This is a genomic window from Brucella tritici, assembly GCF_902825325.1.
Classification (GTDB): Bacteria; Pseudomonadota; Alphaproteobacteria; order Rhizobiales; family Rhizobiaceae; genus Brucella.
In genome coordinates, this window is the sequence record NZ_CADEAR010000007.1 from 1 (window position 1) to 228,434 (window position 228,434).

Here is a 228,434-nt window from a genome sequence, read left to right on the forward strand (position 1 = left end):
ATCAGCACGATCGGCTCTTTGTGGTCTACCAGTTTTATGCCGCGTATGACGCCTTTGGTATCGATGCCGACGACAATATGGATCGGTTTGCCGGAATAGCCGATGGAACTGGTGAAATCTGAATTCAGATAGGCATAGCCGATCACCTCGCCCCGCTTCATCAGTGGAGCGATTGGTGGCTCGCCTTGTGGCTTGCCTATAGCGTCAGCCTCTTTGAAGAGCGTGCTTGCTTCAACCTTGGGAATGTATTTTTCCAGATCAGCGGCAGATGCCGTGGTCTGCCAGCAGAGCGCCAGCACAATCGCAGCCAATACGATGGATCTGACAGCTTCCAGTAAAAATGAAAATGACTGACTGACGTTTGGAAAACCCTGCTCCGGAAATCGGAAGCCCGCAGCGACCATACGGCCCGATAATACTATTTTCACGTCCAACCTGCGTTTGCTCTGCTATTAGTTGCGAGCATGTCTTTCGGTTGGAAATTATCGGATCAGGCAAAGAGTTCATTGATTTAAAACAAATACAAGAAGAAATCGCCCCACGTTATCAACACTGGTAATCCAGAACCTCAACAATCCTGCCAACTCACCCGATAAACAGAACCATTGAACGTTTCGGTTAGATTCTCGATCCAAACGTCATCAAAACCTATGGATGCAAAGCGTGGATCGATCATGCGCAACTGATCATCCAAGGCGAGTAATTTCTGATAGTGCCGCTGCGCTATCCTTCAATCGACATTGGATAGCGCATAGCGTTGAACGCTGTGGAGGTCGGCTTGGCGCGATTAGGCTCAGGACTGATTAATGCAACACATATGGCAAAATTCACCTTTTGCCATATGATGTATTTCATGAATAACTTTTAAGCAGTGACTTTAACTTAATACGATACCCCCATCGACATTGAGACTCTGCCCCGTTATGAAAGCGGCATCATCGGACGCAAAAAATGCAACTGGTCCCACTACATCTTCGGGATCACCGATCCGTCGCATGGCGGTCTTTTCCTGCCAGGCTTCACGTATTGCAACGTCATCAAGATTGACGCGGCCCATATCGGTCAAAATGATACCGGGGCAGATGCAGTTTGCCGTGATGCCAAAAGTGCCCACCTCCTGCGCGAGCACCCGCGTAAAGCCCATCACAGCGGCCTTCGATGCAGAATAATGCGCCTGTTCCGGTGCGCCATGCTTGCCGCCGATAGAGGCGATATTCACGATGCGACCGTATTTCTGTTTCTTCATGTAAGGTAAAACGGCCTGCACGACGAGGAATGTGCCCTTGGCATTTACGTCGAGAACGCTGTCCCAGTGCTCTTCCTTGAGATGTTCGACGTCGCTGGCAATCAAAATGCCCGCATTGTTGACAACGGCATCAATGCGGCCAAAAGTGCCGACAGCCTTCTGTACCATCCCCTCGACATCGCCCTTGTTGCTTACATCGGCATGAACCGCCAGAGCGCGACGACCGATAGCCGTGACTTCTTTCGCGACCTCTTCGAGCGCATCTTTCTGGCGTTCAATGTCATTGATCACCACATCGAAGCCGCGTTGGGCCATACCCACAGCAATTGCGCGCCCAATACCCCGACTGGCGCCGGTAACAAGCGCGATCTTTGCCGGATGTTCCATTTTTAACTCCTCCAGAAATTCAAAGAGCCGTATAGCCGCCATCAACCGCCAACACAGTGCCGGTTACGAAGCTTGCAGCATCGGACGCGAGAAACAAAACCGCATTGGCAACTTCTCGCGGCTCACCCAACCGCCCCTGCGGCGTCATGGCAAGCCAGGTAGAAAACCATTCTTTATTGCTGCGTCCGGCCAGTGTCAGTTCCGTCGCGGTGTAACCGGGGGCGACAGCATTCACCCGTACGCCCTGCTTCGCCCACTCAACCGCCAGTGACTTCGTGATAAGATTTACACCCGCCTTGGCGGCGTTATAGGCGATCTGCGGTTGAGGGTGGACAACGATTGCTCCGCACATGGAAGAGATGTTAACGATCGCCCCACGCCCGACCGAGGCCATGCGCTTTCCAAACGCTTGCGCGCAGTAGAAAACGCCATTGAGATTGACGTCAATCACTACACGCCAGTCCGCTTCCGTGACATCGCTTGCAGGCCCATTCCTGACGATACCTGCATTATTGATGAGGATGTCGGGCGCGCCGATATTACGCGTTATAGCTTCGGCCACCTGTTCGCTGGCATCCCGGTCTGTCACATCCAGCGCATAGAATTGCGCCGAAGCTGCTCGATTGGTGTTTAGCTCGGCAACAGCCGCTTCACCCGCGACCACATCGCGGTCGATAATGATAACAGTTGCACCCGCCTCGACGAAGAGTTCGGCGATAGCCCGTCCGATCCCTTTTGCGCCGCCCGTGATAACGGCGTTTTTACCAGTCAGCTGAAAATCTTTGAGCATCAGTCCACCTCAACAGTCTTTATCAAGCGGAGCGAACGGACTTCAAAGCCGGATAAAGCGCCCGATATTGCTGATAAATCTCGTTATAAATCTCTGTTTCGCGCGGGCGAGGCTCAATGCATGTGCCCGGTTTGACCATGGCGGCAATACCATCATCGATACTCGCAAAATGTCCGGCGCCGTGTGCTGCCAGAACGGCGGCGCCTACCGAAGGCGCATCGCGCGACTGTGGCACGCAGACAGGCAAACCAGCTGTATCCGCATGTATCTGGAGCCAAAGCGGCGAAGCACTGGCACCACCCCCGACCGTGATTTCACGTCCGCGATAGCCAGCATCTGCCATAGCATCGAGAATGGCGCGGGTGCCGAAACTGATGCCTTCCATGATCGCGCGGAATACGTGATGTGGCTCATGCGCAAGCGTCAGCCCGACGATTGCGCCTCGCGATACCGGATCGGTATAAGGCGTGCGATTGCCCTGAAAATGATCCTGCACAAGTAAGCCATCCGCACCCGGTTCCAGTGCCGCCGCCTTGCGGTTCAGTTCTTCCATATCCATGGTGCCGTTCATCATCCGACCAAGCCAGGCGATGATCGAACCCGTCGAGGTTTGGCCCCCTTCGATAATATAGCGCTTTGGATAAACCATATCCGGATAGCTGCCCCAGATCCCAGGCGCGTGCAAAGGCTTGTCGGAAACGCCAAATTGCAGATGCGACGAGCCGGTGATCAGTGCCAGCTGTCCAGGTTTGGCAACGCCGAGACCGATCATGCCGATCAGCGCATCGGCACCCCCCTGAACTACTTTCACTTTCTGCGAAAGACCAAGTTCAGTCGCTGCCGCCGCGCACAGATTGCTAATGACCTCACCCGGCGCGACAACACGAGATGGCCATTTCTGCAGCAGGGCTTCAAGGCCGAGCTTTTCCAGAAGCGTCTTGGGAAACCCACCGCGATCCGTGGAATAATGCCAACGCAACGACACATTGTTGAGGCTTGCGGCTTTTTCACCCGTCAAACGCAATGTCATGAAATCCTGATACTCGCAGACAGTTTCTGCTTTATTGAATATCTCTGGCTCATTGCGAGCGAGCCAAAGCGCCTTGGGGATCATCCATTCCGCCGAAACAGGACCGCGCCCGCCGCCATTGGCGAGCAGCGCGTCGTCGCCCGTGGCGAGGACTGCTTCGGCCTCAGCACTTGCGCGAACATCCATCCAAATAATCGAGGGACGCAAGGGGTTGCCCTCACCATCGAGAGCAACGATGGTACAACTCGTCGTTGCAAGCGTAATGGCTTCAATTGCTGTCGGATCAATTGCGGATTCTGAAATCGCTTTGCGCGCAGCCTGAACGAAAGAAGACCACCAGTCTTCCGGGTTCTGCTCCGCACGCGCTCCGCTCGAAAATTTCGTTTCGTAGGGCACGGCGGCACTTGCCAGACACGTGCCAGAAAGGTCATAGACCCGCGCGCGGATGCTTTCCGTGCCGCCATCTGCGGTCAGAAAATAAGCCATTCAAATCCTCCCGAATGGATCCCGGAGACACTCCCTGTTTTCGGAAAGTCTCATCGTACAACATTTCACGTCAGTCCACGGAACACTTCCAACGCCTTACCTGCATACATTACAGCCGGGCCGCCGCCCATTTCGACCGCAACCTCAAGCACCTCGACCAACTCCGGCTCGGTTGCGCCATGGCGGATGGCGGCATCGACGTGATAAAGAATGCAATCCTCGCATCCCTTGGCAACCGCAATACTAACGGCGATCAGTTCGCGCTGTGCCGACGAAAACGCTCCCGCAGTCGTTGCAGTTTTGCTGACTTTGGCAAAGCCCGTCATCAGATCTGGTGTTGCTTTGGCGAAAGCACCAAGCCGCGATTGTGCTTCCTTGAGCCGAACCCTCACGTCACTCATTGTCTTCTCCCATGACACCCAAAATCAGGGCGAGAACATCCTTTGTCTCATCCCATTGCGGCATATGCCCCGACTGAGCGAAGAAGTGAACACCAATAAAAGGTGACAATACGGTTACTTGCTGCCACGGTATGATACGGTCCTGAAGGCCGAACAGAACGCGGACAGGTTTTGAACGTGACTGCCTGTCGAGCGAAGCAACAATATCTGCGCGCTGGCCTGAAGGCCCTATGATGGCCTTCGCAAGTTCCTTAAGACGCCCCTTTGCCATGGTTGCGGCAATCTCTCCTGCAAGAGCAGCCGTCAACTCTACGGGCTTGGCCGCAATGCGGCGCAGCAGATGTGCAATCTCACCGGCACTCGTTGCCTGCGCCATGCCCGATACAAAGCCTGCGTCAATCTCCGAACCAAGGCCGGCAGGCGCAACAAGTGTCAGGCTTGAAACGCTGGCAGGGTGAGCCGAGGCAAAGGCTGTTGCCACAACTGCTCCCAGCGAATGGGCCACGATATCCACCTGACGAATGGAAAGGGCATCAAGGAAAGCGGGCAGGAATTCGCTCAATTCTTCCGGGTGTGAAGCATCGATCGTCGTCAGGCCATGGGCTGGAAGATCGGGAACGATAACGCGGAAACCCGCACGACGCAGGCCGGAGGCTATGCCGCTCCATGTCGTTCGATCGCCTGAAAAGCCATGAAGCAGCAGCAGGGTCCGCGCATTTTTGGGACCGATATCCGTATAGGCCACACGGCCTTTTGCCAGCGCCACGAATTTTACGTCAGTGTCGGCCTGCGTTCCGCTTGCAGCTGCCAGCACATCCTCTTTTTCGACACGTCCTCTGCGGCCAGATCCTGAAAGACTGTTGATATCAAGGCCTTTCTGGCGGGCCAGCCGGCGAGCCAACGGCGTAGCACGCGTGCGACCAGCATTGCCGGAAGCCCCGGGCTTTTGCGCAACGCGCGCCGGTACATCTGCTGGTGCAACCGCTTCAGGGTCTACCACTTCGCCCTTCTGCACAACTGCATCTGTCGCGACCTCAATACGGGCGATAGCCTCACCAACCGTCACCATATCGCCTTCAAGACGCAGAACCTCGATCAGCTTGCCGCTCACAAGAGCTGGAAATTCTGCAACCGTTTTATCGGTTTCAATTTCGAGTACAGCTTCGCCACGCTCGAATTGATCGCCCGCAGCCTTCAGCCAGCGTACGATACGCCCCTCTTCCATCGTCTCACCAAGACGCGGCATATCCAGATCGGCTATAATGAGCGCATTGCTGGAACCGGCTGTGCGTGCGGGATGCAACGCAGCCGGCTCCTCAGGAGAAGACGCGCTTTCGCCGCCATCATCCGTCCAGTCCGGACCACTGCCAATGTCGATGCGCGCCAGAGGCGCGCCGACCACGACATGATCCCCTATAGCGCCGATCCATTCATTGAGCGTGCCGTCGCCAAGCGCCGGGAATTCCGCAACCGTCTTATCGGTTTCGATCTCGATAATTGAATCCCCGCGCCTGAAACTGTCGCCCGGCTTGACGAGGAAGCCGACAATCTTGCCTTCATCCATCGTTTCGCCAAGACGCGGCATTTTGAGAATACGTTCTGTCATGACAGCATTCTTTCCGCGACAGACCGGATAAGTTCTGCGGTCGGCACGCTGCCAGCTTCAAGCTCCTGCGAAACGGAGATCGGGATGTCTTCGCCCGCAACACGCACAACCGGTTGTTCCAGATAATCGAAACATTCTTCCGTGATGCGGGCCGCAAGTTCTGCGGCAACACCTGCGGTCAAGACGCCTTCGGAAACAACCATGGCCTTGCCTACACGCTCGACATGTTCACGCACCGTATCAAAATCGAGCGGATTGAGCGTGCGAAGATCGATAATGGTTGCTTCAATTCCCTTGGCCGAAAGTTTTTCAGCTGCATCAAGCGCGTAAAAGAGCTGGCGCGAATAGGTGACGATAACCAGATCCTTGCCTGTACGACGAACCGCAGCCTTGCCCCATGCCAAGGGCTCCGCATCGAGATCAACCTCTTCCTTGCGTGTGTAGAGTGCCTTGTGCTCGATAAAGACGACCGGATCGGGTTTTGTGAGGCTCTGACGCAGCATGTGATAGGCATCCTGAACCGTAGCAGGCATGGCGAGCCGCAAACCTGGCGTGTGCATGATCCATGCCTCTAAGCTCTGCGAGTGTTGCGCGCCAGCGGAGCGTCCTGTGCCGCCCTGCGTTCGCAACACCATCGGCACTCCGGTCTGCCCACCGAACATGTAGCGGATCTTTGCCGCCTGATTGGCCAGTTGATCCATGGTCATTCCGAGAAAGTCGATATACATGAGTTCAGCGACCGGGCGCAGCCCGGTCATTGCTGCACCCACGGCAGCACCAATAATTGCAGGTTCTGAAATCGGTGTATCGATCAGGCGGTCAGGGCCGTATTTGCCGATCAGATCTTTGGTAACACCGTAGGCACCCCCATAACGGCCCACCTCTTCGCCGATCACAACGATAGTGTTGTCTTCAGCCATGGCATCATCCAGCGCTTTACGCAGCGCATCGCGGTAAGTCATGGCAACCATTATGCTTCATCCCTGGAAAGTACGCGGTCGATACGGGCACGAACCGGCTCCGGTTCAGGTTCACCCACGGCGTAAACATCTTTGAACATAGAGGTGAGTGCCGGAGCTTTGGATTCGACTGCGAAATCGATCGTCGCGTCCATCTCCGCAGCAACTGCGCTGTCCATCGTGTCGAGGGCTCCTTCCTGCGCAAGACCTGTCGAGATCAGCTGATCGCGCGTGAACTTCACCGGATCTTTCTTGCGCCCTTCCGTCTCTTCCGCTTCTGCACGGTATGGGCTCTTGTCCATGCGCGCATGGCCGAAGAAACGATAGCAGGTGACGGAAAGAAAGCCCGGTTTGCCCAGACGCGCATCATCGATGAGCCCTTGTGCTGTGGCCTTCACTTCTTCCACATCAAGGCCATCGACCACGGCACCGTTAAGCCCGAAAGCATGCGCGCGCTGTTCAAACGCCGTGTTGGCAGTTGCCTGATCGACACGAGTTCCCATGCCGTATTGATTATTGATGCAAACAAAAACCACCGGCAGGCCCCAAAGCGCCGCCATGTTCATGCTTTCATACAAAATGCCCTGCTGCATCGCGCCATCGCCAAAAAATGCGAGCGAGACAGAGTTCTTCTTGAGATAATTGCTGGAAAGACCAGCCCCCACAACAGAAGGAATACCGCCGCCGACAATTGCGTTCGCGCCAAGGTGGCCAAGCGCCATATCGGCAATATGCATGGAACCGCCCTTGCCACGGCAATACCCGGTTTCCTTACCGCCGATTTCCGCCATCATCTGTTTGGGATCGGCCCCGCGCGCCAGAAATATTCCGTGTCCGCGATGGTGGGTCGTGAATGTATCCTGCGGCTGCATCGCTGCACAAACACCGGCGGCAGCGGCTTCTTCACCGATGGACAGGTGAAGCATCGAACCTGCCGTCTGGCCGCGCACGAACAATTCGCCCACGCGTTCTTCAAAAGTGCGGATGCGCCGCATCGTTCTGTATAGTTCGAGGAGATTAGAGTTACTCGGATTTTGCACGTGCGCCTCCGACAGACCTGTCTGTTGCAAATGTTTCATGATGTTTGGTTCAATGCCTAACGCAGTTCCTCAAAGGAGCTTCAGTTTGGTGGTACGCGAAACGACCGCGACCGCGACGAGAATGATAAGACCCTTCACAATGCTCTGGATGTATGTGTCCATCCCGATGAGGTTGAGGCCGTTATTGATGACGCCGATGAAAAGTGCACCGAAGAAAGTTCCTGCAATTGTTGCAGTACCCGGACGGAACATGGTCATTCCGATAAACACCGTGGCGAGGCCGTCGAGCAGATAGCGTTCACCCGCGTTAGGTTGGCCAGAGCCCAGACGTGCTGCAAGAAGCGCGCCGGCAACGGCTGCGAAAATTGAACAGACCACAAGAGCGGCAGCGCGATAAAAACGACCGTTAACGCCGGAAAGTTCCGCTGCTTTGAGATTGCCGCCGACCGCATAAATGTACCGGCCGAATACGGTCCGTTCCATCAGAAACCAGGCCACAAAAACAACGATCACCATAGCATAAGCAAGAACCGGGATACCAAACAGCTGGCCTTGTCCAAGCCAGAGATAGCTGGCCGGAAGACCACCATAGATGGCGCGCCCGCCAGTCATCAAAAAGTTGATGCCGTAAAGAATGGACCCTGTTGCGAGTGTGGCAATCAACGAAGGCACCCCCACCAGCGTTACAAGCGCTGCATTGACGGACCCCACCACCAGACCAGCACCGAGACCGGCAAGCAATGCCAGCGGCAAAGGTGTGCCGGCAACCAGCAGAAGGGGGACGATAATACCCGCCATTCCGACCATATACCCGACCGACAAATCCATCTCACGGGCAGCAAAGCCGAAAGTCAATCCTGCTCCGACAATGGTCAGCATGGAAATCTGCTGGATGATGTTGAGAAGATTATTCGCTGTCAGAAAGCGGTCAACCGTGAGTGAAAAGCCGGCGAACAGGAGGAAAAGCACAAAAAGCGTACTGTATTTGAGCAGCCACTCGCCTTTGAGTTTTTTGCTGAAACTCTGCGCATGGCGAGCAGATTGCGGTGTGACCGCTGAGGATCGGGCGTTCATTGGGTAACTCCTGCCATTGCAGCAATAAATTTCGCTTCAGAAAACGCATCGCGTCCAATTTCTGGCCCGGGACGTCCGTTCACAAAGGGGATGACACGGTCAGCCACATCCGCGACTTCCATGAGGTCTGACGAGGTGACAAGAACGGCAACGCCCTTCTCTGCCAAACGGCGCATCTGCGCGTGAATTTCGCGCTTGGCACCGATATCGACGCCTTCCGTCGGTTCGATGAAGATCATCAGGCGATAGTGATCGTCGGCTCCGTAAAGCCACTTACCGATCGAAACCTTCTGCTTGTTACCGCCACTCAGATCTTTAACAAACTGACTGCGCGAATGCGCCTTGACGTTCATGAGCTCCATCATCCGGTCTGCCTCGCGGGCTTCGCGTCGCATGAACAATATGCCGGTACCAGCAAAAGTCGCGTAAGACGGGTGCACCATTGCAAGGTTTTCACGTACGTCCCAATCGCCAACAAGCGCGTTTTCCATGCGATGGTCTGGCACCAGTGCCACGCCTTTTTTCTGCATCGTCCGCGCATCAATTTTCGTCTGCACCTCACCCTGAAACAGGTACGTTCCGTCGGTCACACCGCTTGCGGCATAAAGCGAGCGCGCAAATCCGAAATGTCCTGCCCCTGTCAGGCCGATAAGCCCGATAATCTCACCCGCGTGAATGGCAAAATGCTCGACCTCTACACCGCCTGCTTTCCAGTCGCTAACGTCCAGAACAACGTTGCCAAACGCACGTACAGGCTGAATTTCCTGTTCGCTTGCATCCACACCACCGGTCCGCTGGAGCATGAGGTCAATCAGTTGCGCCTCGCTCGAATCTCCAGCCTGAAGCGTTGCGATGTGACGACCATCACGCAAAACAGTAATACGATCGCTTAGCGCCTTGATTTCAGAAAGAAAGTGGCTGATCAGCACAATGCCGACACCCTGTTTGGGCAGGGTCTTGATGATTTCCCAAAGGCTCTCTTTTTCGCGAGCAGGCAAGGTGGCCGTCGGCTCGTCAAGGATCAGTAGCCTCACATTACCGCGCAGTGCGCGGACAATTTCGATAATCTTCTGGTCGGCCATGGGCAGCATATCGACCTGCTGATTAAGGTCGATAGAAACCTGGGGAAACCAGCGGCCCAACAGCTCGTTCGCACGGGCCAGGAGCTTCCGGCTATCGATGATGCCAACCCCCATGCGTGGCTCGTCGCCCAACAGAATATTCTGCGCACCCGTCAGACCGGGAACGAGGCTGCCTTCCTGCGAAACATGTGCGATCCCCTTGCGCAAGGCATCGCCGGCGCTGCTCAGTTTCACCTCAGCTCCATCAATCGTTATCGTGCCGGATGTCGGGCTTTTGCTACCGCCGAGAATGCTGACCAGCGTGGTTTTTCCCGCGCCGTTTTCTCCGATCAGTCCGTGCACCTCATCGAACCGGAATTCAGCGCTGACCTGATCAAGCGCCAAAGTACCGGGATAAGACATCACGATCTGCGAAAGGCTTACAGCCATCGAAGAACTCCATGAATTGAATTGCTAGAGCATGCCTCCAAAATAGGGATCCAGTTTTGGGGTAACGACATGCGGAAAAACAAGAAGGTAGAGCGGTTGCAACGACTCCGTTTTAGCCGAGACAGCTCTAAATCCTGAAAAAAGGCCGGAACGTGGAACGTCCACGCCCCGGCCAGTGGCAGGCAATGGGGTGCCTACTTCTTCGGGAGGAAATCCTTGCAGTTCTGCTTCGTGACAAGCGGCGCATCAAGATAGACAGTCTTGGAAGGAATGACGGTGTCGGCATCTTCCTTCTTCACGACGATGCTTTCGATCCACTCGCCGGTCTGCGCGCCCATCTTTTCAAACGGCTGCGAAACAGTCGCGATCATCAGGCTGTCCGGCTTGCAGACTTCTTCAATTGCCTGTGGGTGGCCATCGATACCAATAACCTTCACATTTTTCAGACCTGCTGCGGTGAGTGCATTGATGGCTGCCTGTGCCGGTTCATCCCAAGGTGCCCACACGGCATTGATTTCTTCTCCAAAGCGCGATGCATAATCCTGCACCGTGCTGGTCGTGTCTTCGAAGAAGGCAGTGTAGTCGATATTATGTTCGGCGATGACCTTCACTTCAGGATATTCCTTCACCACGGCGGCCATAACGTCACCGCGCTTGCGGGTGCCATGATGCTCTGCCATGCGCAGGAAAATCATATTTCCTTTGCCACCCATCTCATTGAGCAGGTAAGGGGACACAGAAGCAGACATTGCCCAGTTGTTGGTTGTAACGTCAACGAGCACACCGTCTACCTGACCACTATCGATGGCGAAGACTGGAATTTTCGCAGCAACCGCAGCGTCAATCGCTGCACGCGATGCTCGGAGATCAGACATGCTTACGATAATGGCATCTACTCCGCGCGATGCGGCATCCTGAATGTTCGAAGCAGTGCGTTCGCCCGAGCCGCCGCTATCGAGAACGCTGACGTTCCAATCCTTGGCGGTTTCCTTGAGCCAGGCGTCAAATCCAGCCTTGGCACGTTGTTCAGATTGCGCAGCAGCGTTGGAATGCACCCAGGCTACATTGGTCGCGGATGCGCTGGCAGTACCCATAAGCATGGTTAAAGCGACCGCCGCGATGGACTTCTTGAAAAATCCCGTATTCATTTATTCCTCCCCGAAGCGGCGTGGTTGAGCCCACTACCCGCCTCACATTGTTGAACCCCGGCTCTGGGCGTCTCCGGCGACATTTCTATGATGTCGGCTTTCCGCCCTCCTCCAAGCCTGTCGCTTCGGCGCCTGTCAGGTTCAGATCCTCACGAACCAGACGCGGCTTTTGTGCTTTAACCTCGGCTTTCCATTCCGGTTGACCCACCTGCTCAATCGCGCTCTTGTCCACCGGAACAGTTCGAATTAAGCAACGGTTTGATACAAATGTCAAACTAAATTACATTTGTATCAACGCAGGAAAACGACAAGAGGAACCGATGAACGAATCTGAAGACAGCCTTATGGTGCGTGTCGCGTGGCTATATTACATCGGTGGATTCAACCAGGAGGCGACTGCCGCTCGGCTGGGCCTGACCCGAGCACGCGTTAATAAAATTCTCGGAGAAGCCCGCGAAAGTGGCCTTGTCAGCATCTCCATCGACCATCAGAATGCTGGTACGCTGCCGCTCGAAAATGAGCTTATGCGTCGCTATGGGCTGGATTTCTGCATTTCAACGCCACCATTCGACTTCGATACAGATGACACAGCGTCTGAAATCCGTAAGCAAGTTTCGTTTCGCGCAGTTGGCGTCGCTGCTGCGACCTACCTCAAGAATTTTCTTGCGGACAACCAGGAAGCGACCATTGGCACCGGCTGGGGACGCACGATAGAGCAGATGACGCTACAACTTGCCGGTGTGCGAGCACCGCAAGCGCGCTTCATTTCCGTCATGGGATCGCTGACCGCCAACTCTGCCTATAACCCATTCGAAGTTGTGCATATGTTGGCACGCCGCACGGGCGGACAGGGCTTTTTCCTCCCCGTGCCGTTCATTGCCGATTCTGCCGAGGACAGAAAAGTTCTGATTTCCCAACGATCTGTAGCGCGCGCGATGGAAATTGCCCGCACGGCTTCGGTCTGTTTCATCAGCGCTGGTGAGTTGACAGAAGATTCATTGTTGCGCCGCCAAAACATGTTGAGCAAACCGGAGCTTGAAAGCCTCCGGGCCGCAGGCGCAATCGGTGACACCAACGGCATTTTCTTTGATAAGGAGGGCCGTCAGGTCGACCATGAAATGAACCAACGCACTATCGCTCTCGGATTTGCCGAATTGCAGAAGGTTCAGGTCGTCCTGCTCATCGCGGGCCAGGAAAAGGCTATCGCTACCAGAGCTCTTTTGAAGAGCGGTATAGTCAACGGCCTCATCATAGACGGTGATGCAGCCGAAGCGCTACTGAAGCTAGACAGCTCCAAAACTGACCTGCCGTAAGTATTTTCTCTCAGATTGGATTAGATAGACAGCGCAACCCGACAATCATAACAATTTATGAGTTGTCTCTGGCGCTTGAAACGGCCTATTCGAACCTAATTTTTCCGGAGAATAACCCAGGCAAGTGATCCCGTCGGAAGTGAACGATCTCCCAGTAAATGCCGTTGCGACCGCCTAGAAATTGTCTGACCGTTTCGGATTTTAACTTAATTTTTTGGCACGATACAACATCCCTGAAAACGTGAAAAGCCTCATGACAATTCTCATAGCTGTCAGAGGGTCCGAATTCTGGCTCAGTTACGGTGCCCCTCCACGACATTTCGTGGACTGATTAATAGAAGGCATATGGCAAAAGTCAGCTTTTGCCATATGTTTTCTGATCGACCGTTTTCATGTCGGCTTCGCGCTTAAGTTCGGCCGTTCATGACAAGCTTGGGCACCTCTCGAAAGCTGCTAGCCCTTTTCGAGCTGGCCGAATGCTGAAAACTCATGGCGTTAAGGCCCTTTTTCCATATGTGAAAACTCACCAAACTAGAGCATAAATTGGAGAACATATTCCAAGCTGGACACTCCAGTCAAACGCCTGCGGCTCCGCCGTCGAACGGGTGGCAAGTGCCGCGGATTTTCGTTGGATGCCCAGCGTTCCCTCAACAACCTATTATTTTCAGAGCCGACAAAGACCGCGTGGCTTGTTCACGGCACAGTAGTGTATCGCAGTCATGGAAACATTGCAGCCGAACAAATTAATCCGCGATACATAAAAGAATACGGCTTAAGCCGCGTCCGCGAGCGTCAGAGCAAAAGATCGCAGCCTCATGACCACAAGACGGCTTCACAATCACTCAATGAAGTCGTCATCTCCTAGCGTAACCGGTTTTGGTCGGAACTGTACGAAATAAAGTGGTGTGTCTCTATAAATCGCGGGGAGCTTTTGTCCAGATCGAAAAGGACGTACTCCGCACCGGTGGCGAGGATTGAGTTTTTGCCTTAAGATTAATAATATTGCTTAAAATAACAGCAAAAAGAAATAGCTTGACGGAAATGCTCGGAATTCAGTAATTTCTGGGCTAAATTCGTATTTGGCATTTGGGCCCTTCTCGGAATCTGAAAATTCCGGAGGGGTTTTTGTGTTTGGCTTTTCGCATGTCTCAAAGCAACAAAAAAGACATTCCTGTCGGCGTCCTGTTTTCGCACTCCGGTCCCTATCAAAAACTGGGCTATGAGGGCTATTGTGGAGCTATGGCTGCGATCAAGGCCGTCAATGATCGGGACCTTCCGTTCAATCTCGTGCCGCGCATCGCCGACCCAAGTGGTAACCCTGACCGTTATGCGCCGCTGAGCGAAGAACTGATTTCACGACAGGGCGTTAAACACATCATCGGCTGCACCACATCCTGGAGCCGCAAGGAAGTCATTCCCGTTGTCGAAAAGCGCGATACGCTGCTCTGGTATCCCTGCGTCTATGAGGGCTTTGAGGCCAGCGACCGTGTCGTTTATGCGGCGGCCTGCGCCAATCAGCATCTTGTGCCGCTGATCGACTTCATCGTTCCCCGCTTCGGTAATCGCGCCATATTGCTCGGTTCGAACTATATCTGGGGTTGGGAAACCAATCGCCTCGCCCGCGAAATGCTGACTGCGGCTGGCGGCGAAGTTCTCGGTGAGCGCGCCATTGCCATCGGCGACACGGATATCGATCATCTCATCCGGGAAATCGAAAGCAAGAAGCCCGACTTCATCCTCAACAATCTGATCGGTGAATCGTCCTATATGTTCCTGCGCGCCTATGCGGAACTGGGCCGCCGAAACAGCGATTTCCGCACCGATGTCAGGCCTGTTCTGAGCTGCAATCTCTATGAAAGCGAGCTGGAGCATGTCGGCGATGCCGCCGAGGGCAATTACAGCGTAAGCTGCTATTTCCGCACACTGCCGGGCGAAACCAATCGCGCCTTTCTGGAAGCCGTCAGAAGCAATGGCTTTGACGGCAGCCTTTCGGCTATCTTCGCTCAGGCCTATTCCAGCGTCCTTATGATCGCCGCCGGCATTGAACGGGCAGGCACCGACGATGTCGAAAAAGTGCTTGCCGCAGTCCAGACGCACACCACGAGCACGCCGCTCGGCGACGTGCTGGTCGAACCGCGAACAAACCATATCGCCCTGCCCGCCCATATCGGACGGGCCAGACAAGATTGCAGCTTTGAAATCGTGCATGAGGCCGAGGTCGCCATTCAGCCAGACCCGTTCATGGCGCGAACGCATCTTCAAACATCCGCCAATCCGGGCCAGCAGCCCGGCTTTCTGAGGCTCGTCAAATGACTATGACAGACCAGGCCTTCACCGTCGCCAGTTGGGGCGCATTCGAAAACTGGACCGCGCTGATCGTCCATCGCCGCCACACCAATGTCGATGCGATTGTGCAGCAGTTACGCCGCATCGGCGTGGATGCCGTGGAATGCTGGCCAGACCTGCTTGAACACGCCGACATCTCCCGGTTCAATGTCGTCTTCTTCGATGTCGACATGGGATATGACGAACAGTTTCCGTGGCCACCGCAGCAGGCTCCTGTGCCCACTGTCGCTCTGATCGGCTCGGAAGCGCCGGGCCGGATCGGCTGGGCGCTCAATCAAGGTGCGGATGCGCAGCTTTTGAAGCCAATCGGCAATGCGGGCGTTTATAGCGCTCTGGTCATCGCGATGCATAATTTCCAGCGTCGCCATGCGCTGGCAACCGAAATCGGCGAACTGCGCGAAAGCCTTGCCGGGCGCGAAGCCATTGCACAGGCAACCGCGATCGTAATGTTCGCAGACAATATTTCCGCCAGACAGGCCTATCAGAAACTGCGCCTAGCCGCGATGGCGGAGCGCATCAGTGTCGAGGCCTTTGCCCGGCGCTTTCTGAACGAAAAGCAGACAGGGAACGATCGTGAGCGCGCTTGACACTCTTCCGGTCGGCCAGAAAAAAGCCGAACGCGGCGTTCTTGGCCGCATCATCCGCCGACCGCTGGCCGCATTCGGCCTTGTGGTCATCGTCGTCACTGTCGCAGCCGCGCTCTTCGCGCCGTGGATCGTTCCCTTCGATCCCAACGAACAGTTCTTCGACGGCCTGACGCTGGAAGGCGCGCCGCTCGCGCCCAACCTGAAATTCTGGTTCGGCACCGATCTCGTCGGGCGCGATCTGTTCTCCCGCCTGATCTATGGCGCGCAGACCTCGCTGATCATCGGCGTGGTGGCCAACGGTATTGCGGTGCTTATCGGTTCGACTGTCGGCATTTGCGCCGGATATTTCCGTGGCTGGGTGGAAACCGTGCTGATGCGGTTCACCGATCTGATGATGGCCTTCCCCGCTTTGCTGCTGGCCATTGTGCTCGCCGCAATCTTCAAGCCGAGCCTCTGGATCGTCGCGATGGTGATCGCCATGGTCAACTGGGTTCAGATTGCGCGCGTGCTCTATACGGAAACCCGGTCTCTCTCGGAACGCGATTTCATCGAGGCCGAGCGCGCGATGGGTGCGGGTGCGCCTCGCATCATCCTCAAGCATATCCTGCCGCATCTCTTTTCCACGATGATCGTCTGGGCCACGCTCGGTATCGCCACCACCGTTCTTCTGGAGGCGACGCTGTCCTTCCTCGGCATTGGTGTGCAACCACCAACAGCCTCCTGGGGCAATATCATCTTCGAAAACCAGACCTATTTCACGAGCGCGCCCTGGCTCGTCTTCATTCCGGGCGCGGCAATCCTGTTGCTAGCGCTGGCCTTCAACCTTGTCGGTGATGCCTTGCGCGATGTGCTCGACCCAACCCAGCAGGGACACCACTGATGCTCGCCTATATCGCCCGCCGCCTCATCCAGACTGTGATGATCCTGATCGGCATCAGCTTCGTGACCTTCATCCTGCTTTATCTGGTGCCAGCCGATCCGGCGCGCCAGATTGCAGGGCGCAGCGCAACAGCACAGACGGTCGAGAATATTCGTGAGCAGCTTGGCCTCAACCTGCCTTTCTATGAGCAATATCTGCGCTATCTGAAGGGGCTCGTTCAGGGCGATCTCGGACGCTCCTATCTTCAGAAAACCGAAGTGGCGTCGCTGATCTGGTCACGCCTGCCCGCAAGCCTGCTGCTGATGGCCGGAGCCATCTTCTCGGAACTCGCCATCGGTCTCACCATGGGCGTCATCGCGGCCACCCGGCGCGGAAGCCGCACCGACAATGCCTTGATGATCTTTTCATTCGTCGGCGTTTCGGCCCCGCAATTCGTTATCGGCATTCTGATGCTCTACGTGTTTGCGGTTAAGCTCGGCTGGTTCCCGATTGGCGGCTACGGAACGTTCATGCATCTCGTTCTGCCTTCCCTAACGCTCGGTCTTCTGGGCGCAGGCTGGTATTCGCGCATGATGCGCTCCTCGCTGCTCGACGTTCTTCGTCAGGATTATATCCGCACCGCCCGCGCCAAGGGGCTGGCACGCTGGAAAATCCTGCTGCGTCACGCCATGCCCAACGCCATCCTGCCAATCATCGCGATGATCGGCATCGACATCGGCCTGTTCATGTCGGGCATTGTCGTCGTTGAAAGCGTGTTTGGCTGGCCCGGCATCGGTCAGCTTGCCTGGCAGGCAATCCAGCGCGTCGATATTCCCATCATCATGGGCGTCACGATCGTTTCGGCTTTCGCCATCGTTCTCGGCAATCTCATCGCCGACCTCATCACTCCATTGATCGATCCGCGCATCAAGCTGCGGTGAAACCAAAAGACTCCAGAGAAAGGGACACCAATGAAAAAGACTTTTCTATCCGGCATATCGGCGCTGGCGCTCGGCCTCGCCATCTCGTTCGGCGCGCAGGCCGCCGACATCAAGCAGGGTGGCTCGATGATCGTCACCTATAAGGATGACGTCTCGACACTCGATCCTGCCATCGGCTACGACTGGCAGAACTGGTCGATGATCAAGTCGCTGTTCGACGGCCTGATGGACTACGAGCCGGGCACCACCAATCTGCGCAAAGAAATTGCGGAAGATTACACGATCTCCGACGACGGCAAGACCTTCACCTTCAAACTGCGCAGGGGCGTGAAGTTCCACAACGGTCGCGAACTGAACGCCGACGACGTCAAATATTCCATCGAACGCGTCGTCAATCCAAAGACCCAGAGCCCCGGCGCTGGCTTCTTCGGCTCCATCGTCGGCTTTGAGGATGCATCCGCAGGCAAGGCCGAGGCGCTTTCCGGCATCACCGTGGTTGATCCCTACACCATCAAGTTCAAACTGAGCCGTCCGGACGCGACCTTCCTACATGTGCTGGCGCTGAATTTCGCCCATATCGTGCCCAAGGAAGAAGTCGAGAAATACGGCGCAGATTTCGGCAAGCATCCGGTCGGTTCCGGCGCTTTCAAGATGACCGAATGGACGCTCGGCCAGCGCATCGTCTTCGAGCGTTTCAAGGATTATTACAATCCGTCGCTGCCGAAGCTCGACCAGATCACCTTCGAGGTCGGTCAGGAGCCGGTCGTTGCCCTTCTGCGTTTGCAGAACGGCGAAGTCGACATTCCGGGTGACGGCATTCCGCCTGCGAAGTTCATCGAAGTCACCAAGGATCCGAAGTTCAAGGACCTGATCATTCAGGGCGGTCAGTTGCACACCGGCTATGTGACCATGAACGTCAAGATCAAGCCTTTCGACAATGTGAAGGTGCGTCAGGCCGTCAACATGGCCATTAACAAGGACCGTATCGTCCGCATCATCAACGGTCGCGCCGTTCCGGCCAATCAGCCGCTGCCGCCGTCAATGCCGGGCTATGCCAAGGACTATAAGGGCTATCCTTACGATCCTGAAAAGGCAAAGGCGCTGCTTGCCGAAGCCGGTGTGGCCGATGGTTTCGAAACCGAGCTGTTCGTCGCCAATACCGATCCGCAGCCGCGCATCGCACAGGCCATCCAGCAGGATCTGGCCGCCATTGGCATCAAGGCTTCCATCAAGTCGCTGGCGCAGGCCAATGTCATCGCAGCAGGCGGCGAGCCAGACGGCGCGCCGATGGTCTGGTCCGGCGGCATGGGCTGGATTGCCGACTTCCCGGATCCGTCCAACTTCTATGGCCCGATCCTGGGTTGCAGCGGCGCGGTACAGGGCGGCTGGAACTGGTCGTGGTACTGCAATGCAGAGCTGGACAAGAAGGCGCAGGAAGCTGACGCCATCGTCGACCCGGCCCGCAAGGAAGAACGCGAAGCCATGTGGCGCGATATCTATCTGAAGATCATGGACGACGCGCCATGGGCGCCGATCTTCAACGAGGAGCGCTTCTCGGTTCGCTCCGAACGTCTGGGCGGTCCCGACGCGATCTTCGTCGATCCTGTCCACATCCCGGTCAATTACGACGAGGTTTATGCAAAAGATGTGCAATAATTGCCATTACACTATTCATGGTCGGCATCATCATTTCGGCTGGGACAACTCGTTCCAGCCGGCTGAAACGGTTGCGCCCAGCTCGACCCTGAAATTCGAATGTCTGGACAGCGGCGCAGGCCATTATCATCGCGGCAGCACTGTCGCCGATGTGTCGACGATGGACTTTTCCAAGGTCAATCCGGTTACTGGCCCCATTTTCGTCGATGGTGCCAAGCCGGGCGATGTGCTGAAAATCACCATCCACCAGTTCGAGCCTTCAGGTTTCGGCTGGACGGCAAATATTCCGGGCTTCGGTCTTCTCGCCGACGACTTCAAGGAACCGGCGCTGGCCTTGTGGAACTACAATCCCACAACGCTGGAACCAGCACTTTTCGGAGAGCATGCCCGCGTACCGCTGAAGCCGTTCGCCGGAACCATCGGCGTCGCACCGGCGGAAAGGGGCCTGCATTCGGTTGTGCCGCCGCGTCGTGTCGGCGGCAATCTCGACATTCGCGATCTTGCAGCCGGAACCACGCTTTATCTGCCGATCGAAGTCGAAGGCGCTCTGTTCTCCATTGGTGATACCCATGCGGCACAGGGCGACGGCGAAGTCTGCGGCACCGCCATCGAAAGCGCGATGAATGTGGCTCTGACGCTGGATCTCATCAAGGATACGCCACTGAAGATGCCCCGGTTCACCACGCCTGGGCCAGTGACGCGGCACCTCGATACCAAGGGTTACGAAGTCACCACCGGTATCGGGCCCGATCTGTGGGAAGGCGCGAAAGCCGCCCTCTCCAACATGATCGACCTTCTTTGCCAGACGCAGAACCTCAACCCGGTGGATGCCTATATGCTCTGCTCGGCCTGCGGTGATCTGCGCATCAGCGAAATCGTCGATCAGCCGAACTGGGTCGTATCGTTCTACTTCCCGCGTTCCGTTTTCGAATAAGGCATAAGGGGGCGGCTCCCGTCGCCCTCTTCCATCACTCAGCGAGCACAAACATGAACACGTCTTCTCCGCTTCTGCAGGTAAGAGATCTCGTGACGCAGGTTGCGACACCCGATGGTGCACGCACTGTCGTCGACCGACTTTCCTTTGATCTGCAATCCGGGGAGACCTTATGTATCGCCGGCGAAAGCGGTTCCGGCAAATCCATGACCGTGCTCTCGCTGATGCAGCTTTTGCCAAAGTCCTTGGCACGCGTGACCGGCGGCACCGCCGTGATGAACGGTCGCGACATTCTCAAGCTCAACGAAAACCAGATGCGCAGTGTGCGCGGGCGTCATATCGGGATGATCTTTCAGGAACCCATGACCTCGCTGAACCCGGTTCTGACCGTTGGGCGACAACTGGCGGAAGCCGTTGCCAATGAAGCTGGCCCGAATGGCGGCCTGTCCGGTGCGGCGCTGAAACAGCGCTGCAAGGGCTTGCTCGATCAGGTTCAGATCTCCGATTCCAGCCGCCGTCTGCTGCAATACCCATACGAACTCTCCGGCGGCATGCGCCAGCGTGTCATGATCGCCATGGCGCTTGCCCAGAAGCCAGAAATTCTCATCGCCGACGAGCCGACGACCGCGCTCGACGTGACGGTCCAGTCGCAGATACTTGCGCTCATTCGCAAACTGCAGGCAGAGAACGGCATCTCGGTCATTCTTATCACCCATGATATGGGCGTTGTCGCCGAAATGGCAGACCACGTGCTCGTGATGAACAAGGGCAGGCAAGTCGAGCAAGGCCCGCTTCGCGATGTCTTCCATCATCCTCGTGACGAATATACGCAGCGATTGCTCGCAGCCGTACCGCGGTTGGGCGAAATGACTGGCACCGATAAGCCGAAGCGCGCGCCAGCGAAACCAAAGGCCGAGTCAGCGCCTGCTCCATCCAGCCCTATTCTCGAAGTCGAGAATCTGGTTGTTCGTTTCGACATAAAGGGCGGTATCTTGCAGCGCCCCGTTCGGCGCGTTCATGCTGTGGAGGGCGTATCCTTTACTGTCAATCGCGGTGAGACACTGTCACTGGTTGGCGAATCCGGCTGCGGCAAGTCCACGACGGGCAAAGCCCTGCTCAATCTGGTGCCATGGAGCGGCGATATCCGCATCGACGGCAAGAGCACGAAGGGTCTGAGCCGAACCGCAATGCGGCCGGTGCTACGTGACATTCAGATGATCTTTCAGGATCCCTATGCTTCGCTCGATCCTCGCATGCGGGTTGGCGACCTTGTGGGCGAACCGCTGACTATTCATGGTCTGGCATCGGGCAGTGAACTGAAAGATCGTGTTGAATACCTCTTCCGCCGGGTCGGCATGTCTGCGGATCAGATGAAGCGCTATCCGCACGAATTCTCCGGCGGCCAGCGCCAACGCATTTGCATTGCGCGTGCTTTGTCATTGTCGCCGAAGCTGATTGTAGCGGACGAAAGCGTTGCGGCTTTGGACGTTTCGATTCAGGCTCAGGTTCTGGATCTTTTGCAGGACATCCAGAACGAGACGGGCGTGTCGTATCTCTTCATCAGCCACGACATGGCGGTGGTCGAGCAGATCAGCCACCGTGTAGCGGTGATGTATGCAGGACGCTTTGTGGAAACCGGGACACGTTCGCAGGTGTTTGAACATCCTGCCCATGACTATACGCGCCGGCTGATGTCAGCGGTTCCTGTAGCTGATCCAGATCGTGAGCGTCGATTGTTTGTCGCCAATGAGGGCGAGCTTCCAAGCCCGGTGAAGTCGCTAGATTATGTGGCGCCGCATCTTGAACATGTGGCGCTTGGCGATGGACATTCTGTCTGGCATGAGGCTGGTGTCTAGGCTCAGGACTTAGCTAACAGGGCTGTTTCCCATGTCGTAAGCCAATTTTCCCAACATCCAGCCCAATATGCGACGGTGACGAATAGTCTGTCGCTCCTTGATCTAAAAGAGGGTAGCAACGCCTCGCTGGGGCCCGGGCGGTCAGATCTCTTATTGCGTTGTAGAGATCTATGATGAGGGTCACTTATGAGCCGACGCCCATTCCGGTGTGCCGACCGACGAAATGCGCCGCCATGTGCGAGATTCGCAGCCGAACTGTTGACGAATGTCCAGATCGACGTCGACATGTGGTCTGTGAAAAACAAAACTGTCTAAACATTCCCGCCCCTCTCCACACCTCTGCTTCGCTTCGCGTGAAAATCACGAACTCTTCATTGTGCTGCTCGTCATTCGACAGGTCTCGGGTCCTTCAGCACTCGAAAACCTGCTTAGGTTGCTCCCCGAAATGCTGACCCGAACGTAGGGTCGGTTCTCCAAGACGCTTCATCCATTGATTCGTGGCAACTAGGGCGAACCGGGATTTTCCAGGACGTCATGTGTCAATATTCGTATGCGCCGTCTCTGCCCCATTGATTTTGGGTTTGCGCTTGAACTTTTGCGGTTTCGCTCATTCGATGAATGAGCGTATTTGTTACTCACAAATGAGCTAATTTTTGCTCTCATTCACTCGGCGTGCATATGCCCAAGGCATCAGGGTGTCGATGTTTCTGACGAGGTGACCGTTGGCGAGGCTGGTGAAGAGATCGCGCAGATAGGCATAGGGCTCGACGCCGTTCATCCGGCATGTGCCGATGAGACTGGCGAACCGGGCCCAATTGCGTCCACCTTCATCATGACCACAAAAAAGCGCATTGCGACGGTTCATGGCCGGACTGCGGATGGCATTTTCGACGAGGTTGGAGTCGATGTCGACATGACCGTCATCGAGAAACAGCCGGAAGCCGTCCTGACGCCGGAGCATATAGGCAAGTGCTTTGCCCAGATCGGATTTGCGCGAGATGCGCTTTGCCTGAGCCGCAAGCCATGCGAAGAGCTCGTCCACCAGTGGCCGAGACAATTCCTGTCGCATTGAGCGGCGATGTTCAGGTTCCTTGCCACGAATGGCTTCCTCGATCTTGTAGAGCGCAGCGATGCGCAACAGCGCCTCATCCACGATAGGCGAACCCTTCTTCGGTGTTGCCGCGATCAGTTTTCTGCGCCCATGTGCCCAGCAAAATGCCAGTCGTAACGGATCGCCACCCGTGCGTTCCACCGTGGCAAGTTGGGAATAGCCGCCATAGGCATCGACCTGGATCGTGCCGTTAAAGCCGTCGAGGATTTCGGCGGCATATTCGCCGCTACGCCCTGGCCGATAATGGAACACCACACCCGGCGGTGCAGATCCGCCCCAGCCCCGATCATCGCGCAGAACCGCCCAGAGATAACCGGTCTTCGTCTTGCCGCGTCCCGGATCCAATACAGGAGCCGTTGTTTCATCGACATAAAGCCGCGAACCGTCCGTCTTCAGCATCTTCGCCATGTGGTCCACGACCGGCGCGATCAGTGCGCCTGTGCGCCCCATCCAGTCGGCCAGAACAGAACGGTCAATCGGAACCCCGTGCCGGGCCATGACTACCGCCTGTCGGTTCAGCGGCATATGTTCGGAATGCTTGGAGACAGCGATCTGGGCCAGTAACGCTTCTGTCGGCCAACTGCCTTCCAAAAGATGCGCCGGTGCTTTGGCCTGAACCACCCCCGTCCGCCCCTTGGGACAAGCATATTTCGGGCGGATCGTGACAATTACCCGATAGTTTGCCGGAATGTAATCGAGCCGCTCCGTCTTGTCCTCGCCAATCCGAACCATGTCGCCACAGCCACAGGGACAGGCAATGCTTAGAGGCTCAACCACACGCTCGACACGCGGTAGGTTCGCCGGTAGCGCACGGGCTTTTCGTTCCTTGCGTGGAGATGCCGCCTTGTCGGGACTAAGAGTGCTGGCCGCCATTTTCTCTTCAACAGCCGCAATCCGCGCCTGTGTTTCGGCAATCGCCGTTTCAAGATCTTCCAGCGCCAGTTCCAGCTGCGCCGGATCAAGCTTTTCCGATTTCGGCCCGAACTTCGTGCGCCGGTACTCCTGAACCTGACCTTCCAGCTTCTCGATCAGTTCTTTCAGTTCAGTGATGAACACATCCTTTTCGGCCACCACCGCCTGCTCATGCTGACGCGCCGCCCGCTCGACCGACAGCTCAAATTGCATGTCCGCAAACGCCTTCACCACCTCTGGCGGAAGCTCTGGGAACTGGCTGAGATCAATGGGTTGCGACATGCGTTTTCATAGCATTGTCGAACCATAAAATCCAAATAAAACAATGACAAAATGGAAGGAAGATCACCCCGCAACAGAGGGCGGCGTCACGCGCTGCGCCATCACGCGACGCCAATCGAGACCTTCAAATAAAGCCTCATATTGAGCCCTTGAAAGACGCATCGTCCCGTCCTGCACCCTGGGCCAGGCAAAACTGCCGTTCTCAAGAATTTTATATGTCAGAACCAGTCCCGTGCCATCCCATACCAGGATTTTCAGCCGATCACCCCGCTTCGACCGGAAGATCACCGTGATCCCGGAATGTGGATCAAGCTTCAGTTCAGTCTGCACCATCAAGGCCAGAGCCTGATGACCGCAGCGAAAGTCCACGGGTTGCGTGGCGATCAGGATGGGCAGTCGTTGACCCGCGACGATCATGCCAATCCTCGTATCGCACCAACCAAAGCCGCGACCCGACTCACAGACACATCGCCCGGCACCTTCACCACGAGGTCGGCACCTATCTCTATCGTCACAATCCCTGCTGTCGCCGCTACCGTCTCTGGCATCAACGAGGTGACGGCAGGCATCTCCGGCTCATCCGCAATCGACAACGCCACAAACGCAGGTTCACAACCTTCCGCATCCGGCACCGACGGCATCAACTCTGCTGGCATGATCAGATGGCCATCACGCGCCTGCTTGCGCCAATAAGAAAGCTGGTTCGCGCTCAAATCATAGCGTTGCGCGACTTCCACAACCCGAGCGCCAGGATGAAGACTTTCAGCAACAATCCGCGCTTTCAATTCCGTCGACCAGTGTCGGTAGCCTCGGCGAGGATCGACAATATCCAGCCGCCCGACAAATCCATCGCTACCATCTACCATCAGATTCTCCTGCTATTGCTGAAAACCCTTCTGGCAGAAACCTCACTCACCCAAAATGCCCTAAATCAATGGGACAGAGACGGCGCATACCAATATTCGAACGCATATCCGATATCATTCCAAATTTCATTGAATGATGCCGCAGGAACTTTAGGGGGGGGTGAGGAATAAAGCTCGCGCCGTCGCGCAATAGGTTTGCCCTAGCAACAGCAACACAGTTGCTAGGCTGTTGCTAGGCGAAAAACGCAAACAACCGCGCAATCTATTCAGTCAAAATTTGCAAGCAATTTCAAGGGGGTAAGTGGTGGGCGATGAGAGACTCGAACTCCCGACATCTTCGGTGTAAACGAAGCGCTCTACCAACTGAGCTAATCGCCCGACTGCTTCGCCAAGTGTCTGGCCAGTCGCTGTGAGAGCCGTTTAGGCAATTCGCGCGACAAGCGCAAGTGCAAAAATCAGCATTCGGCTTCTTTCTTATGTTTTTCTACAGCCCCTTCCGTGTCTTCACCAACGGATAAGCCGACAAGAGAATAGCCAACCGAAAAACGCCGTGAAAAGATCCAGCGCGATCGGCAATCTGGCGCCAACAATGTCACGAAAAGCAACTGAACTGGATTGTAGGGGCGGCGAGTATCACGCCGCCGCCTGAATAATTATCCGGCCAAGCGGTCGGGGGCACGGAGGATGGATGCGCCACCTGCTGCCTGTACGGCGAGGCTTCCATATTCGATACCGGCTGCAAGCGCCCGATAAGCATCGTGACCTTCTAGCCATGCATCGATGAAACCGGCATTGAAAGCATCGCCTGCCCCGGTCGTATCAATCACCGGCACGTCCTTTGCCGCCATATGAAGATCCGCATCAGCCGTGCGCAGCCACGCCCCTTCTCCACCGCCTTTGAGAGCCACAACTGGAAAATGCTTCGCAAGCGCATCAAGCGCCTTCGCCGGATCATCATGGCCTGTGATAGCCTGCGCTTCCTCGCGATTGGGCAAGAATATATCAATGCCTTCGCAGGCAGCGAGCAGGCTGGGGTCGTAGATCAGCGTTTCATCCCAGCTCGGGTCGAGCGAGACGAAAAGTCCTGCCGCCTTTGCCTGCTGGACGAGATCAGGGATTTCATGCAGCGTTGCGAATTCAGCGATGTGCAGATGCCCCGCATCCTTCCATTGCAACGCGGCTTCGAGCGTCGAGGGAAGTGCTGAACCGGAGCGGCGCGACAAGAATGCGCGATCACTGCCAATCACACTTGCCACCGTCACCTGTGGCCCAGCATCGTCGGCCCGCTCCAGAAAGCGTAGATCGACACCGTCGATCTTCAAGTCCGGTTCAAGCCCGCGCGACAATCCATCGAAGCCGAGCCGTGCGACCAGCGCCACCGCCCTGCCCGCATGGGCAAGATGGGCGGCAGAGATGAAGGCCCCGCCACCTGCCGCCATCTTCATGTTCTCGGCAAAAACCTCGCGTCCGGGCTGTGGCAGCGATTGCAGCCCGGTAAAGATGAGGTCACAGTAAATCCGCCCGATACTGAGGACGGCCGGAGACTTGAATTGCCGTTTGAATTGTTGCGGCATCATAGGCGGCCCAGACTTTTCTCGGTCCTGGCATCGAAGAGATAAAGGCTTCCAGCAGGCGCCGACACGGAAAGCGTCCCGCCCGTTGTGGGAATGACCTTGCCAGGAGCCGTTGCAATCACCGATACGCCATTGACATCCAGATGGACCAGCGTTTCCGCACCGAGCGGCTCTACCGCGGTCACAGTACCGGTGAGCGAAAAGCCACCGGATGTACCTTCTTCGACTTTCAGGTCGTGCGGACGAACGCCGACCAGAATATCCCCGTCGGGCGCAAGTTCCACACCAGATCCATTGCGGCGCCCCGCAATCAGGTTCATTGATGGACTGCCAATGAAGCGTGCCGTGAACACGTCCGTCGGATTCTCATAAAGCTCGGTCGGTGTTCCGGTCTGAAGAATGCGGCCGTCACGCATGACGACGATACGGTCGGCCATGGTCATGGCTTCAACCTGGTCATGTGTCACGTAAACGGTCGTCGTCTTGAGACGCTGATGCAAGCGCTTGATTTCGATACGCATCTGCGCGCGAAGCTGAGCATCGAGGTTCGACAGCGGCTCATCGAAAAGGAAGGCCGACGGATTGCGCACCATGGCGCGGCCGATGGCGACGCGCTGGCGCTGTCCACCGGACAATGCCGCCGGTCGACGGTCGAGATAAGGTTCCAGCCCGAGCGCCTTGCCGGCTTCTTCGATGCGCTTGTCCTTCTCGGCTTTCGACAGTTTCGACGTGTAAAGCCCAAAGCCGATATTCTGACGCACTGTCATATGCGGATAAATCGCATAGTTCTGGAACACCATGGCGATGTTGCGCTGCTTCGGATCACGTTCGTTAACGACCTCGCCACCGATCTTCAGGTGACCGACAGAAATATCCTCAAGCCCGGCGATCATGCGCAAGGTCGTGGACTTGCCACAGCCGGAGGGACCGACAAAAACGACGAACTCGCCGTCCTTGATCTGGAGATCGATTGCCCGGACCGCCTCGACCTTGCCATAACGCTTGACCAGCTTTTCAAGTTCGATGGTTGCCATCAGCGTGCCTCCACAAGTGCACTGAATTTTTCATTGAGTTCGCGGGCAGCCTTTGCTTCGGCGGCGGCATGGTCGAAAGCAACTGCCTTGAAGCGATCAGCTTCCGCCTTATGTCGTGCAAGTGCTGCATTCATCGCTGTCGGTGCCGGACCGCCAAGACGGTCACGCACAGCCACGAAATGTTGCGGTGAGACCAGTTCCTCGAACTTTTCTCGCCCGAAGGATGGCTCGCGCCCGGCGGACTCGCGGAAAGCGTCAAGGAAAGGTTCAAACCCATCCTTCTCCAGACCGCCGCCCATGGCGACGACAGCGCGCGCAACCCTGGCCGCGATTTCATGCGCCTGCCGGAACGAAAGACCTTCGATGCGCACCAGCGAATCCGCCAGTTCGGTGATCGTGATGCAGGAGCGGCGGATATTTTCCGCCACACGGGCCGGATCGATACGGATCGCGCCGATGAATGCGGCCAAAAGATCGAGCACGCGACCGGCGGATGCGAATGCCTCATAACCCATCGCTTGAGTTTCGCCCTCACTGTCATTCATGTCGGTGAACGGCGTATTATGCATCACGTCCAGAACGGTGCGGGCACGGCCCATGGTCTGGCTTGCCAGGTGGCGCATATGTTCGATTGGAACCGGATTGCGCTTCTGTGGCATGATCGACGATATCTGCACGAAGGCATTCGGCACGTAAATCTGGCCGACCTCGAAACTGGTCCAGAACTGGAAGTCCTGGATGAGGCGTCCCAGATGCACGAACAGCAACTCCAGCGCCGAATAGGTCGAGGTGATGTAATCCACCGCCGCAATGCAGCTATAGGAATTGGATAAGGGGGCAGCAAAGCCCAACAGGCTTGCCACTCGTGCGCGATCGATCGGGAAGCCCGAGGTGGTGATGGCCGCCGCCCCCATGGGTGACAGGTTGACGATGGCACGCGCGGCTTCCATCCGTTCCATATCCCGGATAAGAACCTCGATTGCCGCCGAAAGATAGTGACCGAAGGTCGATGGCTGCGCAGGCTGACCATGCGTATAGGCGACGATCAACGTTTCCTTTTCACGCTCGGCAGCCGCAATCATCGCATCAAGCACATTGCGCGCCTGCGTCATCAGCGTATCGATACGATCCTTGAGACCAAGCTTGAACAGCGTGTGGTCAATATCGTTGCGTGAGCGCGCCGTGTGAAGGCGACCGGAAGTGTCGGCCCCGATACGCGCCTTCAGCTCCTTCTCGATGAGGAAGAAAAAGTCTTCCACTTCACCCGTATAGGTGAGTTTCGAAGGATCGATTTCCTTGTCGATGGCTTCCAGCGCACCCGCAATGGCTGCGGCCTGTGCGCGATCGAGAATGCCGGTTTCGGTCAGCATAACGAGATGGGCGCGGTCGATGCGGCGGAAGCCGTCGACGTGATGGGTCTTGGCGCCGTCAAAAAGCGGGCGAAGCACGGTTTCCTTGTAAACCGGATCGGGGAAGACGCTTTTATCGGACAGCCGTGGATCGAGATCGGACATGGTTCAACCCTTGAGGCCAGCAAGCATGACACCGCGCACGATGTAACGCTGGAGAAGAAGAAAGACGACGAGCGTGGGAAGCGTGGCAATTGCCGCGCCGGTCATAATCATTTCCCACTGGATGGACTGCTCGACGGCGAAGCTCGAAAGCCCGACCGGCAGCGTGTAAAGCTCCGGGCTGGTCGCAACGATCAACGGCCAGAAGAATGCGGTCCAGTTACCGAGGAAGGTGAAGATCGCTAGCGCCGAGAGTGCTGGCGTCACCAGCGGCATGGCAACTTTCCACCAGATCTGGAATTCGTTGAGACCGTCGACGCGGGCGGCTTCCAGAAAGTCGTTGGGAACGCCTTCGAAGAACTGCTTCATGAGGAACGTGCCGAAGGCCGTCATCATGCCGGGGAACATGATGCCCCAGTAGCTGTCCAGCCAGCCGAGCTTGCTCGACATCAGATACCACGGGATTACCAGCATTTCTGTGGGGATCATCAGCGTGGACAGAATGGCGAGAAAGATGAAGTAGCGCCCGCGGAACTGAAATTTCGCCAGCGTATAGCCGACGAGACTGTCGAAGAAGACATTCGACAAGGTGACCACAACCGCAACGATCATGGAATTCAGGAACCAGCGAATGAAACGGCCATCGGCAAGGATAGTGACATAGTTCTGCAATGTCGGCTCTGCCGGGATCAGGCGCAGGTCGTAGACTTGACCTGCCGTCTTGAGCGAGGTGGAGAACATGAAGGCCAGCGGCGTGACCATGATGAGGCCGCCGATGAGCAGCAACGTCCATGTCAGGATGCGGCCGGGCCGCAGGTTCTGGAATGGGAGCGGTTTGTTTTGAGCGGACGCTGTCATTTCTTTTCCCTCAGGATCCAGAGCTGCAACAGCGAGACGCAAAGCAGGATGGTGAACAGAACGACGGTTTGTGCAGCCGCATACCCCATCGCATAGGAGGAGAAGGCCGTCTGATAGATCATCAGCACCAGCGGCTTGGTGGAGCCGAGCGGTCCGCCGGGATCGTTCGTGGTCATGTTGTAGACCTGATCGAAGATGCGCAGGAAACCGATAGACGAGAAGACGACGAGGAACACCGTTGTGGGCTTCAGAAGCGGGATCGTGATCTTGCGCAGGATCGCCCATTCGCCGAGGCCGTCGATACGTGCGGCTTCATAGAAAGTGTTGGGAACAGCGCGCAGGCCCGCCATGAAGATAATGATCTGGAAGCCGAGACCGGCCCAGATGGACGTCGCCATGATCGCATAGAGACCCTGATCTACCGAGCGCAGAAAGCCCTGCTGCGGAAGTCCCACTGCATTCAGGATATTATTGATGAAGCCGATGGGCGCGGGCTGATAGAACCAGCGCCAGACCCATGCCATGGCGGCAGCCGTGGTGAGGTAAGGCAGGAAATAGAGCGCACGGATAAAGCCGTGCATGATGCGCACGCGGTCCAGAAAATAGGCAATCGTGAACGCCACAATGAGGCTGATCGGCGTGCCGACCAGCAGATAGGTGAAAGTGTTCTTGAACACTTTCCAGAATTCCGGATCGGCAAAGAGCTTCTGGTAATTGGCGAAGCCGATGAACTTTGGCGGGTTCATCAGGTCCCAGTCGGTGAGCGACAGCCAGAAGGCCTCCAGCGTCGGGTAGAAGCGGATGACCGAATAAAACAGGATCGGGAGAGCCAGAAAGCTCCATACCCAGATCAACCGTCTTGTGCGCATGGAAAGGCGATCCGTCAGGCGGTTGCCCGAAGGCCCCTTCCCTGTGCCGCCTGTTTCAGCCACCCCGGCTACAGACATTGTCATGTTTCAAGATCCTTCGGCCACGGATTAGAGCCCATTTCGATCTGAATGAATCAGATCGGCGCTCTAACTGTTTGTTTTGGCGCGCATCTTTTCCGAAACCGTTTCACACTTTTCGGGATGCGCTAGCCGCGCCGTAAACAGCCAAGAGAAGATGAAACGACCGGAGCCGCTTCATCTTTCGCGGTTGCTTTACTTGGCCGCGTCGAGCACATCCTGCTCGGCCTTGGCTGCCTGATCGAGGGATTCCTTGACCGGCTGCTTTTCGAGAATAACGCGATTGGCCATATCGACAGCGATCTGGCGCTGCTTCAGCTCGTCCACGAACATGGTCGTGTGCGCATATTCCAGACCCTTCAGGAACGGGCCGTAGATCGGATCGGCAAGGTTCGCTTCCGTCAAGGCTGCCGAACGGCGCGCAGGCAGTTCGCCCACATCCTTCAACCAGATTTCCATGGCCTCCGGCGAGGAAATGTAGTTCAGGAACTTCTTGGCAGCTTCAAGTTTCTCGCCGCTTGCCTTGGCGCTGATGCCGTTTGCGAAATAGCTCGCATAGTTGGAGCGCACGCCTTCCGCATTGGCCGGAAGCTCGGTCACACCCCATTCAAAGTCCTTGATGGTGCGGAACGAACCGAGACGGAAGGTGCCGTCGATGGTCATGGCCGCCATGCCAGCGCGGAAAGCAGCCTGACCTTCATCCATGAACTTGACTTCGCCGACCTTATGTTCGGTCTGGAGGCCAGTATAGAAGGCAAGTGCCTTTTCGCCTGCGGCGTCATTATAGGCGACCTTGCGGTCATTGTCGGTATAAGGCTGACCGCCGAACTGGCGCACCAGAACCTCACGCCACCAATGCTGGTCCTGTCCAGGCATGTCGAGCGTGATGCCTTCGGCCAGAAGATTTCCGGAAGCGTCGCGCTTCGTCGTCTTCTTGGCAGCTTCGACCATTTCATCCAGCGTCTTGGGCGGATTAGTCGGGTCGAGGCCAGCGTCGGCGAAGAGCTTCTTGTTGTAGAACAAGGCAAGCGAACGCACAGCGGTCGGCAGACCGTAATATTCATCGCCGCGCTTCATCGCCGAAACGATCGGGAAGAATTCGCTTTCGATCTTGTCATGCGGGAACGCATCCTGCGGTAGCGGTTGCAGAATGCCGCCAGCCACGAACTTGTCCAGCCAGCCATAGAAAAGCTGCATCACGTCCGGGCTCTTGCCCGCCATCTTCGCTGCGATCACGCGCGTCTGATAGTCGTCGTAAGGGAACGTGACCTGCTTGACCTTGATGTCCGGGTTGGCCTTCTCGAAATTCTCGATCAGCTTGTCCATCGCCTTGACGCGTGTCTCGAAGACATACTGCCAATATTCGATTTCGACAGCCTGAGCGGCATTGATCGCAAAGGTGCTGAGCCCCGCAACCAGACCTGCCAATAACAGCTTACGCATTTAAACCTCCCTAATGCCCCGCCCACCGGTACTCGAATGCGGTCGCCAGGCACGGCTGCGGCAGTGCCTCGCACAATCCGCATATTCCACCACATGCCGCGCAGATTATGCGCAGCGCCCATTTCTCCCCATGCTGGAACCCACTTTCCCAACATGAGCCAAGGCAGTCTTCACCACCCTGCCTTTACGGTTCAATGTTGCGAGCGTTTTGTCAATAAGATAATTTAGTTGAATTAATATATTGCTGTTAAAAGCTGCTCGCGTTATCTCTTTTGACGGGAGACAGGAGGGACTATGACATCGAAATCAGATGGGCCATCCGAAGATGAACGTGACATTACGCCTGTAACTGCACAGGGCGGGTCGCTTGCTGTTACCCTCGGCAAGAATCCCGAGCGAATCCGCGATCATAACCGGCGCGTGGTGCTTGATGTCGTTCGCCGTCATGGCCCTCTTGGCCGGATGCATATCGCCCGCCTTACCCATCTAACGGCACAGGCCATCGCCAATATCGTCGACGAACTGGTTTCAGAGAATCTGCTCATGCAGCTTGGGCGACTGAAAACGGGGCGCGGCCAGCCGCCGATCCAGTTTGCCGTCAATCCCGAAGGCGCGATGACCATCGGTGTCGAAATGGGGTCGACGCATATGGTGACGACGGTGCTTGATCTTTCCGGCAAGCCGCGCACGCAGCATGTGCGCCCCATTCAGGATGTCAGCCCTGACAGGCTCTCCGCACAATTGCGAAAAGAAGTCGATGCGGTGAAGACTTCGTTTCCCGCGCGCCTGCTCGGCATAGGCGTCGTGATGCCGGGGCCGTTCGACATCGAAGGCATGAGTTCTGTCGGTCCGACAACCCTGCCCGGCTGGTCGGGGATCGATGCTGCAGCGGTTCTGAGCGAAGCCTGCGGCGAATCCGTTCTGGTCGAAAACGACGCCAATGCCGCCGCCGTCGGCGAACGCCTGTTCGGCGCCGGACACGCGATTTCCAATTTCGCCATGATTTATTTCGGTGCCGGTATCGGGCTTGGCATGATCCAGGACGGCGCACCGTTTCGGGGCGCTTTCGGCAATGCGGGTGAAATCGGTCATATCGTCATCACGCCTAGTGGGCGCAGCTGTGCCTGCGGCCAGAAGGGTTGCCTCGAAACCTATGCCTCCCTTCATACCTTGCGGGAAAAGCTTCACGCCGTTGGGATCGAAGACACTGATTTCGACGCGCTGGAAAAGCTGCATGAACAGCGTAATCCCGTCCTGATGGGCTGGGTGCAGGAAGCTGCCGACCATCTGGCACCAATGATTGCCATGATCGAAAACATTCTCGATCCCGAGACGATCATTCTGGGCGGCATGTTACCCGATGCGATCATCGACGACCTTATCTGGCATATGGGCGGCCTGCCGATTTCGGTCGCGAGCCGCCGCGCCCGTGCATTGCCGCGCGTCATCCGCGGGCAGACTGGCCAGTTCACTGCCGCTTTGGGTGCTGCATCGCTGCCGATGTTCGAGGCCATGACGCCGAAGCTCGATACCAATCCGGAAATCTGACCATGCTTACCGCCCTTCAGCGCATCGAGCGCCAGAAGTCGTCTCCTGCCCTCGTCCGTCTGCATCGCGCTCTAAGCAGGCTACGCTCGACCGTCACGCTGATGCATACGGGTGCGCACCCAGACGATGAGCAAAGCGGCCTGATGGCGTATTTGCGGTTCGGACTGGGTATGCGAGTGGAGATTGCCTGTTCGACACGCGGCGAAGGCGGACAAAATGCGCTTGGCCCCGAACGTGGCGGTGCGCTGGGCGTCATCCGCAGCCGCGAGATGGAAGAAGCGGCACGCATTCTTGATTGCGATGTGCATTGGCTCGGCCATGGCCCTGATGATTCCATCCATGATTTCGGCTTCTCCAAGGATGGCGACGGTACATTCACCCATTGGGGCGAGAAAAAGACCGTCGAACGGCTGGTCCGCGCCTATCGCACCGAGCGCCCGGATATTGTGCTGCCGACCTTTCTGGACGTGCCCGGCCAGCACGGTCACCACCGCGCCATGACACGGGCCGCGGAAACGGCGATATGGCTCGCTGGCGATCCCAACGCCTTTCCTGAACATTTTGCCGAGGGACTGACGCCATGGCAGGTGGCGAAGTTTTATCTACCTGCCTGGTCGGGCGGCGGAGACACCTATGACGACGAGCTTCCTCCACCCGATACGACAGTGACGATTCATGCCGCCGGTCGTGATCCAGCAACCGGCGCTGATTTCGACCGTATTGGCGAGTGGTCACGCGCCTGCCACGCCACGCAGGGTATGGGGCACTGGCCTGAGACACCAAAGGTGGAATGGCCACTGCATCTGAAACTACCGGAAAGCCGTGCTGAAACGACAATCCTTGAGGGATTTCCGGAAACTTTGGCCGCACTTGCTGAGGCCGATGGACTGACACTTGAAACCTGGAGGCAGCTTTTTGACACTCACTCATCCATTGAGCAGGCAATCATGGCTTTCCCCGACCGCGAAACCATTGTCAAAAACCTGGTCGAGGCTGCGAAAAGCCTGAAGGCTGCTCTGGCCAGCGCACCAGAAGATTTCCTTTTCCGGCACAGACACAGGCTCGAACGCAAAAGACAGGAAATAGATACCGCCCTGATCCAAGCAGCGTCTTTGTTCGAGCGGGCTTATCTGGAAGAATCCATATTGCCTAGAGGTGGAGAAACCCGCCTCGTTGTCGAATACGGCTCCGGAGCGACGGCAGTCGCAATAACAGCCGAACCCGTATTGCCAGAAAGCTGTTCGACCGCTTGCGAGTACCTGACGCCCGAGCGAGAAATTCTGGCTGTGTCACTGGCAAAGGAGGCAGCACTTTCCCCGCTTTTTGAACCGGCATGGCGGTCACTCGGCGGCAACGGACAGGCCTACATCCGGCTAAAGGCGCAGTTTGACAATCATCTGGCAGCCTGCAGCTTCGATCTCGAAGAGCCGTTCACCATCGTTCCACCTGCCTCGGTGAAGATCGATCCGCCAGCCGCTATCATATCGGGCGAACAGCCCCCCTTGCAGGTCCGGCTTATGGTAGATGGCGAGGCCGATCAAGTCACATTCACATCGCAAAACGGCTGGAATATCAGCTCGAACGGGCAGAATGCCGTCTTGCATGGACCTTCCGATCCAGCACCCGGCTTGGCCTATCTGCAGGCATCGGTTGACGGAACTCCGGCGTGGCAGATAAACGTCACCAGCTATCCGCATATCGGCAGAACCGTCTGGCGCGAGCCTGCAGTGCTGCCGGTGCTCGCGCTCGACGTGAAATTACCCGATGCGCGCATAGGGTATATCGGCGGCGGCGCTGACAACGTTGGCTTGTGGCTGAAACGCATGGGATTTGAGGTCACAGACATCGAGCCGCATCATCTTGCCGGTGATCTGTCAGAATTCACGACTATCGTGGTCGGCATATTTGCCTTCGGTCTGCGTGATGATCTTACAGCCGCGACGACCAAACTACACCGCTTTGTTGACGATGGCGGACATCTGGTGACACTCTATCATCGGCCAACCGACGGTTGGCAGCCGGATCGGACACCGCCGCGAAAACTCTCCATCGGTTCCCCGTCATTGCGCTGGCGCGTTACAAACCCGAACGCACCGGTCACCATGTTAGTGCCTGAACATCCCCTGCTCGTCGGCCCCAACATTATAAACGAGCACGATTGGGAAGGCTGGCAAAAGGAACGTGGGCTCTATTTCGCTTCTGGATGGGATGACGTCTACCAGCCGCTGCTTTCCATGCATGATGACGGGGAGCAACCGCTTTTCGGCGCACTCATTTCAGCGACAATCGGCAAGGGCCGCCATACCCATACAAGCCTGGTCCTGCATCATCAGCTCGACAAGCTTGTTCCCGGTGCATTCCGGCTCATCGCCAATCTGGTACAACCTGCGGGATAGTTTCGCTCATGTCTGTTTCTTGAAATATTCATGACATCGAAGCTATCCTGGATGGAAAGTATTTCCTTTATATTTCATTTCACTAATTAATTTTTCTTGAGTTCCCTTCGACACGAAATTCGCTCTATCTCGACGTGTATTTGACTCATGGAGATGAATTATTATGCGCAATCTGGTACGTGTTTCTTTGACCGGTCTTTTCCTCGGTGCAAATCTTACGATGGCCTTCGCACAGGCAACGCCTGAACAGATGGAAATGGCTTATAATGCCGCCCGCAACCAGCTTGGCGTACTCCAGTACTGCCAGGAAAAGGGTTACACCGATGGCGGAGCCATCGAAATCCAGACAAAGATGATTGCGCTTATCCCGGCTCCATCCGACACGAGCAAGGCCGAGGCTGCTGAGGCAACCGGCAAGCAGGGCAAGGTCTCTGCGATGGGCATGGAACAGGATATTGCCACCAGCGCAAAAGCACAGAATGTCTCCGAGGAAAAGCTCTGCCAGACCATGGCCGATGCCGTAAAGCAGGCTGGCGCCCAGCTTCCGCAGTAAGGCGGATCAACGCGACCTCAGGAAAAAGAGCCCTGCGCAAGCGGGCTTTTTGTTGCCTGAGATTTATATTCCAATTTGCTTAAATATATCGCATCCCGAGATCGCAGTTTTTGTTTTAAATTCAGCACTTTATTAATCATATGCAATACTCATCTTCCGTTTACCATGCAACTTAAGAGGGTGCACATAATTGCCGCGTAATTTGCTCCCAGGTCACAGCGACCACTAAACAAGCAAGAATGATCTCAGGAGCAACACATGACCAAGTTTTTCGCACGCTTCCGTAAGGACGAATCCGGCGCAACCGCTATCGAATATGGCCTCATCGCGGCCTTGATCTCGGTGGCGATCATCGCTGGAGCCTCCACCCTCGGCTCTGATATTGGCCAAAAATTTAAGGACATTAGCACAGCCGTCAAAGACGCAGAGACCGCTTCAAAATAATAAGATTACATAGACACTAACTTATAAAGGCCCCTTCATTGAAGGGGCCTTTATAATTACTGCATCTCGCCGATGAGTATGTATCATCATAGCGAACCAAGCTAACGCTCTGCAATCTTTATTGATTATGGGCTGCATATAGAAACGCGCATAATCCCTCTAAATAGTGGTTCGCCGCGTGGTTTTTGCGTATTCCAGCGCTGACCCCGGCCATTCGGGAGTAGCGAACATGTCATTGAAATCCATTTTACTGGCACTTGGTATCGGCGTAGCGGGATTAACACTCAGCGGCTGTGTTTCCGAGGGCTATTACGGCTCAGGCAATTACGATCCGTATTATGTTCGCGGCGGATATGTAGGCACGGGCGTCGTCTACGACAGTGGCGGCTATTATCGGAACTATCCACGCTATTACCGAAGCTCGCGCTACTATCGCGACCGCGATTATTATCGCTATCGTGACCGGGATCGTCCGGGTCGTCCGCCTCACAGCAGACCGGATCGCCCCCGTCCGCCACGGCCGGATCGTCCACCGTCAGCCAATGATGGTGGAGGTCGTCCGAATCCGGGCAATCTGCCGATTATTGAGCCGATCAAGCGTGGTCCTCATAACTGAAACAAAACACCCGCCGAAATCCGGCGGGTGTTTTGCATAGAAGGAACCAACGTCAGAGCTTGATGACATATTCCTTACGGGTGGTCTCGATGACTTCCCAGCTTCCCTTGAAACCCGGTCGGATGACAAAACTGTCTCCCGTTCCGACTTCCCGGCTTGGTCCGCCTTCTTCGCTGAGGACAGACCGGCCTGACAGGATGTGGCAGAACTCCCATTCGTCATACTCGATACGCCATTTTCCGGGCGCGCTCTCCCATATGCCTGCAAAGAGTGTGCCCTCAGCATTTTCTTCCAGATTCCAAGTGCGGAATTTCGGATCGCCGGAAAGAACGCGCTCCGGCAAGGGAGCGCCCTCCTCTGGTTCAATGCCCGTCAGGTCAAAGTCGAGAAACCGGCTCATCCGATCAGACCTTGGCCAGAGCCTGTTCGATATCGGCGATGATATCGTCTGCATCCTCGATGCCGATGGACAGACGCACCACATCCGGCCCGGCACCTGCCGCCACCTTCTGCTCGTCGCTGAGCTGGCGATGCGTGGTGGAAGCCGGATGGATGACCAGCGAGCGCGTGTCCCCAATATTGGCGAGCAGCGAGAACAGGTCTAGGCTGTCGACGAACTTTACGCCCGCATCATAGCCACCCTTGAGACCGAAGGTGAACACCGAACCGGCGCCTTTCGGTGCATATTTCTGCTGGAGCGCATGGAATTTATCATGCGGCAGACCGGCATAGTTCACCCAGGACACTTTTTCATGACCATGCAGCCAGGAAGCTACTTTCAAAGCGTTGTCGCTGTGGCGCTGCATGCGCAGCGGCAGAGTTTCCGCACCCGTCAGAATCTGGAAAGCGTTGAACGGCGAAATTGCCGGGCCGAAATCACGCAGACCCAGTACGCGGGCCGCGATGGCGAAGGAGATATTGCCAAAGGTCTTGTGCAGTTCCAGACCAGCATAATCCGGACGCGGTTCGGTCAGAAGCGGATAGTTGCCGGACTTCGCCCAGTCGAACGTACCGCCATCGACCAGAATGCCGCCCATGGAATTGCCATGCCCGCCGATGAACTTGGTCAGCGAGTGAACAACGATATCCGCGCCGTGTTCGATCGGACGCACCAAGTAGGGCGATGCCAGCGTGTTGTCCACGATCAGCGGCAGGCCATTTCTATGGGCGATTTCAGCGATAGCCTCGATATCCACCACGATGCCGCCCGGATTGGCAAAGCTTTCGATGAAGATGGCGCGCGTCTTGCTGTCAATCTGCTTGGCAAAATCGGTTGGGTTGGTGGCATCTGCCCAACGCACCTGCCAGCCGAAGGATTTGAACGACTGGCCGAACTGGTTGATCGAGCCGCCGTAAAGCTGGCGTGCCGCAACGAAATTGTCGCCCGGCTGAAGCAACGTATGGAACACGAGCAGCTGCGCTGCGTGACCGGATGCGGTCGCGACCGCCGCCGTACCGCCTTCGAGTGCGGCAATGCGCTCTTCCAGAACAGCGGTCGTCGGATTTGTGATGCGCGTGTAGATATTGCCGAATGCCTGCAGGCCGAACAGCGAAGCGGCGTGGTCCGCATCGTCGAACACAAACGAAGTCGTCTGATAGATCGGCGTTGCGCGGGCACCGGTTGTCGGATCGGGCTTTGCCCCTGCGTGAACGGCAAGCGTTTCAATTCCGGGAGAGCGTTTCGACATCATTTCCTCCTATGTCCCAAACCCTAAATCAGGTCCGGACGTTAGGCGTTGCCGCCAGGAAAGCAAAGGCGGATTTTCCACCAGATGCCGGAATCGCAGAAATTAATTCCGAAAGTTCTTATTTGCCGATCAGGCGAGGATATTCGATAGCAGGACAACGATCCATGATGACGGTCACACCGGCTTCTCTGGCCCGGTTTCCAGCTTCTTCATGCACCACGCCGAGTTGCGTCCACAAGACTTTCGGGCGATGCTTCAATGCAAGAACTTCATCCACAATACCCGGCAGCGAATATGGTTCGCGGAACACATCCACCATATCCACCGGCTCTTCTATATCGACTAGGCGCGCCACGACATGCTGGCCATGAATATCCTTTCCCGCCTGCCCCGGATTGACCGGAATCACGCGGTATCCCTTGGAAAGCAGGAATTCCATCACGCCATTGCTCGGGCGCTCCGGCTTCGGTGATGCACCAAGAAGCGCGATCGTTTTGACGGAAAGAAGGATATCTCGGATCCGTTCGTCAGAAGGGTTTTGCATCTCAGTCTCTTTCAAGTGGCCGAAGCCAGCGCTTGCATGAAGGTAGCCGCTCCCTCTATTGATAAATAGATTTGGGAGGAACACATGAATATCAATACCGCGCAGGAGCGGAATGTCGATATGGCGACGACGCGCCAATCCTTAAGCCCCGTTATGAGCATTGAAGAGCTCCGCGCATTCATGAGGCGCGAGTTTCCGCAACTCGGAGACGCCTTCGAGATCACGGCAATTGATGGCGGTTCTGCATCCATGCGGCTTCATGCCGATGAACAACATCTGCGTCCCGGTGGCACGGTATCCGGCCCCTCGCTTTTCGCGCTCGCCGATGTGACGGCCTATGCTGCCATATTGGCCCATATCGGCCCCGTGGCGCTGGCCGTGACGACGAACCTGAACATCAACTTTCTGCGCAAGCCCTCCCCCGGCACCGTCGAGGCCGTCGCCCACCTCCTGAAACTCGGCAAACGCCTTGCTGTACTCGATATCAGCCTGACCGACGGTACAAGCGGCGAGCTGGTGGCCCAAGCAACGACAACTTACTCGATCCCCCCGCATAAAAGCACCTAAAAAGATAAGGTATCATAATACCAAACTTATAACTATTTGAATTTATTTCGTTTTTAAAACAAAGCTTCAAATATAAGGCTTGACGCCCCCTCGGACATTGTGTATCGACCCGCCAGCAGTGAGTAGAAGTTATCTTTTGCTCACTCGTTCGGGTTGGACACGATCCAACACAAGCAACAAAAAAAGCCCTGATTTTCAAGATCGGGGATTAAGTCAAGGAAGACTTCAATGGCAACTTTCTCTCAGAAGCCGGCCGAAGTGGTGAAGAAGTGGGTGCTGATCGACGCCGAAGGCCTCGTGCTCGGCCGTCTCGCCACCATCGTCGCCAATCGCCTGCGCGGCAAGCACAAAGCAACCTTTACCCCGCATGTTGACGATGGCGACAATGTCGTAATCATCAATGCCGACAAGGTTGTTCTGACCGGCAAGAAGTACACCGACAAGGTCTATTACTGGCACACCGGCCATCCGGGCGGCATCAAGGAGCGCACTGCTCGCCAGATTCTCGAAGGCCGTTTCCCGGAACGCGTCGTCGAAAAGGCCATTGAGCGTATGATCCCGCGCGGTCCGCTCGGCCGTCGCCAGATGAAGAACCTGCGCGTCTATGCAGGCCCGAACCATCAGCAGGAAGCTCAGCAGCCGGAAGTCCTCGACGTCGCCGCGCTGAACCGCAAGAACAAAGGGAATGCATAATCATGGCTGAGCAGCTCAACTCGCTCGAAGAACTCGGCACTGTTGCCAAGACCGAAGCTGCCGCTCCGGTTCACGTCCAGAAGCTGGACGCACAGGGCCGCGCTTATGCCACTGGCAAGCGTAAGGACGCCGTTGCACGCGTATGGGTCAAGCCGGGCACCGGCAAGATCACCGTCAACGACAAGGAATTCGAAAAGTATTTCGCACGTCCGGTCCTGCAGATGATCCTGCAGCAGCCAATCGTCGCTTCGAATCGCGCTGGTCAGTTCGACATCGTTGCCACCGTTGCCGGTGGTGGCCTCTCCGGTCAGGCCGGTGCTGTTCGTCACGGCATCTCGAAGGCCCTCACCTACTACGAACCAGGCCTGCGCACGGTTCTCAAGAAGGGTGGCTTCCTGACCCGCGACAGCCGCGTTGTTGAACGTAAGAAATACGGTAAGGCCAAGGCTCGCCGTTCGTTCCAGTTCTCCAAGCGCTAACGCGCTTAGGGCCAGTTCTCCAAGCGCTAATATCTATCGCTTCACAGCTTACGGAAAAGCGGACCTTCGGGCCCGCTTTTTTGTTTTCGCTCATTATCGGGTTTCAGCCACCCAACTGCGGATAGACTTGCCGTTTATCTCGAGCTGTTTCTCTGGCGATTGCTTATAATAATCGGGCGTCATCCCGGAAATCCAGTCACCATAGCTCGGATTGGGCAGCATGAAGTATTTCGTTCCGAAAGTTTCGCGGCTGGCCTCCACGAACGCGCGCCGCTGCTGATTACTCTTGTGATAGGTTGCAGTTCCAAAGTCGTTGAGATTATCTCCGACATAGACAACAACCTCATATCCCCTAGCCTTAATACTATCGAAACGGCCCTGCTTGTTGGACTGACCGCTATTCAGCAAAAGGGTTTTCGCTGACACGCCGGGAAAACCCAGTTTTCTTATATTTGCTGCCGTTGGCTCAAATGACTTCGCATCGCGGTTCGTGACATAGAACATCGTGCCGCCGTTTGAATTGACATGTCTCGCAAACTCTACGGCACCCGCGATGGGACGTGCTTGCTCTGCGGCCATCCAGCGCGCCCAGGTCTTCTCCGTATATGGCGCGCCTTGCTTGACGCGCCATCCCGCATAGGCAGTATTATTGATCATTGTCTCATCGGGATCGACAATCACAGCCTTTCGCCGTCCCTTCGTCGGTTTAGCCGCGTCGAAAGCCTGTCGCGCACCATTGAACGCCTGATAAGCCAGCGCATCATATTCGCCCGACTGTTGCATCCAGTTGATTGCGCTTACATTCTGCTGCTCCAGCTGAAAACTGACGCCACGCTGGTTCGTTGCGCATCCCGAAAGCGCAGCGGAACAAGCCAGAATGGCCGAGATTGCAAGAAGTGTTTTCCGCATTATGTCCCTCCATGAAAGAGAGCCATTAGCGCCGAAGGTTTCCCGCACCTCAATTGCCGTTATGTGCCCTCAATATATTGGGCGACAGTGCGGCTTCATCACAGTTGCAAGCCGGTTCGATAGTCGTCATGAGTAGGAAAATCCGAAGCATCTTCACGAACGGATAAGCACATGTCCTCGTCTGCAACATCCAACCGCTTTGCGGTCACACCGGAGCCTCCCTATCTGATCGTCACCTTTGCGTCGCAGCGTGTCGCTGGCGACGACGATGGCTATGGCGACATGGCGGTACGCATGGGGGAACTTGCGGCGAAACAGCCCGGCTATCTTGGCATCGAAAGCGCGCGTGACGCGGAAGGCTTCGGCATCACCAACTCCTTCTGGGCCGACGAGGAAAGCATCCGCGCATGGAAGCGCAATGTGGATCATCTTGTGGCGCAGAAGTTCGGGCGCCAGAAGTGGTACGAAACCTATCGCGTGCGTATCGGTCGTGTCGAACGCGCATATGGATTTGATGCCAAGAGCGAATGAAAACGCTATAGAAGCCAGACTATCATCGGGGAGACGGCCATGCCCTCAAAGACCATCGACCATGCGATCACTGCCCGCAGCCTGACGAGCGCTGCAACGGATCCTACGCATGCCGGTGTGCTGTCGTTCATGCGGCGCGTATACACGAAATCGCTGAAGGGCGCAGAGGCGGTCGTCTGGGGTATTCCTTTCGATGCAGCCGTATCCAACCGGCCCGGCGCGCGTTTCGGACCTCAAGCGATCCGGCGAGCATCGGCGATCTTCGACAATGACCCGCAATACCCATTTCAGCGTGATCTCTTCGAAAAGCTGGCCGTCATCGACTATGGCGACTGCCTGCTCGACTATGGCAATCACTACAAGACCCCAGCCACCATCGAGCGTGAAGCAGCAAAAATCCTGAAATCGGATGCGTTTCTGCTAACGCTTGGCGGCGATCATTTCATCACATGGCCGCTGCTCAAGGCCCATGCCGCAAAATATGGCCCGTTGGCACTCGTTCAGTTCGATGCGCATCAGGATACGTGGTTTGACGACGGCAAGCGGATCGATCACGGCTCCTTCGTGGCCCGCGCGGTCCGCGACGGTATTATCGATCCCGACCACTCGATCCAGATCGGTATCCGCACGCACGCTCCGGAGGATTGCGGCATCAAGATCATTTATGGCCATGAGGTCGAAGACATGTCGGCGGCGGCGATTGCCGATGAAATCCTGCGGCGCACCAATGGCAAGAATACCTACCTGACCTTCGATATCGACTGTCTTGATCCGGCCTTCGCGCCAGGAACGGGCACCCCGGTCGCGGGTGGCCCTTCTTCGGCAAAGATGCTGTCTGTGCTGCGCAAGTTGACGGCTCTTGACTTCGTGGGCGCGGATGTGGTCGAGGTTGCACCGGCTTACGATCACGCCGATATAACAGCAATCGCGGGAGCGACGATCGCAATGTACTATCTGGGCCTTCTGGCCGAACGGAAAGAACGACGATGAAGCGCGTTGCTTGTTCATAGATTGATTCAAGCAGCTCGAGAACTGATTCCGAATACTGTCGTAACTTTCTGAATTCAAAGGCAAAACGCATGAAACCGAAAATCTTCATCGATGGCGAGCACGGCACCACCGGCTTGCAGATTCGCACCCGTCTGGCCGAGCGCGACGATCTTGAAGTAATCTCCATCCCGGAAGCCGAGCGGCGCAACAAGGATTTGCGCGCCGACTATCTGCGCGCTGCCGATATTGCGATCCTGTGCCTGCCGGACGATGCCTCCAAGGAAGCGGTTTCCCTGCTCGAAGGCCATAACTCGACCCGCATCATCGATACATCGACCGCTCATCGCGTCCATCCGGACTGGGCTTACGGTTTTGCTGAACTGGCCAAAGGTCAACGTGAACGCATTGCCGAGGCGCGCCTCGTCGCCAATCCGGGCTGCTATCCTACCGGTGCAATTGCGCTTGTCCGTCCGCTGCGCGATGCGGGTCTGTTGCCTGCCGACTATCCGGTCAGCGTCAATGCTGTCTCCGGCTATACGGGCGGTGGCAAGCAGATGATTGCGCAGATGGAAAATGCGAACCATCCCGAGCATCTTGCCGCAAACAATTTCCTCTACGGCCTGCCGCTCAAGCACAAGCATGTGCCTGAATTGCAGATGCATGGTCGTCTGGATCGCCGCCCGATCTTTTCGCCCAGCGTCGGACGTTTCCCGCAGGGCATGATCGTACAGGTTCCGCTGTTCCTGACCGAACTTGAGGGAACGTCATCGCTTGCAAAGGTTCATTCCGCGCTGACCGATCACTATGCCGGTCAGGACATCGTCGAAGTCGTACCACTTGAAGAAAGCGCCAAACTGGCGCGTGTCGATGCAGAAGAGCTTGCCGGCAAAGACGGCATGAGGCTTTTCGTCTTCGGTACTGAAGGCGATGGACAGGTCAATCTGGTGGCGCTGCTCGACAATCTCGGCAAGGGTGCATCGGGCGCAGCCGTCCAGAACATGAACCTCATGCTTGGTAAAGCCTGATGACGAAGAAGCCGGTATTTCCAATAGAATGGAATATCGGCTCCTATGAGCCTCTGGCAGATACGCATTCAAGCCTCGTCTGGAAGGTCGAACGCATCGATCATCCAGACGAGGTTTTTGTCGTCAAGCAATTGAAGCCAGCCGGAATGGAAGAACTGCGCGGCGCGCATTATCTGGATTGGCAGGACGGCCATGGTGCTGCACGACTATACGGCCTCAAAGGTACATCGATGCTGCTCGAATATGCGGGCGACTATCACCTTGATGAACACCTGAAATGCGGCAAGGATGCCGAATGTCTGCAGATATTCGGCGACGTCCTGAGCGCGCTGCACACGCCCTCTCCTGCCCCGATACCGGTTGATTTGCAACCACTGGACAGGCACTTCTCTGGTCTCTTCGCGGTGGCGCATGAAAGTCCGACCTATGCAGACGGAGCGGCAACTGCAAAGCGCCTTCTGGCGACGCCGCACAAGGCCATTCCGCTGCATGGTGATATTCACCATGAGAACATCATCAGGGGACCACGCGGCTGGCTCGCCATCGACCCGCACGGGCTTGTCGGCGATGCTGCCTTCGATGCGGCAAATATATTCTACAATCCGCTCGACCGGGACGATCTCTGCCTCGACCTTGAACGCGCCCGGCATATGGCCGAGCATTTCGCGCCGATCATCGGGCGCGAACCCGCCTACATTCTGGATTATGCCTTCGCCTATGGCTGTCTGTCAGCCGCGTGGCACCGCGAAGACGGCAATGGCGCGGAGGAAGCGCGTGAACTGAAGATCGCGTCCGCGCTCAGGCACCTGCGCCAGACGGCTTACCCTTCATAGGCACCTTTGGTTGCACGCCAGTGTGCAACCGCGAAGGCCAGCACAATCAGCGCAAAGAACTGATGTGTCAGGCCCAGATGCAGCGGAACGCTCAACAGAAGCGTAGCAATGCCGATAGCGGCCTGCACGAGAACCAGTCCAAGGAGAACAATGGTACGGCGCGCATGGGTGGTGCCGGGCGCCTGCTTCCAAACCTGCAGAGAATGCAGTACGGCCAGAACCAGCACCGTGTAGGCGAACATGCGGTGCACGAATTGCACAGTCTTTGGGTTTTCAAACAGGTTGCGCCACCATGGCGATTGGATGAACAGATCGGACGGGATGATCGAGCCATCCATCAGCGGCCATGTGTTATAGGTGAGACCGGCATGAAGCCCGGCCACCAGACCACCCAGGTAAATCTGCACGAGCACTGCAAACACGATCCATCCGGCAAAGCGCTGGACCGACCTTTCTGCTGGTCGTTCGCTATAAGTGACAAGCCCGCGCGCAATATAGAAAACCGCCGTTATGATAATACAGGCTGTCGTCAGATGGATCGCCAGACGGTACTGGCTGACACTTGTCAGCTCACTCAGGCCGGAAGCAACCATCCACCAGCCAATAGCACCTTGCAGGCCACCGAGTGCAAGAAGGCCCAGCATACGATATTTGAGGCCGCCCCTAAGGCGCCCCGTTACCCAGAAGAAGGCCAATGGAACAGCAACCAGAAATCCAACAAAGCGCGCCAGCAGGCGGTGCGCCCACTCCCACCAGAAAATATACTGGAATTCTTCAAGGGACATTCCCTTGTTGATCTGCTGGTACTGCGGAATCTGACGATACTTGTCGAACTCTTCCACCCATTCGGCGTGGTTGAGCGGCGGAATTACACCGTGGATCGGTTTCCATTCGGTAATGGAGAGGCCTGAACCTGTCATACGGGTAGCACCGCCAACCATGACGATGGCAATCAGCACGACGAAAACCGCATAAAGCCAGTAACGCACAAGGCGACGGTCGCGATCCTCTTGCGATGATCTGGAACCTTGCCCTATACGCTGCGCCGTCGCTACCGTCATGTCATTCACCCTTCGATACTAAGCCGAAGTGTCTGAATCAAAAAGCGGCAGGCCGTGGCGAGAATGGCAATTTTTCAAGTACTGGAGCGGAGCGTACTTAAAGTACGTAAGCACCGGAACGCAGAAAATTGCCATTTGCAGACCGGCATGGCGACTTTTGGAACAGACACGAAGGATACATGCCGCATAGGCGAGCCCGTTACAAGTTCGCGTCACGCGACATGCCGCCGCGTTTTTGCCCTTTCACTGGCCCCGTTCACCGGTTAGTGAAGAACGGGAAAAGGAGAATTGCACCATGCCCGTTCGGCTGAAGAAACTGATCGGCACTTTTTTGCTGGTTTCACTGGTCATCATCTATGCGGTGTTCGCGACCATCATCGCCGTGGCGCATCTCGCTGAATCGAGCGCTTGGGTACATCTCCTGTATTTCTTCGTCACCGGTATTCTCTGGGTTTTGCCAGCCATGGGCATCATCTGGTGGATGGCGCAGCCACCACGCAAGAAACAACATTAATCCCATTTGAGGATGCTGCAGACTATGGCGGGTGACGTTGCAGCGCGAATTCTGACAGATTTCAAAGAAATCGGTCAATTCTGGAACGATGCTGCAGCCATTCATGGTGCGCCGCAATCGTTTGCGTGGATCCATAATTGGCACGCGATCGTCAATGCTGACAGTTTCGTTGTCGGACTCTTTGACAGCAATGGTCCAATCCTGCTTGTGCCGCTGGAAGTCGTTAGCCAGAATGGCGCGAAAATCGCGCGTTATCCCGGTGGAAGCCACGCCAATTGCAATTTCCCATGGCTGCGAAAGGAATATGGCGGCATCCTCGGACGCGAGGTAGTCCGGCAACTGATCGAGGTGATCCGCAAAGCACGGCCTGACATCGATGCGCTGTCACTGACACGCCAGCTTTCTGAACTGCAAGGCGCGGCCAGTCCTCTGCTCACTCTCGGAAAAGCGCCCAATCCAAATCCAGTGCTCGCCGCATCGCTTGATGGTGGCTTCGATGCAGTGCTTGATCGCGCCAACCGCAAGCGAAAACTGAAAAAGCATCGTCAGCACAGTCGCCGTTATGAAGAAAGCGGTGGCTGGAGAGTTGCCCGGCCGCAAACCCGCACGGAATCCGACACGATTCTCGATCTCTATTTTGCGATGAAGGCACAGCGCTTCCGGAAGATGGGAATCCGTGATCCTTTCGCCGATGAGAATGTGCGTAATTTCTTCAAAGCTTTATTCGACGTAGAATTGGCAAGGGGCCAGAATCTGAATGAACTCCGCTTTCTTGAAGTAGGCGGAACCGTGCGTTCGATCATCGGAAAACTGTTCGGCAATACAGGCCCTACCGTCGAGTTCGCCGCAATCGCAGAAGACGAGCTGATGGCGGCAAGTCCGGGTGAATTTCTCTTCTTCGAGGATATCAGCCACAGTTGCGGTGAAGGCCATTCGATCTACAGTTTCGGTATTGGTGATGAGCCGTACAAACGCGAGTGGTGCGATCTCGAGTTTACGATCTATGACACGCTGATACCGCTTTCCACCAAAGGGAAATTCTTCACAGTGCTGCAATCAGTCCGCAATGCGATTGCAGGAAGTATCAAGCGCAATCCGCGTCTTTGGGGCCTTGCCAAGACACTGCGCAGCAGGTTCGCAAAAAGGTAGAGGTGCTTAGCAATTCGATTCAGAAACAAGGTCTAAGACGCTGTTCCAGAATCGCATTTGGCTATCAGTCAGTTTCGTCCATCAGAATGACGACGTCTTCATAACCACCCTGATCGAGATCGAGAGCAGCCAGCGCAACGCCCTTATCGTCCGGATCGACGATACTCATCACCACTGCAGCAGATCCATCGGCAATGCGTCGGATTTGTTCCGAAGATGACGGACCGCATTCCACAACGACAAAATCATAGACCGTTTCCAGCGCATCCAAAATGAGCGGTAACCGGTCGGCGGAACGCATGGCGGCTTCAGGATCGGCCTCACCCAGCGGAACGACATGCGCCTGCGAGAACCGGTCACTGTGGATGACCTCATTGAAGCGGCGCTCGCCGGACAGAAGATCGGTAATGCCCGGCAGATGAGTACCGTCCAGCATGGCAAGCCCAACAGTTCCCTGTGCGGTCATATCCACGAGAATTGCACGTTTGCCATGGTCGGCGAATTCACGCAGCAGACGCACCGTTCCTGCCGATGCCTTATCGCCCTCGGGAGAGACCACCACGATACGTTTCAGCGTTCCGCCCGACAGAAGATCGGCAACAGCTTCCACACCATTTGGATTGCGTGGTTTCGTCTGACGCTGCCTGATCTCACTTTGCTTGATCTCACCTTGCTTTACCATGGGAAACTCCTCCACGGATTTCCTCGTTTCGGAAACCGGCGGCTTCGCCGCAAACGGCATAGTCCATGAACGGCGTGGCGCTGCAATTGTTTCCTTGGAAACGCCATCACGGCGTTCGGCACCGGACGGCGGCACGGCAGCCGCTTCCACAGCGGCGGCAATGACCGGCATTTCGATTTCCTCGACGGCAGCAATCCGCTGGCCATCCGCGGTCACGAATGCACGCCCGCTGAACAACTCACGCAAGAGAACGAAAATCGACAGCAAGAGCAGGCCAGCGGCAAAAGTTGAGCCGACAATCGGCAATATCATTGGATAATAGGGCACCGCCGGTGCTTCGGCGGAAGAGAAAACCCGAGCATCAACCGGCACATAATTGCGGTCGGTGCGCGACGCGGCTTCGCGATAGCGCGTCAGATAGGTTTCAAGAAGCTGACGCTGCGCCGTCGCCTCGCGCTCCAATGCGCGCAATTCAACTTCCTGATCGCCCGCCTGCGCTGCCTGTGCTTTCACGCGGTTGAGTTCACGATTGAGCTCCTCCTCGCGAAGTTTTGCTGCTGAGACTTCGTTGTCGAGGCTTGCAACAAGCTTGCGGCCTTCGATCCTGATCTGCTGGTCGAGATCAGCAAGCTGCGAACGCAATGCCTTGATCCGAGGATGGCCCTCCAGAAGTGTCGTCGAAAGATCGGCTATCTGGGCGTTAAGCTGAATGCGTCTTTCGGCAAGACGCTGCATCATGCCGGAAGCAACGACGTCCGGCAGCGTGTCGATGGGAGCGCCGGAGGCCAGCGACTTACGAATGCTTTCCGCCTTGGCTTCTGCCGAAGCGCGGCTGGTGCGAACCCGCGTCAGTTCGGTTGAGACCTCAGAGAGCTGCTGTGTCGCTATCGTGCTGTTGCTCTGGCCGGTCAGGAGTCCGCGCGAAGCACGATAATCCGCAACCTTCTTTTCCGCATCGCGGACGCGGTTGCGCAGGTCGTCAATCTCGGGCGCGAGCCAGCCGGTAGCATCGTCGTTCGACTCCAGCTTCGCGGCCTGTTGAAACAGGATGTACTGATTGGCCAGTGCATTAGCGACGTTCTTGGCCGTCTCAGGGTTTGCCGAATTATATTGCACGACGATGACGCGCGAAGCGGTAACGGCAAAAACCTGCATGTTCTTGCGCAGCTTCTGTAGAACGCGCTCTTCCGGGGTCAGTCGTGCGGGATCAGTGCGCATGCCAAGCATGATGAGAACGCGGGTCCACGGCTTCACTTCCGTCGTCGTGAAGGCTTCGTTGCTGGTCAGCTTGAGTTCGTCGGAAACTTTTTTAAGAAGATCACCGGACGAGAACACCTCAACCTGGCTCTTCACACCTTCGGCGTCAAAGACAGGCCGCTCGGCGGCTGTTTCGCCATTGGGGCGGGTATAGATGGATTCGCGGGCCTCGATCATGATGCGCGCTTCAGCGCGATAATCCGGCGTCAAAAGAAGGCAGATGGCCCATGCAAGCGCCGCCATGAGAAGCGCGCCAACGACAATGAACAGCCAGTGGCGGCGCAGGCTGGAGAACAGCGCGCCGATATCAATATCTGCGTCCCTTGATAACGGATCGACTTCTGTCATTCCCCATTCTCCATGGACTTCGCGAGTGCGCTTGCGCGCGTGATCGCTCTCGCCCGCGTGGGGTAAAGCACCCCCGAATCTGGCCGGAAGGTAAAGGAACAAGGTAACCAGAGGGTTAAGCAGGATAAGTTCCCAACAGTTGGCGAGCCATAAAGATTTTGCGCCGAAGCCTGTCTTCTTTACCAGCCATTAACCCTAATCAATCGATAACGCTTGCAACCGATATTCGTAATCGCGCTGTCAGTACCGCGTCGATTGCGTTCGTAAGAAATATTGCTTTTCGGAAGAACCGAGGCGGAAGATGACGGCGAAGACAATTCATAACAAGCGCAAAGGCCACGCTCTGCTTGTGGCGCTCGGCCTTGCCGCCATGACGCTTTCCGCCTGCTCCAGCTATCGCCCTGCCCCGCCTGCTTTCCACGAAGCGCTGAACCAGCCTTATATGCTGGATGCAGGTGATCGCGTGCGCATCACGGTTTTCGAACAGCCAAGCCTCACCAATACCTATAGCGTCGATCAGGCAGGCTATATCGCCTTCCCACTCGTTGGCAGCATTCCGGCACGTGGCAAGACATCCAAGCAGCTTGAAGGCATCATCGCATCCAAACTGCGTGGCGGCTACCTGCGTGACCCCGACGTGAGCGCGGAAATCGACCGCTATCGCCCGATCTTTGTGATGGGTGAAGTCGGTGCCGCTGGCCAGTATTCCTATGTTCCGGGCATGACTGCGCAAAAGGCAATCGCCGCTGCGGGTGGTTTCAGCCCACGCGCCAATCAGGAGAATGTCGACATCACACGCCAGTTCAACGGCAAGGTTCTGACTGGTCGCGTGCTGATTTCCGATCCTATCCTGCCGGGCGACACGATCTATGTGCGCGAACGTCTGTTTTGATGGCGATTGATGGCCGATGACACCAATGCCTCCCCACTGCGTATCATCCACTGTTTCCGCGAACCGACCGGCGGGCTCTTCCGTCATGTTCGCGATCTCGTGGGCCTGCAGGCGGAAAAAGGCCACGCAGTCGGCATCGTCTGCGATGCAACGACAGGCGGCCCGCGCGAAGACGCGCTTCTGGAAGAATTACGGCCAAGGCTCACGCTCGGCCTTCATCGCATTGCCATGCAGCGCCATGTCGGACTGGGCGACGCAGCGGCAGCGTACAAAGCATATCGCATCATCAAGAAATTGCAGCCGGACATATTGCACGGACATGGCGCCAAAGGTGGCGTCTATGCACGTTTGTTCGGCTCAGTCTTACGGGTTTTTAGGTCTCGCGTAGCCCGTATCTATTCACCGCATGGCGGTAGTCTGCATTTCGACCGGAAGACGCGCCGTGGCGGCGCCGTCTTTCTGATCGAGAGAATGCTGGCTCCGATGACCGACGCGGTGATGTTCGTTTCCAACTTCGAAAAGCGTATCTATGAAGAAAAGGTAGGGCGGCCCTATGGCCTCCATGCCGTCGTCTACAACGGCTTGGCCGAAGACGAGTTTATACCCGTCGCCGACGCAGCCGATGCCACCGATTTTCTCTTTGTCGGCACGATGCGCGAACTGAAGGGACCCGACCTGCTGATCCGGGCCCTTGCGCGCCTACGCGACCAGCACCAGCGCAATTTTACCGCAACAATGGTGGGTGATGGCGCGGAAAAGTCCGCTTTCTTCAACCTGGCCAACGAGCTTGGTATTTCCGCGCAAATCCGCTTTCTGCCCGGAATGGCTGCACGAGAAGCTTTTGCTTTGGGGCGGATAATGGTGGTTCCATCGCGCGCCGAAGCGTTCCCCTATATTATTCTGGAGGCGCTCGCCGCCGGAAAGCCCGTTATCGCCAGCAATGTCGGCGGGATTTCAGAAGTGTTCGGGCCTCGTTCCTCGGTGCTGGTGGAACCCGAGGACGAGGCGCTTGCGAACAAGATGCTGGGCGTCGCAGATGATCCAGTTGCGTTTCGCGCCGCGATGCCGGATGCGATACGGCTGCACGAGCGTTTCAGCCAGCAATCCATGGCACACTCAATCGAGACGATCTATTACGAAGCCCATCCGGACCGGGCCGTACCAGAAGACTGAGGGTTACTCCCCTCAGCCCACCATCGCAACGAAGGGTTCGGATGCAGATACCGACCGTTCGAACTGTGACCGAAACCCACCCCGCGCCGCAAAATATATATAGTGGAACGCATCGGCCCGCCCGCCGATAAGCGAGATGTCCTCGCGTTGCCATTCCCAAGGCAGCATGTCGAGCTTATCTTCGAACGGTTCTGATATGGTTGCCGACCAGAATGCGGCAATACCATTTGGCTTCAGCGCCCTTTTCACCAACCTCAGACCATCATCGTCATAGATGGCTCCGTTGGCCGCGCGAACTGTAAAGTCAGGCCCATTATCAGTATCCATCAATATGGCATCGTATTGGCCGGGTTCGGCGCGAAGAACATCCATAACGTCAGCGACCCGAACATCGACACGCGGATCGTTCAATGGATGACTGGCAAGATGGCCGATATAGGTCCGGTTCCAGTCCACAATCTCCGGGACGAGTTCGCAAACCGTCACCCTGGCATCAGGTCCGAGCAAATCAAGAGCCGCCCGAAGCGTAAAGCCCATACCGAGCCCGCCGATAAGCATATGCGAAACCTGCCGTCCGTGCAGGCGAAGCGACCTTTCAGCCAATACGGTCTCGGACTGGAAATTGACGTTCGACATCAATTCCAGGCCGTTGTAGCGGATTTCGTAGATGTGATCGCGTTTTCGCAACAAAATTTCATCGCCGGCATGATTGCCCGCTCTAGCCAATTCGGCCCAGATAGTCATGTTCAACCCTAGAGCGCCCTCCAAAACACCAGAACGGTTTGGATAAAGCGCATTAAAACAAACAGTTAATGCGACCGGCTAGTGGTCTGATTCCGACATTTGCATTCCTCGGATATGAGCCCCGAGCAAATGTCGGAATCAAAAAGATCACTAGTAACCTTATGTATCTAGTGGATTTTTCGAATTTGACGTTTGAAACAGCATCTCATTCAGTCGGGATTCAAACGCCAAATTCAATCCACAAGGTCGCAGCGTGAATTGCTCTCATCAGGATTTTTTGGGTCGCTGTGCGTCAGGCGCGCAGCAACCCCATGACATCGTCCGATCTGGTGCCGATCAGAAGTGGAAACAAAGCTGGCCTGTTGGCGGCAACATCTGCCGAACAGTTCGACGGCAAAATGCCGCTTGCAGCTTTTTCTTCCAACGGTTTCATATCACCGTGCTAGGCAATATAATCATGCAAGGCAAGCCTTGCATCGGCTTGGGTTGCGACAACTGACGTCGCCCCTTCCCGTCGTCAATGCTATAGCTGTACGGGCATCAAACATGTTATTTTAGCCGTTACTAACAGTAACGGTTTTCGACCGAGTATTTAATTGAGTGTTTACCTAAGTCAAAAGCTTGCCATGCGATGTTTATATTCTGCTTAGGACTCTCGGTCTAATTACGAGGCTATCAATTTACGATCAGGGGCAATGTTGTGCGAGACAATGATGCGCTTTCTCCTTTTGGCCGCAAAGCCATGGAAGCCAGCAGCAAGCCAGATTCCGGGCCAGATTCCAAACCGCGCGGTCCGGTAGAACTCAGCCCACTGGCGCGCCAGATGGCCGAGCAATATCAGCGCGATACATTTTCGCCGCTGATGTTGAGTGGCGTCATGCGTATGGTGGAGTTTGGGATTGTCTTTTTCTCCGGCATTCTGAGCTTCCTGTTCTATGTCGGTATCCGTACGCATCTGATCTTCTATTACCCGCTCATCATGGTCGCTGGCGGCGCGCTTTTTGTCCTGCTGATGGAAATCAACGATGGCTATCAGATCAACGTGCTGCGCAGCCCCGGTCGATATCTGCGGCGGCTTTTTATCAGTTGGGCAGCCGTGCTTGGCACCCTTGCCATTGCCGGTTTCCTGCTGAAAGCTTCGTCCGACTTCTCACGCGGCTGGTTCCTGTACTGGGCGCTCAGCGCCTGCGTACTACTATTGATTTCGCGCATTTTCATCGCATGGAAGATCAAGCGCTGGGCACGTAATGGCACGATGGAGCGCCGCGCCGTCATCGTGGGCGGTGGTCCCAATGCAGAAGCGCTCATCCGCTCGCTCGAACAGCAGCCCGACAACGATATCCGTATCTGCGGCATCTTCGACGACCGCGATGACAAACGCTCGCCGCCTATCGTTGCAGGCTACCCAAAACTTGGCAATATCAACGAGCTGATCGAATTTGCACGTATCGCTCACATAGACATGCTGATCGTGTCGCTTCCGATCAGCGCCGAAGCCCGCGTGCTGGCTCTGTTAAAGAAGCTCTGGGTTCTCCCGGTCGATATCCGGCTGTCCGCGCTCAACAATCACCTGCGCTTCCGTCCGCGCGCCTATTCCTATGTCGGCGCGGTACCGATGCTGGATATTTTCGACAAGCCCATCAATGATTGGGATTCAGTCGCTAAGCGCATCTTCGACGTTGTCTTCAGCATTTTGGGTATCATTCTTCTGTCGCCGATCATGATCGGCACGGCAATTGCCATCAAGCTCGACAGCAAAGGCCCTGTTATTTTCAAGCAAAAGCGGCATGGCTTCAACAATGAAGTCATCAATGTCTGGAAATTCCGGTCCATGTACACCGAGATGTGCGACCCGACCGCCAAGCAGGCCGTTACCAAAGACGATCCTCGCGTCACCCGCGTCGGGCGCTTCATCCGTAAGGCCTCCATCGATGAGCTGCCGCAATTCTTCAATGTGCTCGCTGGTTCCTTGTCGCTCGTCGGCCCTCGCCCGCACGCGGTCGCAGCTCACTCGCATAATGTGCTCTATAACGAGGTGGTCGATGGTTATTTCGCGCGTCACCGTGTGAAGCCGGGCGTTACCGGCTGGGCGCAGATCAATGGCTGGCGCGGCGAAATCGACAATGAGAACAAGATCCGCATGCGCACGGAATTCGATCTTTATTACATCGAAAACTGGTCGCTCTGGCTTGATCTCAAGATTCTGTTCCTGACGCCGGTACGGCTTCTCAACACGGAAAACGCCTATTGACCAGCGTGGCACAGCGGTTTGACGGCAATTCGCGTCCAGCCGTAGTGCTGGCCGCGAATGTATCGCACCAACGCGCGCTTAACCGTCTTATCGTCAATATTGCGATTGGCTTCGGTGTTTTTCTACTCGGTTTCGTGATGAGCGAGCCGGCCCCTTATGAACTCTATATGGTTGGCCTGATTGCGCTGGCATTGTTGTTCGGGCTGCGATTGACCCGCACCAGCCTTGTGCTGCTGGCGCTCCTTGTGGTGTTCAATTTCGGTGGGATGATTTCAGTCATGCAGATGGCTGACGTCAAGAAAGCCCCACTCTACATTGCCGTTTCGCTGTTTCTGGCTTTCACGTCGGTATTCTTCGCCGCTGCCATCGAAGGGGACTATCGGCGTTTAAAGACCATATTCAACGCCTATCTTCTTGTCGGGGTGCTTTCTTCCGTCCTCGGCATTGCCGGTTATCTCGGCCTTTTTCCGGGTGCAGAAATCTTCACGCGCTACGGACGTGCGCAGGGCGCATTTCAGGACCCCAACGTCTATGGGCCCTTCCTGATATTGCCCCTGACCTGGACGCTTTACCGCATCATGCGCGGCAGTCCGCGTGATGTCCTTGTCTATCTGCCTTTCTGCGGCCTGCTCACGCTCGGCGTTCTTGTGTCCTTCTCGCGTGCGGCATGGGCGATGGTTCCTCTCTCCTTCGCCATTCTGTTCGGCGTCCTTTTCCTGCAAAGCAACAGCAATCGTTTTCGGCTACGCCTGATGATAATTGGCCTGCTTGCTGTTGTAACAATTGTTCTCGCGATCCTGATTATTCTGCAAATTCCCGGCGTCGGCGATTTCTTCCGAGAGCGCGCACGCCTCGAACAAAGCTATGATAGTGCAAGACTTGGACGATTTGCGCGGCACTGGCTTGGAATGATCCTCGCTACACAACATCCGCTCGGCATCGGCCCGCTCGAATTTGGTCCGATGTTCGGCGAGGATACGCATAATATCTGGCTCAAAGCCGTACTCGACTATGGCTGGATCGGCTTCATCGCCTTTCTGACGCTGACATTCCTGACACTCGGGATTGGCTTCAGGCTTGTACTTCGCAATCGTCCCTGGCAGCCATTTCTTCTCGTTGCTTACGCGACCTATCTCGGGCATGTCCTGATCGGCAATGTCATCGACACGGATCACTGGCGTCACTTTTATCTGCTTTTCGGGATTATCTGGGGTTGTGCAGGGCTGGAATACAAGTATCAGCTTCTACTCAAGCAAAAGGACCGATCAGGAGAGCAGCATTTTGCAGTTCGCGATATACGCCGCAGCGGCCCTCTTTGAAATTGCCGGATGCTTCGCCTTCTGGGCATGGTTGAAGCTCGACAAGTCACCGCTTTGGCTGGCACCCGGCATGGTGTGCCTGGCATTGTTCGCCTATCTGCTGACCTTGATTGAGAGCAATGTCGCCGGTCGCGCTTATGCAGCCTATGGCGGCGTCTATATCATCGCTTCGATCCTGTGGATCTGGTTTGCTGAGGGTGCCCGCCCCGACCGTTGGGATGTCGTCGGCGCATGTACGGCTTTTGCAGGAACATGCATCATCCTCTTTGCGCCTCGATCCTGATGGCTGAAACGATGCATGAATGTCATGTGCAATTTGCCAGTTTCGGCAAATTAGCCCTTGCGTGCCAAGTCGTTATAATCTACGGCTTTCCCCGGCTCGGAGCGTAGCGCAGCCCGGTAGCGCACTTGACTGGGGGTCAAGGGGTCGTGGGTTCGAATCCCGCCGCTCCGACCATTTTAAATCAAAGACTTAGCTACCATCTTTGATTACTGGCTATTTTAAAAATAGCCACAATGTAGCCAGATATTGACCTTGGATTCATCCCGCCCACCGACTCGGCAGGCGGGGCTTTTCTTTACAGCTTGATATGCACGGTACGCGGACTGCGACACAGCGCGTCTAGAATTACCGACTTGAATTCCGAGCTTTTCAGTAGGTCGCCGTAGAGCTCTTCTGGATCGAGACGTACTGTCAGATTCTCGATAGTTTTTGCCAAATCCGATCGCGGACCCGTCGCCTTGGCGATGCTTTCAGTCCAGCTTTTGCAGGCTTTGGAGAACGTTTCGCCGATGTCCTTGCGCGGATCGAACAGCGGAACTCCGGTTGGCTCGACATCCTTGAGATAAGACCTGAGACTGCGGATGATGTCCGTTGCTTTACCGATCGGGATAACGACACCCTTCAGATCGTTGTGCGCCACAGAGACGTTTGCATCGGTGCCATCCTCATTGATCTTCACGTGGAACCAAGAGTGCTTTTCATCGAGAGGCTTGACCGTCAATCGCGGTTCGTCTTCATAGAAACTCATCGATACATGGCTCGCATGTTCGCCGCCGGCCTTGGCTGACATGCGGAAGATCTCGCGCCGGAGCGTGCCGATACTCAGATCCAGGTACTGCATGAGTTCGCCGACATCCTTATTGAGAGCTTCGTAATCGATCTCAGCAGTCTTCATATGGACGCTGCCGTCTTCGTTGACCGTGAAGGGGAACGTCTCAGGGCCGATTTCGCAGACGACCTGGCCGCTTTTGGCTGTGATCGTGATCTTGCATTCGGCACGTTTAGCGATGTCGATGATATCCACGATGAATGTGCTCTGTTCTTTACTCATTGTCTTTCCTCGTCTTGGTGGCGATTGACATAGGGCGTGGTGAAGGCCATATGCCGGTTGCCGGGGTGGTACCCGGAAGAAACGCCAAGGTTGGTGGCTGTTAGTCTCCTCGTGTCCTTGGCTAGTACGGAGGACGGCGGCTTACGGGTGGTGCCGGGCATAACGCCGTCCTTTTTCTTGTTGCCCCTCGGCCCGAAGGCCAAAGGGCTTTTTCGACTCCTCGTGTTTTGGTCCGCCGAACGGTTGGAAAGGCCGCCGGGAATGGGGGCGCTTACACGCTTCCCGTCTTGCCGCCGTCGGGGCGGCAAGGGATGGAGCCCGCCGCAGGAATCGAACCTGCCTGATCCACTACGTCTGCCTGTTTAGAAGACAGGGACGGTACGCGGGCAAACTTGTTAGCGTCGACAGTAGCACCATAATTCGCGGACAATCGTCCAACCTGCACTGCCGACGGCCACACCAAGGAAGTAGGACGGCAGATCAATCATGGCTTCCTCCCCTTCCCCTTCACGCGGCTTGCCAGCGATTTCAGGTACGCGGGCTCTTTTTTCGGAGGCTTCACGTTTTCCTTCAGTGTTCGTTTTTCTGCCGTACTCATGCCGCGACCTGCTCAGGCTCGCCATCCTCGGAGAGTTCCTTCTGCCAGGCCGCAAGGGCGCGGTTCATCCGGTCAGTGGCCGAAACCAGCTGGCGGGACAGAAAGTCCTGCCTCACGTCGTCCTTGTCGAACAGATCGCCGATAATCAGCGAAAGAGCCGTGGCGTCGTTGATTGCTTGAACCAGACGTTCTTGCGGGGTCATGATGCTTCCTTAAACTTGATGCCGGTGATGTTTCTGCGCAGGATATCTGCGCGCAGGGTGATTTCGTTCTCGCCGCCGTGACACAGATCCCACGCTTTGATTTCAGGATGGTACTTTCCGAGAACGTAGGACTTGCCGCCCATGAAAACCGTCGCCCCTTCGTGGAAGAGGTCATCGCCAAAGTCCGGAAGTGGCGGCGCGGCCTTCACAACTGTTGGCCATGCGTCGCTTAGCGCCTCGCACAATCGCCGGTAATTGTAATGCAGCGGGTTAGTCGCCTTGCTAGCGATATGCCCCTCAGTCAGAGCTTCAATCACGTCGATTGCGCATGAAAGCTGACCTAGGGCATCATCCATTTCAAAGAATGTCTGTCTCGCCGTTTCGAGTGCGTTCACGTAACTTTCAAGTCCGGTCATGACAAATCCCCCTCGATCACCCGTCCGCCGCGAATAGGCGCGTCGATCACCATCCCGACAACGATCACGCTGTTTCGGGCAACGCCGCCATGTGCCGACTTAAAGCGCTGTCCGAGCGCCGTCCTGGCGCCAAACGGACGAAAACCGATGTACTCCTGTTCGACGTCCATCAGGCGAATGCGTCCATCGTGTTCGATAATTACGGCGCGTCCAGTTTCGTCATAGCGGTTGATATCGACCCAGACGGCCTCACCGTCGATAACCATGGCGCAGAGGTTGCGAGGCTGATGGTGTCTGGCCCGTAGCGGCATATTGCTAGCAATGGGCAAGCCGGTGGCGTTTGCTGGCACTGCGTGCTGCATGATGGTATCTCCTCTACATAGCCGATGAACGGCCTAACGATCGGGAACTTTATTAATTAATGTGAACCATTTTCGTTCATGTCAACTTAACTATAGCGGTTAAAACATCACGTCAACTATTTTCGTTCACATTGCGCAAAATAATTTTTCAAGCTACATATGCGCCATGAACATCACCGCTTCACAAATAAGAGCCGCGAGAGGCTTGCTTGACTGGTCACAGCAGCAATTGGCGACAACAGCCAATGTCGGGCTGTCGACGATACGTAGTTTCGAAACTGGCAAGCGAGTGCCGATCGCCAACAACCTGCAAGCTATTCGAACTGCCTTAGAATCTGCAGGCGTCATCTTCATTGATCAAAACGGAAATGGCCCTGGTGTCCGCCTACGCGACCGCCAAACATGACGCGTAAGGTCATACATCAAGCGGTGAGTCCAGATGGACAAACCCGGTTGGTGTTTTTTCAACGGACTGATGGCGCAATCAGCTGCATCGCGGAAAAATTCTGGATTGATGATGTGCCTGAGTACAACTACCACGCAGAATACTGGGCTGCGTTTACCGACAACGGCTCGATATTTGATAGCCTAGAAACAGCTATTCGTGAGCTTCGAGTGGAGTATCCTTGGTTAGCAGCGGTAAAGGCAAAGGATGATTGAAGTTTCACTGCTTCTACCTCTTGTTGAGGCAGTTGAAGCATGCGGCGGGCGAGAGGAAGAAAACCTCCGTATTGCTCTCAACCACCTTGCAACTTGCGATCCTGACCTAGTAAGGCTGTCCGACGAGGCTATTGCTGCCCGCAGCCCCTCCAAGATTGATGCGGTATTTCGAATCGTAAAACGACGGTTCGATGAAATTGAAGCAAGCGCACGACCGATTGAAGAGTTTGAAATTCCTTATCTCCACCACATTCGAATAAATTGCTCCAGCGGACGTGTGCACATTGGGCACGGCAACCGCTCGGCGCCGCTATTTACTCCCTAGATATCAATTGTCTCATGAACATACGGCGCGCTTCGATAGTTGATATCGCCGGCTAAATGAGGCACCTTCCGACGTATCGCGTTGGAGGGGCAATCATGGCAACAGCGGCAAAAATTCTTGGACTATTGAGCTTGATCGGCGGTGCGCTGTTGGCGCTAATGGGCTTTATAGAGATGAACCGCGGCGGTTCGTTTGCGCTTACCGCAGGGTGCAGTGCCGTAGTCTCTGGCGTGTTTCTCTATTGCATCGGCCAATTGGTCGAATACGCTGCAAGCATTAGCGAGTCACAAAAACAGATCGCTGCTTCGCTGATCGGCAATCGCACTGCGGCCGTAAGCGCTCCTCCTGCTCCAGCAACCAAAAACGCCCCAACAAAAGCCAGCGCGATCTTTGCGGATAGGTAATGAGAACAAACACCGCCAGTACAGCAGCCGCCCAGGAGCGCATTGCTGAGAAATTGGGGCGGTAGCCGACCCTAACCGTGTGAGATACATCAATGGCTGATCATTGGCGCTGTTTATTGCTGTATCGAGCAGTGTGAAGCAGAGTCGCTCAAAAAACTCCACTGCTGACTACTTCGCATCAACGATGACAAAACGGCAGCCGACGTGCATGCTGCTATACAATCTCGCGCAGGACATTTGCGGATTGAAATAGATTAATGAAAACATATATGATTGTCGCTCAAAATTCGCTGTGCTGTTAGCTCAATTCAGTAAATCGAGGGTGGCGCGATGAATGACGAAAACATGGATGAGCCGACCAGAATTTTGTTGCCCGTACATTCCTATTCTGGTTCCTATGCGTGGCAAACGAGTTTTTATGATACGGATCTCGACCCCCGAGACTGGCTGGCGGCTATCATCGATGGTTCTGATGACGCTATCATCAGCAAGGATCTCAACGGCAACGTAAAAACCTGGAACAGGGGTGCCCAGCGACTTTTCGGATACGAACCTGATGAGATAATAGGGAAGCCGATCACTATCCTTATTCCCAAAGATCAACTGCAAGAAGAACCCGCAATCTTAGCACAAATTCGGGCAGGAAACCGGGTCGATCATTTTGAAACTGTTCGAAAGAAAAAAGACGGAACGCTATTTGATATTTCCCTGACCATCTCTCCGATCCGGGACGCGTCAGGCCAGATCATCGGAGCGTCGAAAATAGCTCGCGATATCACAGAGCGACGCCGCGCCCAGGAAGAGCAGCATCTCCTAATGGGTGAGATGAATCATCGAATCAAGAACCTCTTTGCGCTGGCGTCTGCGATCGTATCATTGAGCGGTCGCGGGGCGAAAACCGTAGACGAATTGCGCCAGCGCCTGCAAGCCAGATTGTCTTCCCTTGCGAGAGCTCACGCACTGACTATGCCCAACTCAGGGGACGCGGGGGCGGCGGAAACTTCTCTTCACGCGCTCCTCAACACCATACTCGAACCTTATGACCAACAGAATATTACTGTTACCGGGGCCGATCCAACTGTCTCTGGAAAGCAGTTGAGCAGTTTATCCCTGTTGCTCCATGAGTTCGCGACCAACGCAGCCAAGCATGGGGCGCTTTCAACACCTTCTGGCAGTTTGTGTGTAACGGTCTTGGAAACCGCGGATACGTACACGCTGCTTTGGTCCGAAACCGTGCGAACTGAACAAAAGGAAACCGATTCTGAGGGGTTTGGTACTCGACTTGAATCAGCTCTCGTGACCGCCCTTAACGCCATCGTGCAACGCAACTGGCTCGCCAATGGTCTCGAAATAAGCGTGCTTGTTCCCAAAAAAACATAACGTCCCATTTGCCTATCATATGCACTGCGGCTTACCCGCTCGCGGGGGTGTTTTGCCGGTGACCTTCCTAACAAATTTAGAAGAGGCAAAAGGTCGACAATTAAACTGTTGAACCAGATCTGACCAATAATGCAATTACAGCATCTTACCGTAATGGATGTGAAACTCGCGTAGGGTTAGCTAGTTAACCTGTCAGAATTTGAATTTGAGTGCGGGCTTCTGGCAACAAAACTGCCCTTGCGAAGTTTATTTTCCAGCCAACCAGTAGGATGATCCCAATGGAAAAAATCTTCGCCAAGTTCAGTGAAAAAGCCGCTTCGGCAGCAGGCAATCAATACACATTTGTAGTCGCTATTCTTTTCATCGCAACATGGGCATTGTCAGGTCCGTTTTTCGGCTACTCTGACACATGGCAGCTGATTGTGAACACATCCACAACAATCATCACTTTCCTGATGGTCTTCCTTATCCAGAACTCGCAAAATCGCGATTCCTGTGCTCTGCAAGCGAAGCTCGACGAAATTCTGCATGCTTTGAAGAATGCCCGCGAGGACGTGATTGGCATCGAGCATTTGCCTCTAAAGGAGCTGGAAAGGCTTCGCGACGAGATAGAAAAACGTGCCGGGAAATCAGCATAAGTTTGCGGCATTCTTCCGCATTCGGGAATGGCCATTCGTAACTCTGAACCTGCCGTGAGGTACAGAGGGCAGTTTAACCGCCAAGTTACGCCATACGCATCGCGCGTAGAAAGTGGATGAGAAACCACGATCAGGGCGTCAGCACCGACACTCTATCACTTCCGCCACGGGCAGTCCGGGCTTCGCCCGGACCGCCATAAATTTCGCAACATCTTCTCACGCTAGTGGCGCGCCTGAAGGTCAAAGCTTGACGGCATCTTCCCTCGCCCATAGCCGGAGCTTGCGGCAAGATGCGACAAACTCCTTGGCTGCCTGTGCATTGTCGAGGGGAACCAGCCCCTCATCCATTTGGGGATCTATACCTGCTTGGGCAAGCAGCGGCATAGCGCCCGCTGTAAAGCCGATGAACTTGCAGTGGGCAAAAGCGTCTGCAACGAAGTCCCGTGCGGTGGATTCGCCGATAAGCCGATTGGCCGCTTCTTCCGATAACACGAGGGCGACAGCATCAAACAATACGGATGGACCGCCATCAATCATATGATTGGCCTCCATCCATTCGCCGCTGGATGCTTCGAAACCTCCGACCGTCGGCGCAACCAGTTCCACCATTGCGCCTTCCCTCTCCGCGGCGTGTCGGATACCCTTGAGCACCTGCGCATCCGCGCCATCGGCGACAAGCACGCCGATCTTTCTGCCCTTGAAGCTGCCGGGTCCGTTCTCAATGATGCTCAGTGCGGGAGACGGAGCAAGATCGTCGCGCACGGGCGCCATCGCATCCGCAGCCTTCGGCATCTTGCGGATGCCGAGCTTGCCGGCGACGGTTTCCGCAAGGTTGGCATCAATGTTGAGCAGATGAGACACAATACGCTCGCGGATCACAGGTGTTTCCACTTTCGACAGTTCGAACGTCAGCGCCATTGCAATATGCCGTTGCTCCACAGCGGTCTGGCTCAGATAAAACTGACGAGCCTGGCTGTAATGGTCGGCGAAGCTCTCCGGTCGAAGGCGCCCCTTCCGTCCCTCTTCCTGCGCTGCAAACGACCGGAACCCGCGACTGGGATCAGGCCTCGGCCCTTCGCCCCACGAATTAGGCTGGTAATTTGCTCGTCCGACAGGATTGCGCATCGCCATATGGCCGTCCTGTTGGAAATGATGGAACGGGCATTTGGGCGCGTTGATCGGAATATGGGTAAAGTTGGGGCTACCCAGTCTCTTCAACTGCGTGTCGAGGTAGGAAAAATTGCGTCCCTGTAGCAAGGGGTCGTTGGAGAAATCGATACCAGCGGGGACGTTTTGCGTCATGAACGCAACCTGTTCGGTTTCGGCAAAAAAGTTGTCTGGCATACGATCAAGCACCAGCCGCCCGACTGGGACAGGCTTGATGACTTCTTCCGGAATCAGCTTTGTCGGATCGAGCACATCGAAATCGAAGCTGTCGGCGAAGTCCTGATCGAAAAGCTGCACGCACAACTCCCATTCCGGGAAGTTACCGGTCTGAATGGCGGTCCAGAGATCGCGCCGGTGAAAGTCCGGGTCGGCCCCGTTGATCTTCACGGCCTCGTTCCAGACAACCGATTGCAATCCGAGCTTCGGTTTCCAGAGAAACTTGACGAACGTTGATTCGTCCTTGGCATTCACAAAGCGGAAGGTATGAACGCCAAACCCCTCCATGAAGCGGAAGGAGCGCGGGATGGCGCGATCCGACATGACCCACATGATCATGTGCATGGATTCCGGCGTCAAACCGATGAAGTCCCAAAAATTGTCGTGTGCCGACTGGGCCTGCGGAAAAGCCCGGTCCGGCTCTTCCTTGACAGCGTGAACCATGTCTGGAAATCGGATGGCGTCCTGGATGAAGAAGACGGGAATATTATTGCCGACGAGATCCCAGTTGCCTTCCTTGGTGTACATCTTGACCGCGAAGCCACGCACATCACGGGCGAGGTCGAACGATCCTTTCGATCCCGCAACGGTTGAAAATCGAACAAAAACTGGAGTTTTCTCGCCGACACGTTGGAAAATGTCGGCGCGCGTATATTCGCTGAGGGATTTTGTCGTTTCGAAATAGCCATGCGCGCCATAGCCACGTGCGTGCACAACGCGCTCGGGAATGCGTTCGTGGTCGAAATGAAAGATCTTTTCCCGGAAGTGAAAATCCTCAATCAGCGTCGGGCCGCGCGCGCCGACCTTGAGCGTATTGAGGTCATCCGATACTGGCCCTCCTTGGGCGGTAGTCATGATTTGCGTCTTGTCATCGGCGAGTTGATGAAGGTCTCCGCCTTGGCCTGCGTCGAGCTTCTGATCATGAAGCTTGAGCGACTTCCGTCCATTTGTGGCCTTGTTGCTGGCTGACATGGCTGGCTCCAATTCTTTCGCGATCTCTGTTCAAATGAAAAGGGTGCCGAGTGGCACCCTTACCTCATGATCACGCTGCTTTGGCGCGTTGGTTAGCTGACGCATCCGCAAGTTTCGTCAGATCACTGTCCGTCTTGGATTCTTCCTGCAGCGTCTGGTCGAGTAGTTTTGCAGCATCCGTCATGCCAAGCTCGGTCGCCCACCGCTTCAATGTCCCATAACGTGTGATTTCGTAATGTTCGACCGCTTGTGCAGACGAGATCAGGCCGGCGTCTAGCGCCGCGGTATCCTTGAATTCCTCCATGATCTCCTCGCCTTCGGCGATAATTCCCTCGATCGCATCGCAAGTCTTGCCTCTGGCTGTCTTGCCCATGATTTCGAACACTTGGACTAGTCGCTCGACGTGGCCTTCAGTCTGTTCACGGTGCTTTTCGAATGCTGCTTTCAGATCTTCGGACTGTGCCGCACGCTTCATTTTTGGCAGGGCCTTGAGAATTTTACGTTCAGCGTAGTAGATGTCCTTGAGGGTATCGTGGAATAGGTCTTCAAGATTTTTTTCCTTGGCCATAGTTCATCTCCTCTCATGAATTGGTTACGTCAACGCGCCCGAAAATTCCCGGCAGGAAGTGAGCGATAGTTGATGAGACAGGCAGGTAACTGCATCTCTGTCCCTCGATTAACGCTATGTCGTAATTTAAGTTCCCGGCGCGGGCGGACACGGTTCCTACAGCATCGTCTGGCCAGATATCTCCGTCTCACATTTGGGAGCCCCAACTCGCCCAACCGCCAGCCCTGCATGCTCAGACAGGCCCTAAGGCTCCCGCGGAATATGATCCGATCGCCTGACATGGAACAATTTCTCACGCGGGCAGTTGTCCACGAGGCGATGGCATCCGCCAAGCGCCCGAAACACATTTAACACCGGGATCTGCGTAGCCCAGCCCTAGCTCTTCCATGGGCAGGGTAATTTATTATCCGCCGGGTCGTACGAAGCTTAGCGGATAAAGCGCGCGGCAAGGTCATAAACCTCAATTGTCGAGCGCGGCCCCGACGTTTGTAGAGAACGTCGGGGCTTCAAGAACAAAGAAGGCCAGCAAACTGGAGAACAGGCGATGGCACAAAAAAGAAACCCATGGTCCGATCCCGATCTGGTGAGAGAGAAATCAACAACTGAACCGTCCCAGGTCGAGCCAAGCGATCATCAAGAAAAACCTACACACGAACAATCAAATGCTCCAGGAAATCCGAAGATCAAGGTTCCGAAAGAGCCCTATCCGGATAGGTCAAAGGATTGATCACGCCAATAAATCGTCTTTTGCTGAAACCTTTTGCGATCTAGCGAGTTGTCCCGGTTGGAAAAACCACCGCAATACAGAAATACAATGCAGGTGCTCGGCTCTCGATAGGAGACAATCGACATGAACTCTATCATCTATTTAGTAGGACTAGTTGTCATCGTGTTATTCATTCTCTCTTTTCTGGGGTTACGTTGATGGTAGATCCAACTGTCGTAGAAAAGACGTCTGATCGCGGCTATGTAGACTGGGCTGCAATCTTTGCAGGCGCCACAGTGGCATCGGGCGTGATGGCCGTCCTGACAACATTCGCCGGCGGCCTTGGCTTAAGCTCATTTTCCGTCGATGAAGGCGGGGATATAAGTACCGTATGGCTTGTTATTACGGCGCTCTTTATCGTCATATCGACGGTCGCCTCTTATATGCTCGGTGGATATATCACCGGAAGAATGCGCCGACCCGCTGGAACCGCAACTCGTGACGAACTGACAGTTCGGGATGGCCTGAATGGCTTGGTTGTATGGGGCCTAGGGACTATCGTTTCCACGCTTCTACTCGTCAGCGCTATTTCAGGTGGCGCAAAAGCCGTTGGAAGCGCGGCTGAGACAGCGGTACAAACCGCTGGCACGGTTGTCGGCAGCGCCGCTCAGGGCGCAGGTCAGTTAGCGGGCGGCATCGTTTCAGGTGCGGGGCAAGCTGTCTCTGGGCTTGCGCAAGGTGCAGGGCAAGCGTCCGCTCCATCCGTAGATCAGATGTTGCCGCAAGGACTGAAAACAAACCCATTAGACTATCTTACAGATAGCTTGTTGCGCACAGACGCCCAGGGAAGCTCTGTGTCCGGTCAGGAAGCACAGAACTTGGCGAATTTCCAACGTCAGATAAGCGGTATTCTGGGAAACCTGCTTAGTACTGGTGAAATTTCTGACGCTGACCGCGCTTGGCTCACAAACCAAGTCGCTACTCGGACGGGGCTTAGTCAAAATGACGCCCAGACTCGCGTGAACCAGACCGTTGAGCGCGTCCAGGCCCTTCGCACCGAAGCCCAGGCGAAAGTGGAAGAAGCAAAGAAGGCAGTCGCCGACGCTCGAGCACAAGCGGAAAAAGCTGCTGAAGAAGTAAAGGCTCAAGCGGCTGAAACTGCTGAAAAGGCCAGAATAACAGGCATTCTCACTGCATTCCTGCTTGCAGCGTCTGCTCTCGTTGCCGCTGTGGCGGCCTATATCGGGGCCATACACGGTGGCCGTCATCGTGACGAAGGTAGAATTTGGGGTGGCTTATCTTACCACAGATAATCAACCCGCTCACGCGAAAGGGGCTCTGGAGAAATCCGGGGCCCTTATTCCTGTTGGCAGCCTTCTCGCGAGGTGCTTTTAAGCCGCCCGCTTGCCTTTCAAAGACCAAGCCTCTCCGCGAAGAAATTGATCTTGTTTAGATCATAAACGCGACTGGCTGCGTCCTTCTTCCCAAACAGAAACCAAACCGCCCGAGCTTCGTCATCGTGAGAGTAACGTTTCTATTGGGAAAATCTCGAGAAAATGGTTGTTCATGGACCAAGCAAGAGTCATTACCGCCCGATCTTCCCCAAGACAGAGGTAATTTAGACAATGCTAATACGATGGTCCGGTTTCGGTATGGTTTCCGTTTTCCTGTTGCTCGCAGGTATGCTCGGTGCGACTTTTCTGCTGCGGCCGTATTTCATGCAGAGCTTGGCACTGCACCCCGCCGCCTATGTGGCCAACGGAATCGGCTTGATCTTTGGTGCCGTAGTGAATTTGTTGGTCGCGATGGCTTTTAAAAAAGTCTCCGATAAAACCTATCACAGCTTCATGGGCATCAGCATGCTGGGATGGTCGGTTATTGGTGTGGTCACTGGGATCGCACTGGCGGCGTACGGCTACTCTCTGTAGCCGTCGAAACTCAGGCGCGCGCAGCCAGATGCAGCATACGGTATCGTACAAAAACTCGTGCAGCCCCTTGCCCGTCGAATTGCGCACGATATTTCTCGAGTTGCGCATGGCTTTCCAATCCGATGGCACCCCGCGCAAGCCCTGGTCAGTACGTTACACCCTGCTGATCGGGGCTTTCTGGCCTATATTTGCTTCCCTGTTGAACCTTTTTCCGCCAAACGAGTTAATTCGCCTGGAGGAACCTATATAAGCCTATTTATTTGGTTTATTAGCGCAATGATGACACAACCATCATTCGGTCAATGGTGCGCCGGTTGGATGATGTTGGATTTTCAATAGCTTGCACTTATCTATCCAACACCATAAATAGCCAGATAACGGTCATTACAAGACTGGGGGTCAAGGGGTCGTGGGTTCGAATCCCGCCGCTCCGACCATTTTTCTTCCCCAAACCTTTATTTTCATACGATCTTTCCTTTGCACCGAAAATGCAAATCGGATTAGCTCTGCCATGCATTGCATGGAGGAAAGCATGAAGAACGCCTTGATCACTGGCGGCAGTCGCGGCATCGGCCGCGCCACCGTTCTGCGCAGCGCGGCGCAAGGCTGGTCTGTAGCCCTGAACTACGCGGGGAACGAACAGGCAGCCCAGCAGGCAGTGACTGAGGCAGCAAAGCTGGGTGCGAAAGCGCTTGCGATCCGGGGTGACATATCCAGCGAAAAAGACGTGATCGCCATGTTCGACAAGGCGGAGGCCGATCTTGGTCCGCTGACAGGTGTCGTCCTGAATGCCGGTATCGTGGCTCAAACCATGCCTCTTGCAGACATGAGTGCCGATCGTCTGAAAAACATGTTCGATGTAAATGTTTACGGCACCTATCTATGCGCCCGCGAAGCAGCGCGGCGCTTGCAGCCCGACAGCGCAATCGTCATCGTTTCCTCCATGGCCTCGCGGCTTGGATCACCGTTTGAATATGTGGATTATGCCGGAGCGAAGGGCGCCCTCGATACGCTGACCACCGGTCTCTCTAAAGAGCTCGCGCCGAAAGGCATTCGCGTCAACGCGGTACGTCCCGGCCTGATTGATACCGAAATCCATGCCAGTGGCGGCAATCCGGATCGCGCGGCAAGGTTGGGCGCCGGGACACCCGCTGGAAGAGCCGGCAAGGCGGAGGAAGTCGCGGAGGCCATTTTCTGGCTGTTGAACGACGCCCCCGCCTATGTGACCGGAACATTCATCGACGTTGCCGGTGGGCGTTAATCCTGAACCGCCTCGACCTATTTCTCGCGCAGCTGATAGGTTTCCGCGACGTAGCGATAGCCCTCGCCTTCCCGCTTGAGATAGGCCAGCGCCGGAAACGGCATATGATAGCCGATGAACGGTAGCCTGTCTGTCGCGATCATATCGAACATGCGCTTGCGGGTCTGGACAGCGGCTTCCTTGTCGATATCGAAGGAAACGTGCCATTCGGGCCGCTGCAACGTTATGACGAAATGGTTCGCCGTATCCGAAACCAGCATCAACGACTTGCCTCCCGTTTCGACCCGGAAAGCCAGATGGCCCGGCGTGTGGCCATAAGCTGCCACAGAATGAATGCCGGAAACGACTTCGCGGTCGTCATCCAGAAACGTCATCTTCTCAGCCAGTGGCTTCACGTTTTTGGCCACCATTTCGGCAACTGTCTTGGCGGGGCTGTCAAGCCTTGCGGGATCTGTCCAGAAGCCGAATTCCTTCTGTCCAGCAGCGTAACGCGCATTGGCAAAGGCCGGCTTGCCGTCCTCCATCAGTCCTCCGATGTGATCGGGATGGAAATGGCTCAGCACCACCAGAGACACATCGTCCGTCTTATAGCCCGAAGCTTCCAGCGCGCTGGTCAATTTGCCCAATCCCGCCTCGCGGGCTCCTGCTCCCATGCCGGTGTCAAACAGGACAAGCTCCTTGCCCGTATTGATGAGTACCGGCGTGAAACTGTTGACGAAACGGTCGGCGGGCAGAAGATTTTCCTCAAGAAGTGCAGCGACCACTTTCGGGTCCTGATCCACCGCATATGTTTTTTCGGGCGCTTGGCCTGCCCTGCGTCCATCGGAAAGCGTGGTAATCTCGAAATCACCAAACTGAAAACGATGGAAGCCCGGATTTTCTACCTGTGACGGGGGTTTCACTTTGGAACTGCCTGTTTCGGCTGCGGCCCTGGTGAGTTCCAGAGGCGACAAGGCCAATCCGGCACCGGCAGCAGATGCTGTAACAATGAAATTACGTCTTGAGATGCTCATCGATCGATCTCCCGGCATAATCTTTGGATAAGATCGACAGGATACCCGAAAAAGCTCCCTGATACATGGGATGCGCGATCAAGTTTCTGTTGGCGCGACAAGGGCGGCATCCCTCTTGCCTCTCCGTTCAAGAATCACTATTTACAGGGTCGCGCGGGACGACCCGTGCCAGTGTTCGCATCGGGGACGGCCCCATAGGAGGGTGTCCTATGGCAGGGCCGATCGAACAATTCGCAATCAAGCCCATCGTTGAACTTGGCGAAATCGGCGGTCAGCCGATTGCTTTCACCAATTCGGCACTCTTCATGGTGCTGACAGTGCTGGGCGCAGCTGTGTTCATGTACCTGTCGGCCCGTCGGGCTGCTGTTGTGCCGGGGCGTTGGCAATCCTCTGCCGAGATTCTCTACGAATTTGTGTCGAAGACATTACGAGAGAACGCTGGTGAAAAAGGCATGACCTTCTTTCCCTTCGTCTTCTCGCTGTTCCTGTTTATCCTGTTTGCCAATTTGATTGGCATGTTTCCTTATGCCTTTACGGTGACGAGCCACATCATTGTGACCTTTGCGCTGGCCATGCTCGTATTCCTGACAGTTACGATCTACGGCCTTATACGAAACGGTTTCGGGTTCTTCCGGCTGTTCATGCCTGCGGGCGTGCCAGTCGTGCTGGCGCCCATCATCGTGCCAATCGAGATCATGTCCTATATCTCGCGCCCGGTCAGCCATTCGGTTCGTCTGTTCGCTGTGATGCTTGCGGGGCACATCACGCTGAAGGTTTTTGCGGGGTTCGTCATCGGTCTGGGCAGCCTGGGCACGCTTGGCATGTTGACTGCCGTACTGCCGCTGGCAATGACCGTCGCGTTGACAGCGCTCGAATTGCTGATGGCAGTCATTCAAGCTTACGTATTTACTATGCTGACCTGCATGTATCTCAACGATGCACTGCATCCGTCACACTGATTGCACAGTTCGCGGGAAGGACGACCTTCCCGCTTTTTCAACGAACGGGACGGCCCGTTCAGAACCCTCGTGAGGGAGCATTAAAATGGCATGGCTTTATCTGATCGTGGCCGGAGTTCTTGAGGTTGTCTGGGCTTATTTCATGAAAAAATCGGAAGGCTTTTCCCTTCTGACACCGAGCGCTATTACCATCGTAACGATGATCGGCAGTTTCATTCTGTTGTCCATCGCCATGCGCAGCCTGCCGCTCGGCACGGCCTATGCAATCTGGACAGGCATTGGCGCGGTGGGTGCATTTGTGGTGGGCATCTTCATTCTTGGTGAGGCTGCAACCTTCTTCCGTGTTGCAAGCGTGACGTTGATTCTAGCCGGTATCATCGGGTTGAAACTCTCATCCAGCTGATCCTCTCGGCTAAAAGAAAAGGGAGGCAAAAGCCTCCCTTTTTTCATGCGATCCAAAGTCGATCAGCGCACCTGATCGAGAAGACGCTTGCATTCCAGAAGATCGAACAACGCCTCCTGCAGGAGCGAGCGGTTATCCTTGGAAGGCCGCTTCCCATCAGCTCCGATGGGGCCATCTTCCTCGCCCTTCAACAAGCCGAAAAGTTTGCGCGCTGGTTGCGGTGCTTTGATGCCGCTCGGCAAAGCCATTTCATTGTCAGCCGCCTCTTCGGCAGCACGCTTATCGGCGGCAGCCTGCTTCTGGCGTGTGATTGCCTCAATGGCCTGAACATCGCCATTGCCGAGCGCGATGATGAACTGCGCATTGTTTTCGCGGAGCAGGCGCTGCACGCCCTTGATCGTATAGCCCTGATCGTAGAGCAGATGACGAATGCCCTTGAGCAATTCGACGTCAAGCGGTCGGTAGTATCGGCGACCGCCGCCGCGCTTCATAGGCTTGATCTGGGTAAAACGCGTTTCCCAGAAACGCAGCACATGCTGCGGAAGATCAAGGTCATCCGCTACTTCGCTGATCGTCCTGAATGCATCAGGGCTCTTGTCCATTCCACTTGCCCTTTCCAGTGGTTCAGGTTTCGCCGTTGCGGCGCAACCTCGCCGATCCAGATAGTTCAACTCGCTGCCAACGCGGACGCGTCTGTAACACGAAAGGCGCTTGTTACCATCGGATTTTAAAAGACGGGAGTTAACAAACTCCAGCGTGTGGAAAGACACGGCGCAAACGTCATTCAAAACCGGACAGCGTGCAACACGAACTCGCTCTGAAAAGCCAGGCGCTTTCCAGATTTCAATATCAGCGAAGCGATTCGCTCCGCTGAATCCATTATATAATATCAGAGCTTTATAAGCATCCCTTCACGCATGGCCGAAGGTAGCGTGGCCAACCCAGGACCAACAGCGACTGCCCCCCTGAAGGGGCTGGTGGTCGAAGCGACATTCTCCGCGCATGGTCCTGAACCAGACGCAGAAAACTGTCAGCGATTTGCAATGATGGTGCCAAAAACAAAATGCTGCCCGATGGGCAGCATTCCAGCAATTACTTCTGGCTTTTGGTTTCACGCTTCTGGTGCTCCTGCAGAATACGCTGCTTGAGAACGTTGGAAGCTTTGAAAGTCATCACACGACGGGGAAGAATTGGAACCTCCTCGCCTGTTTTCGGATTACGGCCAATGCGCTCGTTCTTGTCACGAACCTGAAATGTCGCGAAAGACGACAATTTCACGGTTTCGCCGTTGACGATAGCGTCACAGACTTCATCGAGGATCATCTCGACAAGAGCCGCCGACTCCGTTCTGGAAAGGCCTACCTTCCGGTAAACAGCCTCTGCCAGATCAGCTCGCGTGACCGTTTTACCTCCCATGACCGAACCTGCCTGGTTAGCGTTTGAACAGATAATATCCTTACGTGACAGGACGTTACACAAATAAAAGCGCAACGGTCAAGCCGCGAGTTCCCTCACGGCAGATCAAATTTGTCACTTACCAGCGCAACAGAACCGCGCCCCACGTGAATCCGCCGCCCATTGCCTCCAGAAGAACGAGGTCGCCCTTCTTGATACGGCCGTCCGCAACAGCGGTCGCGAGCGCCAGCGGAACCGACGCCGCAGAGGTGTTACCATGGCGATCCACGGTGATGACCACCTTGTTTTCAGCAATATTCAGCTTCTTGGCGGAAGCATCGATAATGCGTTTGTTGGCCTGATGCGGGACGAACCAGTCGATATCCTCAGCTGTAAGGCCGGTTTCCTCGAAGGAAGCCTCGATGACGTCCGTAATCATGCCAACGGCATGCTTGAAGACTTCGCGGCCTTCCATGCGCAGATGGCCGACCGTCTGAGTCGTGGACGGACCGCCATCCACAAAAAGTTTTTCCTTGTGATTGCCGTCCGAGCGCAGATTGGCGGCGAGAACACCGCGATCCGAGGTCAGCCCGTTGCCTTCGGCAGCTTCGAGAACCACCGCACCGGCACCGTCGCCGAACAGAACGCAGGTCGTGCGATCATTCCAGTCGAGGATGCGCGAGAAGGTTTCCGCGCCGATGACCAGAACCCGCTTCGCCATGCCGCCGCGGATATAGAGGTCAGCCGTAGTGATGGCATAGATGAAGCCGCTGCACACGGCCTGCATATCGAAGGCAAAACCCTTGGTGATTCCCAGTTCGCGCTGAATTTCCACGGCACTTGCCGGAAACGTATGGTTGGGCGTCGAGGTTGCCAACAGAACGAGATCAATATCGGCCGGCTGAAGACCGGCATTCTCGATTGCCGCGCGAGCCGCAGCCGCGCCGAGCGAAACCGTGGTTTCGTCATCGCCTGCGATATGGCGCTCACGGATACCCGTGCGCTGCACGATCCACTCGTCCGAGGTTTCGATAATACCTTCGAAATCGGTATTCTTCATGACCCGCTTCGGCAATGCCGAACCGATACCCCGCACGACAGATCTTATCATCTCTTATTTCCTGTCCTTACATGCGACCGGCGCAACGAGCATTCGCGCGCGCAGCCGTGAATTCTGGCCCTACACATATTCGGTAAAAGTTACTTCACCGCTTCGGCACCGAAAAAATAATCGGCAAACCGCAAATCTTATCCAATTCCGTCTTCCGGATGGCTTTGCCGGAATTATGCCTTCGCAGCCTCGCCACCTTCATTCGAAACATGCGGATGACTGTGGTGGAAATGCGCCAGATCGGCTTCGATCTTTTCCAGAAGGCGATTTCTCACCATGTCATAGCCGACTTCCACTGCCGAGCAGAAGCCTTCGGCGTTCGCGCTGCCATGACTTTTGATAACAATTCCGCTGAGACCGAGGAAAACGCCGCCATTGACCTTATTCGGGTCCATCTTTTCACGCAGGCGGTCAAACGCGCCCTTGGCGAAAACATAGCCAATCTTTGCAAGCAGCGTCCGGCGCATGGCTTGACGCAGCAGTTCTCCCATCTGGCGGGCCGTACCTTCCGCGGCCTTGAGCGCGATATTGCCGGTGAAACCTTCGGTCACAACTACATCCACGGTACCTTTGCCGATGTCGTTGCCTTCAACGAAGCCGGAATAGGCAAGTCCGTCCAGCGGAGTATCGCGCAGAATCTGGCCTGCCTCCTTGATCTCGTCGAGACCCTTGACCTCTTCCGTGCCAACATTGAGGAGCCCTACGGTCGGTTTGCGCACCTCGAACAAAGCGCGCGCCATACCAGCTCCCATAACGGCATAATCGACTAGCTGACGCGCATCGGCACCAATGGTAGCACCAATGTCGAGCACGATGCTTTCACCGCGCAGCGTTGGCCAGATGCCCGCAATCGCCGGGCGCTCAACATCCGACATCATGCGCAGGCAAAATTTGGACATGGCCATCAGCGCGCCGGTATTACCGGCAGAAATACACGCCTGGGCATCGCCGGTCTTCACCGCCTCGATGGCCTGCCACATGGATGATTTGCCCCGACCGGCGCGTAGCGCCTGGCTCGGCTTGTCATCCATGCTGATGGCAACCTGGCTCGCGCGAAACTCTGATGCGGCCTGCAGTTTCGGGTAGCGTGCCAGCACGGGCTCCACCTGCGCGGGGAGACCGAAGAAAATGAAGCGAATGTCAGGATGGCGCTCAAGCGCCTTCGCTGCGCCGGGGATGACCACTTCAGGGCCAAAATCACCGCCCATCGCGTCGATCGAAATTTTGATCACTCTTGATTATTCCTGTGCGATCCCTGTCCCTGCCCTGCCTTTGCAGCAGACAGGTTTTCGGCGAAAATAGTGTTTTTGCGTTTCCGCACAACCAAATTCTATCAAACTCATCGTGAATTACGGCTTCTTCTGCCACTCCGAAAGCTTTGCAAACGGCGAAACGGGCTGCTCATCACCATCGTCGTCCCCGAAAACCTTCGGTTCACTCTCGTCAGTCAGCCCCGGCTTGCGGGGATATGGATCAATCGCGAGATCGAAGAATTCCTCCGCAATCGCACCGACATCGATCTTATCACCGACAAAGACTTCCGGACTGTCCGCACCTTCCGCATCGAGCAGCATTTCGCCGCTTTCATCAAGCTGAATCCGAGCGAGCCGCGAATTTTCCGGCACGAAGATCGTATCAACCTCTTCAGCGACGCTGTTGGTCAGCGGCTCCAGCGTCACGACGCAGGATTGAACGATTTCCGCATCGATGCGACCGCGCACCCGGATACCGTCCTTTTTCCAAGGCGTAATCAGAAACTCTGCGGCAAAGGCATTCACGGCCTCAAGCCCATGGTCTGCCGCGAGCGCTGCGCGCTCCTTCTCATCCGTACCTATTTTCACAGTTACGCCTTTTTGCGGTAGGTGAAGAACCGGAACAGGATAGGTGAGCGCCGGTTTGTCAGTCATTCTCATTGGCCTTTTCAGCATTGTTTTTTGGCGCAAAGTCGATCTTTGACGCGCGTCTTGTTCCGAAAACCGTTTCACACTTTTCGGGATGCGCTCTCATCTGCATCCATATAGGAAATGTCGCCTGCCGCCAAAGCATCGTCTGCAATTTTTTGCAGGCGGTCGCGGCATCCGAAAACATATTCACTTAAATGGTGGGCATGTGGCCAGAATTCGAGGTCCGGGCGGATATTTCGCGTGAGTGCCGCAGCCAGCGCGTCGGCATCATTTGCATCCAGCGCCTCACCATAAGCCGCAACGCGCCCATAGAACATGCGCGCAAGCTTCTTCATACGCTTCGGCACCCCCTGATCGCCGATGCCGAGTTCGCGCAGCGAATGGTCGACATCCTTGAAAAACTCGTCCGCAATTTCCTGCGCCAGATCGGCAAGCGCCTTGTTTCCTCCCCTCATGCGGTGCAGGGCGAGAAAAATATGCAGCGAAAGCATTTCATAGCGGCCAAGCGGCGTATCAGGCACCTGAAATTGTGCATAAAACCGCTTTTGCCGCGCCGCCGCCACGATCACCTCGTAAACGCGAAGCATAATTGCCTCGTTTGCTTTCGATTTGCGGCGGAATAGTTGGAGAATCATGTCCGTACGACCGTTCCAGTTGCATAAATTAGCAAGGTGGTTTACCGAAGTTCACCCGACGGCGAAAGTGCCGCGCTGATCTAGAATGTATGGAGAGGTCTTTGTTGCAGCGATTTTTTCCAAGTGTACGCAAGCAGCGTACTCTTCTCGCCGGCACGGCAATTCTCGTCTCAGTGGCTCTTGCCGGATGTAACACCGCATCCACGCTCAATCCATCCGAAACGCTGACAGAGGGTTACGTGCTCGATCAGGGTGCGCTTGATTCGGTTCCTGTCGGCTCCAGCCGCGAGCAGGTGCTTCTGGCACTCGGTACGCCGTCCACCACCGCGACCTTCGACAATGAAGTGTTCTATTACATTTCTCAGAAGCGTTATCGCGCTGCGCAGTTCATGAAGCCGAAGATCGTTGAGCGGCAGATTCTCGCCATCTATTTCGACAAGGACGGCAAGGTCGAGCATATCGCCAATTACGGCCTGAAGGACGGCAAGCTGTTCGACTTCGTGTCGCGCACCACGCCGACAGGCGGCAAGGACCAGACCTTCCTCGGACAGATCATTCAGGGCGTTTCCAAGGCCCCGACATCGTTGCCCGGCGCTGCAGGCGGCCCCAACAACTGATCTGGATAATATCTTCAAAACAGAAAACCCGCCTTTACGGCGGGTTTTCTTTTTCAAGCGTTCATTCCATCAAGACATATGCGCCAGCACAGCCAACAGAAGAAGAGCTACGATGTTGGTGATCTTGATTGCCGGATTGACAGCCGGACCAGCTGTATCCTTGTAAGGATCACCCACAGTATCGCCTGTCACCGATGCTTTGTGCGCTTCTGAACCTTTCAGGTGCTTCACGCCATCGGCGTCGGTGAACCCGTCTTCGAAGCTCTTCTTGGCATTGTCCCATGCGCCGCCGCCGGACGTCATGGAAATCGCCACGAACAGGCCGTTGATGATGACACCGAGAAGCGATGCGCCGAGTGCTGCAAAGGCCGCAGCCTTCGAGCCAGAGATAAGCAACACGCCGAAATAAACGACTATCGGCGCCAGCACAGGCAAAAGCGACGGGATAATCATTTCACGAATGGCCGCTCTGGTCAGCAGATCAACCGCACGAGCATAGTCCGGGCGCTCCTTGCCGGTCATGATCCCCGGCTTTTCGCGGAACTGGCGGCGTACTTCCTGCACGACCGCGCCCCCGGCCCGGCCCACGGCCGTCATCGCCATGCCACCGAACAGATAAGGGATCAGGCCACCGAAGATCAGGCCCGCAACCACATAAGGGTTGGAGAGATCGAAGGAGACAGGTCCCATATCCGCAAAATAGGGATAGGTCTGCCCGTTGGCCGCAAAATAGGCCAGATCGTTGGAATAAGCCGCAAACAGCACCAGTGCACCGAGACCCGCCGAGCCGATGGCATAGCCCTTGGTGACGGCCTTGGTCGTATTGCCGACGGCGTCGAGCGCATCGGTAGCCTTGCGGACCTCCGGGTCGAGACCGGCCATTTCCGCGATGCCGCCCGCATTGTCCGTAACCGGTCCGAACGCATCAAGCGCTACGATCATGCCCGCAATGCCAAGCATGGCAGTGACGGCAATTGCGGTTCCGAACAGGCCTGCAAGCTGGTAGGTCGAGATAATGCCACCTACGATCACGATTGCCGGCAGAGCGGTCGATTCAAGCGAAACCGCCAGTCCCTGAATGACATTCGTGCCGTGGCCGGTGACGGAAGCCTGCGCGATGGAATTCACCGGGCGCTTGTTGGTACCGGTATAATATTCCGTAATCACGACGATCAGACCGGTCACTATCAGACCGATCAGACCGCATATGAAGAGATTGGTGCCGGTAATACTTTTTCCGGCCACGGTTCCGATTTCACCCCAGCCGATGGTCAGTGTATTGGCAACGGCAAGACCGACAATGGAAAGCAGGCCTGTTGCTATCAGCCCCTTGTACAGAGCACCCATAATGGAGCCATCGACGCTGAGCTTGACGAAGAAAGTACCCACGATCGACGTAATCACGCAGGCCCCGCAGATCATCAGCGGATAGAGCATGACACTCGGTAGAACGTCCGATCCGTTGAAGAAGATTGCGCCGAGAACCATGGTAGCAACGACCGTCACTGCGTAAGTTTCGAACAGGTCAGCGGCCATGCCCGCACAATCACCGACATTGTCGCCGACATTGTCTGCAATCGTCGCAGGATTGCGCGGGTCATCCTCGGGAATACCTGCTTCCACCTTGCCGACAAGATCGCCGCCGACATCTGCACCCTTGGTGAAGATGCCGCCGCCAAGACGCGCGAAGATCGAGATCAGCGAAGCGCCGAAGCCGAGCGACACCAGCGCATCGATAACGGTGCGGTCAGAAGGCGAGTAACCAAGCCAGACGGTGAGAATGAAATAGTAGACGGAGACGCCGAGCAGCGCGAGCCCTGCTACCAGAAGGCCAGTGATGGCCCCGGACTTGAAGGCCAGTTCTAACCCGCCGGCGAGGCTGAGCGAAGCTGCCTGCGCAGTGCGCACATTGGCGCGAACCGAAACGTGCATTCCGATGAAGCCGGTGACGCCCGACAGAACCGCACCAATCAGAAAGCCGATTGCGGCACTGATCGACAACAGATACCAGGCTGCCAGAAAGACCACGACGCCGACGATGGCAATTGTTGAATATTGTCTTGTGAGATAGGCTGAGGCACCCTCGCGGATGGCTTCAGCAATTTCCTGCATGCGCTGCGTCCCCTGATCGGCTGCAAGAACCGAACGGATCGCCCATATGGCGAAAAGAACGGAAACTACGCCGCAGGCAATGACGAGAACTAAGACTGCCACTCCCATTTGCATAAAGGCCAACTCCCATTGAGCGCATCCCGAAAAGTGTGAAGCGATTTTCGGGAAAGATGCGCGGCCAATCAGACAATTGGAACGCCGATCTGTTGCAAACAGATCGAAACGCGCTCCACAGCTCGCGCCAGCTACCGTCAGACCGCGAGCCGCGACTGTCGGCAGGCAAATGCGCACGATAGGCCCGAAAACCCCTCCCCGGACCCGATTGAGCGGCATGGAAGTGCCTGAAGCCAATACAAGATACCGGGCTTCTTCGGTATATTCACGTCTGGAACTTACGCCTAAAGCGGATCGCGATCTTTCAGATTCGCTCTCAGCGCTTTATGTCTTTGATTTTAGGCCTGTCGTTCTCGCAAAACCGCTACGCACTTTTGCGCGACATGCCTGAGAAATCAATCAATTGGCGCGATTCCTTGCATTTCAGCATTCTCAATGCCGCATATCCAACATGCGAAACGGTTTAACAAACGTCAAGTCGTTCTTTGCCAGCGTAAAATGAAAGAAGGGCTGCGATTTCTCACAGCCCTTCTTTCATGATTATTGTCAGGGAAGCCGGATCAGCGTGGCTTCACGCCGCGGCTCTCGCCACGAATGACAAACGCCAGGCGATCAAGCACGGCATTGACCAGCTTCGGCTCATCTTCCGTGTAGAACGCCTTGGCGATATCGACATATTCGGACACGATCACAGCGGTTGGCACGTCTTTGCGCGTCTGCAATTCCCATGCGCCCGCACGGAGAATGGCGCGCAGGGTCGAATCGAGACGCGACAATGGCCAGTCTTCGGTCAGCGCCTGATGGATCATCGGATCGAGCTTAAGCTGTTCATCGACGACACCGGCCACGATCGCGCGGAACCATTGCGGATCGGCATCGAGATACTGCGTGCCATCCACTTCCTTGCCGAGACGGAACGCTTCGTACTCAGCCACCACTTCCAGAACACCGGTCCCGGCGACATCCATCTGATAGAGTGCCTGGACTGCGGCAAGACGGGCAACGCCGCGCTTATTTGCCGTGCGTGGAAGATTAGGGGTCGGTCGGCCTTCGGTAGAAGAAGTCATGGTAATCAGACTCCGAACTTCTTGCGCAGGTCGATCATGGTCAGGGCGGCACGAGCGGCAAAACCGCCCTTGTCCTTGTCTTCACGGCGAGCGCGAACCCATGCCTGCTCTTCGTTTTCGACAGTCAGAATGCCGTTGCCGATAGCGATGCTTTCCTCAACCGCAAGATCGGTGAGCGCACGGCAGGATTCATTGGACACGATATCGAAATGATAGGTCTCGCCACGGATAACCGTACCGAGCGCGACAAAGCCGTCATATTCCTTGCCGCCATTGTCTTCGCCGTCGAGTGCGAAAGAAATGACCGCCGGAACTTCCAGTGCACCTGGAACCGTCACGACATCATAGGTCGCCCCTGCTTCATCCAAGGCTGCCTTTGCGCCATCCAGAAGCGCGTCAGCGAGATCATCGTAGAAACGCGCTTCGACAATAAGCAAATGCGGCGCATGCGCCTCGTGCTTGGACATGAGAGACTCCATGACAAATTTTGCGGACCGCAACGATTGCGGTCAACGCTTAAAATCGGGATATGCTTTTACAGCCTGGGAATTTAGGCTGTAAGCCTATTTCTGATATTGCGCAAGCCTTGCTGCGTAACGTGCCAGCTGGTCGATCTCGATATTTACTTTGTCACCCGCTTTCCGCTCGCCCCAGGTCGTGACTTCAAGCGAGTGGCGGATCAGGAGCACATCAAACTCGTTTCCGTTGACGCCATTGACCGTCAGCGACGTTCCATCGAGGGCCACAGAACCCTTCTGGGCGATAAATGGAGCTAGTTCTTCCGGCGCGCGCAGGGTGAAGCGCACTGCATCGCCTTCTTCCTTGCGCTCGACGATTTCAGCCTGTCCGTCGACATGCCCCGAAACGAGATGACCGCCCATTTCGTCACCAAGTTTCAACGAACGCTCCAGATTGATGTTTCGTCCGCTCTGCCATTTGGAGATCGTGGTCAGGCGCAGCGCCTCTTCCCACGCCTCAACCTCGAACCAGCGGGCATTCGTGCCCTTTTCCGGAAGCGCCACGACCGTTAGGCACACGCCAGAACAGGCAATCGATGCGCCAAGCTCGATCGTTGCAGGATCATAAGCAGTTTCGATACGCAGAAGAACGCCTTCATTCAGCGGCTTGATCCGGTCAACCTTGCCGATATCGGTGATAATGCCTGTAAACATCAATTCTCCTTCGTGCCTGATCCAAAAGTCGCCATGTCTTGGCTCGCAAATAGCGGTTTCCTGCGCTTCCGGTGCTTATGTACTTAAGTACACTGCGCTCCGCTTCTCGAAAACCATCATTTCCGCTGCGACCTGACGCTTTTACATTCTGACACTTACATATTCTGCATAGGCATCGTCGCCATAGCGAGCCTGCCTTAAGATTTTGAACTTGTCTGCGATATGGGTTTCAAGCCCGTCCACGGCAACCCCATGCTCCGGCCCGATTTCAATCGGCGAGCGGAAGATGGCAAGCCGATCTACAAGCCCCTCTTCCAGAAAGCTCTTCGCGACGCCCGCTCCGCCTTCAACGAGAACCGAGGAAATCCCCTGTGCGGCGAGATCGTCCATGAGTTCGGGCAGAGCGATGCGGCAATCATATGCTTCGGTCGCGAGAATCCGGCAACCGGCTGCCTGCAACTCGTAGCGTCGCTCCGGCAACGCTTCTTCACCGCAGGCGATCCACAAGGGCTGGGCATCAGCGGTCTGTACAAGTTTCGAGGAAAGCGGCAAACGCAATCCGCTATCGAGCACCACCCGAACAGGCGAACGCTGTTCCACCCCCGGCAGGCGGCAGTTCAACACCGGATCGTCGGCCAGTGCGGTTTCGATGCCAATCAGGATAATATCGGTCTGGGCCCGCAGGATATGCGACTGGGCGCGCGCAATCGGTCCCGTTATCGAGATCTGCCCTTCGCCCCGGCGTCCGATCATGCCATCGGCGGAAAGTGCAAGTTTCAGAATCACTTCCGGGCGCTTCTTCGCAGATCGATTCAGATAACCTGCAAGATCATCGGCAGCCTGTTCGGCGAGAATGCCCGGCACAACCTCAATACCTGCCTCGCGCAGTATGGCAAACCCTTTTCCGCTGACCCGGTCGTCCGGATCCGTCGCGGCAACCACGACACGCGCTACCCCTGCCTGCACCAGCGCTTCCGCACAAGGCGGCGTGCGTCCGTGATGCGCGCATGGCTCCAGCGTCACATAGGCCGTTGCACCACGTGCCGCTTCTCCCGCGTCGGCCAGTGCTTGCGGCTCGGCGTGGGGCCTGCCGCCCAATGCAGTCACGCCACGTCCGACGATGACGCCATCCTTGACGAGGATCGTACCAACAGAGGGATTGGTGGCGGTTAGCCCCTTATGATGACGAGCATAGCGGATCGCCGCTTCCATGAAGCGGACGTCATCCGCAGTTGCGTTCGAAGGCGGAAACTTGCTGCCACTCATGCCTAGGAGTCCAGATCGTCCTCGGTTTCAGCGACCGTCAGTTCGTCGATGACATTGTGGAAATCAACGGCCTTGCTGAAATTGCGATAGACCGATGCAAAGCGGATATAAGCAATGTCGTCAATGCCTTTCAGCGCATCCATGGCCAGCCGCCCGATTTCGTCGGACGTCACCTCCGCCTCGCCCGAACTTTCAAGCTGGCGGACAATGCCGGAAATGGCGCGCTCAACCCGGTCATTATCGACGTCGCGCTTGCGCAGCGCCACTTCGATGGATCGTGTGAGCTTGTCGCGATCGAAAGGAACCCGACGCCCGCTTTTCTTCACGACCATCAGGTCACGCAACTGTACGCGCTCAAAGGTCGTGAAACGGCCTCCACACACCGAGCAGACACGACGCCGGCGAATGACGGCACCATCTTCCGCCGGACGGGAATCCTTCACTTGCGTATCTTCAGACTGGCAATAGGGACAACGCATGGAACACTTTCGATTTCAATATCGGCAATTTCAATATCGGCAAGTTCGCACTGGCGACGAATGGCTCCTATGTGGGGATACCCCCATCCAAAACTCAAGAGCTTTGCCATCGACGGCCGATTCCCGGTCATCATAGCTCATAAGCGGCAAGCTACCTACCGGATGCGACAATGAAAAAGCCCCGCTCAACAGAGTTGAACGGGGCTTCATCTCAATCATGGAGACGGGCTTAACCCTGATAGCCATACATCGGGAAACGGTCGGTCAGGGCGATAACCTTTTCCTTCACGGCCTGTTCGACAGCGGCATTGCCTTCGTCGGAGTTGGCAACCTTGAGACCATCGAGAACTTCGGCAATCAGCGAACCGATTTCCTTGAATTCAGCAGCACCAAAGCCGCGGGTCGTGCCTGCTGGCGTGCCAAGACGGACGCCGGAGGTGACAAACGGCTTTTCAGGGTCGAACGGAATGCCATTCTTGTTGCAGGTGATGTTGGCGCGGCCAAGAGCAGCTTCTGCACGCTTGCCGGTTGCGTTCTTCGGACGCAGATCGACCAGCATCAGGTGATTGTCGGTGCCGCCCGAAACGATGTCCAGGCCATTCGACTTCAGCTCTTCGGCCAGAGCGCGCGCATTGTCGACGACGTTCTTGGCATAAAGCTTGAACTCCGGCTTCAGCGCTTCGGCGAAGGCAACGGCCTTACCGGCGATGACGTGCATCAGCGGACCGCCCTGAAGACCCGGGAACACAGCCGAATTAATCTTCTTGGCAATGTCGGCGTCGTTGGTCAGAATCATGCCGCCGCGTGGACCGCGAAGCGACTTATGCGTCGTCGTGGTGCAGACATGCGCGTGCGGAACCGGCGAAGGATGAACACCACCGGCAACGAGACCGGCAATATGCGCCATATCGACCATGAGATAGGCCCCGACTTCATCGGCGATCTCACGGAAACGCTTCCAGTCCCAGACGCGCGAGTAAGCGGTACCGCCTGCGAGGATGAGCTTCGGCTTGTTTTCACGTGCCAGACGGGCCACTTCGTCCATGTCGAGCAGATGGTCGTCCTGGCGAACGCCATAGGACACGACATTGAACCACTTGCCGGACATGTTGACCGGCGAGCCGTGGGTAAGGTGACCGCCCGAATTGAGGTCGAGGCCCATGAACGTGTCGCCCGGCTGAAGAAGCGCAAGGAACACGGCCTGGTTCATCTGGCTGCCGGAGTTCGGCTGAACGTTGGCGAATTCGGCGCCAAAGAGCTTCTTGGCGCGTTCGATGGCCAGTTCTTCCACGACGTCGACATACTGGCAGCCGCCATAATAGCGCTTGCCCGGATAGCCTTCGGCATATTTGTTGGTGAGGATGGAACCCTGCGCTTCGAGAACAGCGCGCGAAACGATGTTTTCAGAGGCAATCAGCTCGATTTCATGACGCTGGCGACCGAGTTCGTTGCGAATTGCACCGAAAATCTCGGAATCGATGTCCTCGAGGCTTGCATTGAAGAAAACGTCGGACGACGCATTCTTGGCGGCGGCGTTGGCTTGAGACATGTTTCACACCCTCCGGGTTAGCCGGTAAAAGCTATATGGATGAGGCGCATTATCACACTTGGACGCACAAGGCCAATGGCCGCAAAGCGAAAAGCTTATTCCAAAATGCGGCAAACCGATTTGATAATTCAGCGGAGACGAAAAAGCCGTCCGAAACGGGCCCGGACGGCTTCGAAAACTCAAACTCAAGATAAGAATCAGGTGTCGGTGCCGAGTGCGAGTTCGGTCGCACCATCCATCTTGTAGATGTCATCGCGGAACTGCACTACACCGTCGCCAGTGGACCAGGCGGAAATGTAGACAAAGTGCAGCGGAACCGGATCAGCAAGCTGGATCGGGGTGTTCGTGCCGGACTTGATCGTGCTTTCGATGTTCTGACGGTCCCAGCCTGCGGTGTTCTTCAGCAGCCACACATCGAGGTCGCGCACGTTCTGGACGCGAACGCAGCCCGACGAGTCGAAACGCATGAGCTTGTTGAAATAGCTCTTCTGCGGCGTGTCGTGCATGTAAACGGCGTACTGGTTGTGGAAGTTGATCTTGGTCGAGGACATGGCGTTGATCTTGCCGGGGTCCTGACGAAACATCAGCTTCACCGCATCGTCCGTATTCCAGTCGATGCTTTCCGGCGCCACTTCCTGACCGGACTGGTCGTAGAGACGAATCTTGTTCTTCGCCAGATATTGCGGGTCTTTCCGCATCAGCGGAATGATGTCCTTCTGGATGATCGACTTCGGCGCGGTCCAGTAAGGATTGAGAATGACTTCGTGAATCTTCGAATTGAGGATCGGCGTCTGACGATCAATCTTGCCGACAACCGCCGTGTGGCGCTGCACGACGCTGCCGCTTTCAACTGCCTCGATGCGAGCGGCCGGGATGTTGACCATGACGAAACGCTGTTCCTGCATACCCTGATTGGCCAGAGGCGAAAGGCGTTGCAGATTGGTCTGGAGCTGTCCGAGACGTGTATTGGCGTCCACATTCATGGCAGCATAAGTAAACTGCCCCATGACGCCATCGGCAGGCAGGCCATGACGGGACTGGAAGCGCTTTACGGCAGCATCGACATAGGTGTCGAAAGAGCTGGAAAGCCCCGCTTCCTGCGGCAGGTCGCCGGAGATCATGAGACGCTTGCGCAGTGCCTGCACAGACTGGTCGGTGGCGCCGATCTGGAGCTTTGCATTGCCCGGAACGCTCGGCCAGCCGCCGCGACCGGCAATGTCGGTATATTGCGCGATAGCAGTCTGGAGATAGCCGACCGTCTGCGAGCTCAAAACCGGCTGGTTGGTCGCAACTCGCTGGCCACCCGTCGCACGGGCGTCGAACTGGTCAGCCCAGTTGCCGCGGCGCGACGATCCGATAACGTCGGTCAAAGCTTGTTGAGCGTAAGCCGAGGAAACCATGGCGGAGGCTGCCACGGAAAGGCCGGCGGTTGCCGCGCCGCGCAGGAAACTGCGGCGATCTACTCTGAAAGCATCGGCTGGTCTGTCGGTCTTGGTCATTTTGCTTAGTCCCAAAAGGCTAACCGCTCGCGCGGGATCTTCCCAGAGAATATCAGCAATAGGTCAACAAGGCGATATCCGGATTGCAAGCAATGCAAAGCTGCTCGCTTATCCGAAATTCGATTTCGAGCCCATTCCTGACTGAAGGTGGCACAATATTGCCCGTGCCGTTTTAAAACGTTTATGTCGTTTTTTATGGCTTAATCATGTCGCATGGCCGGAATTTCAAGCCATGCGCCTTACGATTGGCAGCTTCACAGTACCTTATTCTTCTCAATGACAGCCTGTTGTGACAGTTCTGCAACTACTTAGAGCCGATAAGCGATGCTGTCGTTCCAGAAGCGGTCGAGACGCTGCAGCGACTTGTTCATCGCCGTGAATTCTTCGACCTGAATACCGCCAACCTGTTCGATCGAGGAGATATGACGTTCGTAGAGCGAAGCCACCTGGTCGGCAATAGCATTGCCCTTGTCTGTCAGGCTGACGCGCACCGAACGACGGTCAACGCGCGAGCGCTGATGATGGATGAAGCCCATTTCAACCAGCTTCTTCAGGTTGTACGAAACGTTCGAGCCGAGATAGTAACCGCGCGAGCGCAGTTCACCGGCGGTCAGTTCGGAATTGCCGATATTGAAGAGCAGAAGCGCCTGCGTCGCATTGATGTCGCTCTGGCCATTGCGGTCGAACTCATCCTTGACGACGTCGAGCAGGCGGCGATGCAGGCGCTCAACCAGCTGGAGAGCTTCCAGATAAAGCGAACGAAGTGCAGTTTCCGGTGTCGTGAGCGGAGCGGATATGTCCGTCTTGCGCTGTGCGTTGATCATTTCTTTTGCCTCTCTGTCGGAGCTGCATTTCATGAAACCATGATGCAGCTCTCTGTCCTGTTTTATGCGGTGTATTGTTCTCACCGTGTCTTGAGAGGAATTTAGGGGAGATGCATAAAATTCGACTTAAAAGTCAGCCTTAACAGTAACTTACCGGAGAGATTGCGCATTCAGGCTTAATGTTTGCTTACTCCAAGCCATTTGCGGGACCGCGCCCGGATACATTGTTACAGCGCCAGAATGCCGGTTTTCCGGCCGTTAGAAAGGCCTGCCACATTAAACTTTCGTCATTTGAGAAGTGTCTGGATAGCGGCTAAATACGAGCCATCTACAATCCATTGGAGGGACCATGGCGCTTCGTCTTGCACATTATTTCGTGGTCGGCGGGCTGATAAGCTTTACCGGCTTTACGAGTTTCGCTCACGCGGAACCGGTTACCGCAGCTCCACAGATGACCATGTATAAAGACCCTTACTGCGGCTGCTGCGAGGGCTGGGCTGAACATATGAAAGCCGCTGGCTTCAATGTCACAGTGAAGGTCGAGGAAGCGATGGATACCGTAAAGGCAAAGTATGGCGTCGGTGCCAATCTTGCCTCATGCCACACGGCAGTCGTCGATGGATATGTCATCGAGGGGCATGTTCCAGCCGGTGCGGTCAAGCGGTTGCTGGCTGAACGTCCGCAGGCCACGGGACTGACGGCACCCGGTATGCCGATGGGATCACCCGGCATGGAAATGCCGGGCAGCCAAGCCGATACCTATGATGTTCTGCTTTTCAAAGGCCAGATGACGAAGCCATTTGCCCGCTATGAAGGGACACAGGCGCTATAAAGCTAAATCGGCAGGTTCGCACGGGCCTGCCGCCTCTTCTCGAAGAAGAGCAGAATGCGAAAAGCGATGAAAATGACGATACAGGCCGCGTTGAAACCCACGGTCAGCGGCTTGTATTCGAAATGTCGCGAAAAAACGGAATAAATGGCAATTTCGCCGAGCGCTGCCACAAACCAAAGCACAGGTCCCCACGGTGCGCGCATCCACAGCCCCGTCGCGGCAACGGGCATCAGCACCGCCAGAGCCACAACCGCTGTCTGCCACGGCCATGGCATGAGATCGAAACGCCAAAGAAGCCCCGGGTGAATCCCGATCAGCCTGATCCAGTAGAAAACGCCGCTGGCCAGCGCCACAAGAGCGAGTATCCGAACGAACCATGTGAAGGCCCATTCGGTTCCACTCGGCTGGGTATGCTGGCGCAGCTCGTTCATATGCATCAAAAGGTCAGTTCCTTGTCACCCAGATTTGCAAAATAGACATTGACCTGTTCAGGCTTCACTTCATCGAGTGTTGCCGGTTTCCACGCGGGCGCACCGTCCTTGTCTATAAGCAATGCGCGAACGCCCTCATAGAAATCGTGCGCTTCCAGCATGCGGTTGGCAATGCGGTATTCCATGCGCATGCAATCATCGAGATTAAGCGGGCGACCATCTGCAATCTGGCGGAAAGTCACCGCGACACTCGTTGGTGAACGGGTGGCGATCACCTTCACGATGTCCATCGCAGCCTTGCTGCCCGCTTGGGCTTCTTTTTCCAGGGCGGCCATGCAATCGCCAAGCGTCGCACCTGAAAAGCATTCCGCGATGATCTGGCGCGTTTCGATAGAGGTTTCAAAATCGGGATACTGGCTGCGCGTCAGTGCCGCATCGATGTCGGCGGTTGCGATGATGTCTTCGCGCAAATCATGCAGATCGCTTGCAGCTACGGCGTGTGTTGCAATCCCGCTTTGCAGGCAGTCGCCCCAGCGAATGCGGTTGCCGGTCAGCGCCAGATAATATCCGAAATTGTCATGCAGATGCGGCAGGAAAGCACTGCCGCCGACATCCGGGAAGAAGCCGATGCCGGTTTCCGGCATGGCAAACATGGTGTTTTCCGTCACGATGCGATGCGAACCGTGAACGGAAATGCCCGCACCGCCGCCCATGATAATCCCGTTAATGAGCGAGATATAGGGCTTTGGGAAACGGCCAATACGCGCATTGAGCCGATATTCGTCGCGGAAGAATTCGTAGGCAGGCGTTCCGGACTGACCGGCCTTGTAGGCGGCAACGACATCGCCGCCCGCACAGAATGCACGCCCCTCGCCTTCCAGAATCACGCAGGCCACTTCAGGATCGTCTTCCCAAGCCTGCAAGGCGCGGTCGAGCGCCAGAATCATTTTATGCGTGAGCGCATTGAGAGCTTCGGTTCGCGTAAGCTTCACAAGCCCCGCTTTTCCCTTGCGTTCAAAGCTGATTTCGCTGCCACCGCCGAAGTCAATCTGCATATCCTGTCTCCCGTTCCATCAAATGGGTAGAAAGTGAGACGCCCCGCGTCAATCCTGCACAGGTCAATGTTCTTGGTTTCATCACTTTTCCCATGATAAACGGTGCGCATCCGATGCTAGTGGATTGAATTTTACGTTTGATACCCGTCCGATATTAATCCCGTTTCAAACGTCAAATTCGAAATATCCATTAGATGGATAAAGTTACTAGTGGTCCTTTTGATCCCGACATTTGCTCAGCGCTCATATCCGAGGGATGCAAATGTCGAAATCAGGCCACTAGTCTTGAGATTTCATATTCCAAGACATCAATTCTCGGGAATAGCTTCATGACCGACCGCCAGTCCAAATATCTGCCCGCCAATATCAGCCAGCATGTCGATGACGTTACCGGCAGCAGGCGCCTGCGCCGCATGCGCAAGGCCGACTGGTCGCGCAGGCTGGTACAGGAAACCCGGCTGACGGTCGATGACCTCATCCTGCCGTTCTTCCTGACCTACGGAACCGGCGTGGCGGAGCCTGTGGAAGCAATGCCCGGCGTTGAACGTCTTTCGGTCGATATGGCCGTTCGCATGGCGGAAAAGGCCGCCAAGCTTGGCATTCCTGCCATCGCCCCCTTCCCCCGCGAAAAGCTGGACGTGAAGACCGAGGACGGTGCCTTCGTCGCCAGCCCGGACAATCTGATCAATCGCGCCGTGCGCGCCATCAAGAAGGAAGTGCCGGAAATTGGTATCATCACCGATGCGGCACTCGATCCCTTCACCACGCATGGCCATGACGGCATCCTGCGGAACGGCGAGATCGTCAACGACGAATCGGTTGCCATGGTGGTTCGCGGTGCTCTTTCGCAGGCTGAAGCCGGTGCGGATATCATCGCGCCTTCCGATATGATGGACGGTCGCGTCGGGGCTGTGCGCCAGGCGCTGGACGAACATGGGTTCTGTCACCTGCCGATCATGTCCTATGCCACCAAATTCGCCTCGGCCTTCTATGGCCCTTATCGCGATGCCATCGGCACGCAGGGACTGCTCAAAGGCGACAAGAAAACCTATTATCTTGATCCGGCCAATCCGGAGGAAGCCGTGCGCGAGGCCGAGCAGGATGTTGCCGAAGGTGCGGATATGTTGATGGTCAAGCCAGGCCTGCCCTATCTCGACATCATCCATCGCCTGAAAAGCGAGTTCCGCCTGCCCACCTATGCCTATCAGGTGTCGGGCGAGTACGCGATGATCAAGGCTGCTGGCATCAATGGCTGGATCGACGAAGAAAAAGTGATGATGGAAAGCCTTCTGGCGTTCAAGCGTGCCGGTTGTGACGGAATTCTTACTTACTTCGCAATCGAAGTGGCTGAAAAGCTTAAACAGCAAGACTAAACGGCGGGTCCTTTCGGCGGGAAATCTTCAAATTTCCTTGAAACCGCCGGTTTTGGTTCCCATGTTGATGGCTGTTCCGCTGAGGTAGCGGGACAGCGCCGGTTGTCACACTACCCCGGACGCTTCCTTGGAAACGACTGGAAGGAAAAATGTCCGACCATATTCTGCACGGCGAAGTCATGGGACCGCGTTATGAAAGCCGCGCATTCTTTGAAGGCGTGCGCACGCGCCGCATTATGGCTTTTCTTATCGATTACCTGATTGTCTTTCTGCTCTGCATTCCGGCAGCAATCGTTATTGCAATCCTCGGCATCATTACGCTGAGCCTCGGCTGGATGCTCTACGGCATCATGTTTCCCATGGTCGCGCTATTTTATGTAGCCCGCACTCTGGGCGGACCGCAGCAGGCCACCAAGGGCATGCAGATGATGAACATCAAGCTCGTCCGGCTCGAAGGCGGCACGGTCGATCCGATGCTCGCTATCGTTCACACGGTCCTGTTCTGGGGTCTCAATGTGGTGCTGACGCCGCTGATCCTGCTCGCTTCGCTGGTTCTCGACCGCAAGCGCACGGTGCACGATCTTCTGCTTGGCACGGCTGTCATTCGTTCAGATCGATAAGCCTATAGAGTTGGCCTATAGAGTTGGATCTACGCATCTGTTTTCCGAAAATCGATTCCGAATTTCGGGTTGATGCTTCAGATCAAAAAAATTCAGAGCCGGCTGCGCAAAATGCCTATTGACGTTTTGTGCCGTCGGCTCAATCCTTAAAGACGGTATCGTGATGGTTTTGCCAGAGCATTTCCAGCAAAAGTGCGAAGCGGTTTTGCGTAGGAAAATGCGTCAAAGCGAGTAAATTAAGCCATTTCGTGGATATTGAATGACCCATCAACCGCAACAGTCTCCGCAGTTCTTTCTGACAGCTCCGTCGCCCTGCCCTTATCTCGAGGGTCAGATGGAGCGAAAAGTCTTTACGCATCTGGTCGGCGACAAAGCGAACGAGATCAACGATCTTCTGACCCAAGGCGGTTTCCGCCGTTCCCAGAACATTGCCTATCGTCCGGCCTGCGAATTGTGCAGGGCATGCATATCCGTTCGCATCCTGGCCGGAGAGTTCAAGATGACGCGCAACATGCGCCGCGTCTGGACACAGAATAATGACCTGATAGGACGTGTGCACAAGGCACAGCCCAGCACCGAACAATATGCGCTTTTCCGCGATTATCTCGATGCGCGCCACCGTTCCGGCGGCATGTCGGACATGACGGTCCTCGACTATGCAATGATGATCGAGGATACGCATGTGAATACGCAGATCATCGAATATCGCAAGCGCGGCCCGGAAAGCTTCATCAGTGCCAAGGGCGACGGTGAGCTGATCGCTGTAGCACTCACCGATGTGATGGCCGATGGCCTGTCGATGGTCTATTCGTTCTTCTCACCGCATATGCATGACCGGTCGCTTGGAACCTACATGATCCTCGATCATATCCAGCGCGCACATGCCGCCGGTCTGCCGCATGTCTATCTCGGCTATTGGGTCGAGGGATCGCGCAAGATGCAGTACAAAATCCGCTTCACTCCGCAGGAGCATCTGGGCCCCCGCGGCTGGCAGCGGTTTGAGGGTTAGACACGAAAAAGGCGGCAAAAGCCGCCTTTCCTTGTATACGCAAGCCAATCTAGAATTTACCCGAACGCGGAAAGCCCTTCGGCACCAGACGACCCGCAGAGGCGCGCGCGCCGATCCACTCGACAAGCTCTTCCTTGTTGCGATTGAAGGTGCGCTCTGCGGAATCCTGCCAGGAAAGCCCTTCAGCAATTGCAAAAGTGCGTACGTCGGATACACCGCCATCCTTGTACTTCTGCAGGCGTACGCCCTTGCCGCGTGTCATTTCTGGAATCTCGGAAAGCGGGAAGACCACCATCTTGCGATTCTCGCCCACGACAGCAATGTGATCGCCGGAGACGCGCTGGCAAAGCTTTGCCTCGTCCGGCGTCTTGACGTTCATCACCTGCTTACCCTTGCGGGTGTTGGCGACCGCCTCATTCTCGGGAACAATGAAACCGTTACCTTCATGGCTGACGAGCAGCAGTTTCGCGGATAGATCATGCACGAAGGCGGTCAGAATATCCTGATCGTTTTCCATATCGACGAGAATGCGGATCGGCTCGCCATGGCCACGACCACCCGGAAGCGTGTTCGCGCCGATGGTGAAGAACTTGCCGCCCGTCGTGAAGAACAGAAGCTTGTCGGTCGTCTCGGCATGGAAAGCGAGCTTGAGCTTGTCGCCTTCCTTGAAGGCAAGCGTGGAGAAGTCGGCCAGATGCCCCTTCATCGCGCGCAGCCAGCCCTTTTCCGACACAACAATCGTGACCGGCTCACGCTCGATCATCGCCTGATGAATATCTTCCAGATCATGGGTTGGCGCATCAGCAAAGGTCGTACGACGTGCGCCGAGCTTGGTCTTCGGACCAAACTTTTCGCGCACCGACTTGATTTCGGCACTGATCTTCTTCCATTGGCGCGTGCCGGAAGCGAGCAGACCTTCGAGGTCTGTCTTCTCGACGGTAAGGTCATCGAACTCCTTGCGGATTTCGAATTCCTCAAGTTTGCGCAACGAACGCAGGCGCATATTGAGGATCGACTCGGCCTGAACATCGGTCAGCTCGAAGGTCCGCATCAGGTCCTGTTTCGGCTCATCTTCCTCACGGATGATGCGGATCACCTCATCCAGATTGAGATAAGCGATCAGGAAGCCGCCAAGGATTTCCAGGCGTCTTTCGATTTCCGCCAGACGGAATTGGGAACGGCGGACAAGCACTTCCTTGCGATGGTCGAGCCACTCGCGCAGAACGCTGCCCAGCGACAGGACATTCGGCACCTTGCCATGCGACAGCACGTTCATGTTCAGCGAAACGCGGCTTTCCAGCTCGGTCAGCTTGAAAAGCGATTCCATCAGCAGTTCAGGATCGACCGTCCGGTTCTTCGGCTCCAGAACGATGCGAATGTCTTCCGCTGACTCGTCGCGGATGTCGTCGAGCAATGGCAGCTTCTTTGCCAGCAGCAGCTCGGCGATCTTTTCGATCAGGCGCGATTTCTGCACCTGATAGGGAATTTCGGTGACGACGATCACCCAGGTGCCGCGATTGCCCTCTTCCTTCTCCCAGCGGGCACGAACGCGAAATGCGCCACGGCCCGTGCGATAGGCATCAAGAATATTATTGTGTGCTTCGACAAGGATGCCTCCCGTCGGGAAATCCGGGCCACGTACCTTGCACTTCAGAAGAGCAGTCGGATCAGTCTCGGCTTCGCGCTTCAGTTCTTCCCACTGTTCCGGCGAGGTAACAAGTTCCTCCACCGGTGCGTCGGGATGATTGATGAGATAAAGCGCCGACGAGCAAAGCTCCGCCACATTATGCGGCGGAATATTGGTCGCCATGCCGACCGCGATGCCTGCCGAACCGTTTGCAAGCAGGTTCGGGAAAGCGCCCGGAAGAACGATCGGCTCCTCGTCCTCTTCATTATAAGTCGGACGGAAATCGATGGCGTTTTCGTTGATGCCTTCCAGCAGCAGCGTCGCCACTTCCGTCATGCGTGCTTCTGTGTAGCGCATGGCGGCAGCGTTATCGCCGTCGATATTGCCGAAGTTGCCCTGCCCGTCCACGAGTGGATAACGCACCGCGAAATCCTGTGCCAGACGCACCAGCGCATCGTAGATCGACGCATCGCCGTGCGGATGGAACTTACCCATCACGTCGCCGACGATACGAGCGCACTTTGCATAGGCCTGATCGGGATTGAGACGCAGCAGACGCATGGCGTGCATGATACGGCGGTGCACCGGCTTCAGGCCGTCGCGCACGTCCGGCAGCGCACGATGCATGATCGTCGACAGCGCATAAGCGAGGTAACGTTCCTCAAGAGCCGATTTGAGATCGACCCGCTCGATGTGTTCTTCGCCGTCATCCGGCGGAATCAGACTTTTTCCCATGTCTCTCAGTACCAACTGCGCGATTCGCCAGCAAGGGTACAGGAGAACCAATCCAGTACATTCGTGTGCAATAGTCGCAATCCTGCCGCCATTTGTGTCCTATAGAGCTATCAGGGGTGAATTTCCCCGGCTGCAATCGCAGGCTGAGGAAATCATGTTGTTATTGCGTGTGATTTCCGCCTATGAATGCCGCGCTACATTAAAGATCAGGCAGGAGCTTCGAATGCAGGTTTTCGTCAACATCAAGCCAGCCGCACGTATTTTGGCTACCGGAACAGCGCTTTCGCTGATTTTCGGCAGCGCGGCCTTGGCGGCAGACGCTAATGCAGTCGCTGAGCGCATCAAGACGCTCTACGCAAAACAGGGCGGCGAACTGAGCTTCGCCAATGTTCAGGCGAATGGCTCCGACATCGTGCTTCAGGGCACGAAGATCAAGCTACCGACAGTCGGTGAAAAGGAAACCGCCCTAGGCGATGTAACGCTCCAGAACGTTCAGGATACACCGGACGGCGGCTACAGCATCGAACTGGTCACCATGCCCGATCTTTCCCTCGCCAGTCAGGAAGACAAGAACGACAAGGCCGAGATCAAGGGCCTTTCTATACAGAACGTGCAGATTCCATCGGAAACGGCCAACGGGCCGCTCGACAGCATCGTCATGTATGACAAGCTGAAGATTGACGAAATCCAGTTCGGCACGCCCGGCACGGATGGTGCCACGGTGAAGGGTTTCGACCTGTCGCTCGACACTTCCAACAAGGCCGAGAAGATCGGCTATGTCTGGACCATTGCCAATATCGATGCGACGTTTGAAAAGGACGGCAAGAACCCACTTGCGCCGCTCGACATGAACACGTTCAACGGTTCGCTGAACTCCAAGGGCAGCTGGTCGCCATCTTCCGGTGACACTTCGCTGGACCAGCTTGAGCTTCAGGCAGCGGAACTCGGCAAGATCAACATCACCGGCAGCCTCGGCGGATATGATCTGGCTTTCCTCGAAGCCGTCCAGAAGACACAGGAAAATATGAGCAAGGCCGATGCAGACAAGGACGCTGCCGGTCTCGCAATTCTGGGTCTTGCAGAACAGCTGAACCTCAAGAATCTGTCGATCCGCTTCGACAATGAAACTCTGACCCAGAAGATTCTCGACTATTACGGCAAGCAGCAGGGCGCCGATGGCAAGCAGCTTGGCGAACAGATGAAGATGATGGTTCCGCTGATGGCAACACAGCTCAAGAATCCTGAGTTTGCCCAGCAGCTCAAGGCCGCATCCGACAAGTTCTTCGACGATCCGAAGTCGCTGACCATCAGCGCATCGCCGGATCAGCCGGTGACCTTCGCTTCGATCGTTGCCACGGCATCGCTGGATCCGACGAAGATCATCCAGCTTCTGAAAGTCAGCGTCGACGCAAACAACTAAAATGAAAAAGCCCGGTGAGTTTTCTCACCGGGCTTTTCTTCACCTAATAAAAAACCCGGCTCCAGGCCGGGTTTTTTATTCCATCGTGTGCTTTTAGCTTTTCTGTACCGGAGCCAGACGGATATGCAGATCGCGCAGCTGCGCGGGCGACACATCCGAAGGCGCGTTCATCAGAAGATCGAGCGCCTGCTGGTTCATCGGGAACAGCGAGATTTCGCGCAGGTTCTTCGCACCGACCAGAAGCATGATGACGCGATCGATACCGGCAGCCATGCCGCCATGCGGAGGCGCGCCGTACTGGAACGCACGATAGAGACCGCCGAAACGCTCTTCCACGTCCTGCTGGCTGAGACCAACCTTTTCAAATGCCATAACCATGACGTCCGGCAACTGATTACGGATCGAACCGGAAGCGATTTCAAAGCCGTTGCAGACGAGATCGTACTGGTAAGCCTTGATCGCAAGCGGGTCCTGGTTTTCCAGCGCGTCCATGCCACCCTGCGGCATGGAGAACGGATTGTGTGCGAAGTCGAGCTTCTTGTTGTCCTCGTCCCATTCGTAGAACGGGAAGTCGATGATCCAGGCCAGTTCGAAACGGTCGCGATCAACGAGATTCAGTTCTTCACCAGCGCGCGTGCGGGCATCGCCTGCGAACTTGTAGAACTTGGACGGCAGACCGGCAACGAAGAAGCAGGCATCGCCGTCTTCCAGACCCATCTGCGTGCGGATCGCTTCGGTGCGCTCTTCACCGATGTTCTTGGCAATCGGGCCTGCGCCTTCGAGCTTGTCGCCTTCCTTGCGCCAGAAGATATAGCCGAGACCCGGCTGGCCTTCGCTCTGCGCCCAGGAGTTCATGCGGTCGCAGAATGCTCTGGAGCCGCCGGTCTTGGCCGGAATGGCCCAGACTTCGACCTTTGGATCGTTGGCGATCATGTTTGCGAAGACCTTGAAGCCCGAACCGGCGAAATGATCGGTCACAGCCTGCATTTCAATCGGGTTGCGCAGATCAGGCTTGTCCGAACCATAGGTGCGGATCGCATCGTCATAGGCGATACGGCGGAAGGTCTGCGTGACCGGCTTGCCTTCGGCAAACTCTTCGAAGATGCCGCGCATGACAGGTTCCATCGTTTCCCAGACTTCTTCCTGGGTCACGAAGCTCATTTCGAGGTCGAGCTGGTAGAATTCGCCCGGCAGGCGGTCTGCACGCGGATCTTCGTCGCGGAAGCAAGGCGCGATCTGGAAGTAGCGGTCGAAACCGGCAACCATCAAAAGCTGCTTGTACTGCTGCGGCGCCTGCGGCAGCGCATAGAACTTGCCTTCGTGAATACGGCTCGGCACGAGGAAGTCGCGTGCACCTTCCGGCGACGAGGCCGTCAGGATCGGCGTGGTGAACTCATTGAAGCCGATTTCTGTCATGCGGCGACGCATCGCAGCAATGATCTTGGTGCGGCTCATGATGTTCTTGTGCAGCGTTTCACGGCGCAGATCGAGGAAACGGTACTTCAGGCGGATATCTTCCGGGTAGTCCGGCTCGCCGAATACAGGCAGCGGCAATTCCTTGGCAGCCGCCAGCACTTCGATTTCGGTTGCGAAGATTTCGACTTCGCCGGTCGGCAGATTCGTATTGACCGCATCGTCTGCGCGGGCCTTCACTTCACCATCGACACGGATAACCCATTCGCCACGAACGGTTTCAGCAACCTTGAAGGCGGGCGAATCGGGATCGGCCACGATCTGGGTAATGCCGTAATGATCGCGAAGATCGATGAAGAGAATGCCGCCATGGTCACGGACGCGGTGAACCCATCCGGAAAGGCGAACGTTCGAACCAACGTCCGTCTTGCGAAGGGCTGCGCAGGTATGGCTGCGGTAACGGTGCATGATTTCTGCCTTTTGGTAAGATAAGTCAGTGCAGGCAAAGCGCTGCAAATTCTGGCGGAAAAGCGCATTTTGACCGGGTTTTGTCAAGTCTGCACTCTCTACAAGGGTCGAGGTTCGGGCCACATGACGCAACGTATCGACAAAAAACACGATTTGCACTTGTTATGCTGCGGGTTTTGCGCATTCTTTCGCGACAAGCGGCCGCGCTTTCTCTAAAAGGTAGACATGCATCTCATCACGACGACAGAGGCCCTCGAAGAGGCCGTATCCGCCCTTGCCAAATCCGATTTCGTCACGGTCGATACAGAATTCATCCGTGAAACGACGTTCTGGCCGGAATTGTGCCTTATCCAGATGGCCTCTCCAGACCATACGGCGCTAGTGGACGCGCTTGCGCCGGGGCTCGACCTCGCGCCGTTCTTCCGCCTGATGGCGGACGAGAAGACCGTCAAGGTTTTCCATGCCGCGCGGCAGGATATCGAAATTGTCTTCCATCTCGGCGACCTCATCCCTTCACCTGTCTTTGACAGTCAGGTTGCGGCGATGGTTTGCGGGTTTGGCGATGCCATTTCCTATGACCAGCTTGTGCAGAAGGTCACCGGCAAGCACATCGACAAGTCTTCCCGGTTTACCGACTGGCGCCGTCGGCCGCTTTCGGACAAGCAACTCGACTATGCCCTGGCCGACGTTACCTATCTGCGTGACATCTACCTCTATCTGAAGGAAGAACTTCAGAAAGAAGGTCGCAGTGAGTGGGTGAATGAGGAAATGGCGGTGTTGACTTCCCGCGAAACCTACGACCTGCATCCGGACGATGCGTGGCGGCGGGTAAAGGCGCGCGTTCGCAAGCCGCTTGAACTTGCCATCGTGCAGGCTGTGGCCGCCTGGCGTGAACGCGAAGCACGCGAGCGCAATGTGCCGCGCGGACGCATCATCAAGGACGACACGATTGCCGAAATCGCGCAGCAGCAGCCGCGCGATGCCGAGGCGCTCGGTCGCCTGCGCTCGATCCCGAAAGGCTGGGAGCGCTCGGCGCAGGCCGCCGGTCTGGTGGCTGCAATCCAGTCCGCGCTTGAAATCCCCAAGGAAGATTTGCCGAAATTGCCGAAGCCGTCGCATTCGCCGGAAGGCAGCGCTGCTGCTGCAGATATCCTCAAAGTTCTGCTCAAGCTTGTGACGGAAGAGCACGGCGTCGCGGCAAAGATCGTCGCCAGTTCTGATGACATCGAAAAGATCGCCTCAGAAGGCGACAAGGCCAATGTACCTGCCCTGCATGGCTGGCGTCGCGAGGTTTTCGGTCAGAAAGCCCTCGATCTCATCGACGGCAAGATCGTCATCAAGTTCGAGAACCGACGGATCAGGGCAGTTGAGTTAGGGCAATAAGGCAATGGGGCAGTAAGGCAATATGTGAACGTTTGCCTTAAACATTCTGCCTTACTGCCCTACTCACTTACTGCCTTATTCCCGTGTCCCCTCAATCGCAGCGTCGCCTACCGCGAAATAGATGTTCTTTCCGGTCAGCTTGGAAAGCTGTTGCAAGCGTCCTTCGGGACGATCCGAAATCAGATCGGCCAGATCTCCCGGCACGACAAGCGCAATGCCGTTTTCCTCTTCACGCCAGACAAGGCGCGGGATGACGCCCGGCATCGAAGCCGACAGAAGGTAGACCACACGCAGCAAGGCTCCGAGCAACTTCGCCCTTTCACGCAGACGCGGCGTGGCGAGCTGCATGATTTCCGGTGCAATCTCGTCTTCGATCAGGCCCTCGTGGCGATAATAATTGGCAAGCGCCATGAAGGAACGCCCGGCATGGTCGATACCGCCGAACGAGCCGTGGGCGATGATGTTCAGCGCCTGTGATCCGCGATAATCTGGATGCGCGCGCCAGCTTATATCGGCCACTAGACAGGCGGCCTGCCTGTAGCGCGCTTCGTCCTCGGTTTCGTCAAAACCGAGCACCGGCAAGGACAATGTCGTCCATGTTGCCAGTTCGCGAGCATGACGCGGAGAGCGTGAGCGCAGAATGGACAGTTCGTCTGCCGAGGCCAGCAGAGGATCGAGCCGCTGTTCGTTCTTGGGCAAAAGCGAATAAAGATAGCCTTCGCGTACGCCGAGCGCCGAGAAAACGATCTTCGAAGGCTTCATCAGACGGATCGTCTCGAGCAGCACCGTAGCGCCATAGGCCAAAAGCTGGCGACGGTTTTTCGAAACCGCCTCGATGCCGCGCATCGTGTCCAGATTGCCCTTGGCAACACGCTTGAGGAAGCTTTGCGCTTCCACCGGGTTTATCTCATAGCCGTGCATGACATGCAGCGGATAGTTCTTCGCCGTCATATGCAGCTTGGCAAGGTTACGCCACGTACCGCCGACCGCATAGAACACTTGTCCCTGATGCGCTTTCAGAAGCGTCGCCTTTGCCAGCTCCGTACGCGCGATCTTGGTTGCCTCTGGCAGCCGTCCATCGGACATATCCTGCAAGCGCAGGCCACCGAGCGGCAAGGTGATCCCCTCGCCTACCTCGTGGTCATCCACCGCAATCAGTTCAAGGCTGCCGCCGCCAAGGTCACCGGTCACGCCCTTCGGTCGATAAAAGCCCGAAATGATGCCGAGCGCCGAATAATGGGCTTCTTCCTTGCCGGACAGCACTTCAATGTGCCGGCCGAGAATGGCTTCTGCCTGAGCAATGAAGTCCGGACCGTTTTTCGCTTCACGCGCAGCCGCAGTCGCCAGCGCGTGGATGGATACGGCGCCAGCCTGTTCAGCCAATGCGCGAAAACGCTTCAGCGCACGAAGCGCCGCCTCAACGGATTTCTCGTTGAGCTTGCCGGTTTTCGCGAGGCCTTTTCCGAGGCCGCAGAGAATCTTTTCGTTGAAAAGCACCGTCGGAGAACGGACGATGCCTTCATAAATGACGACACGGATCGAGTTCGAGCCAATGTCGATGACCGCAACGGGCTTGAGCCCCTTCAGACGGCCTTGTGCTAAAGCTGCGCTCATGCAGTCGTTTTTCTTTCCGCCTGCGCGCGCTTGCGATGCGCGATAAGACGGGGGGCCGAAGACTTCAGCGACTTTCCGCGACCCGACAGGCTAGGATTGGTCATGAAATATTCCTGCGCGTTGAAAGCTTCCTCTCCTGCTTCTTTTTCTATCCGGCGAGAGGTGCCGTCCGCAAGTAGCTGATAGCTCTGTTGGTTATCAATTATGTTGGCAAACATGATTTGCGACAGGATTTGCTGGTGCACTGTGGCATTTGTGATCGGAACGAGGGTCTCCACCCGGCGGTCGAGATTGCGTGGCATCATGTCGGCGGAACCGATATAGACGATTGCCTTGTCGGAAGGCAGGTCATTGCCGTTTCCGAAGCAGAAAATACGGCTATGCTCCAGAAAACGCCCGACAATCGACTTGGCGCGAATATTGTCGGAAAGCCCCGGAACACCTGGACGCAGGCAGCAGATACCGCGCACGACCAGATCAATCTGCACACCCGCCTGGCTCGCCATGTAAAGCGCGTCAATAATCTGTGGATCGACGAGCGAGTTCATCTTCATCCAGATCGCAGCCGGACGCCCCGCCTTCGCATGCGCGACCTCATCCTCGATGTGCTTGAGGATTCGGGCGCGGAGCGTAAAAGGTGAAATCGCGATCTTCATCTCTTCGGCAGGCTGGGCATAGCCCGTGATAAAATTGAAGATATGCGCCACGTCGCGTGCAATATCCGCATCCGACGTGAAGAACGACAGGTCGGTATAGATGCGCGCCGTGATCGGGTGATAGTTGCCCGTACCCAGATGCACATAGGAACGCAGCTTCTGGTCCTCACGGCGCACCACGAGCGACATTTTCGCGTGGGTTTTCAATTCGATGAAACCGAACACCACCTGAACGCCTGCGCGTTCCAGATCGCGTGCCCAACGAATATTCGCCTCCTCGTCGAAGCGTGCCTTCAGTTCGACAAGCGCCGTTACGGACTTTCCGGCTTCGGCGGCATCCACCAGCGCGCGCACGATCGGGCTGTCATTGGAGGTGCGATAAAGCGTCTGCTTGATCGCCAGCACATCCGGATCGGCTGCGGCTTGCCGCAGGAACTGCACAACCACGTCAAAGGATTCATAGGGGTGATGGACCACAATGTCCTTTTCGCGAATTGCTGCGAAGCAATCGCCGCCATGCTCGCGAATACGCTCCGGGAAACGCGGATTGTAAGAAACGAATTTCAGGTCTTCACGCGGGATCGAAACGATCTCCGAAATCATGTTGAGCGCCAGAAGCCCCTCATGCACGCTGATGCGGTTTTCCGAAACGCCAAGTTCCGTCGCCACGAAAACGCGCAGAGCTTCCGGCATTTCTCCATCAAACTCGATGCGGATCACCTGACCGCGGCGGCGGCGTTTCAGCGCCGTCTCGAAGAGACGAACGAGATCTTCCGCCTCTTCTTCCACTTCGATATCGCTGTCGCGGATGATGCGGAATGTACCGGCGCCGCGCACTTCATAACCGGGGAACAGCCGCCCGATGAACAGGCTCACCGCGTCCTCGATGGTGATGAAGCGGTAAACGTTGGCCTGATCTGTCGGCAACTGGATAAAGCGTTTCAGCGCAACAGGAATGCGCAACAGCGCCGTCATCGGATGATTATCAGCGCGGCGCGCAAGCTGCAGGGCGATGGAGAAGCCGAGATTCGGAATGAACGGGAATGGATGCGCCGGATCGATGGAGAGTGGCGTCAGGACCGGAAAAATCGTTTCGAGGAAGTGGTTTTCAAGCCATTCCTTCTCCGGCTTCGCAAGCGCCGATGGGCGAACGATCTCGATGCTTTCCTGTTCCAGTTCCTCGCGCAGTGTGCGCAGGCGCTGCTGCTGTTCTTCCTGCAGGCGCCCTACTTCGTCCAGAACGAAATCAAGCTGCTCCTGCGGCGTGCGTCCGTCGGCGCTGCGCATCGCCACACCGGCGCGCACCTGAGCGGCGAGACCGGCAATGCGGACCATGAAAAATTCATCGAGATTGGCGGCGGAAATAGACAGGAAGCGCAGGCGTTCGAGCAAGGGCTGGCGCATATTCGCGGCTTCTTCGAGAACGCGCCGGTTGAATTGCAGCCAGGAAAACTCGCGATTGACGAAGCGGTCGGCGCTTTGCATCAGCTCGCTGTTCAAAGCTTTGTGAACGTTAGGGCCTATGTCCATATCGGGAACCACGGTTGGGTTGGGGGCTAATCCGGCTGTCATCTCGTGTGTTCCGCCTTGGGATGCGCTGGGGGTTTCGCTCGCCATAACGCTGTTTTCGCTCATTTTTCCTGTCCCGACTTCCGCCGGAACATTCCGGCTCCATCTATTTCTTTTCCGCGCATCTGATTCCGAAAACCGCTTCGCACTTTTTGGGGTACGCTATCAGCCTATGGCTGCCATATGACAGTTTGATAGCAATTAGCTTGAAATGTCCTCAGAATTGATGAAAACGCTTCCGGAAACAAGACTTTCGCGGTACACGCATGCCAATGTTTACGCATGATCTCGTCCGGCATACGGTTCAGGAGCATGCTCATACCGCCCATCGACCAGAACCGGAGCATATTATGTCCGATCACATCATTCCTCACTTTCAGAACGACGCCGGCCATGCTGCCATCGAAATCGGTGTGAAGGAATTCATGTGCGTTGGTGCAAACCCGCCTTTCGATCATCCGCACGTGTTTCTGGACATGGGTGATGAAAGCGAAGTCGTTTGCCCTTATTGCTCGACCCTCTATCGTTACAACGCCAAGCTCCATGCTGACGAAACCGTTCCGGCTGGCTGCATTTACGAAGCACCCGCCGACAAAGCTGCCTAATCTGGGCAGCCTCACGGGGCTGAATGCCGGATGATCTCATCGACATGAGCAAAGGGCGCATATTGATTGCCGGGGCCGGAGTAGCTGGTCTGTCGGCAGCACTGGAGCTGGCAGCACGCGGCTGGAATGTTCGGCTTGTCGAAAAAGCCGGGACCCTTTCGGAAGTCGGCGCCGGCCTGCAACTTGCCCCCAATGCGATGCGCCATCTGGAACGGCTCGGCGTTGCAGACCGTCTTTCCACCCAAACCGTAACGCCAGAAGCGCTCTATCTCATGGACGGGCGTAAAGCGCGTCCGCTGATGGAAATGAAGCTTGGCGACAAGGCTCGTCAGCGCTGGCACCATCCCTATCTCGTTTGCCATCGCGCTGATCTGCAATCCGCTCTGCTCGATGCCTGCCGTGAAGAGCCCGGCATTGAGATCAGCCTCGGCGCTGAAATCACAAATCACCGTGTCGAAAACGGAACCGTTGCGGCCACCATCCGCCATGACAATTCCGAAGAAACTATCAACTCTGCCTATCTGATCGCCTGCGATGGCGTCTGGTCGGCAGAGCGCTCAAAGGCAGGTTTCGGCAAGGCACGGTTCAGCGGCCACATTGCCTGGCGCACAACACTTGCCGTCGGAACTCTCCCCGCATCGTTTTTATCCGCCATGAAAACGAGGAATGCCGTTTCAGCATGGCTCGGCAGGCAGGCGCATTTCATCGCCTATCCGGTCAAGGGCGGCAGCTTCTTTAATTTCGTCGCCATCACGACAGGCGAAAACCCCGGCGAAGTCTGGTCCAGAACCGGCGATCCGACACGTTTGCGCTCCATTTATGCGGATTGGAGCGCTCCGGTTCGTGATGTTCTGGCGGCGACCGATGCTTGGACCTATTGGCCGCTTTTCGAAATGGCAGACGCTCAATTCGTCGGGCCGGACCGGACGATTTTTCTCGGCGACGCATCGCACGCGGTCACACCTTTCGCCGCGCAAGGTGCCGCCATGGCAATCGAGGATGCGGCCGCCCTTGCCGAAGCGCTGGACAGTGACGGCCACGAAACAGGATTAAAGCGCTTCGATACCGCCCGCAAAGAGCGCATCGCGGCAGTTGCCAAACGCGGTCAGTTAAACAGGTTCGCCTATCACGCCACCGGCATTTTTGCGCTTGGCCGCAACACGCTCTTCGCCATGCGCAGCCCGGAAAGCTTCCTGAAAGATCTGGACTGGCTCTATGGCTATGATGCCATTGCGGCCGTACGGAATTAAGCTGCGTCGCGCGCTGCTTCGAGTGTAGCAACGTCGAGCTTGACCATCTTCATCACGGCATCGGCCACGCGCTGGCGCTGTTCGGCAGTGCCGTTTTGCAGGACATCCAGCAGCATCTGCGGCACCACTTGCCACGAGAAGCCATATTTGTCCGTCAGCCAGCCGCATTCCATCGGCGCACCGCCCTCCATCAGTTTTTCCCAGAACATATCCAGTTCCGCCTGATCCTTGCATTGGACGAAGAGCGAGACTGCCGGGGAAAACTTGAAGGCCGGCCCGCCGTTGAGACCGGATATTGCCTGCCCGTCGAGGGTAAAGTTCGCAACCACCACATCGGTGCCTTCAGGCTGGTGTGCATGCTCGAACCGGATGAAACCATCGACGGATGCCGGTCTTCCGCAGGCACGGAAAATCGAGACATAATGGTTCGCCGCTTCCTCTGCCTGCCTGTCAAACCAGAGACAGATTGTCAGACCTGACATTTTCTCCTCCCTGCCGCATCGGCCCGACAATCGAAACCGATCTTCGGGGCGATGCGTAGTTTTAAAGGGTTAGAAGAGTGGAGCGTTCTTTGTGCATCCGTAAGGACGCAGGGCGCTCCAAGTGTTTGTATTTTCTATTGTCTGGAATACTCTATCCCATGACCTTGCTGGCTTCTTCCATATCCATCCACATTATCTCCCAGACATGACCGTCAAGATCTTCGAAGCTGCGTCCATACATGAAACCATAATCCTGCTTCGGCCCCGGATCGGCCTTTCCGCCAGCATTCACCGCTTTCTCCACCGTCGTGTCGACTTCAGCCTTGCTTTCCGCAGAAAGGCAGATCAGCACCTCGCTCACCGTGTTGGCATCGGCGATCTTCTTCGGTGTGAACTGGCTGAACTTTTCGTGGTCGAGGATCATCGCGTGAATAGTATCCGAAAAGACCATGCAGGAAGCCGTTTCGTCCGAGAACATGGGATTCTTGGTGGCGCCGATGGCTTCATAGAAGCTGGTCGACTGTGCAACATTCTTCACTGGCAGGTTCACGAAAATCATTTTCGGCATGAGATTTCCTCTGTTGGCGGGCCAAGCGACCCGATCTTTATTTTACGATTATCTATCGCCTGCCCGGCTCCCCCGGCGATAAGATCGAGCCATGAGTCTCAGGCCCGATATGCAATCGATGCTTGAGTCTTCCTTGCGTAAAACAAGTCACGCAATTGGCATCGAAAGAACTCAAAGTTTGCTTGTGCATAATGGCATGTAAGTTATAATTAGCAACCATGAAGTTAGAAAAAATAACCAAACCAGAAAAGCCAGCCGCTAAACGCAGTTATGATGATGCCTGCGCTGCGGCTCATGCCCTTGATTTGATTGGGGAACGCTGGTCTCTTCTGGTCATGCGCGAATTGATGTTCGGCCCCAAACGTTTCAGCGATCTGCGGGCTGATCTGCCGGGCGTGAGCGCAAATGTCCTCACGCAGAGGCTTGAAGGGCTGGAAGAAGCTGGCATTCTTCGCAAGACGAAACTTCCGCCTCCGGCATCGGTGCAGGTCTATGAACTGACCGAATGGGGCTATGAGAGCGAATCTATCCTTCAGACGCTGGGCCGTTGGGCCGCACGTTCGCCAAAGCACGATCCTAACCTGCCGATTTCAACCGCTTCCTTTCTGCTTTCCCTCCGAACCATGATGGACCATGACAGGTCTCTCGGCATGCGCGCCGTGATCGGTCTTCGTCTGGACGGAGAAGATTTCACCGCCCAGCTGGAGGATGACGGAATTCATATAGAGCGCGGCACAGCACAGGAATACGATCTCCATTTCGAAAGCTCGCCGCGCATGCTTGCCGCAGCTATCTATGGCGGACAGCCCATTTCAGCCCTGGAAAGCGCCAATGTTCTCAAGGTCATAGGCGACCGTGCTCTGGCGGAAAAGTTCGTGACATTGTTCCCGCTTCCCGACAAGGCTCCACTGTCCGAGTAAAATATGCAACTTTTTAGTTGCGTATTTTTGCGGTCGTCTTATATTGGCAACCATTAAGTTGCCAATTACGGAGGATTCATATCATGACCATTGCAAGCAATACTGACCGCATCGTGAAGACCGTCGACATTCATGCAGGGATCGACCGCGTATGGCGCGCCCTTACCGATCATGAAGAGTTTGGAAGCTGGTTTCAGGTCAAGATCGACGGGCCATTCATCGTCGGCACCCGTTCGACTGGCCATATCACCTATCCCGGTTTCGAGCACGAGCCTTGGGAATCCTTCATCAAGGAAATGAAGGCACCGAGCTATTTTGCCTTCACTTGGCATCCCTATGCGGTGGACCACAACATTGATTATTCCAAGGAGCCGCCGACGCTGGTGGAATTCAGATTGGAAACGGTCGAGACCGGAACGCGGCTGACTGTGATCGAAAGCGGTTTCGACGCCCTGCCTGCTGAACGCCGCCCGCTGGCGTTGCGGATGAACGAAGGCGGCTGGGAGGAGCAAGTCGGCAACATCAAAAGACACGTCGAAAATGAACGATAGGCAAGCTGTGACCGGCACGGATATGTCTATGGTTTTCGCGGCGCTCGCCGATCCGACCCGGCTGGCGCTCATCGAAACCCTGAGTGATGGTGAAAGCCGCTCAATTGTGGCGCTGTCGCAAAATGGCAGCATTACCCGGCAGGCAGTCACCAAGCACCTGACAGTGCTGGAACAGGCAAAACTGGTCGAGCGGGAAAAGGTCGGACGGGAAAGCAGGTTTCGCCTGCATCCCGCACCACTGATCGACGCCCGTGCCTATCTCGCAACCGTTTCCAGCCAATGGGATGATGCTCTCCAGCGTCTGCGCCGGTTTGTCGAGGATTAGAGCATGTCGCGGAAAAGTGGGAACCGGTTTTCCGATGACGACATGCGTAAAAACAAACAGTTAGAGCGCGACGCGCTCTAACGCTGGTTGAAAAGCAACGAGGATGTACCCTTCACAAAGCCAAGCTTCTCGTAGAACGGCACAAGCCGTTCCGGGCAGTAGAGCTCAAAGCTTTTCACACGCTGCAGCTTTTCATGGCTGACAATGCGTTCCACGAGAGCTTGTCCCAGCCCCTGCCCCCGATGCTTCTCCGACACAATCACATCGAATATCAGCGCCTTAAAAGTGTAGTCGGTGAGAACGCGGGCGAAACCTGCAATCCCGCCTTTTGCATCGAGGCAGAAGAGAAGCAAATCGCAATGGGCCAGCATATGCGTGACCTCATCCAGCGTCCGCTCGCTCGTCCACCATTCTTTACTATAAAACTCATGAAATTCGCGATATTGCTCGGGTGCGAGTTTCTCCACCCATTGAAAATCAGTCACGAATTGCCTCTCCCGTTCGTTGAACTATCAGTCGCAAAGGCGTTTCAGAATGGCAATTCAGTTTGAGCAGACCTGTCCGATCTTTCGCATTTTCGACATTGAAAAGGCCCGCGAATTCTATCTCGGCTTTCTCGGATTCAACCTGGATTGGGAGCATCGCTTTGCCGAGGGAATGCCGCTTTATATGCAGGTTTCCCGCAGCGGGCTTGCCCTGCATCTTAGCGAACATCACGGCGACGGAAGCCCCGGCGCGAATATTTTCGTGCGCATGCAGGGTGTCGAGGAACTGCATAAGGAGATTAACGCGCGCGGCTACCGTTTCATGCGGCCGGGAATCGAGAATGAGCCGTGGGGCCGCGTGATGACGGTCATCGACCCTTTCGGCAATCGTATCCAGTTCTGCGAAGGTCCGCACGACGAATAAACAAAAACACCCGCTGGCGAACCGGCGGGTGTCTTGATTCTAGAGCATTTCCTGTTTTGATTGAATCATTGCAAATGCTCTATCTGTTTGTTTTTACGCATGTCTTTATCCCGAAACCGGTTCCCACTTTCGGGAGACATGCTCTAGCTCAAAAATCCGATCAGTGCAGGATCTGGCTCAGGAACAGCTTGGTGCGTTCATGCTGCGGATTGTCGAAGAACTGGTCCGGCGAGTTCTGTTCAACGATCTGGCCCTGATCCATGAAGATCACGCGATTGGCAACCTGACGGGCAAAGCCCATTTCGTGCGTCACGCAGATCATGGTCATGCCTTCGGCAGCAAGGCTCACCATCGTATCGAGCACTTCCTTGACCATTTCCGGATCGAGAGCCGATGTCGGTTCGTCGAACAGCATGACTTTCGGGTTCATGCACAATGCACGGGCAATCGCCACGCGCTGCTGCTGGCCACCTGAAAGCTGGCCCGGATATTTGTTGGCCTGTTCCGGAATCTTCACGCGGGCCAGATAATGCATGGCGATTTCTTCCGCCTGCTTCTTCGGCATCTTGCGAACCCAGATCGGGGCAAGCGTGCAGTTTTCCAGAATGGTCAGATGCGGGAAGAGGTTGAAGTGCTGGAATACCATGCCAACTTCACGACGCACTTCATCGATCTTCTTGAGGTCGCTGGTCAGTTCGATGTTGTCGACAACGATCTTGCCCTTCTGGTGTTCTTCCAGACGGTTGATGCAGCGGATCATGGTCGATTTGCCCGATCCAGACGGTCCCGCCACAACGATGCGCTCGCCGCGCATGACCTTCAGATTGATGTCCCGCAGGACGTGGAACTCACCATACCACTTATGCATATTGGTGATTTCTATGGCGACATCGGTTTTGGAAACCTGCATCTTCGAACGGTCGACTTCCACTCCGAGCTCGGATTGCGGGAGGGCGCTTTGTGCACTCATTTCCATTATTCCCTTTATTCTTATCGTTTATGACCCGTGTCGAGCCGTCGTTCCATGAATATAGAGTATCGCGACATTGCGAAACAGAAAATCCAGAAAACGAAGCCCGCAAAGATCAGACCGGTAGCAGGCGTCTGTGGAGAAGCCCAATTGGCATCGGAAAAATTCTGACGGACGATGCCCAGCAGGTCGAACATGCCGATGATGTAGACAAGGCTTGTATCCTTGAAGAGACCGATGAAGGTGTTGACGATACCCGGAATGACCAGCTTCAGCGCTTGCGGCAGGACGATCAGTCCCGTCTTCTGCCAGTAGCTGAGACCCAGCGCATCCGCGCCTTCATACTGCCCACGCGGGATAGCCTGAAGACCGCCGCGCACCACTTCTGCCATATAGGCCGATGCGAACAGCGCCACGCCGATGAGCGCACGCAGCAGCTTGTCGAAAGTCACGCCCGGCGGCAGGAACAAAGGCAGCATGACACTTGCCATGAACAACACCGTCACCAGCGGAACGCCGCGCACCATTTCGATGAAGATGATCGAGAAGGTCTTGATGACAGGCAGTTTTGAACGGCGTCCGAGCGCGAGCACGATACCAAGCGGCAGCGACACGGCGATGCCGACAAAGGACAGCACAAGCGTGACCAGAAGTCCGCCCCAGAGCGGGGTTTCCACGTAAGGAAGGCCGAACCAGCCGCCGACCAGCAGGAAGAAGGCGACAACCGGGAACACGAAGAAGAACAGGATCGCATTGAGAGCCTTCTTCGGGGCCTTCGGAATCAGCAGCGGCACAAGCAGGACGACGAAGATCAATGCCGTCAGATTGACACGCCAGCGTTCGGAAATCGGATAGCGGCCATAGATGAACTGCTCATATTTCGCGTTCACGAATGCCCAGCAGGCACCCGACCAGCCTTCCGGTTGCGTGCCGCCCTGCGCGACGGTCAGGCACGCCGTGCGATCCGCACCGGTCCAAACGGCCTTGAAGAACAGCCACTCGATGATCGGCGGAAGGAACCATGCCACGGCAAGCAAGCCGAGAATGGTCAGCGCCGCATCGACAGGCGTTGCGAACAGATTGACGCGCAGCCAGTGTGAAAAGCCCTGCACGGAGCGTGGCGGCGCTTCGCCATCCACCATATGCGTGCGGACATATTGGAGATTTGCGTTTTCCATTGTCATCTCTCCACCAGCGCCATCCTGGCGTTGAACCAGTTCATCAGGCTGGACACAATCAGGCTGATGCCCAGGTAGATCACCATCCAGATCGCCACGACTTCGACCGATTGACCGGTCTGGTTGAGGATCGTGCCGCCTACGGCGACAAGATCGGGATAGCCGATGGCAATGGCGAGCGACGAGTTCTTGATAAGGTTCAGATACTGGCTCGAGAGCGGCGGAATGATGATGCGCAGCGCCTGTGGCACGATGATGAGACGCATCGTCTGACCGGGACGCAAGCCCACTGCATAGGCCGCCTCGGTCTGCCCTTTGTTGACGCCCAGAACGCCAGCGCGAACCGTCTCAGCAATAAAGGACGCCGTGTAGAAGGAAAGCGCCAGAAACAGGGCCAGAAACTCCGGCTTGATCTGCGCGCCGCCGGTCAGATTGAAGGTTCCAAGCTTCGGCGAATCGAACGAAACCGGAAAACCGGTCGCGATCAGCGCCAGTATTGGCAAGCCGATAATCAGGGCGGCGGACACGCGTATCGTATGAAAGGACTTGCCGGTTGCCATCTGGCGGCGTCTTGCCCAGCGCGCAACGATGATAGATGCCACGATGCCGACGAGAAGCGCCACAGGCAGAAGCCACGCCCCCTCGCCCCAGACAGGAGCGGGCATGAAGAAGCCGCGATTGTTGAGGTAGGTGCCGAGCGGAAGTGCAAAACTTTCACGTGCCTGCGGCAGGACCGACAGAACACCGAAATACCAGAAGAAGATGACGAGCAGCGGCGGAATATTGCGGAAGACTTCCACATAAACCGTGCAGATCTTGCGGATCAGCCAGTTGCGCGAAAGGCGCCCGATACCAACCAGAAACCCGATGATCGATGCCGTAATGACACCGAGCAAGGCCACATAAAGCGTATTCACGAGGCCGACCAGAAAAGCCCGGCCATAGTTCGAATCGCTGTTGTACTGAATGAGGGTCTGGCTGATATCAAAGCCGGCGCGCCCATTGAGAAAACCGAAGCCGGACGCAATGTTTGCGCGCTGCAGATTGGTGATCGTGTTGCCAACGATCCAGTAGATTGCGCCAATGACCGCGCCAAAGACAATGACCTGATAGAAGATGCCGCGAATCCGCGGATCGTACAGGAGCGAAGTTCCGCCGCTGTCCTGGCGACGTTCAGTTGCAGAATAGGAAGCCATATGTTTCCTGTGCCTCTCGGCTGGCTGCATCGACGTCGAGCAGGAAAAGCTGCCATATCTGCGGAGCAATTCCTGAAATCAAGGCATCGAATGCCGAACCGTTCGGTCTTGCCATCCCCTGTTCAGGCTCATCTCGAGCTTGCGGGCCTGCAAGACGCGGTTGAATTCCAAAATGCAGCTTGTCAGCATTCAAATGCGCGCATGACGCACGGCCAATAGCAAACGGACAAACTGCCGAGCCGACAAATCCGGCGGGCGCTGCTGCACCCGCCGATAATCAGTCTGGAGAGTAAGGTCCGTTAGCGCACAGGGATGCCATATTGCAGGCCGCCCTTGTTCCACTGGGCATTGATGCCACGGGCAATCTTGAGCGGGCTGCTGGCGCCGATATTACGCTCGAAGATTTCGCCGTAGTTGCCGACGCCCTTCACGATCTTCACCACCCAATCATTGTCGAGACCGAGATCGGTACCGATCTTCGTGTCTGCTTCCACGCCGAGAAGACGCTTGACGTCCGGGTTGTCGGACTTCTTCATCTCTTCGACATTGGCCTGCGTAATACCGTATTCCTCGGCGTTGAGCAGCGCATTATGGGTCCAGCGAACGACGTCCGCCCACTTGGAATCGCCCTGACGAACGGTCAGACCGAATGGCTCCTTGGAGATGATTTCCGGCAAGATGACGTGATCGTCCGGATTGGCAAGCGCCAGACGAACCCCGTAGAGGCTGGACTGGTCGGTCGTATAGGCGTCGCAACGACCGGAATCGTAGGCGGCATTGGCTTCTTCGATCTTCTCGAAGACAACCGGATTATATTCCATCTTATTGGCGCGGAAATAGTCGGCCATGTTCAACTCGGTCGTCGTACCGGCCTGAACGCAGATGGAAGCGCCGGAAAGCTGCAATGCGGAATTGATGCCCGACAGCTTCTTCGAATTAATCATGAAACCCTGGCCATCAAAATAGTTGATGCCAGCAAAATCGAGACCGAGCGCAGTATCGCGGCTGATGGTCCAGGTCGTGTTACGGATCAGGACGTCCACTTCACCCGACTGCAGTGCGGTGAAACGCTCTTTTGCGTTAAGAGGGGTGAACTTCACCTTGGTCGGATCACCAAAAATCGCAGAAGCCACAGCGCGGCAATAGTCTACGTCGAAACCGGACCACTCGCCCTTGTCGTTGGGCGAAGCGAAGCCAAGAAGACCCGTATTAACGCCGCACTGCAGAAAACCTTTCGCCTTCACGTCGGAAAGCGTGTCAGCGGATGCTCCCGAAGCGACGCCAAACAGCGCTGCCGCACCCAATACACCCGTCATAAGAGTTTTTTTCATCTGGCCTGCAACCTTTTTGTTCCCTGGAGAGCGCCGAACCATTGGTTCATGGCGTCTCTTGTTGCTTTATTTTTTGCATAAACCCGTTGGAAAAGCCGCGTGACCTCCCAAGCCCATGCCCTACAGCAGATTGCCCTCGCCCGAGACCGCTTTCGGTCTTCGATTTTTGTTTTTGAGCGCAGTGACAAACCTGTCGCCTTCACGGGTCTTATCGAAGGCGAATTTTTGCCGTTGGTCAAGGCATTAACGCAGTCCGGTGAGCAGGCTTTTAAAAAAGATGAGGGACAAATATTTGAAAATTTACACGGTTTCCCGATTTCTGGGTAGGCGGCTTCACTCATAAAACCCATGCCGCCCCATCGCAAAGAAAAGCAATATAATTCAATTAATACAAATATTTATATGACACTACCATCCTAGATAGCCACACCGGACAACAACCTTTGCGGGAAATCAGATGCGCGGCATCGCGCTATCGTCATCCAAAGAAAAAATAATATTTCGCGTCGCCATATAGCGGGCCACCCACCAGGTCGTGACGAATCCAATTGCCAGACCGGCGACAACGTCCGTCGGATAATGTGCTCCGGCGGCAAGTCTGCTGATCCCGAAGAGAATACAGATGAGGACTGTCAGGATGCGCCAGCGCGGCAGGAATATCCAAAGCGAAACCATCATGATGCCAGCCATCATGGAATGGCCGGATGGGAAGCTTTCATAGAGAAACTGCCCCTTGAAAGGCGAGAAATAAGCCGCCCCCACGTCATCAAGCAGGAAGGGACGCGCGCGGCCAATGGCGAGTTTGCCGATTTCGACCGGCACGCTCGCGACAACGATTGAAGTCAGCACGAGTGTTGCCCAGCTATGGAGTTTCACGAACCACGATCTGGCCCGCGATCTGACATTGTCGCGCAGTTTCGGCGAAAGCAGTACCGCGGTGACGAGCCACACGACGATGCCGATTGCCAGCCAGACAATGGTGCGAATCGCATCGGTCACCGCACGCAGGAATTCCATGATGACATTGGTACTTTGCGCAGTGACGCGGACAATGTCGGCATCCCACAGGTGCAGCACAAGAATAATGAACGGTAGAAGCACGACAATCGCGGTCATTTCAAGTGTCCAGGAGGACGGCGCGCCCTTGTAAGCCGGGCGTATAAGAGCTTGAAGGAGTTCCAGTGCGGCGCGAAAGGGATAAACAAAAATGCTGCCCGTGCTTGACCCGGTCATAACAGAAATATCCTTTCAAACGCATCTTACGCAATAAACGGCACGCGAGGTTGCATACAGACCGCGTGCATTCTATCCAAGTATTCAAAGTTTCCGCCGCAAACGGAATCGCAGATCTTTTTGCCGCAGCCGACCTTGATGCGACCCGGCAGAATCCTCTCTTTCGAGAATCGGCGGGCGAGAATCAGTGGGACAGCATGCAACATGGTCTGGAGGCATTTTCGTGACTAAGCAGCAGGGCAAGACAGAGAAGCTGGGTGTAAACACACGGCTGACACACGACGGTTATCAGCCGCGCGATTATCATGGTTTCGTCAACCCACCCGTTGTCCGTGCCTCAACCGTGCTTTTCCCCGATGCGGAAACAATGGCGACCGGCAACCAGAAATACACCTATGGTACGCGCGGCACGCCCACCAGCGATGCATTGTGCGCGGCCATCGATGCGCTGGAAGGCTCGGCAGGTACGGTCTGCGTGCCGTCAGGGCTTGCTGCTGTAACCATTCCGCTTCTGGCCTTCCTGTCGCCGGGCGATCACGCGCTGTTCGTCGATTCGATCTATAATCCCACCCGGCATTTTGCCGATACGATCCTGAAGCGCATGGGCGTGGACGTCGAGTATTACGATCCGGAGATCGGTTCCGGCATCGCGAAGCTGATGCGCCCGAACACCAAGGTTGTGTTCACCGAATCGCCTGCCTCGAACACGTTCGAAATGCAGGACATTCCAGCCATCGCTGAAGAGGCCCACAAGGGCGGTGCCATCGTCATGATGGACAATACCTGGGCTACCCCACTTTATTTCAAGGCACTCGATTTCGGCGTGGACATCACCATCCACGCCTCGACAAAATATCCATCCGGTCATTCGGATATTTTGTTTGGCACGGTTTCGGCCAACGAAAAATGCTGGTCGCAGCTTCTGGAAACGCACGGAACACTTGGACTGTGCACATCGGCAGACGACACCTATCAGATCCTGCGCGGCATGCGCACCATGGGCGTGCGGCTGGAACATCACCGCAAGAGCGCACTGGAAGTTGCGCGATGGCTTGAGAAACACCCTGCCGTCGACCGTGTTCTGCATCCGGCACTGGAAAGCCATCCCGGCCACGAAATCTGGAAGCGGGACTTTTCCGGCTCGTCGGGCATTTTCTCCATCGTGCTTGCAAGTGGCGGGCAGAAGGAAGCCCATGCCTTCCTCGATGCGCTGGAGATTTTCGGTCTAGGCTATTCCTGGGGCGGTTATGAAAGCCTCGCGGTTCATGTGCGTCTCAATGACCGGACCGTAGCCAAGGGTGACTATCCGGGACCGGTGATCCGCCTGCAGATCGGTCTGGAAGACGTGCCGGATATCATTGCCGATCTCGAAAAAGGCTTTGCAGCGATCTAAGCCGGTTTTGCAGCGGTTATCTTGCGTGACCGCGCTCGAACCTTCTTTTTTGCCGTTTTCAAGGGTTTAGGCTCTCTTTCGGAGAGCCCTTCCACAACGGCCTCTATCATGGTGCAGGCGACGAAATCCGCCTGCATTTCTTCCCGCAGCGCCTCCCGGTCAACGGATCGTGCTTCGCCTGGATCATACCACAGCACCACACCGATGCGCAGAGAAGGTTGCAGCCGTCGCAGACGGCGAACGGCAAAACGGGCATGACGTGCCGCGCGACGATCCAGAAAGCAGATCATCAGCGTATCTTTACCGGAAAGATCCAGAGTCCTGAGATTGGCAGGATTGAGCGCATCATGAGCGGCGGCTTCTGCTGAAGCGCCCTGCACGGCAAGCACCTGTGCCAGCATGATCGCCGCCGTGTCGTCGAGTCCCTTTCGTCCCCCGAATGTCAGAAGCGATCGGCCTTCGCCGGACGGAAGCTCCAGATCGGATGCGCTTCCATCGCCATCAGGATTTTCAATCGCGATCTCTTCGTCATCACCCTCCTCTTCGCTCGCAATCTGCTCCAGATTGGCCACCAGCGTCTTTGCGCTTTCGGCGACAACCTGCAATTGCGGTTCAGTCAGAACCCCGCGAAGACGATCCTGCTCTGCCATCAAAAGGGCCGGGATCGCCACCGAACCGTAAAACTCGACCAGATATTTCCGTTCCAGCATTTCCTCGGCATTATCCGTGGCTTCGTCCGGGTCGCCTGCCAGAAGGCGCTGATAGAGGCGCTCCTTCGGGTCGAGCACCGGCTCGTTGCCAAACAGGATTTCCAGAAACTCGAATTGCGGCACGTGACGCCCCAGCACGACGAGGCAGACCGTCAGCGGTGTCGACAAAACGAGGCCAACCGGCCCCCATAGCCACGTCCAGAAGATGGCAGATACGATGATTGCAAGCGGTGAAAGGCCAGTACGCGAACCATAAAGCCACGGCTCGATCACATTGTTTATAAGAAGTTCGATGATGACGAAGAGCCCGATTGTCCACAGCAGCAGGTTCCAGCCGGGTGCAACGGCAAAGGCGAGGAACAACGGCAGGATCGCCGCTATGACCGGGCCGATATAGGGCACGAACCGCAGAACGATTGCCAGCATTCCCCAAAGGGCAGCGTTGGGAATACCCAGAATCCAGAGCCCGAAAGCGAGAGGCACGCCATAGGTGATATTCACCACAAGCTGCGTCAGCAGATATTGACCGACCCGCTTTCCGGCATCCTGCAAGGCTTCCGTCGTTCGGTGAAGATCACCATAGCCGACAAGCCTTATGAAGCGATCCCGCAACTCCTCCCGTTCCAGCAGCATGAAGATCACGACGACCACAACGAGGCCCGTCGTCGCCAGCGGGCCGATGAGCGGCTCGATGATGCTCCTGAGCGTTTCGACCGGATGACGGGGTGCGAATATCTGGACGAGAAGCGGTTTTTCCTCCGGTTGATCCGAAGGCAAGGCCTGGGTCTTCTGTTCCGGCCTGTTGATTTCAGTACCGATACGCTCGGCAAAGCGGTTGAGCCTGTCGAAGAAACTGTTGTCTGAGCTGGCTTCCTTGAGCGTCCTGATCTTCTCGATGATGTTGTACTGATAGGTCGAGATATTCTGCGCGACTTCCGAGACCTGAAAGGCAACCACGGCACTGAAAACGGCCACGATCAAGAAGCCACCGGCCACACTCGCAATCACCGCGAAGAGCCGCGGAAGGCCGGCCCTGCGCAGAAAAGCGACGATCGGCGCAAGCGCGAATGTCAGAAGCACCGCTATGGCGAGCGGCAGAAAGACGTCTTTTGCAAAATAGAGAATGGCAACGGCCACAGCCATTGCAGCCAGGGTTGGCAGGCGTGGCGGTGCCGACGTGATCGGACGCACCGCAGAATCCGGATTGTCGATACTCTCCATGAACCCCTCTTTTGCCGCGTTATTATTTTCGGCTTGTTAGCCGCAATAACTGAACAGGAGGCGTTCGGTTCCATTTGTCGAGAGAGCAGAGATCAAATTACATTAGTGAATACTAATAATAATATTGATTAAAATATACGCATAGCTTGATAAGTAAATATTAATATAATTAAAATACCGACGAGATCGAGATTACCATAAGTACTGGAAATATGTGGGGACCTGCTTTGTCGTTCATGTCGCTGAAAACCTTTAACAATCATAGCCTATGCATAGCCCTGCTATCTCTACTTTTAGTAGCAGTTTCGTCAATCTCCTATGCTCAGCAAACAGCGAAGCCTGCGCAGGTCGGCGTCTATGTCAGCGAACCATTCGTCAACAAGCAAGGCGATTCTTATTCCGGGATGGCCATAGATATCTGGCAGGACATTGCCGCGCGCATGAACCTTGCTTCGCAATATGTCGAATATCCGAACTATACCGAACTGGTGAAAGCTGTCTCCGAGGGCAAAGTTGACGCTGCCGTCACAAATCTGACTATCACGGAAAGCCGCGCAGAAATCGTCGATTTCACGCATCCATGGTTTGACGCAGGCTTGCGTATCATGGTCCACACCGAGGCGGGCAGCGGCTGGGACGACCTTATCAGCCGCCTCAATGATGCGGGACATCTGGCAACCTATGCCTGGATACTCGGTATTCTCGTTGCGGCCACGATATTACTCACGATCTTCGACAGGCGTTTCGATGAAGGCTTTCCGAAGCGCTGGCGCGAGGGGCTGGCGGAGAGCTTTTATCATGTGGTTTCCGTTGCAACATCCGGAAAGACCTCGCGTAAGAACCTGTTCGGCTGGGTGGGGCGCATCTGGCAGACATTCTGGATGGTGTTCGGCATAGCGATCATCGCCTACATGACCTCATCGATCACGAGCGTCATGACGGTCGCTCATATCGACAACAATATTTCCAGCCTTTCTGATCTACAGGGGAAATCCGTTGGCGTGCGGGCGGGCAGCGTTGCAGAACAATTCCTGAAGTCACGTTCCATCGCGACCGTTGCTTTCGATCACATGCCGGAAGCAACAAACGCGCTCGTCAACGACGAAATTGCAGCCATCGTCGGCGACGGTCCTGTGCTGGAATATTACGCCCACCAGCACGCCGACCAGCCTCTCGATCTCGTCGGCAATGTCTTCAGTCCCGACAAATATGGCTTTGCTTTTCCGCGCCATAGCGAGCTTGTCAAACCCGCCACGGTGGCGATCATCAGCGCCCACGAGAATGAAGAGGTTGCCAAGCTGAAAGCCAAATATTTTGGCCCTGAGAATTAATGGCAGATGCAAAAAAGGCGGCCATTGGCCGCCTTTTTATTGTTCCTGCGAATGAATTACCGGCCCGCTACGATGGACGAAATAATGCCGGTTGCGATGCCGATCAACATATAATCATTGTTGACCTTGACCCAGTGGTAGCCACGCGGCGGCTGGCGCAGCTTGTAGCTCGAATAGTTGTTCACGACATGACCGCGATAGTTTGGCGGCAGACGGTTGCCCTTCTTCCAGCTCTGGTGGCGGCGGTTGTCATACTTGCGCGCATCATATTTCGGACCACCCTTGTGCATCTGGCTGTGCGAAGGCTGGCTGTGATGCGACGGATAAGGCTGTGCCATTGCGGCAGGGGCTGCGAGAAAGGAAAAGGCAGCAAGAGCAATAACGATCTTCTTCATGTCGGCATCCTTTGTTGTATTCGATGTGGGGACAATGCGCCTGCTAATGTGAATGCCAAGTGAACGCTCCCATTAAATAAATTTAATGATTTCATCGGTCTAGCGCAAAGGCATCATCCTGCATTTCCCATCCGTTCAAAATGCGCTAGGTAGAAGCCAAATTCGTACGTACCTCTCAACGAGGTAAGTGTCAGAGGACTGCATCATGATGAACTGGGTTTTCATTCTGCAAGGCGTTATCGCGTTTGGGCTAGCTGGATTGGCCATTGCAGTCATCCTGCGTCATCGCCGCCACTGAGGCGCCCCGGACTGGGCCTGGGCCTGGGCCTGCGATATTTTTCGCACCGGCCTGCCGGTTCAAAGCAACCGAACACGAAATCAATCGTTTAAACTTAGTCTGATTTTTCTCAGGAGGAGACAGGGATGCGGAAAGTGGCGCTTGGGTTGGTTGCCTTACTCGCAATTACGGGCTGCACAACCACGGAAAAGGACATTTCCATCGGCACCGGCGCAGGTGCCATCATTGGCGGCATTGCTGGCGGTGGACGTGGTGCGCTGATCGGTGCCGGTGCGGGCGCATTGGGCGGCCTGCTGGTGCGCGAATTGCGCAACGGCAATTGCCAGTATCGCGACCGTCATGGCCGCATATATGTGGCTCGCTGCAGACGATAGTCGCGGACATATTCAACGATCATCAAAAGCGCCGGTTTTCCGGCGCTTTTTGTTTTCGACAACTTTGGACTGCCTGACTTGCCGAGCGGACCTGATTGGAACCTTCTCTCGCCGATGTCGTTTTACAAGCAATAAAGACAGTTCAGGGAGAACTCCGATGAAGCTTGCTTTCAAAGCCGCCCTTGTTGCCTTGGGCGTATTTGCGGCGGGCGCGGCGCAGGCGGCGAACGCCATATCCACCACCAACCTCAATATTCGTACAGGTCCCGGCACACGCTATGCGACGCTTGGCTCCATCCCCAGCGGAGCGCCTGTGAATGTGCGTGGCTGCACATCCGGCTACGGCTGGTGTCAGGTGAGCTACGGTCCGACCTATGGCTGGGCATCTTCGCGCTATCTGGCATTTCGAGAGGGAACATCCAGCGGTTATTCCGATGATTTCGGTCGAACGGCTGCGCTAATCGGTATTCCGCTCATTGCTGGCGTCGCCATAGGCTCCGCACTCAATGACCGCGACGACTATTGGTATCGTGATCGCCGCTATTATCGCGACAGACATTGGGATCGTCGTGGATGGCACGACCGTCCCGGCTGGCATGGGCGCCCCGGCAATCACGGGCCGCGAGTCTATATGAGACACCGCGTTCCTGACGGACCGCACGGACAGTAATGGACATAGGAACGAAACTGGAAACGCCGCGAAGTGCTCGCGGCGTTCTGTCATCGCGGGAAGCTCCACACAGTCTCTATTCTGTCTTCAGATAAACTTCATGCCAGAGGGTGATGCGGTCAGTTTCATCGAATTTCAAAAGCAGCATCGCTTCGAATTGATCCGTTGTTTCATCAAGACGCACGACTGTAGCAGTCATTGCCAGCACCGCCGAACTTCCTTCCGCAACAACCTCCTGCACATCATAGTCGATAGCGTGGATCGTGCTGCGGAAACCATTCAGAAACGTCAGATAATTGGAATGATTGGCAGGATGGACGCGTCCATTGGCCTTGACGACAAACTGGTCCGCGAATCTCTCCGCGATGATTGCCTCGGTAAGCGTTTCGCTTTGAACCAGATGCTTTCGGTTCCAATCCAGAAGGCCCAACGCCAATTGTGTTGTGGTTTGCTTGTGCAAGATGACCTCCGGAAATTAATTGACGGGTGGGCGGTGTGCCCCGCATGACATCAAACAGGTGAACGCTAAAAACTCGCTCAATCGGGCACAAAGAAACTGAAGAGAACATGATACTCCCCTCACATCAAAAAAGGGGGAGCTATTTCAATATGTTGGGTGGGTGGAAAAATAAGGTGGCGATCCCGACAGGATTCGAACCTGTGACATTCAGCTTAGAAGGCTGACGCTCTATCCAACTGAGCTACGGGACCTCGCCTTTCGAAAAAGATCGAAGATATTTCAATGAACGCAGGGCTTTGCCAGCAAAGCCCTGCCGAATTATCGCATCGTCCGGCCTGAAACAAGTGTCAGGCCAGACAGGCAATCAATGCGTCTCAATGCGTCCAGGGCATTGTCCGGTCGAAGCGGAAATTATCCGAATAGGAAACCTTGCGGCGCTTCGGCTCATTCGGCTCGATAATGCGATAGGCGATGCCGTTGCGCTTTGCGTAATCGACTGCTTCTTCCTGCGTGGCGAAGAACAGACGAATCTGGCTCTTCATATCGCCGGAAGAAGTATAGCCCATCAAAGGCTCGACCATACGCGGGCTTTCCGGCTCATATTCCAGAAGCCACTGATCTGTCTTGGCCTGACCGGACTGCATGGCAGTCTTAGCTGGACGGTAAATACGTGCAACCATTTGAAGAACCCTGAACTACTCTCTTGCCCCGCTGGGGAGCTGAAAATCCACCAAGCCAATAGTTTACACGGGAATGCATGTCAACGCGATAAAGGCGCACGCCACAGCCTGTGCCGGGACGTTCATATATCGACCAAATCAAATCTTGGGGAAGTTGGTCGGAGCGGCAGGATTCGAACCTGCGACCCCCTGATCCCAAATCAGGTGCGCTACCAGACTGCGCTACGCTCCGTGGCCCTCTCGGACGTTGAGTTCCCTAGAGAATTCGCATTCCTAAGGCAAGAGCTATTTTCAATCTTCAATAAAAAAATAAGCCGAACCGCTCATTGCAGGAGATGTTGTGCCCTCGAACCTGACGCTAGTGGATTGAATTTGACGTTTGATACCCTTCCGATATCAATCCCGTTTCAAACGTCAAATTTGAAAAATCCTCTAGATTCATAAAGTTACTAGTGGTCTTTTTGATTCCAACATTTGCTCAGCGCTCATATCCGAGGGATGCAAATGTCGAAAGCAGAACCACTAGCACAAAGGCTATGCTCAGCTTCGCATCGTCGGTCCGAATCTTTCGGAGCGCAATCACAGGATGTTCAGCGTGTTAGGAGAGTTGACCACTCCACGAGGAACCAGCGGAGATTTAGGCCGTTCATTTCAGCGGCGGGCGCAAAACCAACGATGGATAGGTGCCATGTACAAATTTTCGGCAATCGCAGCGGTGATTATGGTGGCTGCTTTTTCAACCGCCTCCGCACAGGCACAGAGTATCGAAATAGGTCCCAATGGTATCCAGGTTAATCCTGATGGCGACCGGCGCCCCATGCATGAGGGTGGGGAAATCAGCGAACGAAGAGCAGCGCGAATCGCACGCAGTGAGGGAATGGACGAAGTCGAAAGCGTTTCACGGCGCCGTAACGTCTACGTTGTTCGGGGGATAGACCGTCGCGATAATGATATGCGCGTGGTGATTGATCGTCGTACTGGCGAAGTGCTTGAGGTACGCTGACAGCCCCCGAACGATGTATTCAGCAGCCGCGCCCGCAGGCGCGGTTTTCCTCTTGGGGATTTGCAAAAGATGATGACCAAGCGCGATCTGCACGAAGGCTTGGTGATTTCGCGCCATTTTTGTGCGCGAATCTTACCAGTTTCCCATTGCATGACGTAACGAGCAGTTGATGGATACCCTGCCTGGGTACAACTTGAAGCAGCACGGACCAGACTACATGCAAGCGCTTGAAGCGCTTTCCCGTCCGAAAGTAGCAGAATCAGCGAATTGACAGCTCTGGTAAAGTAAGCTTACCAATTATCTGTCTACATAAATTAGCACTTCGTAATTCAACTGCCATTCGGGAGAGGATGGTCGTTCATTGCATAACCGTCGAAAAAATTGCGACGGCGCATTCATTATCAAGGAGAGGAACTGCACATCCAGGAAGGGAGGACCTATGCCCTGGAATCAAGTTTATGACCCTTTGGGGAGCATGTTCTGGTCGACATTGCTTGCCGCCTTGCCAATTGTCGTCCTGCTGGGCGGTATCGGCTTTTTCCACATCAAAGCACACACCGCAGCCATACTCGGGCTTCTGACAGCGCTTGTCATCGCAGTCGTCGGCTTCGGAATGCCTGCCGACATGGCGGGTGCCACCGCCGTTTACGGTGCCGCCTATGGACTTCTGCCCATTGGCTGGATCATTCTCAACGTCATATTTCTCTATCGGCTGACCGAACAGACCGGCCAGTTCAATATTCTGCGTGATTCCATCGCCGGCATCACGCCGGATCGTCGTCTCCAGCTTCTCTTTATCGCCTTTTCGTTCGGTGCTTTCTTTGAGGGTGCCGCGGGTTTCGGCACGCCTGTAGCCGTGACGGCTGCGATGCTGATGGGGCTGGGTTTTGCTCCCCTGCCCGCGGCTGGCCTTTCACTGATCGCCAATACGGCGCCGGTCGCCTATGGCGCGCTTGGAACGCCGGTCATTGCGCTTTCGGCGGTGACCGGAATTGACCTTTTGCAACTCTCCGGGATGATCGGACGCCAGCTTCCGTTCTTCTCCGTCATCGTGCCCTTCTGGCTGATATGGGCCTTTGCCGGTCGCAAAGGCATGCTGGAAGTCTGGCCTGCATTGCTGGTGGCAGGTGCTGCCTTCGCCGTTCCGCAATATCTGGTGTCCAATTTCCATGGGCCGTGGCTGGTGGATGTGGTCGCTGCGATCTGCTCGATGGCGGCACTCGCCGGTTTCCTGCGCATCTGGCAACCGAAGCGAATCTGGACCTCGACCGGCAAGGAAGGCGAAGCGGATTCGGCCCCTATGCCAGCGCCGCCGAAGCATTCCACCGGAACCGTTTTCCGGGCCTGGACGCCCTGGCTTATCCTGTCGGTGTTCGTGTTCCTCTGGGGCACGCCGCAATTCCGGACATGGCTCGACTCGCTCTGGGTCTGGAAAATGCCGATCCCCTATCTGCACAACCTGGTGTTCAAGGTTCCGCCCGTCGTGGCCGAAGCGCATTCCGAGGCCGCGATCTATACGCTCAATCTGCTTTCGGCCACCGGCACGGGCATCCTGCTCTCTGCCGTGGTCGGCGGACTTGTGCTCGGCTTCAACCCGCTAAGGCTTCTGAAGGAATATGGCGAGACCGCCTACGTGGTTCGCTTCTCGCTGATCACGATCTCGGCCATGCTGGCGCTTGGCTATGTCACGCGCTATTCGGGCACCGATGCGACCCTCGGCCTCGCTTTCGCGCAGACCGGCTGGGTCTATCCGTTCTTCGGGGCGATGCTGGGCTGGCTCGGCGTTGCGCTGACAGGGTCCGACACGGCGTCGAACGTCCTGTTTGGCGGCCTGCAGAAGATCACGGCGGAACAGCTCGGCCTGTCGCCTGTCCTGATGGCGGCTGCAAACTCCTCTGGTGGCGTGATGGGCAAGATGATCGACGCACAGTCCATCGTCGTCGCCTCAACCGCGACGCAGTGGTACGGGCATGAATCGAAGATCCTGCGCTATGTGTTCTTCCATTCCATTGCGCTGGCCGCACTCGTCGGCCTTCTGGTGATGGCTCAGGCCTATCTGCCGCCATTCACCTCCATGGTTCCGACCGAAACACTACCGGCCATCACGCACTGACGTGAAGTGAACGACAGACGAACCCACGCGAGCCCCCTCGCGTGGGTTTTCTGCTTTTCTGCGAAGCCTCTCGGGGGAACAAAATCGCACGCGCACGCGTTTTCACTTCACTACCAATAAGCTGGAGACTGAATGTGAATAGAAACGGGCTTTATCTGATTATTGGCGCGCTGATTGTCGTGGCTGCGGGTCTTGCGGTTTATGTCTATCGTGAAGAGACCAAACCCGCCGGAATCGAGATGAAAATCGGAGAAGGTGGTGTTTCCATTCAGGAAAATTGAAATCGGCAAGACGTTATAAACATATAAACCGATTAAGATTTCAAACGCTTACGCTTTGTGATGCAACATTTCGGACTTCGCCATGTTATTTGGGGCACCAGATAAAACGGAGGACCGAAATGGGTATCCAGACTGTTTCCGACGAGCTTTATCGTCGTCATGAACGCGAATGGGCAGAGCTGCGCAACGCAGTTGAGGCAAGCGAAGCCAACCAACGGCAGCAAGAGAAGGCATCAGGCCAGACCTCTTGCGATGACAAGACGTCTGGGCACCAGTAAGTCTTCACCAATCTACCTTGAAACGCCGCGAAAGCGGCGTTTTTTGTTTCCGCTTCGTCGTTCCAGCGTTCGCGCCAGACGCTGTGGTAACCAAATGCGAAGGAACAATTGGTAGTGTCTCCCCATCGCGATTCGAACAGGAGACAGACGATGGCTGCACGGAAACGCACCACCCGCTCGCCCCAGCGCTCCACAAAGCGCTCGGCCAAGTCGTCGGGCAAGTCTTCCGGCTCATCCACCCCCGTTCTCGCGCTTGCCGCAATTTTGGGTCTAGGTGCCTTCAGCTTGTGGGCAACCTCTCAGCATAAGAGCCCGCAAGCCGCGATAACAGCCCTGTTCCAGCGCCCCGCTTCCAAGCCGAATACACAGCCCGCAGCACGAACCGAGCCAAAGGCGACCGTCACCAGCAAAGCCTCCGAGAGCAAGCCCCCCGAGAGCAGGGCGCCGTCGAAGGATTACGGCGCCGCTGTCGGCCCTGTACCGCGTCCATCGGCACCCGTTGTCGCGGCGCCCGTTGTGGCACCCGCACCGCAAAAGCCGGCGCAGCAGGCGGCAATCCAGACCGCCACCCCGCCGCGCCCCACAAATCAGGTTGTCGTATCCTCGCCCGCCGCTGCGCTACGCTCCATGCCGCCGCGTGGCGTCAACACTCCGGCAAGCTCCCCATCGGTGATTTATGCCAAGGCGCGGCTCACCATCCATAAGAATGCCTGGGACAAGTCGCCATCTATCGGCGTCGTGGAAAAAGGTCGCGAGATGCGCTCTTATGGGAAGACCGGGCGCTGGCATCGCGTGATCGTCCCGAAGACGAACATGATCGGCTGGGTGCATGAAGATCAGCTTATCGGTGGGCGCAACAAGCCTGACAGTGCAAGCCTTATCACCGGCTCGATTGCCAGGAAGACGCAAACTGCAACGGCAGCCGCACCCAAACAGGCTCCAAATCCAGCGCATTCACGCATGGAGCCGCCCAAAGCTGTCGGCCAGAAAAACTAGAACGGTTCCGGTTAAAACGGAGTCGCTGGAACCGCTCTATCTCTTTGTTTTTACGGATGTCTTTATCCCAAAACCGGTTCCCACTTTTGGGAGACATGCTCTAATCCAGACCACGCGCCATTGCTTCGAGCTGCCGGTCGCCCGGCAGATAATCGAATCCTGCTTCAATCAGTGATGAACTGTCTGCGACCAGATCACCATAAAGCTGGTCGTAAAGACCGCCTTTGCCCACTGCCGATAGCAGGAGCTGCATGAAGACCGGTGGAACGGGTACAAGACGAAAAGGCTTTCCCAAGGCAGCACGCAGCTTCGTCACGAGTTCTTTTGTGGAGCGCGGTTGTGGCTCAGCAAGATGAAACACCCGCCCGGCAACCTTTTCGGCAGGCGCCACGCTTAAAAATGTCAGCGCATGTGCGACGTTTTCAAGCGACACGAAACTGCGCCTGTTGTTTGCCAGACCGAACGGCAACGGCAATCCGCTGTTGCAGAGCTTTATCAAGGCTTTCAGGTTCGCCCGCGCTCCGGGACCGTAAACGAGAACCGGGCGCGCGATGACGATCTCGATCCCGTTGATTTCGCGCAGATCAGCCTCCGCCTTTGCCTTGGCACGCCCGTAATCATCACGCGGCTTCAGCGGCATGTCCGGCGTCAGCGGCGACGGATTTCCCGCAATCGTATAGATCGTGGATACAAACACGAAGCGCCTTACGCCGGCGGCTTTTGCCTTGGTGGCGAGTTCCACGGCCAGTCGATGATTGACCGCATCGAATGTATCCGCATCCGGTCGTTCCGCACCGGCGCGGTGAGCAAGTGCTGCACAATGAACGACCGTTTCGACACCTGAAAAATCCGGATCAGTCAGTTCATTCCGGGACAGAGGCAGGACTTCATGCCCTTCCCCGACCAGCACTTGAGTGAGTGCGCTTCCGATAAAACCACCCGCCCCGGTAACCGCTATCTTCATCCTCAGCGATCCGGCTGTTCGCTGCCCGCCAGAACCTGTGCGGCAAGCGTGCGCGTGATGCGGCTTTTCTGCTCAAGCGCCGCCCGGTCGAGCTTGTCGACGATCAGGATCGCCGACAAAAGCGAGCGCTCGATCCGGCTCACCAGATAGGCGACGACATGCGGTTCGACGCTTACCTGCCGGTCCGCGAAGAGCTTGTGAATGACGCCGGAAAGCAGCAGGTCGTCCGGTTCTGAAATTTCCACGACGGTTGCGGCCTTGAGACGCGAGGCAAGATCAGGAAGCTTTACGTTCCAGTTGGCTGGCCACAGACGAGAGGTCATGAGCAGGGAAGGCCCAAGCCCCTGAGCCGCATTCTGCCGAACGCTATTGATGAGATGGAAAAGTCCGGTTTCATCGAAAGGCGCAGCACCAATATCATCGATCAGCACCGGATATTCGGCAGCGCCGTTCACGGCTTCCTCGGTAATGTGCGTGGGGTCTACCAGAAGTGCGCCTGTTCCGGCGCGCCAGATTTCCGCCAGATGTGTCTTGCCTGATCCGGTCGGTCCGGCAAGGATCGTGACAGGCGACAGCCAGTTCGGCCAGCGATCGATAAGATCGACGGCGGCACGGTTGGAATCCGTGACGATCATGTCTTCCCGATGATAACCGGGCTGATGCTCAAGATTCAACGGAATCTGGCGCGGTGCCTCACGCATCGCGGCCTCCTGCAAATCCCGTTTCAAATCCTGCCCGGTTACGACCCAGTCTCATTTCTCTTTGCCTGCATTCTCGCCTGCCTCGATCAGCGGCCCGGCGTCGGGGTTCGGCTGATGGTAGGCAGGATCATACATCGGTGAGTGGAGATAGCTATTCAATGCGAACCGCACAAGCACCCCGACTGCAGCCGCTGCGGGCACTGCCACCAGCATTCCGGTGAAGCCGAACAGCGAACCGAAGGCAAAAAGAGCGAACATGAGCCAGACCGGATGAAGCCCCACGGACGAGCCGACGAGCTTCGGCTGGAGGATGTTTCCTTCCACAAACTGACCAAGGAAAAACACACCCGCGACGGCACAGATCATGATCCAGTCAGGCCAGAACTGGACCAGCGCCACACCGATGGCGAGCGCCAGGCCGACAAAGGAACCGATATAGGGAATAAAGCTGATGAGACCGGCAAAAAAGCCGATCAGCAGACCGAAATTAAGCCCGGTCAGCGTGAGACCGATGGCGTAATAGGTTCCCAGAATGAGGCAGAGCGTTCCCTGCCCGCGAATGAAACCGGCGACGGCGGCATTCATCTCGGCGGCGATGCGGCGCACGGTATGAAGCTGGCGGCGCGGCACCCATGAATCGATGCTGCCGACCATGCGGTCCCAGTCCAGAAGCATGTAGAATGCAACCACCGGAGTGACGACGAAAAGCCCCGCAATATCGATCAGCGATTTCCCCGAATTCCACAGGGACTGAAGCAATGTCGACAGGAAACCGGCACCCTGCTGGAGCAGCGAACTCAGATTCTGCTGAATGACCGAACTGTCAATGCCGATATATTTCTTCAGCCATTGCGAATCCTCATTTGCCAGCAACGACTGCAACTGGGTGATGTATTCGGGGATTTTGGAAATGAAATCAGCGAGCTGCGTTGCGAGGATCGGCACGACGATCATCAGGCCGAGGATCAGCGCCATCAGGAAGATGAGCAGGATGACGATTGTGGCCGCAAGCCGGGACAGGCCGAAACGTTCGAGCCTGTCTGCGACAGGGTCGAGGAAATAGGCCAGCGCCATGCCCGCAACAAAAGGCAACAGCACTGAACTGAATACGACGAGAAACAGAATGAAGACCGCGACGGTCCCCACCCAGAACATCGCCTGACGACGTACCGAAGAGCCGGTCAGCGCGCCGACTTCCACATTGACGTGGATATCACCATCGCGAACTGTCGCTTCCGACTGACGGATCGTTCGGCTGGCGCTCGTGCGCGTGGGTGTCGGTTTCTTGACCATGTGCATCTATTTCCAGGAAACGTATTGGATAGAGCCAGTCCTGATAGCAGAATGGCGTTATGGATATCTTAGTGCGAACGGGAACAAGTTAGAACGGTTACTGAGGATTGCAATGTCTGTGCGAAAAGCCTGACGAAACACAACCTTCTATCGAGTTATGGACGGTGCTTTACGATTTCAGGCAGAATCCTGCGCTGTTTGGCTCTTTTCGGGCTTTGTGGCCTTGCAGGCAGCGCCGTCTCGTGCCATTGCGCGCACATTCTCTGTTTATCGCATTTTTCTTGAGCAAAACCGTTACACGCTTTTGCCGAAAATGCATTAAACAGCTGCGTGGATAAGCACCCAATTTCAGGAGCAGGCCATGACCATGGAAAATAAGCCCGCCGATAAGCCTGTTGGCCAGAACGGCCTGACCTATGCGCAGGCTGGTGTCGACATCGATGCTGGTAACCTGATGGTCGAGAAGATCAAGCCCCTCGTGCGCTCCACGCGCCGCCCCGGTGCGGACGGAGAGATTGGCGGCTTTGGCGGCCTGTTCGACCTCAAGGCCGCTGGTTTCAAAGACCCGGTACTCGTTGCCGCCAATGACGGTGTCGGCACCAAGCTGAAGATCGCCATCGATGCCGACAAGCACGACACGGTAGGCATTGATCTTGTTGCCATGTGTGTCAACGATCTCGTCGTTCAGGGTGCTGAACCGCTTTTCTTCCTCGACTATTTTGCGACCGGCAAGCTTTCGCCGGATCAGGGTGTCGATATCGTTGCGGGCATCGCCGAAGGATGCCGGCAGGCCGGTTGCGCGCTGATCGGTGGTGAAACCGCTGAAATGCCCGGCATGTACCGGGATGGCGATTATGATCTTGCCGGTTTCGCCGTTGGTGCGGCCGAACGCGACCGTCTACTGCCGCGTGGCGATGTTGCCGAAGGCGATGTCATCCTTGGCCTTGCTTCGTCCGGTGTGCATTCCAACGGATTTTCTCTGGTGCGCCGCATCGTCGAACTCTCCGGCCTTGGCTGGAAGTCCGATGCCCCGTTCCAGCCGGGCGTGACGCTCGGCGAAGCGCTGCTGACCCCGACACGCATTTATGTGAAGCCTCTTCTTGCCGCGATCCGCGCTTCGGACGGCATCAAGGCGCTGGCACACATCACGGGCGGCGGTTTTCCCGACAATATTCCGCGCGTTCTGCCGGAAGGTCTCGCTGCCGAAATCGATCTTGCGTCCATTTCCGTTCCGCCAGTCTTCTCCTGGCTTGCCAAGACGGGCGGTGTCGAGCCGAATGAAATGCTGCGCACATTCAATTGCGGCATCGGAATGATTGCCGTCGTGAAGCCTGAGAAGGTTGAGGAAGTCGTGGCTGTCCTTGCCGCAGAAGGCGAAAAGGTCGTCACGCTCGGCCGGATGGTGAAGCGTGAAAAAGACGGCGTCGTCTATAAGGGTACGCTTTCGCTATGAGCCGCAAGCGGGTCGTCATCTTCATTTCGGGCGGCGGCTCCAACATGGAGGCGCTGATCCGCGCTGCGCAAGCCGCCGATTTTCCGGCGGAAGTAGTGGCGGTTTTTTCCGACAAGGAAGAAGCTGGCGGCCTTGCCAAGGCAAAGGCTGCCGGAATTGCGACACAGGTTTTCAAGCGCAAGGACTTTACCTCGAAGGATGCGCATGAAGATGCCATTCTGGACGCACTCGCCGCGTTGAAGCCGGATATGATCTGCCTTGCTGGCTATATGCGTCTTCTGTCGGGCCGTTTCATTGCTCCCTATGAAGGCCGCATTCTCAACATTCACCCTTCCCTGCTCCCGCTTTTCCCCGGACTGCATACCCACCAGCGCGCGCTGGATGCGGGTATGAAAGTCGCAGGCTGCACCGTTCATCTTGTAACGGAAGGGATGGATGAAGGTCCGATACTGGCACAGGCAGCGGTGCCGGTGCATGCTGGTGACGATGCCGAAGCGCTCGCGGCCCGCGTTCTGAAAGCCGAGCATCAACTTTATGCATTGGCCCTTCGCAAATTTGCCGGCGAACAAAACAGCCAGCCGGATTTCACCGGAGCGATGGTTCTCAGTGCGTGATAGCGCGCGACAAATTAATCACATCCCAATTTTTTTGTTAATAAAACTTTAATTTCCCGCAAAAAGCTCTAATTCCCATTCGTAACGGAACTTGCTTCGGCAAATCTCGTTAAGGGACGTGTAAGCGTCTCTTTCAATATGTGTTTTAGAAGAGGACAAAGACATGTCTCTCCGTTTTTCGACTTCCTTCCTTTCGGCAATGACCGTCATTTCCGGCATTGCGGTCACGGCTCCAGCCATTGCTGCCGACTACGTAGCTCCTCCCGCTTCAGGTCGCACCCAGCCGCGCTCGGAAGTCGGCACGCTGTCCTGCGATATTTCTCCTGCAATCGGCGTCATCATCGGCAGCCAGCAGGATGTGGACTGCGTATTCAGCCCGGCCCGTGGACGTGGTCCGGCTGAGCGTTATACAGGGACGATTACCAAGCTCGGCATCGATGTCGGCTTCATAAATGGCGGCCGTGTCGCCTGGGCCGTCTGGGCTCCGACCGTTCGTCCCGAAGGCGCTCTTCAGGGCCGTTATGTCGGCGCATCTGCCAATGCAGCGATTGGCGTCGGCTTCGGCACCAACATCCTGACCGGCGGTTCGTGGAAGACGATTTCGCTTCAGCCGATTTCGCTTCAGGGCCAGCGCGGCCTGAATGCCGCTGTGGGTGTTTCCAAGCTGAGACTGCGTTACGCTGGCTAACAAGCAGCGCGAATAAACAACAACGCCGGGACGCATATATATTTTATATATGCGTCCCGGCGTTGTTGGATAAATATTTATGCGTTTATTTTGCGTATCCAGATCTTGGTGTCGTGCACCGCCAGCCCGCCATAGGGGGCGGCAGGTTCAGCGCCGATCAATATATTGATCCCCTCGCCGCGCTCGAATGTCGAGTTCGGAAAAATGCCCTCCGACACGACGACCCCGCGTTTTTGTCCGGCGCGCAGCACGGCATGAAGCACCAGTTCGCCACGATGATTGCCGATCTCGATCCGCTCGCCATTCTCGATGCCAAGTTCTGCCGCATCGTCGGGATGGATAAGCAGTTCAGGCCGGATTTCCTTGGCAAGCGATGTCAGCGTCTCGGCGAAGGTCGAGTTCAGGAAATTATGCGCCGGTGAAGTCGTCATGCGGAAGGGATGTTCGGCATCCGCCGTTTCAATCACTTCCCAATAATCCGGAAATTCCGGTATCGACTGGAAATCACCCTGAAGCCCCATGACTTCCGGTGGCTTGTTCGGCGACGGGCTTCCGGTCCAGTCAGGACGAAAGCGGAACTTGCCATCCGGCCATTTGAAACCATTGATATAATGCGCATCTTCGAAAGGCGGTTGCAGATCGACAAAGCGCTTTTCCTTCAATTCATCGAATTGTGGCAAGTCGCTATTGGCGTTCATGTTGTTAATCAGCGTGCGCTCATCCAGATCGAAGCCCGGCAGATCGCCAACACCGAGGCGCTTTGCCAGTTCGTTGATTACGAAGATATTCGGACGCGCATCGGCGAGAGGCTCGATCAGCTTCGGCCCCAGAACCACATGCTGCTGCCCGCCGCCGCGATAAATATCGTCATGTTCGAGGAACGTCGTGGCTGGCAATGCAACATCGGCCATCTTCGCCGTATCGGTCATGAATTGTTCGTGCACGGCGACGAAAAGATCCTCGCGCGCAAAGCCTTTGCGAACCAGCCGCTGTTCCGGCGTCACATTCATCGGGTTGGTGTTCTGGATCAGCATTGCCATGACGGGCGGGCCGCCATAAAGCGCCTGCGCGTCACCGGTAAGAATGCGACCGATCTTCGACTGATCGAGAAAACGAAGCCCCATATCCTGCATGGCGCGACCTTCGATCTCGCGCTTGTCCATCTTGAAGATGCCGGAGTTCGAGTGGAATGCCCCGCCGCCTTCATAAAGGAAAGCACCTGTCACGCAGGCAATCGAAGCGGCTGCATGCATGTTCACCGCGCCGTTGCGTTGGCGGGTGAAACCATAGCCGAGGCGGAAATAAGTTCGCTTGGTTTTGCCGACGAGATGGGCAAATGCTTCGATCTCTTCAACGGACAGGCCGGTGATCGCGGCTGCCCATTCCGGTGTACGGGTCTGAAGATGTGCTTCCAGCCCCTTCGGATCGTCGGTGTAGCGCTCCAGATAATCCCAGTCTGCAAGGCCGTCACGAAACAGCACATGCATGACCGCGCAGGCAAAGGCGCCATCGGTTCCGGGTTTCAGCACAATGCCCATATCCGCCTGGCGGACGGTCGCATTGGCATAAACGTCGATGACGACGATCTTGGCGCCGCGTTCCTTACGTGCCCGGACCGCGTGGGTCATGACATTGACCTGCGTGGCGGCGGCGTTGGTGCCCCAGATCACCACCACATCGGCCTTCGCCATTTCACGCGGATCAGGACCGGTCAGGCTTCCTGTTCCCGCAAAATAGCCGGTCCAGGCCATATTGGTACAGAAACTGTCGAACTGGTTGGAATAGCGCTTGGCAAAGCGCAGGCGATTGATCGAGTCGCGCTGCACCAGCCCCATGGTGCCCGCATAGTAATAGGGCCAGACGCTCTCGCTGCCATAATCGCGCTCGGCTTTCAGGAAACGCTCGGCAATGAGATCAAGTGCGGCTTCCCATGAAGCTTCCTTCCACTGCCCAGCACCTTTCGCACCGGCACGAACCAGCGGATGCTTCAGGCGATCAGGATGATGAACCCGTTCCGCATAACGCGCCACCTTGGCGCAGATGACGCCAGCCGTGTAGCTGTTGTCCTTCGCGCCGCGCACGCGCCCGATGGTCCGCTCATCGAGAATTTCGACATCGAGTGCGCAAGTTGACGGACAGTCGTGCGGACAAGCCGAATGACCGGTTTTGATGTTCGAGATTGGAGCGTGCTGGTTCATATTACTTTATTAGCCCAAGCCACTTCCTGCAGAAACGAATTTCTGCCGGAAGATTGTCACTGTGACGAAATAAATTTTCAAGACAAGCGCAATGCAATCGCACCGAGAACAATAAAGCCGGCAGCCACGAAACGTGGTAGCCCGACTTTTTCTTTCAATACCAGAGCCGAAATGAGCACACCGAAGAGTATCGCGGTTTCGCGGAGTGCCGCCACGACGGCAATCGGAGCCATGGTCATCGCCCAGAGTGCAAGGCCATAGGAACCGAGCGTACCAACGCCACCGATCATGGCCGGTCGCCAGTGATTACGCAGATACTGGATGAAACGGTCCGGTTCGCGGTAAAGGGCCCACCCCGCCAGCGGTATGGCGTTCATCAGGAACAGCCACAGCGTATAGGAAATCGGCTCGCCCGACACACGGACACCGAGGCCGTCAATGATCGTATAACTTGCTATGAAACCGGCATTGGTCAGCGCAAGCAAGGCAGTGCGACTTGAAGCTCCACGATTTCTTCGCCGCGCATCAAGCGCCATCGCCAGAACGCCGGAGCAGATCAGCACGATACCAAGCCAGCTCTGCCAGCCCATGATCTCGCCGACCAGCGGCGCACTGACCAGCGCCACCAGCAAGGGCGGAGTGCCGCGCATGATCGGATAGGCTTCGCTCATATCGCCGGATTTATAAGCCGCCGCCACGAGCGACATATAGAAGGTCTGCGTAACCGTAGACAGAAGCATGTAAATCCAGCTTGCCGGGTTCGGCAGCGGCAGAAAAGGCAAGGTGAAAAGGGCGATCAACCCGGCAGCGCTGGTCACACTGGCCGCACTGAAGAACTTGTCTCCGCTTCCCTTTACAATTGCGTTCCAGCTCGCGTGGAGGAACGCGCCAAAGAGGACGATCAGAAGGACGCCACCAGACATTTCGGGACTCGACTCAAAGGATAAGGAGCGGATGTTGAAGGTTGTATGTCACATTTGTGACAGGAGTGATATTGCAGGAACGACGCAGAGCGAGGTCTTTTTGGATATCACTGCCTCTTGCCGAAAAGAGACCGACATGAAACAAGCGCAACCATGAATTATCGTCACGCCTATCACGCCGGAAATTTTGCGGATGTCGTCAAGCACGTCATCCTGACGCGCCTTGTCGAGTATCTGAAACGCAAGGATCAGGCCTTTCGCGTCATCGACACCCATGCAGGCATCGGCCTCTACGACCTGAAGGGTATCGAGGCAGGCAAGACCGGCGAATGGGCAGGCGGTATCGACCGCATCCTGGACGCGGTGAAGAAAGGGCAGATCGAGCAGCCCGTGCTGGATTTGCTGGAGCCTTATCTTGCTGCCGTCCGCGCAGTCAATGAAGGCGAAAAGCTGCGCCATTATCCGGGATCGCCCTTTCTCGTGCGGCATTTGCTGCGCAAGCAGGATCGCCTGTCCGCACTGGAACTGCATCCGCAGGACTCCACCAAACTGGCGAAGCTATTCGACGGTGATTATCAGGTTCGGGTGACCGAGCTGGACGGCTGGCTGGCGCTTGGCGCTCACCTTCCACCGAAGGAAAAACGCGGCATGGTGCTTGTTGACCCGCCTTTTGAAAAGGAAGGCGAATTCGATCGTCTGGTTGATGGCCTGGCCAAGGCGTACAAGCGTTTCGGCGGTGGCATTTATGCGCTGTGGTATCCGGTGAAGGACCGCAAGGAAACGGAACGTTTCACCAGACACTTACGTGAAACCGGCATTCCGAAGATCATGCAGATCGAACTGGCGATTCGTGCGCCCTCCGCCGAACCACGCCTGGATGGCACCGGTATGATTGTCGTCAACCCGCCCTATACACTTGAAAGTGAGATGCAAACCCTGCTTCCCTGCCTTACCAAGCTTCTTGCTGAGGAAAAAGGGAGCAATTTCAGCATCAAGTGGGTGAGAAGCGAGACGGATCGCACTTGACCCGCGTGAATTGCTGACGGAAACTGCGCCTCAATGCTTCGGCTATCATAGACTTGAACGGGTGCCAGCCCGCAATTTGGGACAGGACAGAGATATGCAACGAACCCTGGAACGTATCGGACAGTATTCACGCGCAGCCCTGTTTGCGGCGTCTGTCCTTCCTCTGACGCTTGTGTCTCTGCCGGCCAGCGCCGCAGACTATCTCACTTCTGCTCCAGCAGGCGTTGCCGATGCAGGCGCTTGCAGCCAGCAGAGCGTTTTGCGTTCGGTGGTTTCCGATTTCGGCTATCAGGTACGTCATGTCCCGAACCTGCCGCAGGTCGGTATTTCGGCCATGAGCGATGTTCAACTGACGCGCTATGAGCCGAAGACCAATCCGGCCCAGATCGAACGCACCTATTGCAAGGCAACCGCCGTTCTGACCGATGGTCAGTATCGTTCGGTCTGGTATATGGTCGAAGAAGGTCAGGGCTTTGCCTCGATGGGCCGCAATGTCGAATTCTGCGTCGACGGTTTCGACCGCTGGTATGTGTACGACGCAAGCTGCCGCGTTCTTCGCTAAAAATTAAGCGGCTTGATACGGTCAGCCGTTGATTAAGTGGAGGGCACATGCTGCGGAAGTTTGGTGCAGCGGCGGTTACGTTGCTCGCAGCGGCGGTTGCGAGTATTTTGGCAATTGCGCCGGGTCGGGCAGATGACGTTCCGGGCGAGTTCGACTTTTACGTCTTAGCCCTCTCCTGGTCGCCCAGCTATTGTGCATCGGAAGGCCCCCGCGCCAACAAGCAGCAATGTGGAACCAATCGTCCCTTCGGTTTCGTGGTGCATGGTCTCTGGCCGCAGAATGAATGGGGTTACCCAGCGAACTGCCAGCTCGACAATGCCCGCAGCCGGGGCAGCTATGTGCCCCGCCCGATCATCTCCCGCCTTTCCGATATCATGCCTTCTGCCGGTCTCGCCGCTTATCAATGGCGCAAGCATGGCAGTTGTTCGGGTCTGTCGCAGGATGAATATTTCTCAACGCTGCGCAACGCTTTCGATCAGGTCAAAATTCCGCCCAGCCTGCGCAATCTGGCGAGCGGTCGGCGTGTTGATCCCCTTCTCGTTGAAAAAGCTTTTATCGCAGCCAATCCCGGCATGAAACCGGATGGTATCTCGATTAGCTGCAAGCGGAACTATCTTCAGGAAGTTCGCATCTGCATGACAAAAGACCTGCAATACCGTGCTTGCGGTCAGGTCGATGCCAATGCCTGCCGAAGCCGCTCCGTCATGATGCCCGCCACGCAATAAACTTTACATATCCGGTTTAGGAACGAACGATGACACAGATACTCTATTCGCCTGCTTCGCCCTACAGCGCGAAGGTGCGCATGGCCGCTCACCATGCCGGCATTCCGTTTGAAAGCGTTGTCGTCAACACCTCGGCGGAACCGGAGAACCTGATCCACGCCAATCCGCTCGGAAAAATTCCGACGCTGGTGACGGATGACGGCAAATCGGTTTTCGACAGCCGTGCGATCACCCAGTATCTGAACCGGGTTTCGGGCAACAAGATTTTCCCGCGCAATGCCGAAAAGCGCACCGATGCAGAGCGCTATGAAGCCATCGCCGACGGTCTTTGCGACGTGCTTCTGGCGCATGTCTACGAACGCCGCATGCGTCCGGAAGAGAAAATTCATCAGCCCTGGCTCGACCTGCAATGGCGCAAGGCCGAACGCGCACTCGACCTTCTCAACGAAGCGCCGCCGCGTCTGGCGGGCAAGCTGCATGGCGGCCATATCGCCGTTGCTGCCGCGCTTGGCTATCTGGCGCTGCGCTTTGAAGGCAAATGGGAACGCAACCGCTCCAAGCTCAAGCGCTGGATGAAGCGTTTTCAGGAACTGCACCCGGAACTGACGGAACTGCTGCCGCGCGGCTAACCGGTCTGGAAAGAATGAAACCCCGGATTTCCGGGGTTTTTTTGCAGATTATTGTTTCTTGTCGAGCGCCTGCAATATCCGATAAGCGGCTTTTACGCGCTCATCGATCAGATAATTCCGGTTGGCAAGCAGGACGATTCCGGTCTTCTTGGCGGGAATAAAGGCCGCATAGGCACCGAAACCGTTGGTCGAGCCTGTCTTGTTGACCAAGACATCGGCTGACGGCTGCAAGGGCTGATCGAATTTGCCGATTTTGTGCGACTTCAGCGCCATGTCCGACGAATTGCCCGCAAGAAGTGTCTTGAGCGCAGTCGGATAGCTGTAGAACTCCCAGCCAAGCCCCTGATTGTTGGCACCGACGTGATAATAACCCGTATGTGTCGCGGCGACGGCCTTCTGGAAATCAGGCTCCAGAGATGAGCTGTCGATATTCAGCTCAATGAAGCGGGCGAGATCAAGCGCTGTGGTCTTGATGCCATAGGCCTGCGCATCCAGCGCGCCGCCAGATACCCGGATCGGCTTGTCGGCTTTGGAATAGCCGTAAGCGTAGTTCTTCATCCGACTTTCCGGCACATTGACGAAAGTGTTCTTCAGACCAAATGCAGGCAGAAGCTTTTGCTCCACCAGGACATCGAACGGCTTGTCCATGCTTCGTGCCGCCAGATAGCCGAACAGGCCGATGCTGGGATTCGAATAACGGCGCTGTGTGCCTGCCGGATAGTCCGGCTTCCATTTCTTGAAATATGCCAGCATCGAACTGTCATCGGTGACAGCATCGGGAAATTGCAGGGGCAATCCGCCCGGTGTGTAGGTCCCAAGATCGAGCATGGTGATCTTGTCGAAGCTGCTGCCTGCCAGTTCGGGAGCCCATTTGGTCGCGGGATCGGACAAGGAGAATGCGCCGGTCGCCAGCCCATAGCCGCTGAGCGTCGCAGTAAACGTCTTGCTGACCGAACCGATCTCGAAAATCGTGTCTTCGTCGACTCTCTGTCCGCTTTCCTTCGATGCCACGCCATAACCGAAGAAGTGGCTCTTGCCGTCGATGGTTATGGCAACCGCCATGCCGGGAATCTTCTGCTCGGCCATGAGCGGGCGCATGGTTTCATCGACGATACGGCGCAAATCGTCATCGTTCACCTTGCTTGCAGCCAACGCACCGCTATTCGGGATAATAGCGGCGGTGGCGAGGAAACCGATCAAAAATGTCGTAGATTTTCTCATGACAGATGAATAAACCTCATGATTATGCGTTCCGCTACGTCTTTCTCAAGACATAGCCGGTATTGAGCGATTCATTATATTGAAGCCCGTTTACAGCATTTTTTCAACGCTTCTGCGGGATATAAGCCTATCAGGCCCTGCTGATATACGATGCTTGCGCAAAGAGGACAAACGACGTTATCTAGCATTTGGCATTAGAAAAATTTGGGGCAACATGGTTCGACCGCATCTCCCGCTCAATTCCCTGCGCGCCTTCGAGGCGTCGGCGCGTCACTTGAGTTTTACGAAGGCCGCGATTGAACTTTGCGTTACACAAGCCGCTGTCAGCCATCAGGTCAAAAGCCTCGAAACCCGCCTGAATGTGACTTTGTTCGAGCGCCTGCCGCGCGGGCTGATGCTGACGAGCGAAGGAGAAACGCTGCTCCCCACATTGAAGGACGCATTCGACAGGATTGCCGGAACGCTTGAACGTTTCGAAGCGGGGCATTATCGGGAAATATTGCGCGTGGGTGCGGTCGGCACGCTGGCCGTCGGCTGGCTTCTGCCACGTCTGCGCGATTTTCAGAATCGTTATCCGTTCATCGATCTGCGGCTTTCGACCAACAACAACCGGGTGGACATAGCGGCGGAGGGCCTCGATTACGCCATCCGTTTCGGCAGCGGCGCCTGGCATGGCATCGACGCAACCCGATTGCTGGAAGCACCGTTGTCACCGCTTTGCATTCCGGAACTGGCACAGGAATTGCGAACACCAGCCGATCTCGCGCGGCATATTTTATTGCGCTCCTACCGTGCCGATGAATGGACGCAGTGGTTTATGGCAGCAGGCGTCACGGGCGACATGCCCCTGCCCCGAAGCATCATGTTCGATTCGTCGCTCGCGATGATGGAAGCAGCCATGCAGGGAGCGGGCGTAGCACTTGCGCCGCCGCTGATGTTCTCCCGTCAGTTGCTCTCGGAAACGATCATTCAGCCATTCGACACAACGGTGACGATGGGCAGCTACTGGCTGACGAGGCTGCAATCACGGTCGGAAACGCAAGCAATGGCTGCATTTCGCGACTGGCTGGTTGAGATAGCGAGCCTCTAACCCTAAAAAACATAACAAAAAACCGGGCAGTTGCCTGCCCGGTTTTCCGTGTTCAATTATCAGATAATTAGAACTTGTAGCCAACGCCGACGCGGATGTCGTGGGTGTCGAGCTTGTTACGAACCGTTTCGGTGCCAAGATCATAGTTCTTGTTGCCGAACTGGGTGTAACGGTATTCGACGCGGCCCAGGATGTTGTCCGTGAGCTTGGCTTCCAGACCGGCACCAGCAGTCCAACCAACGCGGAACTTGCTTTCGTCGTCAAAGCCGTTGTCGAGCTTAACCTGCGAACCGGCAACACCAGCCGTGATGTACGGCATAACCGGGTTCAGGTCGTAGCCGAGACGTGCGCGCAGCGAGCCTTCGAAGCCCTGCTTGACTTCCAGACCGTCCTTGGACTTCTTGGCCCAGGAGTAACCGGCGTCACCTTCAACACCGTATACGAACTGGTCCTGCTGGAAGTTCCAGCCAGCGTAAGCGCCAGCCTTCATGTCGTCAGGCTTGATGGTGCCAACGGCGTCGGTCTTGGCCTTGTTCCAGCCGTAGCCGAGGTACAGACCGGTGTAGCCACCAGCCCAGCTATACTGCGGAGCCATTTCAACCGGAGCCGGAACAGGAGGCTGTTCCTGAATGGCATCAGCAGCGAAAGCAGTCGCAGAGAACGGCAGCAGCGCAGCCGAGGCGATTACGAGAGACTTAAGAGTGCGCATAGCATTCTCCTTACACAAATTACCTTTTGCGCGGTCCCTTATCGGGCGGGCGATGTTGGGAGCAAATCGTCCATGCCGCGCTGACAGGACCGACATATCGGCGGTAATTGCGGCACGAAATGCCCGCTTCTGTGGAGAGAACCTGACGAGAACGTGGCAAAAATGCGATGTTGCATTATCGCAACGCCGGATTCAGCCACCTATATAGTGGGAGAGTTTCGATTGCGGCGACCGCAACAACCGGCAGAAAGAAACGAAGTCGCTGAAATCTCTATCAATTTGTCAGTTATGAATGTTGCAGCCGCTGTTTTTAGCTGCAATCTTCCGACCGAAATGGCATGAAATCGACTGAAGAATCTCGATAAGAAAGTGTTTACCGTGTTGAACGATCACGAGCCCCGCCTGCTTGCTAAATGTCCGGTTCTGGTCACCGGCGGCGCACGGCGTATTGGCAAGGCAATTGTCGAGGACCTTGCCGCCCATGGCTTCCCGGTCGCCATACACTATAATCACTCCATCGATGAAGGCGCGGCCCTTGCAGCGGCCATAAACGAACAAGGCGGGAAGGCCTGTGTCGTGCGCGCAGACCTTTCATCCGAATCCGATGTTCGCAATCTTGTGGAGGATGCGTCACGCCAGATCGGGCCGATCCGGCTTCTGGTCAACAATGCATCGCTCTTTGAAGATGATCGCATCGGCCAACTGGATATGGCGCTGTGGGACAAGCACTTTGCCATCCATCTCAAGGCGCCGGTCCTGCTGGCCGAAGAAATGGCGAAAGCCCTGCCCAGCGGCGAAGAGGCGCTTGTCGTCAATGTCATCGACCAGCGCGTCTGGAAGCTCAACCCGAACTTCTTTTCCTATACGCTTTCGAAGACAGCCCTCTGGAATGCCACCCGAACCATGGCGCAGGCGCTTGCACCGCAAATCCGGGTCAATGCAATCGCACCCGGCCCAACATTGCCGAGCGAACGGCAGAAGCCTGGCGATTTCGAACAGCAGGTCGAGAAACTTCTTTTGCAGCGTGCGCCGGAATTGTCGGAATTTGGGCGTACTGTTCGCTATTTCTGGGAAAGCCGCTCCGTCACCGGCCAGATGATCGCACTTGACGGCGGACAGCATCTGGCCTGGGAAACCCCGGATATTGCAGGAATTACGGAATGACTGGAAACCGCAAGAACAATGAGGATGCCGTTGCAAATCTGCCGTCCGATGACGAGCAGGATGTGGCCGGTATTATCATTGGTGACGCGGAAACCGACGATGATGACGAGACCGACGATATAGCCGATGTTCCGGCCTCTCCGTCCGCTGCCGATTCCATTCAATGGGATTCCTCGGATGGCCTGCCGGATATTGAAGGCCTGAGCGGTCAGGACATCATCAATGCTTTCGTGAAGCGCCTGCCGAACAATCCGGGCGTCTACCGCATGTTCAACAGCGATGGTGACGTGCTCTATGTCGGCAAGGCACGCAATCTCAAGAAGCGCGTTTCCAACTATGCGCGCGGCGTCGGCCATTCGAATCGCATCACGCGGATGATCCGCGAAACGGTGACGATGGAATTCGTCGTCACCCGGACGGAAACCGAAGCCTTGTTGCTGGAAGCCAATCTCATCAAGAGGTTGCGTCCGCGCTTCAACGTGCTGATGCGCGACGACAAGTCGTTTCCCTATATTCTTCTGACCGGCGACCATCGGGCACCCGGCATTTTCAAGCATCGCGGTGCGCGGTCCCGCAAGGGAGACTATTTCGGTCCCTTCGCCTCTGCCGGTGCCGTTGGTCGCACGATCAACGCGCTTCAGCGCGCCTTCCTGCTGCGGACCTGCACGGATTCGGTTTTTGAAACGCGTACCCGTCCCTGCCTTCTCTTTCAGATCAAGCGTTGTTCCGGCCCCTGCACGCACGAGATCAGCGATGAGAACTATGCCGAACTCGTCAATGAGGCCAAGGCGTTTCTTTCCGGCAAGAGCCAGTCGGTAAAGGACCACCTCGCAACGGCAATGCAGGCCGCGTCGGCGGACCTCGATTTTGAGCATGCAGCCGTTTACCGGGATCGTCTGGCGGCGCTTTCTCATGTGCAATCCCATCAGGGCATCAATCCGCAGACGGTTGAAGAGGCTGACGTCTTTGCCATCCATCAGGAAGGCGGCATGACCTGCATTCAGGTCTTCTTCTTCCGTACCGGCCAGAACTGGGGCAATCGCGCCTATTTCCCCAAGGCGGACAGTTCGCTCGGCCCGGCAGAGGTTCTGGGGGCATTCCTGTCCCAGTTCTATGACGACAAGCCATGTCCGCGGCTGGTTCTCCTGTCCGAGACGGTTGAGGAGCAATCGCTTATTGCCGAAGCGCTCTCGACGCGCGCGGGCCATAAGGTACAAGTCAACGTCCCCCAACGCGGAGAGAAGAAGGATCTTGTCGATTACGCGCTTACCAATGCGCGCGAAGCGCTTGGACGGCGGCTTGCTGAAACATCTTCGCAAGCCCGCCTGTTGCAAGGCATGGCCGAAACCTTCGGCCTGTCCCAGCCACCGCGCAGGATCGAGGTCTATGATAACTCGCATATCATGGGTACGAATGCTGTCGGCGGCATGATCGTCGCGGGACCGGAAGGCTTCGTCAAAAATCAGTACCGCAAGTTCAACATCCGCTCGACCGATATTACGCCGGGCGACGACTTCGGCATGATGCGCGAGGTAATCGAGCGGCGCTTCTCACGGCTGGTCAAGGAACATGGCACGCCGGAAGAGCCGACTGACGCAGAGGTAACCGACACGTTTCCTGCGTGGCCCGACGTCATTCTGATCGACGGCGGGCAAGGTCAGGTTGGCGCGGTCAGGCAAATTCTCGGCGAGCTTGGGATCAGCCATCTCGTCAATGCAATCGGCATTGCCAAGGGCGTCGACCGTGAAGCAGGGCGCGAACGTTTCTTCGTGGAAGGCAAGCAGGCCTTTACACTGCCGCCGCGCGATCCCGTGCTCTATTTCATCCAGCGCCTGCGCGATGAAGCGCACCGGTTTGCCATCGGCACACACCGCGCCCGGCGCAAGAAGGAAATGGTCAAGAACCCGCTCGATGAGATTGCGGGAATCGGTCCGTCGCGAAAGCGTGCGCTTCTGCACCATTTCGGAACCGCAAAGGCCGTCTCCAGAGCCGCGGTTGCCGATCTGATGCAGATCGAAGGCATCTCTGAGGCCATGGCCAAGACGATTCACGATCATTTTCGTGACAGATGACGTAATTTTGTCCGGAATTGAGGCGCAAGCGTCATTAGGTCCCGGCACAACATATTCGCAGGTGTTGATTTTATCGGTCATCCCTGTTGATGTGCGCTAGAGCATTTTCGAGCCAACAACGCGAAACGGTTTTGCGTTCGGAAATGCATAAAAACAGATGGTTAGAGCAGTTCGAACGATCCTGCTGAAAACAGGAACCGCTCTAACAACGATGCGGCGGAACAATGCAGAAAAAACATACCCTCTCCTTGCCCAATATCCTCACCTATGGCCGGATCATCGCCGTCCCCCTTGTGGTATTGTGCTTCTTTATCGAGGGGAAACTGGAATCGAGCGATTTCGCCCGATGGACCGCTCTGGGATTGTTTGCCGTCGCCAGTATCACGGACTTTTTCGACGGCTATCTCGCCCGCATCTGGAAACAGACATCGACCATCGGTCGCATGCTTGACCCGATTGCCGACAAGCTTCTCGTATCCGCCATTCTGTTGCTTCTCGCAGCTGACGGTACCATTGCAGGCTGGACGCTTTGGGCCGCAATCATCATCCTGTGCCGCGAAATCCTGGTTTCGGGTCTGCGTGAATATCTTGCGGAACTCAAGGTCAGTGTTCCCGTTTCCCGTCTGGCCAAGTGGAAGACGACCGCGCAAATGATTGCGCTCGCATTTCTGCTCGCAGGCCCTGCCGGTGACAAAGTCATGCCCTATGTAACGGAAATTGGCATTGTCCTGCTTTGGGTCTCGGCGCTTCTGACGCTTTATACGGGCTGGGATTACTTCAAGGCGGGCCTTAAACACGTAATGGATTGATCCAGTGACGGTAAAACTCGTTTATTTCGCATGGGTGCGCGAGAAAATCGGCAAGGGCGAGGAGGTCATTGAACTCCCCTCACCCAAAACAACCGTGGGCGATCTGATCAGCCACCTGAAATCGCTTGGGCATGAATATGAAGCTGCCTTCGAGCATGAGCACGTCATTCGTGCCGCGATCAATCAGGAACATGCCGAGCATATTGAACTCGTGAATGATGGCGATGAAGTTGCGCTCTTTCCGCCCATGACGGGAGGATGAGATGAGCGGGCAAACCACATGCCCACTTTTCGTCGGCATAAGAAGCGAAGACTTCGATATCGCAGCGGAACTGCGCAAGCTTGAGCATGGGCGCACGGATATCGGCGCCATCGTCACCTTTACCGGTCTGTGTCGCGATGAAAGCGGCGCGCTTTCGGCCCTGGAGCTGGAACATTATCCCGGCATGGCCGAAGCGGAAATCACACGCATCGCCCGACAGGCTATCGAGCGCTGGCCGATAACAGCCCTCACGATCATTCACCGTTACGGGCTCATCAAACCGGGCGAAAACATCGTTCTGGTCGCAGCGGCATCATCGCATCGACATGCCGCTTTCGAAGCTGCATCATTCCTGATGGATTACATGAAAACCGACGCTCCATTCTGGAAAAGGGAGCATCTTGCAGACGGTTCTGTCGGCGGTTGGGTGTCGTCCAAGGAGGAAGATGAAAAGATCCGAGAACGCTGGCAACAGTCATAATCTTCCGATTACCAGCAATTCTACTGATCTCTATTTCCCATTTTAATTGCGAATTAACTATTTAACCCCCTAAAATAATGGATAATTTAGTCGGCGTGTTCTTGCGTCGCCACAATTTTCACATGAAGATTTCGCTAATGTCAGCCTTATGAATCAGGCGCTGACAAGCGATGATGACAGGCAGATTGGAATCCCCATTAGCGCCATCTGTCTGGTAACAAACAACGCGTGCGGGAACGGAAGTTTCGGGCTTTAACGATGCGAAATGGACTGGCGAAAACCCTTTCAATTGCGGCAGCACTTGTGGTCGGCATTGGCGCGCTTGGCGGAGCTGCCTTGTTCCTGACCACATCCATGCCGACAAGCAGCATAGCGGCGGAAAAAACGGTCAGCGGCAAAGTGATGTATCGCGAACGTATCGCGCTGCCGCCGGAGGCAAACCTGACCGTTCAGCTTTCCGACATCTCTCTGGCCGACGCCCCCTCCAAAGTCATTGGAGAAACAAGGATTGAATCCGTTCAGGGTTCGCCGATCCCGTTCGCCATCAATTTTGATACGGACCAGATTCAGCCCGGCCATACCTATGCCTTGCAAGCGCGGATTTCGGCGGGCGATACGCTATGGTTCGTCAATGACGAACGCTACGCCATCGACCCGGAGAATCCCGGCACCCCGGCAGAAATCAAGGTTGTGATGGTTCGCAAGAGCGGCGACGAAGGTGCTGCCATCGGCATTGAGGGCAAGGACTGGCTGGCAGAAGACATTCAAGGCGGCGGCGTGATCGACAATGCACAGACGACATTGACGGTCTCGACCGATGGCACCGTCAGCGGTTCGGGTGGCTGCAATCGTTATTTCAGCAAGGCAATCGTCACTGGCGAGAACATTTCCTTCGCCGATATCGGATCGACCTATGTTCAATGCCCGCCTGCTCTTATGACGCAGGAGCGCAAGTTCCTCGACGTGCTTGGCAAGACGAAGTCCTACAAGATCGACATGGGGAAACTGGTTCTCTTCGATGACGACGGAAAAGAAATGGCAAGGCTCGCACAAAGCCTTTGAAACTAAAAAAGCCCGGTTAAACCGGGCTTTTTCTTTGAATTCCGGGTGGGATTAGCCGACGATTTCGGTGCCCGAGAACCAGTATGCGATTTCTTCTGCAGCGGTTTCAGGAGCGTCCGAACCGTGCACGGAGTTTTCGCCGATCGACAGGGCGAATTCCTTGCGGATGGTACCTTCGTCAGCGTTTGCCGGGTTGGTTGCACCCATGACTTCGCGGTTCTTGGCGATGGCGTTTTCGCCTTCGAGAACCTGAACAATCGTCGGGCCAGAAGACATGAATTCGGTCAGTTCGCCGAAGAACGGGCGATCCTTGTGAACAGCATAGAAGCCTTCAGCTTCACGCAGGCTCATCCAGACGCGCTTCGAAGCGACAACGCGCAGGCCAGCTGCTTCGAGCTTGGCAGTGATGGCGCCGGTCAGGTTGCGGCGGGTCGCATCGGGCTTGATCATGGAGAAGGTACGTTCGATTGCCATTATGACACCTTGTTCGCTGGAATTTTTAGAAAAGTGAGGCTCTATACCGTCGATAGGCCGAATTGCCAAGAGGCGAACCGATTAGCACCTTGAGAGAGCATAGAATTGATTGCATAGATACGCCGTGCCGATTCAACTTCGCGGGAAGCGGCATGGACAGGTGTTCAGGGGGCTCTCATGGAACAGTACTTTCAGATGTTCGCCTATTATAACCGATGGGCAAATGAACTGGTCTATGCTGCGGCTGCCGAGCTGAGCGACGAGGAATACAGGCTCGATCTCGGCTTGTTCTTTGGTTCCATTCACCGCACCTTCAATCATTTGCTGGTTGCCGACCGCATCTGGATGAAACGCTTCACCACCGAAGGCGATCATCCGAAGACGCTCGACGCCATTATTTCCGACAATTTCATCATGCTGCGTGACCTGCGGCAGGCGGAAGACGCGCGCATTTGCCGCTATGCCGACAGCCTCGACACACAGAAGCTTGCCGGACGCTATACTTACACCCCTACTCGTGAAATGCGCACGATAAGCCAGCGGCTCGCTCCCTCGCTTGCTCATATGTTCAACAACCAGACCCACCATCGCGGACAGATTCACGCCGCGTTCACACGGCTGGGTACGGAAGCTCCGTCACTCGATCTTGCACATTTCCTGCGGACGGAAGAGGGACGGCGTTTCGCCTGACTGACGTTGATACTTGCGGAAACGCTTCAAGCCGTGCAAAAGCGCTTTCACCATGCTTATCCTTGACGACATCTCCGTACGAATTGCCGGACGCCTCCTGATCGACCACGCCAGCGTAACGCTGCCAGCGGGATCGAAGACGGGTTTTGTGGGCCGCAACGGCACCGGCAAATCGACCCTGTTCCGTGTGATTACGGGCGATCTTGCGCCGGAAACAGGCAGCATCTCGCTTCCCAAAAATACCCGTATCGGTCAGGTGGCGCAGGAAGCGCCCGGCACAGAGGATGCACTGATCGAAATCGTCATGAAGGCGGACAAGGAGCGCACAGCACTTCTTGAAGAGGCTGACACGGCAACCGATCCGCACCGCATTGCCGAAATTCACACCCGCCTTGCCGACATCGACGCTCACTCTGCGGAAGCTCGCGCAGGCGCCATTCTGTCCGGTCTCGGTTTCAACGCCGAAGCACAACGCCAGCCCGCATCCGCATTTTCCGGCGGCTGGCGTATGCGTGTCGCTCTGGCAGCGGTTCTTTTTGCCGAGCCGGACCTGCTGCTCCTCGACGAACCAACCAACTATCTCGACCTTGAAGGCGTGCTGTGGCTGGTCGACTATGTGAAGCGCTATCCGCACACAGTCATCATCATCAGCCACGACCGTGATCTCCTGAACTCTGCGACCAGTTCGATCATGCATCTCGACCAGAAGAAGATCAGCTTCTGGCGAGGCAACTACGATCAGTTCGAGCGCCAGCGCCACGAAATGCTGGAATTGCAGCAGAAGGCCCACGCAAAGCAGGAAGCCCACCGCAAGCACATGGAATCCTTCGTGGAACGGTTCCGTGCCAAGGCCACCAAGGCCCGTCAGGCGCAATCGCGCATGAAGGCTTTGGAAAAGCTCAAGCCAATCGAGCTTTACGTTGAAAGCAATGTGCAGCCGTTTCGTTTTCCGGATGCCGACAAAAAGACGGCATCGCCTGTCATCGCGCTTGATAATGCCGATGTCGGTTATGTGCCGGGCAAGCCCGTCCTTCGCAATGTAACCTTGCGTATCGACAATGACGACCGCATCGCCCTCCTCGGCTCGAACGGTAACGGTAAGTCAACGCTGGCGAAGCTGATTGCCGGTCGCCAGACGCCGGAAAAAGGCACGCTCACACTTTCGCCGAGCCTGAAAGTCGCCTTCTTCGCACAGCATCAGATGGATGATCTGATCCCCGAAGACAACGCCATCGAGCATGTGCGCAAGCTCATGCCGACGGAACCAGAGGCGAAGGTGCGTGCGCGGGTTGCGCAGATGGGCCTTTCGACAGAGAAGATGCTGACACCGGCCAAAGACCTGTCCGGTGGCGAGAAAGCGCGCCTCCTGATGGGGCTTGCGACCTTTCACGGTCCCAACCTGCTGATCCTCGACGAACCAACCAACCATCTCGACATCGACAGCCGCGAAGAGCTTGTGCATGCGCTCAACGCTTTCAACGGCGCGGTTATCCTGATTGCCCACGACCGCCATCTGATCGAAGCCACGATGGAACGGCTCTGGCTGGTCCGCGAAGGTGGCGTAAAGGCGTTTGAAGGCGATCTCGACGAGTACCGGCAGATCGTTCTTGCCGATGCCAAGGGAGAACCGGCTGCCGACCGCGACGACACCTCCAAGGTCAACAAGGCAGAACAGCGGAAACTTGCTGCCCAGAAACGCGAAACCCTGGCGCCGCTACAGAAAAAGATCAAGGAAACCGAAGCCTTGATTCAAAAGCTGCAGAAACAGATTCAAGGCTTCTCGTCACAATTGGAAGACCCGGCTCTGTACGAGAAGGAACCCCAAAAGGCGATCCGGATCAACAAGGACATGAGCGACGCCCGTTCTGCACTTGCGGATGCTGAGGACAAGTGGCTGGAACTTTCCACCGAATATGAAGAAGCGATGGCGGATTAAAACAGCCATTGCTTCGGCGCACCGCCGCCTAAGCGAACATCAACAAGGCCACGATTGCCAGCGCCAGCCAACCCACGATGCGCATGGCAACCGGCAGAGGACGCGGCATGAACCGCACCGCGAGAAGCGCGAAAATAACGGTCAGAGTGGGAAACCCGAAATAAAGGGCAGCGTAACCGCTCTGCCCTTCAAAGGAAGAGCCGAAGACGCCCAGCTTTTCGAGTGGTATCAGCGCAACCAGTGCTGCAAGAGCCGAAAGCAGCAACAGCAGCAATCTGTCGGAAATTTTGCAGAGCATCGTCATCAATCAGCTCTGGGGACGCAGGCGGGTACGCATCAGGGCATAAAGACCGAATGCACCGAGGATCAGACCGATGGTCGTATAGACCTCGTCAGGCGTTTCGGCTCCACGGCGCAGTACGAGATCGGCTTTTGAAAGCTGAAGCCCATCCGTGTTTCCCTGCACCAGACGAAATGCATAAAGCCCCGGAATGACCGGATCGATGTCCCCCGCGCTCTGACGCAGAACGCTGCCATCCTGCGGGCGGTCCGTATTGATGGAACCGCTGGTGGAGGCGAAATCGAGTCCCTGGGAGAGAACCGGCTGGCCGTCGCGGCTGACCGCAAGGGTCACCGCCGAGCGCCTTTCCGCGGGCACGTAACCCGGCAAAGGCGTGGCATCGATGAACACACGCACCGGCCCATCATCCGCCGACAGCCTGACTTCCTGTATCTTGAAACCGCTTTGACGGTTTTCAAGCATCGTCCAGCGGCCAATCTCGCTGCCGGTGAAATGACGCATATACCAGGGATAGCCGATACCAAGGCCAAAACCGGCGACGATCATCAAAATGAATAGCGGACGCATTAGGGCCTGTTGAGAGTTAGGTTTCGGGCGTGGCGTGAGCTGGATTTTGTTCCTGAACAGGAGAACAGACCGCCGTGGAGTAATTCTCCACAAGGGCTGTGCGACGCATTCAGGGGGAAAATCCGCCACGTCGCTTCGCGATATGATGAAAATAGCCCAGCTTTGCGTCGCAAAACCTCGATGGAGAACCACTCCACCTTCGGTTTTGCTCCTAAACCTGTACAATTTTCATCCATACCACGCTCCAAAACTAATTCTCAACAAGCCCTAAGCCTTGCGCTCCCAGCGGCGATCTGGCGTTTGCTGCCAATAGGTCAAGTCGTGGTTTCCTGCCTTGAAATTCTTCCACTGCCCCCGGGCAATATCGAGCTGCTCCTGATCATGCCCGTCGAACATGACGACAAGCCGCTCATAGGCATCCGCCTGCTCAATCCCCGCACCCTCTACGAGAAAGCGTACCGTCGCACCGTTCGGATTGGCTTCACTTGTGGTCAGCAAGACCGGCTGGTGTTCCGGGTGAGGCTCATTATCGGTGCCATGGGCTACGAAAGAGGTGTCGGAGAAGGTCCAGAGCAAACCATCCAGCGCATCGCGTCTTTCTTCGCTGACGGTCTGGATCGTGACGCGCCAGCCGCGCCCGAGCGAGCGCTCGACCAGACCGGGCAAGGCCTCATCGAGTGTCGATTCCGTCAGATGGTAGAAGAGAATTTCCGCCATGCATTATCCGTTTCGGAAATGGGTGAAGAAACTGATTCCGCTTCTCCACCCATCCTGTTGTTTGGAAAAGATTTTAGCTTTCGAAATGATCCCGGACAAGACGGTCCAGCAGACGCACGCCATAGCCGGAAGCCCATGTCTGGCTATACTCGTTTGCTGGCGACCCCATGGCCGTTCCGGCAACATCGAGATGCGCCCAAGGCGTCTCACCGACAAAGCGCTTCAGGAACTGTGCTGCCGTGATCGATCCACCGTAACGGCCTGCACTGTTCTTCATGTCGGCAAACTTCGAATCGATCATCTTGTCGTATTCAGTGCCAAGTGGCAGGCGCCACAGCTTTTCGCCGGTCGACTGGCCCGCATCATAAAGCTGGTCAGCAAGCTCATCGTCATTGGAGAAGAGACCGGCATGATACTGGCCGAGTGCGACCATGACCGCGCCCGTAAGGGTGGCCAGATTGATGATGAAGCGCGGCTTGAAACGATCATTCGTATAGTGCAGCGCATCGGCGAGAACGAGACGGCCTTCAGCATCAGTATTGATGACTTCAATCGTCTGTCCCGACATGGATGTCACGATGTCGCCCGGACGCTGTGCATTGCCGTCCGGCATGTTCTCGACAAGGCCGATAATGCCGATGGCGTTGACCTTTGCCTTGCGACCGGCCAGAGCGCGCATCAGGCCCGTGACGGCTGCAGCACCGCCCATGTCACCCTTCATGTCTTCCATGCCACCAGCAGGCTTGATGGAAATACCGCCCGTATCGAACACGACGCCCTTGCCGACGAAAGCAACCGGCTTTTCCTTGCTCTTCGCGCCCTGCCATTCCATGACAACCAGTCGCGGCGGGCGAACGGAACCCTGTGCTACGCCCAGAAGCGCCCCCATGCCGAGCTTCTTCATTTCCTTCTCGCCGAGGATCTCGACCTTCACGCCAAGCTTTCCGAGCTTTTCAGCTTCTTGTGCGAACTCGACCGGACCGAGAATATTCGCAGGCTCGTTGACGAGATTACGCGCCTGGAGAACACCGTCCGCGACCGCTTCTGCAACTTCAAAAGCACGCTTTGCCGTATGCGGGTCCGCGACGCAGATGCTGATCTTGGCGGCGTGTTTCGGATCGCCATTTTCCTCATTGTTCTTGCGCGTCTTGTAGCGCTCGAACTTGTAGGAGCGCAGAATCATGCCGAGCGCCAGGTCTGCCGCTTCGTCACCGGCGATGGTGGTTTCAGGCAAGGCCAGTGTCACGGTTGCCCGCTCGGCCTTGCCGATTCGTGAAAACGCTGCGCCACCAATCTTGAGCCAGTCGTCATTGCCAAGCCTGCCGGTTTCGCCGACGCCGACCAGAACGATCTTATCGATGCCGCTGGAAGTTGTCTCAATCGCTTCCGCCGTCTTGCCCAATGCGCCGGTGAATCCGGAAATTTCGGCAATACGCTTGATCTTTTCCGCACCGCCGACGGCTTCAGCCGCTTCATCCGCAAAACCGCCGCGCTTCGCGACGAGGACGATAGACACGCCTTTTTCCGGTACTGCAAAATCGCTGAAAGAGATCGAAGGACGTTTAGACATGACAACTCCAAACTTGGTGTCGATTTGAGAATGACACGATTGTGTCGCGACTTTTTCCCACTCATGTGAGACGAATATGGCAAAACAGCAAGAGTAGATCCCAGATTGTTTCAGTTTCAGCCCGAGGAAAACCGTGCAGGACACAATTGCAAACTCGTCTTATCTGTTCTCTGCAAAAACTGGTTGCCTTGAGCCGACTCATCACCCATTAAGGGAAACAGCAGAGCTGGCATCTTCACGACGCTTTTAGTAATCTGTTAACCGCGTTTATTGGGCCAATCTTAGCCAAGCGTCATTAAGTTTAGTGATTATCGCGAGTACCGCAGCCAATTTCGGATGCGCGCTCCTTCAACGGAACCGGGATGTAGACTCCACCTATGCGATTGATTGAGTTGTACATCTTGCGCCGGGTGGCGATCATGTTCCTCGCAGTGCTGGGGGCGGCAGTCGGCATTACCTGGACCGTGCAGGTGCTTCAGCGCATCGACTTTCTGACCACAAGCGGACAGACATTCCAGACAATCGTTCAATTCAGCTCGCTGTTGATTCCGTCAGCCATCCCGCTCGTGATGCCGTTTGCGCTGATCATTGCGATCACGCAGACGCTGTCCACCATGAACCAGGATTCCGAACTGGTGGTCATCAATGCATCGGGTGCTCCGCGCAGCGCGGTGATGCGCCCTATTCTGATTCTTGCGGCCGTGATTTCCGTCGTCTCGTTTCTCGTCGCCAATTATGTCGATCCCTATGCGCGCATGAACATGCGCGCGATGATCGCCAATGCCAGCGCCGATCTGATGAATGTCATCGTTCAGGAAGGCAACTTCCGGAAGCTCGCCGACAATCTCTATATTCAGGTCGCGGAACGACGCGCCGACGGCAGCATTGGCGGGCTTTTCATCGCCGATTCCCGCGATCCCGCGCTCGACCTCATCTATTATGCTGCCGATGGCGCGATTGCTTCGACGCCAAGCGGCGACATGCTGTTGATGCAGAATGGCGAAGTACAGCGGCGTGATGTGTCCGATGGCACTGTTTCGATCATCAAGTTCAATTCCTACGCATTCGATCTCAGCCAGTTTGCCTCAGCCGGTGACGATTTCGTCATCTATGCGAAGGATCGTCCGCTATCCTATCTTTTGAACCCGGACCCGAACGATCCGATCCTTCAGACCCGCCCATTGCGCTACAAGGCTGAATTGCACCGGCGCCTGACGCAATGGCTCTATCCGGTAGTCTTTGCGATGATTGCACTGGCTTTTGCGGGCGATTCCCGTTCGCATCGCGAAGCTCGTGTCTCTGCATCCTTCTCGGCGATCAGCACCGCTCTTCTCGTTTATTGGGCTGGTTATTTTGCATCAGATCGCGCAGACAAGGACGCTGGCTATATCGTCGTCATGTACCTCGTCCCGCTCGCCGTCATGCTCGTGACGGGCTTTGCGCTCGCCACCGGGCGAAGGATCGGCCTGCCAGACAAATGGAACGACCGTATTCTCGACAATTTCGACAGTCTGAGAAACCGTGCCTCGGAACTTTATGCCCGTTTCACCGGACGCTCGCGCAATAATGCCGGAGGACAGGTATGATCGGCTGGACGCTCGGGCGCTATTTCTTCATCCGCTACGTGCAGATTACACTCTATTTTCTGCTCGGGATTTTCGCATTGTCGCTGCTTCTCGACTTCACCGAGAATGCGAGCAAGCTTTCAAACCTGCCGGACTATTCGGTGTGGGCAGCGCTTGGTCTTTCTGCCATGCGCGTACCCTTCATCATGCAGCAGATGATCCCGTTCGTTGCCCTGTTCTCCGCAATGGCGACGCTCATTTCGCTCAACAGAAAATACGAACTTGTTGTCGCCCGTTCCGTTGGCGTGTCGGCCTGGCAGTTCCTTCTGCCTGCCTGCTTCGGCGCCTTCCTGTTTGGCCTGGCGACGATTTTCATCCTCAATCCGTTCGCTGCTTACGGGTTTGCGAAGGCTGATGAAATCGCATCGACGTGGAAGACCGGCAAAGTTACCGACGTTTCCGCCCTGCGCGATCCGTGGCTGCGCCAGAAGACCGATGAGGGTGAAACCATCATCGGCGCAAAAAGCACTCTGGATCAGGGTGCGACCCTTGCCGATGCGACATTCATTCAGTTCGATGAAAAGAAGAATATCAAGGTACGCTACGACGCACGGACCGCACAGCTGATGGACGGTCATTGGGAGCTAACCGACGTGACGCGATTCGCGCGCGGCGAAGAACCCCAGAAAATGGCGAGCCTCCAGATCGAGACGCAGCTTCGTCCGGAATATGTGGAAGAGAAGCTCGCGACACCGGACACAATTCCCTTCACGCAGTTGCGTCACAAGATCGAAGTCGCACGTTCCTTTGGTTATTCGGCAAACGCTTTTGACATGCAATACCAGTCACTTCTGGCCTTGCCGGCCTTGCTGATGGCGATGACTCTCATTGCTGCAACAGTGTCGTTGAAATTTGTGCGGTTTGGCCAGTCGGGAGCGATGATTCTGGGTGGCGTTATCGCAGGCTTCATGCTTTATGTCGTTTCGGTGCTAGTGAAGGCATTCGGGAATGCGGGATTCGTTCCGCCGTTCGTGGCTGCCTGGGTTCCGGTTGTTATCGCGACATTTTTTGGTGTCTCCTTTTTGTTGCATAAGGAGGATGGTTAGTGGGTTCGAGTAACGCCCGCATGGTATTGCCCCATTCGTTCTCGCGCCTGACGCGCGGGACGGCCTTGGCGTGCGTCCTTGCTTTGCCTTTCATTTCTGTCGCGGCCCTGCCCTCACCCGCATCGGCACAGGACACTCTTGCTGCCAATTACAAGAGCGATCCGAACGCACGCATGCTTCTGCAGGCTGACGAGCTTGTCTATGATCGCGACGTCAACACCGTCACGGCTCAGGGCAAGGTGCGCATTGAGTATGACGGTAATCATCTCGTCGCCGACAAGGTAACTTATAACCAGCAGACGCGGCGCATGACTGCGACGGGTAATGTTGAGATCGTCGAACGCGACGGCAACAAGATCTATTCCGACCATATGGATGTCACCGACAGTTTCCGCGACGGCTTCGTAAACGGCCTTCGCGTCGAGACGACGGATAACACCCGCTTTGCAGCCGAAAGCGCTGAACGCAGCAACGGCGAGATCACGACATTCAACAACGGCGTCTATACGGCCTGCGAACCCTGCGCCAAGAATCCGGACAAGCCTGTTCTCTGGCAGATCAAGGCACGCAAGATCATCTGGAACAGCACGACAAAGACGGTCCGTTTCGAACATGGCCGCTTTGAGTTTCTCGGCATGCCGCTTGCCTGGTTCCCGGCATTCGAGATGGCCGACCCGACGGTGAAGCGCAAAAGCGGCTTCCTGTTTCCGGGCTTCTCCTACAAGGACGATCTCGGCTTCGGCATCAAGAATTCGTATTTCTGGGCACTCGCTCCGAATTACGATCTGACGCTTTCCACGACTGCCTATACCAAGCAGGGCTTCCTGACCGAGGCCGAATGGCGTCATCGTCTTGAAAATGGCACCTATAACCTTCGTATCGCTGGCATCCACCAGAACAAGCCCGAAGAATTCGATTTGAACACCGTTGACCGCGAAGAAGACAATCGCGGCATGGTCGCCTCAAAAGGCGATTTCGAGCTCAATTCGCGTTGGCGTTTTGGCTGGGATGTGATGGCACAGACCGACCGGAATTTCAGCCGAACGTACGATATTGAAGGATATAACGCTCAGACGCAGGTATCCAAAATCTACCTGACCGGCATTAATAACCGCAATTATTTCGATCTCAATTTCTATCGATTTAACGTTCAGGAATCGTACCCGGTTACGGACGTTTATAAAGACTACGAGATGCACTCGAAGCAGCCTTGGGTTTTCCCAAGTCTCGACTATTCTTATACGATGCCGGAGCCAGTCTATGGCGGCGAACTGAATTTCAATACCAATCTGCAGGTTCTTTATCGTCAGAATGCGAACTATACGCCTCTCGGCACCAGATTTCCTCGCGTTCCAGGCTTCGACGGAACCAATGCGCGGCTGACCACCGAAGCGGAATGGAAGCGAACCTTCATCACGCCTGCCGGTCTGGTCATCACCCCATTGCTGGCACTGCGCGGCGATGCAATTGGTGCCAATACGAACTTCAATCTCGCAGATGCCGGCTATACGGATGCACTTGTCCGTTCAGAAGCGCTTCGCGCCATGGCAACCGCCGGGCTTGAACTGCGCTGGCCGATCCTGTTCTCGACCACGAGCTCGACCCATATCATCGAGCCGATCGCACAGCTTTATGTTCGCAACAACGAACGCTATGCGGGCGAATTGCCAAATGAAGACGCCCAGAGCTTTGTCTTCGATGCGACGAACCTGTTCTCGCGCGACAAGTTCTCCGGTTATGACCGTGTCGAAGGCGGCACTCGCGCCAATCTTGGTCTGCGCTACTCAGGCAATTTCAACAACAGCGACTGGGCTCTTTATGCCCTCGGCGGTCAGTCGTTCCAATTGGGTGGGGTAAATTCTTACGGTACCAGCGATTTCGTGAATGTCGGCGCAGATTCCGGCCTGCAGGATGCGCGCTCCGACTATGTGGCCATGATCGGTACGTCCAATTCGACAGGTCTTGCCCTTGCTGCTCGCGGACGCTTCGACAAGGAGAGTTTCTCGGTCCAACGTGGCGAACTTGAAGCCCAGCAAAGCTGGCAGAAGCTGACCGTTTCCGCTCAGTACGCCTATATCGCGCCGCAACCTGCTTACGGATATAACGATCTCCGTCAGGAAGTTACAGGCTCGGCAACGGCTCGTATCAATACAAACTGGCGCGTTTTCGGTTCAGGTACCTATGATCTTGTCTCCGAAACATTGGTACGCGCATCGTCTGGTCTCGCCTATGACGATGAGTGTTTCACTTACTCTATGGCATATACCCAGACCCGCAATCCGGGTGAGGATAAAACCTCATATGGCATAGGCTTCAACATTTCGCTGCGCACGTTGGGTGACATAGGCAGCGGCACTCAGACTTTCTAAACTTGACGGACCGGAAGCACTAGAAATGCTTCCGGTCTTTTCATTTCATTTGACAAAGAAATTGCACATCAAAGCCTGATTTGGCTTTCTTTCTGTAGTATTCACACGATACAACCTTCGCAAAATAGCTTTTGGGTCATTGTTTCGCCGCACTGGGTCATCTATACAGGCAGCTTATGATCAGCAGCTGATATGATTGATTGTTGGCTGACCGACGATAATGACCATAAAGGGATATGTCCGGTAAGGATTGTCGTTCATCGACCGGAAGGAATCGGGAAAGAAAGATGATGATTGCAAGACCTCTCTTCGCCTCCATGCTAAGCGCCGCTGTCTGCATGACGACGCTTGGAACGGTTGCGGTTCCAGCATTTGCTGCAGGTGCAGGTTCCGAGGTCAAAGTCATCGTTTCCGGCAACGCCATCACGAACAGCGACATTCAGCACCGCGTGGCCTTTTTGAAGCTGCAGCGCAAAGGTGGCAATCTCAGCCAGGTTGCCAAGCAAGAACTGACTGATGAAATGTTGAAGCGCGTCGAGATGAAATCGCGCGGCATCAATATTTCCGAACAGCAGGTCGATGAGGCTTATGCCGGTTTTGCCAGCCGTAACAAGATGAGCCTGGCACAGCTCAATCAGTTGATGAACCAGTCTGGTGTTACGCCGGATCATTTCAAGAAATACATCATGGTCCAGATGGGCTGGGGCCGTCTCGTCAGTGCCCGCTTCCGTGCGACCGGCATGGTCAGCGAACAGGAAGCCGTTCAGCGCATGTTGAAGGATGGCGGCAAGAAGCCAGTGGCGACCGAATATCGCCTCCAGCAGGTGATTTTCGTGGTACCCGCCTCCAAACGTTCTCCTGCCCTGCTCTCCAAGCGCAAGCAGGAAGCCAATGCACTTCGCTCGCGCTTCCAGAACTGCGATGCAACCCGTCAGCAAGCCAAGGGCATTCTTGACGTAACCGTTCGCGATCTTGGCCGTATCATCGAGCAGCAATTGCCGAACGAATGGTCGAAAGCGGTCAAGGCAACGTCAGTCGGCGGCACCACCCCGCCGCAGGAAACCGAGAAGGGCGTTGAATTCCTGGCCGTCTGCTCGACCAAGCAGGTATCAGATGACCGTGTTGCCCAGCTCGTCTTCTCCATGGAAGGTGCGGATTCCGCTGCCGGTCAGGAAAAGAAAGCCGAACAGCTCAGCGAGAAATATCTCAAGGAACTGCGCGAAAAGGCGACAATCGTCAATCGCTAAACTGACCTGACGGATTCATCCGTATTCATTGGACTATTGACGCGATGTCCGCAGCACCTGTTCCTCCCCTCGCCATCAGCATTGGCGATCCGTCCGGCATCGGCCCCGACGTTGCACTTGTCGCCTGGCTCCGGCGCGACGAGCTTGCGCTGCCGCCTTTCGCCTTGCTGGCAGATCCGCTTCAACTTGCAGAACGTGCGCGACATCTCGGACTTGAAATCGAGATTGCGGTTGTTCCCGCCATTGCTGAGGCAAGCCGCGTGTTTTCTCATGCATTGCCGGTACTTCCGCTCGACAACAAGCTGACGGATAGCGTCGGCAAACCCTTGCCGGAGAACGCTGCTGGCATCATCGAAGCCATCGAGCGCGCCGTTGAACTCGCGCTGAAAGGTGAAGCTTCGGCAGTTGTCACCTGTCCGATTTCAAAGAAGCCGCTTTATGAAGCCGGGTTTCATCATCCGGGCCACACGGAGTTTCTGGCAGAACTGGCCAGCAAATATCTGGGCAAGCCTGTCACGCCAGTCATGATGCTGGCCGGTCCGCAGCTTCGCGCCGTTCCGGTCACCATCCACATTCCGCTTTCCGAAGTGCCGGTCCGTTTGAATACTGCCGATATCATCGAAGTTTCGCGGATCACCGCCACTGAGCTGCGGGAACGGTTCGGCATTCTGTCGCCGCGTCTCGCCATATCCGGGCTTAACCCGCACGCGGGAGAAGGTGGGGCCATGGGGAAAGAGGATGACGCCATCATCCTTCCCGCAATCGAGGCATTGCGCCGTGAAGGAATAAACGCTCGCGGCCCCCTGCCCGCCGATACGATGTTTCACGCGCCCGCCCGCGCGACCTATGATGCTGCGGTCTGCATGTATCACGATCAGGCCCTTATCCCGGCCAAGGCACTTGCATTCGATGAGACAGTGAATGTGACCTTGGGTCTTCCCTTCATTCGCACGTCGCCGGATCATGGCACGGCTTTCGATATTGCTGGCAAAGGCATTGCCCGCCCGGACAGCCTTGTCGCGGCCATTCGTCTTGCACAGGAACTGGCTGAAAACGCAGCCAACGCACATTAACGAGTACAATGGCATGAGTATTGATGGCCTTCCCCCGCTTCGCGAGGTAATTGAACGGCACGATCTGATGCCGAAGAAATCGCTCGGCCAGAACTTCCTTTTCGACCTCAATCTAACATCGAAAATCGCCCGTCAGGCGGGTAATTTGCAGGATCAGCCTGTTATTGAGGTTGGCCCAGGCCCCGGCGGTCTGACCCGAGCACTTCTTGCACAAGGCGCTTATGTCACTGCAATCGAACGCGATGAACGTTGCCTGGATGCGCTTGCGGAGATCGAAGCGCATTATCCGGGTCGTCTGCGCATCATTTCCGGTGACGCCCTTGAGCAGGATTTTGCAGCACTGTTTCCAAACGGGCCGAAGCCGCGCATCGTTGCCAATCTGCCTTACAATGTCGGCACGCAGTTGCTGCTTAACTGGCTGCTGGTCGAGCCGTGGCCGCCCTTCTATTCATCCATGACTTTGATGTTCCAACGAGAGGTCGCCGAGCGTATCGTCGCGACACCGGACAGCGATCACTATGGACGTCTGGGTGTGCTTGCCGGATGGAGAACAGTTTCCAAGATCAGTTTCGATGTGCCGCCGCAGGCATTTACGCCGCCGCCGAAAGTCATGTCGTCGGTCGTTCATATTATTCCGCGTGAAAATCCGCTGCCTTGCAACACCAATGCGCTTGGGCAAATTACGCAAGCTGCCTTTGGACAACGCCGCAAGATGCTGCGCCAGAGCCTGAAACCTGTTGGCGGCGCCGAGCTTCTCGAAAAGACCGGCATCGACGGAACGCGCCGTGCAGAAACGCTCAGCGTCGAAGAGTTTGTCGCGCTGGCAAACGCCTTTCGCCCACTCAAATAGTTAGTGATGACGGCTGCTTTTCCCCGAAGCTGACTTCGTGGCTTCGGGTGCAGCGGGCATGACTGGCAGCTTCATTTCGTTGACGATCTGGCCCACATGGTCGATTTCTTCGCGGAAGCTGTTCAGGGATGAGCCGGTCAGTTTTTCGCCAGCATTGAGACGCGCCGTCAACGGATCGACATATTGGTCGCCAACCTTGAGCTCGTAATAGAGGTGCGGGCCGGTCGAATAGCCCGTCGAACCGACATAGGCGATCTCTTCTCCCTGCTTCACGCGATCACCGACCTTCAAGCCCTTCTTGGCCGATGAAAGATGCGCATATGTCGTGCTGTAGCCGCCCTGATGGCGTATGCGGACATACTTGCCATATCCCTTCTGATACGAGATCAGTTCCACCACACCGTCACCCGCTGCAACGATAGGCGAGCCGATCGGCGCATCATAATCGACACCATTGTGATGTTTGCGAACATGCAGAACGGGATGGATGCGCCAGCCGAAACCATCATTGAGACGGCCATTCGGCAGCGGCTTCTGCATGAGATATTTCGTCATGGATGAACCATCTTCATTGAAATAGTCGGCACCGTTATTGCCTTCATGACGGTACAGGCGGCGGCTCTTACCGTCTGTCGTGAACTCGACGAAAACCAGTTCCGGTTCTGTCTCTGCGCTTTTGCGGAATAGAAGGTCGATCAAATCGGGCTTTTTGCCGCCATTCAGCGAAATACCATTCTGCGAAGCCAGCTTCTCGACTTCACCAACGATTGTTTTCGGTGCACCTGCCTGCTCCAGCCGCGATGAAATGGAGCCGCTATTGCTGACCGCATTTTGCGGATGATAGGCTGTCAGCATCGCGTCGCGCGACAGGCGCGCAAAAAGGCGCTCATTGCCGGTGGCTCGGAAAACGCCATCGTCGGCGCGTCCATAGATCGCCTTGTCGATATCGCCATGCTCGAAGCGTGCAAGCGCGATATGCTGCTCTCCATCGGAGTGTTGCCTCGATTTGTCGACCAGTAGTTCAAGATTGTCACCGGGCACCAGTTCTGTGCGTGCCAGGGCCTCCTCAAGCCGCTTGCTGTCTTCAACCGCGATCCCCGCCGCTTGCAACAATGCGCCCAGTCGCTCGCGCGACTGCGGTGCGACAATAATCTCGTGAACCTTTGCACCCGAAGCGACAGCCGGTTTGGCGAGGCTGACATTCACAGGAACACCCCGTTCCAGCTCTTCCTCTGGCCGTTTCGGCAAGGATTTCGGTACGGAAATCCCTCCGCGCAGCGTGTCGTCCAAGGCAGCACGGCTGGAACCTTTGAGATCAAGCACCACATGCTGATAGGTGTATAGACGCGCATCACCGTCCTCGACGCCTTCAGCGATGTCAATACGCCGCGATATGCGGCTGGTCGGATCGCCATTCACCGCTGGCGTCAGACGCGCCTCTTTCGTCGCGGCATGATGCTGAGCCAAGGTCGCCGGATTGACCATGACAGGTTGCGCAGCGTGACCATGGCCTACAAGTCTCCCGGTCGTAAACAGAAACCCACCTCCGGCTATGGCCATTGCTGTGATCAGCGCCAGACAGAACCGTAGATGCGTATGCAGGGAAAACCGGACCTGCCGGAATGGTTTCAAACTGTGGGAAGAAAGCGGTTCGCCCTTCAGGGCCGACCTGAAGGCCGCAAAATCTGGCTCTGCCGTCGCAGCAACTTTTCTTTCGTTTGCTGGCGCTGACCAGAAGACCATTTTGAACAATTCTCCACCACTGGATTATCGGCGGATCAGTGGTAAAGACAGCGGCCAAAATAAGGCTTACGGCGGGATATCCACCGTAAGAGAATCACATTCTGTGAATTCTGAAGATCAGGACTTCAGAGCGCCGTGCGTCCACTTGGACGCACAAAGGACGCTCTAACTTATTAATCTACGCATCGTTCTTTCCGAAAATCGATTACGATTTTCGAGCCGATGCCGTAGCCCGCCCCCGGCGATGTTCGACCAGCATCGACCACGTATAGAGCGCAAGCCCAGCCCAAATCAGCGCGAATGCACCCAGCTGCGCATTTGAGAACGGTTCGTGGAAGATGAAGATCGCAAAGAAAAACAACATCGTCGGCGTCATGTACTGCATGAGACCGAGTGTCGTATAGCGCAGCAGCTTCGCACCACCCGCATAAAGGATCAGCGGAATAGCCGTGAAAGGTCCGGCCAATAACAACATCGTCACATTGAATGCCGGGCCCGTAGAGAAATGGTCCTGACCGTTTGCGGCGAGCCATAGCACATAGCCGAGCGCCGGAATACACAGGATGAGCACTTCGAGCGTGAAGCCCTGCAGAGGTGGCATGGGCAATGATTTGCGGAAGAAACCATAGAGGCCAAAAGTCAGCGGCAGCGCCAGCGATACCCATGGCAGACCGCCTGCATTGATGGTCAGCAAAAGCACAGCCGCAAAAGCGAACCCGACAGCGACATACTGAACCTTGGTCAGCCTCTCGCCGAGAAACAGACCGCCGAGAACGACATTGAACAGGGGATTGATGTAATAGCCAAGTGCTGCACCCATCACCTGATCGTGGGCAACAGCCCAGACATAGATCGACCAGTTAATGGTAATCAGTCCGGCGGTCAGGGCAGCCATGGCCAGCATGCGCGGCTGGCGCACGGCATTGAGAATATCCTTGAACTGCCCCAACACAAGAAGGAGCGCCAGCGCGACCGGAACCGACCAGATCACACGGTGCGACACGACTTCCATCGCCGGGATGTGACCGAGTGCCTTGAGATAGAACGGGAGAGCGCCCCAGAGCCCATAGGCTCCGATAGCCATCAAAAACCCGCGCGACCCGTCAGACAGGCGCGTATCGGTGATGGTCTGATCGGACATGCCTCTCTCCTCGGCGAAACTAAAGCTCTCCGCGCGCCGGTTGCGGCAGGCGAAGCATCGAACTTCACCTGCTATGCGCTCAACAATCCATAAAATCCATTCAATTAAACTGATCGAAGCATCAATCGTCGTGAACAGATGGATTTACTCGGCAGCGGCCAATCCGGCCATCGAACGGTTCTTCATCAGCTTGTAGTTGACCGAATCCATCAGGGCCTGGAAGGACGCATCGATGATATTGTCCGACACGCCGACCGTGCGCCAGCGGGCGCCGGTCGCATCCCCGGATTCTATCAGAACGCGGGTGATGGCAGCTGTGCCGCCATTAAGGATGCGCACCTTGAAATCGACCAGTTCAAGATCCTCGATCTCCGCCTGAAAGCGCCCGAGATCCTTGCGCAAAGCAATATCGAGCGCGTTGACCGGGCCATGCCCTTCGGCGACCGACATGCGAACCTCGCCATCGACCTCCACCTTGACTACGGCTTCGGAAACGGTCTTCAACATGCCGTTGGCATCGAAACGACGCTCGACAAGGCAGCGGAAGGATTCGACCTTGAAGAATTCCGGCTGCGGCGTCAGCATGTTGCGCGCGAGAAGTTCGAAACTCGCATCCGCGCCTTCATAGGCATAGCCTTCGGCTTCGCGTTCCTTGACCACGGCAATCAACGTGTCGAGACGGACATCGTCCTTCGCAACGCGGATACCACGGCGTTCCAGTTCGGCGATGAAGTTGGATTTTCCGCCCTGATCCGACACCATAACTCGCCGGCTGTTGCCGACTGTTTCCGGCGGTATATGCTCGTAGGTCTGTGGTTCCTTAAGCAGCGCCGAGGCATGAATTCCGGCTTTGGTCGCAAAAGCGGAAGTACCGGTATAGGGTGCCTGCTCCGTCGGCGGACGGTTCAAAATGTCATCGAAGGCACGCGAGATCCGCGTGATCCCCTTCAACGCGGCAGGCTTGATACCCAATTCAAAACGCTCGGCCCAATATGGCTTCAACGCAAGTGTCGGGATCAGCGAAACGAGATTGGCGTTGCCGCAACGCTCGCCGATACCGTTGAGCGTCCCCTGTACATGACGAACGCCTGCATCAATGGCGGCAAGCGAGACGGCGACCGCCTGCTCGGTATCGTTGTGCGCATGGATGCCAAGGCTCTCGCCAGGGACCACGGCCGTCACGGCAGCAACAATCTCGGCAATTTCCGATGGCTGCGTGCCGCCATTCGTATCGCACAGTACGACCCAACGCGCGCCTGCGGAATAAGCTGCCTTGACGCAGGCGAGCGCATATTCGGGATTGGCCTTGTAGCCATCGAAGAAATGCTCACAGTCGACCAGCGCTTCCCGCCCTGCCATGCGTGCTGCGGTGACCGAAGCCGTAATTGACTCCAGATTTTCCTCATTGGTGCAGCCGAGTGCGAGACGGACATGATAGTCCCAGCTTTTGGCGACGAAGCAGACTGCATCGGCTGAAGCCTGCAGCAGACTGGAAAGACCAGGATCGTTGGATGCCGAGACGCCCGCACGCTTCGTCATGCCGAAGGCCACGAACTTGGCGCGCGCAGTCTGGCGACGCTTGAAGAAGGCCGTGTCAGTCGGGTTGGCACCCGGATAACCACCCTCCACATAATCGACGCCCAGCTCTTCCAGCAACGCGACAATCGACTTCTTGTCTTCCACAGAGAAGTCAATGCCGGGTGTCTGCTGCCCATCCCGCAGAGTGGTGTCGTAGATGTAGATGCGCTCGCGTGCCATTATTCTGCTCCCCGCATTCGGGCTGGACAGCAACCACCCGTTTCAAATTTTGTCCGTCCTCGCACGCTTCGCGGCTGCGGGCGGACGGGTAAAGTCTGCTGCCCATCCCGCAGAGTGGTGTCGTAGATGTAGATGCGCTCGCGTGCCATTTTGCCTGCCTGTCGGTGGGAATGCGGCCCCCGGTCAACCTTGGTCAACCTTGCTGTTGCGGCCAGCTTTCAGTGTCGTAATCGGGATGCTGATAGGAAATCATGGTTCTTACAAATTCGATGCTCTCCGGATCGCGTTCGGTTGCATAACCGGGAAGGCTTGCGAGTTCCGGCACATAAGGCAGCTGCTTCTCGATGCCCCACTGGACCGTCGGCTCGATTTCCTCCGGCGCATCGAAAGCACCGATGGCAAGAGCGATCCCATCGGGCGCTTCATAGGTCAGCGGCGTTCCACATTCGGGGCAGAACCCGCGCTGCACATGATTGGACGAACGGAAACGCTTCGGCTCGTTGCGCGTCCATTCGAGCTTCGCATCACCCACCGACACCAGCGGCGCATAGAAATTGCCGAACGCTTTCTGGCACATGCGACAATGACAGATCGATGCGGAGCCCATCGCACCGTCAACGCGAAAGCGAACCGCACCGCACTGGCAACCGCCGGTATAGATCGGTTTGTTATCAAGCGTCATGTCATCCTCCCTATTCAACAGCCTGTTAGCCTACCACATCCCAACTGGTTGTGCGTTCGCCCGTTGCCGGGTCCTTGCCATCCTTGAGCTGAACACCTTCCTGAAGCAGTTCATCGCGAATGCGGTCAGCCTCGGCCCAGTTCCTCTCATTGATGAAGCGCAGGCGCTCCGCAATACGTGCTTCAATGGCCTCACTATCCACTTCGGCCTTTGCAAAGACCGGAATGTCTTCAGCCGAAACGAAATGCGGATCGAACAGGCCCAACAGAGCCATGCCCTCGCCCAATCCGGCAACATCGCGTGCCTTGAAAGCCTTGCGCAACGCCGTGATTGCCGTCCAGCTGTTCAGATCGTCAGACAGGGCCTCGACGACCTCACCAACTGCAGTCAGCGTTTGCGGCAATTCGAAACCCCTGTCGCGCAGCAAGCCATACCAGCGATGCAGTTCATCGGCAGATTCTGCCAGACGCTGCGCCGTCCAGTTGATCGGCTCGCGATAATGCGTCTGCAGCATCGACAGGCGAGCCGCCAGACCGACCCAGCGATCGCGCGCATCGACGTCGTCCCATACACCCAATTGCGGCAGGCCTTCGTTCAGCACATCGCGAATGGTGATGAAGTTGCCGAGTGATTTCGACATCTTCTGCCCTTCGACCTGCAAGAAGCCGTTATGCATCCATATGCTTGCCATCCGCTCGGTGCCGAACGCGCAGCATGACTGCGCAATTTCGTTCTCGTGATGCGGGAAGACGAGATCGATACCGCCGCCATGGATGTCGAACTGGTTCTTCAGCGGATCATCGCACTTCAATCCGCCACCAAACGGCTCAAGCAGCTTGGCCATAGACATGGCCGAGCACTCGATATGCCAACCCGGCCGGCCCAGCACCGCAATCCCCGCAGGAGACGACCAGCCCGGCTCGCCCTCTTTCGACGGTTTCCACAAGACGAAATCCATTTCGTCCCGCTTGTAGGATGCTACGTCGACGCGGGCACCTGCCAGCATCTCATCCAGTGAGCGGCGAGCAAGCGCGCCGTAGCGCGGTCCCTTCCGTTCATTCATGGCGGACGGCGAGAAGAGGACATGATCCTCAGCCACATAGGCTACACCTAGCTTCACGAGACGATCGATCATCGCGCGCATCTCGTCCATATGCTCGGTCGCACGCGGCTGTACGGTCGGCTGTAGATTACCAAGCGCCGTCACATCAGCCTGAAACTGTGCGTTGGTGCTTTCCGTCACCCGACGAATGGCTTCATTGAAGGATAGATCAGGGTAATCGCGCGCGGCGCGTGCATTAATCTTGTCATCGACATCGGTAATGTTGCGCGCATAGGTGACGTGTTCCGCGCCATAGACATGACGCAGCAAACGGAACAACACGTCGAAAACGATCACCGGACGAGCGTTGCCTATATGCGCGAAGTCATAAACTGTCGGTCCGCAGACATACATGCGCACATTGTCGGCATCGATGGGAGAAAACTCCTCCTTCGTGCGGGTCAGCGTGTTGTACAGACGCAGTTGCGGCGCATAAGCCATTGTAAATATTCCCCAAAAAGACCTGCTGGAACCGTTCCGCTCAAACAATATGCGGCACTGCTCCAGCTACTGTTTTCACGCATTATCCCACGCAAAACCGCTTCGCACTTTTGCTGGAAATGCTAAGCGCAATTGACCGCAGCCGACTGACCGGGGCGTTATCATCCAATTTTTATGAAAGGGAGACGAAAACGGCCGGGCCAGCAGGCTGCTAGCCAATAATAATCGCACAAATACAAATGATCGTGGTCGGCGTTTTCATGATTGCACTTATCCTCAGAGGGAGTGCCTCCGTCAAGAGCTTTCGCTAAGTACCTGTTCCAAAAGTCACCCTGCCCTGCCGCAAGCACCCGGATCGCCGTGTTTGTTGTATTTTTGCAACCTGCGAGCGCCCTCTCCAGCGTTAACCGGAAAACCGCAAAACCGGCTCCAAACAGCCTTCATTCGGTCTCAATCAATCACAAAATGGTGAGCAGGCATTATCGAAAGGAAGGACCAATGTCTAAGAGTGAACTGCAACCCCGCCAAGACCGACTGGTTGATAAATACCGCGAAATCGGACCTGCCGTGCTTGTTGCAGCATTGCTGAACGCAACGCAGCGCAGCAGCGACGGTCGTAACGACAATCGCCGGCGTTCCATTCTCGCCGTCAAGAAGACAGGCTGAAGAAGCTGATATCGTTCAGCGCCTGGAGCATTTCCAGCAAAAGTGCGAAGCGGTTTTGCGTAGGATAATGCGACGAAAAAACACTTGGAGCGCCGCAGGCTCGGCGATCAAAGTCGGTGGATGCGTAACACATAGCGCCAGTCCAGCAAGACTGGCGGTCACTGTCAGAACATCGAAAGCTGCCCGCCATTTCCGTCATCGGATTCGGGCTTGTTCTTTCGTTTCGGCACTGCACGCTCCGAAGAAGCCTGCTCCTCTACACGTTCCTGCAAGTCGGGCGTCGTGTTGACGACTTTGTTGACCTTGTCCGACACCGGTATCGCTTCAAACAAATCATCCTGAGCCGGATGCATGATATCCGCCACTTCGCGCGGCAGAAACCGCTTGCAGTCCAGCCAGCGGGCAAAATCTTCCGGCTGCACGACGACCGGCATCCTTTCATGGATCGACCGCAACAAGCCGTTGGCACTCGTCGTCAATATGCCTCCGGTGTCGATTTGCGATCCGTCCGCACTGCTCCATGTTTCGATCAGACCGCCAAAAGCGACAATGCCGCCTTTGCGCGGGCGCACCCAATAGGCTTGAGCCTTATTCTTCCCTTCACGGCGCCACTCATAGAAGCCCGATGCCGGAATCAAGGCGCGCCGGTGGTTCAGCGCCGCGCGAAACGAATTCTTCTCCGCAGCCGTCTCGGAGCGGATATTGAACATGAGCGGCCAGTCGTTCGGGTCTTTGACCCAGGACGGAACAAATCCCCAGCGCACGAGCATACCGACGCGATCCGGCCTGTTGCTGCCCGGCGGCGGCGTTTCCCCGCCCAGAATGGTCAATATGGGCTGCGTTGGTGCGATATTATATCGTGGAGGAAAATCCTCTGCGATCAATGCGGCCACGAAGGCTTCCAGCTCTTCCCGGCTTGCAGTCAATGAAAAACGTCCACACATAGTGAGCATGTTCAAGCTTTCTGGTGAGCGGTCAAGGGGTGCTTTTCCATAGCCAACTGGTGTAGCTTGAGCATCATGAAAACAGTTCCCGTATTTCCGATTCCTGCCAAGGTTCACGGCGTTTCATTGATCTGCCGGCGTGAAGGCCGGTTCCTTCTGGTCGAGCGCGGGAAAGAGCCGTGGAAAGGCTGGCTTGCTTTTCCGGGTGGAAGTATCGAACTGGGCGAAACGTCCGAACAAGCCGCGATCCGTGAACTCAAGGAAGAAACAGCGCTTGATGCAAAGGCCCTGTCGCACGTCATAACCGTGGATCTGGCGCTTGAGGGGAAGGCATATGACAAGAGCTATTACCTGTCCGTCTTCCGGGCCTGGCAGGTTTCTGGTCAGGAAGTCGCCGGAGACGATGCTGCATCGATTCACTGGCTGACGATAGAAGAAATGGCGTCTGCAAGGGTGACGGACAGTACCCTCGATGTCGCCCGCGCGGTGGCGGAAAATGAAGACAAACGCCTGGATATTAATCCTGTTTAGCGATCTGCCTTGAAGAGGCCCCTATTTATAGCAATAGCTCATTTTCAGGTGAGAGGTTTTCGATTGAAAAGCATTCCGTTTTTTCGACCGGCTATCTGCTTCACGATCGCTTTGTGGGTCGGGGCGGCATCTCCGGCTTTGGCTCAGGACGCGCCCTATGAAGGGAAGATGTTGCGGCTCGCAGAAATTCTCGGCTCGCTTCACTATCTGCGCAATCTGTGCGGCGAAGCTGGCAGCGAATGGCGCGATCGGATGGACGCGATTGTGTCGGCGGAAAAGCCTTCCGAAGCAGAACGGGTACGGCTCATTTCGAGCTTCAACCATGGGTATCGCGTGTTCAGCGACAATTACACCCGCTGCACCCCTTCAGCGCTTGCGGCGATAGATCGCTACATGAAGGAAGGCGAGGACTTGTCGAACGAGATCATCTCGCGCTATGGAAATTAACCAATCATTCACTCTTGTGCGGATTGACAGCATTAGTTCGTTCAAATCCGTGATAATCTGTTAACACTGTCTTAAGAAGGCAGTCACGTTGCAAGGTGGTAGAGCTCCCGCGAAACGGTGAGACACCGGCATTGCAACAGAAAGGCGAAAGCCAGGATGAAGTCTATGGAACATGCACCGGCCGATCTGGACGAAATGATTGCGCGCGAGAAGAAACTCGTCGCAATCGAATATCATAACGAGGCCTGGGCTGACGGTATCTCCGAAGGTATCGAACCGGAAATCCTTGCTGAAGCAGCCTTCACGACGGCGCTTACCGAACTGATCCGCGAAGCAGGCGACGACTGTGCGCTGGAGCTGATCGAGAAAATGCGTGAACGGATCGTAGCGGGAACCTTCCTGCCGCAGCGCATTCTTCAATAGCACTGGTAGAACGCCGGTCGCGGGACCAGACCGGCGCAGCAGTTCCCTCCCGGCGTCCCTCTTCTAGCGCCAAATGTCATTCCCGATCCGGAACTCCGCCTCGCCCCGAACTTTATTGGCCGGGATAATCCTTGCCTGCGGCATCGCCTTGCCTGCCGCTGCCGCCAGTTCATTTGACATTGCACTGGCCGATCAGTCAGATTTCCTGCCACGGCCAGGTGCCCGCGCGGTTGCGGATGAAGGCAACAACCCTTACCCCATTCCAGCGCCCGGAGCACTTCCTCGCGCGGTGCCACGAGTATCGCCGGACAATGCGCCTGCCCCGGCGGCATCCTCCAAGCCCATGCCGGAAATCCACCGGGATTTCGACAAGCTGCCCGAACCCGTGCGGTTGACGCGTGAACGCATGCTGGAAGCAGCACGTTCCGGTGACATCGAGAAACTGCGACCGCTCCTCGGCGCCGAGGACAAGGCCACCCAACTCTCGCTCGAGGACCATGAGGAAGACGTTATCGATTTTCTCAAATCGCTCTCGGGTGACGAAGCGGGCCGTGAAGTTCTGGCTATCATCGTCGATCTACTGGATACGGGCTATGTGCATCTGAATGCAGGCAAGGACGACGAGGTTTATGTCTGGCCCTATTTCTACGCCATGCCTCTCGACAAGCTGACCCCGCCGCAGATCGTGGAGCTTTTCGAAATTGTCACAGCCGGTGATTTTGAGGATATGAAAAAGGCAGGCGGCTATATCTTCTACAGTATCGGCATCGGGCCGGACGGTAGCTGGCGCTTCTTCACTGCGGGCGAATAATCAGACGCCAAAACGTACGCGGCTCGGCGGCTCCTTGTAGATACGCTGCCAAACCCGACGAAACTGCCGCGCGGAAGCAAACCCTGCCTGCGCCGCAACATTCTCGATATCGAGCCCGGAATTCAAGAGCATCTCGCGCGCAAGGCTGATCTTGAGCCGATTGACATAGTCCGTCACCGTCATTCCGGCATATTCATTGAACAGACGCGAGAAGTTGCGCGGGCTTGCCCCGCCAATACCCGCCAGTCGTTCCACCGACCAATCCGCCGCCGGATCGTGCGCAATGGCATCCTGTGCGCGATGCACAACCGGGTTCATATGGTTTCGCCCCTCAAGCCAGGGCGACAGCTGCGGATCATTGCCGCTGCGCCGCAAATAAACGACCAGATAACGCGCAACCGCCAGCGCCGTGGCGTGATCGGTCAGTCCGGCAACAATGTGCAGCATCAGATCGATGCCTGCGGTGATGCCCGCGCTCGTCAGCCTTTCACCATCTTCAACGAAGAGCCTGTTATCATGAACACGCGCGGCTGGGGCCAGCCGTTCAAGTTCGCCAAGCGTCAAATGGTGCGTGGTGCAGGAATAGCCGTCGAGTAATCCCGCGCGCGCTGCGAGCAGCGCACCGGAACAGATCGTCACCAGCCGCACACCGGGACGTACCGCCCGGCGAAGCCATAAAACGATTTCTTTTTCCAGAACGGCATCCGCGGGTCGGTCAATCTCCGCATTTCCAAGCGGAACATCAGCGGCACCCGAAACAAGGACCAGTGCGTCATGTGGCAGGGCCTCCGGCAAAGGTTCCACCCCCGCCACCGGCAGGCCGATGGAACTGAGCGCGGTCGGCGCAGGCCCAATATAATGAACCTCGAACCGCACCTTATGCTGTTCAAGATTTGCCTTGCGCAAAACCTCAAGCGGTCCCGCCACGTCGAGCAGAAGCACACGTGGCGGAATAACGACATAAACCGGAACTACCCGGACAATGTCCGCATGGTCACTCATGCTGCCTTCCGCTCTGCCGGCGCAGCCAGCGCCTGTTCCACGGTTACAATACGGGCAAAGCGATTGGCCAGAACGAGCTCGGTGCGAGCCTTGATATCGGCAGCGCTCCACTCGCGACCGCTTGCGTCCATCATGGGAAAGGTCAATGTCGCTTCACTGACGAAATCGACATGATATCCAAAATCCGATGCCTGCCGCGTTGTCGTCTCGCAGCATTGCTCGGTGCGAATGCCGGAAACCAGCACGCGGCGGATACCGCTGGCAACTAGCCACACATCAAGCCCGCTTCCAACCAGTGCGCTATGGCGACGCTTGCGGAAAACCGCATCCGGTTCGATCGACAGCGGCGAAATCGCCTTTACCAGACCCGACGCTTCCGAGAACGGACCTTCACTCTCGACATGAAAAATCTGCACCACCGGAATACCGGCACGCTTGGCGCCATCGATCAGCGCCTGCTGGCGTTCAATATAGGCACCAACCTCTTCGTCCCGGTAGTAAGGCCGGTGGCGGAATGACTCCTGAGCGTCGATAACCAGCAAAGCTGTATCTTGAGCGGACATTTTTGTTCTCCCTATAAAAGACTATAGGGAGAGAATACGCCTTGCAACCGGGATCAAAAGCCACCTGACGGACAATCAGGGGACAGATCACGCCAATATATTACAAGCTCCGTATCTTAAAGAAGATCACCAAGCGGAGACGCATATTTCGCTGGCGTAAACTCGACGACATCATAGGTTGCCAGTCCGTGACGCCTGAAAGGGTCAAGCCTCAATATCGCGTCCAGTTCGCTCTTGCTGACCTTACCGCTTGCGAGGATCACGCCGCCGTCTCGTGGATTTTTCGGCCCGGAAGCCAGAAAAACGCCATCCGCATATTGCCGGTCCAGAAACTCCCGATGCGCTTCGAGGTGCCTCCCGATCTCCTCAAGAGGCTTGATGTAGGTCAGGTTGACAACGAACACTAGACGACCTTCAGCGATGCGGCAATGCTTCGAGGAATTCTACCGGCTCGCCCTTGTTGGCGTTCACGATTTCCGCTTCCCACATTACCTTGATGCCACGCACGAAAGTGCCAATCGGCCATCCTGTGACAGTCTTGCCGTGATAGGGCGTCCAGCCAGCCTTCGAACCCGCTTGCTCATGCGTGATCGTTTCGCGGCGCTTCATGTCCACAATGGTCAGATCGGCATCGTAGCCGACCGCGATACGACCCTTGCGGGCCATGCCGAAAATGCGGTTCGGGCCGTGGCTGGAAAGATCGACGAAGCGCTCCAGCGAAAGCCTGCCGGCATTGATGTGATCCAGCATGATTGGCACCAGCGTCTGCACCCCCGTCATGCCCGACGGGGAAGCCGGATAAGGCTTCTGCTTTTCTTCCAGCGTATGCGGTGCGTGGTCGGAACCGAGCACATCGACAATACCCTGATCAATGCCCTTCCAGACACCGTCACGGTGACGCTTGTCACGGACAGGCGGGTTCATCTGGATGAGGTTGCCAAGCGTTTTGTACTCGTCTGCCGACAGAGTGAGATGATGCGGCGTTGCTTCGCACGTCGCGACATCCTTGTGATCTTTCAGGAAGTCGATTTCCTCGGCGGTGGAGATATGCAGCACGTGAATGCGTGCGCCGGTATCGCGGGCGATGCGCACAAGCCGTTCCGTGCACTGAAGTGCTGCAACTTCGTCGCGCCAGACCGGATGGCTCGACGGATCGCCCTGCACGCGCAGGCCTTCGCGCTCCTTCAACCGGAACTCATCTTCTGAGTGAAAGGCCGCGCGACGGCGCGTATTCTTCAGGATCGAACGAACGCCATCATCGTCTTCAACAAGCAGATCACCGGTGGACGACCCCATGAAAACCTTGATCCCGGCAGCGCCCGGCAAGCGCTCCAGTTCGGCAACGTCGTTTGCATTGTCGCGCGTACCGCCAACCCAGAAAGCGAAATCGCAGTGCATGCGATGGTGGCCACGACGAATCTTGTCTTCCAGCGTCTCGGCGGAAGTGGTGAGCGGCTTGGTGTTCGGCATTTCGAAAACGGAGGTCACCCCACCCAGAACAGCGGCGAGTGAACCGGTTTCGAGATCTTCCTTGTGTTCAAGGCCGGGCTCGCGGAAATGGACCTGGCTATCCACCACGCCGGGCAGAATATGCAGGCCCGTGCAGTCGATCACCTCACCTGCCGTATGTGTGGAAAGAGAGCCTATGGCAGCGATGCGACCATTGCGAATACCGATGTCGCGTTGGCCTATACCGTCGTGATTGACGATGGTTGCACCCTTCAAAATCGTATCGAATGTTTCGGCCATAGTTGTCTCCTGCCAGATTGATAGGACTTGCGAGCCTTTCCATTGGGGCTTACGTAACGAGGGCGCGAAAGGCAAGGACGAAGCGATGACGACGGCAGTTGAAACGGTAAATCTTTCAAACAGGGCTTTGGTTCACATCACGGGCGACGACGCGGAAAAATTCCTGCAGGCCGTGATTACAACCGATCTCGACAAGCTTGGACCGGACGATTTGAAACCGGGAGCATTGCTCGCTCCGCAAGGAAAGATCCTGTTCGACTTTCTCATCTCACGCATTGATGGCGGCTTGCGTTTCGATCTCCCCGCAAGCATTGCCGCTGATTTTATCAAGCGTATCACCCTCTACAGGCTGCGCGCAAAAGCCGAAATAACGCAACTGCCAGAATCGCTTGTCAGTGTTTCCTGGCAAACTGAATCACATCCTTCACAGAGTGATTCAATCAAGCGCGACAGCCGCTTTCCAGACGAACTGAATGTTCACCGGATTTACGGTCCGGCCGATGGCACGACCGATAAAAGCGCGTGGACGAAGCTGCGGGCGGAACATGGCATAGCCGAAGGCGAAGCGGATTTCGCTTATAATGACGTCTTCCCGCATGACGTCAATTTCGACCAGACCGGCGGCGTTTCCTTCCCGAAAGGCTGTTTCATCGGGCAGGAAGTCGTGTCGCGCATGCAGCATCGCGGTACGGCTCGGCGGCGCGTTATGGTGGCACACTCCGATGGAAATCTGCCTCCGATGGGTACGCCTATTACCGTTGATGGGCGCGAGATCGGCACGACAGGAAGCTCCGCTGACACTATCGGCATCGCGCTTGTGCGCATCGATCGCGCCAAGGATGCGATAGATGCGGGTAGTCCGATTCTGGCTGGCGAAACGCCCATAACACTCACCTTGCCGCCTCACGTGCGGTTCGGGTTTCCGGAAGCTGAAGCGGGTAACGCCTGATGGCAAGCGCCGACCGATCTTCCGGCAAGACACGTGCCTGGCAACGCATGTTGTCGGGACGCCGTCTCGACCTGCTTGACCCCTCGCCGCTCGATATTGAAATCGAAGATATTGCTCACGGCCTTGCGCGTGTTGCGCGCTGGAACGGTCAGACTGTTGGCGAACATGCATTTTCGGTCGCACAGCACTCGCTGCTCGTGGATCAGATATTTACCCGGCTGGTACCCGATGCCAGCATCGAGTGGCAGTTGCTCTCGCTTCTGCACGACGCACCGGAATATGTGATCGGCGACATGATCTCGCCCTTCAAGGCGGTAATGGGCGGCAATTACAAGATGATCGAAACGCGGTTGGAAAACGCCATTCACCTGCGCTTTTCGCTGTCGATAACTGTGCCCGCCCAACTCAGGACGCTGATCAAGCGTGCCGATCAGGTTGCAGCTTTTTTTGAGGCCACGCGACTTGCCGGGTTCACCGAGACCGAGGCAGTCAAATATTTCGGGCGTCCGCGCGGTTTCGATCCGGCAGGACTGGATATCGCACCGCGCCCCACACAAGACGTGCAGACGGATTTCCTCGCACGATTTGCAGCATTGGAAAAAGCACGACAGGGCCGATGAGCAGGATCGTCGTGACACCTTTGTCGCAACTGGCAACACAACTCGCATTGCACCGGCCCAGCCATGTCGTGACGCTAGGAAGCGAGGCCCCGGCGGCCCTGCCGGATGGTTATGATGCCGTCCGTCTGTCGCTGACATTCAACGATATTATCGAATTGCGCGAAGGGTTGGTCGTCCCCGATGAAACCCACGTGCTGCGGCTTCTGGACTTCGCGAAGAGCTGGCCCATGGATGCGCCTTTGCTCATTCACTGTTATGCTGGTATTTCCCGTTCCACGGCTGCGGCTTATATCATCGCTTCGGCTTTAAACCTGGCGCTGGATGAAAGCGAGCTTGCCGGGATTGTTCGCAACCTGTCTCCATCGGCAACGCCGAATATCCGGCTCATATCGCTCGCAGACGAAATTTTGGGGCGACAGGGGCGAATGGTTGCAGCCATACGCGCAATCGGACGCGGAGCGGAAGCTTTCGAAGGTGAGGTTTTCAGCTTACCTGTGAAAGCATGATCCCGAAAAGTGGGAACCGGTTTTCGGAAAAGATCATGCTTAAATGAATCTATGGGCTGATCGCTCGCCCGAGGGCGTTCAAAAACCCGCCACGCGCATCAGGCGGTGTGACGGCACGTGGCTCCCATACATGCCGCATCAGAAAATAGCCGGTCATCGTGAAGGCATGATCGATATCGTCATAGGACGTTGCGCGAACGGCAGTATTATTGACGAAGCCCGGCAGCAGCAGAAGCTTGTCAGCCCATGGTGCGCCCGCATCACGGCAGACCGCACGCCCCGATTTCGGCGACACATAGATCAGGTCTTCCTTGACGCCTGTTGCGGCACATTCCTTGAGATCAAGACCGAAGCCAAGTTCCTCAAGCATCATCACTTCAAAGCGCAATACCAGTTCGCCTGAGGCCAGCGGATCGTCAAAATGCTCGATGATAAGCCGCAATGTCTCATAGAGGCCGCGATGCGGATCGCGTTCGGGCAACAGGCGCAAATGGGAAGCTGCAAGCTGGATACCGTATAACGCCACAGGTGTTTCGATGAGGCGGGCGGCAGCAAATTCCAGCGGTTCGATGGTAAAGCTGCCCATATGCTCATCCAGCCGCGCCCACCATGTCACGTCCACATGATTGCCCGGCTGCAGCAAAGGCTGCATGCGGCGGGAGCGCCCGCCGCGCACCATACCCATATGGCGGCCATGCTCACGGGTCATCACTTCCACAATGGCGCTTGTCTCGCCATGGCGTCGTGTCCCGAGAATTATGCCTTCATCGCGCCATTCCATGGCCGCCAGTCTTATAATTTAGGTTGGAAAATCAAGACCCATTTCGCGATAGCGTTCCGGGTCGTTGCCCCAGTTCTCGCGCACTTTCACGAAAAGGAAGAGATGAACCGTCTGTTCCAGTATCTCGGAGATTTCCATGCGTGCTGATTGCCCGATTGCCTTGATCGTCTCACCCTTGTGACCAAGCACGATCTTCTTCTGGCTTTCGCGCTCCACATAGATCACCTGCTCAATGCGGACGGATCCATCCTTGCGCTCTTCCCAGCGTTCGGTTTCCACCGTGGACGAGTAAGGCAGCTCCTCATGCAGGCGCAGATAGAGTTTTTCGCGGGTGATTTCCGCTGCAAGCTGCCGCATCGGCATATCGGAAATCTGGTCTTCCGGATAATACCAAGGGCCGTTCGGCACGTTCTCGGCGAGATATTTCGCGAGATCCTTGCAGCCCGATCCGTTCAGCGCCGAGATCATGAAAGTCTGGTCGAATGTGACCAGCTCATTGGCCTTGCGGGCAAGATCCAGCAAAACCGGCGGATCGACGCGGTCGACCTTGTTGAGCACCAGAACCTTCTTCTGTCGCACATCCTTCATGCTCGCAAGCAGCGCTTCGGCGTTCTCGTTCAGACCGCCTTGCGAATCGAGAAGAACGAGAATGATGTCGGCATCCTTCGCACCACCCCAGGCCGTCGTGACCATGGCGCGGTCGAGTCTGCGCTTCGGCCGGAAAATGCCGGGCGTGTCGACCAGAACGATCTGCGCCTGACCTTCGATGAATATGCCGCGCACAAGAGCGCGTGTCGTCTGCACCTTGTGCGTGACGATAGAAACCTTCGTTCCCACCAGCTGGTTGACCAGCGTCGATTTCCCCGCATTCGGCGCCCCGATCAGCGCCACGAAGCCGGACCGGGTCTGGCCTGCCTCGTTTTCGCCGTCAGCCGGCGTCGTCCGATTGTTCATTGTTTATCCTTCCAGACGATATTTCCTTGCAGAACGCCGCCGTCCCCTGCGCACGACATTCCCGATACGACAAAACCGCCGATGAAAGCGACATATCGTATAAGACTAATTATAACCGATCTCGATTTAAAAAACGCCAATTCTTGCATCAAGCGGAATTGTCACGCTTCCAGACGCCTTCACGATAAAGCATCACTTCAGCGGCGTTTTGTTCGGCTATTCTTTTCGAACGCCCCTCGCCCGTTTCCGTGGCAAAACCCTTGACCGTAACCTCCACCGTAAACAGCGGATCATGGTCCGGGCCGGTACGGCTGATGATAGAGTATGAAGGATGGACATTGCCCTGCTGGTGCGCCCATTCCTGCAACTCGGTCTTGGCGTCGCGGCGGGCGGCACCCGTTTGCAGTGACCGCTTTTCCCAGTAGCGCTTGACGAAGGGCCGCACAGCCTCCAGTCCGCCATCGAGATAGATCGTGGCGATCAGTGCCTCGACGACATCAGCGCGCACGTTCAAAAGGCGCTTGTCATTCAATGACTTGATATCGGAGCCGGTGTGGATGAGATCAGCCAGCCCGATCTCATCGGCAATCGCCGCACAGGTTTCTGCATTCACCAGCGCATTGAGCCGAACCGACAGTTCACCTTCGGAGGCATCGGGAAACTCGTCGAACAACATTTCCGCGACGGTCAGTCCCAGAACGCGGTCGCCGAGAAATTCGAGACGTTCATAATTTGCGCGCGATGGCGCCTGCACACTTGAGTGGGTGAGCGCACGATCCAGCCGTTTCAAATTGAGAAAACGGTGTCCGGTGCGCTCCTCCAGAATTGCTGCTGCCTGATTTGCCGAAGCCATTTCAGTTTCCGGTTACGGCTGTATGCGGCGCGGCATTGACTGAGCTGAACAGTCGGCCAAAGCGTACTTCGGTCGGCCATTTCCAGATTTCAAGCGGGCTTGCCTTGTCGGCAATGGAGAAGAAGATGATGTTTGCGCGACCGACCAGATTCTCAAACGGCACATAGCCGACGCCGAAACGGCTATCGAGCGAGTTGTCGCGGTTGTCGCCCATCATGAAGTAATGACCGGCAGGAACCTCGAAGACGCGCGTATCGTCACCGATGGAATTCGGCGCGAGATCAAGTGTGTCATAGGTCACACCGTCTGGCAGGGTTTCGCGATAGACTTCGACGGGCCGGTTCACTTCCGTCACATCGGGATTGTCGATTGTGCCGACCCGGTCACGCTTGACCGCCTGATCGTTGATATAGAGCACGCCGCCGCGCATCTGCACGCGATCGCCCGGCAGGCCGATCACGCGCTTGATGTAATCGACGGAAGGATCACTCGGCAGTTTGAACACCACCACGTCACCGCGCTTCGGCTCCGCGCTCCAGATGCGGCCTGAAAACAGATCCAGTCCAAACGGCAGCGAATAGCGCGAATAGCCATAGGCATATTTCGAAACAAACAGATAATCGCCCTCCAGAAGCGTGGGGCGCATGGAGCCCGACGGTATGCTGAAAGGCTGGAAAAGCAGGGTGCGGATGACCAGTGCCAGCAGCAGCGCCTGCACGATAACGCTGATGGTTTCGCCAAGGCCGCCGGATTTTTTTGTCTCACTCTTGCTGGACACGCTCATTGTATCTCCGCTTCCGATAACGCGATCTAATAACGACTATGAAAGCATGACGCAATCAGGCCGCCGGCAGAACGCCGGTTTATCGCACGATTATGAGCAGGAGTTTACCTGTCACAATCACAATTATTTCGTCTCAGGCAGGGCTTCGATGATAACGAACGCCTGTGCGAGAGGAAAATCATCGGTAATTGTCAGATGTATGGCGGCGCGCGTTCCTGCGGGCAGGAGTTTCTGCAACTGTTTCGCCGCACCGCCGGTCAAATGCATGGTGGGCTTTCCGGAAGGGGCATTGACCACGCCCATATCCCGCCAGAAAACGCCTTGAGCGATACCGGTTCCAAGCGCCTTCGCACAGGCTTCCTTCGCCGCGAAGCGCTTTGCATAAGATGCAGCACGCTGCTTGCGCCCGTCCGATTTTTTCTGCTCGATTTCGGTGAAGACCCGGTTGCGGAAACGGTCGCCATGCCGCTCAAGAGTACTTTCGACGCGGCGAATATCGATGAGGTCGCTACCTATACCGACAATCATACTTTCTGAAGCTCCTGCTCGCGGTGCAGGCGATGCTTTTCCGCAAGGCGTTCGATACGGCGACGACGGAAAGCCGAAACGGCAAACCGGGTAACGAAATAGACCACAACTGCGAATGCAGCGCCCAGAATCGTCGAGCCGAACAGCATCGGCTTCAAAAGCGGCGTCCAGATTTCATCGAAATGCATGGTTTCGAGCGCCCGGCCGAAATGGACCGGCGGAGCATTATCGATACTGCCATTCATGATGAAACGACCAAGCTCGAACGTGCTGCCCCAGATGAATGGCAAAGTCAGCGGATTGGCAAGGGTTGTGCCAAGCGCTGCGGCCGCAATATTTCCGGCAAGGAAATAAGCAAGCACGATTGCGATGATGAGATGGAAACCGAAGAAAGGCGTAAACGCCGAAAACACGCCGACGGCGAGACCCGCTGCGACAGCATGAGGCGAGGCAGTGATGCGCAGAATCCGCTTTCCACCGTACCGGAAGGAACGGGAGAAGGAGCGGCGCGGCCAGACCAGAAGCCTTAAACGCTCTTTTCTGGTCGGAGGATTACGGCGTTGAAACAGCATGCGCTTCTATTAATGCTCTCCCATCGCGGAGACAATTGTTATTATTCGGCCAAAACTGCGGCACTGTCGCTGCGTTCAAAAGGAACGGTGTCCAGCCTCGGCAAATAAAACCGCGGCGAAACACCAAGCATCCTGCGGAACATCGTCGTGAAAGCAGAAACGCTGTCATAACCCAGATCGAGTGCCACGCTCGTCACAGCCTCCCCTTCCGTAAGCCGGGGAACCGCAGCGAACAGACATGCCTGCTGGCGCCAGACTGAAAGGCTGACGCCGGTTTCCCGCTGGAAATGCCGGGTAAATGAACGCCGGCTCATTGCCATCCTGTCAGCCCAGTCATCAATTGTGGCGCGCGAAGAAGGCTTTTTCACGAATTCACGGCATAGTTTCTGCAAACGCGGATCGGACGGGAAAGGCAGGCCCAGAGAGCGTTGCGGCAATGTATGGAGGTCTCGCAGGATCAGCTCGATCACCAGCGCATCGCGACTATCCGGCTCCGGCGTGCTGTCCTGCGTGGTTGCATCGATGATAAGGCATCGCATGAGATCGGTAAGCCCGACCACGTGGAGATAATCCGGCACGCCCGAGACGGCATCGACGCAGATATAGATCGACCGCATGTAGACTTCGCCGAGGATTTCGACCGAATGCTCCACACCTGCCGGTATCCACATGGCGTGGTCGCTCGGAATCATCCAGCGTCCGGCGTCCGTCGTCACCAGAACCACGCCTTGCGAGGCACAGAGAAGCTGTGCCCGGCTGTGACAATGGCGCGGCACGAAATAGCCGTCTGGATAGCGTGTCGGCAGGGCAATCACCGGCCCGCTCATGCCTTCCAGCATAGCGATACGTTGTTCGTGGAACTTCTGCAGTTCCTCGCTTCCCGGCAATAAAAGCCCCGGTGGAGACTTCGGTTTCATTGCAGTCCTGGTCTCTGTTTTGGCCCACTCTCGAAACTATTGGACCAAAACACGAAAGCGGGCGAGAGGCAATAGTCCTATTAATGGCTTGCTGAGAATGGGTCGCGACATTCGCTGGCGGAATGAATTTGACGTTTGAGGAGTGCAACTGCCTGTCCAGACGCCAAGTTCGCAAATTTTCGCCAGTTTCTCATCAACACCCCGCAATTTCCCTGAGTGTCCTATTTCCTGTAGTCAGATAATATCTGCAGGAAATGCGCCTGAAGACCGGCTTTCATCTTCGGAGTAGTAGTATGAGCATGAGTGCTGCACAGCAGCCATCAAACAGCGGCGCGGACAATACTGTCCTCGCCATCATTCTGGCCACAAGCATGGGCCATTTCCTGAACGACATGATGCAGTCGCTCCTTCCGGCCATCTATCCGATGCTGAAGGACAACTACAGCCTGTCATTCTGGCAGATCGGCCTTCTGACATTCACCTTCCAGATGACAGCATCGATCCTGCAGCCGCTCGTGGGTATCTATACCGACCGCAAGCCAATGCCTTATTCCCTGCCTTTTGGCATGGGGTGCACGCTCGTCGGACTCGTCTTTCTGGCGACAGCGCATCACTATTCGATCCTGCTTCTGGGTGCAGCCTTTGTTGGCTTCGGCTCGTCCGTCTTCCATCCGGAAGCCGCCCGTGTGGCACGCCTTGCCTCCGGCGGACGTCATGGTTTTGCGCAATCCCTGTTTCAGGTAGGCGGCAATTTCGGCTCGTCGATCGGCCCGCTTCTGGCGGCCTTCATCGTTCTGCCTTTCGGCCAGATCAGCGTGTCGTGGTTCTCTGTCGCCGCGCTCATCGGCATGATGCTGCTCTGGTATGTCAGCAACTGGTATAATCGCTACCGGATTGCCAATGCCAGCAAGGCGAAGCCCGACAAGACCCTTCCGCTTCCGCGCAACAAGGTTCTGGTGTCCGTTGGCGTTCTGGCGATGCTGGTTTTCACCAAGTACATCTACATGGCCAGCCTGACGAGCTACTACACCTTCTACACCATCAGCCATTTCGGTGTGACAGTGCAGGCATCGCAGCTTCTTCTATTCCTGTTCCTCGGTGCAGTAGCTGCGGGAACGATCATCGGTGGTCCGATCGGTGACAGGATCGGCGCGCGCAAGGTGATCTGGGCATCGATCCTAGGCGTCCTGCCATTCACGCTGGCCCTACCCTATGCAAACCTGGAAATGACGGCGATCCTGACGGTGATCATCGGCCTGATCCTCGCCTCGGCCTTCCCGGCAATCGTGGTGTTCGCTCAGGAACTGCTGCCGGGACGTGTCGGCATGGTATCCGGCTTGTTCTTCGGCTTCGCTTTCGGCATGGCCGGTATCGCTGCTGCTGTCCTCGGTATTGTGGCCGATAACAAGGGCATCGAGTATGTTTACAACATCTGCTCGTATCTGCCCCTGCTCGGCCTGCTGACGATTTTCCTGCCTAAGCTGGAAAAGAACCGTCAAGCCTAATCCATATGAAAAGCGCACAGCCCGAAAGCCATTTAAGCTTTCGGGCTGTGCTCAAAATAGTGGAGCACCGCACGTCCCCCAACGGCGGTGCTCCCATGCTACTGACCTTTTGACGGCCCGGTGCAGCAGCATTCTCTTGATAGAGCATCTTGGGCTCTATCTCTTTGTTCCAACGCAAGTTCAGACGGCGAAGCTGAAGCCGTGCATAGTCTCCCTGCGAAATTCATCGAAAGCAGCCGCGACCAGACGGATCAGCGGTTTGCCATCGCTTGTTGCGCTGATGACCCCATTGCGGACTTCCACCAGCCCGTCAGCCACCAGAGGGCGCAGCAAGGCCAGTTCGTCGGAGAACTCCACGCCCGGCGCCGTAGTATTCAGATCAACCCGAAAGTTGCACATCAGGGCCGTGATAATTCCGGCGCGGATACGGTCGCTTTCGCGCATCGCATAGCCGCGAACAGTTGCAAGGTCACCCGCTTCAACACGCTTGGAATATTGCTTCACGTCCGAGATATTCTGGGCATAGCCGCCGGGGAACTGCGAAATCGATGATGGTCCGAGACCGATCAATGTCTGGCAGCGATCATCCGTATAACCCTGGAAATTACGGTGCAGCGTTCCGTGGCGTGCAGCAATGGCCAGACTGTCATCCGGCAATGCATAGTGGTCGATCCCTACCGGCTCATAGCCGAAACCGATGAAACTATCCGCAACCACACGTGCCTGAGCGAAGCGTTCGTCAGCATCGGGCAGAAGGCTTGCGTCGATCAGCCGTTGATTGGCGCGCCGCTGGGGAAGATGCGCATAACCATAGCAGGCGACGCGGTCAGGCTTGAGGGCAGCGACCTTTTCGCAAGTCTCACGCAGTGTCTCAACGGTCTGCAACGGCAGGCCGTAGATGAGATCGAAGTTGAGACGGTCAATGCCGACTTCCCGCAGAAGGCTGGCAGCCTTGGCAACTGTCTCTATCGGTTGAATGCGACCGATGGCTTTTTGCACTTCACCGTCAACATCCTGTACGCCGAGGCTGGCACGATTGACACCCATGAGCGCAAGCGTGCGCGCCAATTGCGGCGTGACGGTGCGGGGATCAAGCTCAATGGCATGTTCCATCTCGGGCGCAAAATCGAACGCAACGCGTAAAGCAGCCAGAATGCTCGTAAACTGACGCGAGTTCAAAATGGAAGGCGTCCCCCCGCCCCAATGAAGATGGACCACGCTGGGCCGTGCAGTCAGGCTCTTGCTGACAGTTTCGATTTCGCTGAGCAAAGAAGTGCAGAAATTCTCGACCACATCGTTGCGAACTGCCATTTTTGCATGGCAACCGCAGTAGTGGCAAAGCTGCCGACAATAAGGCACGTGGATATAAAGTGAGACGCTTTCTTCCGGCCCTATCTGTCGCAGCCAACGATGCGTCGTCTCAGCGCCGACAGGAATAAAGTCTGCAGCCGTCGGGAAAGACGTATATCTAGGCACCGCCAATGCGGCGTAGCGTCTTATCGCTTCTTCATGCATAGCGCGTCCACCTTAAGCGTCGGGCGCTCCGGCGAGGCCCTGCCGGATATGCGCGCACCAGAACCGGGGCGACATTCCGCGGGGCAAGACGGCATGATGCGGCAAGGAAGCCCGCATGCATGACAGCCGATATTGCAATTCCCAGCCACAACAGCACCTGTTTTCCCCATTTTGAACGTACAATCCTAAAACGGATCGCATCAATCTCTATGGTCAGGAATAGGCTGTTCTGCCGGATGCCGCATTGATTTGAATCAACGGAAATACATCCGGATTTTAGGGATTGCGGCTTGAATTCAGAGGTTTTCCGGGTCCATCCCGGCAACGGCTGCCAGTGAACGGCGCGACAGGATTTCGACCGTATTGGCATCGGGCAATTGGATCAACCCTTGGGTTTTCAGCTTTGTAAAGCTGCGACTGACGGTTTCAATCGTCAGACCGAGATAGTCTGCAATATCGGTACGGTTCATCGACAGATGAACCGGATTGGACTTCTCTCCGCGCTTCTCAGCCCGGGCCGACAAAACCAGCAGGAAGCTTGCAAGCTTTTCCACCGGCGCGAGGCGTCCGAGCACAAGCTGATTGTCGCGCGCCGTGCGAAGAGCTGCCCTTGTCATCTGATGCAGGCGTTCCTTCAATTTCGGGAAACGCTCCATCAGATCATCCATCTCCTTGGTGGAAAAGGCGCACAGAACCGATGGCACGACAGCTTCGGCCGACTGGGAATAAGTCTCGTCGTCAGCCAGACCGAGATAGTCGCCAGGGAACAGGAAACCTGCAATCTGCCGTCGCCCATCAGGAAGCGACGTATAGATGCGCAGCATACCGGAAGTGAGGCTGAAGACACGGCGCTTCGGCTCCCCCTCTTCCACAAGCTGCTCATTGGCATCGAGACGCTTGGACGTCATGATCGCTTCGAGAGCACCGAGATCGCCGTCGTCCAGCGCCGCGCAAACCGCAGATCGTCGAACGTCGCACTCCACGCATACCCCGCATGGTGCGCGGTAAGGCGATCTGGGATCGAATAAAATGGGCGCTACACTCACGATGGAATCCTGTTTGTGGAAGCCGGAAAACGTTTTGTGATTACCCTCTTAAATAGGTAACTAAAACGCGTCCCGCAAAGCGGAATTTCGCCGCAGGGGTGTATCTTCCCTGCAGCGTATCCAAAACCGCTGGTAAACTTGTTTAAATGTTGCGACTACCGGGCTTCACAGCCGGGATTGCAGCAAGTTCCGGCGGCAATTTATCCGCAGGATAGGCTGGAACTTCATATTCAGCGAGAGAAATCAGCTTGGTGCCAACATCTGCCTTCCCTGCCGAACGGTCGACAATGCAGGCCGCAGCCAAGACTTCGATGCCGAGGTCCTTCATGCAATCGATCGTTTCGCGGATAGAAAGTCCAGTCGTGACAATATCTTCCACGATAACGACCCGAGCACCTTTCGGCACATCAAATCGGCGCAGACGGAAGACACCATTTTCACGTTCCACCCATACCGACGGAACATGCAGATGGCGCGAGGTCTCGTAGGAAGGGATCAGGCCACCAATCGCCGGTCCGACCACGTAATCGATGGTTCCAAGATTTGCCGCCTTGATTTTCTCTGCGAGAGCCTTGCAAAGCTTTTCCGTCTTGTCGGCATGCATGAAAACACGTGCCTTCTGAAGGAAAACAGGGCTGCGCAGGCCTGACGTCAGAATAAAGTGGCCTTCAAGGATCGCTCCCGCTTCGCGGAAGACGGCAAGCACATCTTCGGTATTCATCTTAGTCCTATCCGTTCACGCGTTTCGCGCCGCTGACGCTCGCGCTCTCTTTCAATTGGGAAATGATACGGTTGAGATGCTTGAGGTCCCAAACCTCGACATCGATAATCATCTCGGTGAAATCCGGTGCCGTGCGCACCATGGAGAGATTGTGAATATTCGCGTCGTTGGCCGCCACGATCTGTGCGATCTCTGCCAGTGAGCCGGGCGAATTGATAGCCGATACGCTGACGCGTGCCGGGAAACGCTCGCTCATCTGCTCGTCAATGTCCCAACGCACATCAATCCAGCGCTCCGGCTGATCGTCATAGGCCGTCAGCGCAGGCGACTGGATCGGGTAGATCGTGATACCGGCACCAGGCTGCAAAATGCCGACGATACGATCTCCGGGGACGGCACCTTCCGGGGCGAAACGCACAGGCAGGTCCGAATTGGTGCCGCGAATCGGCAGCGCCTTCTTTCCAGGCTTCGGCATAGCCCCGGCTTCGTCCTTGGCGGCATCTTCACTGCCTTCCGGCACCTTGAAGATCATGCCGGCGGCGTTCTGAATGTTGAACCAGCCCTTTTCACCCGTCTTGGCCGGGCTGTTCTGCGATGTGACGCGTGTGTCCTGATAGTCTGGATAGACAGCCTTCACCACATCGGTTGACGGCAACTCACCGCGTCCGACTGCGGCCAGCACATCCTCGACATCCTTGCGCGCCAGGCGCGGAAGTCCCGGCTTCAATATATCCTTGCTGAACGGCTTTCCGGCACGTTCGAAAGCGCGTTCCAGAATACGCATGCCAAGCCCTGAATATTGCTTGCGGACAGCAGAGCGGGTTGCGCGCCGAATGGCGGCACGCGCCTTGCCGGTCGCGACAAGCGACTCCCAGGCTGCTGGCGGAACCTGCGCCTTGGAGCGGATGATATCCACCTCATCGCCGTTCTTCAGTTCGGTCATCAGCGGCATGATGCGCCCGTTGACCTTAGCACCCACGCAGCTATCGCCGATATCGGTGTGAACGGCATAGGCGAAATCGATCGGCGTTGCACCACGAGGCAAAGCGATGAGACGCCCTTTCGGCGTGAAGCAGAAGACCTGATCCTGAAACAGCTCAAGCTTGGTGTGCTCGAGAAACTCTTCGGGATTGTCGCCTTCGGAAAGCTGCTCGATCGTCTGGCGCAGCCATGCATAAGCATTGGTTTCGGTGGACATTTTGTGCGGATTGTTGGCGCTGCCACGATCCTTGTAGATCGAATGCGCTGCAACGCCAAATTCGGCAATCTCGTCCATTTCGCGCGTACGAATCTGCAGTTCGATACGCTGACGCGAAGGGCCGATGATAGTGGTGTGGATCGAGCGGTAATCGTTCTGCTTGGGCGTGGAAATGTAATCCTTGAACCGACCCGGCACCATCGACCATGTCGTATGAATAAGACCGAGTGCCCGATAGCAATCCTGCATCGTATCGACCATGACACGGAAGCCGAAAATGTCGGAGAGTTGCTCGAATGACAGGCCCTTGGTTTCCATCTTGCGGAAAACCGACCACGCCTTCTTCTGACGGCTCTTTACACTGGCCTTGATGCCGTGCTTCTCGAAAATTTCGGAGAGGTCCTTTTCGATTTTCTGCAGCAGCCCGCGGTTCTTTTCCAGAAGCTCGGCCAGGCGATCCGTCACAGCGCGCCATGCATCGGGATTGATATAGCGGAAGGCCAGCTCTTCCAGCTCTTCGCGCATATCCTGCATACCCATGCGGCCAGCGAGTGGCGCATAGATATCCATCGTTTCCTCGGCAATACGCAGGCGCTTGTCTTCCCGCATCACGCCCAGCGTGCGCATATTATGCAGACGGTCGGCAAGCTTCACCAGAAGCACGCGCACATCTTCGGAAATCGCCAGAAGCAGCTTGCGAAGGTTTTCCGCCTGTACAGCCTTCTTCGAAACGAGGTCGAGCTTCTTGAGCTTGGTCAGACCCTCTACGAGCTTGCCGATTTCAGGGCCGAAGAGCTGATCGATTTCCTGCCGGGTGGCCGTCGTGTCTTCAATCGTGTCGTGCAGGAGCGCGATGGCAATCGTCGCTTCGTCGAGATGCATATCGGTGAGGATCGCAGCGACTTCGAGCGGATGGGAAAAATAGGGGTCGCCGGAAGCGCGCTTCTGACTGCCATGCTTTTGCATGGCATAGACATATGCCTTGTTAAGAAGCGCCTCGTTCACGTCAGGCTTGTATCGCTGTACACGCTCCACAAGCTCATATTGGCGCATCATCTACGAGAACTCCCTTTCGAAACCGATACCTGGAACCATATCGGGTCCAGCACACCGGATATTGTGACCCAAAATCGCCGAAAATCGAATAGTTCTCGACGTTTAGGCTTAATTTTCTGCCGACAATATTAATTTCTGGCAGAAATCGCTCGTCATTGGTGCTTTTCGCAAGCCATCACGAGCATTCATAACCTTTGCGACAAGCCAGCCTGCACGGCTATCGACGCATAAAAACATGCGCCACGACCGGGAAGTCGCAGCGCATGCAAAAGAGAGTTGATTCAAACGATGATCAGAAGTCGTCGTTCTTCTCTGGTGCAACGAGGCCTTCGATACCGGCAAGCAGTTCTTCTTCCGACATACGGTCGAAAGCAACCACATCTTCTTCGGCAGCGTCTGCAATGCCTTCCGCGACTTCTTCCGAAGAAGAAGTAATCTGTGCGGGTGCAGCCGCTTCCGGCTCATCGACTTCCACATGCTTCTGCAGCGAATGGATGAGATCTTCCTTCAGATCGTCCGGCGAGAGGGTTTCGTCGGCGATTTCGCGCAGGGCAACGACAGGATTCTTGTCGTTGTCGCGGTCGATGGTGATCTGTGCACCCTGTGAAATTTGGCGAGCACGGTGACCAGCCAGCAGAACCAGTTCAAAACGGTTCTCGACCTTATCTACGCAGTCCTCAACAGTGACGCGGGCCATGCGCGGTCCCTTTCATTTCTCGAACTTTATTGGATTTTTCCCCACATAACGCTTGTGGAGTGAAATTACAAGCAAAAGCGGAAATGCTCGTGCCTTGCTGCATGAAATCTGCCAAAAGAACGTCAAATTCATGGAATCGCCTCATAAAACACGGAGGCGCGTCAAAACGGCACAATATTTTATAAGCCTGAAAGCGATTATTGGGGCAAGACTCCCCGATAGGTAATTTAGTGGGGGCAAATAACAACCCATGGTTGCTTGTTTTTCTGTGATATGTCCTTAGAAGGCAATAAACGCACTGGTAAAATTTGATACCACCCGCCGTTTAGAAAACAAACTGAATAAGCGGTCGTCGGTCCACTCCCGTCCGGCCGTAGAGTGGATATATTGCACGATGTTCGATTCTCGTGAAAAGATTGCGCTTTTTATTGATGGCGCCAATTTATACGCTGCCTCCAAGACTTTGGGGTTCGATATTGATTATCGTAAGCTTTTGAAGGCCTTTCAGAAGCGCGGCTATCTGCTCCGCGCTTATTATTACACGGCCTTGGTTGAAGATCAGGAATATTCCTCGATCCGTCCCTTGATCGACTGGCTGGATTATAACGGCTACAAGGTCGTCACAAAGGCCGCCAAGGAATTCACGGATTCCACCGGACGCCGCAAGGTGAAGGGCAATATGGACATCGAGCTGACGGTCGATGCGATGCAGCTTACCGATACAGTCGACCATTTTGTGATTTTCTCCGGCGACGGCGATTTCCGCTCGCTTGCAGAAGCTCTTCAGCGCAAGGGCCGCAAGGTTTCGGTCGTATCGACTCTCACCACCCAGCCAGCCATGATTTCCGATGAACTGCGCCGTCAGGCCGATCATTTCATCGATCTGGTCTCGCTCAAGGCTGAGATTGGTCGCGACCCGTCGGAACGCGCACCGCGCCGCCAGGATGATGATCTCGACGACAGCTATTGACGCCGTCGTCGAGCCGGTTCATGCAGAGGCATGATTTCCGAACCATCTCCCAATTGCGATATCTGTCCGAGGCTGCACGCATTCCTTCAGGAATGGCGGCGCAAGGAACCATCGTGGCATAATTCGCCCGTTCCACCGTTTCTGCCAGCGCATGATGACGATGTCCGGCTCCTGATTGTGGGGTTGGCACCGGGTTTACGCGGCGCCAACCGAACCGGGCGCCCCTTCACCGGTGATTATGCCGGCGACCTTCTCTACAGCACGCTGTGTGAATTCGGATTCGCCGCCGGCAAGTTCGAAGCCCGTCCCGACGATAGCTTGCGCCTGCTGGATGCCAGCATTGTCAATGCAGTGCGCTGCGTACCGCCGGAAAACAAGCCCATTGGCTCCGAGATCAACAATTGCCGACAATTCCTGTTACCGATGCTGACCCGGTTTCGCAATCTGCAGGCAATCGTCACGCTGGGAACGATTGCGCATCAATCGACGGTCCGTGCTCTTGGCGCCCCGGTTGCGCGACATCCCTTCGGCCATGACCGGGCAAGCGACATCGGCAGCCTGCGGATTTTCTCCAGCTATCATTGCTCGCGCTATAACACGAATACCGGGCGGCTAACGGATACCATGTTCCGAACCGTATTCCGGCATGTACGCGATTATCTGAATCAAAAGAGCGCCTGAGGCGCTCTTTCTTCTACTGATCTTTATCCCTTATCCCGCATCAAGCGAGCTTTTTCGCGATTCCAGTCGCGCTTCTTTTCGGTCTCGCGCTTGTCGTGAGTCTTCTTGCCTCGCGCCAGCGCCAGTTCCAGCTTCGCCCGCCCCCGATCATTGAAGTAAAGCTTCAATGGCACCACGGTCATCCCGTCGCGCGATACAGAGTTGAACAGGCGGGACATTTCGCGCTTGCTGATGAGCAACTTGCGCAAGCGCCGCGGCTCATGATTGAAGCGATTGCCCTGCGTATACTCCGGAATATAGGAATTGATGAGCCAGAACTCGCCATTCTCAAAGCTCGCATAGCTTTCAGCTATGTTTGATTGATTGGCGCGCAACGACTTGACCTCGGTGCCGGTCAGGACGAGACCGGCTTCGAGCGTATCAAGAATTTCAAAATTGAAGCGCGCCTTGCGGTTTTCCGCGATCATCTTGCGCACGGGAGAATTCTTAGGCTTGTTCATGATAGCACCATATAATGTGCAATACCTGAAATGAAAACGCTCCCGAAGCTACGGGAGCGTAAAAATCAGCGAAAGCGGTAAATAAGAACGGTTACAGAAACGAAGCGCCGTTCCATCTCTTTGTTTTGTCGCATTGCCGCAAGCAAAACCGCTTCACGCTTTTGCTGGCAATACTCCAGGCAGGTCAGTTGACCAGACCCGCATGTTTCATGGCTTGATCGATCTTCTCAGCCGTCGCAGCTTCCACCGTCACCATCGGCGACCGCAGCGCGTTTTCCACGCGGCCAAGACGCGACAGGGCATATTTCGGACCAGACGGGTTCGGCTCGATGAAGAGCGCCTTGTGCAGCGGCATCAGACGGTCCTGCAACTCAAGTGCCCTGGCAAAATCGCCAGCCTGACATGCATCCTGGAATTCTGCGCAAAGACGCGGCGCGATGTTGGACGTCACCGAAATGCACCCTACCCCGCCATGGGCGTTGAAACCCAAGGCAGTAGCATCTTCGCCGGAAAGCTGGATGAAATCCTTGCCGCAGGTTGCACGCTGTTCCGATACGCGCTCGATCTTGCCGGTCGCATCCTTGACGCCCACGATGTTCTTGTGGTCGCGAACGAGAGCGCCCATCGTTTCCGGCGTCATGTCGATGACCGAACGACCGGGAATATTGTAGATGATGAGCGGAATCGAGATGGAGCGCGCCACACGCGAGAAATGTTCGTAAAGGCCGCGCTGGTTCGGCTTGTTATAATAGGGCGTGACGACGAGAACAGCATCAGCACCAGCCTTTTCGGCATGCTGGGCCAGTTCAATCGCTTCCACCGTATTGTTGGAGCCTGCTCCGGCGATCACCGGAACGCGGCCAGCCGCAACCTCAATGCAAACCTCAATGACGCGCTTGTGCTCATCATGCGACAGGGTCGGCGTTTCGCCGGTCGTACCGACGGGAACCAGTCCTTTGGTGCCTTCTTCGATCTGCCAGTTTACAAATGCGCGAAAGGCTTTCTCGTCGAACGCTCCTTCGGAATCGAATGGCGTGACAAGCGCGGTAATTGAGCCCTTCAGCATTAGTGAACTCCTGAAAAAAGAAAGACTGGACCTCATTCCACCGATCAGCTTGGGATCACCCTGGGGCTTCTGACCGGGTTGAGGCGTTGCACAATAGTCTTGCCACACGAGTGGAGCAAGCGGGGTAAGCTGGCAAAACAAGCGTAATACGGCAGTTTTGCGGCAAAAAACGCGGCAGTCTCCATGCTTCACCGGCTATTCGCCAGATTGCCTTCGGAAACATTGGAAGTCTCCGCCAGCCGAGCGGCGAGCAACGACTCGCGATAACGCTTTATTAAGGATGGATTCATTCCTTGAGCTTATCATCATCATTGAAATCGTCGGCCAAAAACCGGGCTAAGAAAAGCCGGATTTCAACAACATATTGCGCATCAACCAAGTCTTTGTTCTAGTTAGCCAATGTCAAAACAAGTCGCAGCGATATCCTTGAAAAGAAAAGCACTCCTCGCGAGCTGCTTTGTTGCGGTTGCCCTGCAGCCGATGATGTCGCTCGCGCAATCTTCGCTGCCGACTGATGTGCCAACCCCGCTCGCGCGCCCCTTTGCGCCGACGACCACACACCAGTCGCCGATGAATCTGGTGACACCGAAGCCGCGTCCCGCCACACCCGACCCGGTCGTGACGTCAGCGGTCAGCCGCACGGAAAACCCGGCAGCAATTGGCGGAACGCTAAAAAGCGGGCTTGATGCCCTTTCCTCCCGCGACGTTGCGAGTGCAATTGCATTCCGCAACGGGATGCCGCATGGCTCGCTCGACCGCCAGATTTTGACGTGGGCTATCGCGACATCCGGTCTCGACGGTGTGCCAAGTACCGAAATCGCAACGGCGGCAACGGATTTGCGCGGCTGGCCGGGAACGTCCGTTCTACGCCGCAATTCTGAGCGGGCTCTGTTCAAGGAAAACCCAACGCCAGCCGCCGTAATCGCAACATTCGGCAATACACGCCCGCAGACTACAGAAGGTATGATCCTGCTCGCCCGCGCCTATGTCAGCACCGGCGACGCAGGCAAAGCACGCGGACTGCTTTCGCCGTGGTGGGCCACGCAGCGTCTTTCTGCCGATGATGAGCAAAAGATACTGAAAGAGTTTTCGGGCGTTCTGACGCGCGAGGATCATCAACGCCGTATTCTAAGTTCTCTCTACAATGACCGCATGCAATCCGCAAAACTGCTTGCGGGACCAGCACAAGCTCAATCGCTCTACAACGCCTTTGCGGCAGTCTCACAAAAATCTCCGAACGCAGCCAAGGCGATAGCGGATGTCGACCGGACATGGCAGGGCAATGCGGCCTATCAGTTTCTGAAGATTCGCTATCTGCGTCGTGCCGAGCGCTATAACGAGGCGACGGACCTTATGCTGAAGGCACCACATCAGGCTGCGGCGCTTGTCGATCCGGATGCGTGGTGGATTGAGCGCCGTATCCTGTCGCGGGAACTGCTCGACCTTGGCAAGCCGCAGCTCGCCTACAAGCTGGTTTCGGCTCATGCAGCCGAATCACCCACGATGGCCGCAGAAGCGGAATTTCATGCCGGATGGTATGCGCTTCGCGCCCTGAACCAGCCGAAGACGGCTGCTCCGCATTTTGCCCGGATCGCAGAAATCTCGTCGCGTCCGATTTCAGCTTCTCGCGCCTTCTACTGGCTCGGGCGGTCGGCTGAAGCAGGTAGCGGTGGCGATGCGCGTGACTATTATCGTCGCTCCGCTCATTTCGGCACGACATTTTACGGACAGCTTTCAGCGGCCAAGTTGAGTGAAAAAGCGCCTGAGCTCATCTATCCAAGACCAACGGAAGCGGATCGCGCGCGGTTTGCCGCTCGTCCCGCCGTGCAGGCGATAAGGCGGCTGGAACAGGTCGGTTACAGTAGTCGCGCAACGACGCTCTACAACCAGCTATCGCAGGAACTGGACAGCGTCGGAGAGCTGGCTCTGCTGGCGGTCATGGCCGAGCGCAACGAGAATCACTATCTGGCGCTACGCGTCGGCAAAAATGCTGCGCTGCGGGGTCTTGATGTCGGCGCTCTGTCGCATCCGCTCGGCGCAATTCCCGCCACTGCCAATATAAGCGGATCGGGCAAAGCCCTTGCCTATGCCATCGCGCGGCAGGAAAGTGAATTCAACGTCGGCGCGGTTTCGAAAGCAGGCGCGCGCGGCCTGCTGCAACTTATGCCCGCAACGGCAAAAAGCGTAGCAACCCGCAACGGTATGAGCTTCTCAGCACCGCGCCTCACGAGCGATGCAGGATATAATGCAACGCTTGGCGCCCATTTCCTCGGTGAGCAGCTTGACCGTTTCAACGGGTCCTACGTTCTGACCTTCGCCGGTTACAATGCTGGGCCCCGCCGGGCAGCGGAATGGGTCGAGAAATATGGCGATCCACGCGGCAAGCCTATCGATCAGGTCGTCGATTGGATCGAACGTATCCCTTATTCCGAAACACGAAACTATGTTCAGCGCGTCATGGAAAACTATGAGGTCTACAAGGCCCGTCTGACCGGTAGCGCCGATATCCAGACCGATCTGATTTACGGTCGGCGCTAGAAAACTTCGCGCTTATATTGAGATAGTAGAACTACTCTGAAATGAAAAAGCAGGCTATTCGCCTGCTTTTTTTGTCCGTCGCGATCTTGGTTTGGTCGCTGTTTTGCCGGGCCTTTCCGATCTCCTGGCACTGGCTTTATTTGCTGCATTCGCCAGCTTGGTGGCTTGCCCGCTCCAGTCCTCGCGCTCCACACGGCGCGGAAAGCCTATGTTTCGCTCGATCCAGCGCGATTCGTCTTCATTCCAGCCGGCAATCTGGTCGTAATGAAACACGCCGATCCCGTTGAGCAATCCCTGAACCGCCCCGCCAATGCCTTTGATGACGGTAAGGTCATCAGGCTTTCCAAGGCGCGCAACTTCCAAAAGCTCAGGTCGGCCCGGATCGCGTACAGGCTCGGCATCTGCCTCAGCCTCCGCCTTTTCCTCCCGAGAAGGCCAGTCCCCCACAACTTCGGCATCGGGCACAGCTTTCAACTGAAGCTTCTCCAGTTCGCGCGGCTGGGATGAAATTTTGGGTTCTTCAGTTTTTGCCGGGGAAAAGATCTTACTTGACGCTTCCGGCTTTTCAGCAACTGGCAATGTCGCGTGTGCCGCTGCAATAATTGTACGCTCGTGATCCGGCATCGCCGCACTTCTGCGCCGCACGAAACGACCCAGAACACAGCCAATAACAAAAGCGATGGCAACAAGAACAGCCAGTTGAACAATCAGCAACGGCATATGGTTTCCTCGTACTCCAGATTACTCAAGCCCGACGAACATAATCATCGTCAATTTTTCCCCGCCCCCAATTTGCCGCCACTATTTCGAACCGGTCAGCCAACCCACACCCGCACCGATTAAAACCGCTACAGCGAGAACCGGCCAAAACGATACGGCTAAATAAAGCATTGTCAGGTCCGCTTTCTATTCCGGAAATGGAACATATGATCCGCTATCCCTATTCATAAAGAGAAAGGAAAGGCTCGAACAGGCGGGGTGTCAATTCCGAACAGAAAACTAACAGGGGACGAAATTCGAGATTCCGTCAGCCTTCCTCGCCGTAAAAGCTAAGGTTCGCCAATCTCTACCCGTCCTGCCTTCAGAGCGAAAGGAAGCGGGGAGTGCAACTGGGATTCTATCTTTTGATAGCTGGCATCGTCTGCAGCTTTGCCTTTGACAGAGATATTGAGGTCTGAAATCTCAATCTCTCCTTCCCGCAGAGCCGACAGAAGTTGCAAGGCAAACTCCACCGAATCAACGAAATTCGCCGGGCTGCCTCGGCCTACGGCCATTTCATCATCAAGCGGGATGCCGGGAGCCGCACTTTCAGCCGCCGCCATGACACGGTCCCTGACATCATTGTCAGGGACGGAACCAGATAGAATGATTCCGTCTGCACTCTTCTTTATCTGTAGCGAATAGGGCGACACGAGCGGAAGAACACTCGTCAGATCGGTGATTTCGCGAATCCCCCTCACCTGCTCCAGCGCCATTTTCGCAGCGGATTGAGCCTCTGGATCGGGCGCAATACCTTTAAGCGTCACATCGCGACCGTCCACATCAAAGCCCGTCCATATATATGGAGCCAATGCTTCGCCGGTACGTGATGCAATATCCGTCTCGACCCGATCGGCACCAAACCAGAGCGCAAGCGCGGTCAGCGCTGCGGTCCACGTAACTCCGGGCCAAAACCATTTGAACATGTCGTGGCGTCTCCACGCTGGAAATTATCGAATGCGAAGCAGCGGAACACAAACCGCTTTCTATTCGTACAAAGACCGAGATTTCGGTGAAAGCAAGATCGCTACCGTGAAAATCCGCAAACAAAAAACCCGGCAGCGATGCTGCCGGGTTCTTTTTGAACAATCCCAGAGGGATTAGAACGAGCGCTGGAAGCGAATTGTTGCGCCTACAGCATCCTTTTCGCTGATGTTACGATCAAGGCCAGCTTCGTGGTTACGCCAATCGTTGCTGAAACGGGTCCAGTTAACTTCCGGCGTGATCGTGAAGCCAGGTACCATTTCGTAAGCTACGTTAGCAGCAACTGCAGTCTTGCCCCAATCGTCGTGTGCAGCCTGAAGATTGAAGGTTGCCTTGTCGGTTGCCTTGAACTTGAGACCACCCCAGACAGCCCAATCGCCGCCCCACTGACCGTAGTTCTGATCCGGAGATTCTTCCGAAGCATATGCACCCTGCAGCCAAACCGAGAATCGATCGGTAATGTTGACGTCGCCACGAACCTTGGCAGCCCATTCTTCGATAACCGAGTCATAGGCTACGACACCAGCGATCGAACCCCAGCCACCGGCGTACTTCAGGCCACCAACTACGTGCGGCATGTAGCCATCGATAGCGTAGTCACCCAGACCGTCGTAACCGCCATCGTTGTCACCGCCCTGTTCGAGAGCGATTACAGCCGAGAAGCCATTTCCACCGGTGAAGGTGTAAGAAATCTTACCTGTGCGGTAGGTGCCAGCGGAGACCACGTCATCGTTGATGATGTCGCCGAGGTAACCAGTGAAGGTGTGGAATTCCGACTCATCGATACCGACCTTCAGACCGCCCAACGTGATGTAGGCGAACTGCATAACCGTATCGGAAGAATTGGTGCCATAGACGCCGTCTACACGCGAGTTTGCGGAAGCGTAGTTGAAGCGAAGCTCCGTGAACGTCTTCAGCGTGCCCATTTCGGTTTCCGAAGCGGTCGAAGCACGGAGTGCAAAACGAGCGCCCTTATCCCAACCTTCACGGTCCTGACCGGTATAGACGTTATCGCCACCCTTTACGTCGTAACGAACATAACCATGGATACGCAGGCAGGTTTCGGTGCCTGGGATGTAGAAGTAGCCAGCGCCGTAAGCATCGCAAACGCGGACATATTCAACTGCTTCTGGCTCTGGTGCGACGATTGCGTCGGCAGCCTGAGCGCCGGAAGCTGCAACCAGAGCTGCAGCGGAGCCAAGGAGAAGGCTCTTGATGTTCATTTCTGACCTCCAGTCAAAGTTAAAAATGGGTCTGGGCATTCTGATTTGGCTGAAGGACAACCTGTCCCCATCCCCTTTTTGAAAAAGTCGCCCCGAAGCGCTCCTTCTTCTGGATGTGAAGATACTCGCCCGTTTTCTTGTTTCAACATCGAATGCACTCTCCCAACCTTTCTCGTGCTTCTATGAGGGAGGGTTGTTGCAGAAAAGACACGAAATTGCCCGTTTCCGGGTGGTCCATTTAGAGTTTATTAACATGAGTAAACGCGAATTAACGGGTCTTAACGCTTGAAAACACGCGATATTTGGCATCGACACTGTTTCCGGCAGGCGAATCCATTATTTCTCGTGCTCTAGGCGCAGAATATGTCAGACTACCGCTACGGGCCGCCACATTGATCGAAATCAGAGCGAATCTTCCGTCCTTATATATCTGCTAAATGACGCTTGCGCCCCTTCGTGAAAGCCACTGATGCCAGGTACATTCCTGATCGCGCATATATAAAGTGCGATAATTCGCAGGAAATTTTACCAGTTCGCGCGCAATTCACTTGAAATGACAAAGCGTACCGGCTATCTCGCCCTTACCGGAGAGGTGGCCGAGTGGTCGAAGGCGCTCCCCTGCTAAGGGAGTAGACCTCATAAGGGTCTCGTGGGTTCGAATCCCATCCTCTCCGCCAGCTGCTTCAAGCAATTCCAGCCATCAAATTCAGATCCAGTTTGTCTCGCAACCTGTGATTCTGCGCCTTTTCGCGTCGTGTTCGGCACGTATCGGACTGGCCTCCAGTTTTCTGACTTTTTCAGTTTTGAATCCGGCGAACACATAACAGATTGAAATTATTTATCTATTTCTGAAGCCGCCGATTCTTGACTGGAGGTCAGAAATGAACATCAAGAGCCTTCTCCTTGGCTCCGCTGCAGCTCTGGTTGCAGCTTCCGGCGCTCAGGCTGCCGACGCAATTGTCGCGCCAGAGCCAGAAGCCGTTGAATATGTCCGCGTCTGCGATGCTTACGGCGCTGGCTACTTCTACATCCCGGGTACCGAAACCTGCCTGCGAATTGGCGGTTATGTCCGTTACGACATTCGTGGTGGTGATGATGCCTATACGGGCGTTGAGTTCGGTGGATGGCGCAAGCGCGCACGTTTCGCTCTACGCACTTACACCGCCTCTGAAACCGAAATGGGCACTTTGCGCACATTTACCGAAAGCCGCTTCCAGTGGGATTCGGTTGCCGGTAACTACGGTGATACAGGCTTCGGTGGTTATGGAGCTGATGGCAACGAAGGTACGCACGAGCTTCACTTCGCCTACATTACCCTTGGTGGCCTGAAGGTCGGTCTTGATGAGTCCGAATTCCTTACCTTCACCGGTTACCTCGGCGATATCATGAATGACGACGTGGTTCTTGCTGGCAACTATCGTACCGGCAAGATTTCCTATACCTTCACGGGTGGAAATGGTTTCTCGGCTGTTGTGGCTCTTGAACAGGGCGGTGATGGCTACTCGATCAACGATTATATGCCACACGTTGTTGGCGGTCTTAAGATCGAACAGGGCTGGGGCTCACTCGCTGGTGTAGTAGCTTATGACTCGGTCATTGAAGAATGGGCTGCTAAGGTTCGTGGTGATGTGAACATCACCGACCGTTTCTCCGCTTGGCTGCAGGGCGCATATTCATCCGCAGAAACGGATGACCAGATGTATGGCGCCTGGGGTGGTGATTGGGCAGTCTGGGGTGGCTTTAAGTTCAAAGCAACCGAAAAGGCTACCGTCAATGTTCAGGGTGCATACGAAGACTGGGGTAAGCTAGCTGTCGCAGCAAACGTTGCTTATGAGCTGGTTCCTGGCTTCACTGTTACGCCAGAAGTTGCCTATACCCGTTGGGACAGTGACCATCCAGCTCGCCTCGCAGGCGGTAGCAAAGATGCAATCCAGGGCATGCTTCGCTTCCAGCGTTCGTTCTAATCAGATCGACGCTTAAGCGAAATGCGCCAACGGGAAACCGTTGGCGCACATCCATTTGAAACATAGCTCACGAATGCGTGAATTTTGATCCTTCAGAGATGGGGATTTCGAAAAGGATCGAAAACCGAGGGGAGTAACGGGGGACGACAGAAAGCTGGGGGCAAACATGGTCTTTTAGAAAGGTCCAATCATGTCTCCGCATAAAGTTAGCTCACTTATCTTGTGTTCTGAGAATTATTTCATTAGTTGTGCGTCTCATATATCAAAGGGGGGCGCGCAATGATCGTCGTTGGGGAAACGAAGATCGACATGGGCGATAAGTTTACGCCGATAGTCGACTACAACTTAAAGTACACATCCAGCAAAAGTCCGAACCACCGGCTTGTCGAGCAATTTTCGGTGGCGGAACTGACGGGGAAATATATCAACATCCTGTGGGATGATGGGTCACACAAGTATAATGTGAAGTCGTTTCTCGGCGAAATTGACGAGATTTTGAAGGGCGAACGCTTTTCAGGTTTCGATCAGGAAATGCTTGACTCCGTCATCGGTTCGCTCCGTGAGCGCGGCAACAGCAATGCAACCATCAATAGAAAGATGGCTGCGCTGAGCAAGCTGCTGCGAAAGGCGCACAAGATGGGAGATATCTTCAACCTACCGGAATTCGTCCGGCAGAAGGAGCGTGTAGGACGCATTCGATTCCTTGAATACGAGGAAGAAAAGCGTCTATTCGCCGCGATCAAGTCGCGCTGTGAAGATAGTTACCGGCTTTCCTTGTTTCTTGTCGACACGGGCTGCCGCCTCGGCGAAGCCATCGGCGTTACCTGGAACGATATTCAGGATCAACGGGTTACGTTCTGGCTCACCAAATCAAATCGCAGCCGTACTGTGCCCCTCACCCGCCGTGCCCGCAAAGCAGCACATATTCCGCATGAAAAGCTCAAAGGCCCCTTCTCCATGCTCAATCAGGTCCGGTTCCGCCATATCTGGAATGAGGCAAAGATGGAAGTCGGCCTTGGCACGGACGATCAGGTCGTTCCGCACATTCTGCGTCATACCTGTGCATCTCGACTGGTTCGCGGTGGCATCGATATTCGTCGTGTTCAGATGTGGCTGGGACACCAGACCCTGCAGATGACCATGCGCTATGCTCATCTTGCTACACATGACCTCGATTCATGCGTGAAAGTGCTTGAAGTCCACTAGAGTGGCTCCAGTTAGAATGGAATCGTGAGCTGCTCTATCTCTTTGTTGGCAAGTCTTATCCGATGCGTCGTAGCGGGATAAGAAATCAGTTCAGCGAGCTGATTTCCCTGCGTAGAAGCTGTTTTGTCTTGCAGGAGATACTCTGCAAGGTAGCTCGAAAATTGTAACCAGGTTTTCGGATAAGATCGAGTGGGCACACATAGTCAGAGCATCGATCGGTCCAGTCAGATCGAAATGCCCTCTACGCGACTTCGGCACGTCCATGTGTAGGACTTCATAGCCAGCCCCTTGGAGGCGTGGCTGAGGTCATGATGTTTATCGATATTCGGGTTCAGGCCCGGATAGTTTCACCTTGTCTAGCCTTATTGCTTAGCTTTAACTGGCAGCAAGCGCGATCATTTACTCGCATTATTCAGCCGACGCGGAATCATTGTGATGGCACCGGCGAATACAAGTTGCTATGCCTTTTCCCAGCAGGACAGGCGTTGGTGACTGACGGCATTCTCCAGCCCTTCGATTTGTCCTCATCACATTGTGCAGGACTGAGAATCGACTGGAAATCGCCATGGGATCGCCCCGCCTTACACCGCTCGTCGCAAGCTTACCATCCACCGTTCCTTTTACCGGTCCTGAAACGTTGGAGTTACAGCGGGGAAAACCTTTCAAGGCGCGAATCGGCGCCAATGAGAGCAGTTTTGGTCCAGCACCATCTGTCCTCGAAGCCATTCGGACGGAAGCAAGCGAGATATGGAAGTATGGCGACCCTGAAAACTATGAATTGCGCCACGCCATTGCCGCACATCACAGCGTGAAACCTGAAAACATCATGCCGGGAGCGGGTGTCGATGCCTTGCTCGGATTGGTGGTCAGGCAATATGTTCAGGAAGGTGACAGAGTCATCAACTCGCTGGGCGGCTACCCGACCTTCAACTATCACGTTGCCGGTTATGGCGGGAAACTGTCTACTGTTCCTTATATCAACGACAGATCAGACCTCGACGGCCTGCTTGATGCGGCGCGCAAGCAAGATGCCGCAATTCTATATCTCGCCAATCCGGATAATCCGATGGGAACCTGGCATGAGGGTTCGGATATCCAGTCCTTCATCGAGCAGGTTCCTGAAACCACGATGCTCGTTCTGGATGAAGCCTATTGCGAAACGGGGCCTGCCTCCGCCTTCCCGCCTTTCGAAACCGACCGGCCGAACATTTTGCGAATGCGTACCTTCTCCAAAGCCTACGGCCTGGCAGGAATTCGGTGCGGTTATGTGGTTGGCAGCGCTGAAGCCATCAAGTCCTTCGACAAGATTCGCGACCATTTCGCAGTGAACCGTCTTGCGCAGGCAGCGGCTATCGCTGCCCTCAAAGATCAGGCTTACCTGCGCGACGTGGTAGCTAAAATAATAGCCGGTCGAGATCGCATCGTCACAATCGCCAAGGCAAACGGCCTTGCAACCGTCCCCTCTGCCACGAATTTTGTCGCCATCGATTGCGGCAAGGACGGAGCATTCGCCACGGCAGTTCTCAACGGCCTGATAGCGCGTGACATCTTCGTGCGCAAACCCGGTGCCCCGGTTCTCGACCGCTGTATTCGCGTGAGCGTCGGTATCGATGAACAGCTCGATCTTTTTGAAGCTGCCCTACCTGCAGCTCTAGAGGATGCCCGAAAAAACACAGATATTCGCGAAACTGCCTGAACGGTGGAGCTATAGATGCAGATTCAATCCGATAGTCGGCCCCATAAAATTCTTTTCAGCACGCTGGCCGGGCTGTGCGGTGCGCTTGCAATCGCTGCTTACGCGGGAGCGGCCCATGGTGGGGAGAACCATCTGGGCAATATTGCTCCGCTTCTTCTCGGCCATGCGCCCGCGTTTCTGGTGTTATCGCTGATCGTGCCTGCCAGCCGCACCGCTTATCTAGGCGGAGTATTACTTGTCATCGGCCTCACTTTGTTCTGCGGCGATCTCTTCATGCGTGACATGACGGGTGATCGGCTCTTTCCGATGGCTGCACCGACTGGCGGATCATTAATGATTCTCGGTTGGCTAGCCGTTGCAATTACCGGCTGGTTTTCAAGAACCAAATAAAAAGGGGCCGAAAGGCCCCTTCTCTTTAAGATTGCCCTGATAGGATCAGGAATTGCCCTTCAGGCGCGCGTTGCAGAGGCTGTAATAACCGCCGCCCTTCTGCACCCACTTCAGGCCGCCAAGTGCATTGGCATCCTTCAGGGTATGGTACTGTTCGAGGCAAGTGTGCATACGAGCCTTTCCAGCGGATTCGCTGGAGAATTTTGCTGAAACCGCAGTCGGGAACTTCACACCTTTCGGTGCAGCAACTGTCGGTGCTGCCGGTTCGTTGTTGCCATCCGTGCTGAGCGCTACCGGATCTGCACCCGCGCCACACTCGGCCTTGCGGAAATCGTTCCACTTAACACCATTGTCCGTACCGGCATCCTTAGCCGCCTGATACTTGGCGCTGCACTGCTTCATTGTCAGGCCTTTGGCGCTGTCATCTGCTGCCGGAGCGGCTGCACTCTTGGCTGCCTTTTTGGCTGGAGCGGCAGGTGCAGGAGCTGCGGGAGCCGCGGCGGCATCTGCGCCGTCTCCGCATTGCGCCTTGCGGAAGTCGTTCCACTTCATGTTACCGAGCGTGCCAGCATCCTTGGCCGACTGATACTTCGCGCTACATTCCTTCATCGTCAGCGCGTTGGCAGGCGATGAAAATGCAAACGCAGCGGCACTCATGATAATGGCCGTGCCAGCCATAGCTGTGATGGATCGAATAGACATCTTGTCACTCCCTGTCGAATGCAGCCTTCCGATCGCGTGGCGTGCTTTGTGCCTTGCGATCTTGCTAATATAGAGGAACGAGAGATGTCATCGTTGCTCTGACCCGTTCCGCTTATACGTCAACCTTGCGCTTCGCAAAGTTGACTGTCAATCATTTGGTCAATATTACCATCAGCTCCAATACAAATTTTCTAACGGGCTTTCTTTGCTCGTTATGGTCATGCAGGTGCCATGAAGTAAAATTATAGTACTTCCCACCTCATGTCCGATTTTTATTCGAACAGAGTTAAAATCCTGGGGCGGTGCAGATGACAAAGCGGATCATGATCATTGGCGGCGCCGGTTCGGGAAAATCAAGCCTCGCGCGTGCGCTCGGCGAGGTTACCGGCTTACCGGTCGTTCATATCGATACCCTCTACTGGCAGCCTGGTTGGACGATGCGATCACGTGACGAGATCGGTCGCCTCACCAAGGAAGCGGCAAATCAGGACAGATGGATATTCGAGGGCAATCATAGCGAAACTATGAATTACCGGGCCTTGCGGGCAGATATGCTTATTTTTCTCGATATATCGACCATGCGTCGCCTGTGGCGTGTACTGAAAAGAACGGTAATCCACTACGGACGCTCGCGCCCGGATATGGCGGAAGGTTGTGTGGAGCGTTTCGACTGGGATTTTCTGAAATGGGTGGCTGGCTACCGCAAGAACGGTCGTATTCGTGCGCTGGCCTTTCTGGAGAAGGCGCCTCAACATCTTTCCAAGCACCATTTGCGCAGTCCGTATGATGTGAAACGCTTTCTCGCGCAGATGGCGCGCGAAATAAAATAAAACAATCGGCCTTCCCGATTGCGATAAATCCACAAAGAAGACCGTGAAATAACAATTTTTCAAGCCGTGCGCTGCATCGCAAGGGCTGTTATATTTAATCGTCTCCCAAGACTTTACGCTGCGTGCTATGGCCCAATCATCTGCACAGCGCGAATGCATGACATGCCGGAACTCGTTCCGGCACCGTAATCTTTTTGCCGGATTGCCGGCTTCTCGCTGTTCTGGAGTTTCCACGTGGCCGATATCACTGATAACGCCGCTGCCCTTATTGATGCGCCGAAATCTGCCGCATTCGACCGTCACCGCCTCTATGAAGATGCTATGGCGATGCTGATCGGCACATCCTTCATTGCACTTGGCATTACGCTTTACAGCCAGGCGATGCTAATGACTGGCAGCACCGCCGGTATCGCCCTTCTCATCCAGTATGCAACAGGCACTGAATTCGGGTTGCTCTATTTCCTGATCAATCTGCCATTCTACTATTTTGCCGTGCGTCGAATGGGGTGGGCTTTTACGATCAGAACATTCGTCGCAGTGGCCATGATGTCGGGCTTTGCGCGACTGATGCCCTTGAGTGTCGACTTCTCAAGCGTCAATCCGCTTTTCGCCGCACTCATGGGCGGTACCTTGATGGGTATGGGTGTACTCGCACTCTTCCGGCATCGTTCCGGTGTCGGCGGCGTCAATATATTGGCGCTCTATCTGCAAGATGCCTATGGGATAAGGGCCGGCTGGTTTCAGCTCGGCCTCGATATCCTGATTATGCTGGTCTCGCTGTTCTTTATCCCGTGGGAAAATATGGCACTTTCCCTCATCGGCGCGATTGCCATGAATCTTATCATTGCAATCAATCACAAACCGGGCCGGTATCTCGGTATAAGCTGAGAAAACAAAAAGCCGCCTTCGAAGACGGCTTTTCTCACACACGACTGTTTGTCGCTCAGTGGGCGGTCATCCACTCGCGTGCGTCGCGCAACGCCGCTGCCAGTTCGCCCTTGCTCATCGTGGCAGCCACCTGATTACGCATACGGGCGGCCTTCTCGCTGCCGCGGATGGCGGCAATGTTCAGCCATTTGTGGGCCTGCACCACGTCGATCTCGCAATCGCGACCGATGGCAAATTTCATGCCCATTTCCAGAAGAATGCGATCCTGCGCGATTGCGTTGTTCTTATTCGTAAAGCTCTGAAACTGTGCCATTTTCTTTGTCCCTGTTAAATCCCGAGAACCGTCCGGTCTTTATTTCAAAGCCTGATTTCGTTGCTTCGAAACTGCCGCCTCTGTCGTTCCGTTCATGCTCTCAAATCTACGGGAAAGGATTGAAATGCGCGTTAAACCAGATGCTTAACGAGCAACCAACAAAATCCGAACAAGGGGTAAACTTGGGATTTTGTTAAACATGCAAGTGCTGCCGATTGCTGGATTTTCGTAAAAATTCGATTCAAATCCGCATGATTGAACGAAACCAGTTGCTAACTATAGACAACATTCGAACGCGGGCGTGTGTGTACAAAGGGCAGTGTTTCATATGCCGAGCACGACATAAATATCCCTCTTCCGCTTCGCCAGAAACTGGTTTACGTTTACGTTTGCGTAAGCTTGACGGATGGTCGAGGAGGCTTCCGTCTTAAACTTCAGAACGCATCACAGCGGTTTCATCGTTGCGACCGGCAAAGCCGGGACTGGCGGCGATTTGGGAGGAAAGAATGATCCGCACACTTATTCTTGGAATGACGCTTGCAGCCACCTTTGCCGCACCCGCCCTCGCCGAGGAAGGGATCGTCGGCACGTGGAAGCGTCCGAACGGCACGATCATCAGCTATGCAGCATGCGGCGCTAACAAGTTCTGCGGTACGGTGCAGACCGGCGAATACAAGGGCAAGTCCATCGGCACGATGTCGGGCACCGGGGGCAGCTATAAGGGTGAGGTCAACAAGCTTGACGAAGGCAAAACCTATACTGGCAAGGCCAGTGTCAAGGGCAATACGCTTTCACTCTCCGGCTGCGTGATGGGCGGCCTGATCTGCAAGAGCGAAAGCCTGGCGCGCCAGTAATATCCAGCGCTGCGGAATCAAAAAGGGCGGCTCCAGGCCGCCCTTTCTTTCATCGCTTGTTCAGCGTGCCTTCTGACCGAAGAGAATCTTGTGTTCCTCTTCCTTGTTCACGGACGCATTTGCACGTTCACGTTCTTCTTTGCCGACCACGAGACCGCGCTGCACCGCAGGGCGCGCATTCATCGTCTGATGCCAGCGCTTCAGGTTCGGGAAGTCATCCAGGTTCTGGTCATAATTCTTGTAGGCATTAATCCAGCCAATGGAGGCCATGTCGGCAATGGAGTATTCGCCAGCGATATATTCCTTGCCTTCAAGTTGCATGTTCAGGACGCCGTAGAGACGGTTGACCTCATTGGTATAGCGGTCGATGCCGTATTGGACTTTTTCCTGAGCATAGATACGGAAATGCCCGGCCTGCCCAGACATCGGGCCTAGTCCACCCATCTGCCACATCAGCCATTCGTCAACGGCGACACGCTTGCGTTCCTCGGTCGGGTAGAACTTACCGAACTTTCGGCCGAGATATTGCAGGATCGCACCAGATTCGAACACTGAGATCGGTTCGCCGCCCGGCCCTTCCGGATCGATGATCGCGGGCATACGGTTGTTTGGAGCAATCTTCAAAAAGTCCGGCTGAAACTGATCGCCCTTGCCGATATTGATATATTTGACCTCGTAGGGAACGCCCAGTTCTTCCAGCATGATGCTGATCTTAAAGCCATTCGGCGTGGGCCAATAATACAATTCGATGGGCTTGGTCTGTTCGGCCATGGGTTCTCTCCCGCTGATCCTGAAATTGCGCGGGACGTGTTCCCGCATTCCAATGATGGGAAACATAAGACCCTTTCGGGCAGGCACAAGAGCCACTTGTGGCAATAAACGGAACATCAATATTTTTGAACACTGCATGAACGACGCTCTCAGGGACGGTTCAGGCGCTATCGCTAGATTGAATAGGGAGAACAGAAATCAGAACGGCTTTGGGGGTCAACCAGTATGCTTCGTCGTTTAACAATTGTCTGCCTGATGATCGCTGGCTTTGCCGCAGTCGCCAGCATTTTCGTTGACCAGAGATATAACGTCTACCGGGATCAGCCGGTGATCGGGCCTGTAGCCGCCTTCACCCAAAAGCCTGCTGGAGAACGGCCATGAAAAGAACCCGGATCATAGCCGCAGTCGCCCTTCGGGTTTTCCTTTTCACAGCCATTTTCACCGGTCCGGCAGCAACCTTCGCCTACACGCAGATTGGCCAGCATTCCCAGATGAGCGGCATCGGCCTCGTACTTTATGTGAGCCTGCAACGCGTCGCATAAACTGGGTCATATACCAGTCATGGACTCTGCTATACTAGGTCATGACACAGCGAATCGAACATCCATTTCTGACCGAGATCAAAACACCTCCGACCGTTGACCCGGAGGTTTTCAACGACGCCGGTGCGGCGGTTGCCGCCCTGCAAAAGCTATATGATCGCAACACGGCTTTCCTGCGCGATGCGTTCGAGAAGGTTGCGCGCGGCGAGGTTTCGCCGCAGCGCTATCGCGCTTATTATCCCGAAATCTGCCTGTCTACATCGAGCTTCGCGCATGTGGATTCTCGGCTGGCTTATGGCCATGTCTCGACGCCGGGCGATTATTCCGCAAACATCACACGGCCCGATCTGTTCGACCATTATCTCACCGAGCAGATTCGTCTCCTGATGCGCAATCACGGTGTGACCGTGACGGTGAAAGAGTCCTCAACGCCGATCCCGATCCATTTCGCCTTCAAGGAAGGCACTTATGTAGAGGCATCTGTCGCCAATGCCTTCACGCACCCGCTGCGTGATCTCTTCGACGTGCCCGATCTGGCGGCAACCGACGACAAGATCGTCAATGCCGATTTCGAGCCCGCCCCCGGCGAACCGATGCCGCTTGCGCCATTCACTGCCCAGCGCGTCGATTATTCACTGCATCGGTTGGCGCACTACACGGCGACAAGCCCGGCGCATTTCCAGAACTTCGTACTGTTCACCAACTACCAGTTCTATATGGACGAGTTCTGCGCCTATGCCCGCGAATTGATGGCAGAAGGCGGCGGCGGTTATGAACAGTTCGTTGAACCAGGCAATCTGATTACGCGCGCGGGCGAGAGCGAACCAAGCAGTGGCAGCCCTCTACCTCGCCTGCCCCAGATGCCAGCCTACCACCTGCAACGGGGCGACCATTCGGGCATCACGATGGTCAATATTGGCGTAGGCCCGTCCAATGCCAAGACCATAACCGACCATATCGCGGTGCTTCGCCCTCACGCATGGCTGATGCTCGGTCACTGCGCTGGCCTTCGCAACAGCCAGCAGCTTGGCGATTATGTCCTGGCACACGCCTATATGCGTGAAGACCATGTTCTCGACGACGATCTGCCTGTCTGGGTGCCGTTGCCAGCACTTGCTGAAATTCAGGTTGCGCTGGAAGAGGCCGTCGAGGAAATCACCGGTCTGGAAGGTTACGATCTGAAACAGATCATGCGTACCGGCACGGTCGCAACCATCGACAACCGTAACTGGGAACTGCGCGACCAGCGTGGCCCGGTGCAACGCCTCTCACAGGCACGCGCTGTCGCGCTTGATATGGAATCCGCGACAATTGCGGCCAATGGTTTCCGTTTCCGTGTGCCTTACGGCACGCTTCTGTGTGTTTCCGACAAGCCGCTGCACGGTGAACTGAAACTTCCGGGCATGGCGACCGAATTCTACAAGCGACAGGTGGCGCAGCATCTGCGCATCGGCATCCGCGCAATGGAAAAGATCGCCGCCATGCCGGACGAGCGGCTGCATTCCCGCAAGCTCCGCAGCTTCTACGAAACGGCTTTCCAGTGACGTTAAGGGAGTAGGGGAAAAAGGGAGTAAGGCAGTATGTTGGAGCTGTGCTGGAAACAGAGCAGCTTGGATCCTACTCCCTTATTCCCTTATTCCCTTATTCCCTTATTCCCTTATTCCCCTACTGCCTTCATTTCCATTATCGCGCCGTATTCAATAGCTAGAGGCATTTCATGTCGAAAAGCCGTGAAAACCTTTCATTCCTGTTGTTGCTGGCTGCTGTCGCGCTGTCGGTTCCGCTCGTGCTCGGATTTCTTGGGGCGGTACATCCCGCACTGGATTCCTTTTCGCATTTTCGAGCCCACCTCGCCGTCTTGCTGGCAGTGCTGACCGTTCCCTTGCTTTTCACCAAAATGCGGCGCGAGGCAGCGATGCTTCTGCTTTTTGCCGTTATGGCTCTCAGTACAACTGTCGGTGCTGCACGCGATTTCCTGAGCGGCTCTACAGGTGCACAGGCGCAGGAACAAGGTGGGGCACGCTACAGCCTCGTCCAGATCAATTTGCGCGAAGACAATCCCGAACCAAAACGCATTCTCCAGATGATTGCGCGGGAAAAGCCGGACGTCATCACCTATGAGGAAGCGAGTGAGCAATGGACAAAATGGCTCACCATTCTCCAGGGTTCCTATCCCTACCACCTCAATTGTGCTGACGATCCCAACACATGGGGCGTGGGCATCCTGTCGAAGCGGCCTTTCAGCGAAGATGCACAGACGGCCTGCGTCGGCGATGGTTTGCTCGCAATTGCGCCAATCAATTTCGGCGGAACGACCGTGCATGTCGCAGCACTGCACTTTTCATGGCCATGGCCACGCTGGCAGCCTTATCAACTCCGCTACATCGAACCGGAACTACAGAAGCTGAAAGGTCCTCTGGTCGTCGCCGGTGATTTCAATGCGGCACCGTGGAGCAATGCCGTTCGTCGTGTCGAATATGCCTCCGGCACCCGTCATATGACCGGCATCGGCGGCACGTGGATGACGCACCTGCTGCCTGTTACGCTGGCGCCCTATATCGGCCTGCCGATTGATCAGATACTCGTAAGCCCCGAAATCGGAGGGGCGAAGGTTTCGGCGCGTGAAGATGCTGGCTCCGATCATCTGCCGGTTCGGCTCGATTTTTCCGTTCCGCCGCCCGTTCGGCCAGATGAAGAAGAACCGGAAACCCAGTCCGTCATGCTTCAATAAAAAAGGCGGTCCCAGACCGCCTTTTTCTTTTACATGCTCACGTAAACAGGTCCCTCGCCAACTCTCTTTTAGCCGCATTTCCGGAACGCAAAACCGGCGCCACTTTTGCTGGAAATGCTCGGATGGCGGTCGAGACGGACACTGTTTTCCGCAAACATTACATGTTTACGTAAACAGGCCCCTCACCGCCTTGCGGCGGCACCCAGTTGATGTTCTGGTTCGGGTCCTTGATATCGCAAGTCTTGCAGTGCACGCAGTTCTGCGCGTTGATGACAAACCGCACGTCCTTTGCCTGCGGATCGGCAGCAGAGTTGCCGTCGGCATCCACCCATTCATAAACACCCGCAGGGCAGTAACGTGTCGACGGACCGGCAAAGATGTCGTGTTCAGACGTCTGCTGCAATTTCATGTCACGGACCTGAAGATGCACAGGCTCATTCTCGTCATGGTTCGTGTTCGACAGGAACACCGACGACAGGCGGTCGAACGTCAGAACGCCATCCGGCTTCGGATAGTCGATCTTCGCGTGTTTCGCAGCCGGCTCAAGTGACTGCGCATCAGTCTTGCCGTGCTTCAGCGTTCCGAAGATGGAGAAGCCGAAAAGCTGGTTGGTCCACATATCGAGGCCGCCGAGCGCCACGCCAGCAATCGTGCCGAACTTCGACCACAGCGGCTTGACGTTACGCACGCGCTTGAGATCCTTGCCAATCAGGCTCGAACGCCAATTGTTCTCGATCTCGACCGGCTCGTCATTGGCGCGTCCTGCGGCAATTGCCTCGGCGATCTTGTCAGCAGCGAGAATGCCGGAAAGAACCGCATTGTGGCTGCCCTTGATGCGCGGCACGTTGACCAGACCAGCCGAGCAACCGATGAGTGCTCCGCCCGGAAACGAAAGCTTCGGCACCGACTGGAAACCGCCTTCGGTAATTGCACGTGCGCCATAGGAAAGACGCTTGCCACCCTCGAAGACATCCTTGATGGCCGGATGCGTCTTGAAACGCTGGAATTCTTCAAACGGCGACAGATACGGGTTCTTGTAATTAAGGTGCAGCACAAAGCCGACCGCAACCATATTGTCCTCGAGATGATAGAGGAACGAGCCGCCGCCGGTCTTCATGTCGAGCGGCCAGCCGAAGGAGTGCTGAACCAGCCCCGGCTTGTGCCTGGAAGGATCGACCTGCCACAATTCCTTGAGCCCAATACCGTATTTCGCCGGTTCGCGGCCCTCGTCGAGCTTGAATTTCGAGATCAGCTGCTTGGCAAGCGAACCGCGCGCGCCTTCGCTGACCAGCGTATACTTGCCGAGCAGCGCCATGCCGCGTGTATAGTTCGGACCATGTGTTCCGTCACGCTCGACACCCATATCGCCAGTGGCGACGCCGATGACTGCGCCCTCGTCATTGTAGAGCACTTCGGTTGCTGCAAAGCCCGGATAGATTTCCACGCCAAGTTCTTCGGCCTTGGTGCCGAGCCAGCGGCAGACATTGCCCAGGGACACGATGTAATTGCCATGATTGCTCATCAAAGGCGGCATCGCGAAATTCGGCAGGCGCACGGAACCTGCAGGCCCCAGCACGAGGAAATGATCGGCTGTCACGGGCGTCTTGAAGGGGTGCCCCTCTTCCTCGCGCCAGCCCGGCAGAAGCTGGTCGATGCCCACCGGATCAACGACAGCGCCAGAAAGAATATGCGCTCCGACTTCCCCACCCTTTTCGAGGACGACGACGGAAAGTTCGGGATTCGCCTGTTTCAAGCGGATTGCCGCAGCAAGGCCAGCAGGACCCGCGCCGACGACAACAACGTCGAATTCCATGCTCTCGCGTTCGGGAAGCTCCTGGTTCGCATATTCTGGGGCTTCAGACATTCATCCCTCCGTCCGGTGTAACATCGTCTTCTTACTAAGGTAGCCCAGACGACGCATCCAATTGTTTTTGTGCATGATCTAATCGCGAATACCCATGAACCGACTGCCTGTCAGCACTGATGGTATGGAAAGACCTGCCGTTTCCCCGTAATCTGCCTTACCCTGTCGCAGAGTTGGAGACTGTCGCAAATGCGTCCAATTGTCCAAAACAGGCGTCCTACGTCCACATATTCATTTACTTTAACGTAAACGTCAAATCTATTCCATTCAAGAAGCTGCGATGAGGATTTGTTCTTGGTGATGGAAGAAGTACGACTTCACAGCATGTCATGAGCATAAGAGAGCCGTAGCTGGCTCTGGCTGGGATATGCCGGTGTGAAATCGGATATGAATTGTCACTAACCGTCGAAACAAGCCCTAAATCCCAACCGGGCTCTTGCATTCACCCGCAAAATTCGCCACCTCAGAGGTGAGGTAGATAATGGCTGATAATCGCGAAACGCTGGATATTGAAGGTTTGCTCCGCTTCTATGCGGAAGCAGGCGTTGACATGCCGCTTTCCGAAACGCCGTTAGACCGGTTTGCGGAGCCTCAGCGCCCTGTTCCTTCGCAACCAACGGCGCAAATGTCGAATTCGCCGGAGCGCGCCCGGCAGCAGCAACCACGTCCGGCCCCGACACCTGCCCCCACCAGCAGGCCTGTTCAAGCCGCAGCCGACCTTCCCGACACAGCGCAGATTGCGCTCGCACGCGAGGCGGCGGCACAGGCTTCGACACTGGAGGAATTGCGGGAGAAGCTCGCTGCATTCGACGGCTGCAACTTGAAATTCACGGCGAAGAACCTTTGTTTCGCCGATGGCGATCCGTCATCCGACATCATGTTCATCGGTGAAGCGCCCGGACGGGATGAGGATATGGAAGGATTGCCGTTTGTCGGAAAATCCGGACAGCTTCTCAATCGCATGATCGAATCTATCGGCCTGAAGCGAGAAAGCGTTTATATCGCCAACACGATCCCGTGGCGTCCGCCCGGCAACCGCACGCCGACGCCGCTTGAAACGGAACTCTGTCGGCCATTCATAGAACGACAGATCGAGCTTGCCGCGCCGAAAGTTCTGGTTGCACTTGGCGGACCTGCGGGCAAGGCACTCACCGGCGCGACGGAAGGTATCCTTCGGCTACGCGGCAACTGGAAGATTCATCGTACGCCCAACGGCCTCGAAATTCCCGTCATGCCGACCCTGCACCCAGCCTACCTTCTGCGAACGCCAGCGCAAAAGCGGTTTGCATGGCGCGATTTTCTGGCTGTGAAGCTGAAATTGGCCGAATTGATTAGTTGAAATCTCCGTAGTTCAGTGGCATCGGCAGGCGGCGTAGGCGGTATTGTCACCAACATGCCGCAAACTTGTTCTATTTCGCCGCTTGCCAAACCGCCTTTCGGCGACAAGTAGCCCTAAATTCAGATTCCCCATGGGATTTCACTGTGGAGTTTTTCATGGCTGGCCAGCTCCTGCCCATAGCCGCTTTGCTTGCAAGCACCTTTCTGATGCTGCTTGCCGGTGGCCTTGCGGGTATTCTTCTGCCCCTGCGTGGCGGCATGGAAGGCTGGTCGACCACGACCATCGGCTGGATGGGTACGAGCTATTCTCTCGCGTTCACGATCGGCTGCATCGTGGTGCCGCATCTGGTGCGGCGCGTTGGGCATGTGCGCGTCTTCTCCTCTCTGGCGACGCTGCTTTCGATGGCGCTATTGTTCCATGCACTGGTCGTCAATCCCGTCGCATGGATGATCTTCCGTGGCATTGCAGGTTTTTCGCTCGCAGGCAGCTACATGATTATCGAAAGCTGGCTGAATGAGCGTGTGACCAATGAATCGCGCGGCCGCATCTTCTCGATCTATATGATTATCACCATGCTCGGACTGTTGTGCGGACAATACATCCTGCCGTTCGGCGATGCGGGAACGCAGACGCTCTTCATCATTTGCGCCATCATCTATGCAAGCGCACTGCTTCCAACCGCCCTCTCAAGTGCACAGTCGCCCAACCCGCTGACGCAGGTTTCGCTCGATCTGAAAGGGCTTTACCGACGGTCGCCTGCTGCAGCCGTCGGCTCGCTGATTGCTGGTATAGTTGCAGGCACCTGGAACTTCCTCGCTGCCATTTACGGCGAGATGAACGGTCTTTCGACCTTCGGCATCGCAACAATGCTTGCCTGTGCCATGGTCGGCGGCGCGATCTTCCAGTATCCGCTCGGACGGGGATCTGACTTTGTCGATCGTCGCTATGTCATGGTGATCGCCGGTATTATCGGCTTTGCGTTGTCGATGGTGATGGTGCTGTTCCATCCCACTTCGCCCTATGCGCTCTACATCATGATGTTTCTGTTCGGCTCGGTTATTTATCCGATCTACAGCCTCAACGTCGCTCACGCCAACGACTATGCGGACGCCAGCGAATTCGTGAAGGTTTCCGGCGGATTGCTGATTATTTACGGCGTGGGCAGCGTCATCGGGCCTGCTCTTTCCGGCCCGTTGATGGATCTGATCGGTGCATCGGGCTTCTTCGTAACCATGGCCATTGCCTACGGCTTATACGGCCTGCATGCCTTCTGGCGCATCCGTCGCTTCGAACGCCCGGCCATCAGCGACCAGAAGACCGAATACAAGTTCCATACGCCGGACGGCCAGTCCACGCCGGAAACCATGCAGCTTGATCCTCGTGCAGAGGGCGCACCCGGTCAAAGCTGAATTCATTGTGTCTGAGGTGCGTTCACCTTGTGGGGCGCAATGGAAAGCTTGTGCTCGCGGTAGATGATGAAACCGCCCGCCGCCATAACGATGGCGCTACCGGCCAGCATTTCGAAAGTCGGGATATCGCCGAACAGCAAAAATCCGATGGCAAGTCCCAGCAGCATCGAAGTGTATTCGAAGGGAGCAATCGTCGACATCGGCGCATGGCGATAACACTCGGTCAGAAGGATCTGACCAACACCACCCGCAAAGCCAGCACCGACCAGCATGGCAAGCTGTGACCAGTTCGGTACGATCCAGCCGAATGGAAGGCTTGCCAGGGAAATGACGCTCGCGGATAGGGAAAAATAGATCACAATGGTCGAGGTGCGCTCCGTCTGCACGAGGCGACGCACAAGCATCATGGCCACCGCAGACAGAATAGCCGCGCCAAGAGCGGCAAACGCACCCATGGCCTCGTCATGCCCCATGCTGCCGCCGGAAAACACCGTCAGCCGCGGCCAGATGATGACCATCACACCACCAAGCCCGATGAGAACCGCGCTCCAGCGATAAAATCGCACGACTTCATGCAGGATGACCGCGCCAAGAATGACGGTAATCAGCGGTGAAGCGTAGTTGATCGCGATTGCTTCGGGCAGCGGCAGCTTGGTGAGAGCGAAAAAGCTCATCGACATGGAACAGACGCCCACCAGCCCACGCCAGAAATGGCTGAAACCGTTCTGGGTGCGGAACACGCCGGAAAGCTGCCCGCGCCACCCCAGATAGACCAGTATCGCGAAGATTGCGAAGAACGACCGGAAAAAGATCAACTGTCCGACAGGCACGCCTTCAGCCGCCTTCAGCAAGGTGGACATGGCGACAAAAACGGCAACGGAAGCGATTTTGAGACCGATGCCGAGCATCGGGTTGGTTTCAAGATGGGCAGCCTCGACAGGCGCGCTCGCATGAGCGTTCACAACGCAATTCCTTAAAAACACAAAGCGCAGGTTCGCCCAAAATATTCGAGCGCCTGTTTTCTTATTCCTGTTTGTGAGACAGCACCAGTAGCACAAAGGTTCCGCTGAAAATTATTTGGCAAAGTGTCTGTCGTTTGTTTTGTCGCATTATCCGACGCAAAGCCGCTTCGCACTTTTGCTGGAAATGCTCCGGTCACAAAAGGCCGGTTGGTTGTTCTGGAATTGAGTTTCCCTTGGCTGCAATTCCGGGTACGAATCCAGCATTGTGAGTTCAATGTGAGTTCAGGGAGAGAGTTTCGCTATGCGTACTGAAACCGGCCAGACATTCCGTCTCGAAGATTATCGTCCGACCCCATACGCCATACCCGAGACGAAACTGGGCTTCTCACTGGAACCGGAAAAAACGCTCGTCCGTGCTACGCTGACGATTGAACGCCGGGATGACACCCCGGCTGGCACACCGTTGGTTCTCGATGGTGACGAACTGAAGCTTGTCAGCATCGCCATTGACGGCAAGGCGCTTGCCGACAACAGCTATGTCGCAACGCCCGACCAGCTTGAAATCAGCGATCTGCCGGAAGGCAAGCGCTTCACGCTTGAAATCGTGACAGAAATCAACCCGACCACCAACCGCCAGCTATCCGGCCTTTATCGCTCCAGTGGCGTTTATTGCACGCAGTGCGAGGCAGAAGGCTTCCGCCGCATTACCTATTATTATGACCGCCCGGATGTGCTGTCAGTTTATACGGTGCGAGTTGACGCCGACAAGCAAGCTGCCCCCATTCTCCTGTCCAATGGCAACCCCGTTGACAGCGGATCGGTCGAAGGCAACTCGGACCGGCACTTCGCAATCTGGCACGATCCACACCCAAAACCGTCCTATCTCTTTGCACTCGTTGCCGGATCGCTTGGCGTCGTGAAGGATCACTTCACCACGCAGTCCGGACGGCCTGTCGATCTGGCAATCTATGTCGAACATGGCAAGGAAAGCCGGGCACTCTATGCGATGGATGCACTGAAGCGATCCATGCGCTGGGACGAGGAGAAGTTCGGGCGCGAATATGATCTCGACGTCTTCAACATCGTTGCCGTTTCCGATTTCAACATGGGCGCGATGGAGAACAAGGGTCTCAACGTCTTCAACGACAAATATGTGCTGGCCGATCCCGAAACCGCAACCGACGTCGACTATGCGGGCATCGAAGCGGTGATCGCACACGAATATTTCCATAACTGGACCGGCAACCGCATCACCTGCCGCGACTGGTTCCAGCTCTGCCTCAAGGAAGGCCTGACGGTCTATCGCGACCACGAATTTTCCGCCGATGAGCGCTCGGGCCCGGTGAAGCGCATCGCAGAAGTGAAGATTCTCAAAGCGCAGCAGTTTCCGGAAGACGCCGGGCCGCTCGCTCATCCTGTGCGCCCGCGCGAATATCGTGAGATCAACAATTTCTACACGGCCACCGTCTATGAAAAAGGTTCGGAAGTCGTGCGCATGATCCACACGATCATCGGGTCTGAGCTCTTCCGCAAGGGTATGGACCTCTATTTCGAGCGCCATGACGGAGAAGCGGCGACTATCGAAGATTTCGTCAAGGTTTTCGCCGATGTTTCCAGCCAGGACTTTTCACAGTTCGCGCTCTGGTACGATCAGGCTGGAACACCAAAGGTGGAAGCCGCTTTCGCCTACGATGCTGCGAAGGAAACCTTCACGATTGAACTGGTGCAGTCGCTGGGAGCGACGCCCGGACAAACCGTCAAGAAGCCGATGCATATCCCGATTGCCTTCGGCCTTCTCGGTTCTGACGGCAAGGATATGATGCCAACATCCGTTGAAGGTGGAGACGTGCGCGGCGACGTAATCCATCTGCATCGTTCTTCCGAAAAGATCATCTTCCACGGCATCAAGGAACGCCCTGTGCCGTCGCTGTTGCGCGGGTTCTCGGCTCCCGTAAATCTATCAGCACCTCTATCGGATGATGATCGCGCATTCCTGGCCCTCAACGACAGCGATCCGGTTGCCCGCTGGCAGGCATTAACCGGAATTTTCAACCAGGCCCTGCTTGAAGGCGCCAAGCGTGTTCGCGGCGGTCATGCACCGGCGATTGATGATAAGGTCATCGAACTTGCCGGAAATATCGCTTCGGACGGGACGCTTGATCCGGCCTTTCGTGCGCTTTGCCTCACGCTGCCGAGCGAAAGCGACATCGCACGCGAGATGGGCAGCAATGTCGATCCGGATGCGATCCTCGCCAGCCGAAACCATTTCGTGGACGCTATTGCCACCCGATATGCCGACGACTTCGCAAAGCTCTATGATGGCCTGAAACAGGATGGCGCTTTCTCGCCGGATGCAGACGCAGCAGGCAAACGTGCCTTGCGAAACGTGCTGCTCGATTATCTGAGCCGCCACGACAAAAGCCAGAAACGCGCCGCCAGCCAGTTCGTCAATTCGGATAATATGACTGACCGCTTCGCGGCGCTGGCCGTGCTGGTGCACCGCTTTGGCGATACGGACGAGGCAAAGGACGCACTGGCAAGTTTCGAGCACCGGTTCGGCAAGGATGGTCTTGTGATGGACAAGTGGTTCAGCGTGCAGGCGAGCCGTCCCGGCGACGAAGCCTTGCAAGCTGTGCGCGATCTTACGAAACACGCCCTCTTCTCGCTCGACAATCCGAACCGCGTCCGCTCCGTGATCGGCTCATTCTCCGCATCCAATCCGACCGGCTTCAATCGCAAGGATGGTGCGGCCTACGAGTTCTTTGCAGATACGATCCTGTCCATCGATCCAGAAAATCCACAGCTTGCAGCGCGGCTTCTGACGGCGCTTCGCTCCTGGCGTTCGCTTGAAGATACCCGCCGCGAGCATGCAAGGGCAGCGCTGGCGCGTATTTCAGGCGCAGGCAAACTATCTACCGACCTGCGCGATATCGTGGACCGCACTCTCGCCTGATTCGCGACCTATCCTGATCGTTATGGTGATTCGCTCGTTCCGACTGCTTAACCAGCAATCGGAACGAGCCATTTCATGCTGATGAACGCAAAGGCGGCGGGCAGTCAGCTTTCATGAGTCTTTTCATGCCTTTAGCCGAATCAAATGCGATGCTGATTCCACTTAAGAGCTTGAGATTCATGAATAAATTGGCTGATAAAACCCTGATTTTTACGCCTCGTTAACGAATTCGCTGGACAGCGCGAATCACTTTTGATTCATTGATCATATTCGGAGGTGGCGTATTCCGAATCACTTCACTCGCAGGGAATTCACGAGGGACCATTATATGGCGAGCACCGACGCGTATGGCGCGCCGGCGGGGACGCATTGCGAATCCGGTCGGAAAAGAAGGAAAGGCAAGCTTTCGGGCCATGTCAGTCTTCTTGCTGGTCCGGCCTATGGCAAGTTCGTCTCAATCGAGCCTATCCTGCGACGCCTCGTTCCTGCGCTCATCATTATTTTCCTGATTATTCTCGGCGTAGCGCGCGTCTTCTCGATGCTGGCGTGGCGCGAGGATATCGAGCAGCAGCATAAGGCATTTCTGTCGGCTGCGACCGTCAATCTCGCACAGATGATCGAACGTGTTGCCAACGGCACCGACGCCGGGGCGCAGATCGCTGCTAAGGACATTCAGGATACGATAGCCGAGTTTCGTTCGCGCGGGCTGTCGTCGTCCGGCATGACGCTTGCCGTCATCGACCCACAATCCTCCGTGGTGGCAGTCTCTGGCCCTATGTCCGATCTATCCGGCAAGCCTGTCGATACGATCCTTTCGGAAGCGCAGCCGCTATTCCTGTTTGCAGAACGTGCAGGCGTGCTGAAAGTCATGCTGCAAGGTGAACCGGCTTTTGGTGCCTTGTCGAAGCCGATGACCCTGCCCTATTCCGTCATCGCCATTGAACCGGAAAGCACCATCTTCGCGGAATGGCGCCGGGCCGTATCGCTCAACGTGACGCTCTTTGCAGGTACGACCGGCGTGATGTTCGCCATTCTCTATGCCTATTTCAGCCAGGCAGCGCGAGCCCGCGAGGCCGACGATCTTTCCAATCAGATCCAGCGTCGTATTGATCTGGCGCTGGGTCGCGGTCGTTGCGGCCTGTGGGATTGGGACATGGCACGCGGTCGCATCTACTGGTCGCATTCCATGTATGAGATGCTTGGCTACGAAGCGCAGGATGCGGTGCTGCCATTCGGTGACGTGGCTGCAATCATCAATACGGAAGATGGCGATCTTTATTCGATCGCCGAACAGGCAGCGGCAGGCGATATTTCGCATGTCGACCGCGTCTTCCGCATGCGCCACGCCGATGGTTCGTGGGTCTGGATGCGTGTTCGCGCGGAAATCGCCAGCGAAGGCGATCTTCATCTGGTCGGCATCGCCTTCGACGTCAGCGAACAGCACCGCTTTGCGCAAGCGACGGCGGAAGCCGACATGCGCATCCGCGAAGCCATCGAGAATATTTCGGAAGCCTTCATCCTGTGGGATTCCAACAACCGCCTCGTCATGGCGAATTCCAAGTTCAGTGAATATGCTGGCCTTCCGGTCTGGACCCTGAAACCCGGTGTGCCGCGCAACGAAGTTGATGCCCATACACGCCCGTTCACTTTCGAACGCCGCATGGCCAATGAACATAACCGCGCTGGTGGTCAGACCTTTGAACGCCAGCTCAGCGATGGCCGCTGGCTCCAGGTCAACGAACGTCGCACGCAGGACGGCGGCCTTGTATCCATTGGCACAGACATTACCCAGCTCAAGCTGCATCAGGAACGTCTGGTCGACAGCGAACGCCGCCTAATGGCGACGATTCACGACCTGTCGATTGCACGCAAAGGCGAGCGGGATCGCGTGCGTGAACTCTCCGAACTTGCCCGCAAATACGGTCAGGAAAAGGAACGCGCGGAAGCCGCGAACCGCGCCAAGTCCGAATTCCTCGCCAATATGTCTCACGAGCTGCGCACGCCGCTCAATGCGATCATCGGCTTCTCGGAAATGATCCAGGCAGGCACGTTCGGCCCGCTCGGCTCCGACCGTTACGAGGAATACATCAACGACATCCATACAAGCGGCAACTTCCTGCTTAATGTCATCAATGACATTCTCGACATGTCGAAGATCGAGGCCGGGCAATTCTCGCTCGACCGTGAGCAGATCGATCTCTGCCCGCTTATCAATGAAACGGTACGCATGATTTCGCTGCAGGCGGATGAGAAGAATATTGCGGTCAATACGCGCATCGAAGAGGCAATGCAGCTCTATGCCGACCGGCGCGCGATCAAGCAGGTGCTCATCAACCTTCTCTCCAATGCGGTGAAGTTCACATCCTACGGCGGGCAGATCACGGTACGGGCGCGAAAGACCGGCTCAGCCCTCTTCATGACTATTCAGGATACCGGTGTCGGCATTCCAAAATCGGCAATCAAGAAGATCGGCCAGCCCTTCGAACAGGTGGAAAACCAGTTCACCAAGACTCATACCGGTTCCGGCCTCGGACTTGCCATCACCCGTTCACTGGCCGAGCTTCACGGCGGCTGGCTTCGCATTCGCTCAACCGAAGGCGTTGGCACCGTGGTTTCGGTCTGCATCCCTGATCGCAAGCGCGGTCAGGTTGGACATGGTGCGGAAATCCACGCGGCCTGATTAGATGGTCAAAAGCTTCTCAAAACTTGTCCGCACGTCAACGGCGACTTCCGCCAGATGATGCTCGACGCGCTTTATGTCTGGCATGTCGGCCGCACGGCATAGCAGGTCGATCATGCCGGGTATGAATTCTTCACGTTTGGCATCGCTTCCAAGACACAGACGGATCGTCTGGCTCAGATTGGTATAGAGGCGATGGGCGCCGACAAGGCTATCGGCAAGCGCCGGATCAGCAAAAGACGGGTCTAGGGCCGAAAGGATTTCTTCTGTACCCAAGGGACGCGGCTTCCGGTCGAGCTTGTTGGCCAGCAAGGCAAACTGGGCGATGAATTCCAGATCGACAATGCCGCCGGGCTTCAGCTTGAAATCCCAATCATCGGCAGGTGGCTTTTCCTGATAGATGAGGTCGCGCATCTCGCGCACATCCTTGGCGATCTTTTTCACGTCACGGGGAGAGACAAGAACCTTGTCGATCTCGCTTCTGATGTGATCCATAAACGCCTCGTCGCCATGAATCGGGCGCGCACGGGTCAAGGCCATATGTTCCCATGTCCATGCTTCGCTGCGTTGATACTTGCCGAAGGATTCGATGTGGGTGGCAACCGGTCCCTTATTGCCGGAAGGACGCAGCCGCATATCAACTTCGTAGAGCACGCCTTCCGCAGTTGGCGCGGAAAGTGCCGCAATGAGCCGCTGGGTCAGGCGAATATAATATTGCGAGGGAGCCAGCGGCTTTTCACCGTCTGATTCATCCGTCTCCTTGTCGTGATCGTAAAGCAGGATCAAATCGACATCCGAACCGGCGGTGAGTTCGCGACTGCCAAGCTTGCCCATGGCCAGAAGCGCCACTCTCGCGCCCTTAACCTTGCCGTGGCGTCGCTCCAGTTCAGCCGCCACAACCTCGAATGCCTTGCCGATCATCAGTTCAGCCAGATCGGAAAATGCGCGACCAGCGCGCACGCCATCAATGGCGCTTGTGAGCAGGCGAATACCGATCAGAAAACGATGTTCGGCAGCGAAGATACGCAACCGGTCCAGCACTTCCTCATAATCGGTCGCAGGCCCCAGAAACACGCGAAGGCGCTCTTCCAGATAGGCGCGTGTCGGCATTTCCGAGAAAATCGCCGGATCGAGCAGACCGTCAAAAACATGCGGGTTGCGCGTGATGATTTCGGCAAGCCGGGGGGCGGCGCTCATAATCAACACGAGAAGGTTCAGGAGACGGGGATTGGATTGCAACAGGCTGAAAAGCTGGATGCCCGCAGGCAGGCCCTTCAAAAAACCGTCAAAACGCAAGAGCGCTTCATCCGCGCGCTTGGTCTCGGCAAAGGCCTTGAGCAGAGCGGGCGTAAGTTCGGTCAGGCGCTCACGCGCTTCGGCAGATTGCGTGGCGCGATAACGCCCGAAGTGCCACGTGCGGATCACGCGGCATATATCGCTCGGACGTTCATAGCCCATGGCCGCGAGCGTCTCCAGTGTGCCCGGATCATCCACATCGCCAGTAAAGACAAGATTGCCGGATGAGCTTCCAAGTTCGGGAGCCTGCTCGAACAGGGCCGCATAGTGCTTTTCGACGACCTTGAGCGCATCGAGAAAAACATCTGAAAAGGCTGCCGGATCGGCGTAACCCATCATATGGGCAACACGTGCAAAGCCTTCATCGTCTTCGGGCAGAATATGCGTCTGCTCGTCGGCGATCATCTGGATGCGGTGCTCTACGTCGCGGAGGAAATAATATTCCTTCGCCAAGGCATCGCGAGCCTTCTCGGTGATCCAGCCCCGCTCCGCCAGTCTTGCCAGCATCGGCACTGTCTGGTTGCCACGCAATTCGGGAAAGCGCCCTCCAGCGATGAGCTGCTGCGTCTGAACGAAGAATTCGATTTCGCGGATGCCGCCACGTCCCAGTTTCACATTGTGGCCGCGCACAGCGATATCGCCGTGCCCCTTATGGGCGTGGATCTGCCGCTTGATCGAGTGCACGTCGGCAATGGCCGCATAGTCGAGATATTTGCGCCAGACATAGGGGGAAAGCTCCGCCAGCACCTGCTTCCCGGATTCGCGGTCCCCTGCAACGGGCCGCGCCTTGATCATCGCCGCGCGTTCCCAGTTCTGGCCGCGCCCTTCGTAATAATGAAGTGCCGCGCCGACAGGAATGGCCAGCGGCGTGGAACCGGGGTCCGGACGCAGGCGAAGATCGACGCGGAAG

224 protein-coding genes, 6 tRNA genes and 1 pseudogene (1 of these 231 running past the window's edge) are annotated in these 228,434 nt (G+C 55.9%); 113 read left to right on the plus strand and 118 right to left on the minus strand.

Annotated features, from left to right (window positions below):
• The 11 genes and pseudogenes from HWX93_RS11495 to HWX93_RS11545 form a co-directional block, all read right to left on the minus strand.
• Positions 1-428 (minus strand): annotated as a pseudogene (locus HWX93_RS11495) (4Fe-4S binding protein); the annotation flags it as partial.
• A gap of 449 nt (positions 429-877) precedes the next feature.
• Entirely contained in the window at positions 878-1,633 is a 756-nt protein-coding gene (locus tag HWX93_RS11500; protein ID WP_151554721.1) for an SDR family NAD(P)-dependent oxidoreductase, read from the minus strand.
• A 19-nt stretch (positions 1,634-1,652) separates the two neighbouring features.
• Positions 1,653-2,423: an SDR family NAD(P)-dependent oxidoreductase gene (locus tag HWX93_RS11505; protein WP_151554722.1), complete on the minus strand. Its 771-nt coding sequence runs from the start codon at positions 2,421-2,423 to the stop codon at positions 1,653-1,655.
• Positions 2,424-2,445: 22 nt separating this feature from the next.
• Entirely contained in the window at positions 2,446-3,939 is a 1,494-nt protein-coding gene (locus HWX93_RS11510) for an FGGY-family carbohydrate kinase (RefSeq protein WP_151554723.1), read from the minus strand.
• 65 nt (positions 3,940-4,004) lie between these two features.
• Positions 4,005-4,340: a carboxymuconolactone decarboxylase family protein gene (locus HWX93_RS11515; protein WP_151554724.1), complete on the minus strand. Its 336-nt coding sequence runs from the start codon at positions 4,338-4,340 to the stop codon at positions 4,005-4,007.
• Positions 4,333-5,946 carry an acetoin dehydrogenase dihydrolipoyllysine-residue acetyltransferase subunit gene (locus HWX93_RS11520; RefSeq protein ID WP_151554725.1) on the minus strand — a complete coding sequence of 538 codons (1,614 nt, stop codon included), beginning with the start codon at positions 5,944-5,946 and terminating at the stop codon, positions 4,333-4,335. Before HWX93_RS11520 ends, HWX93_RS11515 begins: the two co-directional genes overlap by 8 nt.
• The gene (locus HWX93_RS11525) at positions 5,943-6,917 is read right to left on the minus strand and encodes an alpha-ketoacid dehydrogenase subunit beta (protein ID WP_167522210.1); all 975 of its coding nucleotides are present in this window, start codon (positions 6,915-6,917) and stop codon (positions 5,943-5,945) included. The genes HWX93_RS11520 and HWX93_RS11525 overlap by 4 nt, the downstream gene beginning before the upstream one ends.
• A complete protein-coding gene (locus HWX93_RS11530; protein WP_167394002.1) occupies positions 6,917-7,984 on the minus strand; it encodes a thiamine pyrophosphate-dependent dehydrogenase E1 component subunit alpha in 1,068 nt (355 codons plus the stop codon). Before HWX93_RS11530 ends, HWX93_RS11525 begins: the two co-directional genes overlap by 1 nt.
• Before the next feature lie 30 nt (positions 7,985-8,014).
• Positions 8,015-9,019 (minus strand): ABC transporter permease, encoded by a 1,005-nt coding sequence (locus HWX93_RS11535; RefSeq protein ID WP_104754006.1) that lies wholly within the window; start codon positions 9,017-9,019, stop codon positions 8,015-8,017.
• Positions 9,016-10,530, minus strand: coding sequence for a sugar ABC transporter ATP-binding protein (locus HWX93_RS11540; protein WP_151554727.1), 1,515 nt, complete (start codon positions 10,528-10,530; stop codon positions 9,016-9,018). Before HWX93_RS11540 ends, HWX93_RS11535 begins: the two co-directional genes overlap by 4 nt.
• Positions 10,531-10,724: 194 nt before the next feature.
• Positions 10,725-11,678, minus strand: coding sequence for a sugar ABC transporter substrate-binding protein (locus HWX93_RS11545; RefSeq protein WP_104754004.1), 954 nt, complete (start codon positions 11,676-11,678; stop codon positions 10,725-10,727).
• A 224-nt stretch (positions 11,679-11,902) separates the two neighbouring features.
• Here HWX93_RS11545 and HWX93_RS11550 point away from each other — a divergent pair, with 224 nt between their 5' ends.
• The 8 genes from HWX93_RS11550 (at position 11,903) to HWX93_RS11585 (ending at position 22,170) form a co-directional block, all read left to right on the plus strand.
• On the plus strand, positions 11,903-12,991 hold the full coding sequence (locus HWX93_RS11550) for a sugar-binding transcriptional regulator (protein ID WP_235969103.1): 1,089 nt from the start codon (positions 11,903-11,905) through the stop codon (positions 12,989-12,991).
• A 1,143-nt stretch (positions 12,992-14,134) separates the two neighbouring features.
• Positions 14,135-15,304: a transporter substrate-binding domain-containing protein gene (locus HWX93_RS11555; RefSeq protein WP_151554728.1), complete on the plus strand. Its 1,170-nt coding sequence runs from the start codon at positions 14,135-14,137 to the stop codon at positions 15,302-15,304.
• Between the two features lie 2 nt (positions 15,305-15,306).
• A complete protein-coding gene (locus HWX93_RS11560; RefSeq protein ID WP_176037558.1) occupies positions 15,307-15,924 on the plus strand; it encodes an ANTAR domain-containing protein in 618 nt (205 codons plus the stop codon).
• 49 nt (positions 15,925-15,973) lie between these two features.
• Positions 15,974-16,804, plus strand: coding sequence for an ABC transporter permease (locus HWX93_RS11565; protein WP_371830809.1), 831 nt, complete (start codon positions 15,974-15,976; stop codon positions 16,802-16,804).
• Positions 16,804-17,724, plus strand: a complete 921-nt coding sequence (locus HWX93_RS11570; protein WP_040129398.1) for an ABC transporter permease — start codon at positions 16,804-16,806, stop codon at positions 17,722-17,724. The genes HWX93_RS11565 and HWX93_RS11570 overlap by 1 nt, the downstream gene beginning before the upstream one ends.
• Positions 17,725-17,754: 30 nt before the next feature.
• Positions 17,755-19,380, plus strand: a complete 1,626-nt coding sequence (locus HWX93_RS11575) for an ABC transporter substrate-binding protein (RefSeq protein ID WP_151554729.1) — start codon at positions 17,755-17,757, stop codon at positions 19,378-19,380.
• Positions 19,370-20,314 (plus strand): acetamidase/formamidase family protein, encoded by a 945-nt coding sequence (locus HWX93_RS11580; RefSeq protein WP_151554866.1) that lies wholly within the window; start codon positions 19,370-19,372, stop codon positions 20,312-20,314. The genes HWX93_RS11575 and HWX93_RS11580 overlap by 11 nt, the downstream gene beginning before the upstream one ends.
• Before the next feature lie 53 nt (positions 20,315-20,367).
• Positions 20,368-22,170 (plus strand): ABC transporter ATP-binding protein, encoded by a 1,803-nt coding sequence (locus HWX93_RS11585; RefSeq protein WP_176037451.1) that lies wholly within the window; start codon positions 20,368-20,370, stop codon positions 22,168-22,170.
• A 646-nt stretch (positions 22,171-22,816) separates the two neighbouring features.
• On the opposite strand, the gene tnpC is transcribed toward HWX93_RS11585, so the two are convergent.
• The 10 genes from tnpC to HWX93_RS11635 all read right to left on the minus strand — a co-directional run bounded on the left by tnpC (position 22,817) and on the right by HWX93_RS11635 (position 32,708).
• Positions 22,817-24,475, minus strand: coding sequence for an IS66 family transposase (tnpC, locus tag HWX93_RS11590; RefSeq protein WP_176037452.1), 1,659 nt, complete (start codon positions 24,473-24,475; stop codon positions 22,817-22,819).
• A gap of 63 nt (positions 24,476-24,538) precedes the next feature.
• A complete protein-coding gene (gene tnpB, locus HWX93_RS11595) occupies positions 24,539-24,892 on the minus strand; it encodes an IS66 family insertion sequence element accessory protein TnpB (protein ID WP_176037453.1) in 354 nt (117 codons plus the stop codon).
• Positions 24,889-25,341 (minus strand): IS66-like element accessory protein TnpA, encoded by a 453-nt coding sequence (gene tnpA / locus HWX93_RS11600; RefSeq protein ID WP_176037454.1) that lies wholly within the window; start codon positions 25,339-25,341, stop codon positions 24,889-24,891. The genes tnpB and tnpA overlap by 4 nt, the downstream gene beginning before the upstream one ends.
• A gap of 302 nt (positions 25,342-25,643) precedes the next feature.
• Positions 25,644-25,719: transfer RNA gene (locus HWX93_RS11605), tRNA-Val, on the minus strand.
• A gap of 275 nt (positions 25,720-25,994) precedes the next feature.
• Positions 25,995-26,918, minus strand: coding sequence for a carbohydrate kinase family protein (locus tag HWX93_RS11610; protein WP_151554731.1), 924 nt, complete (start codon positions 26,916-26,918; stop codon positions 25,995-25,997).
• Complete coding sequence (locus HWX93_RS11615) at positions 26,915-27,949, minus strand: ABC transporter ATP-binding protein (RefSeq protein WP_176037455.1); 1,035 nt, start codon at positions 27,947-27,949, stop codon at positions 26,915-26,917. The genes HWX93_RS11610 and HWX93_RS11615 overlap by 4 nt, the downstream gene beginning before the upstream one ends.
• On the minus strand, positions 27,949-29,463 hold the full coding sequence (gene argH / locus HWX93_RS11620) for an argininosuccinate lyase (RefSeq protein WP_176037456.1): 1,515 nt from the start codon (positions 29,461-29,463) through the stop codon (positions 27,949-27,951). The genes HWX93_RS11615 and argH overlap by 1 nt, the downstream gene beginning before the upstream one ends.
• A 3-nt stretch (positions 29,464-29,466) precedes the next feature.
• A complete protein-coding gene (locus tag HWX93_RS11625; RefSeq protein WP_151554734.1) occupies positions 29,467-30,318 on the minus strand; it encodes a carbohydrate ABC transporter permease in 852 nt (283 codons plus the stop codon).
• The gene (locus tag HWX93_RS11630; protein ID WP_412842238.1) at positions 30,315-31,265 is read right to left on the minus strand and encodes a carbohydrate ABC transporter permease; all 951 of its coding nucleotides are present in this window, start codon (positions 31,263-31,265) and stop codon (positions 30,315-30,317) included. Before HWX93_RS11630 ends, HWX93_RS11625 begins: the two co-directional genes overlap by 4 nt.
• Before the next feature lie 195 nt (positions 31,266-31,460).
• A complete protein-coding gene (locus HWX93_RS11635) occupies positions 31,461-32,708 on the minus strand; it encodes an extracellular solute-binding protein (protein WP_151554735.1) in 1,248 nt (415 codons plus the stop codon).
• Between the two features lie 294 nt (positions 32,709-33,002).
• Between HWX93_RS11635 and HWX93_RS11640 the strand changes: the two genes are divergently transcribed.
• From HWX93_RS11640 to HWX93_RS11660, 5 genes are all read left to right on the plus strand, one after another.
• Entirely contained in the window at positions 33,003-34,256 is a 1,254-nt protein-coding gene (locus tag HWX93_RS11640) for an ROK family protein (protein ID WP_151554736.1), read from the plus strand.
• 2 nt (positions 34,257-34,258) lie between these two features.
• Positions 34,259-36,652 (plus strand): PIG-L family deacetylase, encoded by a 2,394-nt coding sequence (locus HWX93_RS11645; protein WP_176037457.1) that lies wholly within the window; start codon positions 34,259-34,261, stop codon positions 36,650-36,652.
• A gap of 163 nt (positions 36,653-36,815) precedes the next feature.
• Entirely contained in the window at positions 36,816-37,205 is a 390-nt protein-coding gene (locus HWX93_RS11650; protein ID WP_061347410.1) for a pore-forming ESAT-6 family protein, read from the plus strand.
• 258 nt (positions 37,206-37,463) lie between these two features.
• Positions 37,464-37,649 carry a Flp family type IVb pilin gene (locus HWX93_RS11655; RefSeq protein WP_151554739.1) on the plus strand — a complete coding sequence of 62 codons (186 nt, stop codon included), beginning with the start codon at positions 37,464-37,466 and terminating at the stop codon, positions 37,647-37,649.
• 229 nt (positions 37,650-37,878) lie between these two features.
• Positions 37,879-38,265, plus strand: a complete 387-nt coding sequence (locus tag HWX93_RS11660) for a hypothetical protein (RefSeq protein WP_151554740.1) — start codon at positions 37,879-37,881, stop codon at positions 38,263-38,265.
• A 52-nt stretch (positions 38,266-38,317) separates the two neighbouring features.
• On the opposite strand, the gene HWX93_RS11665 is transcribed toward HWX93_RS11660, so the two are convergent.
• From HWX93_RS11665 to HWX93_RS11675, 3 genes are all read right to left on the minus strand, one after another.
• A complete protein-coding gene (locus HWX93_RS11665; RefSeq protein ID WP_151554741.1) occupies positions 38,318-38,665 on the minus strand; it encodes a cupin domain-containing protein in 348 nt (115 codons plus the stop codon).
• 4 nt (positions 38,666-38,669) lie between these two features.
• Positions 38,670-39,953, minus strand: coding sequence for an O-acetylhomoserine aminocarboxypropyltransferase (locus tag HWX93_RS11670; RefSeq protein WP_041545197.1), 1,284 nt, complete (start codon positions 39,951-39,953; stop codon positions 38,670-38,672).
• A 118-nt stretch (positions 39,954-40,071) separates the two neighbouring features.
• Positions 40,072-40,497, minus strand: a complete 426-nt coding sequence (locus tag HWX93_RS11675) for a CoA-binding protein (protein WP_151651844.1) — start codon at positions 40,495-40,497, stop codon at positions 40,072-40,074.
• Positions 40,498-40,581: 84 nt separating this feature from the next.
• Here HWX93_RS11675 and HWX93_RS11680 point away from each other — a divergent pair, with 84 nt between their 5' ends.
• The 3 genes from HWX93_RS11680 to rpsI all read left to right on the plus strand — a co-directional run bounded on the left by HWX93_RS11680 (position 40,582) and on the right by rpsI (position 42,236).
• Positions 40,582-41,064, plus strand: coding sequence for a PaaI family thioesterase (locus HWX93_RS11680; protein WP_151651843.1), 483 nt, complete (start codon positions 40,582-40,584; stop codon positions 41,062-41,064).
• Between the two features lie 228 nt (positions 41,065-41,292).
• Complete coding sequence (rplM, locus tag HWX93_RS11685) at positions 41,293-41,757, plus strand: 50S ribosomal protein L13 (protein WP_010661122.1); 465 nt, start codon at positions 41,293-41,295, stop codon at positions 41,755-41,757.
• 2 nt (positions 41,758-41,759) lie between these two features.
• A complete protein-coding gene (gene rpsI, locus HWX93_RS11690) occupies positions 41,760-42,236 on the plus strand; it encodes a 30S ribosomal protein S9 (protein ID WP_006466519.1) in 477 nt (158 codons plus the stop codon).
• A 93-nt stretch (positions 42,237-42,329) separates the two neighbouring features.
• Here rpsI and HWX93_RS11695 read toward each other — a convergent pair whose 3' ends face one another.
• Positions 42,330-43,145, minus strand: coding sequence for a 5'-nucleotidase, lipoprotein e(P4) family (locus tag HWX93_RS11695; protein WP_176037458.1), 816 nt, complete (start codon positions 43,143-43,145; stop codon positions 42,330-42,332).
• Positions 43,146-43,316: 171 nt separating this feature from the next.
• Here HWX93_RS11695 and HWX93_RS11700 point away from each other — a divergent pair, with 171 nt between their 5' ends.
• From HWX93_RS11700 to HWX93_RS11715, 4 genes are all read left to right on the plus strand, one after another.
• Entirely contained in the window at positions 43,317-43,676 is a 360-nt protein-coding gene (locus tag HWX93_RS11700) for an antibiotic biosynthesis monooxygenase family protein (protein WP_151651841.1), read from the plus strand.
• Positions 43,677-43,715: 39 nt separating this feature from the next.
• Complete coding sequence (gene speB / locus HWX93_RS11705) at positions 43,716-44,666, plus strand: agmatinase (RefSeq protein ID WP_151651840.1); 951 nt, start codon at positions 43,716-43,718, stop codon at positions 44,664-44,666.
• An 89-nt stretch (positions 44,667-44,755) separates the two neighbouring features.
• Positions 44,756-45,691 carry an N-acetyl-gamma-glutamyl-phosphate reductase gene (argC, locus tag HWX93_RS11710; protein ID WP_151554746.1) on the plus strand — a complete coding sequence of 312 codons (936 nt, stop codon included), beginning with the start codon at positions 44,756-44,758 and terminating at the stop codon, positions 45,689-45,691.
• Positions 45,691-46,524, plus strand: a complete 834-nt coding sequence (locus HWX93_RS11715) for an aminoglycoside phosphotransferase family protein (protein WP_151651839.1) — start codon at positions 45,691-45,693, stop codon at positions 46,522-46,524. The genes argC and HWX93_RS11715 overlap by 1 nt, the downstream gene beginning before the upstream one ends.
• Here the strand turns inward: HWX93_RS11715 and HWX93_RS11720 are convergent.
• The gene (locus HWX93_RS11720; RefSeq protein WP_151554748.1) at positions 46,512-47,585 is read right to left on the minus strand and encodes a COX15/CtaA family protein; all 1,074 of its coding nucleotides are present in this window, start codon (positions 47,583-47,585) and stop codon (positions 46,512-46,514) included. The two genes, HWX93_RS11715 and HWX93_RS11720, sit on opposite strands and share 13 nt — an antisense overlap.
• 295 nt (positions 47,586-47,880) lie before the next feature.
• Here HWX93_RS11720 and HWX93_RS11725 point away from each other — a divergent pair, with 295 nt between their 5' ends.
• On the plus strand, positions 47,881-48,099 hold the full coding sequence (locus HWX93_RS11725; RefSeq protein WP_010661115.1) for a DUF2842 domain-containing protein: 219 nt from the start codon (positions 47,881-47,883) through the stop codon (positions 48,097-48,099).
• Positions 48,100-48,123: 24 nt separating this feature from the next.
• Positions 48,124-49,248 (plus strand): GNAT family N-acetyltransferase, encoded by a 1,125-nt coding sequence (locus tag HWX93_RS11730; protein ID WP_176037459.1) that lies wholly within the window; start codon positions 48,124-48,126, stop codon positions 49,246-49,248.
• A 64-nt stretch (positions 49,249-49,312) separates the two neighbouring features.
• Here HWX93_RS11730 and HWX93_RS11735 read toward each other — a convergent pair whose 3' ends face one another.
• Complete coding sequence (locus HWX93_RS11735; protein WP_176037460.1) at positions 49,313-51,535, minus strand: exopolysaccharide transport family protein; 2,223 nt, start codon at positions 51,533-51,535, stop codon at positions 49,313-49,315.
• Between the two features lie 301 nt (positions 51,536-51,836).
• On the opposite strand from HWX93_RS11735, the gene HWX93_RS11740 reads away from it, so the two are divergent.
• Together HWX93_RS11740 and HWX93_RS11745 are read left to right on the plus strand one after the other, a co-directional pair.
• A complete protein-coding gene (locus tag HWX93_RS11740; RefSeq protein ID WP_012092328.1) occupies positions 51,837-52,427 on the plus strand; it encodes a polysaccharide biosynthesis/export family protein in 591 nt (196 codons plus the stop codon).
• Positions 52,428-52,436: 9 nt separating this feature from the next.
• Positions 52,437-53,600, plus strand: coding sequence for a glycosyltransferase family 4 protein (locus HWX93_RS11745; protein WP_176037461.1), 1,164 nt, complete (start codon positions 52,437-52,439; stop codon positions 53,598-53,600).
• Between the two features lie 12 nt (positions 53,601-53,612).
• Here the strand turns inward: HWX93_RS11745 and HWX93_RS11750 are convergent, their stop codons facing one another.
• Together HWX93_RS11750 and HWX93_RS11755 are read right to left on the minus strand one after the other, a co-directional pair.
• A complete protein-coding gene (locus tag HWX93_RS11750) occupies positions 53,613-54,344 on the minus strand; it encodes a spermidine synthase (protein ID WP_151554752.1) in 732 nt (243 codons plus the stop codon).
• Positions 54,345-54,636: 292 nt separating this feature from the next.
• Positions 54,637-54,777 (minus strand): hypothetical protein, encoded by a 141-nt coding sequence (locus tag HWX93_RS11755; protein WP_167522255.1) that lies wholly within the window; start codon positions 54,775-54,777, stop codon positions 54,637-54,639.
• A gap of 309 nt (positions 54,778-55,086) precedes the next feature.
• Between HWX93_RS11755 and HWX93_RS11760 the strand changes: the two genes are divergently transcribed.
• The 4 genes from HWX93_RS11760 to HWX93_RS11775 all read left to right on the plus strand — a co-directional run bounded on the left by HWX93_RS11760 (position 55,087) and on the right by HWX93_RS11775 (position 58,371).
• Complete coding sequence (locus HWX93_RS11760) at positions 55,087-56,595, plus strand: undecaprenyl-phosphate glucose phosphotransferase (RefSeq protein WP_419190915.1); 1,509 nt, start codon at positions 55,087-55,089, stop codon at positions 56,593-56,595.
• Positions 56,592-57,914 (plus strand): O-antigen ligase family protein, encoded by a 1,323-nt coding sequence (locus tag HWX93_RS11765; protein ID WP_176037463.1) that lies wholly within the window; start codon positions 56,592-56,594, stop codon positions 57,912-57,914. Before HWX93_RS11760 ends, HWX93_RS11765 begins: the two co-directional genes overlap by 4 nt.
• Positions 57,877-58,197, plus strand: coding sequence for a YnfA family protein (locus HWX93_RS11770; RefSeq protein WP_176037464.1), 321 nt, complete (start codon positions 57,877-57,879; stop codon positions 58,195-58,197). The genes HWX93_RS11765 and HWX93_RS11770 overlap by 38 nt, the downstream gene beginning before the upstream one ends.
• Before the next feature lie 97 nt (positions 58,198-58,294).
• A tRNA-Pro gene (locus HWX93_RS11775) sits at positions 58,295-58,371 on the plus strand.
• A gap of 121 nt (positions 58,372-58,492) precedes the next feature.
• Here the strand turns inward: HWX93_RS11775 and HWX93_RS11780 are convergent.
• The 5 genes from HWX93_RS11780 to HWX93_RS11800 form a co-directional block, all read right to left on the minus strand.
• Entirely contained in the window at positions 58,493-59,248 is a 756-nt protein-coding gene (locus HWX93_RS11780; protein WP_176037465.1) for a hypothetical protein, read from the minus strand.
• A gap of 312 nt (positions 59,249-59,560) precedes the next feature.
• Positions 59,561-59,636 (minus strand) — tRNA-OTHER (locus tag HWX93_RS11785).
• A 206-nt stretch (positions 59,637-59,842) separates the two neighbouring features.
• A complete protein-coding gene (locus HWX93_RS11790) occupies positions 59,843-60,049 on the minus strand; it encodes a hypothetical protein (protein ID WP_176037466.1) in 207 nt (68 codons plus the stop codon).
• A complete protein-coding gene (locus HWX93_RS11795) occupies positions 60,046-60,465 on the minus strand; it encodes a hypothetical protein (protein ID WP_176037467.1) in 420 nt (139 codons plus the stop codon). Before HWX93_RS11795 ends, HWX93_RS11790 begins: the two co-directional genes overlap by 4 nt.
• Entirely contained in the window at positions 60,462-60,827 is a 366-nt protein-coding gene (locus HWX93_RS11800; protein ID WP_176037468.1) for a hypothetical protein, read from the minus strand. The genes HWX93_RS11795 and HWX93_RS11800 overlap by 4 nt, the downstream gene beginning before the upstream one ends.
• Before the next feature lie 166 nt (positions 60,828-60,993).
• On the opposite strand from HWX93_RS11800, the gene HWX93_RS11805 reads away from it, so the two are divergent.
• The 6 genes from HWX93_RS11805 to HWX93_RS11830 all read left to right on the plus strand — a co-directional run bounded on the left by HWX93_RS11805 (position 60,994) and on the right by HWX93_RS11830 (position 64,234).
• Complete coding sequence (locus HWX93_RS11805) at positions 60,994-61,233, plus strand: helix-turn-helix domain-containing protein (RefSeq protein ID WP_176037469.1); 240 nt, start codon at positions 60,994-60,996, stop codon at positions 61,231-61,233.
• A complete protein-coding gene (locus tag HWX93_RS11810; RefSeq protein ID WP_176037470.1) occupies positions 61,230-61,487 on the plus strand; it encodes a hypothetical protein in 258 nt (85 codons plus the stop codon). Before HWX93_RS11805 ends, HWX93_RS11810 begins: the two co-directional genes overlap by 4 nt.
• Positions 61,480-61,812, plus strand: coding sequence for a hypothetical protein (locus tag HWX93_RS11815; RefSeq protein ID WP_176037471.1), 333 nt, complete (start codon positions 61,480-61,482; stop codon positions 61,810-61,812). Before HWX93_RS11810 ends, HWX93_RS11815 begins: the two co-directional genes overlap by 8 nt.
• A 95-nt stretch (positions 61,813-61,907) precedes the next feature.
• Positions 61,908-62,216, plus strand: coding sequence for a hypothetical protein (locus HWX93_RS11820; RefSeq protein WP_176037472.1), 309 nt, complete (start codon positions 61,908-61,910; stop codon positions 62,214-62,216).
• Positions 62,217-62,546: 330 nt separating this feature from the next.
• A complete protein-coding gene (locus tag HWX93_RS11825; protein WP_235969105.1) occupies positions 62,547-63,596 on the plus strand; it encodes a PAS domain S-box protein in 1,050 nt (349 codons plus the stop codon).
• A gap of 278 nt (positions 63,597-63,874) precedes the next feature.
• Positions 63,875-64,234 carry a low affinity iron permease family protein gene (locus tag HWX93_RS11830; protein WP_109367583.1) on the plus strand — a complete coding sequence of 120 codons (360 nt, stop codon included), beginning with the start codon at positions 63,875-63,877 and terminating at the stop codon, positions 64,232-64,234.
• A gap of 240 nt (positions 64,235-64,474) precedes the next feature.
• Here HWX93_RS11830 and HWX93_RS11835 read toward each other — a convergent pair whose 3' ends face one another.
• Together HWX93_RS11835 and HWX93_RS11840 are read right to left on the minus strand one after the other, a co-directional pair.
• The gene (locus HWX93_RS11835) at positions 64,475-66,589 is read right to left on the minus strand and encodes a catalase (RefSeq protein WP_176037473.1); all 2,115 of its coding nucleotides are present in this window, start codon (positions 66,587-66,589) and stop codon (positions 64,475-64,477) included.
• Between the two features lie 70 nt (positions 66,590-66,659).
• Positions 66,660-67,157 (minus strand): ferritin-like domain-containing protein, encoded by a 498-nt coding sequence (locus HWX93_RS11840; RefSeq protein WP_011982994.1) that lies wholly within the window; start codon positions 67,155-67,157, stop codon positions 66,660-66,662.
• A gap of 544 nt (positions 67,158-67,701) precedes the next feature.
• On the opposite strand from HWX93_RS11840, the gene HWX93_RS11845 reads away from it, so the two are divergent.
• The 4 genes from HWX93_RS11845 (at position 67,702) to HWX93_RS11860 (ending at position 71,052) form a co-directional block, all read left to right on the plus strand.
• Positions 67,702-67,884, plus strand: coding sequence for a hypothetical protein (locus HWX93_RS11845; RefSeq protein WP_109367585.1), 183 nt, complete (start codon positions 67,702-67,704; stop codon positions 67,882-67,884).
• Positions 67,885-68,081: 197 nt separating this feature from the next.
• Positions 68,082-69,176 (plus strand): hypothetical protein, encoded by a 1,095-nt coding sequence (locus HWX93_RS11850; protein WP_176037474.1) that lies wholly within the window; start codon positions 68,082-68,084, stop codon positions 69,174-69,176.
• Positions 69,177-69,515: 339 nt separating this feature from the next.
• Positions 69,516-69,791 (plus strand): hypothetical protein, encoded by a 276-nt coding sequence (locus HWX93_RS11855; protein WP_176037475.1) that lies wholly within the window; start codon positions 69,516-69,518, stop codon positions 69,789-69,791.
• A 532-nt stretch (positions 69,792-70,323) separates the two neighbouring features.
• Positions 70,324-71,052, plus strand: a complete 729-nt coding sequence (locus tag HWX93_RS11860; protein WP_176037476.1) for an SDR family oxidoreductase — start codon at positions 70,324-70,326, stop codon at positions 71,050-71,052.
• A 17-nt stretch (positions 71,053-71,069) separates the two neighbouring features.
• Here HWX93_RS11860 and HWX93_RS11865 read toward each other — a convergent pair whose 3' ends face one another.
• Complete coding sequence (locus HWX93_RS11865; RefSeq protein ID WP_176037477.1) at positions 71,070-72,065, minus strand: MBL fold metallo-hydrolase; 996 nt, start codon at positions 72,063-72,065, stop codon at positions 71,070-71,072.
• Between the two features lie 209 nt (positions 72,066-72,274).
• On the opposite strand from HWX93_RS11865, the gene HWX93_RS11870 reads away from it, so the two are divergent.
• Together HWX93_RS11870 and sugE are read left to right on the plus strand one after the other, a co-directional pair.
• Positions 72,275-73,024, plus strand: a complete 750-nt coding sequence (locus HWX93_RS11870; RefSeq protein ID WP_176037478.1) for a F0F1 ATP synthase subunit A — start codon at positions 72,275-72,277, stop codon at positions 73,022-73,024.
• Between the two features lie 85 nt (positions 73,025-73,109).
• Positions 73,110-73,427: a quaternary ammonium compound efflux SMR transporter SugE gene (sugE, locus tag HWX93_RS11875; protein ID WP_061347387.1), complete on the plus strand. Its 318-nt coding sequence runs from the start codon at positions 73,110-73,112 to the stop codon at positions 73,425-73,427.
• A gap of 62 nt (positions 73,428-73,489) precedes the next feature.
• Here sugE and HWX93_RS11880 read toward each other — a convergent pair whose 3' ends face one another.
• From HWX93_RS11880 to HWX93_RS11905, 6 genes are all read right to left on the minus strand, one after another.
• On the minus strand, positions 73,490-74,029 hold the full coding sequence (locus HWX93_RS11880) for a MerR family transcriptional regulator (RefSeq protein WP_010661103.1): 540 nt from the start codon (positions 74,027-74,029) through the stop codon (positions 73,490-73,492).
• Between the two features lie 490 nt (positions 74,030-74,519).
• On the minus strand, positions 74,520-74,843 hold the full coding sequence (locus HWX93_RS11885; RefSeq protein ID WP_010661102.1) for an integration host factor subunit alpha: 324 nt from the start codon (positions 74,841-74,843) through the stop codon (positions 74,520-74,522).
• Between the two features lie 118 nt (positions 74,844-74,961).
• Entirely contained in the window at positions 74,962-75,933 is a 972-nt protein-coding gene (locus HWX93_RS11890) for a beta-ketoacyl-ACP synthase III (RefSeq protein WP_176037479.1), read from the minus strand.
• A 173-nt stretch (positions 75,934-76,106) separates the two neighbouring features.
• Positions 76,107-77,165, minus strand: coding sequence for a phosphate acyltransferase PlsX (gene plsX, locus HWX93_RS11895; protein WP_151554767.1), 1,059 nt, complete (start codon positions 77,163-77,165; stop codon positions 76,107-76,109).
• Between the two features lie 117 nt (positions 77,166-77,282).
• Positions 77,283-77,840, minus strand: a complete 558-nt coding sequence (locus tag HWX93_RS11900) for a YceD family protein (protein WP_061347467.1) — start codon at positions 77,838-77,840, stop codon at positions 77,283-77,285.
• Between the two features lie 74 nt (positions 77,841-77,914).
• Positions 77,915-78,472 carry a ubiquinol-cytochrome C chaperone family protein gene (locus HWX93_RS11905; protein ID WP_061347384.1) on the minus strand — a complete coding sequence of 186 codons (558 nt, stop codon included), beginning with the start codon at positions 78,470-78,472 and terminating at the stop codon, positions 77,915-77,917.
• A gap of 101 nt (positions 78,473-78,573) precedes the next feature.
• Here HWX93_RS11905 and HWX93_RS11910 point away from each other — a divergent pair, with 101 nt between their 5' ends.
• A complete protein-coding gene (locus HWX93_RS11910) occupies positions 78,574-79,089 on the plus strand; it encodes an outer membrane protein assembly factor BamE (protein ID WP_176037480.1) in 516 nt (171 codons plus the stop codon).
• A gap of 69 nt (positions 79,090-79,158) precedes the next feature.
• On the opposite strand, the gene HWX93_RS11915 is transcribed toward HWX93_RS11910, so the two are convergent.
• The 9 genes from HWX93_RS11915 to ldtR form a co-directional block, all read right to left on the minus strand.
• Entirely contained in the window at positions 79,159-81,315 is a 2,157-nt protein-coding gene (locus tag HWX93_RS11915; protein ID WP_061347382.1) for a sodium-translocating pyrophosphatase, read from the minus strand.
• Positions 81,316-81,875: 560 nt separating this feature from the next.
• A complete protein-coding gene (gene nusB / locus HWX93_RS11920) occupies positions 81,876-82,382 on the minus strand; it encodes a transcription antitermination factor NusB (protein WP_139975613.1) in 507 nt (168 codons plus the stop codon).
• A gap of 5 nt (positions 82,383-82,387) precedes the next feature.
• Positions 82,388-82,849 (minus strand): 6,7-dimethyl-8-ribityllumazine synthase, encoded by a 462-nt coding sequence (locus HWX93_RS11925; protein WP_061347380.1) that lies wholly within the window; start codon positions 82,847-82,849, stop codon positions 82,388-82,390.
• A 96-nt stretch (positions 82,850-82,945) separates the two neighbouring features.
• Entirely contained in the window at positions 82,946-83,554 is a 609-nt protein-coding gene (locus tag HWX93_RS11930) for a riboflavin synthase (protein ID WP_151554772.1), read from the minus strand.
• Between the two features lie 141 nt (positions 83,555-83,695).
• Positions 83,696-84,820 carry a bifunctional diaminohydroxyphosphoribosylaminopyrimidine deaminase/5-amino-6-(5-phosphoribosylamino)uracil reductase RibD gene (ribD, locus tag HWX93_RS11935; RefSeq protein WP_176037481.1) on the minus strand — a complete coding sequence of 375 codons (1,125 nt, stop codon included), beginning with the start codon at positions 84,818-84,820 and terminating at the stop codon, positions 83,696-83,698.
• Positions 84,821-84,822: 2 nt separating this feature from the next.
• On the minus strand, positions 84,823-85,299 hold the full coding sequence (gene nrdR / locus HWX93_RS11940; protein WP_061347378.1) for a transcriptional regulator NrdR: 477 nt from the start codon (positions 85,297-85,299) through the stop codon (positions 84,823-84,825).
• A gap of 229 nt (positions 85,300-85,528) precedes the next feature.
• The gene (gene glyA, locus HWX93_RS11945) at positions 85,529-86,848 is read right to left on the minus strand and encodes a serine hydroxymethyltransferase (RefSeq protein ID WP_151554774.1); all 1,320 of its coding nucleotides are present in this window, start codon (positions 86,846-86,848) and stop codon (positions 85,529-85,531) included.
• 197 nt (positions 86,849-87,045) lie between these two features.
• On the minus strand, positions 87,046-88,347 hold the full coding sequence (locus HWX93_RS11950; RefSeq protein ID WP_176037482.1) for a L,D-transpeptidase family protein: 1,302 nt from the start codon (positions 88,345-88,347) through the stop codon (positions 87,046-87,048).
• 308 nt (positions 88,348-88,655) lie between these two features.
• Complete coding sequence (gene ldtR / locus HWX93_RS11955) at positions 88,656-89,171, minus strand: transcriptional regulator LdtR (RefSeq protein ID WP_010661087.1); 516 nt, start codon at positions 89,169-89,171, stop codon at positions 88,656-88,658.
• Positions 89,172-89,520: 349 nt separating this feature from the next.
• Here ldtR and HWX93_RS11960 point away from each other — a divergent pair, with 349 nt between their 5' ends.
• A complete protein-coding gene (locus HWX93_RS11960; RefSeq protein WP_176037483.1) occupies positions 89,521-90,003 on the plus strand; it encodes a DUF411 domain-containing protein in 483 nt (160 codons plus the stop codon).
• A 2-nt stretch (positions 90,004-90,005) separates the two neighbouring features.
• Here HWX93_RS11960 and HWX93_RS11965 read toward each other — a convergent pair whose 3' ends face one another.
• Complete coding sequence (locus tag HWX93_RS11965) at positions 90,006-90,440, minus strand: DUF6163 family protein (RefSeq protein ID WP_061347374.1); 435 nt, start codon at positions 90,438-90,440, stop codon at positions 90,006-90,008.
• Positions 90,440-91,489: an enoyl-CoA hydratase/isomerase family protein gene (locus HWX93_RS11970; RefSeq protein ID WP_151554777.1), complete on the minus strand. Its 1,050-nt coding sequence runs from the start codon at positions 91,487-91,489 to the stop codon at positions 90,440-90,442. Before HWX93_RS11970 ends, HWX93_RS11965 begins: the two co-directional genes overlap by 1 nt.
• Before the next feature lie 329 nt (positions 91,490-91,818).
• Here HWX93_RS11970 and hemB point away from each other — a divergent pair, with 329 nt between their 5' ends.
• The 3 genes from hemB to HWX93_RS11985 all read left to right on the plus strand — a co-directional run bounded on the left by hemB (position 91,819) and on the right by HWX93_RS11985 (position 94,491).
• The gene (gene hemB, locus HWX93_RS11975) at positions 91,819-92,862 is read left to right on the plus strand and encodes a porphobilinogen synthase (RefSeq protein WP_151554778.1); all 1,044 of its coding nucleotides are present in this window, start codon (positions 91,819-91,821) and stop codon (positions 92,860-92,862) included.
• A gap of 149 nt (positions 92,863-93,011) precedes the next feature.
• Complete coding sequence (locus HWX93_RS11980) at positions 93,012-93,482, plus strand: RDD family protein (RefSeq protein ID WP_061347371.1); 471 nt, start codon at positions 93,012-93,014, stop codon at positions 93,480-93,482.
• Between the two features lie 259 nt (positions 93,483-93,741).
• Positions 93,742-94,491 carry an arginyltransferase gene (locus HWX93_RS11985; protein WP_012092346.1) on the plus strand — a complete coding sequence of 250 codons (750 nt, stop codon included), beginning with the start codon at positions 93,742-93,744 and terminating at the stop codon, positions 94,489-94,491.
• 49 nt (positions 94,492-94,540) lie between these two features.
• Here the strand turns inward: HWX93_RS11985 and HWX93_RS11990 are convergent, their stop codons facing one another.
• Positions 94,541-96,853, minus strand: a complete 2,313-nt coding sequence (locus HWX93_RS11990) for a DNA topoisomerase IV subunit A (RefSeq protein WP_151554780.1) — start codon at positions 96,851-96,853, stop codon at positions 94,541-94,543.
• A 223-nt stretch (positions 96,854-97,076) separates the two neighbouring features.
• Between HWX93_RS11990 and HWX93_RS11995 the strand changes: the two genes are divergently transcribed.
• A complete protein-coding gene (locus tag HWX93_RS11995; protein ID WP_151554781.1) occupies positions 97,077-98,273 on the plus strand; it encodes a hypothetical protein in 1,197 nt (398 codons plus the stop codon).
• Positions 98,274-98,366: 93 nt separating this feature from the next.
• On the opposite strand, the gene aspS is transcribed toward HWX93_RS11995, so the two are convergent.
• Positions 98,367-100,154 carry an aspartate--tRNA ligase gene (gene aspS, locus HWX93_RS12000; RefSeq protein ID WP_151554782.1) on the minus strand — a complete coding sequence of 596 codons (1,788 nt, stop codon included), beginning with the start codon at positions 100,152-100,154 and terminating at the stop codon, positions 98,367-98,369.
• Positions 100,155-100,379: 225 nt separating this feature from the next.
• Here aspS and rnd point away from each other — a divergent pair, with 225 nt between their 5' ends.
• Positions 100,380-101,537 (plus strand): ribonuclease D, encoded by a 1,158-nt coding sequence (gene rnd, locus HWX93_RS12005; RefSeq protein ID WP_151554783.1) that lies wholly within the window; start codon positions 100,380-100,382, stop codon positions 101,535-101,537.
• A gap of 75 nt (positions 101,538-101,612) precedes the next feature.
• On the opposite strand, the gene ppx is transcribed toward rnd, so the two are convergent.
• Together ppx and HWX93_RS12015 are read right to left on the minus strand one after the other, a co-directional pair.
• Complete coding sequence (ppx, locus tag HWX93_RS12010) at positions 101,613-103,151, minus strand: exopolyphosphatase (RefSeq protein ID WP_151554784.1); 1,539 nt, start codon at positions 103,149-103,151, stop codon at positions 101,613-101,615.
• A complete protein-coding gene (locus HWX93_RS12015) occupies positions 103,148-105,337 on the minus strand; it encodes an RNA degradosome polyphosphate kinase (protein WP_412842239.1) in 2,190 nt (729 codons plus the stop codon). The genes ppx and HWX93_RS12015 overlap by 4 nt, the downstream gene beginning before the upstream one ends.
• A 389-nt stretch (positions 105,338-105,726) precedes the next feature.
• Here HWX93_RS12015 and HWX93_RS12020 point away from each other — a divergent pair, with 389 nt between their 5' ends.
• Both HWX93_RS12020 and HWX93_RS12025 read left to right on the plus strand, forming a co-directional pair.
• The gene (locus tag HWX93_RS12020) at positions 105,727-105,981 is read left to right on the plus strand and encodes a zinc-finger domain-containing protein (RefSeq protein WP_151554786.1); all 255 of its coding nucleotides are present in this window, start codon (positions 105,727-105,729) and stop codon (positions 105,979-105,981) included.
• A 44-nt stretch (positions 105,982-106,025) separates the two neighbouring features.
• Positions 106,026-107,231, plus strand: coding sequence for an FAD-binding protein (locus HWX93_RS12025; protein ID WP_151554868.1), 1,206 nt, complete (start codon positions 106,026-106,028; stop codon positions 107,229-107,231).
• Here HWX93_RS12025 and HWX93_RS12030 read toward each other — a convergent pair.
• On the minus strand, positions 107,228-107,713 hold the full coding sequence (locus HWX93_RS12030) for a VOC family protein (RefSeq protein ID WP_151554787.1): 486 nt from the start codon (positions 107,711-107,713) through the stop codon (positions 107,228-107,230). The two genes, HWX93_RS12025 and HWX93_RS12030, sit on opposite strands and share 4 nt — an antisense overlap.
• Positions 107,714-107,864: 151 nt before the next feature.
• Positions 107,865-108,281: a VOC family protein gene (locus HWX93_RS12035; RefSeq protein ID WP_151554788.1), complete on the minus strand. Its 417-nt coding sequence runs from the start codon at positions 108,279-108,281 to the stop codon at positions 107,865-107,867.
• A gap of 218 nt (positions 108,282-108,499) precedes the next feature.
• Here HWX93_RS12035 and HWX93_RS12040 point away from each other — a divergent pair, with 218 nt between their 5' ends.
• From HWX93_RS12040 to HWX93_RS12050, 3 genes are all read left to right on the plus strand, one after another.
• On the plus strand, positions 108,500-109,201 hold the full coding sequence (locus tag HWX93_RS12040) for a winged helix-turn-helix transcriptional regulator (RefSeq protein ID WP_176037484.1): 702 nt from the start codon (positions 108,500-108,502) through the stop codon (positions 109,199-109,201).
• Between the two features lie 83 nt (positions 109,202-109,284).
• On the plus strand, positions 109,285-109,752 hold the full coding sequence (locus tag HWX93_RS12045; RefSeq protein WP_151554790.1) for an SRPBCC family protein: 468 nt from the start codon (positions 109,285-109,287) through the stop codon (positions 109,750-109,752).
• Entirely contained in the window at positions 109,742-110,077 is a 336-nt protein-coding gene (locus tag HWX93_RS12050; protein ID WP_176037485.1) for an ArsR/SmtB family transcription factor, read from the plus strand. The genes HWX93_RS12045 and HWX93_RS12050 overlap by 11 nt, the downstream gene beginning before the upstream one ends.
• A 77-nt stretch (positions 110,078-110,154) precedes the next feature.
• Here HWX93_RS12050 and HWX93_RS12055 read toward each other — a convergent pair whose 3' ends face one another.
• The gene (locus HWX93_RS12055) at positions 110,155-110,562 is read right to left on the minus strand and encodes a GNAT family N-acetyltransferase (RefSeq protein ID WP_151554791.1); all 408 of its coding nucleotides are present in this window, start codon (positions 110,560-110,562) and stop codon (positions 110,155-110,157) included.
• A gap of 49 nt (positions 110,563-110,611) precedes the next feature.
• On the opposite strand from HWX93_RS12055, the gene HWX93_RS12060 reads away from it, so the two are divergent.
• Positions 110,612-110,986 carry a glyoxalase superfamily protein gene (locus HWX93_RS12060; RefSeq protein WP_151554792.1) on the plus strand — a complete coding sequence of 125 codons (375 nt, stop codon included), beginning with the start codon at positions 110,612-110,614 and terminating at the stop codon, positions 110,984-110,986.
• Positions 110,987-111,146: 160 nt separating this feature from the next.
• Here the strand turns inward: HWX93_RS12060 and HWX93_RS12065 are convergent, their stop codons facing one another.
• The 5 genes from HWX93_RS12065 to HWX93_RS12085 all read right to left on the minus strand — a co-directional run bounded on the left by HWX93_RS12065 (position 111,147) and on the right by HWX93_RS12085 (position 115,661).
• A complete protein-coding gene (locus HWX93_RS12065; RefSeq protein ID WP_151554793.1) occupies positions 111,147-111,956 on the minus strand; it encodes an amino acid ABC transporter ATP-binding protein in 810 nt (269 codons plus the stop codon).
• A gap of 20 nt (positions 111,957-111,976) precedes the next feature.
• Positions 111,977-113,134, minus strand: a complete 1,158-nt coding sequence (locus tag HWX93_RS12070; RefSeq protein WP_151554794.1) for an amino acid ABC transporter permease — start codon at positions 113,132-113,134, stop codon at positions 111,977-111,979.
• 2 nt (positions 113,135-113,136) lie between these two features.
• Positions 113,137-114,330, minus strand: a complete 1,194-nt coding sequence (locus HWX93_RS12075) for an amino acid ABC transporter permease (protein ID WP_151554795.1) — start codon at positions 114,328-114,330, stop codon at positions 113,137-113,139.
• The gene (locus tag HWX93_RS12080) at positions 114,308-114,445 is read right to left on the minus strand and encodes a hypothetical protein (RefSeq protein ID WP_176037486.1); all 138 of its coding nucleotides are present in this window, start codon (positions 114,443-114,445) and stop codon (positions 114,308-114,310) included. Before HWX93_RS12080 ends, HWX93_RS12075 begins: the two co-directional genes overlap by 23 nt.
• 184 nt (positions 114,446-114,629) lie before the next feature.
• Positions 114,630-115,661 carry an amino acid ABC transporter substrate-binding protein gene (locus HWX93_RS12085; protein ID WP_151554796.1) on the minus strand — a complete coding sequence of 344 codons (1,032 nt, stop codon included), beginning with the start codon at positions 115,659-115,661 and terminating at the stop codon, positions 114,630-114,632.
• A gap of 99 nt (positions 115,662-115,760) precedes the next feature.
• On the opposite strand from HWX93_RS12085, the gene HWX93_RS12090 reads away from it, so the two are divergent.
• Entirely contained in the window at positions 115,761-115,988 is a 228-nt protein-coding gene (locus HWX93_RS12090; protein WP_151554797.1) for a hypothetical protein, read from the plus strand.
• A gap of 126 nt (positions 115,989-116,114) precedes the next feature.
• Here the strand turns inward: HWX93_RS12090 and lpxE are convergent, their stop codons facing one another.
• Positions 116,115-116,894: a lipid A 1-phosphatase LpxE gene (gene lpxE / locus HWX93_RS12095; protein ID WP_151651825.1), complete on the minus strand. Its 780-nt coding sequence runs from the start codon at positions 116,892-116,894 to the stop codon at positions 116,115-116,117.
• Positions 116,895-117,117: 223 nt separating this feature from the next.
• On the opposite strand from lpxE, the gene HWX93_RS12100 reads away from it, so the two are divergent.
• Complete coding sequence (locus tag HWX93_RS12100; protein WP_151651824.1) at positions 117,118-118,287, plus strand: cystathionine beta-lyase; 1,170 nt, start codon at positions 117,118-117,120, stop codon at positions 118,285-118,287.
• Here the strand turns inward: HWX93_RS12100 and HWX93_RS12105 are convergent.
• A complete protein-coding gene (locus HWX93_RS12105; RefSeq protein WP_151677956.1) occupies positions 118,284-120,218 on the minus strand; it encodes an AI-2E family transporter in 1,935 nt (644 codons plus the stop codon). The two genes, HWX93_RS12100 and HWX93_RS12105, sit on opposite strands and share 4 nt — an antisense overlap.
• A 404-nt stretch (positions 120,219-120,622) precedes the next feature.
• Between HWX93_RS12105 and HWX93_RS12110 the strand changes: the two genes are divergently transcribed.
• Positions 120,623-121,549, plus strand: coding sequence for a transporter substrate-binding domain-containing protein (locus tag HWX93_RS12110; protein WP_235912977.1), 927 nt, complete (start codon positions 120,623-120,625; stop codon positions 121,547-121,549).
• Between the two features lie 56 nt (positions 121,550-121,605).
• Here HWX93_RS12110 and HWX93_RS12115 read toward each other — a convergent pair whose 3' ends face one another.
• Positions 121,606-121,944 carry an RcnB family protein gene (locus HWX93_RS12115; protein WP_151554801.1) on the minus strand — a complete coding sequence of 113 codons (339 nt, stop codon included), beginning with the start codon at positions 121,942-121,944 and terminating at the stop codon, positions 121,606-121,608.
• A gap of 423 nt (positions 121,945-122,367) precedes the next feature.
• On the opposite strand from HWX93_RS12115, the gene HWX93_RS12120 reads away from it, so the two are divergent.
• Both HWX93_RS12120 and HWX93_RS12125 read left to right on the plus strand, forming a co-directional pair.
• Positions 122,368-122,616 (plus strand): YMGG-like glycine zipper-containing protein, encoded by a 249-nt coding sequence (locus tag HWX93_RS12120; protein ID WP_061347348.1) that lies wholly within the window; start codon positions 122,368-122,370, stop codon positions 122,614-122,616.
• Between the two features lie 157 nt (positions 122,617-122,773).
• Positions 122,774-123,286 (plus strand): SH3 domain-containing protein, encoded by a 513-nt coding sequence (locus tag HWX93_RS12125; protein WP_061347347.1) that lies wholly within the window; start codon positions 122,774-122,776, stop codon positions 123,284-123,286.
• 76 nt (positions 123,287-123,362) lie between these two features.
• On the opposite strand, the gene HWX93_RS12130 is transcribed toward HWX93_RS12125, so the two are convergent.
• From HWX93_RS12130 to HWX93_RS12145, 4 genes are all read right to left on the minus strand, one after another.
• Positions 123,363-123,746, minus strand: coding sequence for a hypothetical protein (locus HWX93_RS12130; protein ID WP_235912981.1), 384 nt, complete (start codon positions 123,744-123,746; stop codon positions 123,363-123,365).
• 174 nt (positions 123,747-123,920) lie between these two features.
• Positions 123,921-123,997 (minus strand) — tRNA-Arg (locus HWX93_RS12135).
• Between the two features lie 123 nt (positions 123,998-124,120).
• Positions 124,121-124,426: an ETC complex I subunit gene (locus HWX93_RS12140; RefSeq protein ID WP_061347344.1), complete on the minus strand. Its 306-nt coding sequence runs from the start codon at positions 124,424-124,426 to the stop codon at positions 124,121-124,123.
• 155 nt (positions 124,427-124,581) lie between these two features.
• A tRNA-Pro gene (locus HWX93_RS12145) sits at positions 124,582-124,658 on the minus strand.
• A gap of 456 nt (positions 124,659-125,114) precedes the next feature.
• Here HWX93_RS12145 and HWX93_RS12150 point away from each other — a divergent pair.
• The 5 genes from HWX93_RS12150 to HWX93_RS12170 all read left to right on the plus strand — a co-directional run bounded on the left by HWX93_RS12150 (position 125,115) and on the right by HWX93_RS12170 (position 129,097).
• Positions 125,115-125,429: a PepSY domain-containing protein gene (locus HWX93_RS12150; RefSeq protein ID WP_151554803.1), complete on the plus strand. Its 315-nt coding sequence runs from the start codon at positions 125,115-125,117 to the stop codon at positions 125,427-125,429.
• 439 nt (positions 125,430-125,868) lie between these two features.
• A complete protein-coding gene (locus HWX93_RS12155; RefSeq protein WP_151554804.1) occupies positions 125,869-127,542 on the plus strand; it encodes an L-lactate permease in 1,674 nt (557 codons plus the stop codon).
• Between the two features lie 134 nt (positions 127,543-127,676).
• On the plus strand, positions 127,677-127,823 hold the full coding sequence (locus HWX93_RS12160; protein WP_010661698.1) for a hypothetical protein: 147 nt from the start codon (positions 127,677-127,679) through the stop codon (positions 127,821-127,823).
• Positions 127,824-127,942: 119 nt separating this feature from the next.
• A complete protein-coding gene (locus HWX93_RS12165) occupies positions 127,943-128,101 on the plus strand; it encodes a hypothetical protein (protein ID WP_010661697.1) in 159 nt (52 codons plus the stop codon).
• Between the two features lie 150 nt (positions 128,102-128,251).
• The gene (locus HWX93_RS12170) at positions 128,252-129,097 is read left to right on the plus strand and encodes a hypothetical protein (RefSeq protein ID WP_151677957.1); all 846 of its coding nucleotides are present in this window, start codon (positions 128,252-128,254) and stop codon (positions 129,095-129,097) included.
• 100 nt (positions 129,098-129,197) lie between these two features.
• On the opposite strand, the gene HWX93_RS12175 is transcribed toward HWX93_RS12170, so the two are convergent.
• Genes HWX93_RS12175 through HWX93_RS12185 form a run of 3 tightly spaced genes read right to left on the minus strand, consistent with a single transcriptional unit; the run spans position 129,198 to position 132,055 of the window.
• A complete protein-coding gene (locus HWX93_RS12175; RefSeq protein ID WP_176037487.1) occupies positions 129,198-130,061 on the minus strand; it encodes an NAD-dependent epimerase/dehydratase family protein in 864 nt (287 codons plus the stop codon).
• A gap of 2 nt (positions 130,062-130,063) precedes the next feature.
• On the minus strand, positions 130,064-130,762 hold the full coding sequence (gene hdaA / locus HWX93_RS12180; protein ID WP_151554807.1) for a DnaA regulatory inactivator HdaA: 699 nt from the start codon (positions 130,760-130,762) through the stop codon (positions 130,064-130,066).
• A 51-nt stretch (positions 130,763-130,813) separates the two neighbouring features.
• Positions 130,814-132,055 (minus strand): AI-2E family transporter, encoded by a 1,242-nt coding sequence (locus tag HWX93_RS12185; RefSeq protein WP_176037488.1) that lies wholly within the window; start codon positions 132,053-132,055, stop codon positions 130,814-130,816.
• A gap of 361 nt (positions 132,056-132,416) precedes the next feature.
• On the opposite strand from HWX93_RS12185, the gene purM reads away from it, so the two are divergent.
• From purM to HWX93_RS12200, 3 genes are all read left to right on the plus strand, one after another.
• On the plus strand, positions 132,417-133,508 hold the full coding sequence (gene purM, locus HWX93_RS12190; RefSeq protein ID WP_176037489.1) for a phosphoribosylformylglycinamidine cyclo-ligase: 1,092 nt from the start codon (positions 132,417-132,419) through the stop codon (positions 133,506-133,508).
• Positions 133,505-134,122 (plus strand): phosphoribosylglycinamide formyltransferase, encoded by a 618-nt coding sequence (gene purN, locus HWX93_RS12195; RefSeq protein ID WP_151554809.1) that lies wholly within the window; start codon positions 133,505-133,507, stop codon positions 134,120-134,122. Before purM ends, purN begins: the two co-directional genes overlap by 4 nt.
• Before the next feature lie 163 nt (positions 134,123-134,285).
• Entirely contained in the window at positions 134,286-134,810 is a 525-nt protein-coding gene (locus HWX93_RS12200; protein ID WP_061347336.1) for a DUF992 domain-containing protein, read from the plus strand.
• A 77-nt stretch (positions 134,811-134,887) separates the two neighbouring features.
• Here HWX93_RS12200 and HWX93_RS12205 read toward each other — a convergent pair whose 3' ends face one another.
• Together HWX93_RS12205 and HWX93_RS12210 are read right to left on the minus strand one after the other, a co-directional pair.
• Positions 134,888-137,008, minus strand: a complete 2,121-nt coding sequence (locus tag HWX93_RS12205) for a molybdopterin oxidoreductase family protein (protein WP_151554810.1) — start codon at positions 137,006-137,008, stop codon at positions 134,888-134,890.
• Between the two features lie 77 nt (positions 137,009-137,085).
• A complete protein-coding gene (locus tag HWX93_RS12210; protein ID WP_151554811.1) occupies positions 137,086-137,931 on the minus strand; it encodes a DMT family transporter in 846 nt (281 codons plus the stop codon).
• Between the two features lie 153 nt (positions 137,932-138,084).
• On the opposite strand from HWX93_RS12210, the gene HWX93_RS12215 reads away from it, so the two are divergent.
• The 4 genes from HWX93_RS12215 (at position 138,085) to HWX93_RS12230 (ending at position 140,873) form a co-directional block, all read left to right on the plus strand.
• A complete protein-coding gene (locus tag HWX93_RS12215; protein WP_151554812.1) occupies positions 138,085-138,957 on the plus strand; it encodes a 23S rRNA (adenine(2030)-N(6))-methyltransferase RlmJ in 873 nt (290 codons plus the stop codon).
• A 94-nt stretch (positions 138,958-139,051) separates the two neighbouring features.
• Positions 139,052-139,519: a phage portal protein gene (locus HWX93_RS12220; RefSeq protein ID WP_151554813.1), complete on the plus strand. Its 468-nt coding sequence runs from the start codon at positions 139,052-139,054 to the stop codon at positions 139,517-139,519.
• Positions 139,520-139,566: 47 nt separating this feature from the next.
• A complete protein-coding gene (locus tag HWX93_RS12225; protein ID WP_151642978.1) occupies positions 139,567-140,244 on the plus strand; it encodes a ribonuclease T2 family protein in 678 nt (225 codons plus the stop codon).
• Positions 140,245-140,273: 29 nt separating this feature from the next.
• Positions 140,274-140,873: a glutathione S-transferase gene (locus tag HWX93_RS12230; RefSeq protein ID WP_151554815.1), complete on the plus strand. Its 600-nt coding sequence runs from the start codon at positions 140,274-140,276 to the stop codon at positions 140,871-140,873.
• 48 nt (positions 140,874-140,921) lie between these two features.
• Here HWX93_RS12230 and blaOCH read toward each other — a convergent pair whose 3' ends face one another.
• Positions 140,922-142,094: an OCH family extended-spectrum class C beta-lactamase gene (gene blaOCH / locus HWX93_RS12235; protein ID WP_151554816.1), complete on the minus strand. Its 1,173-nt coding sequence runs from the start codon at positions 142,092-142,094 to the stop codon at positions 140,922-140,924.
• Positions 142,095-142,308: 214 nt separating this feature from the next.
• Between blaOCH and HWX93_RS12240 the strand changes: the two genes are divergently transcribed.
• On the plus strand, positions 142,309-143,184 hold the full coding sequence (locus HWX93_RS12240; RefSeq protein WP_151554817.1) for a LysR substrate-binding domain-containing protein: 876 nt from the start codon (positions 142,309-142,311) through the stop codon (positions 143,182-143,184).
• A 67-nt stretch (positions 143,185-143,251) separates the two neighbouring features.
• Here the strand turns inward: HWX93_RS12240 and omp25 are convergent, their stop codons facing one another.
• Positions 143,252-143,893, minus strand: coding sequence for an outer membrane protein Omp25 (gene omp25 / locus HWX93_RS12245; protein WP_061347327.1), 642 nt, complete (start codon positions 143,891-143,893; stop codon positions 143,252-143,254).
• 378 nt (positions 143,894-144,271) lie between these two features.
• Between omp25 and HWX93_RS12250 the strand changes: the two genes are divergently transcribed.
• The 6 genes from HWX93_RS12250 (at position 144,272) to HWX93_RS12275 (ending at position 149,743) form a co-directional block, all read left to right on the plus strand.
• Positions 144,272-145,057, plus strand: coding sequence for an SDR family oxidoreductase (locus tag HWX93_RS12250; RefSeq protein WP_235813522.1), 786 nt, complete (start codon positions 144,272-144,274; stop codon positions 145,055-145,057).
• The gene (gene uvrC, locus HWX93_RS12255; protein ID WP_151554819.1) at positions 145,054-147,129 is read left to right on the plus strand and encodes an excinuclease ABC subunit UvrC; all 2,076 of its coding nucleotides are present in this window, start codon (positions 145,054-145,056) and stop codon (positions 147,127-147,129) included. Before HWX93_RS12250 ends, uvrC begins: the two co-directional genes overlap by 4 nt.
• 224 nt (positions 147,130-147,353) lie before the next feature.
• Complete coding sequence (pgsA, locus tag HWX93_RS12260; protein ID WP_109988002.1) at positions 147,354-147,938, plus strand: CDP-diacylglycerol--glycerol-3-phosphate 3-phosphatidyltransferase; 585 nt, start codon at positions 147,354-147,356, stop codon at positions 147,936-147,938.
• 4 nt (positions 147,939-147,942) lie between these two features.
• Positions 147,943-148,200: a molybdopterin converting factor subunit 1 gene (gene moaD / locus HWX93_RS12265; RefSeq protein WP_109988001.1), complete on the plus strand. Its 258-nt coding sequence runs from the start codon at positions 147,943-147,945 to the stop codon at positions 148,198-148,200.
• Between the two features lies 1 nt (position 148,201).
• Entirely contained in the window at positions 148,202-148,681 is a 480-nt protein-coding gene (locus tag HWX93_RS12270) for a molybdenum cofactor biosynthesis protein MoaE (RefSeq protein ID WP_176037490.1), read from the plus strand.
• Positions 148,682-148,939: 258 nt separating this feature from the next.
• The gene (locus HWX93_RS12275; protein ID WP_176037491.1) at positions 148,940-149,743 is read left to right on the plus strand and encodes a YbaY family lipoprotein; all 804 of its coding nucleotides are present in this window, start codon (positions 148,940-148,942) and stop codon (positions 149,741-149,743) included.
• A gap of 51 nt (positions 149,744-149,794) precedes the next feature.
• Here the strand turns inward: HWX93_RS12275 and ndk are convergent, their stop codons facing one another.
• Positions 149,795-150,217, minus strand: coding sequence for a nucleoside-diphosphate kinase (ndk, locus tag HWX93_RS12280; RefSeq protein WP_010661674.1), 423 nt, complete (start codon positions 150,215-150,217; stop codon positions 149,795-149,797).
• A gap of 177 nt (positions 150,218-150,394) precedes the next feature.
• On the opposite strand from ndk, the gene HWX93_RS12285 reads away from it, so the two are divergent.
• A complete protein-coding gene (locus HWX93_RS12285) occupies positions 150,395-150,907 on the plus strand; it encodes a DinB family protein (protein ID WP_176037492.1) in 513 nt (170 codons plus the stop codon).
• 52 nt (positions 150,908-150,959) lie between these two features.
• Positions 150,960-152,843, plus strand: coding sequence for an ABC-F family ATP-binding cassette domain-containing protein (locus tag HWX93_RS12290; protein ID WP_109987997.1), 1,884 nt, complete (start codon positions 150,960-150,962; stop codon positions 152,841-152,843).
• Positions 152,844-152,871: 28 nt separating this feature from the next.
• Here HWX93_RS12290 and HWX93_RS12295 read toward each other — a convergent pair whose 3' ends face one another.
• The 4 genes from HWX93_RS12295 to HWX93_RS12310 all read right to left on the minus strand — a co-directional run bounded on the left by HWX93_RS12295 (position 152,872) and on the right by HWX93_RS12310 (position 155,998).
• Positions 152,872-153,147, minus strand: coding sequence for a hypothetical protein (locus tag HWX93_RS12295; protein ID WP_109987996.1), 276 nt, complete (start codon positions 153,145-153,147; stop codon positions 152,872-152,874).
• 3 nt (positions 153,148-153,150) lie between these two features.
• Positions 153,151-153,711 carry a type IV secretion system effector BspB gene (gene bspB / locus HWX93_RS12300; protein ID WP_109987995.1) on the minus strand — a complete coding sequence of 187 codons (561 nt, stop codon included), beginning with the start codon at positions 153,709-153,711 and terminating at the stop codon, positions 153,151-153,153.
• A 267-nt stretch (positions 153,712-153,978) separates the two neighbouring features.
• On the minus strand, positions 153,979-154,428 hold the full coding sequence (locus HWX93_RS12305; RefSeq protein WP_176037493.1) for a DNA polymerase III subunit chi: 450 nt from the start codon (positions 154,426-154,428) through the stop codon (positions 153,979-153,981).
• 73 nt (positions 154,429-154,501) lie between these two features.
• On the minus strand, positions 154,502-155,998 hold the full coding sequence (locus tag HWX93_RS12310; protein WP_176037494.1) for a leucyl aminopeptidase: 1,497 nt from the start codon (positions 155,996-155,998) through the stop codon (positions 154,502-154,504).
• Between the two features lie 377 nt (positions 155,999-156,375).
• Here HWX93_RS12310 and lptF point away from each other — a divergent pair, with 377 nt between their 5' ends.
• From lptF to rsmA, 6 genes are all read left to right on the plus strand, one after another.
• Positions 156,376-157,584: an LPS export ABC transporter permease LptF gene (gene lptF / locus HWX93_RS12315; RefSeq protein ID WP_109987991.1), complete on the plus strand. Its 1,209-nt coding sequence runs from the start codon at positions 156,376-156,378 to the stop codon at positions 157,582-157,584.
• Positions 157,581-158,669, plus strand: a complete 1,089-nt coding sequence (gene lptG / locus HWX93_RS12320) for an LPS export ABC transporter permease LptG (RefSeq protein ID WP_176037495.1) — start codon at positions 157,581-157,583, stop codon at positions 158,667-158,669. Before lptF ends, lptG begins: the two co-directional genes overlap by 4 nt.
• A gap of 20 nt (positions 158,670-158,689) precedes the next feature.
• Positions 158,690-161,038 (plus strand): LPS-assembly protein LptD, encoded by a 2,349-nt coding sequence (locus HWX93_RS12325; RefSeq protein ID WP_176037561.1) that lies wholly within the window; start codon positions 158,690-158,692, stop codon positions 161,036-161,038.
• 287 nt (positions 161,039-161,325) lie between these two features.
• On the plus strand, positions 161,326-162,285 hold the full coding sequence (locus HWX93_RS12330) for a peptidylprolyl isomerase (protein WP_176037496.1): 960 nt from the start codon (positions 161,326-161,328) through the stop codon (positions 162,283-162,285).
• A 44-nt stretch (positions 162,286-162,329) separates the two neighbouring features.
• Complete coding sequence (gene pdxA, locus HWX93_RS12335; RefSeq protein ID WP_176037497.1) at positions 162,330-163,358, plus strand: 4-hydroxythreonine-4-phosphate dehydrogenase PdxA; 1,029 nt, start codon at positions 162,330-162,332, stop codon at positions 163,356-163,358.
• A 13-nt stretch (positions 163,359-163,371) separates the two neighbouring features.
• On the plus strand, positions 163,372-164,208 hold the full coding sequence (rsmA, locus tag HWX93_RS12340; protein ID WP_176037498.1) for a 16S rRNA (adenine(1518)-N(6)/adenine(1519)-N(6))-dimethyltransferase RsmA: 837 nt from the start codon (positions 163,372-163,374) through the stop codon (positions 164,206-164,208).
• Here the strand turns inward: rsmA and HWX93_RS12345 are convergent, their stop codons facing one another.
• The 5 genes from HWX93_RS12345 to cysS all read right to left on the minus strand — a co-directional run bounded on the left by HWX93_RS12345 (position 164,209) and on the right by cysS (position 171,075).
• Positions 164,209-165,951: a M23 family metallopeptidase gene (locus HWX93_RS12345; protein ID WP_176037499.1), complete on the minus strand. Its 1,743-nt coding sequence runs from the start codon at positions 165,949-165,951 to the stop codon at positions 164,209-164,211. It abuts the gene before it with no gap.
• Positions 165,952-166,156: 205 nt separating this feature from the next.
• Positions 166,157-167,092 (minus strand): EamA family transporter RarD, encoded by a 936-nt coding sequence (gene rarD, locus HWX93_RS12350; RefSeq protein ID WP_140019844.1) that lies wholly within the window; start codon positions 167,090-167,092, stop codon positions 166,157-166,159.
• A gap of 144 nt (positions 167,093-167,236) precedes the next feature.
• On the minus strand, positions 167,237-168,850 hold the full coding sequence (cimA, locus tag HWX93_RS12355; RefSeq protein WP_176037500.1) for a citramalate synthase: 1,614 nt from the start codon (positions 168,848-168,850) through the stop codon (positions 167,237-167,239).
• 193 nt (positions 168,851-169,043) lie between these two features.
• Entirely contained in the window at positions 169,044-169,532 is a 489-nt protein-coding gene (locus HWX93_RS12360) for a GFA family protein (protein ID WP_176037501.1), read from the minus strand.
• 25 nt (positions 169,533-169,557) lie between these two features.
• Positions 169,558-171,075 (minus strand): cysteine--tRNA ligase, encoded by a 1,518-nt coding sequence (gene cysS, locus HWX93_RS12365; protein WP_176037502.1) that lies wholly within the window; start codon positions 171,073-171,075, stop codon positions 169,558-169,560.
• 498 nt (positions 171,076-171,573) lie between these two features.
• Between cysS and HWX93_RS12370 the strand changes: the two genes are divergently transcribed.
• A complete protein-coding gene (locus HWX93_RS12370; protein WP_061347302.1) occupies positions 171,574-171,741 on the plus strand; it encodes a hypothetical protein in 168 nt (55 codons plus the stop codon).
• 164 nt (positions 171,742-171,905) lie between these two features.
• Here the strand turns inward: HWX93_RS12370 and HWX93_RS12375 are convergent, their stop codons facing one another.
• Positions 171,906-172,685, minus strand: a complete 780-nt coding sequence (locus HWX93_RS12375; RefSeq protein WP_176037562.1) for an SOS response-associated peptidase — start codon at positions 172,683-172,685, stop codon at positions 171,906-171,908.
• A 75-nt stretch (positions 172,686-172,760) separates the two neighbouring features.
• Here HWX93_RS12375 and HWX93_RS12380 point away from each other — a divergent pair, with 75 nt between their 5' ends.
• The 4 genes from HWX93_RS12380 to HWX93_RS12395 all read left to right on the plus strand — a co-directional run bounded on the left by HWX93_RS12380 (position 172,761) and on the right by HWX93_RS12395 (position 174,897).
• Positions 172,761-173,216, plus strand: a complete 456-nt coding sequence (locus HWX93_RS12380; RefSeq protein ID WP_168436528.1) for an NUDIX hydrolase — start codon at positions 172,761-172,763, stop codon at positions 173,214-173,216.
• A gap of 72 nt (positions 173,217-173,288) precedes the next feature.
• Positions 173,289-173,663, plus strand: a complete 375-nt coding sequence (locus tag HWX93_RS12385; RefSeq protein ID WP_419190917.1) for a TIGR02301 family protein — start codon at positions 173,289-173,291, stop codon at positions 173,661-173,663.
• Positions 173,664-173,819: 156 nt separating this feature from the next.
• Positions 173,820-174,086 carry a hypothetical protein gene (locus HWX93_RS12390; RefSeq protein ID WP_328700179.1) on the plus strand — a complete coding sequence of 89 codons (267 nt, stop codon included), beginning with the start codon at positions 173,820-173,822 and terminating at the stop codon, positions 174,084-174,086.
• Positions 174,087-174,159: 73 nt separating this feature from the next.
• Positions 174,160-174,897, plus strand: coding sequence for a hypothetical protein (locus HWX93_RS12395; RefSeq protein WP_176037504.1), 738 nt, complete (start codon positions 174,160-174,162; stop codon positions 174,895-174,897).
• On the opposite strand, the gene HWX93_RS12400 is transcribed toward HWX93_RS12395, so the two are convergent.
• The 4 genes from HWX93_RS12400 to HWX93_RS12415 all read right to left on the minus strand — a co-directional run bounded on the left by HWX93_RS12400 (position 174,898) and on the right by HWX93_RS12415 (position 178,211).
• Positions 174,898-175,899 carry a GlxA family transcriptional regulator gene (locus tag HWX93_RS12400; RefSeq protein ID WP_176037505.1) on the minus strand — a complete coding sequence of 334 codons (1,002 nt, stop codon included), beginning with the start codon at positions 175,897-175,899 and terminating at the stop codon, positions 174,898-174,900. It lies immediately after the preceding gene.
• Positions 175,896-176,462: an isochorismatase family protein gene (locus tag HWX93_RS12405; RefSeq protein ID WP_176037506.1), complete on the minus strand. Its 567-nt coding sequence runs from the start codon at positions 176,460-176,462 to the stop codon at positions 175,896-175,898. Before HWX93_RS12405 ends, HWX93_RS12400 begins: the two co-directional genes overlap by 4 nt.
• A 116-nt stretch (positions 176,463-176,578) precedes the next feature.
• Positions 176,579-176,866: a YciI family protein gene (locus HWX93_RS12410; RefSeq protein WP_109987976.1), complete on the minus strand. Its 288-nt coding sequence runs from the start codon at positions 176,864-176,866 to the stop codon at positions 176,579-176,581.
• 10 nt (positions 176,867-176,876) lie between these two features.
• Entirely contained in the window at positions 176,877-178,211 is a 1,335-nt protein-coding gene (locus HWX93_RS12415; protein ID WP_176037507.1) for a dihydroorotase, read from the minus strand.
• Positions 178,212-178,296: 85 nt separating this feature from the next.
• Between HWX93_RS12415 and HWX93_RS12420 the strand changes: the two genes are divergently transcribed.
• Genes HWX93_RS12420 through HWX93_RS12430 form a run of 3 tightly spaced genes read left to right on the plus strand, consistent with a single transcriptional unit; the run spans position 178,297 to position 180,286 of the window.
• A complete protein-coding gene (locus HWX93_RS12420) occupies positions 178,297-179,160 on the plus strand; it encodes a YgfZ/GcvT domain-containing protein (RefSeq protein WP_235969106.1) in 864 nt (287 codons plus the stop codon).
• Positions 179,160-179,780, plus strand: a complete 621-nt coding sequence (locus tag HWX93_RS12425; RefSeq protein WP_176037508.1) for a YfbR-like 5'-deoxynucleotidase — start codon at positions 179,160-179,162, stop codon at positions 179,778-179,780. The genes HWX93_RS12420 and HWX93_RS12425 overlap by 1 nt, the downstream gene beginning before the upstream one ends.
• Positions 179,777-180,286, plus strand: a complete 510-nt coding sequence (locus HWX93_RS12430; RefSeq protein WP_176037509.1) for a tyrosine phosphatase family protein — start codon at positions 179,777-179,779, stop codon at positions 180,284-180,286. Before HWX93_RS12425 ends, HWX93_RS12430 begins: the two co-directional genes overlap by 4 nt.
• A 49-nt stretch (positions 180,287-180,335) precedes the next feature.
• On the opposite strand, the gene recO is transcribed toward HWX93_RS12430, so the two are convergent.
• The 7 genes from recO to HWX93_RS12465 form a co-directional block, all read right to left on the minus strand.
• The gene (gene recO, locus HWX93_RS12435) at positions 180,336-181,067 is read right to left on the minus strand and encodes a DNA repair protein RecO (protein WP_109987972.1); all 732 of its coding nucleotides are present in this window, start codon (positions 181,065-181,067) and stop codon (positions 180,336-180,338) included.
• Between the two features lie 18 nt (positions 181,068-181,085).
• Positions 181,086-182,021: a GTPase Era gene (gene era, locus HWX93_RS12440; RefSeq protein WP_176037510.1), complete on the minus strand. Its 936-nt coding sequence runs from the start codon at positions 182,019-182,021 to the stop codon at positions 181,086-181,088.
• Between the two features lie 148 nt (positions 182,022-182,169).
• Complete coding sequence (gene rnc / locus HWX93_RS12445; protein WP_109987970.1) at positions 182,170-182,874, minus strand: ribonuclease III; 705 nt, start codon at positions 182,872-182,874, stop codon at positions 182,170-182,172.
• Between the two features lies 1 nt (position 182,875).
• On the minus strand, positions 182,876-183,658 hold the full coding sequence (gene lepB / locus HWX93_RS12450) for a signal peptidase I (protein WP_109987969.1): 783 nt from the start codon (positions 183,656-183,658) through the stop codon (positions 182,876-182,878).
• A gap of 123 nt (positions 183,659-183,781) precedes the next feature.
• Positions 183,782-184,186 carry a holo-ACP synthase gene (gene acpS, locus HWX93_RS12455; RefSeq protein ID WP_109987968.1) on the minus strand — a complete coding sequence of 135 codons (405 nt, stop codon included), beginning with the start codon at positions 184,184-184,186 and terminating at the stop codon, positions 183,782-183,784.
• The gene (gene bspA / locus HWX93_RS12460; RefSeq protein ID WP_109987967.1) at positions 184,183-184,758 is read right to left on the minus strand and encodes a type IV secretion system effector BspA; all 576 of its coding nucleotides are present in this window, start codon (positions 184,756-184,758) and stop codon (positions 184,183-184,185) included. The genes acpS and bspA overlap by 4 nt, the downstream gene beginning before the upstream one ends.
• 41 nt (positions 184,759-184,799) lie before the next feature.
• Positions 184,800-185,645 (minus strand): AraC family transcriptional regulator, encoded by an 846-nt coding sequence (locus HWX93_RS12465; protein WP_176037564.1) that lies wholly within the window; start codon positions 185,643-185,645, stop codon positions 184,800-184,802.
• 323 nt (positions 185,646-185,968) lie between these two features.
• Here HWX93_RS12465 and HWX93_RS12470 point away from each other — a divergent pair, with 323 nt between their 5' ends.
• Complete coding sequence (locus HWX93_RS12470; RefSeq protein ID WP_109987965.1) at positions 185,969-187,180, plus strand: MFS transporter; 1,212 nt, start codon at positions 185,969-185,971, stop codon at positions 187,178-187,180.
• A gap of 180 nt (positions 187,181-187,360) precedes the next feature.
• Here the strand turns inward: HWX93_RS12470 and hemN are convergent, their stop codons facing one another.
• From hemN to rpoZ, 5 genes are all read right to left on the minus strand, one after another.
• On the minus strand, positions 187,361-188,695 hold the full coding sequence (hemN, locus tag HWX93_RS12475; RefSeq protein WP_176037511.1) for an oxygen-independent coproporphyrinogen III oxidase: 1,335 nt from the start codon (positions 188,693-188,695) through the stop codon (positions 187,361-187,363).
• Positions 188,696-188,991: 296 nt separating this feature from the next.
• The gene (locus HWX93_RS12480; protein ID WP_176037512.1) at positions 188,992-189,741 is read right to left on the minus strand and encodes a helix-turn-helix domain-containing protein; all 750 of its coding nucleotides are present in this window, start codon (positions 189,739-189,741) and stop codon (positions 188,992-188,994) included.
• Between the two features lie 142 nt (positions 189,742-189,883).
• Complete coding sequence (gene pyrE / locus HWX93_RS12485) at positions 189,884-190,462, minus strand: orotate phosphoribosyltransferase (RefSeq protein ID WP_151554850.1); 579 nt, start codon at positions 190,460-190,462, stop codon at positions 189,884-189,886.
• A gap of 7 nt (positions 190,463-190,469) precedes the next feature.
• Complete coding sequence (locus tag HWX93_RS12490) at positions 190,470-192,716, minus strand: RelA/SpoT family protein (protein WP_151554851.1); 2,247 nt, start codon at positions 192,714-192,716, stop codon at positions 190,470-190,472.
• A gap of 292 nt (positions 192,717-193,008) precedes the next feature.
• Positions 193,009-193,413 (minus strand): DNA-directed RNA polymerase subunit omega, encoded by a 405-nt coding sequence (gene rpoZ, locus HWX93_RS12495; protein ID WP_061347279.1) that lies wholly within the window; start codon positions 193,411-193,413, stop codon positions 193,009-193,011.
• Between the two features lie 394 nt (positions 193,414-193,807).
• On the opposite strand from rpoZ, the gene HWX93_RS12500 reads away from it, so the two are divergent.
• Both HWX93_RS12500 and HWX93_RS12505 read left to right on the plus strand, forming a co-directional pair.
• Positions 193,808-194,383, plus strand: coding sequence for an NYN domain-containing protein (locus HWX93_RS12500; RefSeq protein ID WP_012092419.1), 576 nt, complete (start codon positions 193,808-193,810; stop codon positions 194,381-194,383).
• Positions 194,384-194,413: 30 nt separating this feature from the next.
• Positions 194,414-195,064 carry a uracil-DNA glycosylase gene (locus tag HWX93_RS12505; RefSeq protein WP_061347278.1) on the plus strand — a complete coding sequence of 217 codons (651 nt, stop codon included), beginning with the start codon at positions 194,414-194,416 and terminating at the stop codon, positions 195,062-195,064.
• Between the two features lie 23 nt (positions 195,065-195,087).
• On the opposite strand, the gene smpB is transcribed toward HWX93_RS12505, so the two are convergent.
• A complete protein-coding gene (smpB, locus tag HWX93_RS12510) occupies positions 195,088-195,564 on the minus strand; it encodes an SsrA-binding protein SmpB (RefSeq protein ID WP_061347277.1) in 477 nt (158 codons plus the stop codon).
• A 184-nt stretch (positions 195,565-195,748) separates the two neighbouring features.
• Positions 195,749-196,630 carry a 4-hydroxy-tetrahydrodipicolinate synthase gene (gene dapA, locus HWX93_RS12515; protein ID WP_151677977.1) on the minus strand — a complete coding sequence of 294 codons (882 nt, stop codon included), beginning with the start codon at positions 196,628-196,630 and terminating at the stop codon, positions 195,749-195,751.
• Positions 196,631-197,110: 480 nt separating this feature from the next.
• Between dapA and HWX93_RS12520 the strand changes: the two genes are divergently transcribed.
• The gene (locus tag HWX93_RS12520) at positions 197,111-199,168 is read left to right on the plus strand and encodes a lytic transglycosylase domain-containing protein (protein ID WP_176037565.1); all 2,058 of its coding nucleotides are present in this window, start codon (positions 197,111-197,113) and stop codon (positions 199,166-199,168) included.
• 54 nt (positions 199,169-199,222) lie between these two features.
• Here HWX93_RS12520 and HWX93_RS12525 read toward each other — a convergent pair whose 3' ends face one another.
• From HWX93_RS12525 to HWX93_RS12535, 3 genes are all read right to left on the minus strand, one after another.
• Positions 199,223-199,888: a 50S ribosomal protein L21 gene (locus HWX93_RS12525; RefSeq protein ID WP_176037513.1), complete on the minus strand. Its 666-nt coding sequence runs from the start codon at positions 199,886-199,888 to the stop codon at positions 199,223-199,225.
• A gap of 329 nt (positions 199,889-200,217) precedes the next feature.
• Entirely contained in the window at positions 200,218-200,853 is a 636-nt protein-coding gene (locus tag HWX93_RS12530; RefSeq protein ID WP_176037514.1) for a BON domain-containing protein, read from the minus strand.
• A 174-nt stretch (positions 200,854-201,027) separates the two neighbouring features.
• The gene (locus tag HWX93_RS12535) at positions 201,028-202,134 is read right to left on the minus strand and encodes a porin (protein WP_176037515.1); all 1,107 of its coding nucleotides are present in this window, start codon (positions 202,132-202,134) and stop codon (positions 201,028-201,030) included.
• Positions 202,135-202,720: 586 nt separating this feature from the next.
• On the opposite strand from HWX93_RS12535, the gene HWX93_RS12540 reads away from it, so the two are divergent.
• The 5 genes from HWX93_RS12540 (at position 202,721) to HWX93_RS12560 (ending at position 207,390) form a co-directional block, all read left to right on the plus strand.
• Positions 202,721-202,811: transfer RNA gene (locus tag HWX93_RS12540), tRNA-Ser, on the plus strand.
• 204 nt (positions 202,812-203,015) lie between these two features.
• A complete protein-coding gene (locus HWX93_RS12545; protein ID WP_176037516.1) occupies positions 203,016-204,098 on the plus strand; it encodes a porin in 1,083 nt (360 codons plus the stop codon).
• A gap of 279 nt (positions 204,099-204,377) precedes the next feature.
• Positions 204,378-205,304, plus strand: coding sequence for a tyrosine-type recombinase/integrase (locus HWX93_RS12550; protein WP_176037517.1), 927 nt, complete (start codon positions 204,378-204,380; stop codon positions 205,302-205,304).
• Between the two features lie 565 nt (positions 205,305-205,869).
• Complete coding sequence (locus HWX93_RS12555) at positions 205,870-207,000, plus strand: pyridoxal phosphate-dependent aminotransferase (protein ID WP_176037518.1); 1,131 nt, start codon at positions 205,870-205,872, stop codon at positions 206,998-207,000.
• 15 nt (positions 207,001-207,015) lie between these two features.
• Complete coding sequence (locus HWX93_RS12560) at positions 207,016-207,390, plus strand: DUF423 domain-containing protein (RefSeq protein WP_176037519.1); 375 nt, start codon at positions 207,016-207,018, stop codon at positions 207,388-207,390.
• Between the two features lie 45 nt (positions 207,391-207,435).
• Here HWX93_RS12560 and HWX93_RS12565 read toward each other — a convergent pair whose 3' ends face one another.
• Positions 207,436-208,092 carry an antifreeze protein gene (locus HWX93_RS12565; RefSeq protein ID WP_176037520.1) on the minus strand — a complete coding sequence of 219 codons (657 nt, stop codon included), beginning with the start codon at positions 208,090-208,092 and terminating at the stop codon, positions 207,436-207,438.
• Between the two features lie 308 nt (positions 208,093-208,400).
• Here HWX93_RS12565 and HWX93_RS12570 point away from each other — a divergent pair, with 308 nt between their 5' ends.
• Both HWX93_RS12570 and HWX93_RS12575 read left to right on the plus strand, forming a co-directional pair.
• A complete protein-coding gene (locus HWX93_RS12570) occupies positions 208,401-208,922 on the plus strand; it encodes a DNA topology modulation protein FlaR (RefSeq protein ID WP_176037521.1) in 522 nt (173 codons plus the stop codon).
• 234 nt (positions 208,923-209,156) lie between these two features.
• A complete protein-coding gene (locus HWX93_RS12575; RefSeq protein ID WP_151557882.1) occupies positions 209,157-209,810 on the plus strand; it encodes a YitT family protein in 654 nt (217 codons plus the stop codon).
• Between the two features lie 55 nt (positions 209,811-209,865).
• Here HWX93_RS12575 and HWX93_RS12580 read toward each other — a convergent pair whose 3' ends face one another.
• A complete protein-coding gene (locus HWX93_RS12580) occupies positions 209,866-210,123 on the minus strand; it encodes a sel1 repeat family protein (RefSeq protein WP_061347264.1) in 258 nt (85 codons plus the stop codon).
• A gap of 506 nt (positions 210,124-210,629) precedes the next feature.
• On the opposite strand from HWX93_RS12580, the gene HWX93_RS12585 reads away from it, so the two are divergent.
• On the plus strand, positions 210,630-210,977 hold the full coding sequence (locus HWX93_RS12585) for a DUF2147 domain-containing protein (RefSeq protein ID WP_061347263.1): 348 nt from the start codon (positions 210,630-210,632) through the stop codon (positions 210,975-210,977).
• 60 nt (positions 210,978-211,037) lie between these two features.
• Here the strand turns inward: HWX93_RS12585 and HWX93_RS12590 are convergent, their stop codons facing one another.
• Positions 211,038-211,748 (minus strand): glutathione binding-like protein, encoded by a 711-nt coding sequence (locus HWX93_RS12590; RefSeq protein ID WP_151678626.1) that lies wholly within the window; start codon positions 211,746-211,748, stop codon positions 211,038-211,040.
• Positions 211,749-211,973: 225 nt separating this feature from the next.
• On the opposite strand from HWX93_RS12590, the gene HWX93_RS12595 reads away from it, so the two are divergent.
• The 4 genes from HWX93_RS12595 to HWX93_RS12610 all read left to right on the plus strand — a co-directional run bounded on the left by HWX93_RS12595 (position 211,974) and on the right by HWX93_RS12610 (position 215,021).
• The gene (locus tag HWX93_RS12595) at positions 211,974-212,129 is read left to right on the plus strand and encodes a hypothetical protein (RefSeq protein ID WP_167522242.1); all 156 of its coding nucleotides are present in this window, start codon (positions 211,974-211,976) and stop codon (positions 212,127-212,129) included.
• Entirely contained in the window at positions 212,126-212,290 is a 165-nt protein-coding gene (locus tag HWX93_RS12600) for a hypothetical protein (protein WP_167522243.1), read from the plus strand. The genes HWX93_RS12595 and HWX93_RS12600 overlap by 4 nt, the downstream gene beginning before the upstream one ends.
• Positions 212,291-212,331: 41 nt before the next feature.
• Positions 212,332-213,834, plus strand: coding sequence for an AMP nucleosidase (locus tag HWX93_RS12605; RefSeq protein ID WP_176037522.1), 1,503 nt, complete (start codon positions 212,332-212,334; stop codon positions 213,832-213,834).
• 173 nt (positions 213,835-214,007) lie between these two features.
• Positions 214,008-215,021, plus strand: coding sequence for an endonuclease/exonuclease/phosphatase family protein (locus tag HWX93_RS12610; RefSeq protein ID WP_151678627.1), 1,014 nt, complete (start codon positions 214,008-214,010; stop codon positions 215,019-215,021).
• A 157-nt stretch (positions 215,022-215,178) separates the two neighbouring features.
• Here HWX93_RS12610 and HWX93_RS12615 read toward each other — a convergent pair whose 3' ends face one another.
• Entirely contained in the window at positions 215,179-216,885 is a 1,707-nt protein-coding gene (locus tag HWX93_RS12615; protein ID WP_151678628.1) for an electron transfer flavoprotein-ubiquinone oxidoreductase, read from the minus strand.
• Positions 216,886-217,366: 481 nt separating this feature from the next.
• Here HWX93_RS12615 and HWX93_RS12620 point away from each other — a divergent pair, with 481 nt between their 5' ends.
• Together HWX93_RS12620 and HWX93_RS12625 are read left to right on the plus strand one after the other, a co-directional pair.
• On the plus strand, positions 217,367-218,224 hold the full coding sequence (locus HWX93_RS12620) for a uracil-DNA glycosylase (protein WP_151557874.1): 858 nt from the start codon (positions 217,367-217,369) through the stop codon (positions 218,222-218,224).
• A gap of 155 nt (positions 218,225-218,379) precedes the next feature.
• Positions 218,380-219,633 carry an MFS transporter gene (locus HWX93_RS12625; protein WP_151557872.1) on the plus strand — a complete coding sequence of 418 codons (1,254 nt, stop codon included), beginning with the start codon at positions 218,380-218,382 and terminating at the stop codon, positions 219,631-219,633.
• Between the two features lie 2 nt (positions 219,634-219,635).
• On the opposite strand, the gene HWX93_RS12630 is transcribed toward HWX93_RS12625, so the two are convergent.
• A complete protein-coding gene (locus HWX93_RS12630; protein WP_282188496.1) occupies positions 219,636-220,541 on the minus strand; it encodes a DMT family transporter in 906 nt (301 codons plus the stop codon).
• A 355-nt stretch (positions 220,542-220,896) separates the two neighbouring features.
• Between HWX93_RS12630 and pepN the strand changes: the two genes are divergently transcribed.
• Entirely contained in the window at positions 220,897-223,548 is a 2,652-nt protein-coding gene (gene pepN / locus HWX93_RS12635; RefSeq protein WP_176037523.1) for an aminopeptidase N, read from the plus strand.
• A 328-nt stretch (positions 223,549-223,876) separates the two neighbouring features.
• Positions 223,877-226,228 (plus strand): PAS domain-containing sensor histidine kinase, encoded by a 2,352-nt coding sequence (locus tag HWX93_RS12640; protein WP_176037524.1) that lies wholly within the window; start codon positions 223,877-223,879, stop codon positions 226,226-226,228.
• Here HWX93_RS12640 and HWX93_RS12645 read toward each other — a convergent pair whose 3' ends face one another.
• Positions 226,229-228,434, minus strand: partial view of a bifunctional [glutamine synthetase] adenylyltransferase/[glutamine synthetase]-adenylyl-L-tyrosine phosphorylase gene (locus HWX93_RS12645; RefSeq protein WP_176037525.1) — the 3' portion only. It continues 737 nt past the right edge of the window; the window shows 2,206 of its 2,943 coding nt (coding positions 738-2,943); the start codon falls outside the window, past its right edge — the gene reads right to left on this strand; its stop codon occupies positions 226,229-226,231.

Bases quoted from the DNA above. Each gene is read 5' to 3' on its own strand.
- HWX93_RS12070 (WP_151554794.1), bottom strand. From the start codon at position 113,134: ATGGAAAACGCAAATCTCCAATATGTCCGCACGCATATGGTGGATGGC.
- HWX93_RS12470 (WP_109987965.1), top strand. From the start codon at position 185,969: ATGAGCATGAGTGCTGCACAGCAGCCATCAAACAGCGGCGCGGACAAT.
- HWX93_RS12240 (WP_151554817.1), top strand. From the start codon at position 142,309: ATGGTTCGACCGCATCTCCCGCTCAATTCCCTGCGCGCCTTCGAGGCG.
- HWX93_RS11525 (WP_167522210.1), bottom strand. From the start codon at position 6,917: ATGGTTGCCATGACTTACCGCGATGCGCTGCGTAAAGCGCTGGATGAT.
- HWX93_RS12620 (WP_151557874.1), top strand. From the start codon at position 217,367: ATGGCTGATAATCGCGAAACGCTGGATATTGAAGGTTTGCTCCGCTTC.
- HWX93_RS11610 (WP_151554731.1), bottom strand. From the start codon at position 26,918: ATGATGCCGCAACAATTCAAACGGCAATTCAAGTCTCCGGCCGTCCTC.
- HWX93_RS11855 (WP_176037475.1), top strand. From the start codon at position 69,516: ATGGTTTCCGTTTTCCTGTTGCTCGCAGGTATGCTCGGTGCGACTTTT.
- HWX93_RS12125 (WP_061347347.1), top strand. From the start codon at position 122,774: ATGAAGCTTGCTTTCAAAGCCGCCCTTGTTGCCTTGGGCGTATTTGCG.
- HWX93_RS11905 (WP_061347384.1), bottom strand. From the start codon at position 78,472: ATGATTCTCCAACTATTCCGCCGCAAATCGAAAGCAAACGAGGCAATT.
- HWX93_RS12625 (WP_151557872.1), top strand. From the start codon at position 218,380: ATGGCTGGCCAGCTCCTGCCCATAGCCGCTTTGCTTGCAAGCACCTTT.
- HWX93_RS11990 (WP_151554780.1), bottom strand. From the start codon at position 96,853: ATGGGAAAAAGTCTGATTCCGCCGGATGACGGCGAAGAACACATCGAG.
- HWX93_RS12230 (WP_151554815.1), top strand. From the start codon at position 140,274: ATGACACAGATACTCTATTCGCCTGCTTCGCCCTACAGCGCGAAGGTG.
- argH (WP_176037456.1), bottom strand. From the start codon at position 29,463: ATGTCCGATCTCGATCCACGGCTGTCCGATAAAAGCGTCTTCCCCGAT.
- speB (WP_151651840.1), top strand. From the start codon at position 43,716: ATGCCCTCAAAGACCATCGACCATGCGATCACTGCCCGCAGCCTGACG.
- HWX93_RS12015 (WP_412842239.1), bottom strand. From the start codon at position 105,337: ATGGACATAGGCCCTAACGTTCACAAAGCTTTGAACAGCGAGCTGATG.
- HWX93_RS12640 (WP_176037524.1), top strand. From the start codon at position 223,877: ATGGCGAGCACCGACGCGTATGGCGCGCCGGCGGGGACGCATTGCGAA.
- pepN (WP_176037523.1), top strand. From the start codon at position 220,897: ATGCGTACTGAAACCGGCCAGACATTCCGTCTCGAAGATTATCGTCCG.
- HWX93_RS11780 (WP_176037465.1), bottom strand. From the start codon at position 59,248: ATGAGTAAAGAACAGAGCACATTCATCGTGGATATCATCGACATCGCT.
- HWX93_RS11615 (WP_176037455.1), bottom strand. From the start codon at position 27,949: ATGGCAACCATCGAACTTGAAAAGCTGGTCAAGCGTTATGGCAAGGTC.
- HWX93_RS11900 (WP_061347467.1), bottom strand. From the start codon at position 77,840: ATGACTGACAAACCGGCGCTCACCTATCCTGTTCCGGTTCTTCACCTA.
- omp25 (WP_061347327.1), bottom strand. From the start codon at position 143,893: ATGCGCACTCTTAAGTCTCTCGTAATCGCCTCGGCTGCGCTGCTGCCG.
- HWX93_RS11915 (WP_061347382.1), bottom strand. From the start codon at position 81,315: ATGCAAATGGGAGTGGCAGTCTTAGTTCTCGTCATTGCCTGCGGCGTA.
- HWX93_RS12075 (WP_151554795.1), bottom strand. From the start codon at position 114,330: ATGGCTTCCTATTCTGCAACTGAACGTCGCCAGGACAGCGGCGGAACT.
- lpxE (WP_151651825.1), bottom strand. From the start codon at position 116,894: ATGACCGGGTCAAGCACGGGCAGCATTTTTGTTTATCCCTTTCGCGCC.
- HWX93_RS12615 (WP_151678628.1), bottom strand. From the start codon at position 216,885: ATGTCTGAAGCCCCAGAATATGCGAACCAGGAGCTTCCCGAACGCGAG.
- HWX93_RS12155 (WP_151554804.1), top strand. From the start codon at position 125,869: ATGCCCTGGAATCAAGTTTATGACCCTTTGGGGAGCATGTTCTGGTCG.
- HWX93_RS11720 (WP_151554748.1), bottom strand. From the start codon at position 47,585: ATGACGGTAGCGACGGCGCAGCGTATAGGGCAAGGTTCCAGATCATCG.
- nrdR (WP_061347378.1), bottom strand. From the start codon at position 85,299: ATGCGTTGTCCCTATTGCCAGTCTGAAGATACGCAAGTGAAGGATTCC.
- HWX93_RS12490 (WP_151554851.1), bottom strand. From the start codon at position 192,716: ATGATGCGCCAATATGAGCTTGTGGAGCGTGTACAGCGATACAAGCCT.
- HWX93_RS12550 (WP_176037517.1), top strand. From the start codon at position 204,378: ATGATCGTCGTTGGGGAAACGAAGATCGACATGGGCGATAAGTTTACG.
- HWX93_RS11880 (WP_010661103.1), bottom strand. From the start codon at position 74,029: ATGGACAAGAGCCCTGATGCATTCAGGACGATCAGCGAAGTAGCGGAT.
- uvrC (WP_151554819.1), top strand. From the start codon at position 145,054: ATGACTGGAAACCGCAAGAACAATGAGGATGCCGTTGCAAATCTGCCG.
- HWX93_RS11510 (WP_151554723.1), bottom strand. From the start codon at position 3,939: ATGGCTTATTTTCTGACCGCAGATGGCGGCACGGAAAGCATCCGCGCG.
- HWX93_RS11795 (WP_176037467.1), bottom strand. From the start codon at position 60,465: ATGACCGGACTTGAAAGTTACGTGAACGCACTCGAAACGGCGAGACAG.
- HWX93_RS11985 (WP_012092346.1), top strand. From the start codon at position 93,742: ATGACCCATCAACCGCAACAGTCTCCGCAGTTCTTTCTGACAGCTCCG.
- HWX93_RS12080 (WP_176037486.1), bottom strand. From the start codon at position 114,445: ATGGCAAGACCGAACGGTTCGGCATTCGATGCCTTGATTTCAGGAATT.
- purN (WP_151554809.1), top strand. From the start codon at position 133,505: ATGAGCCGCAAGCGGGTCGTCATCTTCATTTCGGGCGGCGGCTCCAAC.
- lptF (WP_109987991.1), top strand. From the start codon at position 156,376: ATGCGATTGATTGAGTTGTACATCTTGCGCCGGGTGGCGATCATGTTC.
- HWX93_RS11530 (WP_167394002.1), bottom strand. From the start codon at position 7,984: ATGAAACATTTGCAACAGACAGGTCTGTCGGAGGCGCACGTGCAAAAT.
- HWX93_RS11840 (WP_011982994.1), bottom strand. From the start codon at position 67,157: ATGGCCAAGGAAAAAAATCTTGAAGACCTATTCCACGATACCCTCAAG.
- HWX93_RS12595 (WP_167522242.1), top strand. From the start codon at position 211,974: ATGCTTCGTCGTTTAACAATTGTCTGCCTGATGATCGCTGGCTTTGCC.
- HWX93_RS11890 (WP_176037479.1), bottom strand. From the start codon at position 75,933: ATGATAAGATCTGTCGTGCGGGGTATCGGTTCGGCATTGCCGAAGCGG.
- HWX93_RS12415 (WP_176037507.1), bottom strand. From the start codon at position 178,211: ATGGCCGAAACATTCGATACGATTTTGAAGGGTGCAACCATCGTCAAT.
- HWX93_RS11660 (WP_151554740.1), top strand. From the start codon at position 37,879: ATGTCATTGAAATCCATTTTACTGGCACTTGGTATCGGCGTAGCGGGA.
- blaOCH (WP_151554816.1), bottom strand. From the start codon at position 142,094: ATGAGAAAATCTACGACATTTTTGATCGGTTTCCTCGCCACCGCCGCT.
- HWX93_RS12555 (WP_176037518.1), top strand. From the start codon at position 205,870: ATGGGATCGCCCCGCCTTACACCGCTCGTCGCAAGCTTACCATCCACC.
- HWX93_RS11950 (WP_176037482.1), bottom strand. From the start codon at position 88,347: ATGACCAAGACCGACAGACCAGCCGATGCTTTCAGAGTAGATCGCCGC.
- HWX93_RS11625 (WP_151554734.1), bottom strand. From the start codon at position 30,318: ATGACAGCGTCCGCTCAAAACAAACCGCTCCCATTCCAGAACCTGCGG.
- HWX93_RS11570 (WP_040129398.1), top strand. From the start codon at position 16,804: ATGCTCGCCTATATCGCCCGCCGCCTCATCCAGACTGTGATGATCCTG.
- ndk (WP_010661674.1), bottom strand. From the start codon at position 150,217: ATGGCAATCGAACGTACCTTCTCCATGATCAAGCCCGATGCGACCCGC.
- bspB (WP_109987995.1), bottom strand. From the start codon at position 153,711: ATGCGTCCGCTATTCATTTTGATGATCGTCGCCGGTTTTGGCCTTGGT.
- HWX93_RS11520 (WP_151554725.1), bottom strand. From the start codon at position 5,946: ATGACAGAACGTATTCTCAAAATGCCGCGTCTTGGCGAAACGATGGAT.
- rpsI (WP_006466519.1), top strand. From the start codon at position 41,760: ATGGCTGAGCAGCTCAACTCGCTCGAAGAACTCGGCACTGTTGCCAAG.
- HWX93_RS12060 (WP_151554792.1), top strand. From the start codon at position 110,612: ATGGCAATTCAGTTTGAGCAGACCTGTCCGATCTTTCGCATTTTCGAC.
- ppx (WP_151554784.1), bottom strand. From the start codon at position 103,151: ATGAGCGCAGCTTTAGCACAAGGCCGTCTGAAGGGGCTCAAGCCCGTT.
- HWX93_RS11650 (WP_061347410.1), top strand. From the start codon at position 36,816: ATGCGCAATCTGGTACGTGTTTCTTTGACCGGTCTTTTCCTCGGTGCA.
- HWX93_RS12210 (WP_151554811.1), bottom strand. From the start codon at position 137,931: ATGTCTGGTGGCGTCCTTCTGATCGTCCTCTTTGGCGCGTTCCTCCAC.
- HWX93_RS11835 (WP_176037473.1), bottom strand. From the start codon at position 66,589: ATGTCAGCCAGCAACAAGGCCACAAATGGACGGAAGTCGCTCAAGCTT.
- HWX93_RS11715 (WP_151651839.1), top strand. From the start codon at position 45,691: ATGACGAAGAAGCCGGTATTTCCAATAGAATGGAATATCGGCTCCTAT.
- rnc (WP_109987970.1), bottom strand. From the start codon at position 182,874: ATGGCTTCGGCAAATCAGGCAGCAGCAATTCTGGAGGAGCGCACCGGA.
- HWX93_RS12345 (WP_176037499.1), bottom strand. From the start codon at position 165,951: ATGGTCTTCTGGTCAGCGCCAGCAAACGAAAGAAAAGTTGCTGCGACG.
- purM (WP_176037489.1), top strand. From the start codon at position 132,417: ATGACCATGGAAAATAAGCCCGCCGATAAGCCTGTTGGCCAGAACGGC.
- ldtR (WP_010661087.1), bottom strand. From the start codon at position 89,171: ATGATCAACGCACAGCGCAAGACGGACATATCCGCTCCGCTCACGACA.
- HWX93_RS11850 (WP_176037474.1), top strand. From the start codon at position 68,082: ATGGTAGATCCAACTGTCGTAGAAAAGACGTCTGATCGCGGCTATGTA.
- HWX93_RS12630 (WP_282188496.1), bottom strand. From the start codon at position 220,541: ATGCTCGGCATCGGTCTCAAAATCGCTTCCGTTGCCGTTTTTGTCGCC.
- HWX93_RS11825 (WP_235969105.1), top strand. From the start codon at position 62,547: ATGAATGACGAAAACATGGATGAGCCGACCAGAATTTTGTTGCCCGTA.
- lptG (WP_176037495.1), top strand. From the start codon at position 157,581: ATGATCGGCTGGACGCTCGGGCGCTATTTCTTCATCCGCTACGTGCAG.
- HWX93_RS11575 (WP_151554729.1), top strand. From the start codon at position 17,755: ATGAAAAAGACTTTTCTATCCGGCATATCGGCGCTGGCGCTCGGCCTC.
- HWX93_RS11885 (WP_010661102.1), bottom strand. From the start codon at position 74,843: ATGGGAGGTAAAACGGTCACGCGAGCTGATCTGGCAGAGGCTGTTTAC.
- HWX93_RS12035 (WP_151554788.1), bottom strand. From the start codon at position 108,281: ATGCCGAAAATGATTTTCGTGAACCTGCCAGTGAAGAATGTTGCACAG.
- HWX93_RS11545 (WP_104754004.1), bottom strand. From the start codon at position 11,678: ATGAATACGGGATTTTTCAAGAAGTCCATCGCGGCGGTCGCTTTAACC.
- HWX93_RS12275 (WP_176037491.1), top strand. From the start codon at position 148,940: ATGCGAAATGGACTGGCGAAAACCCTTTCAATTGCGGCAGCACTTGTG.
- HWX93_RS11870 (WP_176037478.1), top strand. From the start codon at position 72,275: ATGGCAGGGCCGATCGAACAATTCGCAATCAAGCCCATCGTTGAACTT.
- pgsA (WP_109988002.1), top strand. From the start codon at position 147,354: ATGCAGAAAAAACATACCCTCTCCTTGCCCAATATCCTCACCTATGGC.
- HWX93_RS12565 (WP_176037520.1), bottom strand. From the start codon at position 208,092: ATGTCTATTCGATCCATCACAGCTATGGCTGGCACGGCCATTATCATG.
- HWX93_RS11965 (WP_061347374.1), bottom strand. From the start codon at position 90,440: ATGCATATGAACGAGCTGCGCCAGCATACCCAGCCGAGTGGAACCGAA.
- HWX93_RS12605 (WP_176037522.1), top strand. From the start codon at position 212,332: ATGACACAGCGAATCGAACATCCATTTCTGACCGAGATCAAAACACCT.
- HWX93_RS12395 (WP_176037504.1), top strand. From the start codon at position 174,160: ATGTCATTCCCGATCCGGAACTCCGCCTCGCCCCGAACTTTATTGGCC.
- sugE (WP_061347387.1), top strand. From the start codon at position 73,110: ATGGCATGGCTTTATCTGATCGTGGCCGGAGTTCTTGAGGTTGTCTGG.
- HWX93_RS12375 (WP_176037562.1), bottom strand. From the start codon at position 172,685: ATGTGTGGACGTTTTTCATTGACTGCAAGCCGGGAAGAGCTGGAAGCC.
- rplM (WP_010661122.1), top strand. From the start codon at position 41,293: ATGGCAACTTTCTCTCAGAAGCCGGCCGAAGTGGTGAAGAAGTGGGTG.
- HWX93_RS11580 (WP_151554866.1), top strand. From the start codon at position 19,370: ATGTGCAATAATTGCCATTACACTATTCATGGTCGGCATCATCATTTC.
- HWX93_RS12570 (WP_176037521.1), top strand. From the start codon at position 208,401: ATGACAAAGCGGATCATGATCATTGGCGGCGCCGGTTCGGGAAAATCA.
- HWX93_RS12380 (WP_168436528.1), top strand. From the start codon at position 172,761: ATGAAAACAGTTCCCGTATTTCCGATTCCTGCCAAGGTTCACGGCGTT.
- HWX93_RS12215 (WP_151554812.1), top strand. From the start codon at position 138,085: ATGAATTATCGTCACGCCTATCACGCCGGAAATTTTGCGGATGTCGTC.
- HWX93_RS12140 (WP_061347344.1), bottom strand. From the start codon at position 124,426: ATGGTTGCACGTATTTACCGTCCAGCTAAGACTGCCATGCAGTCCGGT.
- HWX93_RS11730 (WP_176037459.1), top strand. From the start codon at position 48,124: ATGGCGGGTGACGTTGCAGCGCGAATTCTGACAGATTTCAAAGAAATC.
- HWX93_RS11745 (WP_176037461.1), top strand. From the start codon at position 52,437: ATGGCCGATGACACCAATGCCTCCCCACTGCGTATCATCCACTGTTTC.
- HWX93_RS12325 (WP_176037561.1), top strand. From the start codon at position 158,690: ATGGTATTGCCCCATTCGTTCTCGCGCCTGACGCGCGGGACGGCCTTG.
- HWX93_RS11760 (WP_419190915.1), top strand. From the start codon at position 55,087: ATGGAAGCCAGCAGCAAGCCAGATTCCGGGCCAGATTCCAAACCGCGC.
- HWX93_RS11540 (WP_151554727.1), bottom strand. From the start codon at position 10,530: ATGGCTGTAAGCCTTTCGCAGATCGTGATGTCTTATCCCGGTACTTTG.
- HWX93_RS11655 (WP_151554739.1), top strand. From the start codon at position 37,464: ATGACCAAGTTTTTCGCACGCTTCCGTAAGGACGAATCCGGCGCAACC.
- HWX93_RS11750 (WP_151554752.1), bottom strand. From the start codon at position 54,344: ATGACTATCTGGGCCGAATTGGCTAGAGCGGGCAATCATGCCGGCGAT.
- HWX93_RS12205 (WP_151554810.1), bottom strand. From the start codon at position 137,008: ATGAACCAGCACGCTCCAATCTCGAACATCAAAACCGGTCATTCGGCT.
- cysS (WP_176037502.1), bottom strand. From the start codon at position 171,075: ATGGCTTATGCGCCGCAACTGCGTCTGTACAACACGCTGACCCGCACG.
- acpS (WP_109987968.1), bottom strand. From the start codon at position 184,186: ATGATTGTCGGTATAGGTAGCGACCTCATCGATATTCGCCGCGTCGAA.
- HWX93_RS12115 (WP_151554801.1), bottom strand. From the start codon at position 121,944: ATGAAGAAGATCGTTATTGCTCTTGCTGCCTTTTCCTTTCTCGCAGCC.
- HWX93_RS12110 (WP_235912977.1), top strand. From the start codon at position 120,623: ATGGCCATAGATATCTGGCAGGACATTGCCGCGCGCATGAACCTTGCT.
- HWX93_RS11970 (WP_151554777.1), bottom strand. From the start codon at position 91,489: ATGCAGATTGACTTCGGCGGTGGCAGCGAAATCAGCTTTGAACGCAAG.
- HWX93_RS11790 (WP_176037466.1), bottom strand. From the start codon at position 60,049: ATGACCCCGCAAGAACGTCTGGTTCAAGCAATCAACGACGCCACGGCT.
- HWX93_RS12175 (WP_176037487.1), bottom strand. From the start codon at position 130,061: ATGAAGATAGCGGTTACCGGGGCGGGTGGTTTTATCGGAAGCGCACTC.
- HWX93_RS12425 (WP_176037508.1), top strand. From the start codon at position 179,160: ATGGCAAGCGCCGACCGATCTTCCGGCAAGACACGTGCCTGGCAACGC.
- HWX93_RS11925 (WP_061347380.1), bottom strand. From the start codon at position 82,849: ATGTCCAAGCACGAGGCGCATGCGCCGCATTTGCTTATTGTCGAAGCG.
- pyrE (WP_151554850.1), bottom strand. From the start codon at position 190,462: ATGAATACCGAAGATGTGCTTGCCGTCTTCCGCGAAGCGGGAGCGATC.
- HWX93_RS11860 (WP_176037476.1), top strand. From the start codon at position 70,324: ATGAAGAACGCCTTGATCACTGGCGGCAGTCGCGGCATCGGCCGCGCC.
- HWX93_RS12170 (WP_151677957.1), top strand. From the start codon at position 128,252: ATGGCTGCACGGAAACGCACCACCCGCTCGCCCCAGCGCTCCACAAAG.
- HWX93_RS11820 (WP_176037472.1), top strand. From the start codon at position 61,908: ATGGCAACAGCGGCAAAAATTCTTGGACTATTGAGCTTGATCGGCGGT.
- HWX93_RS11995 (WP_151554781.1), top strand. From the start codon at position 97,077: ATGCAGGTTTTCGTCAACATCAAGCCAGCCGCACGTATTTTGGCTACC.
- HWX93_RS11555 (WP_151554728.1), top strand. From the start codon at position 14,135: ATGTCTCAAAGCAACAAAAAAGACATTCCTGTCGGCGTCCTGTTTTCG.
- HWX93_RS11960 (WP_176037483.1), top strand. From the start codon at position 89,521: ATGGCGCTTCGTCTTGCACATTATTTCGTGGTCGGCGGGCTGATAAGC.
- hdaA (WP_151554807.1), bottom strand. From the start codon at position 130,762: ATGCGTGAGGCACCGCGCCAGATTCCGTTGAATCTTGAGCATCAGCCC.
- HWX93_RS12150 (WP_151554803.1), top strand. From the start codon at position 125,115: ATGTACAAATTTTCGGCAATCGCAGCGGTGATTATGGTGGCTGCTTTT.
- HWX93_RS11560 (WP_176037558.1), top strand. From the start codon at position 15,307: ATGACAGACCAGGCCTTCACCGTCGCCAGTTGGGGCGCATTCGAAAAC.
- HWX93_RS11675 (WP_151651844.1), bottom strand. From the start codon at position 40,497: ATGCAAAACCCTTCTGACGAACGGATCCGAGATATCCTTCTTTCCGTC.
- lepB (WP_109987969.1), bottom strand. From the start codon at position 183,658: ATGAGCGTGTCCAGCAAGAGTGAGACAAAAAAATCCGGCGGCCTTGGC.
- ribD (WP_176037481.1), bottom strand. From the start codon at position 84,820: ATGAGTGGCAGCAAGTTTCCGCCTTCGAACGCAACTGCGGATGACGTC.
- HWX93_RS11640 (WP_151554736.1), top strand. From the start codon at position 33,003: ATGACATCGAAATCAGATGGGCCATCCGAAGATGAACGTGACATTACG.
- HWX93_RS11700 (WP_151651841.1), top strand. From the start codon at position 43,317: ATGTCCTCGTCTGCAACATCCAACCGCTTTGCGGTCACACCGGAGCCT.
- HWX93_RS11585 (WP_176037451.1), top strand. From the start codon at position 20,368: ATGAACACGTCTTCTCCGCTTCTGCAGGTAAGAGATCTCGTGACGCAG.
- HWX93_RS11980 (WP_061347371.1), top strand. From the start codon at position 93,012: ATGTCCGACCATATTCTGCACGGCGAAGTCATGGGACCGCGTTATGAA.
- HWX93_RS12165 (WP_010661697.1), top strand. From the start codon at position 127,943: ATGGGTATCCAGACTGTTTCCGACGAGCTTTATCGTCGTCATGAACGC.
- dapA (WP_151677977.1), bottom strand. From the start codon at position 196,630: ATGCTGAAGGGCTCAATTACCGCGCTTGTCACGCCATTCGATTCCGAA.
- HWX93_RS12590 (WP_151678626.1), bottom strand. From the start codon at position 211,748: ATGGCCGAACAGACCAAGCCCATCGAATTGTATTATTGGCCCACGCCG.
- HWX93_RS12025 (WP_151554868.1), top strand. From the start codon at position 106,026: ATGAGCAAAGGGCGCATATTGATTGCCGGGGCCGGAGTAGCTGGTCTG.
- HWX93_RS12545 (WP_176037516.1), top strand. From the start codon at position 203,016: ATGAACATCAAGAGCCTTCTCCTTGGCTCCGCTGCAGCTCTGGTTGCA.
- HWX93_RS11725 (WP_010661115.1), top strand. From the start codon at position 47,881: ATGCCCGTTCGGCTGAAGAAACTGATCGGCACTTTTTTGCTGGTTTCA.
- HWX93_RS12585 (WP_061347263.1), top strand. From the start codon at position 210,630: ATGATCCGCACACTTATTCTTGGAATGACGCTTGCAGCCACCTTTGCC.
- HWX93_RS11515 (WP_151554724.1), bottom strand. From the start codon at position 4,340: ATGAGTGACGTGAGGGTTCGGCTCAAGGAAGCACAATCGCGGCTTGGT.
- HWX93_RS12530 (WP_176037514.1), bottom strand. From the start codon at position 200,853: ATGTTCAAATGGTTTTGGCCCGGAGTTACGTGGACCGCAGCGCTGACC.
- aspS (WP_151554782.1), bottom strand. From the start codon at position 100,154: ATGCACCGTTACCGCAGCCATACCTGCGCAGCCCTTCGCAAGACGGAC.
- HWX93_RS12525 (WP_176037513.1), bottom strand. From the start codon at position 199,888: ATGCCGTTGCTGATTGTTCAACTGGCTGTTCTTGTTGCCATCGCTTTT.
- HWX93_RS12520 (WP_176037565.1), top strand. From the start codon at position 197,111: ATGATGTCGCTCGCGCAATCTTCGCTGCCGACTGATGTGCCAACCCCG.
- HWX93_RS12185 (WP_176037488.1), bottom strand. From the start codon at position 132,055: ATGGTCAAGAAACCGACACCCACGCGCACGAGCGCCAGCCGAACGATC.
- HWX93_RS12040 (WP_176037484.1), top strand. From the start codon at position 108,500: ATGAAGTTAGAAAAAATAACCAAACCAGAAAAGCCAGCCGCTAAACGC.
- HWX93_RS12430 (WP_176037509.1), top strand. From the start codon at position 179,777: ATGAGCAGGATCGTCGTGACACCTTTGTCGCAACTGGCAACACAACTC.
- HWX93_RS11810 (WP_176037470.1), top strand. From the start codon at position 61,230: ATGACGCGTAAGGTCATACATCAAGCGGTGAGTCCAGATGGACAAACC.
- HWX93_RS12580 (WP_061347264.1), bottom strand. From the start codon at position 210,123: ATGGCACAGTTTCAGAGCTTTACGAATAAGAACAACGCAATCGCGCAG.
- HWX93_RS11805 (WP_176037469.1), top strand. From the start codon at position 60,994: ATGAACATCACCGCTTCACAAATAAGAGCCGCGAGAGGCTTGCTTGAC.
- HWX93_RS12045 (WP_151554790.1), top strand. From the start codon at position 109,285: ATGACCATTGCAAGCAATACTGACCGCATCGTGAAGACCGTCGACATT.
- HWX93_RS11635 (WP_151554735.1), bottom strand. From the start codon at position 32,708: ATGCGTAAGCTGTTATTGGCAGGTCTGGTTGCGGGGCTCAGCACCTTT.
- HWX93_RS12330 (WP_176037496.1), top strand. From the start codon at position 161,326: ATGATGATTGCAAGACCTCTCTTCGCCTCCATGCTAAGCGCCGCTGTC.
- tnpB (WP_176037453.1), bottom strand. From the start codon at position 24,892: ATGATCGTCGCGGGTCAACGACTGCCCATCCTGATCGCCACGCAACCC.
- HWX93_RS12370 (WP_061347302.1), top strand. From the start codon at position 171,574: ATGTCTAAGAGTGAACTGCAACCCCGCCAAGACCGACTGGTTGATAAA.
- smpB (WP_061347277.1), bottom strand. From the start codon at position 195,564: ATGAACAAGCCTAAGAATTCTCCCGTGCGCAAGATGATCGCGGAAAAC.
- HWX93_RS12305 (WP_176037493.1), bottom strand. From the start codon at position 154,428: ATGGCGGAAATTCTCTTCTACCATCTGACGGAATCGACACTCGATGAG.
- HWX93_RS12020 (WP_151554786.1), top strand. From the start codon at position 105,727: ATGTCCGATCACATCATTCCTCACTTTCAGAACGACGCCGGCCATGCT.
- HWX93_RS12420 (WP_235969106.1), top strand. From the start codon at position 178,297: ATGACGACGGCAGTTGAAACGGTAAATCTTTCAAACAGGGCTTTGGTT.
- glyA (WP_151554774.1), bottom strand. From the start codon at position 86,848: ATGTCTCAAGCCAACGCCGCCGCCAAGAATGCGTCGTCCGACGTTTTC.
- HWX93_RS12535 (WP_176037515.1), bottom strand. From the start codon at position 202,134: ATGAACATCAAGAGCCTTCTCCTTGGCTCCGCTGCAGCTCTGGTTGCA.
- HWX93_RS12120 (WP_061347348.1), top strand. From the start codon at position 122,368: ATGCGGAAAGTGGCGCTTGGGTTGGTTGCCTTACTCGCAATTACGGGC.
- cimA (WP_176037500.1), bottom strand. From the start codon at position 168,850: ATGGCACGCGAGCGCATCTACATCTACGACACCACTCTGCGGGATGGG.
- rpoZ (WP_061347279.1), bottom strand. From the start codon at position 193,413: ATGGCCCGCGTCACTGTTGAGGACTGCGTAGATAAGGTCGAGAACCGT.
- HWX93_RS11630 (WP_412842238.1), bottom strand. From the start codon at position 31,265: ATGTCTGTAGCCGGGGTGGCTGAAACAGGCGGCACAGGGAAGGGGCCT.
- HWX93_RS11670 (WP_041545197.1), bottom strand. From the start codon at position 39,953: ATGTCGAAACGCTCTCCCGGAATTGAAACGCTTGCCGTTCACGCAGGG.
- HWX93_RS12105 (WP_151677956.1), bottom strand. From the start codon at position 120,218: ATGGAGAGTATCGACAATCCGGATTCTGCGGTGCGTCCGATCACGTCG.
- HWX93_RS12030 (WP_151554787.1), bottom strand. From the start codon at position 107,713: ATGTCAGGTCTGACAATCTGTCTCTGGTTTGACAGGCAGGCAGAGGAA.
- HWX93_RS11735 (WP_176037460.1), bottom strand. From the start codon at position 51,535: ATGACAGAAGTCGATCCGTTATCAAGGGACGCAGATATTGATATCGGC.
- HWX93_RS12200 (WP_061347336.1), top strand. From the start codon at position 134,286: ATGTCTCTCCGTTTTTCGACTTCCTTCCTTTCGGCAATGACCGTCATT.
- HWX93_RS12610 (WP_151678627.1), top strand. From the start codon at position 214,008: ATGTCGAAAAGCCGTGAAAACCTTTCATTCCTGTTGTTGCTGGCTGCT.
- HWX93_RS11865 (WP_176037477.1), bottom strand. From the start codon at position 72,065: ATGAGCATCTCAAGACGTAATTTCATTGTTACAGCATCTGCTGCCGGT.
- HWX93_RS12560 (WP_176037519.1), top strand. From the start codon at position 207,016: ATGCAGATTCAATCCGATAGTCGGCCCCATAAAATTCTTTTCAGCACG.
- recO (WP_109987972.1), bottom strand. From the start codon at position 181,067: ATGGAATGGCGCGATGAAGGCATAATTCTCGGGACACGACGCCATGGC.
- rsmA (WP_176037498.1), top strand. From the start codon at position 163,372: ATGAGTATTGATGGCCTTCCCCCGCTTCGCGAGGTAATTGAACGGCAC.
- HWX93_RS12600 (WP_167522243.1), top strand. From the start codon at position 212,126: ATGAAAAGAACCCGGATCATAGCCGCAGTCGCCCTTCGGGTTTTCCTT.
- HWX93_RS11535 (WP_104754006.1), bottom strand. From the start codon at position 9,019: ATGAACGCCCGATCCTCAGCGGTCACACCGCAATCTGCTCGCCATGCG.
- HWX93_RS11500 (WP_151554721.1), bottom strand. From the start codon at position 1,633: ATGGAACATCCGGCAAAGATCGCGCTTGTTACCGGCGCCAGTCGGGGT.
- HWX93_RS12220 (WP_151554813.1), top strand. From the start codon at position 139,052: ATGCAACGAACCCTGGAACGTATCGGACAGTATTCACGCGCAGCCCTG.
- tnpA (WP_176037454.1), bottom strand. From the start codon at position 25,341: ATGGTAGATGGTAGCGATGGATTTGTCGGGCGGCTGGATATTGTCGAT.
- pdxA (WP_176037497.1), top strand. From the start codon at position 162,330: ATGTCCGCAGCACCTGTTCCTCCCCTCGCCATCAGCATTGGCGATCCG.
- HWX93_RS12310 (WP_176037494.1), bottom strand. From the start codon at position 155,998: ATGTCTAAACGTCCTTCGATCTCTTTCAGCGATTTTGCAGTACCGGAA.
- HWX93_RS12065 (WP_151554793.1), bottom strand. From the start codon at position 111,956: ATGAGTGCACAAAGCGCCCTCCCGCAATCCGAGCTCGGAGTGGAAGTC.
- hemB (WP_151554778.1), top strand. From the start codon at position 91,819: ATGACCGACCGCCAGTCCAAATATCTGCCCGCCAATATCAGCCAGCAT.
- HWX93_RS11740 (WP_012092328.1), top strand. From the start codon at position 51,837: ATGACGGCGAAGACAATTCATAACAAGCGCAAAGGCCACGCTCTGCTT.
- HWX93_RS11755 (WP_167522255.1), bottom strand. From the start codon at position 54,777: ATGAAACCGTTGGAAGAAAAAGCTGCAAGCGGCATTTTGCCGTCGAAC.
- HWX93_RS12400 (WP_176037505.1), bottom strand. From the start codon at position 175,899: ATGAGTGACCATGCGGACATTGTCCGGGTAGTTCCGGTTTATGTCGTT.
- HWX93_RS12285 (WP_176037492.1), top strand. From the start codon at position 150,395: ATGGAACAGTACTTTCAGATGTTCGCCTATTATAACCGATGGGCAAAT.
- HWX93_RS11800 (WP_176037468.1), bottom strand. From the start codon at position 60,827: ATGCAGCACGCAGTGCCAGCAAACGCCACCGGCTTGCCCATTGCTAGC.
- argC (WP_151554746.1), top strand. From the start codon at position 44,756: ATGAAACCGAAAATCTTCATCGATGGCGAGCACGGCACCACCGGCTTG.
- tnpC (WP_176037452.1), bottom strand. From the start codon at position 24,475: ATGTCGCAACCCATTGATCTCAGCCAGTTCCCAGAGCTTCCGCCAGAG.
- HWX93_RS12085 (WP_151554796.1), bottom strand. From the start codon at position 115,661: ATGAAAAAAACTCTTATGACGGGTGTATTGGGTGCGGCAGCGCTGTTT.
- HWX93_RS11505 (WP_151554722.1), bottom strand. From the start codon at position 2,423: ATGCTCAAAGATTTTCAGCTGACTGGTAAAAACGCCGTTATCACGGGC.
- HWX93_RS11645 (WP_176037457.1), top strand. From the start codon at position 34,259: ATGCTTACCGCCCTTCAGCGCATCGAGCGCCAGAAGTCGTCTCCTGCC.
- rarD (WP_140019844.1), bottom strand. From the start codon at position 167,092: ATGTCCGATCAGACCATCACCGATACGCGCCTGTCTGACGGGTCGCGC.
- HWX93_RS11845 (WP_109367585.1), top strand. From the start codon at position 67,702: ATGGCACAAAAAAGAAACCCATGGTCCGATCCCGATCTGGTGAGAGAG.
- HWX93_RS11815 (WP_176037471.1), top strand. From the start codon at position 61,480: ATGATTGAAGTTTCACTGCTTCTACCTCTTGTTGAGGCAGTTGAAGCA.
- HWX93_RS12290 (WP_109987997.1), top strand. From the start codon at position 150,960: ATGCTTATCCTTGACGACATCTCCGTACGAATTGCCGGACGCCTCCTG.
- HWX93_RS12360 (WP_176037501.1), bottom strand. From the start codon at position 169,532: ATGACGCTTGATAACAAACCGATCTATACCGGCGGTTGCCAGTGCGGT.
- HWX93_RS12295 (WP_109987996.1), bottom strand. From the start codon at position 153,147: ATGACGATGCTCTGCAAAATTTCCGACAGATTGCTGCTGTTGCTGCTT.
- rnd (WP_151554783.1), top strand. From the start codon at position 100,380: ATGCATCTCATCACGACGACAGAGGCCCTCGAAGAGGCCGTATCCGCC.
- HWX93_RS12505 (WP_061347278.1), top strand. From the start codon at position 194,414: ATGATTTCCGAACCATCTCCCAATTGCGATATCTGTCCGAGGCTGCAC.
- HWX93_RS12500 (WP_012092419.1), top strand. From the start codon at position 193,808: ATGTTCGATTCTCGTGAAAAGATTGCGCTTTTTATTGATGGCGCCAAT.
- HWX93_RS11665 (WP_151554741.1), bottom strand. From the start codon at position 38,665: ATGAGCCGGTTTCTCGACTTTGACCTGACGGGCATTGAACCAGAGGAG.
- hemN (WP_176037511.1), bottom strand. From the start codon at position 188,695: ATGCATGAAGAAGCGATAAGACGCTACGCCGCATTGGCGGTGCCTAGA.
- HWX93_RS11680 (WP_151651843.1), top strand. From the start codon at position 40,582: ATGAATATCAATACCGCGCAGGAGCGGAATGTCGATATGGCGACGACG.
- HWX93_RS12405 (WP_176037506.1), bottom strand. From the start codon at position 176,462: ATGTCCGCTCAAGATACAGCTTTGCTGGTTATCGACGCTCAGGAGTCA.
- HWX93_RS11695 (WP_176037458.1), bottom strand. From the start codon at position 43,145: ATGCGGAAAACACTTCTTGCAATCTCGGCCATTCTGGCTTGTTCCGCT.
- nusB (WP_139975613.1), bottom strand. From the start codon at position 82,382: ATGACTTCTTCTACCGAAGGCCGACCGACCCCTAATCTTCCACGCACG.
- HWX93_RS12225 (WP_151642978.1), top strand. From the start codon at position 139,567: ATGCTGCGGAAGTTTGGTGCAGCGGCGGTTACGTTGCTCGCAGCGGCG.
- HWX93_RS11830 (WP_109367583.1), top strand. From the start codon at position 63,875: ATGGAAAAAATCTTCGCCAAGTTCAGTGAAAAAGCCGCTTCGGCAGCA.
- HWX93_RS12390 (WP_328700179.1), top strand. From the start codon at position 173,820: ATGAAGTCTATGGAACATGCACCGGCCGATCTGGACGAAATGATTGCG.
- HWX93_RS11930 (WP_151554772.1), bottom strand. From the start codon at position 83,554: ATGTTTACAGGCATTATCACCGATATCGGCAAGGTTGACCGGATCAAG.
- HWX93_RS12270 (WP_176037490.1), top strand. From the start codon at position 148,202: ATGAGCGGGCAAACCACATGCCCACTTTTCGTCGGCATAAGAAGCGAA.
- era (WP_176037510.1), bottom strand. From the start codon at position 182,021: ATGAACAATCGGACGACGCCGGCTGACGGCGAAAACGAGGCAGGCCAG.
- HWX93_RS12050 (WP_176037485.1), top strand. From the start codon at position 109,742: ATGAACGATAGGCAAGCTGTGACCGGCACGGATATGTCTATGGTTTTC.
- bspA (WP_109987967.1), bottom strand. From the start codon at position 184,758: ATGCTGTTTCAACGCCGTAATCCTCCGACCAGAAAAGAGCGTTTAAGG.